We start from the raw sequence: 228963 nt of genomic DNA, 5'->3' as shown, positions 1-228963 counted from the left end.
TGCTGATCGCCGGCATCACCCTGGCGGTGGTGCTGCTCAAGCGCAAAGACTTCATGCTGTACTGCTTCGATCCGCATCATGCGCGGGTGATTGGCCTGCCGGTCAAGCTGCTGCACTACGGGCTGCTGTGCCTGCTGGCGATGACCATCGTCGCCTCGCTGCAGGCCGTGGGGGTGATCCTGGTGATCGCCATGCTGATCGCCCCGGGCATCATCGCCTTTATGCTGTGCCGCCGCTTCGAACGCATGCTGGTGGTGGCGACGGTGGTGTCGGTGTTCTCCTGCGTGCTTGGCACCCTGATCAGCTTCCACATCGACGGTGCCACCGGGCCCTGCATCGTCATCGTACAGGCCGTGCTGTTCGTTATCGCCTTGTTGTACAGCAAGCTGCGTCCGTTACAGCGTAACCAAAACGCCCTCACCGGCGGTTAATTCCCTTCGATGCGGCGATGCCCTCTGCTCGCCGCATCGCCTGCCCCCGCTCATTGCGTTGTTGTCATCAAGTTGCAACCGGTATTGCGCTTAAATTAATCAATAGGGTATATACTTTGAGCTGGCGAGACGCTGAAAAAATCGCCGCCTTTGACGCCGGCTGTGCGCCGCGTCGTGTTTTCACCACGGGAAAGACGCTAACCTAATGAATTATCAGGCAGCACAGAGGGGGAGATACCATGTGGCAAGCCGTTAGCCGTCTGTTAAGTGAACATCTTGGCAGCGCAGAGATACGCGAAAGGATTGAACTGCCCGGGGGCGACATTCACCCGGCGTGGCGCGTGAGTTACGGTGACAACGAGGTGTTCGTGAAATGCGACGCCCGTGAACAACTGCCGATATTCACCGCCGAGGCCGATCAGCTGGCGTTGCTGGCGCGCAGCAAAAGCGTGCGGGTGCCGGAAGTGTATGGCGTCGGCAGCGATCGCGACTACAGCTTCCTGCTGCTGGAGTATCAGCAGCTGAAACCCCTCGACGCCCACGGCGCCTATTGCCTGGGCCAGCAGCTGGCGCATCTGCACCAGTGGAGCGAGCAACCGCAGTTCGGTCTCGACTTCGACAGCGATCTGACCACCACCCCGCAACCCAACGCCTGGCAGCGCCGCTGGTCGGAATTCTTCGCCGAGCAGCGCATCGGCTGGCAGCTGCAGCTGGCGGCGGAGAAAGGCATGACCTTCGGCGATATCGACGACATCGTCGATCGGGTGTATCTGCGCTTGCAGCACCACCAGCCGCAGCCTTCCCTGCTGCACGGCAACCTGTGGCCGGGCAACTGCGCGATGACCGCCAACGGGCCGATTCTGTTCGACCCGGCCAGTTACTGGGGCGACCGAGAGTGCGATTTGGCGATGCTGCCGCTGTATCCAGAGCTGCCGCCGCAGATCTACGACGGCTATCAGAGCGTGTGGCCGCTGGGTGCCGGGTTTATCGAGCGCCAGCCGCTGTATCAGCTGTACTACCTGCTCAACCGCAGCAACCTGTTCGGCGGCCAGCATCTGGTGGCTGCGCAGCGCGCGGTGGAGGCGCTGTTGCAGCCCGAGGCGTCGTAACGTTCCGGGGCGCCGCGCGGCGCCCCGTTCATGCCTCAGGCCGCGCCGGCCAACTGCCCCAACAGGCGGATCACGAACCAGGCGATCACCGCAATCACGATCGGCAGGATGTACAGCGGGAAGTATTGCAGGAAGATGGTGTGGTGCGGCAGCGTAATGCGCTCCTCCAGCTGCTGGCGCGTGTGCCCTTCGCTGCCCTTGGCCTGCTCCAGGATCATCTGGTCTTCCAACCCTTCGCGGATGAACTTGACCTGGCGCGACATGCGCGCGCCGGAAGCCTGCAGCGCCAGCCCGACGAAGATCAGTATGTAGATGATGATGAACATCAGATTGGCGCCGCTGAACAGGCTTTTATCCACGTCAGGCACCGGGGAGTTGTACCAGAAAAGGTTCAGGAACGGCGTATTGAAACGCACCATGTCCACCATCACGTGGACAAAATCCAGCATCACCGCGTTGATGCCCTTGGTTTTTTCACTGTGCTGGTAGACAAAGCCCAGCACGGAAATCAGCGTAGACAGCAACGCCGGGATAAAAACCACCCATCCGAGAATGCGTTTCAAAATGGCGATACGCCCGGCCTGTTGATACGTCATGTGTTCCCCTTGTTAGCGACGTAACCGAATCGGCTAAGTCTACCTGCAGTTGGCAAAGCTCGCCCACCGTTTTCTTCATTCCCGCTGTGCTACAAGCTTAGCCGAATTCGCCGAAATCAACTGCTTAACGCCGTCCGGGCACTATCATTGAAGAGATAAAGTTATCCATTCGGGCAGAGGCCGCCATGATTCGACTGATTATCTTATTGCTGGGCGCGCAGGCGCTGCACGGCCAGCGCCGCCTGCTGGTGCTGTTCGGTTGGCTGTGGATAGCCGCAGGGGCGCTGGTGCTGTTCGACATACTGCAGGATGGCCGATCCGTGCTGGCGCTGGATGCGCTGGCGGTCATCCTGGCGCTGGAGGGGCTGGTGGCGATATCCGCCGCGCTGGTGATCGGCTCTTCTGCCAGCAGGCCGGTGCTGCTGAAGGGGCTGGGCTTCGTGTTTATGGCCTTTTTAATGTTGGACGTGCCCGCAGACGATAACATCGTCGCCACCGTGGTGTTTGGCAGCGCGCTGCTGCTTGACGGCGCCGTGCGCATCGCCTCCTCCACGGTGATTCAACACAGTCGATGGAAAACCGTGGCGCTGGCGGGCAGCGGCGAGATCCTGCTTTCGTTGATGATTTTTGTCGGCTGGCCGGCGCCGCATCGGATGACGGTGCCCTTTTGCCTCGGCGTGATGATGGTGCTTTCCGGCTGGGCTTTATTGCGTATCGCCCGGAGGCTGGCAAGCTTCTCTCTGAATCAGCACCCCGCGCGGCAGCCACCGCCACCGCCCTCGGCGGACGAGGCTACGCCGCTCAAGGTGTATGTCTGGACACCGATTGGTGCGGCTAAAGATCCACGCCGGCGTTACATTGTCGACCGATACATCGCGGCGGTCGACGGCGGCGGCAATATCTCCACCGGTCATGCCGCCCTGGCGCTCGCGCCGGATGTGTATATCAGTCACTACCCGCTCAACGACATCAGCCATTCCGTTCAGGATTTCCGCCAGTTGCTGCATGCCGGCGAACAGAACAACGTCGACGGGCGTTTCCTGCCCGACCTGCCGGGCGAGATCGCCGCCTGGTGCCCGCCGGACAAGAAAATTCAGTTCTATCGCTATAACCCGGCGGCGCTGCGCGCATTCTGGCTGCGGTATCGGCAGGACGCGACTTACAACCTGACTCGGCGCAACTGCTCCACCACGGTCATCGGCGCGCTCGACAGCGCGCTGGAGGGCGTGCTGGGCGATAAACATCTATGGCGCCGTTTTCTGTTATTGGTGCTGGATCCCAATCTGTGGATGCTGGCGGTGTTGCGCAGCCGTGGCGAAAGCATGACCTGGACGCCGGGGCTGGTGCTGGACTATGCCCGCATGTTGCAACAGGTCACCGAGCGCCAACACCAACGCTGGTGGTTAAAATTACGCGAGGTGTGGAATATCCTTCGCTTTGGCAAAAGCCAAACGCGCAGGCAAAGATTTTAGTCTCGCCGCCGGCGATGATAGAGTGTCGGCACATTCACCCGCGCCGGCAGGAGTTAACCGTTAATGGCTTATTCGCAACGCATTGAAACCGCAATTTTTGATATGGACGGCTTGTTGATCGACTCGGAACCGCTGTGGCTGCAGGCCGAGCTGGATATCTTCGGCGCGCTGGGTCTGGATCTGTCCGATCGCCACAAGCTGCCGGACACCCTGGGGCTGCGCATCGATCTGGTGGTGAAGATGTGGTACCAGGCGATGCCGTGGCAAGGCGTATCGCTCGATGAGGTGTCGGCGCGGATTATCGAACGCGCCATCGAGCTGGTGCACGAGACGCGCCCGCTGCTGCCGGGCGTCCGGCAGGCGCTGGAGCTGTGCCGCGAGCAGGGGCTGAACATCGGCCTCGCCTCCGCCTCGCCGCTGCACATGCAACGGCAGGTGCTGAAGATGTTCGATCTTGAGGGCTACTTCGATCAGCTGGTTTCCGCCGAATACCTGCCGTACAGCAAACCGCATCCGGAGGTCTACCTGATCGCCGCCGAGCGCCTGGGCAGCGATCCGCTGCGCTGCATCACGCTGGAAGACTCCTTTAACGGCATGATCGCCACCAAGGCCGCGCGCATGCGTTCCATCGTCATCCCGGCCGCCGAATACCGCCACGATCCGCGCTGGGCGCTGGCGGACCACCAGCTGGAGACCCTGGAACAGCTCACCCCCGCCCACTTTGCCTGACCTGTGGCGCCGGCCACCGGCGCCCTGGCTTTGCCGCTCTGCGCATAAAGGGGATCCACGCCGCAAAACAAACGAAACAGTGTTTCATTATTATTGAATTGGCATGTTGTTATTATTATGCTGGGCGGCAGGGAAAGCGACGGCCCGCGGAGCGTTGTCACTGCCACGCAGCGCTGTTCAAGGCCGCCGCTTCCTCCCGCCGCACGCCAAACAACTGCCCTCGTTTCTTTCCGTTCCGCACCCGCCCATCGCCCGCCGTTAATTCTCACCGGTCAAAATCGATGATTTGTTACGCATTGCCGTAACAACCCGTTGTAAAACAGGGGAAAATAAACAATTGGTTACAGGGTAACTGCTTCCACTACTGGGAATTTTCCCATATACTGGATAAATTAACAGTTTACCAGCCGGAATCGCAACAGCATGACCGCGGAAGGACACCTTATATTCTCTGTCGCTTGCGCGATCTTCGCCAAGAAGGCGGAAGTGACGCCAGAGCTGGCTGCCGGCGACTGGTGGCACATCATACCCGCCGCGCTGCTGACCTCGCTGCTGCCGGACATCGATCACCCCAAGTCAGTGCTGGGCCAGCGTCTGCGCTGGCTCGCCATTCCCATCGCCCGCGCATTCGGCCACCGCGGTTTCACCCACAGCCTGCTGGCGATCGCCGGCGGCATGGCGCTGTTCCAGTTGGACGTGCCGCGCAGCTGGCCGATCCCGGCCGACGCGCTGCACGCCATGATCATCGGTTACTTCAGCCATCTGCTGGCCGATATGCTCACCCCCGCCGGCGTTCCGCTGCTGTGGCCGTGCCGCTGGCGTTTTCGTCTGCCGCTGCTCAACTCGCAAAAAGGCAACCAGCTGGAGCGTGTGTTGTGTCTATGTCTGGTGGCGTTTGCCATCTGCTGGCAAGGTGATTTCACCCTGCCGGTGCAATCCTATGTCGAGCAAATCAGAAATATTAGACTCTGATCACAAAAATCCGCTCAACCAATCACCTTAATGTATATAAAACGAACAAAAACACACGAAAAGCTATATCAAATTCCATTTGGATATAAGTGGGCCACCCGGCAAACTGTTACGATATTTACATCGCGACATACGTGATGCGTAGTCGTTTTTATAAGAAAGATGATTGGAGACATTGGGGATGAATTTTCCGCTCGTGATTAACGTGCTGGTGTTTGTCGCGCTCCTGTTGCTGCTGGCGCAAACCCGCCACAAGCAATGGAGCCTGGCGAAAAAAGTGCTGGTCGGCCTGGTGGTCGGCGTGGTGTTCGGTCTGGGCCTGCAGCTGGTGTACGGCTCCGACAACCCGGTACTGAAAGAATCCATCAGCTGGTTCAACATCGTCGGCAACGGCTATGTGCAGCTGCTGCAAATGATCGTCATGCCGCTGGTGTTCGCCTCGATCCTGAGCGCGGTGGCCAAGCTGCATAACGCCTCTTCTCTGGGCAAAATCAGCGTCCTGACTATCGGCACGCTGCTGTTCACCACGCTGATCTCGGCGCTGGTGGGCGTACTGGTCACCAACCTGTTCGGCCTGACCGCCGAAGGCCTGGTGCAGGGCGCGCAGGAAAGCGCGCGCCTGACGGCAATCCAGACCAACTACGTGGGTAAACTGGCCGACCTGACCGTGCCGCAGATGGTGCTGTCGTTCATCCCGAAAAACCCGTTCGCCGATCTGACCGGCGCCAGCCCGACGTCGATCATCAGCGTGGTGATTTTCGCCACCTTCCTCGGCGTGGCGTCGCTGCAGCTGCTGAAAGACGACAAGCCGAAAGGCGAGCGCGTGCTGGTGGCTATCGACACCCTGCAAGCCTGGGTGATGAAGCTGGTGCGTCTGGTCATGAAACTGACGCCGTACGGCGTGCTGGCGCTGATGACCAAAGTGGTTGCCGGTTCCAACATTCACGACATCGTCAAGCTCGGCAGCTTCGTGGTGGCCTCGTACATCGGCCTGGGCATCATGTTCGTGGTTCACGCCGCCCTGCTGGCCTTCACCGGCGTTAATCCGCTGAAATTCTTCCGCAAGGTGTGGCCGGTGATCACCTTCGCCTTCACCAGCCGCTCCAGCGCCGCCAGCATTCCATTGAACGTGGAAGCGCAGACCCGTCGCCTGGGCGTGCCGGAATCCATCGCCAGCTTCTCGGCGTCGTTCGGCGCCACCATCGGCCAGAACGGCTGTGCAGGCCTCTACCCGGCAATGCTGGCGGTGATGGTTGCGCCGACCGTCGGCATCAACCCGCTGGATCCGGTGTGGATCGCCACCCTGGTCGGCATCGTCACCATCAGCTCCGCCGGTGTGGCGGGCGTGGGCGGCGGCGCCACCTTCGCCGCGCTGATCGTGCTGCCGGCGATGGGCCTGCCGGTAACGCTGGTCGCGCTGCTGATCTCGGTCGAACCGTTGATCGACATGGGCCGTACCGCGCTGAACGTCAACGGCTCCATGGCGGCGGGCACCATCACCAGCCAGCTGATGAAGCAAACCGACAAAACCGTGATGGACAGCGAAGACGAAGTCGAATTGGCTCACCGTTAACGCCGTCTCAAAACGAAAAAACCGGGGATTCTCCCCGGTTTTTTTATGCCCCGCGCCCGGTCGTTACGGCCGCTCGCCGTCCGCCAGCCGCCGGTTGATGTCGGCGATAACGCCCGGCAATTGCGCCAGCGTGTCTATCACATAATGTGCGCCCGCCGCATACAGCTTATCGGCGGCCGCCGTACGGCGCAGCTCGATCTCTGCCGCCGCCATTTGGCGGTACTCCTGCCAGGTCGCGCCAAACTCGTTGCCGGACAGCGCCAATCCGACGCTCCACATCCCGGCGTTCAGCCCTTCATGAATGCCCGGCACCGCGTCGTCCACCTTCACGCAGTGCGCCACCGCATCGATGCCCAGCGCGATGGCGTTCTGCAACGCCATCCACGGCCCCGGCCGCCCGCCGGCCGCGAGATCGTCAGTGGCGACCCAGTAATCCGGCGCGTAGCCGCGCTGCGCGGCGGCAGGCACCAGCACCTCCATCACCGCGCGCGGATAACCGGAGCAGGAGCCGATTTTAATGCCCTGTTCGCGCAGCCCGGCAATCACCTGTGGCACGCCCTCGATGGGATCGGCGAAGTCGATCACTTTGGCGATTTGCAGCGGCATAAACGCCTGATACAGCGCGTCGATGTCCTGGTGGCTCATCGAGCGGCCCAGCTTCTGCCGCCAGCGCGCGTCGACCGCCGGCAGCTTGCCCAGCGCCTCGATGTGCTGCCATTTGCCCAGCCCCATCGGAATGCGCGCCTCCGCCAGGCTGATGTCGATATCGAAGGTTTGTTTGAACGCCTCGACGAAAATCTGCGTTGGCGCAAAGGAGCCGAAGTCCACCGTGGTGCCGGCCCAGTCGAGGATCACTGCGTTGATCTGTTTCATGGTCAATCCTTATTGATTCCAGTACATCGCCTGCCCGACGGCCACCAGCAAACGTTCGATATCTTGCGGATAAATTTCCCCGATGTTGCCGATGCGGAAGCAGTCGCTCTGCGACACTTTGCCGGGATAGATCACAAACCCTTGCTGCTTCAGGCGCTGATAAAATTCGGCGAAGCGGTAAGTGTCGGCCTTTGGCGAATAGAATGCGGTGATGATCGGCGAATGCAACGCATCATCGAGCAGAGTCTCAAAGCCCAGCTCGCGCATGCCCGCCACCAGCCGCCGCTGATTGGTTTGATAGCGGTGGTGGCGCGCGGCAATGCCGCCCTCTTGTTCCAGCTCTTTCAGCGCCTGCGCGAAGGCCAGCACGGTGTGGGTCGGCGACGTAAAGCGCCATTTGCCGGCCTGGTCTTCCATACAGCGCCACTGGGCATACAGATCCAGCGACAGCGAGCGCGAGCGGCCGGCGCATTTCTCCAGTTCGCTGCGGCGGGCGATGACGAAAGCGAAGCCCGGCACGCCCTGAATGCATTTGTTGGCGGAGCTGATCAGAAAATCGATGCCCAGCCCGTCCACATCCAGCGGGATGCCGCCGAAGCTGCTCATGGCGTCGACGATAAAGGTCTTGCCGTTGCGCGCCGCCAGGCCGGCGACCTTCTGTAGCGGGTTGAGCATGCCGGTGGTGGTTTCGCAGTGCACCATGGCGATATGGCTGATGCGTGCATCGCTTTTCAGCACCGCCTCCATCGCTGTCACGTCCGGCTCATTGACCTCGCCGCAGTCGAAAGCGTGGTGGTCGATATCCATCAGCCGCGCCATTTCGATCATCCGCGCCCCATAGGCGCCGTTGTTGACGATCAGCAGCTTGTCCTGCGGGCCGATGGCCGTGCCCAGCACGCCCTCCACCGCAAAGCTGCCGCTGCCCTGCAGCAACACCGAGGTGTAACCGGCGGACGGCGTCGCCAGCGCCACCAGCTGCTGCCGGATGCTTTGCACCACGCCCAGGTTGTAATCTTCATCCCAGGTGCAGCTGTCGAACAGCATCGCCTCTTTTACCGTTTTCGACGTGGTCAACGGGCCGGGGGTCAACAGCAGGTAGTTTCGATCGGACATGTTATTCACCTATTTGGTCTATACCAGATTGCAGGCATTGTGGCGGCAAATTCCTTCCCTGGTCAAACGACAAAGCGCGGTGAAACAAAAAATTCATCTGGCTATGTATAATAAGCGCGTGCCGGAATGACGGGCCGATGCCATAGCGAGATGAAATGAAAGAACATCAGGGCGAAATGCCCCACTACCTGCAGATCAAGGATCAGCTTCAGGCGCGCATCACCCGCGGCGCGCTGCAGGCGGGCGATAAGCTGCCTTCGGAGCGCGAGCTGTGCGCCATCTTCTCCACCACCCGCGTTACCATTCGCGAGAGCCTGGCGCAGTTGGAGGCCACCGGCGCCATCTATCGCGCCGATCGCCGCGGCTGGTTCGTCACGCCGGAACGGCTGTGGCTGGATCCGACGCAGAACACCAACTTCCACCGCCTGTGCCAGGAACAGGGGCGCGCGCCGCGCACCGCGCTGCTGTCCGGCGAAAAAACCACGGTGCCGCTCGACGTGATGCAGCCGCTGGCGCTCGAACCCTTCGACCAGGTGTATCTGCTGCGCCGCGTGCGCTACGCCGACGGCCGCGCCATCTGTTATTGCGAAAACCACTGCCTGCCGCAGCGGGTGCCGGAACTGCTCAGCCACGATCTCAACGGCAGCCTGACCGAAGTCTATCAACAGCATTACGCGTTGATTTACAGCAACATGCACCTGTCGTTCTACCCGACGGCCCTGCCTTACCGCGCCGCCAACGCGCTCGGCGCCATGGTCGGCCTGCCCGCCTTATTGCTGCGCCGGTTGAATTACGACCAGCACGGCCGCATTCTTGATTTCGATATCGAGTACTGGCGCCACGACAGCCTGCGCATCGAAGTCGATACGCTTTAACCCCGCATGACAGGGGCTGCGCCCGCCGCCCCGCCTTTCTCCCCCACGCCCAATTCCCCGTTGCCGGCAAATATATTTTGCCGCTTTCATTTGTTTGTCATATTCGCCGATTAGCGTGACCGCATATCTGGTGTATACCAGTTACGCTTAAATCCGCAACAGTGAGGCTGAAGCTATGAAACTTTCTCGTCTGATCGTGATGACCGCCATCGCACTCGGCTCCGCGCCGGCCTGGGCCGCCGACGCGGTGGTGACCGTCTACTCCGCCGATGGTCTGCACGCCGGCGATCACAGCTGGTATCAAACCCAGTTCGACGCCTTCACTCAGGCAACCGGCATCAAGGTGCAGTACGTCGAAGGCGGTTCCGGCGCCATCGTAGAGCGGCTGTCGAAAGAGCGCAGCAACCCGCAGGCCGACGTGCTGGTGACGCCGCCGCCGTTCATCCAGCGCGCCGCCGCGGAAAAACTGCTGCAGGATTTCACCCCGCAGGATGCGGCGCAGATCGCCGAGGCTCAGCCGCAGTTCGTGCCGCTGGTAAACAACTACCTGAGCTTCATCTATAACGCCAAACTGTTGCCGCAGGCGCCCGCCAGCTATCAACAGCTGCTGGACGCGCAGTTCCGCAACAAGCTGCAGTACTCCACGCCGGGCCAGGCCGGTGACGGCACCGCAGTATTGCTGCAGGCGTTTCACAGCTTCGGTAGCAAAGACGCCGGTTTCGACTACCTCGGCAAGCTGCAAAGCAACAACGTCGGCCCTTCCGCTTCCACCGGCAAGCTGACCGCGCTGGTCAATAAAGGCGAGCTGTTGGTGGCCAACGGCGATCTGCAGATGAACCTGGCGCAGATGCGCAGCAACCCGAACGTGCAGGTGTTCTGGCCGGCCGGGCCGGACGGCAAGCGCAGCACGCTGGCGCTGCCTTACTATGTCGGCCTGGTGCAAGGCGCGCCGCAAAGCGCCAACGGCAAAAAGCTGATCGACTTCCTGCTGAGCAAAGAAGCGCAGAGCAGCGTTAGCGCCATGTCCTACGGCATGCCGGTGCGTAAGGACGTCATCCCGACCGACGATAACTTCAAGCGGTCGCAGGCGGCGCTGGAAGGCGTGGACATCTGGGCGCCGGACTGGAATCAGGTGGTAAGCAGCCTGTCCGCCGATATCTCACGCTGGCACAAGGTGACCGAATGACGCTGACAATGCCTTCTACCCTCTCTTCCCGCGCCGAGGCGCGGGATAACAGCCTCGACATCGCCGGGCCGTCGGGCATCCAACTCGACCGCGTCAGCGTGTCGTATCGCGGCACCGAAGTGCTGAAACCCCTGACGCTCACCATCGCCCCCGGCGAAGTGCTGGCGCTGATCGGCCCCTCCGGCTCGGGCAAAACCACCGTGCTGCGGGCGATCGCCGGTTTCGTGCAGCCTTCCGCCGGGCGTATTGCCATCGGTGACGTCGATGTCACCGACGTGCCGCCCTATGAGCGCGGTCTGGGCATGGTGGTACAGAACTACGCGCTGTTTCCGCATATGCGCGTCGAGGACAATGTGGCGTTCGGCCTGCGCGCCCAGGGCAAGCCGCGCGGCCTCACCGCCGAGCGCGTCGAGGAGGCGCTGGCCATCGTCGGCATGTCCGCCTACGCCAGGCGTTATCCCAGCCAGCTCTCCGGCGGCCAACAGCAGCGCGTGGCGATCGCCCGCGCCATCGCGGTGCGCCCCAAAGTCTTGCTGCTGGATGAACCGCTGTCGGCACTGGACGCGCAGATTCGCCACAGCATGGTGGAAGAGATCGCCCGCCTGCACCGCGAGCTGCCGGAGCTGACCATCCTGTACGTCACCCACGATCAGGGCGAAGCGCTGACGCTGGCGGACAAGATTGGCATCATGCGCGACGGCCACCTGATCGCCCACGGCGAGACCCGCGCACTGTACCGTCATCCCACAAACCGCTTCGCCGCCGAGTTCCTCGGCCGCGCCAACCTGCTGCCGGCCACCGCGCTGGAAACCACCGCCGGCCAAGGCATGACCACCGTCAGCTGCGCCGGAAAAGTGATCGGCTGTTTCACCTACGGCGCACAACGCGGCTTCGACAAACTGCTGTGCATTCGGCCGCAGCATATTGCGCTCGATGCCGATGCCCAGCGCAGCAACTGCATCATCGGCACGCTGCGCGATATTCACTGGCAGGGGGAGTTGACGCACCTGCAGTTCGACGCGCAAGGCCACCCGCTGCGCGTGGTCACCACCCATCAGAGCCGGATGCCGCAGATCGGCGAGCGCGTGCCACTCTATTTCGCCCCTGACGACGCGGTACTGATCGAGGACTGACATGGCCGACTCTACGCTTATTCGCCCGGCTCGGCGGCCGCGTTCTCCGCGCCGTTTATGGATCCTGCTGCCGCTGCTGGTGCTGGCGACGCTGTTTTTCTATCCGCTGGCGCTGATCGTCAAACAGGCGTTTACCGACGATCAGGGGCTGTTCAGCGCCGCCGCGCTGCAGCAGGTGTTCGAATCCCGACGCTTTGTCGGCGCCCTGCTCAACACGCTGCAGATTGCGCTGCTGGCGACGCTGGGCTGCCTGGTGCTCGGCACCCTGCTGTCGCTGCTGCTGGTGTTCACGCCGTTCCCCGGCAGCCGGCTGATCGCCTGGGTGATCGATACCTTTATCGCCATGCCGACCTTCCTGATCACCTTGGCCTTCACCTTTATCTACGGCTCCGCCGGCCTGCTGAACGGTACGCTGATGGCGGCCTTCGGTTTCACCCTGCCGCCGGTGGACTTTCTTTACTCCATCTGGGGCGTGATCCTGGCGGAAATCACCGTGTTTACGCCGCTGGTGATGCGTCCGCTGATGGCGGCGCTGTCGCAGATCGATCGCAGCCATCTCGAAGCCGCCAGCATCCTCGGCGCCCGTCCGGGGCGCGTGGTGCGCCAGGTGATTTTGCCCGCTGCGCTGCCGGCCTTGCTGGCCGGCGGCAGCCTGTGCCTGCTGTTGACCACCAATGAGTTCGGCATCGTGCTGTTTATTGGCGCCAAGGGCGTCACCACGCTGCCGATGATGGTCTACTCCAAAGCGATTCTGGAGTCGGATTACGCCGTCGCCTGCGCGATCGCCGTCGTGAATATCGCGCTGTCGCTCGGGCTGTTCTCCCTTTACCGCTACGCCGCGGCGCGCGCCGGGCTGAGGAACTGACGATGTTGATTTGGTCTCGCACCGGCCGCACCCTGACCTGCACGCTGGCGGTCACGCTGTTCGCGCTGTTCTTCTGCCTGCCGCTGGCGGTGATCCTGATGTCCAGCCTGAGCGAACAGTGGAACGGCGTGCTGCCGAGCGGTTTCACCCTCAGCCACTTCCGCCAGGCCTTTGGCGGCGCCTCCTGGGACGCGCTGGTCGCCAGCCTGGCTATCGGTTTCAGCGCCAGCCTGTTCGCGCTGCTGTGCGGCACCTGGGCGGCGTTGGCGCTACGCCACCATCAGGGGCGCGGTCAGCGCCTGCTGAGCACGCTGTTCTTCATTCCCAGTGCGGTGCCTTCGGTGTCGATCGGTCTCGGGATGCTGGTGGCGTTCAGCCAGGGGCCGCTGCAGATGAACGGCACCTTCCTGATCGTGCCCGTCGCCCACTTCGTGCTGATTTCCGCCTTCACCTTCGGCAACGTGATGGCCGGGCTGGCCCGGCTGCCTGGCGACTACGAGAACGTCGCCGCCAGCCTGGGCGCTTCGCCGCTGTTCCGCCTGCGCCACGTCACCCTGCCGATGATCGCCCCCTATATGATCTCCGCCTTCGCCCTCAGCCTGTCGCTGTCGATGGGAGAGCTGGGCGCGACCATGATGATCTACCCGCCGAGCTGGGCGACGCTGCCGGTCACTATCTTCAGCCTGACCGATCGCGGCAGCATCGCCAATGGCGCGACGCTGACCATGATCCTGGTGGCGACCACGCTGTTGCTGATGTTAGTGCTGGAACGGATTTCGCAGCGGCTGACGCCGGGCGTGAAATAGCCACAAGGCGCTGCCATGGCAGCGCCTTGTTCATGGAAGCGAAGGGTCAGAACGGATAGTCGTAATAGCCCTGCTGTTCACTGATGCGCCGGGCGGCGACGTGCAACAGCGCCACATACTCCTCCCGCGCCGCTTCGGAAAAGCGCAGCGTCGGGAAAGAGAGGCTCAACCCGGCGATCGCCACCCCAAACCGATCGAATACCGGCACCGCGATACAACGGATCCCCACTTCCTGCTCTTCGGCATCTTCGCCGTATCCCTGCTCACGCACCCGCTCCAGCACCGGCAGCAGTTCGGCGGCGCTGGTCAGGGTATGCTCGGTGCTGCGGGTAAATTCAATCTGCGACAGGATCTGCGCCACCTCATCCCCATCGCGCCAGGCCAGCAGCACTTTACCGATGGCGGTGCTGTGCAGCGGGTTGCGGCGACCGATGCGCGAATACATGCGCAGGTTGTACATCGCGTCGATCTTGTGGATATAGACGATACCGTCCTCATCCAGGGCGCCAAGGTGGATGGTTTCGCGGGTGCGGTTCGACAGTTCGCGCATCTGCACGTCGGCGCTGCGGATCAGATCGACGTTCTGCAACGATTTGGCGCCCAGCTCGAACAGCTTGAGCGTCAGCGCATATTTTTCCGTCTCGCCTTCCTGCGAAACGTAGCCCAGCGCTTTCATGGTCTGCAGAAAACGGTAGACGGTGCTTTTGGACATCATCACCCGCTGGGACAGTTCAGTAATGCCAATCTCGCGCTCATCGCCGAGCGCCTGCAAAATACCGAACACTTTCATCACGGATGAGACGGCATCTGGTTGCTTGTCTGAATCTGCGTTAGCCATGGCGAATACCCTACTTAACGGTTCTGTTTCAGGAAATTTAAACAAGGGTTTCAGTATAATCGGAACAGATCGCGACGCGCAACGCAGTTGAACGCTAAGCGATTGAAGCCAAATGGATAACCGCCGGCCCGCTCACCGCCGTTTACAATTCAGCGGACAAGGGGCATGCAATCACGGGCGAATATGATTAGCATGATAATATTCCCCTGAATAAATACCGCTGAGACCAACATGCGTCCTTGTTCCGACGGCCTCCCCGTCCCGCAACGCTATGGGGCGATCCTCGCCATCGCCCTCGGCATTACCGTATCCGTGCTCGACGGCGCGATAGCCAACGTGGCGCTGCCCACCATCGCGCGCGATCTCAACGCCAGCCCGGCCAGCTCCATTTGGGTGGTTAACGCCTATCAGTTGGCGATCACCGTCTCTCTGCTGTCGCTGGCGTCGCTCGGCGATCTGATCGGTTATCGCCGCATCTATCAGGCCGGGCTGCTGGTGTTCAGCATTACCTCGCTGTTCTGCGCCCTGTCCGACTCGCTGCTCACGCTGACCATCGCCCGCGTGCTGCAAGGCTTTGGCGCCGCCGCCATCATGAGCGTCAACACCGCGCTGATCCGCATCATCTATCCGCAGCGTTTTCTCGGCCGCGGCATGGGCATCAACTCGCTGATCGTCGCCTGCTCCTCGGCGGCCGGGCCAACGGTGGCGGCGGCGATCCTGTCGGTCGCGTCCTGGCAGTGGCTGTTCGCCATTAACCTGCCGATCGGCCTCGTCGCGCTGCTGCTGGGCATGAAGTTTCTGCCGGCCAACGGCCAAAAAAGCGATAACCGCCGTTTCGATCCCACCAGCGCCGTGCTGAACGCGCTGACCTTCGGCCTGCTGATCACCGCCATCAGCGGCTTCGCCCAGGGCCAAAGCCTGACGCTGATCTTCAGCGAGATCGCCGCGCTGCTGGCGATTGGCGCGGTGTTCGTGCGCCGCCAGCTGCGCCAGGAATTTCCGCTGCTGCCGGTCGACCTGCTGCGCATCCCGATTTTCGCCCTGTCGATGGGCACCTCAATCTGCTCGTTCGCCGCGCAGATGCTGGCGATGGTATCGCTGCCGTTCTTCCTGCAAAGCGCGTTGGGCCGCGACGAGGTGGCGACCGGGCTGCTGCTGACGCCGTGGCCGCTGGCGATCGTCGTCATGGCGCCGATCGCCGGCCGGCTGGTGGAGCGCGTGCACGCCGGCCTGCTGGGCTGCATTGGGCTGGCGGTGTTCGCGCTCGGGCTGTTTTCGCTGGCGCTGCTGCCCGCGGACCCGTCGAATGGGGACATCATCTGGCGCATGGTGCTGTGCGGCGCCGGCTTCGGCCTGTTCCAGTCGCCCAACAACCACACCATCATCTCCGCCGCGCCGCGCAACCGCAGCGGCGGCGCCAGCGGCATGCTGGGTACCGCCCGGCTGCTGGGGCAAACCTCGGGCGCCGCGCTGGTGGCGCTGATGTTCAACCTGTTCCCCACCTCCGGCACCCACGCTTCGCTGCTCCTGGCAGGAATATTCGCCACTCTGGCGGCGGCGGTCAGCAGCCTGCGCATCACCCAATCGACGGCGCAAACGGCGCAGCCAAGCCGCGAGGTGAAATAGCGGCCATAGAAACAGCCGAAACCCCATCGATTCTAAAGCCGGCGGTTCCAGCAATGCGGCCGGCCTGAATCACGCCGCGCCAAGTGTGATACGCTTGGCGTCAGTCGCCGCTCCTCAACGGGCTGCGGCCTTGTTGCAAACACGCTAAATAGGCATCGTCATCCGGATACCAGCCAACAATGTGTTGGCCGTCGTTATCCTCCCCCTCAAAGGCCTTCAGCAGGTCTGAAGCGAACATGCGCGTGATCGGTTCAGCGGACTGCGCGCTGTCGATTCGACAGTCGCAGCGCGTCTCTCCGTCAACCTGAACGAAGTTCTGCAATGAGGCGAGACATCGCGCGTCGAGATCGCCATGTACATGGATAAATTCCCCCGTTTCTACCAGGGTGAGCACGGCCAGATTTCCCCCCACCACAAACGCGCCGTCGTTTCCAGAGCTGCAATAGGCATGGCGTATGCGGGCATCGTCACGCACGAGCAGCTCGCCCAAACAAATCAGCGTATCCGACTGCAGCCGCCCCAGCACAATGATGCCGCCATCCTCCCGCTGGGGTGACACCGCCATGCACCCCTCTACGATCAAATCTCCTTCTACGACCAGATAATCGTAATCGTGCCTGTCGTTCTCGTCTGGGAAAAACGATGGGAGGTGCAGGTCGCCTGAATGCCAGCGTATAGCTGGCTGTTCAGAATCGTAACCGTTCCGGTTTAACAACTCCGCAGACGCATCGGCGACGCCGCCCGCCAATATGGTAAGGCGCGCCAGCGCCTCATCACAGCCGAGCAAGGGAAGAGCGTTGATTTTCATAGGGCCTCAGGGACAGACGTTATGGTGCCAAAGCATATAGCATGAGCTTCCCAAACCAAGCAAGCGAAGGCGTCAGGCATGGTAGCCTGCAGCGGCTAGCGTACCGCGAGAGGCGGAAAGGCCGTATTCAAATCGCTAAATCTGACGCTTGAATCAGCATCCTCCACCTGAAAAAGCGATTTCGTCATGCCATAAAAAAACCCCGGCGAGCCGGGGTTTTTCCTTTCATTCAGCCGATTACTTCAGGTACTGGCCGGAACGCAGCGCTTCGATGCGCTTGTCGAGCGGTGGGTGCGACATGAACAGCTCGCTGAACGACTTGGATTTGCCGTTGATGCAGAACGCCATCATGCTGCCCGCTTCCTGCGGCTCGTAGCTGGTTTTCAGGCGCTGCAAGGCGGCGATCATCTTCTCGCGGCCCACCAGCTTGGCGGAGCCGGCGTCGGCGTAGAACTCGCGGTGACGCGAGAACCACATGGTGATGATGCTTGCCAGGATGCCGAACACCAGTTCCAGCACCATCGACACCGCGAAGTAAATCATCGGGTTGCCGTTGCCTTCCCCTTCACCATCGCGGTTGCCCAGGAAGCCGGCGGCGACCTGCGCGATCAGGCGCGAAATGAAGATGACGAAGGTGTTCACGATGCCCTGAATCAGGGTCATGGTCACCATATCGCCGTTGGCGACGTGGCTGATTTCGTGCGCGATGACCGCTTCCGCTTCGTCGCGGCTCATGCTCTGCAGCAGGCCGGTGCTGACGGCGACCAGCGAGGCGTCGCGGCGTGCGCCGGTGGCGAAGGCGTTGATGTCCGGCGCGTGGTAGATAGCGACCTGCGGCATGGCGATGCCCGCCTGCTGCGACTGACGGCGCACCGTTTCCAGCAGCCAGTTTTCGGTTTCGTTACGCGGTTGTTCAATCACTTCCCCGCCGACGGAGCGCAGCGCCATCCACTTGGACATCAGCAACGACACGAAAGCGCCGCCGAAGCCGAACAGACCGGCCATGATCATCAGGCCCTGAACGCTACTGGATTGGATTCCTGTCAGGCTGAGCACCAGCCCGAAAACCAACATCACCGCCAGGTTGGTGAGCAGGAACAGAGCTATACGCATCATAAAATGTTTACTTCCTCATAAATGTTAACAAAACGCTGTCGAAGATACCCTAGATCGTATGGGCATTCGTCACAGTTTCAAGAGTCGCGCGTCATTAACCTACTAAAAATACGAAACTTTACAAAAACGGCGCGCGACCGGGATTTGGCAAATTGTAAACGATTGTTGCGTAAGGCGGAGGGGTTTTTTGCCATAAATTTGTCAGGCGACGCATAAGCCCGCCCCCATTCCCCCTGCAGGGAAGCAGGCCTTCGCGTCACCATAAAAAAACGCACCCGAGGGTGCGTTTTTCATCCTGCCGGACGCGGCCTTATTTGGCCGGCGTTGGCTGCTGAGCGGGCCGATCTTTTTCCAGATGAGCCAGCTCCAGCGCGATATGCACGGTTTCATCCAGGTACGGATCCGGTTCCTGGTAATCCTTCGGCAAATCGTCGAGCGATTTCAGCGGCTTCTTGCCCGCACGTTCCAGGCGCTCGTTGATGCGTTTCAGACGGGTCGCATCGTCGTCGTGGTTCTCTTTCTCGCGCACCGCCAGATTGAGGGACACGATGTTGCGTTTATCCTTCAGCGCCTTGTAATGCGCGATATCCTGCGCGATGTACTGGAACTCCGGATTCTGCGCGATGCGCTGCTGGTGATCTTTCAGCAGCTCCGGCTCGAACGGCGCCATATCGCCGGTCTTGCTGTAGGTCGCCGCATTGATGCTGTCCCACGGCATGGCGTTGTCTTCAAACGCTTCGCCGGTTTCCGCCGGATCGACGCCGGTCGGCATCAGAATGTCCGGGGTCACCCCTTTGCGCTGGGTGCTGCCGCCGTTGACGCGGTAGAACTTCTGAATGGTGTACTGCACCGACCCCAGCGCCGGCCACTCAGGGCGCAGCATCTGATCGTAGATGCGGTTCAGCGAACGGTACTGCTGCACGGTGCCTTTACCGAAGGTCGGCTCGCCGACGATCAGCGCGCGGCCGTAATCCTGCATCGCCGCCGCGAAGATCTCGGAGGCGGAGGCGCTGAAGCGATCGACCAGCACCACCAGCGGGCCTTTGTAGTAGGTCACGCCGTCGGTGTCGGCGTCTTCACGCACTTTGCCGTTGTTGTCGCGCACCTGCACCACCGGGCCGCTCGGAATGAACAGGCCGGACAGCGATACCGCTTCGGTCAGCGCGCCGCCGCCGTTGGTGCGCAGATCGATGATCACGCTCTTGACGTTCTGCTTGGCCATCTTCTGCAGCTGCACTTTCACGTCATCGGTCAGACCGACGTAGAAGCCGGGGATGTCGAACACCGCCACCTTCTCTTTGCCGACGGTCTTGATGGTCATTTTCACCGCGCGGTCTTCCAGGCGGATGCGCTCGCGGGTCAGGGTGACCACGCGGGTTTTGGTGCCCTTGCCGGCCGGCAGGATCTCCAGGCGCACCTTGCTGCCTTTCGGCCCTTTGATCAACGACACCACGTCGTCCAGGCGCCAGCCGATCACGTCCACCATCGGTTTGCCGGCCTGGCCGACGCCGACGATGCGATCGCCCACGGTGATCGCCTTGCTCTTCGCCGCCGGGCCGCCCGGCACCATCGAGTTGATCAGGGTGTAGTCGTCATCCATCTGCAGCACCGCGCCGATGCCTTCCAGCGACAGGCTCATTTCGGTGTTGAACTGCTCGGTGTTGCGCGGAGACAGATAGTTGGTGTGCGGGTCGATTTCATGCGCAAAGGCATTCATCGCCAGCTGGAAGACGTCTTCGCTGTTGCTTTGCGTCAGGCGCTTGATGGCGAACTGATAGCGCTTGGTCAGCGTGTCGCGGATTTCTTTGTCGGTCTTGCCGGTCAGCTTGAGGTTCAGCTCGTCATAGGTGACTTTCGCATCCCACAGGCTATCCAGCTCGGCCTTGTCTTTCGGCCACGGCGCTTTGCTGCGGTCGAGATCGATAGTGCCGTTGCCGGTGAAGTTCATCGGCTTGTCCAGCAACGACAACGCATAGGTGTAACGCTCAAAGCGGCGTTTCTGCGCCAGATTGAACAGCGCGTAGAAGGTGTCCAGCTTGCCGGTTTTCAGCTCTTCGCCAACCTGATTGCGTTTGCCGGCGAACTGCGCCACGTCGGAGGCCAGCAACACGTTATGGCTGTAGTCCAGCATGTTCAGGTAGCGATCGAAGATCTTGCCTGAAAACTCCGCGTCGAGGGCAAACTGGCGGTAATGAGAGCGAGTGAAGCGCGAGGTCACGCGCTCACTCACCGTAGCGTGCTGAGGTTCCTGTTGCAGTTGAGGCAGTTGGCCGATGCGGATGTTGGCTGTTTCCGCGCCGTAACTGACACCCGCCCACAGCAGCCCTGCAATCGCTGTTAATCTGACGAATTTGTTCATGCCTGGGTTGGCCTCCGTATCAGAACTGCAAGTGTTCTGCGCGCACAATCATCGCCAGACCGGAAGAGAGCTGCACACGTACGCCATCTTTAGCGATTTCGAGTACGGTAGCATCCATCGCGCTCTTGCCTGCTCTGACTTTGATTTCCTGGCCAATTTGCAGTTTAGAGATATCCGTGACTGGCGCATAACGCGGCTGGTTTTCCTCTTTTGCTGCACGAGGTTGACGAGCTGGCTGTGGGCGAGTTTGTGGGCGCGGCTTGCGGTTCTCCGGCGCGGCTCCGCCTTCGCGACGTGCAGCGGGCTTTTTACCGGCTGGGCGCGGACGGCGTGGCGCGGCATCGGCGGATTCACCGGCGGCTTCACGTTTTTTGGCGTTTTGTTCGGCACGCTGTGCCTGAACGCGCGCTTTGGCTTCTTCAAGCTGCTGGCGAGCATGATCGACATGCTGCTGCTCCAGTTCACCGCACGGATTGCCGTCCAGATCGACGCGCTGCGCGCCGACTTTGACGCCGTACAGGTAACGCCAGCTTGAGGTGTACAGGCGCAGGGCAGAACGCAATTGCGTTTTGCTGAGATTCTCTTCCCCCTGCACGCGCTCTACCAAATCCTGAAAAATACCGATTTTCAGCGGACGAGCTTCGCCTTCGGCGCTAAAGCAGAGCGGAAAACGCTCGGCAAGAAAAGCAATGACTTCTTTACTAGAGTTCAACTTAGGTTGATTTTCCATGAAATTTCCTGATTACAACGGTATTGCCAACAAGCCACAGGCATGAACAGGCGTCATTATAATGACGCCATCGGTAATTGCCACGTTAACCGTCGATCAACTTGCCGCCACAGTCACATATTTCGCACTGTCGCACTGTTCCAGTTGCTCACAAAGCCCCGCCACCACGGCTTTCAAGCCCGCTTCGTCCTGTTCGTCGAAGCGTTGATAAACCGTGCTGTCGATATCCAAAACGCCGATCGCTCGGCCGCCAACCGCCAGCGGCAGCACGATTTCCGCGTTGCTGGCCGCATCGCAGGCGATATGGCCCGGGAACGCATGCACGTCGCCGACGCGCTGCACGCGATTTTCCGCCACCGCCGTGCCGCACACGCCCTTGCCCACCGGAATACGCACGCAGGCGATCTTGCCCTGGAACGGCCCCAGCACCAGCTGGCCGCCATCCATCAGATAGAAACCGACCCAGTTCACATCATCCAGACGCTCGTTGAGCAACGCGCTGGCGTTGGACAACGCCGCGATAAAGTTGGTTTCCCCGCCGAGCAACGCGCTCAGGTCACGTTTTAATTCCGCGTAGAATTGTTCTTTTGTCATGTGATAACCATTGAAACAGTGAAGATGGCCAGAAGCCCAAAGCTTAGGCCCTATAAAATAAGCATTAAATGCGTATAGCCACAAGGTTAATCATCTGTTGCTTCACAAAACCCTGTCGCTCGGGGTATGTTTGCCGCTCAGAATCCCGGTTTACCTCGTTTTACCGTCCGGCGCCCGATCGCCAGTGACGCGGCCGGTTTATTTTTCAGCTACGCTGACAGTTCCGGCGGGCTCAAGGGCAGCGACTTGTCAAAGATGAAAATACACGCGATCACCGCCCCCCTTTCCAAAGCGCGCCACCAGCGCTGCTGCGAGTGCGATCTGCTGTTCGTGCTGCCGCCGCTCAGCGGCAACCAGGCCGCCTATTGCCCGCGCTGCAACGCCAAGGTAGTGAACGGCCGCGACTGGTCGATGACGCGCCTGACCGCCATGGCGATCGCCATGCTGCTGCTGATGCCGTTCGCCTTCACCGAACCGCTGATCAGCATCCGCCTGCTCGGCACGCGCATCGACGCCAGTTTGCTGGAAGGCATCTGGCAGATGAGCCGTCAGGGCGACCCGCTTACCGCCAGCATGGTGGCGTTCTGCACCATCGGCGCCCCGCTGACGCTGGCGCTGTCGTTGCTGTACCTGCGCTTCGGCCACGCGCTCGGCATGAACCTGCGGCCGGTGCTGCTGATGCTGGAGCGGCTGAAAGAGTGGGTGATGCTGGACATCTATCTGATCGGCATGGCGGTGGCGGCGATCAAGGTGCAGGATTACGCCGACATCCAGGCGGGCAGCGCGCTGATCGCCTACCTGTCGCTCACCCTGCTCAGCATCCTGACGCTGATCCACGCCAACCTGGAGCAGCTGTGGGAGCGCTACTATCCGCAGGAACAGCCGAAAGGCCCGCCGGCGGCGCTGCACATTTGCCTCTCCTGCCACTATACCGGCTACCCCGACGCGCGCGGCCGCTGCCCGCGCTGCCACGTGCCGATGTGCCACCGCCAGCCTTACAGCCTGCAGAAAACCTGGGCGGCGCTGATCGCGGCGATGATCCTGTTGATACCGGCCAACCTGCTGCCGATTTCCATCATTTACGCCAACGGCGTGCGCCTCGAAGACACCATATTCTCCGGCGTGGTCTCGCTGGCCACCTCCGGCAACGTGCCGATCGCCGCCATTGTGTTCATCGCCAGCGTGCTGGTGCCCTTTACCAAAGTGATCGTGCTGATCACGCTGTTGTTCAGCATTCACTTCAAAACCTCGCACAGCCTGAAGACGCGCATTCGTCTGCTGCGTCTGGTCGCCTGGATCGGCCGCTGGTCGATGCTCGATCTGTTCGTTATCGCCTTGATGATGTCGCTGGTAAACCGCGACCAGCTGTTATCTTTTACTATGGGACCGGCCGCGTTTTACTTTGGCTCGGCGGTCATTTTGACTATTCTTGCCGTTGAGTGGCTGGATAGCCGATTGATTTGGGATGCACATGCAACAGGAAACGCCGACTACACCGACTGAAGCGCGGGTCAAGAACAAGCGCCGCATTTCACCGTTCTGGTTACTGCCGTTCATCGCCCTGCTGATCGCCGGGTGGCTGGTCTATAACAATGTCCAGGAGCGCGGCACCACCGTCACCATCGATTTCCAATCGGCGGCGGGCATCGTCGCCGGCCGCACGCCGGTGCGCTATCAGGGCGTAGAGGTCGGCACGGTGCAGAAAATCAGCCTGAGCAAAGATTTGCGCAGCATCGTGGTGGAAGCCAGCATCAAAAGCGATCTGGAAGACTCGCTGCGCGAAGGCACCCAGTTCTGGCTGGTGACGCCTAAAGCCTCGCTGGCCGGGGTCTCCGGGCTAGATGCGCTGGTCGGCGGCAACTATATCGGCATGATGCCCGGCAGCGGCAAGGAGCAAACCCACTTCACCGCGCTCGATACCCAGCCGAAATACCGCCTGAACACCGGCGAGCTGATGATCCACCTGCACGCCGACGATCTCGGCTCGCTCAACAGCGGCTCGCTGGTCTACTACCGTAAAATCCCGGTCGGCAAGGTGTATGACTACACCATCAGCGAAGGCAACAAGGGCGTGACCATCGACGTACTGATCGACCGCCGTTTCGCCAACCTGGTGAAGAGCAACAGCCGCTTCTGGAATGTCTCCGGTTTCAAGGGCGATTTCAGCCTGTCCGGCGCGACGGTGCAAATGGAGAGCCTGGCGGCGCTGGTCAACGGCGCCATCGCCTTCGATTCGCCGGCCGATGGCCAGCAGGCCAAGGGCGATCAGAGCTATACCCTGTATCCGGATCTGGCCCACAGCCAGCGCGGCGTCAATATCCTGTTGGATCTGCCGAGCGGCAACAGCCTGAGTGAAAACCGCACGCCGCTGATGTACCAGGGGCTGCAGGTCGGCACCCTGACCAAGCTGACGTTGCAACAGGACAGCAAAGTGGTCGGTGAACTGACCATCGATCCTTCGGTGGTCGATCTGATGCGCAGCGGCACCCGCATCGTGATGCGCAGCCCGCGCATCAGCCTCAACGACGCCAAGCTCAGCCAGCTGCTGACCGGCACCACGCTGGAGTTGGTGCCGGGCGAAGGTGAGCCGCAGCAGCGCTTCAACGTGCTGGACAGCAGCGAAACGCTGTTGCAGCAGCCTGGCGTGCTGACCGTCACGCTGAATGCGCCGCAAAGCTACGGCATCGACGTCGGGCAACCGCTGGTGGTGCACGGCGTGAAAGTCGGCCAGATCCTGAGCCGCACCCTGACCGCCGGCGGCGTGGTGTTCACCGCCGCCATCGACGCGCAGTACCGCGGCCTGCTGCACAAAGACAGCAAATTCGTGGTCAACAGCCGGCTCGACGTCAAGCTGGGCATCGACGGTATGGAAGTGCTCGGCGCCAGCGCTCAGGAATGGGTGGACGGCGGCGTGCGCATTATTCCAGGCAGCAAGGGGGAACCGGGCGGCCAATATCCGCTGTACGCCAACAGCGAAAAAGCCGAGGAAGGCATCGTCGGCAACGCCCCTTCCACCACCCTGACCCTCAGCGCCACCAGCCTGCCGGACGTGCAGGCCGGTTCGGTGGTGCTGTACCGCAAATTCCAGGTGGGCGAGATCGTCAACGTTCGGCCGAAGGCCAACGAGTTTGAGGTGGACGTCTACATCAGCCCGGAATACCGCAAGCTGCTGACCCGCGAAAGCATCTTTTGGGCCGAAGGCGGCGCCAAGGTGCAGCTCAACGGCAGCGGGCTGACAGTGCAGGCTTCGCCGCTTAACCGCGCGCTGAAAGGCGCCATCAGCTTCGACAACCTGCAGGGCGTGACGCTCAACAAGGGCGCCAACCGCGTGCTGTACGCCAGCGAAACCGCCGCCCGCGCGGTGGGCAGCCAAATCATGCTGCGAACCTACGACGCCAGCAAGCTGTCGGCGGGCATGCCGCTGCGCTACCTCGGTATCGACGTCGGCCAGGTGGAGTCGCTGCAGCTGGCGCCGGAGCGCAACGAAGTGTTGGCCAAAGCGGTGCTGTATCCGGAATATGTGCACACTTTCGCGCGCCTGGGCAGCCGCTTCTCGATCGTGTCGCCGGAGATCTCCGCCGCCGGCGTCAGCAATCTCGATACCCTGCTCCAGCCTTATATCAACGTGGAGCCGGGGCGCGGCCGCGAGCTGCGCACCTTCGAGCTGCAGCAGGCCAGCATCACCGACTCGCGCTATCTCGACGGCCTGAGCGTAGTGCTCGACGCCGCCGAAACCGGCTCGCTGCAGATCGGCACGCCGGTGCTGTTCCGCGGCGTAGAGGTCGGCACCATCACCGGCTTCTACCTTGGCGCCATGTCCGATCGGGTGCACGTCGCGCTGCGCATCAGCAAGAAATATCAGCATCTGGTGCGCAACAACAGCGTGTTCTGGCTGGCTTCGGGTTACAACCTGCAGTTCGGCCTGACCGGCGGCGTGATCAAGAGCGGCACCTTCCAGCAGTTCATCCGCGGCGGTATCGCCTTCGCCACGCCGCCGACCATTCCGCTGGCGCCGAAAGCCACGCCGAACAAACACTTCCTGCTGAATCCGGAAGAGCCTAAGGACTGGAAAACCTGGGGCACCGCCATTCCGCGCGATTAAATTTCGCATTTTCCTCAGGGCCTGGCATCGCCGGGCCCTGTTTTTTTCCGCTTTGTGATAAACTCTCGCCCTTATCTTTATTGCACCCTGAGAGTTCGCCCGTGGCCAAATCCACCGCCGTTTTTCTGCCCCCCGCTTTCCTTGATGCCACCCGCGCCATCATGCCCGCCGAGCTGGCGATGGACGATTTTATCGCCGCTTGCCAGCGCCCGCTGCGCCGCAGCCTGCGCGTCAATACGCTGAAAATCAGCGTCGCCGACTTCCTGGCGCTGGTGCAGGATTACGACTGGCGACTGGAGCCCATTCCCTGGTGCGCGGAAGGGTTCTGGATCGAGCGCGAGGATGAAGAGCTGCGCCTGGGCAGCGCCGCCGAACACCTGAGCGGCCTGTTCTACATTCAGGAAGCCAGTTCGATGCTGCCGGTCAGCGCGCTGTTCGCGGGCGGCGCGGCGCCGACTCGGGTGCTGGACGTGGCGGCGGCGCCGGGATCCAAAACCACCCAGATCGCCGCGCTGATGGGCAATCAGGGCGGCATCGTCGCCAACGAATACTCCGCCAGCCGGGTGAAAGTGCTGCACGCCAATATCAGCCGCTGCGGCGTGAAGAACACCGCGCTGACCCACTTCGACGGCCGGGTGTTCGGCGCCGCGCTGCCGGAGAGCTTCGACGCCATTCTGCTCGACGCCCCCTGCTCCGGCGAAGGCGTAGTGCGCAAGGATCCGGACGCCATGAGCAACTGGTCGCCGGAAAGCGTGGCCGAGATCGCCGCCACCCAGCGCGAGCTGATCGACAGCGCGTTTCATGCGCTGGCGCCGGGCGGCGTGATGGTGTACTCCACCTGCACGCTCAATGCGCAGGAAAACCAGCAGGTGGTGCGCTGGCTGCTGGACACCTACGGCGATGCGGTCAGCGTCGAGCCGCTGGGTGCGCTGTTCCCCGGCGCCGACAAGGCGCTGACCGCCGAAGGTTTCCTGCACGTCTTCCCGCAGATTTACGACAGCGAAGGCTTTTTCGTCGCCCGCCTGCGCAAACGGCGCGCCGTGGCGCCGTTGCCGAAGCCGACCTACAAAGTCGGTAAATTCCCGTTCAGCCCGCTGTCCGGCAAAGAAGCGGCGCAGGTCGCCCAAGCCGCCGCCGCATCCGGCTTAACCTGGGGCGATGACGGCCGGCTATGGGAGCGCGACAAAGAGATCTGGCTGTTCCCGGCCGAGCTGGAACCGCTGTTCGGCAAGGTGCGCTTCTCGCGCATCGGCCTCAAACTGGCGGAGCGTTTCCCTAAAGGTTTCCGTTGGCAGCACGAGGCGGCGATCGCGCTGGCCGGCACCGGCGGCAAAGTGCATTTCGAGCTGGACGCCGCGCTGGCGCAGGAGTGGTATCACGGCCGCGATCTCTACCCGGAACTGCCGCCGGCGGGCGATGAATGCATCGTCACCTACCAGGGGCAGCCGCTGGGCATCGCCAAGCGCATCGGCAGCCGTATCAAGAACAACCTGCCGCGCGAGCTGGTGCGCGACGGCGCGCTGGATTTCCACCTGTAAACGATACCGCGCCGGGGAATTAAACGCCCCGGCGATAAAATAACGCTAATAATATTCCCATCACCGTTCGTTATTATTCTAATCATTTCAATTTATCGGTATACCTCACCTGTAAGCCCCGTCAGCCGGGGGGATGGGAATAAAAAGTTTCTCGCTTTCATCAAGACAATTCCCGATTCTTATTCTATTAATTAAAGTGCAGCTAAATGAATACGTTCAACCCACCTCTGGGTGGCGTCTTTGCGGGCTTTCTCTCATACGGCAAGGAATATAAGATGAAAAAAACTCTGATGGCATTGACCTCGGTAGCAACCCTGCTGTGCGCCAACGGCGCGGCTAACGCAGCAGGCACCATTCAAGGCACGTTAGGCGTGACGCTGACCATCGGCGCCGGTTGCGTCGTGGGTGGCGGCAACAGCAGCGGTTCCGTCAACGACTTCGGCTCCATCAGCTTCGGCACTTACTCTTCACTGGCCAACATCATCGACGCCAGCGCCACCGGCGCAGGGGGGGCCGGTACGCTGTCATTGACCTGCACCACCGGCACAGACTACACGGTGGCGCTGGACAACGGGCTCCACGTCACTTCAGGCACCCAACGCCGCATGGCCAGCACCGCAGGCGCATTCATCAGCTATAACCTTTACCAGGATGCCGCGCGCACCACCGCCTGGGGCAGCGGCGCCAACGCGCTGACCGGCACCGGCACCGGCGCCGCCGTTCCGCTGATCGTGTATGGCCGCGTGCCGGCGGCCGGTTCTACCCCCGCGGCGGACACCTATAACGACACCGTCACGATGACGGTCACCTGGTAACGGTGCGGCTCGCGCTTTGCTGCGGCGGATTATGGGCGTGCAGCCTGTTGGCGCAGGCCGACAGTAAAACGGCGACCCTCGGCGTCAGCGCGACCTTGCTCAGCGCCTGTGAAGCCGGCAGCAGCTCAGGCGGCAACGTCAGCTTCGGCACGCTGAATTTCGGCACGCTGTATTTTCTCAGCACCGCCACCAGCGTCGCCGGGCAGCAAAACGCCGGCGCCATTCGGGTGAAGTGCACCAACGGCACCAGCTACAGCGTTCTGCTTGGCGGCGGGCAAAGCGGCAATACCGCGGCTCGCTACCTGCAAAGCGCGGCCGGCCAACGGGTGAATTACAACCTGTACACCAACGCCGCCCACAGCACCATTTGGGACAATCTGACGGGCGTGTCACAAACCGCCAACGGTTCGGACAACTGGCTGCCGGTCTATGGCATGATTCCGGCGCAGTCCACGCCCCCGACAGGCAGCTACACCGACACGGTACAGGTCACGATCAATTGGTAATGACGATGCGCGCTTCCATTTGCGGTTTGCTGTTCTGCCTGCCGCTTTCCCCGGCCCAAAGCGATACCGGCGTCAACGACTTGTCCAAAAGCCAACCGTTCACCGTCAATGCAACCGTGGTAAAAGGCTGCGTATTGGGCAGCGGCGTCAGCGACGTGACCACCTTCGGCACCCTGAACTTCGGCCAACTGTCCTCGCTGAGCAACGCGGTCAGCGTCGTCTCCAGCAGCGGCGCCGGTTCGGTGCTGTTTCGCTGCAACCCGGGGCTGAGCGTTACGCTGGCCCTCGGCGTCGGCAATCATGTGACCGGATCCATCGCCGGCGGCAGAAAATTACAAAACGCCGCCACGTCGGAAACGCTGCTGTATCAACTTTATCAAGACAGCAACTACGCCACCCTTTGGGGGGATGGCGCCAACGGCGGCGCGGCACAGACCGTCGCCGCCACCGGCAGCACGCAAGAAATCAAGGTTTACGCCCGTCTGTTTTCGACCAGTACCCTGCCCACCAGTGGCGTTTACAGCGATACGGTCTTGTTGACGGTCACTTATTAAGTTTTTTTGCAATAAGGATGAGTTATGCGCATACCCTTCCGCCTGCCGTTAACGGCAGCCCTGCTCCTGGCAAGCCAGCAGCACGCCCTGGCCGCGGCCTCCATTCTCATTTGGCCTATCGATCCGGTGATTGAAGATCAACAACAGGCCACCGCGCTGTGGCTGGAAAATCGCGACAGCAAACCGGTCTATATGCAAATTCGCGTGTTGGGTTGGCGGCAAACCGCCGGCAAAGACGATTACAGCAACCAAAGCGACGTGATCGCCAGCCCGCCGGTGGCGTCGATCGCGCCAGGCAAACGCCAGCTGATACGCCTGATCAAACAGTCGGCCCCGGCGGCGGGACAGGAACGTGCCTACCGCATTTTGGTCGATGAGGTGCCGGTGAAAGAACAATCGTCGGGCGCCGCCCCCGGCGGTGCGGAGATGGGGCTGAAATTCCAGATGCGCTACTCGGTGCCGCTGTTCGTCAGCGGCAAGGGCATTTGGACCAAACAGGACAGCGAAAAACCGCGCGATTACGCGACCGCCAGCCAACCTCAGCTCAGCTATCGTCTACAGCAGCAAAGCAGCGAACGCTGGCTGGAGGTGCGAAATCAAGGCGCAGTGCATGCCCGCATTTCGAAAGTGACGCTGCAAGGCCGCAGCCTGAATCCCGGCCTGATGGGATACGTGCTGCCCGGTTCGCAAATGCGCTTTGCCTTGCCGCCCGCCGGCGGTTTCAGCAGCGGCAAGCTGATGGCCACGGTCAATGACAACAAACAGCCCGTAGCCATTCCGTCTTATTGAGGCCCAGGTGCAGCCGACAGGGAGGCTATCGACGCGGCGTTTCAGCCTTAGGCCGCTGGCGTTTGCCATGCTGAGCATGGCGGCCGGCGGCTGGCTGCCGTTTGCGCTCGGCGACGATCTGCCGCCGCCGCCCAGCGCCGTCAGCATGCCGGACACCACGCTGTATCTGGAGCCGGTCGTCAACGGGCGCCAAACCGGCAACGTCGTGCCGATCAACTACCGCGGCGGCCATTACTACATGACGCCCCAGCAACTGCTCGACGCCGGGCTGCCGGCAGCGGATAAGCAGGCGAAAGAGATCGCCGTCGATCGGCTGGAGAAGGTGGATGTCAGCTACAGCGGCGAGAGCCAGCAGTTGCTGATCAACGTGCCCAACGACTGGTTGCCGCAGCAAACCATCGGCGCCCATTCACCGTTGCAGCGCTTGCCGGCGCAAAGCAGCCTGGGTTTGCTGTTCAACTACGACATCTATGCTAGCCAAAGCAACGGCAATGGCCGGCCGGGCTACCTGTCGGCGTGGAGCGAACAGCGGCTGTTCGACGGGTTCGGCGTCATCGCCAACACCGGCATCTACCGCAGCGGGTTTAACGGCGGGCCGAACGACGATGGCGGGCGCTATATTCGATACGACAGCTACTGGCGTTTCAACGACGACCAGCGGATGCTGAGTGTGATCGCCGGTGACCTTACCACCGGCTCGCTCCCCTGGAGCAGCGCCGTGCGCATCGGCGGCTTGCAATTGGCGCGCAATTTCGCGGTGCGCCCGGATCTTATCACCTACCCGCTGCCGCAATTTTCCGGCCAGGCGGCATTGCCCAGCAGCGTCGATTTATACATCAACAGCTATAAAAACAGCACCACCAACATCAATCCCGGGCCGTTCACCCTCAACAGCGTGCCCTACATTAACGGCGCGGGTCAGGCCACCGTCGTCACCACCGACGCCCTCGGCCGCCAGGTCAGCACCACGGTGCCGTTCTACGTGGCCAGCAACCTGCTGCAGACCGGCATGAGCGATTTCAGCATTTCCACCGGTTTGCTGCGGCGCAACTACGGGTTGAGTTCTGCCGATTACGGGCAATGGGTCGGCAGCGCCAGCTTACGTTACGGCGTCACTGATTGGTTAACCCTGGAAGGACGCGCCGAAGGCGCAGCCGAGTTGGCGGTTGGCGGCGCCGGCGCCGACCTTCGCGTCGGGCAATGGGGGGTTCTCAACGCGTCCTACAGCGTCAGCCAGGCCGGCGATGAAGCGTTTAACGGCGGACGGGCGATACAATCCCCCACCTATTACGATCCGCTGACCGGCAGGCCGTTGCAACAGCCGGATCCCCAGCCCGTCTATCGCTACACCGGCAACCACGGCGATCAGAGCAGCTTTGGTTACACCTACAGCAACCAACGTTTCAGCCTCAACGCCCAACGCATCCTGCGCAGCGCCGATTTTGGCGACATTTCCGTGTATAAAAGCGACTACCGCCTGAGCCGCCGCACCGATCAGTTGACCGGCAGCGTCAGCCTGGGCCGGCTCGGCAGCCTCGGCGCCGGTTATTTTGACGTCCGCGACGCCATCGCTCAGCGAACCCGCCTGGTGAACCTGTCCTACAGCGTGTCGCTTTGGCGCAACAGCAGCCTGTACGCCTCGCTGAACCGGGAAATCGGCAGCAGCGGTTACAGCGCCCAGCTGCAGCTCTCCATTCCGTTCGACAGCTGGGGCACGGCCAGCTTCAGCGCCGCGCGCGACAACAACAACCGCTGGAGCGAACGCGTCAGCTACAGCCGCGCCGCGCCGACCAATGGCGGTTTCGGCTGGAATCTGGCCTACGCCAATAACCCGAGCGGCGGCGATTACCGCCAGGCCGATCTGACCTGGCGCACCCGCAGACTCGAAGCCCGAGCGGGCGTATACGGCACCCGCGATGAAACCAACCACTGGGGAGAAATCAGCGGTTCGCTGGTGGCGATGAACGGCGGCGTGTACGCCACCAACACCATCAACGATGCCTTTGCGCTGGTGTCCACGCAAGGATACGCCGACATTCCGGTGAGCTATGAGAACCAGCCGATCGGCAAGACCGACGCCCAGGGCTATTTACTGGTGCCGACCGTCACCTCTTACTACCATGCGAAATTCCAGATTGATCCGCTCAGCCTGCCCGCCGACGTCGCACTGCCGACGGTGGAAAAAACCGTCGCCATTCGCGATCACAGCGGTTTTCTGGTTGAGTTCCCCATCCAACCCATCTCCGCCGCCGACGTCGAACTGGTTGACGAACAAGGCAAACCGTTGGCCAACGGCAGCCAGGTGGCGGTGGTTGGCGGCAATCAGCAAAGCTATGTCGGTTGGGATGGCATGACCTATATCGACCCGGTGCAACAGCACAATCGGCTGAGCGTGATCCCGGCCGACGGCGGCCCGCCGTGTCAGGCGGAATTCAGCCTGGCGAAGCCTCAGGGCATCCAGCGCGTCGGCCCGGTTGTCTGCCGCTAATTCAACGACGGAGAGTCACTATGTTTCGGGGATTGAAAGCCTTCTTATTGTTAACCCTCTCGCTGTTCTGTCAGCGCGCATTCGCCGACTGCGCCACCACCAACGGCACCGTCACCTTACCGGGAAGCAGCTCTTTCGTGGTCTACAACGGGCAGATCAATGCCCAGGGCACCGCCGGCCTCAACTGCACCGGCCTCGGGCTATCGCTGCTGTCGCAGAACACCGTCACGGTCAAGGTTGCGTCGACCACCAACGGCATGGCGGTCGCCAACACCGACGGTTCCGGCGATAAAATCGCCTACCTGATCTATCCCGACGCCAACTATCAATATCCCTACAGCATCGGGCAGACCATTGACTACAGCTCGCTGAACCTGCTGTCGCTGATCCTGATCTCTTCCAACGTCAACTTTCCGTTGTATATCAAAACCACCGCCGGCGCCAACGTGCGTTCGGGCACCTATACCGACACCATCAACCTGATCTGGAACTACCATATCTGCGGCCTCGGCGTGCTCGGCCTGTGCATCTGGTGGGACGGCGTCAACAAGGCCAGCACGGTCAGCGTCAGCGTCGCCATCACCAAAGACTGCCTGATCGGCACCGCGCCCAACGTCAACTTCGGCAGCATGGCGTTGGTCGGGCAGTTCAATCCTGTCAATCAGAGCATCACCCTGACCTGCACCAAAACCGAGGGATACAACACCTATTTCACCAACGGCAATAACCCGGTCTCCGGTTGGCGGCGTATGAAAAGCGGCACCAGCAATTTCATGCAGTATCAGATTTACTTGCCCAATACGACGACCGTTTGGGATAGCACCAACAAACAGAGCGGCGCCGGCACCGGGCTGGCGCAAAGCATCCCGTATATGGCGGCGGTCAATGCGGCGCAGACGGAAGTGGCGGTCGGCAGCTATCAAGACAATCTCAGTTTTGTGGTGGAGTACTAGGCGCGGTGCTTTGCCGTCGTGGAAATTGTTTCCAAAATGTAATTTTTATGTGGCATTTTTTGCTCACTTGGCTATGCTGTTACCGATGGCCGCACTGGTCTAACCTCCTACCACACCATTGAGCAAGGAGTTCCCATGAGCAAAACCGTCGTAAAAATTGGCAGCTTCGAGGTCGATGACGCGCATCTTCACGCCGGCGCCGACCGCGCCGGCACCCTGAGCATTCCCTGCAAGTCCGATCCGGATCTGTGCATGCAGCTGGACGGCTGGGATGAACACACCAGCATTCCGGCGATCCTCGACGGCAAACAGTCACTGCTGTACAAGCAGCACTACGATCGGCAGGCGGACGCCTGGGTGATGCGGCTGGCATGAAAATGCATCAGAACTGCTGACGACGCGCTGTTTTCATCGGAAACAGCGCGTTTTTTTATGCGATGGCGATGCCGCGGCCGGCAAAGAAAGGGGCGAAGCGGCTGAGCGGCAGGTGCACCCGCTCGCGCGTCGCCGGGCTGTCGCCCGAAGGATTGTGGAAGGTCACGCTTTGCGCATCGGCGGCGGTGATCAGCACCAGATGCCCGCCCCGCTGCGGCGGTATGCTCTCCGGCCGGCGAATGGAGGGATGCACCGAGGCGATAAAGTAACGGCATTCTTGAAGCAGCACCGGCACGTCAGCGGCCTCCAACCCCACCTTCACCTCCGCTTGCAGCGCGAACTGCTCGCGTACGAACTCGACGAACGGCGCGTAAATCAGCCCCTTTATCCGCTCCCCTTCGCGCACATAGGCGCCGTAAGGCAGGCTGCGCCGCGCCAGCTCCAGCAGCGGCGGCGCTTCGCCGTCGCGGTGGCCCAGCACCATTTTCAGACAGGCCATGCCGCACACGTGATTGGCCCACTCGACGTACTCCGCCCGATCGCGGGCGCCGCTGCGCGCCCAATTTTCGTCTTGCGCCAGCGTCGCGCGGCCGGCGATCAGATCGGCGGCCAGTTCCGGGCTGGCCCACAGGCACTCGTAGGGAACGGCGCGCATAAGATTAGAATTTGTCGACGACTTTGAAATTCATCAGCACCAGCGTCATGTCCGGCGAGAACAGATCGTACTCTTCGAAGAAGCGCTGCAGCTCTTTGCGCCAGTGCGCCAGCGAGCGATCGCCCTCGCCTTCGGCAAAGGCGTGCGCTTCATCGACCTGATCGTAAGTTTTCATTTCCACCGCGGTCAGCTCGACCGCGCAGACCGGCTCACCCTTGCCGTCCACCACCAGGAACCGATCGCCGGCCTGCGGGATCCCCTCACCGTCGAGGTTGGAACAGGTGGCCGTTTTGGTGCCATTGAGGATCAATTGCACCACTTCATCGGCCTGCTGCTCGGTATCGCCGAACGCCCAGCGCTCAAGGTGCTCGTATTTCTGTGGAATTGCCGTCGCCATGATTATACCTTTAGGAAAAATGCATCAATGCAGACAGGATAGTACAACGTATTGCCGGCCGTCTGCATCCGTCGCAAGCGCGACTGCGCGTTCCGCCACCGCCGCCTTTACGCGTTTTTACCGTTCTTCGCTGTGCCTGCCGCGCTGTCGGGCGCATACTGTGAACATTATTCACCCAATGGCGACCGCCAGGCGGCAACATGCGGCAAAATGACATCGATGCTGACGATACCTTCAGCGATTTACTCAACGGCGTCGCGTTAGTGACACTTTTCCTCATCATCCTCGCCGGTGGATGGTATTTCAGCTAAAGGGGAAACAACGTGGCAACAAAACGCATGGGCGCCAAGCTCAGTAAAATGGTGGTGGTGCTGCTGCTGATCTGCCTGGCGTTGCTGCTGTTGCGTTGGGCGGCGATAGCCTTCGGTTAATCCCGCGAAACGACGCCGGCCAAACGCCGGCGCCCTGCTCACCGCCGCCGCGGCGCGGTCGGCTCCAGCAACTCCCGCAAATAGGCCAAGCGCGCCTCTCCCTGCGGCAACCAGCGGCGACACAGCCAATGCTGCGTTTCACCCGTGCGGCTCAGGCGGTAGTACTCCGTAAAGGTTTCGACCCAGTTCATGATGTTTTCTCCTGCTTTTCGACACCGCAAGTATTGAGCGTAAAAACCAGAAGAAATACTGATGGCTTGTTTTTTATGCTTCCTGTTTTAGGCAGCCGGTAGCGAAGCCGCAGTTCAGCTGCTACATTGGGCAAAAATCAACCAACCGAGGTAGGCCATGACGTTCTCGGAACAGGAGATTAAACCCGTATGGGATGAGGTCGCACGCCTGATCGGCGACGGTGTGATGCAGCTGCGCCATCGCGGCGAAGCGCTATCGGTGGAAACGCTGGAAAAACATCTGGCGCGGCAGCTGGCGGACAGCAACGATATCGAACGGCGCATCCTGCTCGGCGCCGCCATCAACATGCTGAAAGGCGGAAAATGAATCGCCAACCGAAAAGGTTGGCGATCCGACAGAAGCCCGAGGTATGCAAGCCCGGCCTTCTGCGCGCTACTATGTCACGCTAATATGACGGAATTAATAGGAATTGTCGGGTTTTTGCCCAAAACGCCCTATTTTTGTTGCCTGCATTACGCCAGCACGAAATCATCCGCATCCAGCGGCTGCCCCACCACTTTCACCAGGAAATCGCTGCCGGTGTTGAACAGCGTCAGATCGATCTTGTCTTCACCGCGCACGAAGTCGCGGATCCAATCCGCCGGTGGCGGTGAGGAAGTCGCGATCGGTATTGGAATTGAAACCGTAGATCGTATCGCCGATGCGGGTGTGCATGTTGACGCCGTAGAAATGCGGGATCGCCGTGATGTCGTTGAGCAATGGCCCGGATGAGTACGCGCCTTTAAAGTCCTGCCCAATGTTGCTTTCGCTGAAATAGCTCATCACGCTGTGGGTGCGGCTGTCCTCGAAATAAAAAACCGGGGCAATCCAACCCCGGCCATCCATAAGAAACTCTGGACTCAGACTAACCAACCGAGCAGCAGCGTCGCGCCAATGACCGTGGAAGCGCCGCCGATGCGCGTGGCGATTTGGGCGAACGGCATCAGCCCCATGCGGTTCGATGCCGACAGGATCGCCACGTCACCGGTGCCGCCCAGGCCGCTGTGGCAACAGGTGACGATCGCCGCTTCCACCGGGAACATCTTCAGGTAAGGCGCAATCAGGAAACTGACCAGCCCCATCGACAGCACCACCGAACCGCAGACCACCACATAACCGACCGAGAACACCGCCACCACGCTTTCCAGCGGCACGTACAGCATGCCCAGACCGATCATCAGCGGCCACACCAGCGCGGTGGAGACGAACTTGTAGAAACTGTGCGCGCCGGTCTCCATCGAGGCCGGGATCACCCGGCAGTATTTGCACAGCACCGCGAACAGGATCATCAGCACCGGGCCGGGAATATGCACGATGTGTTCAAACAGGCCGCCGACGATAAAGAAGGCGCAGATCACCAGCAACCCGCCGCCCATCAGTTGGAAATCGACGTTGCCGCTTTGCTCCTTGATGGCGAACATCGCGTTCTCCTGCGCCGAGCGGATCAGCATGCCGTCGCCGCTCAGCGCCTTGCGCTGCATGCCGATGCGCGCCAGCACCCCGGCGGTCACGATGGCGAAGATGTTGCCCAGCACCGCCGCCGGCGCCAGCTGCGCGACGTAGACGTCCGGCGTCGAGCCCAGGATCGCCGAATAGGCCAGCGACAGCGGTAAAATCCCCTCGCCGATGCCGCCGCCGATGATCGGCACGATGATGAAGAAGAAGGTGTGATAAAAGGTAAAGCCGAACAGCTTGCCCACCAGCAGCCCGGTGATCACCGCCGTCACCGTACCGACCACCAAGGGCACAAACATGCGAATCATCCCCTGAATCAGGATCACCCGGTTCATGCCGAGAATGCTGCCGACCACCAGACTGGCGATGACGAAATAGAGCAGGTTGGCGTCTTTCATCAGCAGATGAACGGTGCCCATGACGTTGGGCTGGAAGACGTTGAAATAGACCAGCACCGACGGCACCATCAAACACAGAATGGCCGGCCCGCCGATATCGCGCAGCACGGGAATGCTTTTTCCCAACTGCGCCAGCGCAAAGCCCAGCGTCATTATCACCGCCAGGCCGCCGATCATATTCTTCGGCAGGAAGTTGGCGTAGGCGGAAATCGCCACGATCGCGCAAATCGTGATAAACAACGCGATCGGCACCGCACCGATATCTATTTGACGAAGTTGATTAATTAATCCTGAGGATTCGGACGATGCCGCATTTTTATCACAGGCCAGTTCTGCATTTATCTGTTTCATTATTCACCCTGCTGACAAGCGTACAGTACGGTTAGATTCACCTGGCGCAGCAGCCCTGTCACAGCCAAGCAAAAACAAATGATTACGAAAAATCCTATTGTGGATTTCGCTTTTTCTAATAAGAAATAAAACAGTGGACAGCCCTGACGATATGATAAAAAATAAAAATGCAAAACTAAATTACGCCGGCGGAATTCAATATTGTGACCCTCCGCCAAGGTTAGTTTTAATTAATTATCGTCAGCATTTTGTAATTAAAGTAATCGGGTTTAAATTCGCTGCTATGCTATAGGAGGGCGAAAAAGCCCCCTGTTTTATTAATAAAGAACCGGAAACGCATTAGCTGAATCCGGTCAGCTTGATCCGAACCTTAATCCTGCGCGCGGCACCGCACGGGAAAGAGGCATAATATGACTCATAAGGAAGTAGAATATGTCTTCACGCGCTGTTACCCCACAAACCCTCGCTCGCTACGGCATTCATCAGGCCGCCGACGTCGTCTATAACCCCAGCTATGAATTGCTGTTCGCCGAAGAGACCCGCGCCGACCTGCCGCCGCTGGAACGCGGCACCCTCACCCAACTGGGTGCGGTCAACGTCGCAACCGGTGAGTTCACCGGCCGTTCGCCGAAGGACAAATACATCGTGCGCGACGACACCACGCGCGATACCGTCTGGTGGTCGGACAACGGCACCGGCAAGAACGACAACCAGCCGCTCTCGCCGGAGGTCTGGCAGCATCTGAAGACGCTGGTGGGCAACCAGCTCTCCGGCAAGCGTCTGTTCGTGGTCGACGCGTTCTGCGGCGCCAACGCCGACACGCGCCTGAAAGTGCGCTTCATCACCGAGGTGGCCTGGCAGGCGCACTTCGTGAAAAACATGTTTATTCGCCCGAGCGACGAAGAGCTGGCGGATTTTGAGCCGGACTTCGTGGTGCTGAACGGCGCCAAATGCACCAACCCGGACTGGCAGCAGCAAGGGCTGCACTCGGAGAACTTCGTCGCCTTCAACCTGACGGAACGCATGCAGCTGATCGGCGGCACCTGGTACGGCGGCGAGATGAAGAAAGGCCTGTTCTCGATCATGAACTACCTGCTGCCGCTGAAGGGCATCGCCTCGATGCACTGCTCGGCCAACGTCGGCGAGCAAGGCGACGTGGCGGTGTTCTTCGGCCTGTCCGGCACCGGCAAAACCACCCTCTCCACCGATCCGAAGCGCCAGCTGATCGGCGATGACGAGCACGGCTGGGACGACGACGGCGTGTTCAACTTCGAAGGCGGCTGCTACGCCAAGACCATCAAGCTGTCGCCGCAGGCGGAGCCAGAAATCTATCAAGCGATCCGCCGCGATGCGCTGCTGGAAAACGTCACCGTGCTGGCCGACGGCAGCATCGACTTCGACGACGCCAGCAAGACCGAGAACACCCGCGTCTCTTACCCGATTTATCACATCGACAACATCGTCAAGCCGGTGTCCAAAGCCGGCCATGCGCGCAAGATCATCTTCCTGACCGCCGACGCCTTCGGCGTACTGCCGCCGGTATCGCGCCTGACGCCGGAGCAGACCCAGTACCATTTCCTGTCCGGCTTCACCGCCAAGCTGGCCGGCACCGAGCGCGGCATCACCGCGCCGACGCCGACCTTCTCCGCCTGCTTCGGCGCCGCGTTCCTGACGCTGCACCCGACGCAGTATGCCGAAGTGCTGGTGAAACGCATGGAGGCCGCCGGCGCCCAGGCTTACCTGGTCAACACCGGCTGGAACGGCAGCGGTAAACGTATTTCGATCAAGGATACGCGCGGCATTATCGACGCCATTCTGAATGGCGACATTGAGCAGGCCGAGACCTTCACGCTGCCAATCTTCGGGCTGGACGTGCCGACCGCGCTGCCGGGGGTCGATCCGTCGATTCTCGATCCGCGCAAAACCTACGCCGACGAATCGCTGTGGCAGGAGAAGGCGCAGGATCTGGCGCAGCGCTTTATCGATAACTTCGCCAAATATACCGTCACCCCGGCGGGCGAAAAACTGGTGAACGCCGGGCCAAAACGGTAACGGCATTCCCCCGCTCAAGGGCCGATTCGTCGGCCCTTTTTTGTTTTCACTCTTCCGCCATCCCCTGCGTTCGCCGATGTTTGCCCCGAATGGTGGCGTATCGACGGCCTGCGCTGAGCGCTTCACAGTTCCCGCTGAAATCAATTGATTGTTTTGTCGTATAAATTTAGAACTGACAAACAATAATTCAAAAGTATGGGAACGGGGATGAATCAACAGACTCTCGACGCGCGCCGCTCGCGTCAGGCGTTGCTGGCCGGCTCGGTCGGCAACTTTATCGAATGGTATGAGTTCGGGGTGTACGGGTTCCTGGCCACCGTTATCGCCGCCAATTTTTTCACGCTGCAGGGTGAAAACGAAATCACCAGCCTGATCCTCACCTACGCCGCCTTCGCGCTGGCGTTTTTCTGTCGGCCGATCGGCGCGGTGATATTCGGCCGCATCGGCGATCGCATCGGCCGTCGCCCAACGCTGATTGCGGTTCTGCTGTTGATGACGCTGGCCACCGCGCTGATCGGCGTCATGCCGACCTATGCCTCGATCGGCGTCGCCGCCCCGCTGCTGCTGACGCTGCTGCGCATGTTACAGGGGCTGTTCGCCGGCGGTGAATTCGGCGGCGCCGTGTCGCTGATGACCGAGTTCGCCCCGAAGGGCAAGCGCGGGCTGTTCGGCGCCTGGCAATCACTGACCGTCGCGCTCGGCCTGCTGGCCGGGGCCGGGCTGGTGGCGCTGTTGGCCGCGCTGCTCAGCGCGCAGCAGCTGCATGACTGGGGCTGGCGCATTCCGTTCCTGCTGGCGCTGCCGCTGGGCGCCGTGGCGCTGTGGCTGCGGCTAAAGCTCGAGGAAACGCCCACGTTCACCCAGGCGCAGCAACATGCGGAACACGCCGCCGCGCCGCCGGAAGCGAAGCTGGGCGGCGTGGTGAAAACCATTCTGATCGGCATCGGCCGCATGATGGGCTGGTCGGCCGCCGGCTATACCTTCCTGGTGGTGATGCCTTCCTATTTGCAAACCTCATTGCACGCCACCTTCCAGCAGGCGCTGGTGGCGACGGTGCTGGCCAACGTCGGCTTCGCCCTGACCATTCTGCCGGCGGGCATTGTCAGCGACAAACTGGGGCGTAAAACGGTGATGCTGACGGCGGTGGCGGCGGTGATCCTGTTCACCTTCCCGCTGCTGCACCTGTTGCAGGATGCGCAGAGTTCACTGTGGGCCAAAGGGCTGGCGGTCATGATCGCCGGCGCCGTGGTCGGCCTGCTGGCCGGCCCCGGCCCGGCGATGCTGGCGGAGATGTTCCCGACCCGGGTGCGCTATACCGGCTTGGGGCTGGCTTACTCGCTGTCCAATGCGGTGTTTTCCGGTTCGGCCGGGCTGATTATCACCGGCCTGATCAAACAGACCGGTAATATCGACATTCCCGCCTACTACGTGGTCGCCACCTCGGTGGTCAGCCTGTTTGCGCTGATGACGCTGCGCCGCGACGACCATCTGCGCTCGCTGAACGAACGTTAATCTTCCGGGGGGCGCATCGCCCCCTTGCCAACCCGTGACCTCGATCACAAGGCATAAATGTTAACGTTAACTTTTGTGATTAACATCGCATGCGTGATATCTGCTGGCTTCATCCCTTTGCGAGTTAACGTTAACAATAGAACTAACTTCACTCACCGGGGCCCTACCCATGAACCGCGAAACTAAAAAATATTACGTGCTGCTCAGCGGCCTGCTGTTCTTCTTTTTCTTCACCTGGTCTGCCAGCTTTTCGCTGATATCGCTATGGCTGAATCAGAAGATCGGCCTGAAAGGCGCCGAGACCGGCCTGATCTTCTCCGCTATCTCGTTGGTGGCGCTGTGCGCCCAGCCGCTGTACGGGTTTATTCAGGACAAACTTGGGCTGCGCAAGCACCTGCTGCAGTTTCTCGGCGTGATGCTGCTGCTGACCGGCCCGTTCTTTATCTACGTTTACGCCCCGCTGCTGGCGAGCAGCCTGCCGCTCGGTGCGCTGGTCGGCGGGGTATTTATCGGCGCCACCTTCTTCGCCGGCATCGGCGCGCTGGAATCTTATACCGAGCGAGTCAGCCGCATCAGCGGTTTCGAATTCGGCCGCGCCCGCATGTGGGGATCGCTCGGCTGGGCCAGCGCCACCTTTTTGGCCGGTTTTATCTTCAATATCGATCCGAACATCAATTTCTGGCTGGCCTCCTCCGCCGCCGTGGTATTCCTGTTGCTGCTCAGCCAGGTGCGCGAGCTGAAGCCGAACGCCATGGCCGGCCTGGCGTTCGGCAAACCGGAAAATCTGCGGCTGCAGGATGCGCTCGCGCTGCTGCGTATGCCGGGCTTCTGGGCGCTGGTGGTGTTTGTGCTCGGTATCAGCGTGTACAACGTTTTCGATCAGCAATTTTCGGTCTACTTCGCCTCGCAGTTCGCTTCACGCGAACAGGGCAACGAGATGTACGGCTTCCTCAACTCGCTGCAGGTCTTCCTCGAAGCCGGCGGTATGTTCCTGGCGCCGCTGCTGGTGAACCGCATCGGCGCCAAACAGGGGCTGTTGCTGGCCGGTGGCGTGATGGCGCTGCGCATGTTCGGCTCCGGCTTGGTCAGCGGCGCATTGATGATCTCCGCCATGAAACTGCTGCACGCCGTAGAGTTGCCGATCCTGCTGATCGCTATCTTCAAATACATCGCCAGCCGCTTCGACAGTCGCCTCTCCTCAACGCTTTACCTGGTAGGCTTTCAGTTCATCACCCAGGTGATGGCCAGCTTCCTGTCGCCGCTGGCGGGCTACGGTTATGACCGCATCGGCTTTGCCGACACCTATCTGCTGATGGGGTGCGCGGTCGCCGCCACGACGCTTGTCTCCTGTTTCCTGCTGCGCGGCGAACGTTCCGCCAGCGCAACCCCCTTTCAATCCGCCATTAAATCAAGCGAGTCTATCCAATGAACACTGCCTTAGCTCAAGCCGACCATGCGGTCGAAGCCCTGCGCGCAGAGCGCCGAGACGAATACTACCCGCAGTTCCATCTCGCGCCGCCCGCCGGCTGGATCAACGATCCCAACGGCCTGATCTGTATTGACGGCGTCTATCATGCCTTCTTCCAGCATCACCCCTACAGCGAACACTGGGGGCCCATGCACTGGGGGCACGCGACCAGCCGCGATCTGATCCGCTGGCAGCACCAGCCCATCGCCCTGGCGCCCGATGCGCCCTATGACAAAGACGGTTGTTTTTCCGGCTGCGCCGTGGATGACAACGGCGTGCTGACGCTGATTTACACCGGCCACGTGTGGCTGGGCGAGCCCGGCGACGACAGCCAAGTGCGGGAAGTGCAATGTCTGGCCACCAGCGAAGACGGCATACGCTTCGTTAAACATGGGCCGGTGCTGGCCCCGCCGGACGGCATTCAGCATTTCCGCGATCCGAAAGTCTGGCGCGAGAACGGCGAATGGTGGCTGGTGGTCGGCGCCAAAGAAAACGGTCTCGGCCAGGTGCGCCTGTACCGTTCTGCAGACCTGCGCGCCTGGCGCTTCGATCGGGTGCTGGCCGGCGCGCAGGCGGCGCATCAAGGGTATATGTGGGAATGCCCGGATTTCTTCCCGCTGGGTGAACAGCACCTGTTGCTGTTCTCGCCGCAGGGGCTGGCGGCGCAGGGCTACCGCTACCGCAATCGCTTCCAGAGCGGCTATCTGCTCGGCCACTGGCGGCCGGACGGCGACTTCAGGGTGACGCAGCCCTTCTGCGAGCTGGATGCCGGGCACGATTTCTATGCGCCGCAAACCTTCACCGCCGCCGACGGCCGTCGGCTGCTGTTTGCCTGGATGGATATGTGGGAATCCCCGATGCCCAGCAAAGCGCACCGCTGGGCCGGCGCCCTCACCCTGCCGCGCGAGCTGACGCTGGCCGCCGACGGCAGCGTCCTCATGAACCCGGCGCGTGAACTGGCGGCGTTGCGCCGAGAATCGCACACCTTTTTGGCACAGACGCTGACCAATCAACATCTGCCGCTGGCGGAAGACGTGCAGGAACTCACCCTGACGTTGAGACCGGCCGACAACGACGCCGAGCGTTACGGGCTGGCCATCGGGAATGCGGCGCGCCTGTTCGTCGACAATCAGGCGCACCGGCTGGTGCTGGAACGTTTTCATGACAACCCCGCCCTGTGCACCTGCCGCAGCGTGCCGCTACCGGAAGGTGACACCCTGTCACTACGGATCTTCATTGACCGCTCATCGCTGGAGATCTTCGTCAATCAGGGCCAGGCCTGCCTGACCAGCCGCATCTACCCGACGGCGGGCGAGCGCCACCTCAGCCTGTTCGCCGAAGGCGGCCGGGCAGAGTTCGAGCCCATCACGGGATGGCGGCTGGCAAGCATCTGGGGATAATGGGAATGAGCACCGGGCGCGCAGCGACGCACCCGGTGCGCTTATAGCGAACCACGCGCCAATAGCGGGCAAGGCACTTTCACCGTCTCACGCTGCTCCCGCTGCTCAATCACATGCAGCGCCGCAAGGCGGCCCAGCTCGTAATGCGGCAGCTGCACCGTCGTCAACGCCGGCAGGAACAGCTCGCCGGTGCCGACCATATTGTCGTAACCCAGCACCGCCACCTGTTGCGGTATCCGCCATCCTTGCGCCAGCAATACCTGATACACCAGAAAGGCTATCCGATCGTTTCCGCACACCACGACGTCGCAATCGCGCCGCCCGGGAGAGAAATGCCGCTCCAGCAGCGCGACGCAGTCGCGATAGCTTTGATCGCCGCCGCTCAGATCGAGATGATACTGCCGCAGCTGTTCAACATCGCGCCCCGCTTCGCGCCAGGCGCGTTCCAGACCGCGGCGGCGCAGGCCCGCCGCCAGCGTATCCGCCGGTAAATGAATGCACAGTGGCGCGCGATAGCCTTTGGCGATCAGCGTGCGCGTGGCCTCATACTGCCCTTGCTCGTCATCAGGAATGTAGCTGGCGATCGAATGCGCCGGGCTGACGCAGTTGGCCAGCACCAGCTTTTTGTCCAGCAGTTTGGCCGGCAATGTCACCTCGCGCAGCCCCATCGTGGTGAAGATCACCCCATCCGGACGATGCGCCAGCAGCAGATCGACGGTCTGTTCGGCGTTGTCGTCGGCAAACAGGTTGACGACGAAGCTGTTCCAGCCTCGCTCGCGCGCGGTTTTCTCGATCGACAGGATCATTTCCACCGAGAACGGCGTCGTGGCGGTGTCCAGCGCCAGCACGCCGAGCGTCTGCACGCGATTTCCGTCACCGCGAATACGCCGCGCCGACAGATCCGGCACGTAGTCCAACTGGTCGATAGCCTGTTTGACACGGCGGTAGGTTTCCGGCCGCAGCTTGCCGGGTTCATTGATGGCGCGGGACACCGTCATCAACGAGACTCCGGCAAGTTTTGCGACGTCTTTCAGCGAAGCCATGCGCCCTTCTTTATGATTAATGGGGAAAAGTGAATAATCCCATAACCGGGCGCAGGACTCTACTCTGCGTTAGCAGGCTGTGATGTTCGCCCACAGAAGAGCGCCGTCGGCCGTCAGCGGCGCCACTTCACCGCCCGCCGCCTGCGCCGCCCACCAGACGCCCTCGCGCGCCCGCACTTCGCCGCCCCCCGGCAGCGACCAAACCCCGCTCAGCACATACAGCACGCCCGCCTGGTTGGACGGCAGGGTGACGGGCGCCGTGCTGCGCCGCACCTCGGCTGCCTGCCGGCCGCGGCGCGTCATGATGTTGAAATCCTGGCTGGCGCCGCCCAGCAGCGTCGCTTCCAGCGCCACATCACCGGAGAACGCGAACGGCTCCCCGACGCGCGCCAATTGATGGTCGATATGACCGGCGCTGAACAGCCGCACGCCGTCGCCCTCCAGCAAAGTGATCGAGCGGTCGATGCCTGCAAAGGCGGAAAACGGCCCGTCCTGTGCGATGGTGGCGATGCTGGCGCGCCAGTCAAAATCCTGCGCGCCCGGCGGCCAGCTGACGATTTCACGGGTTTCCCCACCGCCGTTGCGCCACGGGCTGACCGGCAGCGCGGCGAAGCTAAAACGGGTCAGGCTCATTACGCCTCCTGCTGAAAGGTTTTCAGCACCTGCAGGAACTCGGCGCTGCTCTGCTGCTGCAGCGCGTGCCGCCCCTGCTCGATCACCTGCCGGCCGCCGACGAACACGTCGCGAATTTGCTCTTTGCCGCCGGCGAACAGCCAGCGGTTGAGGATCGAGGCGTCCGGCGCCGCCGCCAGATACGGATCGTCGCCGTCCAGCACCAGCCAGTCGGCGCGATAGCCGCTCTGCAACCGGCCGATCGGCGCGCCGCACGCCTGCGCACCGCCCTGCAGCGCCTGCAGGTACAGCACATCGCCCACCGCCGACTGTTCCGGCGTCGTCAGACGGTTGCGGCGCTGATCGCGCAGCCGCTGGCCGTATTCGAACCAGCGCAACTCTTCCACCACGTTGAGCGAAACGTGGCTGTCGGAACCGATGCCCCAGCGCCCCTGCTGCTGCAGGTAAGCGTCGCCGGGGAAGATGCCGTCGCCGAGGTTGGCTTCGGTGGTCAGGCACAGCCCGGCCACCGCGCGGCTGCGCGCCAGCGCTTCAAGCTCGTCGCGATCCAGATGGGTGGCGTGCACCAGGCACCAGCGCCGATCGACCGGCAGATGGTCATACAGCCAGGCCACCGGGCGCTGCCCGCTCCACGCCAGGCAGTCGTTCACCTCTTTTTGCTGCTCGGCGATATGAATATGCACCGGCAAGGTGCGATCCGCCGCGGCCAAAATCTGCTGCATCTGGCCCAGCGCCACCGCGCGCAGCGAGTGGAAGCACAGCCCCTGATTCTGCAACGGACGATCCGCCAGCTGACGGGCAATCACCTGCTGCTGGTGCAGGTAGCTTTCGGTATCCTGAATAAAACGCTTCTGCCCCGGCTGCGCCGGCTGCGCGCCGAAACCGGCGTAGCTGTACAGCACCGGCAGCATCGTCATGCCGATGCCGGCCTGGTGCGCGGCCTCGCTGAGGCGGCCGGTCATTTCACCGCGATCGGCGTAAGGCTTACCGTCGGCGTCGTGATGCAGGTAGTGGAATTCGGCCACCTGGGTGTATCCGCCCTTGAGCATTTCGATATACAGTTGACGGGCGACCACCTCCACCTGCTCCGGCGTCAGGCGCTGCACCAGGCGGTACATCAGATCGCGCCAGGTCCAGAAGCTGTCCTGCGGGTTGCCCGCCACTTCCGCCAGCCCGGCCATCGCGCGCTGGAAAGCGTGGGAGTGCAGGTTCGGCATGCCCGGCACCGCATCGCCGTGCAGCCGGGTGCAGCCTTGCGGCTCAGCGTCGGCGGTAACTTGAGACAGATAACCTTGCGCATCGACGTCCAGCCGGACGTTATGCGCCCAGCCCTCAGGGAGCAAAGCGCGTGGGGCAAAATAAGCAGGCATGGCAGTATTCCACTGTTGGTGTAACGGCGAATGAGGCGCGGCGATGGCGCGCCTTCGGGAATTTTTGGCGGCCGCCGGCAAGTTTCTGGCGCGACGGCCACTAGTTGTATATACATATACATACGCCGACATCAACAGTAAACTGGTGTTATTATTTTTTTATTTGACGAGGTTAACGTCGTGGCTGAACAACAGACCGTGTTACAACTGGCGGCTGCAATGAGCGATGCCCCCGCCCCGATCTACCAACGGGTCAAACAGGCGATCGTGAATCAAATCCGTGCGGGGCATTGGCAACCGCACCAGCGCGTGCCCTCCGAAAGTGAACTGGTGGCGGAACTGGGCGTCAGCCGCATGACCATCAACCGCGCGCTGCGCGAGCTGACCAGCGAAGGCTTTTTGATCCGCATGCAGGGCGTCGGCACCTTCGTCGCCGAGGCCAAGGCGCATACCGCGCTGCTGGAAGTGCACAACATCGCCGATGAAATCGCCGCGCGCGGTCATCGCCACAGCAGCAAGATCCTCGAGCTGAAGGCCCGTGCGGCCAGCGAGGAAGAAGCGACGGCGCTGGGCATTCAGCCCGGCCAACGGCTGTTCTACTCGCAGATCGTGCATTACGAAAACGACGTGCCGGTGCAGGTGGAAGACCGCTGCGTCAACCCGCTGGTGGCGCCGGATTACCTGAAGCAGGATTTCGATCGCGTCACGCCTTACACCTACCTGACGCAGGCCGCGCCGCTGACCGCCGGCGAACACATCGTCGAAGCGGTGATCCCCACCCGGCGCGAGCGCGAGCTGCTGCAGCTGGAGGACCACGAACCCGGCCTGCTGATCCATCGCCGCACCTGGTCCGGCAAAACCGTGGTGACCTCGGCCCGGCTGCTGTACCCCGGCAGCCGTTATCAACTGTTCGGCCGCTTCACCAGCGAAGTCTGATCCCCGGCGGGCGCGCCCTGCGCCCGCATCTCCGCTATCGATCACATCCTGATAACAAAATTTCGCCCGCCTCTTGTGACATCCCGATGAATGCGTTAGGTTGTTTTTAATTGTATATACAACCATGTGGGAGCTGCGGCTCCGGCGGAGGAAAGCAATGACGTCTGAGATTCACTGTGACAGCCTGTGGCACGGCGCCGATATCGTCACCATGCGCGACGGCAAGTATCACACCCTGACCGACGGCGCGATCGCCGTGCGCGACGGCAAGATCGTCTGGATTGGCGAACATGCGGCGCTGCCGTCCGGCCTGATCGCGGACGAAACGGTGAAATTCGACGGCGGCATCATCACCCCCGGTTTTGTTGACTGCCACACGCACCTGGTGTTCGGCGGCAATCGCAGCGGCGAGTTCGAACAGCGGCTGAACGGCGTGAGCTACGCCGAGATCGCCGCGCAGGGCGGCGGCATCATTTCCACGGTGAAAGCCACCCGCGCGGCCGATGAAGCGCTGCTGCTGGAGCAGGCGCTGTTCCGCCTGCGGCCGCTGCTGGCGGAAGGCGTCACCTGCGTGGAGATCAAATCCGGTTACGGCCTCAGCCCGGAAAGCGAACTGAAGATGCTGCGGGTGGCGCGCAAATTGGGCGAGCTGTTGCCGGTCGAGGTGAAAACCACCTGTCTGGCGGCCCATGCGCTGCCGCCGGAATACGCCAACCGCGCCGACGACTACATCAATCTGGTCTGCGACACCATCATCCCGCAGGCGGCGGCAGCCGGCCTGGCGGATGCGGTTGACGCCTTCTGCGAACATCTGGCGTTCTCGCCGGCGCAGGTGGAGCGGGTCTTCGCCGCCGCCGAAGCCGCCGGTTTGCCGGTCAAGCTGCACGCCGAGCAGCTCTCCGCCCTCGGCGGCAGCACGCTGGCGGCGCGCCATCACGCGCTTTCCGCCGACCATCTCGAATACGCCACCGAACAAGATGCCCGCGCCATGGGCGACGCCGGCACCGTCGCGGTGCTGCTGCCCGGCGCCTATTACCTGCTGCGCGAAACCCAGTGCCCGCCGGTAGAGCTGTTCCGCAAGCACCACGTGGCGATGGCGATCGCCAGCGACGCCAACCCCGGCACCTCGCCGGCGCTGTCGCTGCGCCTGATGATCAACATGGCCTGCACGCTGTTCCGCCTGACGCCGGAAGAAGCGTTGGCGGGCGTCACCACCCACGCCGCCAAAGCGCTGGGGCTGCAACACAGCCACGGCACGCTGGAAACCGGCAAGGTGGCGGACTTCGTTCACTGGCCGCTGTCGCGGCCAGCGGAACTGGCTTATTGGTTGGGCGGTCAGCTGCCCTGTACGGTGATTTTCCGAGGAGAAGTACGTCAATGACCATTCGCGATCCTTTTAGCTTCCAGACCGGCAGCCTGCCGCTGCTGATCAGCATCCCGCACGCCGGCACGCAACTGACGCCGGCGGTCGAAGCCGGGCTGACCGACGACGCCCGCCCGCTGCCCGATACCGACTGGCACATACCACAGCTGTACGACTTCGCCCGGGCGATGGGCGCCAGCGTGCTGGTCGGCAACTATTCGCGCTTCGTCATCGATCTGAACCGCCCGGCGGACGACAAGCCGCTGTACACCACCGCCACCACCGGTCTGTATCCCGACGTGCTGTTCGACGGCCGCCCAAGCTTCCTGCCGGGCAAAGCGCCGACGGACGCAGAGCGCGCCGGCTATCTGCAGCAAATTTGGCAACCTTATCATCAGCAGCTGCAAGACGAACTGGCGCGCCTCAAAGCGCGGCACGGCTATGCGCTGCTGTTCGACGCGCACTCCATCGCCTCGGTGATCCCGCGGCTGTTCGAGGGCAAGCTGCCGGATCTCAACCTCGGCACCAACGGCGGCGAAAGCTGCGCCCAGGCGCTGAGCGATCGGCTGGTCGCCTGCTGCGAGCAGCAACAGCAATACACCCACGTGCTGAACGGCCGCTTCAAGGGCGGTTACATCACCCGCGCCTACGGCCAGCCGCAGCAGCAACAGCATGCGATCCAGCTTGAGCTGGCGCAGGTGAACTACATGTCCGAACAGTATCCTTACGCGTTCGAACCGCAGCGCGCTGCCTCGCTGCAGCGCCTGCTCAAGCAGATGATTGAAGGCCTGTTGGACGGCGCCGCCAGACTCAACTGATCCCCTCTGCAGGCGCCGCCGGGCGCCTGTTTCTCCCCCTGCCTTTAACCGCATCGTCAGCCGCGTTCTGCGCGCCATATCAAAGTTTCGCGTGATTCCCCACCGACTGGTCTAAACAGCGCACAAAACAGCGGCCGACGAAAAACGCACTGCGCCACAATCAGCCGAAAAGCCCGCGCTCCTCGTCAGCGCCGGGCGGCGTGTGGCCGAGCTGGCCCGTTTCGAACCATCACTCTGGAGGCCCTATGTCTGTAACACCGTTAAACTGGCGCGCTGCCAGCGCCCTCGCCGAACAATTGCTGGCCGGCTGGCAACGGCGTGGCGAACCCGGCGGCGCCATCACCCTGTTTGACGCCGAACAACTCCGCGCCACCGCCTGCGCCGGCCTGGCCGATCTGGCGCAGAATACCCCCTTCACCGCCGACAGCGTGGTGCGCTACGCCTCCGTGACCAAACATATCTTCGCCGCGCTGGCGCTGAACGCCACCGATCGCGCCATTCGGCTGGAGCAACGCCTGGGTGACCTGTTGCCCGCCCTGCAACCCGCGCTGGCGGACGTCACCGTCGGCCAGGCGCTGGACATGACCGGCGGCCTGCCCGACGTACGCGAGACGCTCGGCCTGCTCGGCATCTCGCTGCACGCCGTCAGCGAGGCGCAGCCGGTGATGCAGTTTGTCGAGGGGCTGGAAAGATTGAACTACGAAGCCGGCAGCGAGGTCGCCTACAGCAATACCGGCTATCGGCTGCTGGAGGCCGCGCTGCGCAGCAAGGGGTATGATTTCGACCAACTGGTGCAACAGCACATCGCCCGGCCGCTGCAGGTGCAGATGCGGGCGCCGGAAAGCTGGTTCGACGTGGTGCCGGGGTTGGTGCCGGGTTACTGGCGAGCGCCGCAGGGCTGGCAACACGCCAGCGCCGGCCTGCATCTTTCCGCCTCCGGCAGCCTGACCGGCAGCCTCCACGCCCTCACCCGCTGGCTGCAAACGCTGCTGGCCGACGAGGGCCCGGGCCAGGGCGTGCTGGCGCAACTCGGCGCACCGCGCCGCCTCAATCAGGGCCAACTCAGCGCCTATGGCCTGGGGCTGGCGCAAACCCCGCTGGGCCGCCGGCGCTTGCTCGGCCACGGCGGCTCCCACGCCGGTTACAAAACCTATTTCCTGCTGGCGCCCGATCGCCAGGCCGGCGTCGCGCTGGTGGCCAACCGCGAAGACTGCGACAGTTTCGGTATGGCTTTGCAGGTGATGGCGGCACTGCTGGGCGAACCGCTGCCGCAACGCAGCACGGCGATCCCAGACGGCCTTTACGCCGCGCTGGCCGAACCACACTGGTTGGAGGTCAAAGACGGCAACCTGGCCTATTTGGGCAGCGGTGAACCGCTGTATCAGGGCGAGGACGGCTACGCGGTGTCGCTGTCCGCCCATATGCCGATCAAATTGAAGTGGACCGGCGAAGCGGTCGAGGGCGAAGTCGGGCATGTGGCACGCCGTTTTCTGCCGGTCACGGCCAACGGCGACTGCCTGAAGCATGTGCAGGGGCTGTGGTATCACCCGCACTATCGCACCGCCTTTGAAATTCGTGGCGATCGGGTGCATATCGGCGTCGGCCCGGCGGCGCAGACCGGTACGCTCAGCCCGCTCGGCCAGGGCCGCATGCTGGTGGAGTGCCAGGACGGCCCGTGGTTAAAACGCTTTTGCCTCTATTTCCGCGGTTACAACGTGGATCTCATCGCCAACCGCAGCCGGATGCTGACCTTCCGCCGCAGCACCGTCGGCCGCGACTGACGCTCAGCGTGCGCTGCCGGTTTTGACCGCCAGCAGCGCATCCGCCAGCCGCCGTTTGTCGGCGGCGCTGAGATTCACCTGATCCACGGACGCCATAAACGCCGCCCGATCCGCCTCGCCGAGCGGGCCGGCGCGCAGCCGCTCCGCCAGCCGTTGCAATATCTGGCTGCTCAGCTGTGCGATCTGCGGGCGCACCTGCGCCAACGGCCGCGGCTGCCAGCCGGGTTCCGGGCTCGCCAGCCAGTCGGCGCGATAGCGGTACTGAATCGCCTTGGCGGCGTCCATCTGCGCGGCGATAAAAGGCCGCACCGACGCCGGCTCCAACCCCAAACGCCCCGCCTCCGCCTGCGCGCTGGCCAACACCTTCGCCTCCTGCGCCAGGTCTTCGATCGGCAAATGCTGCTGCGCCTTGTAACCGGCAACATCTTTCATCAACGATAGCCGTTGGTTCACCAGCTCGCCGATAGCGGCGGCGCCCTCTGCCAACGCGGGAAAACTGGTCAAACAGCAGGCTATCAATAACGCCCTGAACATGGCGCCTCCCTTATGATGCAGTGAAAACGTAAGGCTCAAAGTTCACCACGTCCGCCCCGCGCTGGCAAATAAAAAGGCCCCGCCGCAGCGAGGCCCGATAACGCTCGACAAACCTTAGTCGAACACGCCGTTGATGACGGAAGCCACAATCGCGGTGCTGAGTGCGACCAGCACCAGATCGTCGCCGGCGATACGCCACTCATAACCCGGGTACTGCGGCAGATCGCGCAGCATCGAGTAAGGCACCACTTTTTTGGCGATGCCCGGCGGCAGCGGTTTACCGCGCGCCAGATTCTTGGCGATGCCCGGTGGCAGCGAGCTGTAGCCGGTCAGGCCGTAGTTGCGCGCCAGCGAACGGGCGCGGTCGCGCGAGAGGCTGACGGAAACCAGATTATCGTCGTTTCTATAGCCGCCTTTCTCTTTATTGCCTTTATTGCCTTTATTGTCTTTATTGCCTTTGTTGTCGTTGTTGCCATGGTTACCGCTATTACCGTGATTGCCGCTGTTGCCATGGCCATTACCGTTGCCGTTACCATTGCCGCCTTTGTCAGCCAGGGCCGGGGCGGATGACAACCCCAGCGACGCGATCAGCGCCAACACCGTGAGGGTCGTACGACGTTTGTTCATGTTGTGTATTCCTGCGTGGGGGGACTCTGTTGACTATAGCGGGTCTTTTCCGGACGAAGTATAAGGAAAACTCCGAGATAACGGTGCGGTTTGACGGCAGTCGCGCCAATAGTTTGTTTCAACGCAACACGCCTCGAGAATTCCGAAACTTACCTCAGATTTTTCTTGAAGAAAAATAAGCCTTACGCTAGCGTGGGAGGGTAACAAAAAAGAGTTAACGTGCTCTTTTTCGTCGCACCTCAAATCTTATTCTTATCATCCATAATGATAATAGCGAACACTTCCCGCCTCTCCGTGCGGGATTCTTTTTCCCGCCGCTGTCGCCCCAATCTGGTGCTTTATGTTGAGATTTGGTTGCCAATAATTTACATTCGCTGTCTGAGAAACCTCAACCTCCCGCGGTGGCCAGGCTGGCAACGGGTGGGCGTTCAGGAGCAAAAGACGTGCAAATGACCCTCATGGAATACATCACTCGGCACTTTAACGGCGATCTTCATCGTTACGCGCAGTCGGAAGGCGTCAGCCGTGAACAAATCATTAGTTGGATAAATAATGAATGTCACGTGATCAAAGGCAGGCTGTTTATGCCGGTGAAGCATCTCCCGGTTGAACAAGCCCAGTGATGACAAAAAAAACCCCGCCAGGCGGGGTTTTCTGTTTCTGATAACACGGAAAATCAGAAGTTATAGCCGACCACGAGGTAATAACCCCAACCGGTAGACTTGATCGGGCCCTGCGGGGTGCCGATATCCGCGCCATCCTGCCACTGGCCGCCGTTATGGAAGTAACGCGCCACGAAAGAATAGTGCCAGTGATCGTAGTTCAGCGCCAAAATATGGCTGGAGGCGATCGAGTTGCTGGTGCGCACCTGTTTGCCGGTGCCGTCAACCCAATGGCTGTCCTTGCCCAGATCGGAACCGAAGTCGAAGTTGGTGAAGCCGATGTAGCTCAGGTTGCCGCCCCACACCTGGGTCAGCGGCACGAAGTATTTCACCTTGAAGCGGTAACCGTCCCAGCTGTTCTCGTTGGCGGCCTGGTAGTTTTCCCACTGGTATTTGGCATAGATGTTCATCGACAGGCTCATCGGCAGGCCGGTGTCGATATCGGTGCCCAGACCCATGTACCAGGTGTTCTGACGGCCGTCGGCGTTGTGGCCCAGATCATAGATGTAGTTGTTGGCGAAGTACCACTCTTTGAACGGACCGAAGCTCAGATCGGTGCCGGTCAGCTTGTCGATGGAGAAGCGCGGTTCAATCTCCATAAACAGTGGGGAACCTTTGTCCCAGATGCCGCGATCCGGGGTATTGCCCACGCCGAAGAACTTCGGCACGTCAACGTAACCGTAGAAATCGAACCAGTCTTTCTTGGCGAAGGCTTCGTATTCGAGATACACGTCGTTATTCAGCTGCGGCCCGAAGCGGGTGTGGTAGCTGCCCACCACGTTGACGCTCTGGTGCCACCAGTCGGAGACATATTGACTGTCTTTGCTATCAGCCATTGATGATGCACTGTAAGACGCTGCGAGCAGTACACCTGCTGCGAGAGCTATTTTTTTCATTTTATTACCACATGCTTAAAGGGCCATTTCCTGCCCGTTTAGAAAAGATGACAATGAGTCTGCCGACACCTGGCGTTGTCTTCACACAGAAACTCGGATGACGCGCGCATTATAGAAACCACTGACTGTAAGAATCTGTGATCCAGTTACGCATTTCGCGAATAGGTAATCGATTGCGTTCACATTTGTCAAATTATGTTTCATGCAAATTCACATTCGCTGTGATTTTTGTCATGCACATCGATTTTTAGCGCAGTTTTTGAGCCAAATGTCATCAGGGCGTCACCTGCCCGCCATTGAGCCGCAGCAAAGAAAAAGCCGACGTATAAACGTCGGCCTTCATCAAAATCAGTAAAAAATACGCAAAGCGAAATCAGTTCACCGCCGGCACCGCTTTGGCGATGTTTTCCTGGCGGAACGCCACCTCTTCGCCGTTTTTCACCTCCCAGCTGGCGACCGGGATATCGGTCTTGGGCGCCGCCGCGACGACCGAGCCGTAAATCAGCTTGTCGTCGCGGCGCAAAATATAAACGTCGAGCTGATATTCATGCCGCAGATTCGCCGTGGTCAGGCGCACGGTATCGCCGCGCTCGTAGTGATGCACGTCGATTTCGGGTTGTTGAATAAATTGAATGTCGCTTCTCATCGTCGTCGTTCCTTCAGGCAACATGGCTAGTTAAATTCTAGTTCAACATTGCGCCGACGGCGGAGAATTTCCGTTAATTTCCACGGGTTGCCCGCCAACAGATCAGCGAGCCGAGAGTGACCATCGCCACGCCCTGCCAGAAATTGACGGTCAGCGAGGTGTGCAACACCAGCGCGGCGAACACCGCCGACAGCACCGGGGTAAAATAAGAGACGGTCGCCAGCAGCGTCATGTTGCCGTGCAGAATGCCGACGTTCCAGGCGGCATACCCCGCCCCCATCGCCACCCCGGCGCACAGCAGCGTCACGGTCACGCCGGCGCTGAACTGCATGCCGCTTTCCGCGCTGAAGGCATACTTCAGCCACAGCGCCAGCGCGGTCAGCACGATGAACAGCACCACGCCGTTGCTGCCCTGGGCGATCTTCTTGGTCAGGTTGCAGTACAGCGCCCAGATCACCGCGCCGCTGAAGGCCAGCCCGTAGCTGAGCGGATTGCTGCGCACGTTGGCCAGCATCTGCGCCGGCGACCAGCCGCCCTCGCCGCTCATGATCCAGCCGATGCCGAACAGCGATAGCAGCAGCCCCGGCAGCAGCCACCATTTCGCCTTTTGGCCGTTGAGCGCCAGCGCCATCAGCACGGTGAAACAGGGCCACAGGTAGTTGATCATGCCCACTTCTATCGCCTGCAGGCGGGTATTGGCGTAGCCGAGCGACAGCGACAGGCAGATCTCGTAGCTGACGAACAGCAGGCTGCCGACGATGAGATAAGGCCGCGGAAAGCTGCGCCATTTCGGCACGCCGAGCGCCACCAGCAAAAACGCCGCGCTGACGCTGTAGATCATCGCCGCGCCGCCGATCGGCCCCAGCCCTTCGCTGACGCTGCGAATCAGGCCGACGACGCTGCTCCACAGCACAATGGCCAATAAACCGAACAGCGTGGCGCGGGTACGCGAGGGCAAAGCGGGCATAATGCGGATCCAATGGGTTATTTTTTATCAGGTTTTTCACTCTACTGCCGCACGCGCCAAAAAGAAAGGCGGGAAATTCCCGCCTGTGATTTTATTGCTGCGGCTGCCGCTCGAGCTGCGGCGGCGGCTGGCGAAAACGCCGGGTCAGCCAGGCCAAATAGCCGAAGCCCAGCGTCGCCCAGATAAGCCCCATGGTCAGCGAGCTCTTCTCCAGGTTCAGCCACAGCACCCCCACCGTCAGCGCCCCCACCAGCGGCAGGAACAGAAAGTTGAAGCGATCCTTCCAGCTTTTGTTGCGCCCTTCGCGAATGAAGAAGTGGCTGATCACCGACAGGTTGACGAAGGTAAAGGCCACCAGCGCGCCAAAGTTGATCAGCGCCGTGGCGGTCACCAGATCGAACGACAGCGCCGACAGCGCCACCAGCCCGACCATCAGCACGTTGAGCGCCGGCGTGCGCCATTTAGGGTGGATGTAGCCGAAGAATTTCTCCGGGAACACGTTGTCACGCCCCATCACGTACAGCAGGCGCGACACGCTGGCGTGCGACGCCAGGCCGGAGGCCAGCGTGTTGATAAAGGTCACGCACAGGAAGATCGACTGGAACAGCTTGCCGCCGACGTACAGTGCGATCTCCGGCAGCGCGGCATCGGGCTGGTGGAAACGCTGAATGGTCGGGAAAAACAGCTGGATGAAGAACGACACGCTGATAAAGATCACCCCGCCGTACAGCGCGGTCAGGAAGATGGCGCGCGGGATCACCTTGGCGGCGTCGGGCGTCTCTTCGCACAGCGTGGTGACCGCGTCAAAGCCGAGGAACGAGAAGCACAGGATAGTGGCGCCGGTAATGATCGGCAGCAGGTGCGCATTCTCGCTGAGGAACGGCCGCAGGCTCCACACCGTGCCCATCCCCTCGCCGTTGTGCAGGCCGCGCACCACCAGGTAGATGAACACCAGAATGATCGCCACCTGCGCCAGCACGAACAGGGTATTGAAGTTGGCCACCAGATTGACGCTTTTCAGATTGATGGCGGTAATCAGGATAACGAAGCCCACCACCCACACCCAGGGCGGCACTTCCGGGAACAGCGCGGTCAGGTAAATCTTCGCCAGCAGCGTGTTGATCATCGGCAGGAACAGATAATCGAGCAGCGATGACCACCCCACCAGAAAACCGACGTGCGGGTTGATCGCCTTCTGCGCATAGGTGTAGGCGGAGCCGGCGGTAGGAAACTGGCGCACCAGTTTGCCGTAGCTGATGGCGGTGAACAGCACGCCGGCCAGCGCCAGCAGATAGGAGGTCGGCACATGGCCGTCGGTGAGGCCGGAGACGATGCCGAAGGTATCGAACACCGTCATCGGCGTCAGATAGGCCAGGCCCATCATCACCACCTGCCACAGCTTGAGGGATTTGCGCAGCTGCGGTTTGCCCGCCGGGCCGCCGTCGGTGGCTTTAATCGTCATGGCATTTCCCCTCTTGGTCCTCTGCTGTCAACCGTGCAACGTCATTCAGAGAGGCCGCGGGGAAACTGCTGCTCAGGCGGCGGGTAAAACGGGTTGGGGTCACTGTCGGGCGGCCGGCGACCGGCCCGTAGGCACTGCGGCACAGGCAAACGTCTGCGCATGGGAATGACTGAGTCATGGTTATTTCCTCGTCGGCGTCCTGTACGCCGTGATAGAAGAAATTCAGTACCGCAGCGCGCAGCCTCACCGGCCACAGGAGAGCCGATGAAATGCGCCGGACGCGCGCGGTAGTCGCAGGGTGAGCGGGATCAGGCGTTTTTCAGCATCCACTCAATTTCGGTTTCGGTGATCAGGCGCTCGAACTGCACCAGCTCATCGGTTTTGCAGGCCAGATAGACGTGGCTGAAACGTTCGCCCAGCAATGCATTGAGCACCGGCTGATGTTCGAACTCGTACAGCGCGTCGCTCTGGCGGATCGGGAACGGCAGCCCGTCCTGCTCCAGCCCGTTGCCGGTCACCGGCTCAGGCAGCGGCAGCGCGGTTTCCAGCCCGTAGACGATGCCGGCCAGAATGGCCGCCATCACCAGATAAGGGTTGGCGTCGGCGCCCGCCACGCGGTACTCCACGCGGTGGTTGTCGCGATCGCCGCAGGGAATGCGCAGCGCCACGGTGCGGTTGTTATGCCCCCAAGAGGCCTGGGTCGGCACATACATGCCGGGCTGGAAGCGGCGGTAGGCGTTGACGTTCGGCGCCAACAGCGCCATCGAAGACGGCATCAAGGCGATCATGCCCGCCAGCGCCTGTTTCAGCAGCGCCGAATCTTCGCCGTCGTCGTCGGCGAACACATTGTCGCCCTGCGCGTTCAGCATGCTGATGTGCACGTGCATGCCGCTGCCGGCGTGTTCCTCATACGGCTTGGCCATAAAGGTCGCCTGCATGTTGTGGTTCTCGGCCACCATGCGCACCAGCCGCTTCAGCGCCAGCGCGTGATCGCAGGCCTGCAGCACGTCGTCGGTATGGTGCAGGTTGACCTCGAACTGCCCCGGCGACGCCTCCGCCACCGCGCCGTCCGCCGGAATGCCCTGCAAACGCGCCAGTTCGTCGATCTCGCTCAGCACGTCGGCGAAATGGTTGAGGTTATCGACGGAATACACCTGGCTTTGGGTGTTGCGCTCTTGCGTGCCCGGCGCGCACGGCGGCTGCAGATAGCCCTCCGCGTCGCGTTGACGATCGATGAGATAGAACTCCAACTCTACCGCTACCACGGGGGAAAGCCCGCGCTGACGCAAACGCTGCCACACTCGGTTCAGCACATTGCGCGGTTCAACGTCAAAGGGAGTGCCATCTTCATCCAGCATGGTGAGCAGCACCTGCGCGATATATTGCGGGTCCGCCGCCGACGGCGTCAGCGTGCCCGGCACCGGCACGCACACGTGATCCGGCTCGCCCAGTTCCTGCCCCAACCCGGCCTCTTCTACGACGTTGCCGAGAATATCCATCGCAAAAACCGACGCTGGGAAGTAACAGCCCTTCTCAAGTTTGTTCAGGCCGCCGACCGGGATGCGTTTGCCGCGGAAGCTGCCGTTCAGATCGGTCAACAGTACGTCGACATGTTGGGTTAACGGATAACGTTCCAGATACTTCTTCACTTCGCGCTGGAACGCGCTACTTCGTCTCTCTTCACTGTGCTGAACAAAGTTTTCCACTTCTACGATGTTGGTCTGCATGGTTCACCCGCCGTTTGTGTTTTGCTGTCGTCGATGTTTATTGACCGCGTTGTTCAATATAATGCCCACAAATGAAACGTAGATGAAACAAATTTGTTTTGCAAGTGTTACTTTTGGTTTGAATATTGCCCAATCGACTGCTAGATTTATAGAATATTGAACGAAATCGGCGGTGGAGATGCTTATCGTTCATAATTTCGAACGTACCAAGGGGATAGCATGGACAATATATTTAACAGACCAGTCATCGGCGTCGTCATGTGCAGGTATAGGTTAAACGGGCACCTCACACAGACCTTGCAAGAAAAGTACCTGAATGCCGTTATCGCCGCCGGCGGCCTGCCGATCGCCCTGCCGCACGCGCTGGCGGAGCCGGAAATGCTGGCGGAACTGCTGCCGCGCCTCGACGGCATTTTGCTGCCGGGCAGCCCCAGTAATGTGCAGCCGCACCTTTATGGTGAAAACGGCGATGAGCCTGACGCCGATCCTGGCCGAGACGCGTTGAGCCTGGCGCTGATCCGCCAGGCGTTCGACAGGCGCATTCCCCTTTTCGCCATTTGCCGCGGCATGCAGGAGATGGTGGTCGCCACCCAAGGCACCCTGCATCGCCGCCTGTACGAACTGCCCGAGCTCCTGGAGCATCGTGAAGACCACGACCTGCCGCTGGAACAGCAATACGCCCCCGCCCACGAGGTCACCGTTCAGGAAGGGGGGCTGCTTTCGCAACTGATACCGGATTGCAACAGATTCTGGGTGAACTCGCTGCACGGCCAGGGTGCCAAAACCCTGGGCGCGAGCGTGCGCATCGAGGCGCACGCCGCCGACGGGCTGGTGGAGGCGATCAGCGTGCGCGATCAGCCCTTCGCGCTCGGCGTGCAGTGGCACCCGGAGTGGAACAGCGACGAGTACGCCCTGTCGCGCCTGTTGTTTGATGGTTTCATCACCGCCTGTCGGAACTATCAAAAGGAAAAACGCCCATGAGCGACGTCAGCTTGGCACCGGGAAAACGTCTGTCGCAGATCCGTCAACAATTAGGGTTGTCGCAGCGCCGGGTCGCCGAACTGTCTGGGTTAACCCACAGCGCCATCAGCACTATCGAACAAGATAAGGTCAGCCCGGCCATCAGTACGCTGCAAAAGCTGCTGACGGTATACGGTCTGTCGCTGTCGGCGTTTTTCGCCGAGCCGGAAAAACCGGCGGAGCCGCAGATCGTGATCGGCAGTGACGATCTGATCGAAATCGGCAGCCAGGGCGTTTCGATGAAGCTGATCCACAACGGCGACCCGAACCGCACGCTGGCGATGATGATCGAGACCTACGAACCGGGCACCACCACCGGCGAGCGCATCAAACATCAGGGGGAAGAGATCGGCACGCTGCTGGAGGGCGAAGTGGTGCTGCAGGTCAACGGCCAGAGCTATCACCTGCTGGCCGGGCAGAGCTACGCCATCAATACCGGCATCCCCCACAGTTTCAGCAACACGTCGGCGCGCATTTGCCGGATTATCAGCGCCCATACACCGACGACATTCTGATCAACGGAGCCAGGCATGAACTTTCACCATTTGCAGTATTGGCAACAACGGGCGCAGACCCTGAAGATTGAGCACCGGCTGTTTATCGACGGCCGCTACCAGCCGGCCGCCGCGGGGAAATTTTTCGCCGTGGAAGATCCCGCCGGGTGCCGTGAGCTGGCGCAGGTTGCGCGCGGCGAAGCCGCCGACATCGATCGGGCGGTCAGCGCGGCGCGCGCCGTCTTTGAACGCGGCGACTGGGCGCAGGCCGCCCCGGCGCAGCGCAAAGCCACGCTGCTGCGCTTCGCCGATCTGATGGAGCAGCATCACGAAGAGCTGGCGCTGCTGGAAACGCTGGACACCGGCAAACCGATTCGCCACAGCCTGCGCGACGACGTGCCGGGCGCCATTCGCTGCATCCGCTGGTACGCCGAAGCGATCGATAAGGTCTACGGCGAAATCGCCCCCACCGGCCGTGATGCGCTGGCGCTGATCGAGCGCGAGCCGATCGGCGTGGTCGGCGCCATCGTGCCCTGGAACTTCCCGCTGCTGCTGGCCTGTTGGAAACTCGGCCCGGCGCTGGCCGCCGGCAACAGCGTGGTGCTCAAACCCTCCGAAAAATCGCCGCTCAGCGCCATCCTGCTCGGCAAACTGGCGCAGCAAGCCGGGCTGCCGGACGGCGTGCTGAACGTGGTGCCCGGCTATGGCCACGACGCCGGCAAGGCGCTGGCGCTGCACCGTGACGTCGACGCCCTCACCTTTACCGGCTCCACGCCGGTGGCAAAGCAGCTGATGATCTACGCCGGCGAATCGAACATGAAACGCGTCTGGCTGGAGGCCGGCGGCAAGAGCGCCAACATCGTCTTCGCCGACTGCCCGGATCTGGATCAGGCCGCCCGCAGCGCCGCCGCCGGCATCTTCTATAATCAGGGGCAGGTATGCATCGCCGGCACTCGCCTGCTGGTCGAAGCGAGCATTGAGCAAGCGTTCTTGCAGGCGCTGCGCAAACACGCAGCGGCCTTCGCTCCCGGCGATCCGCTCGATCCCGACACGGTGATGGGCACGCTGATCGACAGCGGCCACTGCGAGAAAGTGGCCGGCTATATCGATCAAGGGCTCAGCCAGGGCGCCGCGCTGTTCCTCGACGGGCGCGACCATCCGCAGGGCGACCACGCCGGTTATCTGGGGCCGACCATCCTCACCCAGGTGAACAACGCCATGAGCGTGGCGCGCGATGAAATCTTCGGCCCGGTACTGGCGGTGACTACCTTCGACGACGAGCAACAGGCGCTGCAGCTGGCCAACGACAGCGACTACGGCCTCGGCGCCGCGGTCTGGACCCGCGATTTGGCCCGCGCGCACCGCATGGCGCGCCAGCTGAAAGCCGGCACGGTATTCGTCAACAACTACAACGACGGCGACATGACCGTGCCGTTCGGCGGCTACAAGCAGAGCGGCAACGGCCGCGACAAATCGCTGCACGCGCTGGACAAGTTCACCGAATTGAAAACCACCTGGATCTCGCTGGAATAAGGGCTTATCTCATGACTGAACACGTAAAAAGCTACTATGCGGCCACGGCCAACGCACATCAGCCCTATCCGCAACTGAACGAATCGATCGAGTGCGACGTCTGCGTGATTGGCGGCGGCTATACCGGCCTCTCCTCCGCGCTGTTCCTGGTGGAAGCCGGCTATAACGTGGTGGTGCTGGAAGCGGCGCGCATCGGTTTCGGTGCCAGCGGCCGCAACGGCGGCCAGTTGGTCAACTCCTACAGCCGCGACATCGATGTGATTGAAGAGCGCTACGGCGCGGAAAGCGCCCGCCTGCTCGGCAGCATGATGTTTGAAGGCGCGGAGATCATCCGCAGCCGCATCAGCCGCTACGCCATCGACTGCGACTATCGCCCCGGCGGCATCTTCGCCGCGCTGAACAACAAGCAGTTCCATGCACTGATCGAGCAAAAACGCAACTGGGAACGCTACGGCAATACCCAGCTCGAGCTGCTCGATGCGGATCGGGTGCGTCAGGAAGTCGCCAGCGATCGCTACGTCGGCGCGCTGCTCGATCACAGCGGCGGCCACATCCATCCGCTCAACCTGGCGCTGGGCGAGGCCGAGGCGATTCGCCTGCAGGGCGGGCGCATCTTCGAGCAATCGGCGGTGACGAACATCCGCCACGGCGAACCGGCGCTGATCAGCACCGCCAACGGCCAGGTGAAGGCGCGTTTCGTCATCGTCGCCGGCAACGCCTATCTGGGCGACAAGCTGGAGCCGCGGCTGGCCAAGCGCAGCATGCCGTGCGGCACTCAGGTGGTGACCACCGAGCCGCTGGCGCCGGAGATCGCGCAGGCGCTGATCCCGCAGAACTACTGCGTGGAAGACTGTAACTACCTGCTGGATTACTACCGCATCACCGCCGATCATCGCCTGCTGTACGGCGGCGGCGTGGTGTACGGCGCGCGCGATCCGGACGACATCGACAACCTGATACGGCCAAAATTGCTGAAGACCTTCCCGCAGCTGAAAGGGGTGCGTATCGACTATCGCTGGACCGGCAACTTCCTGCTGACGCTGTCGCGCATGCCACAGTTCGGCCGGCTGGAGAATAACGTCTACTACATGCAGGGCTACAGCGGCCACGGCGTGACCTGCACCCATCTGGCGGGCAAGCTGATCGCCGAGTTGATGCGCGGCGACGCCGAGCGCTTCGACGCCTTCGCCAAGCTGCCGCACCTGCCGTTCTTCGGCGGGCGCAATCTGCAGATCCCGTTCACCGCCATCGGCGCGGCCTACTACACGCTGCGCGACCGTATCGGCGTCTAAAACAGCAGGCCCGGTCATCCTGGCCGGGCCTGTGCGTTAACGCTTAAACGATCTTCGGTTGGCCGTCCGAGGCGGTCGCCCCGCCGTCGACCGGAATGTTGGCGCCATTGATAAAGCTGGCGTCGTCGCTGGCCAGAAACGCCATCACCGCCGCCACTTCTTCCGGCTCCGCCGCACGCCCCAGCGCGATGCGCTCATTGAACTTGTCGCGGATTTCCTGCGGCCAGCCGTTGGTCATGTTGGTTTTCACCAGGCTCGGGCAGACCGAGTTGATGCGCACGCCGTCACCGCCGTGATCCAGCGCCATGGCGCGCGTCAGGTTGACCACCGCGCCTTTCGCCGCGCAGTAATAAGCCGCGCCCCAGTCGCCGCCCAGGCCGGACACCGACGCGGTATTGACGATGCAGCCCTTGGTCTTCAGCAGATGCGGCAAAGCGAATTTGGAGCAGAACACCACGCCGTCGATATCGACCCCGGCGATGCGCCGCCAGTCATCGACGCTGGTTTCCAGCACGCTGCCCGCCACGTGTACGCCGGCGTTGTTCAGCAGAACGTCGATGCGGCCCAGTTTTTCCGCCACCTCGTTCATCATTTTTTCAACCGCGACGTGATCGGACACGTCGATATGCACCGCCATCGCCCGGCCCTTCGGCAGCGAAGCGGCAACCTTGTCTACCGCCTCTTTAGCCCAGTCGGCCAGCACCACGATGGCGCCCTCGGCGGAGAACCGCCGCGCCGCCGCTTCCCCCATGCCATTGCCCGCACCGGTGATAACCACGACTTTATTGTCAAAACGCATGAGACCTCCTCCATGTGAACGTATTTATATAAGTCATACAAATCTCATTGCCCCGAGGATAAGACGCCCCTCCCCTGAGCGCCAGTCAAAACGTGCGGTTTATTAACCAAAAGGAGGTATGTCAGTGATTTCAATGCGCTGGGTTAACCTTTATCGGATTTTGGCCAACATATTGATGGATAGAATAAAATCCCGGCCTGTCACTATTTTCCTGGCGGATTGTCAGCCAGCGGGACTATTGCGGATAGGCGGTTATGGCCGCTCAGAAATAAGCGATGTGAATGAAAAACGGCAGCCGCCCGCAGGCGGCCGCGACTATTTTTTCTCGATGGGGATCACCAGCAGATCGACGTTCAGCTCGTTGATCGCCTGACGCGCCGAAGAGACCAGTCGGCTCCAGACATCGTGATGGTGGCCGAAGATCACCAGATCGAACCCTTTCTCCTTCGCCACCCGGTTCAGTTCCTCCGTCAACGCGCCGCGGCTGACGATCACCTCTTCAACCGGATACGACGACTGCCCTTTGATCGCATTGAGCATATTCTTCACCCGCTCTGAAAAGGTGCGATCGGTGTAGTTATAATCGCCCACGCCCAGATCGACGTAATAACCGGCGCGATGAATGTCGATATAGATCAGGGAAAGTTGGGCATTGAGCGCGGCGGCCAGCCTGGCGCCCTTGCCCAGCAGGAACTCGGCGTCTTCGCTGAGATCCGTGGCGACAACGATATGCCGATAAGCCATGATGGCGGCCCTCCTCGTCAACTCCGTAAACAGGATGGCGCTCCTTGCCGCATGTTTCTCATGCACCTTAAGTTTAGCCCAGCGCCGGTTCGCTCGCCTGTCTCGCAATCGTTCCATCTGTGGAACGATGCATCCCGCCTTTGCGGTCTACCGGATTTTTCTCCCCTCCCTACACTGTAGACAAGCGCTGAGTTTCAGCCTTATCAATCAAAGCAGATACCCATTGACCTCACGACAAGAGAAGGAAAAAACCATGAGCACTCCAGCCAACTTCAACGGCCAGCGTCCTGTTATTGATGCCAATGACGCGGTCATGCTCCTGATCGACCACCAGAGCGGCCTGTTCCAGACCGTCGCCGACATGCCGATGACCGAACTGCGCGCCCGCGCCGCCGCCCTGGCCAGCATCGCCACCCTCAGCAAACTGCCGGTGATCACCACCGCTTCAGTGCCGCAGGGCCCGAACGGCCCGCTGATCCCGGAAATCCATCAGAATGCGCCGCACGCGCAATACGTCGCCCGCAAAGGGGAAATCAACGCCTGGGACAACCCGGACTTCGTGGCGGCGGTCAAAGCCACCGGCCGCAAGACGCTGATCATCGCCGGCACCATCACCAGCGTCTGCATGGCCTTCCCGTCCATCAGCGCGGTGGCCGAAGGCTATAAAGTGTTCGCGGTGATCGACGCCTCCGGCACCTACTCGAAAATGGCGCAGGAAATCACCCTGGCGCGCGTGGTGCAGGCCGGCGTGGTGCCGATCGACACCGCCGGCGTGGCCTCGGAGCTGCAGGGCAGCTGGAACCGCGCCGACGCTCAGCAGTGGGCCGAGGTTTACACCAAAATCTTCCCGGCCTATCAACTGCTGATCGAGAGCTACCTCAAAGCGCAGGACGTGGTGAAAAACAACGAACTGCTGGACTCCCAGCGTTAAGATCGCGGGCATAAAAAACCCCGGCCAAGGCCGGGGCTATTAATCGCGTGCCGGTGACTTTCCCGGCTGTCATGTTATGGCGTAAGCGTCCATCCAACACTCCAACATTACGCAGCCTAAGTGCGACTTTTTCACAACAGAAAAATAGACTGAAACGCGGCGTTATTAATTCTACGGCAATCTGTTTTTCTGTTGCCAATAATAATTAATTATTGGAACGTCATCGAGGAATCGAACCCCAGTCCGCCAACGGATAATTTCGTTGCCGCTCTTCCTGCTGAGCTAATGACGTATTGGTAAAGACTCCGGGCGAACCCGGAGTTTATTCAGGCTGAGGACGTTATTTCTTAACTGCTCCGGCTTAAACCCTCATCGCTATCGTAAGAAATCGGACCTCGGCCGAAAATTATAACGCGACCACGTTGCCGGCAGAAGGGCCCTTCATGCCATTTTCGATAGTGAACTCAACCTGTTGGCCTTCGTCCAGCGTTTTGAAATCGTTGCTCTGGATAGCAGAGAAATGTACGAACACGTCTTTGCTGCCGTCTGCCGGGGTGATAAAGCCGAAGCCTTTACCTGCATCAAACCATTTTACCAAACCAGTCATTTTAGTAGACATAGAGATATTTCCTTTATATTTTTGCGACGCCATAGGGCGATAGAGGTCTGTTTTTATTGGAAACTTATGGGGCACTAGAGAAGAAAATTCGCGGAAGAAGAGGTATCTGAGGGATATCGCTAATACTGAGAACTGCTTTACTAAAACTGCTTTCATAAGGTCTGTACTACAAACCGATGACGCTATTTACACACGGCTGAGTTATTTAAGCAAGATATATTTTAAATTATATTCATATGGCTCATAAATTTATTATCGCAAAAGGCCGCTGACGCCTGTCGCTACGGGCGGAGTGAAACACAACGAACAGCTAGACTCGCAGCGCTGATCGCCAAAGCTCACAGCACCGGGGCTGACTATGAAAGCGCAAATAGCCGCCGCTTCCGCGTTATGTTCTTCCCTTCACGCGAAACCGCTCTCTGCTATAAAAACAGGGATAAGCGCTTAATCGTCATGAAAAAGCCATAAAAACTTAATAAATCAATCTGTTCTCGACACTGGTACATTATCGTTGCTACGATAATTATTTATATTCGCAGGAAATGACCTCAAGGATGGCTATGATTGGCAAAAGAACACTGACGCTAGCTGTGCTGACACTCAGTTTGGCAGGCTGCCAGCCGGCACCACCAAGCTATGTGGAAAACGCGAATGCCTTGATCGCCAAACAGATCAGCGCAATTAGCCTGCAAACGGCACAGTGCAAATTTGCCCAAGACGGGCACTATTGGATTTCGGCTTGCTCGTTGGGTACTGCGCACACCGCACCGGTGTTCGCCTTGTTCGAACAGGAAGGCGTTATGCAGGCCAACGACAACCTGGCCATCGCCGTCGTGCCGCTCAACGAGCAAGCTCGCCACCTCTCACAGGATCCGCGCTTCACTATCCCGGTAATGCAACGCCGCATTCCGGTGGACGCGGATAAAGCCTTCAATCGCTTATTTGCCCAATCATCGCCTTAACCCCTCTCAGCCGACGATCGCGATCCCCAGCCGCTCCAGCAGCTGCGCGGCCTGGTGGCTGTCCATTTTGACGCCCTGCAGATCGGTGGTGCGCAAATCCAACTCGCCCAGTTCCGCGTTGCTCAAATCGCACTGGGTGACATCGGCGGCTCGCCAGTCGAATCCGGAGAACTCGCCGCCGGACAGATCGGAGCCGCTGAAGCTGGCGCCGAGCACCTGTGCGCCGTGCCAGCGGTTTTCCCACAGCTCGCATTTCTCCAGCACCACCTTAGCGAAGTTGGCGTAGCTCAGGTTGCTTTTAGTGATATAGGCGCTGCAAAACCCGATGCGGCTGGTGATCATGTTCATAAAACTGGCGCCGCGAAAATCGGCGCCCTGCGCGCGGCATTCGCGGATCTCCAGCCCCAGGGCGCTGGCGTAGCGGAAGTCGGCCATCGACAAATCGCAGCTTCTGAAGCTGGCGTCTTTCAGTATCGCGCGGCTGAAATTGCCGCCCTGTCGGCTGTCACGATCGTAAAACTGGCAGCCGATAAACTCGGTGCCGGTCAGATCGGCGCCCGAAAAATCACACAGCATAAAGCTGCCGTTTTCAATCTTCTCGCCGGTAAAGCGGTTACGGTCAATCTTTTCACCCTTCAACATCAGACTCATCGCAGCACACCTGTTTATTTATACAGTCGGTGCAGCATTTAATCCTATTCCGGCAGGGTTGGCAACCGTCGCCGATCGGCGGGCCTCCGCTCTAACGCCACCTTGACGATGCTGAATGTCCTGACGCTCTCCGCCTGAGCGACGTCGGCAAACAAACGAGGGTAACGGGAGTTGACCACCCACACTTCGCCATCACGCAGAGCGGCGCCGGTCGGCCCATCCAATTCCGGCGGCGTGGCGACCGCCGTGATATGCGCGCTGGCCCAACCGTCGTTCGAGGCGAGCAGCGTTACGTTGCCGGACATGCCCCCTTTTCTCCCCGGATAAGACTGTACGATCACCAATTCATGGGCGTTTTTGAGCCGCAGGCCGTCCGGCCCTTTCAGCCGCTGCGGCAGCCTGATTTCACTTATTGCAGATGCGTTATCCAGCGTCACCTTCCACAACAGCCCGCGGGTGTAGTCCGCCGCAATCAGATAGCCATCCGGGTGATACGCGATGCCGTTGAGATAAGGCTGCGTGCCCTGCGCTGCGGCGGGTGCGTCGGCGGGCATCAAACGCGCCGAGCGCACCAGAATAGATACCTGGCGCGTTGCCCGGTCAATCTTGTAAATCTGCGGCTGGAAGCTGTCGGTCACGTAGATATTGCCCTGCGCGTCGAGCGCCAGATCGTTGGCCAGCGTCGGCCCACGGCTTAACGATGAAAGATCGTACGTCTGCTGCAGCGCGCCGGTATCGAGATTGAACTCCAGCACCTGCGCCACGCGATTGCGCGTGCCGGAGGCTGAGTTGAGGGATACGCCCACGTCTTCGTTGCACACCAGCACCCGGTTGCGCTCGGCGTCCACCAGCATGCCGGAGGTGGTGATAAGCCCACTGCCGGTGGAAAAGCGCCGATAGCGGCCATCCGGGTAGACCAGGCCGAGCTGCCCGCCACGCAGGGACGACACCAGGAACGCGCCGGCGCGCGCATTCCAGGCGATGCCTTCAGGGTAGGCGCCGGCGGCATCCGGCGAGAAGTCGATGCGCTGCGCGGCCTGCGCCTGCATGACGCCGCTGAGAAACAGCGCGACACCGGCCAAGCGGGTGAGGCGCCGGCGCCGCGGCAACAAGAAAGAAAAGAGGCTGAAGCGGAACATAAGCATGATCCTGATGAGGACTCGGATCGCTAGAGTAGGATCGCGCCGCTCACGGCACCAGCCGGGAAAAAGGCAATGCGCTACTAAAAAAATCGCAGTAATCGGCGCAAAAAAAACCGCCCGGGCGGGCGGTTGAGGCGACGGCGAACCGTTACTTCAGGGCTTCCTGAATGGCGTCGGCCATCGGGCCGATGTGCTTCTCCGCCGCCTTCAGCTGGAAGTCCACGCCGTTGCCGTCATTGGTATCCGACAGCGTGGCCTTGATCAGCTCCAGCGCCGCCTGCACCGCCACCAGCCGTTTATGCTGTTCGTCCGTGACCGGTTTGGCGCCCATATTGGCCGGATAGTAATGTTCTAACATCGCGATCTCCTTTTGATGACGTTAACCTCTAACCTACCAGAAAACCGCGCATTTACTAAGGAAACCAGGCCCTGCGCGGCCGAGTGACGATAAATTGCACTATACTGGGCAAACACGCCCCCTGCTACAGGACCATCGCCATGCCATTCCAGGGAAGCTGCCACTGCGGCGCCGTCACCTTCTCCGTGGACGCCGAACTGCCCACCGAGGCCCTCAGCTGCAACTGTTCGATCTGCCGCCGCAAAGGGCTGCTGCTGTCGTTCTTCCCCATCAGCGCTTTCACACTCAACAGCGGCCAGGACCAACTCAGCGCCTACACCTTCAATCAGCACAAGATCCGCCATCAGTTCTGCCGAGTCTGCGGCGCTCAGCCCTTCGCCTACGGCACAGCGCCGGACGGCGCCGCGATGTGCGCCGTCAACCTGCGCTGCGTGCCTGACGCCGCGCTGGATGCGTTGCAGATCCACAGCTACGACGGCGCCAGCGTCTGAGATGCCGCGTTTTCAGCGGTAGACGGAGAACTTCTTGGTCAGCGGCTTAAGCTGTTCGGCGTCGCCGTAGAGCGCCACCGCCACGAAATCCAGCTGCTCGTAAGGGGTGTTGGCGGTGTCGGCGATCTGCTGTTCGGCGGAGTGCGACAGCATGGTGGTGGTGAAGAAGTTGGACAGTACGCCCTCTTCCTTGCACTTCAGAATCAGGTTGCTGAGCTGGCTGCTGTTTTTAGCCTGCAGGATCACTATCGGATAGTGGCTCATATTGGCGCTGACGCCGTCGAGGCTGCTCGGGTAGTGGTGAAACTAGCGCTGTTCGATCAGATCGGTGATGCCCGCCGTCAGATGGCAGGAAGCGTTAAACAGCGTGGCCGGTTCGTGATTGCGGTTGAGGATGATATAAAATTTTTTCTCGTTGTCGCTGTACATACTCTTCTCCTTGAATAGGCAGCCAGTTTTACCCAACCGGCGCACGGTTTCAAGGCGCGATAAGGGGCCGCGTCCGGCCCCCGTAATAACGCTGCCGGCTCAGACGGCGCCTTCACCCGGGCCGAGCGGCTGCGCCACCTGATGCAGCACGGTGATGTGCTGCAAAAGCGTGCCGCCGTCGATCGGTTTCATCTGGCCGTCGCGATCTTTATAGTGCGTCGGCTTGGCGCCGTGGAAGAACAGCCCGGCGTTGACCTGCACGCCCAGATAGCCCGCGCTGGCCGGCAGGCGCTGCACGTCGGTCCAGGGATTGGAAACCGGCACGTACTGGAAACCCTCGCTCGTTTTGGCGTACAGCGGGCGCAGCAGCGTGACAAAGGCCATCATCGGCGACAGCGCATCTTTAAAGATCTGCACCGGCCGATCGACCGTCATCAAGAAACCCTGCGGCTGCTCCTCAACCGTGTCGAGGCTCAGGCTGCTGCTGATATCATCACCCCGGCCGCCATAGCTCCATTCAATGGCCGGCGCCCCACTCTCGTTCATCATCTCTGACATACACTGCTCCTTATAAAATGAATTCAACACGCCTGCTGCGTGCCGGAACAGTAAACCGCTGCAGGGGGATCAGCGTCCACGCCGGGCGGCACGCTGGCGAACCAAACAACGAAGGCGCTCAATAAAGCTCGAAATGAATAATTTCCCCACGTGATAGCGCAGCATTTGAACGACCTCAGCCGTTGCAAGAGCACATAGTGATGGCGTTACCGCCACTGGAGAGTGTTATGACCGCGATTAAACCGGACGCCATCGACCGCGTTCTCCCCGCCGCCACGCCCTGGCTAGCCGTCATCAACGTGCTGTTCGCCGGCATCGCCGCGGCGCTGCACGTGGGCAAGGCCACCATCGCGCTGCCGGCGCTGGAGGCCGAGTTCGGCCGTTCGCTCGAAGCGCTGAGCTGGGTTATTTCGGCCTTTCCCTTCGTCGGGGTGTTCGGCGGCATCGCCGCCGGGCTGCTGGTGCGCCGCTGGGGCGACCGGCGGCTGCTGGCGCTCGGGCTGCTGATCATCAGCGCCGCCAGCTTTACCGGCGCCGCGCTGCACGACTTCAGCGGGTTGATCGTCAGCCGCTTTGTCGAAGGCCTCGGCTTCGTGATCGTGGTGGTCGCCTCGCCGGCGGTGCTGAACCGCATCGTCGCCCCGGCGCAGCGCAGCCTGGTGTTCGGCATCTGGAGCACCTTCATGCCGGCGGGCATCGCCATTTCGCTGTTTTTCGGCCCCCATCTCGCCGGCTGGCAGCAGAGTTGGCAGGCCGGTGCGGCGCTGACGCTGCTGGCCGCCCTGCTGCTGCCGCTGACCACGTCCCGCCGCACCGCCGAGACGCACGCGCCGTCCTTGCCGCTGCTGCAAGCGCTGGGCGCCCTGCTGCGGGCGCGCCGGCCGCTGTTGCTGGCGTTGATGTTCACCACTTACAACCTGCAGTTTTTCTCGGTGATGACCTTCCTGCCGATTTTCCTGATGCAGCGCATCGGCCTGACGCTGGCGGCCGCCGGCGGTATCAGCGCGGCGGCGGTGGCGGCGAACATCATCGGCAACCTCGCTGCCGGGCTCTTGCTGTCGCGCGGTCTGCGCGCCGGTAGCCTGCTCGCGGCCACCAGCCTGATCATCGGCGTCTTCGGCATCGGCATTTTCTTGCCGATAACGCCCAACGCCCTGCTGATCCCGCTGTGTTTCCTGTTCTGCGCCATCGCCGGCATGCTGCCCGCCACCATTCTGGCCGCCACGCCGGCGGCGACGCCGGAACCGACGCTGCTGCCGCTGAGCCTGGGGCTGGTGATGCAGGGGAACTATCTCGGCCAGGTGATCGGCCCGGTTGCGCTGAGCGCCATCGTGGCCGCGGTCGGTTGGGCGGCCCCGGCCTGGCTGGTGCTGGCGGCAGCCGTGTCAGGGGCGCTGTTGGCGCTGGCTTTTCTCAGCCGGCGGCATAAGGCGGGGTGATAAGCAGAAAGGTGGTTCTGTTTGTTATAAGCGGTGCTGAATTTTCCCTGGTGCAGGTGCCTGCCTATCGCGAAGGATAAGGCCAATGATGATCGAGACCCGACAATGACAAGGCGCCGGTGGCCGCGAAATACACCAGCAGGCCGGCAAAGGCGATCAGTAGCGTCTTCTCGATGACGCCGAGTCGTTTGTGTTCAGTCATTTGCATACTCCTTCGTGGTATCGGGCGAACGGCCGCCCTCATCAACACTAGGAAAGCCTGGCGCAGGCGGCAAGCTCGGCTCACAAAATGAAACACAATAGATAAATTTCGTTAATTATTTAGCCCTCTTCCTTTTCTTGTGCCGCCGCCTGTTCACCCTGCGGCGCCCGCCTTGCCCTTAATAACCCTATGGAATACGCCACTAAAAATCCCCTACCGGTTAAGTAAAGGTGATGATAGTGTTGTTTTCATTCAGTTCATCTATGCTGAAAATTCATCTTTTGAGGGACGACTATGATGTCTAAAGGCATTTCCAAGGGATTCTTTATTCTGATCCTGTTCATCGTTACCGCCGCCTTTCTCGACGTGCTGGGGCCTTACTACTCCTCGGTGCTGTGGGCGGTCATTCTGGCGGTGATTTTCCATCCGGTAAAAAAGAAACTGAAGCAGTACGTCGGCGAACGCAACGGCGTGGTGTCGCTGCTGACGGTGGCACTGATCTGCCTGATCGTGTTCACGCCGTTGGCGATCATCGCCTCGTCGCTGGCGATGGAATTCAACGTGATCTACACCAAGCTGCAGACCAACAACAGCCAGTTGCCGACCATGCTGGCGGACTTTATGCGCCACCTGCCCGGCTGGGCGCAGCGCTTCCTGGCGGAACATAACCTCAACAGCGCCGCCGAGATACAAAAGCAACTTTCCGAGGTGGCGCTCAAGGGCGGGCAATATCTGGCGGGCAGCGTCTTCCTGATCGGCAAGGGCACCTTCAACTTCGTCGTCGGCTTCGGCGTAATGCTCTACCTGCTGTTCTTCCTGCTGAAAGACGGCCCCTATCTGGTAAACCTGGCGCTCGAAGCGCTGCCGCTCTCCCAGCACGTGAAGCACCACCTGTTCGTGAAGTTCGCCGCCGTCTCCCGCGCCACCGTCAAGGGCACGGTGGTGGTCGCCGTGGTGCAAGGTGCGCTCGGCGGGCTGGCATTTTACTTTACCGGCATCGACGGCAGCCTGCTGTGGGGCGCGCTGATGGCGTTCCTGTCGATCATCCCGGCCGTGGGCTCCGCCATCATCTGGGTGCCGGCGGTGATCTACTTCTTCGCTACCGGCATGCTGTGGAAAGCCATTTTCCTGGTGGTGTTCTTCGTGGTGGTGATCGGCCTGGTGGACAACATCCTGCGCCCGCTGCTGGTGGGCAAAGACACCAAAATGCCGGACTACCTGATCCTGATTTCCACCCTGGGCGGCATGGAGATCTACGGCATCAACGGCTTCGTCATCGGCCCCTTGATCGCCGCGCTGTTCATCGCCTGCTGGAACATTCTGTCCGGCCGCGACAGCGAGGAGAACATCGAAGAGATCGACGAAGCGTTTATCGAGGAAGGCAAAAATCATCCCGACGCGGTGGAGTAAACCTCCCGCAGCGAATCACGCAGGGGCCCAATGGGCCCCTTTTTTGTCAGTGGTTTTGTATCAGCGCGCCGGGATAAAAAAGACCTGCTCCGGATCGCCGTCATCGAGATTGTCAATCTGGCCGCTGGCGACAAACCCGGCGTTCAGCAGCAGCCGCTGCATCGGCAGGTTGGAGCGATTGGTGGAGGTGAACAGCTTCGGGTGCCGGCAATGGGACTTCAACACCGCAATCAGCGCCTGCCCGACGCCCCGGCGGCGATAGCGCTCGCCGACCATCAACATCTCGATAAAGCCGCAGCCGAAGAAGTGATAGTGCAGCACCCCATAGCCCATCACCATGCCCTGTTCCTCGGCAAGAAAACAGATGCCCTGCGCGCACCAGGCGCGGATTTGCGCCGCGCGCTGCGGCTCGTCTTCGGCGACGCTGTCGAGGGCGATCAGGGCTGCGGCATCGGTTTCAGCAGCAAGGCGCACAAGCATATTTAACCCCTCATTCGTATGGATGACGGCGGAGCCGCTTCAACGAAACGGCAACCGAAACGGGATAATTTTTACATCCCCGCCAAATTTTGTAATCCTATTATAGAGTTACTAAAAACACGCCAAGGAAGGAAAGCTTTTCCCGATGAGAATCCCGCAAATCTCCGCCGCCCTGCTGTTTACCCTGCTGCTGGCGGGCTGCCAGTTCCACAAAACCGTGTTCCCGCCGCCGTATATCGGCACTCCGCAAGAGATCAGCACCTACGAAGTGAAGGGGCTGACGTTCGTCACCACCGTCACCTTCAGCGGCCTGTTCGCCGAAGATCTGGTGCGCGAGTACGCGCAGAAACATCACTATCGCTACTATGTGGTCACGATGCGCAGCAACGGCTTTAAAGATCGAAGCGAGCGCGTGAGCGCAATGATGTATCGGTAGGTATTGGCAACATATGCCGTGAAGACTGGATTCAACATTAGGAAACGCTATACGAAATATTGCACAACCCAATACTCACAGGCCGCATGAAAGTACGGCCTGCGACTTCTGTTTAACCCAGTTGCCGCCCTTTACCTTCTACTGTCACTACGGGCTAAATTCCAACGTGATAATTTGGAACTCCTTATGGACCTCTTCCGTTGGTGGCTTAGGAAAGCGAGAATCGCCAATTGCCTGCATGGCGGCACGGCAAAGAGCCGGATCGCCACCTTCTGTTCGAACATTAATTGGCAGGCCGTCCGGTGCCGACGTAATGCGCAATGTGCAACGCTTGCCTGAGTAGGCTTCGGCGTCTTTAAAATGGCGTTGAATCTCAGCTTGCACCTGAGCCATGTAATGTACTTTCTCTTTTCCCGGCGCAGGCGTCTTTGGGGCGCCAAGGTTGGCGAAAAGATCATCGACCTCTTTATTCGCCGGATCGTTTTGGCTGGGGCCAGTGCTCTTGGCACACCCTGTTAATGTCAGTGCGAGCATCGCCGCCAATAATGTGGCGGCGCCGGTGCTATAGCCTGAATGCGTTATTTTCATATCCCTTTCCTTATGGATGATTATCAGCCGAATCAACGTTGTATTCGAAAAGATCCCCGGTGAATACTTATACAGAATTAACGCCAAACCACCAATGACATCACGCACTGGCACGCGGAAAATCGTGAGTAGATGATGATATGAAACCCTAACCCCCTCACCGGGCCGTACGCCTGAGCCACCTGACCTATCGACATCTCCCGAATGGGTAATCACCCCATCAATAAATTAAGTTATTCTTACTTTTTTATCCCACCATAAGCACTTTCAACCCTGGCAATCTGGAAAATCTGCCTATACTTATTTTCCTGATATTAAATTCGTTTAAGTAACCAGGATGGTAGGTATGAAAGCAAACGACTCTTTGCCGCGCTTCTTGCTGCAACTACGGTGATGTTCATTGCGGGCTGCGCTTCCAATCAGGCGATCAAAACAACGGATGGCAAGACCATTGTCACCGACGGCAAACCTCAGGTCGATACAGATACCGGGTTAGTCTCCTATCGAAACGCTGAAACGGGCAAAACGGAACAGATCAATCGAGACCAGATTGCAAACATGAGTGAGTTGGATAACTAAAAGGAGCTTCAAATGAAAAAAACGCTTGTTCTTCCCGCGATCGCCCTGGTTGCCATCGCCGCACTGTCAGGCTGCACACGCACCAGCTACGCCATCCATACCCACGACGGTCGAACGCTCATCAGTGACGGCAAGCCGAAAGAAACTTCTGCCGGGTTGCTCGGTTATACCGACGCCAATGGCGTTAAACAGCAAATCAACAAGACGGAAGTCAAAGAGGTTTCAGAGATCCCTCATTAAGGTTCCGATAACCTTAGCCAGCTAACACCAAGGGAGCCAATGGCTCCCTTTCTACTCTAAAACCCGGCGTACTTGCCTGCATTTAACGATAACGTCGAACACCTGACATTTCAGCGCCAACGTTACCGGGTTTGCCATACGGATCTCTCCTTTCCCTGCGTCGAACAGCTATAATCCAAGAAGTGGAGTTATTTGATAATGATAAGGAGGGAGTATGTATAAAACTATCTTGGTTCCAGTCGATATTACCGAGCCGGAATTAACGCAGCAGGTCATCCCACATGTCAACGCGCTCGCCAGGCTCGAAGACTCCCACGTCCATTTCCTGGCGGTGATCCCGTCACGCGCCACCTACGCCGCTTTCGGCTTTGCCGCCACCGCGGCGATAGAAACCAAAGACGAAATCATTGCGGTAGCGACCGAAGGGTTGGCGAAAGCGGCCAAAGAATTCAGCGTACCTGAAGATAGAGTGACCACGCATGTGGCCGTCGGCGATCCTAAAGATCAGATCCTGGAACTCGCTGATGCGCTTAACGCAGAGATTATTGTGATGGGGTCCAACCGCCCTTCTGCGATCACTTACCTCCTCGGCTCCAATGCCACCGCCGTCGTGCGCCACGCCAATTGCCCGGTGCTGGTGGTGCGCGAATCGGCCAATACTTGATATCCCATGCCCATTTGGACAATAAAAAAACGGGAGCCCTAAGGCTCCCGCTCTCATTCAAGCGCCAAACACACTTACATGTGCTCTACGATAGCGTCGCCAAACTCTGAACATTTCAGCAGCTTAGCGCCTTCCATCAGGCGTTCGAAGTCGTAGGTCACGGTCTTGGCGGCGATGGCGCCTTCCATGCCTTTAACGATCAGGTCAGCCGCTTCGAACCAGCCCATGTGGCGCAGCATCATCTCTGCGGACAGGATGATGGAGCCTGGGTTCACTTTGTCCTGGCCGGCGTACTTCGGCGCGGTGCCGTGAGTCGCTTCGAACAGCGCGCAGTCGGAGCCGATGTTGGCGCCCGGTGCGATGCCGATGCCGCCTACCTGGGCAGCCAGGGCGTCGGAGATGTAGTCACCGTTCAGGTTCATACAGGCGATCACGTCGTATTCCGCCGGGCGCAGCAGGATCTGCTGCAGGAAGGCGTCGGCGATCACGTCTTTAACTACGATCTCTTTGCCGGTGTTCGGGTTCTTGATCTTCAGCCATGGGCCGCCGTCGATCAGCTCGCCGCCGAATTCTTCGCGCGCCAGCTCATAGCCCCAATCCTTGAAGGCACCTTCGGTGAACTTCATGATGTTGCCTTTGTGAACCAGGGTCACGGAGTCGCGGTCGTTGGTGATGGCGTATTCGATCGCCGCACGCACCAGACGCTTGGTCCCTTCTTCGGAGCATGGCTTCACGCCGATACCGCACTGCTCTGGGAAGCGGATTTTCTTCACGCCCATTTCGTCGCGCAGGAATTTGATCACTTTGTCCGCTTCGGCGGAGCCGGCTTTCCACTCGATGCCGGCGTAGATGTCTTCGGCGTTTTCACGGAAGATCACCATGTCGGTCAGCTCAGGCTGTTTCACCGGGCTTGGGGTGCCCTGGTAGTAACGCACCGGGCGCAGGCACACGTACAGGTCCAGCTGCTGGCGCAGGGCCACGTTCAGAGAACGGATGCCGCCGCCGACCGGGGTGGTCAGGGGGCCTTTGATGGCGACGCGGTAGTCGCGGATCAGGTCCAGAGTTTCGTCCGGCAGCCACACGTCTTTACCGTAAACGTGGGTAGATTTTTCGCCGGTGTAGATTTCCATCCAGGAGATTTTACGTTCGCCGTGGTAAGCCTTTTTAACGGCCGCATCAACCACGTGGATCATGGCAGGAGTCACGTCAACGCCGATGCCGTCGCCTTCGATGAACGGGATGATCGGGTTATGAGGAACAACCAGTTTACCCTGGGCGTCAACCGTGATTTTTTTACCTTCTGCCGGAACAACTACTTTGCTTTCCATCAACCTCTCCTTCAAGCGCAATTTTGTTAATGCTTTGTAAGATGCGTGTAGATACTACTTGAATATTCGGTCCGCGCCAATCCGAAACGGATTCGGTTATAATGCGCTTATCATCCGTAATCTCAACCGTTATGAAAAAATTCTCTGTTAGAAATCACAAAGTTAAACGATTCAGCAAGCCGAATGCCGCCAAACCCGCCGCGCCGAAAGGGCCGCGCCGAATTGTGTTATTCAACAAGCCCTTCGACGTGCTGCCGCAGTTCACCGACGAAGCCGGCCGCGCCACGCTGAAAGAGTACATCCCCTTCCCCGACGTTTACGCCGCCGGGCGCCTGGATCGCGACAGCGAAGGGCTGCTGGTGCTGACCAACGACGGCCAGCTGCAGGCGCAGCTCACCCAGCCGGGCAAGCGCACCGGCAAAATCTATTATGTGCAGGTCGAGGGCGCGCCGCAGGAGAGCGATCTGGCGCCATTGCGCAGCGGCGTCACGCTGAAAGACGGCCCCACGCTGCCCGCCGGGGTGGAGTTGGTGGCCGAGCCGCAGTGGCTGTGGCCACGCAACCCGCCGATCCGCGAACGTAAATCCATCCCCACTTGCTGGCTGAAAATCACCCTGTATGAAGGGCGAAACCGCCAGGTGCGTCGCATGACGGCGCATATCGGGTTCCCTACCCTGCGCCTGATTCGCTACAGTATGGGTAATCTTTCGCTGGGTTCACTGCAACCTGGTGAATGGAAAACTATCGATTCCCTGTAGACCGATCACTGATGGAGGCGCCATGAGGAACACACTGACCGCGCTGCTGCTTGCCGCTCTGGCGGCCCCGTTCGCCACCCAGGCCGCCAGCTTCGACTGCGCCAAGGCGGCAAACCGCGATGAGCAAGCCATCTGCGCCAACCGCACGCTGAACGATCTGGACGTGCAAATGGCTACCAAGTACCAATTCCTGCGCGGCCTGTTCGCCATGGGCGCGCGCGGCGCGATGCAGGACAGCCAGCAGGACTGGCTGGCAAAACGCCAGCGGTGCGGCGGCGATACCGCCTGCCTGCTCAAAAGCTATCGCACCCGCATCGCCGAGCTGGACGACATCTACCGGCGCATCGACAAACCGCTGTAAGGAGAGCGCATGTTCAAACCGCACGTCACCGTGGCCTGCGTGGTGCACGCCGCCGGCAAATTTTTAGTGGTCGAAGAGACCATCAACGGCAAAGCGCTGTGGAACCAGCCGGCCGGCCACCTGGAGGCCGACGAGACGCTGGTGCAGGCCGCCGAGCGCGAGCTGTGGGAAGAGACCGGCATCCGCGCCGCGCCGCAGGCGTTTCTGCGCCTGCACCAGTGGATCGCGCCGGATCGCACGCCGTTCCTGCGTTTTTGCTTCGTTATCGAGCTGGAACAGCCGCTGCCGACCGAGCCGCACGACAGCGACATCGATCGCTGCCTGTGGCTGAGCGCCGACGAGATCTTGCAGGCGCCCAACCTGCGTTCCGCGCTGGTGGCGGAGAGCATTCGCAGCTACCAGCAGCCGGAGCGCTACCCGCTGTCGCTGGTCGGCAGCTTCGCCTGGCCGTTTTAAGGGCGCCGTGCAGCACAAGATGAACAGTGCGCCGGCGCGGCCAACGTGGTAAAATCCTGCGCTTGTTTTTATCAGCACGGTTCGTGTTCAAGTTCGTGAGATCCCCATGTCAGACAACAGCCAGAAAAAAGTAATCGTCGGTATGTCCGGCGGCGTCGACTCTTCCGTTACCGCCTATCTGTTACAGCAACAGGGCTATCAGGTCGCTGGGCTGTTCATGAAGAACTGGGAAGAAGACGACGACGAAGAGTACTGCTCCGCCGCGACCGATCTGGCCGACGCGCAAGCGGTCTGCGACAAGCTGGGCATCGAACTGCACACGGTGAACTTTGCGGCGGAATACTGGGACAACGTGTTTGAGCTGTTCCTGGAAGAGTACAAGGCCGGCCGCACGCCGAACCCGGACATCCTGTGCAATAAAGAGATCAAATTCAAAGCCTTCCTGGAGTTCGCCGCCGAAGATCTGGGGGCCGATTTCATCGCCACCGGCCACTACGTGCGCCGCCAGGACGTAGACGGCAAGAGCCGCCTGCTGCGCGGCGTCGACGGCAACAAGGATCAGAGCTACTTCCTCTACACCCTGAGCCACGAGCAGGTGGCGCAAAGCCTGTTCCCGGTCGGCGAGCTGGAGAAGCCGGAGGTGCGCCGCATCGCCGAGCAGCTGGAGCTGGTCACCGCCAAGAAGAAAGATTCTACCGGCATCTGCTTTATCGGCGAGCGCAAGTTCCGCGACTTCCTCGGCCGTTACCTGCCGGCGCAGCCGGGCCCGATCGTCAGCGTTGACGGCCAGACCGTCGGCGAACACCAGGGCCTGATGTATCACACCCTGGGCCAGCGCAAAGGGCTGGGCATTGGCGGCCTGAAAGACAGCAGCGAAGATCCTTGGTACGTGGTGGATAAAGACGTGGCCAACAACGTGCTGGTGGTCGCCCAGGGGCACGATCACCCGCGCCTGATGTCTACCGGTCTTATCGCGCAGCAGCTGCACTGGGTGGATCGCCTGCCGCTGAGCGGCCCGTTCCGCTGCACGGTGAAGACCCGCTATCGCCAGCAGGATATCCCTTGCACCGTGACCCCGCTCGACAGCGAACGCATCGAAGTGCGTTTCGACGAGCCGGTCTCCGCCGTCACCCCCGGCCAGTCGGCGGTGTTCTACCAGGGCGAAATCTGCCTCGGCGGCGGCATCATCGAACAGCGCCTGGCGTAACTGCCCGGCAAAAGAAAAACGCTGCGTTTACCGCAGCGTTTTTTTTATTCAAAATTCCACCTGCGCCCCCAGTTCGATCACCCGATTCGGCGGGATTTCGAACAGATCCGGCGCGCGCAGCGCATTGCGCTGCAACAGCTGGAACACCTTGCCGCGCACGCGCAAATACCAGGGCCGCTTGCCCAGCACCAGCGTATCGCGCGACATAAAGAACGAGGTCTCGTTCATGGTGAAGCTCATCCCCTCCAGCCCGCAGCGGTAAAGGATGTCCGTGACGTTGGGCGTCTCGCGCCAACCGTAGCTCGCCACCACCCGCCAGAAACTCGCCGACAGCTGTTCGATCGCCACCCGCTGCACGTTATGCACGTACGGCATGTCGGTGGTGACGATGGTCAGCAGCACCACGCGCTCATGCAGCACCTTGTTGTGCTTCAGGTTATGCAACAGCACCAGCGGCACCGCGTGCGGCGTGCGCTCCATAAACACCGCGGTGCCCGGCACCCGCTTCGGCGGCGCCTCCTCCAGCGACTCGATCAGCGCGCTCAGCCCCTCCTGGTTGTCGCGCAGCCGGCGGATCAGACGCGAACGCTCGGTCTTCCAGGTCAGCATGATCAGCAGAATCATCAGCCCCAGCACCACCGGCAGCCAGCCGCCGGTCGCCAGCTTGATCAGGTTGGCGCCGAACAGCGGTACGTCGATGCACAGCATGACAACCAGCATCAGCCCGCCCAGCGCGCGCGGCCAGCCCCAGTTTTTCACCGCCACGATACTCAGCAAAATCGACGACAGCAGCATGGTGCCAGTCACCACGATGCCGTAAGCCGAGGCCAGGTTGCTGGAGTGTTTAAAACTGATAATCACGATCAGCACCGCTGCGAACAGCAGCCAGTTCACCACCGGAATGTAGATCTGCCCGGACTCCTGATCGGAGGTATAGATGATGCGCATCGGCGGCAGGTAGCCCAGCCGCACCGCCTGCCGCGTCAGCGAGAATACGCCGGAAATTACCGCCTGCGAGGCGATCACCGTCGCCAGCGTGGCGATCACCAGCAGCGGGATCAGCGCCCAGGTCGGCGCCAGCAGGAAGAACGGGTTGTTGATCGCCGCCGGATTGGTCAGCAGCAGCGCCCCCTGGCCGAAGTAGTTCAGCACCAGCGCCGGCGCCACCAGCGTAAACCACGCCAGGCGGATCGGCTTTTTACCGAAGTGGCCCATATCGGCGTACAGCGCTTCGGCACCGGTGACCGACAGCACCACCATGCCCAGCGCAAAAAACGACACCGTCTTGTATTCGAGGAAGAAATTCACCGCCCAGTAAGGGTTCAGCGCCCGCAGCACGCCAGGGTGCTGCAGAATGCCGCCGATGCCCAGCAGCGCGAGCGTCAGGAACCAGATAACCATCGCCGGGGCGAACAGTTTGCCGACGCTGCCGGTGCCGCGCTTTTGTATCGCGAACAACGCGGTCAGCACCAGCAGCGACAGCGGCACGATAAAGCTGTCCAGTTCGGGGGCGATAATCTGCAGCCCCTCGATGGCCGAAAGCACCGAAATGGCCGGGGTGATCACCCCGTCGCCGTAAAAGAAGCTGCCGCCCACCAGCCCGATCAGCACCGCCGCCGGCACCCAGCGCGCATCCAGCCTGCGGATCGCCAGCGACATCAGCGTCAGAATGCCTCCCTCACCGTCGTTGTCGGCGCGCATCACGAAACAAATGTATTTAATGGACACCACCAGCGTCAGCAGCCAGAAAATCAGCGACAAAAAGCCGTAGATTGAGGCCGGCGTCATGGTGATGCCCTCCTCCGCCGTCAGGCATTCGCGCAGGGTATACAGCGGGCTGGTGCCGATATCGCCGTACACCACGCCGATGGCCGCCAGCGTTACCGCCGGCAGCGGCTGCTTGTTTTTTACGTGCATATGAAGATCTTTATTTGAGGGCTCACGTTGGCAGTATAGATGCAGCCGCCGCACTTTATTTGCCGCCGCAACAATAAGTTCGCGCCGCCGCGCCGGCGATTTTCGCCGCCTGTCTGCGCAGTTCTGCGCCGTACGGCGCCTCCGCCTCGTCTCGGGCGTATTAGACGCTGGGTTTAGCCTCGATTTTGTGGCATGATCCGCGGCATTCGTTGTCATCGTTGTTACAGCCACGCCCGTTCGTTACCGTTCGCGGCCGCCGCCGTTACCCCTGCGATACACACAACCTTATGCAGTAAGCCATGTACCGTTCACAGCGTTTACAGGAGTAATCGTGGCGAAGAATTATTATGACATCACGCTGGCCATGGCGGGTATCAGCCAGTCGGCGCGTTTGGTTCAGCAGCTGGCCCATGAAGGGCAATGCAACCGCGAAGCCTTTCAGACCTCGCTGAAAAGCCTGCTGCAGATGGACCCGCCCTCCACGCTGGCGGTGTTCGGCGGTGAAGAACGCAATTTGATGGTCGGCCTCGAAACCCTGATGGGCGTGCTTAACGCCAACAACAAAGGGCCGGGCGCGGAACTGACCCGCTACACCATCAGCCTGATGGTGCTGGAGCGCAAGCTCAACGCCAACAAACAGGCGATGAACACGCTCGGTGAACGCCTCAGCCAGCTCGAACGCCAGCTGGCGCACTTCGATCTTGAGTCGGACACCATCATCAGCGCGCTGGCCGGCATTTACGTCGACGTGGTCAGCCCGCTCGGGCCGCGCATCCAGGTGACCGGCTCGCCGGCTATCTTGCAGAACCCGCAGGTGCAGGCCAAGGTTCGTGCCACGCTGCTGGCCGGCATTCGCGCCGCCGTGCTGTGGCAACAGGTCGGCGGCAGCCGCCTGCAATTAATGTTTTCCCGTAATCGTCTGTTCAAGCAGGCGCAAAATATCGTTGCTCATTGTTAATCGATCCCAGGAGTTGCTACCGATGGAATTATCCTCACTGACCGCCGTTTCCCCCGTTGATGGACGCTACGGTGATAAAGTCAGCGCACTGCGTCCCATTTTCAGCGAATACGGTCTGCTGAAATTCCGCGTACAGGTTGAAGTACGTTGGCTGCAAAAACTGGCGGCCTGCGCAGAAATCAAGGAAGTTCCCGCTTTTGACGCCGACGCAAACGCTTTCCTCGACAAAATCGTCGCGGAATTCAATGAAGAAGACGCTCAGCGCATCAAAACCATCGAGCGCACCACCAACCACGACGTGAAAGCGGTCGAATATTTCCTGAAGGAAAAAGTGGCGGCGGTGCCTGCGCTGCACGCGGTGTCCGAGTTCATCCACTTCGCCTGCACCTCCGAAGACATCAACAACCTGTCGCATGCGCTGATGCTGCAAAGCGCCCGTCAGGACGTGGTGCTGCCTTACTGGCGCAAGATCATCGACGCGCTGAAAGGGCTGGCGCTGGAATACCGCGATATTCCGCTGCTGTCGCGCACCCACGGGCAGCCGGCGACCCCGTCGACCGTCGGCAAAGAGTTCGCCAACGTGGCTTACCGCATGGAGCGCCAGTACCGCCAGCTGGAGCGCGTGGAGATCATGGGTAAAATCAACGGCGCGGTCGGCAACTACAACGCCCACATCGTCGCTTACCCGGAAGTGGACTGGCATCAGTTCAGCGAAGCGTTCGTGACCTCGCTCGGCATCACCTGGAACCCGTACACCACCCAGATCGAGCCGCATGACTACATCGCCGAGCTGTTCGACTGCGTAGCGCGTTTCAACACCATTCTGATCGACTTCGACCGCGACATCTGGGGCTACATCGCCCTGAACCACTTCAAGCAGAAGACCATCGCCGGCGAAATCGGCTCTTCCACCATGCCGCACAAGGTCAACCCGATCGACTTCGAAAACTCCGAAGGCAACCTGGGCCTGGCCAACGCCGTGCTGGGCCACCTGGCGGGCAAACTGCCGGTGTCCCGCTGGCAGCGCGACCTGACCGATTCCACCGTGCTGCGTAACCTGGGCGTAGGCCTGGGTTATGCGCTGATCGCCTATCAAGCCACCCTGAAAGGCATCAGCAAGCTGGAAGTGAATCAGGCGCACCTGCTGGACGAACTGGATCACAACTGGGAAGTGCTGGCAGAGCCGATCCAGACCGTGATGCGCCGCTACGGCATCGAGAAACCTTACGAGAAGCTGAAAGAGCTGACCCGCGGCAAGCGCGTGGACGCCGCCGGCATGCAGGCATTCATCGATGGCCTGGCGCTGCCGGAAGAAGAGAAAATCCGTCTGAAGGCGATGACCCCGGCCAACTACATCGGCCGTGCCACCACCATGGTCGACGAGCTGAAGTAAGCGCTTTAGCCCGATAGAAGAGGCATACACCTTTCAATTCGTCATTAATAGGTGGTGTTGCCGACCAATCGTTAATAATAAAAAGCACTGGGTATAGAGTCTCAGTGCTTTTTCTATTCCAAGGAGTAATAATTATTTTTTGAACTATAAGCACAAATCATTATTTTACACTCTCATAACTACCCATATTCCAATAAGCCACCTGATTAATTCATTATGAAATAGTTTAAGTGAAAATCAATTATTTCGACATTATTCAACAAAAAATCACATCATGAAAAACAAAAGATATGCAGCACATTCAACCTTTGATACAATTTAACCCCTGTCCAATAACAGCCTACAGAAAATATAAAAATAGTTTAACCTTAGATTAATAGGAGCAATTATATGAAACTGGCAATAGTAATCGGCGTAAGTAATTACATTTTACAGCCTGAATTATCTGCAAGTAAAAATGATGCAAGACTTATAAAGTCCGTATTAAATCTTAGTGAAGAATATACCGACATTCTCTATATTGAAAATGAAACAAACACAAGACAAGTAAAAAGCAAGCTATCAGAATTCATTGCAGAACACTCAGAAAAAGAGGTTGATGAACTACTATTCTACTTTAGTGGCCATGGCTTATTCGATGGATCCGACTTTCATTATATAATGTCTGATTTTGACGCAAGGAAAATAAAAAGCACTTCACTTGAAAACAGTGAGCTAGACATAATGATGAAGTCATTGAATCCAAAACTCACAGTCAAGATTGTCGATGCATGCAACTCTGGCGTCTCATATATAAAAGACCCAACAGCCCTCAGCAAACATATTGATGAATCTAAACTAGGTTTTTCAAAATGCTACTTTATGTTTTCATCAGAAGATGCACAATACTCATTTGCTGATGCACATCTCAGTTTTTTCACTAAGGCTATAGGTGAAGCAGTTGCTTACTCAGCAGATAACTCCATTAGATACAAAGATATTATTGACTACATCTCTGACAAATTCAGTCGAAATGAACACCAATCCCCTGTATTTATCAACCAAGCATCTTTTACTGAAGTTTTCATCAAAACAATAACACAAGAAAACAAAAATGCTATTGAGAAAGCACTATCAGTCATACCAGATAGCATAACAGAGGCAAAGAAACATCCCTTAAAGGAACTAGTTGAAAGAGATGCCGCACGGTATTTTACGGAGGATAAGGCAGTTAAAATATACGAATCAATACCAGAGCTAGTTAAAAAAGAATTCAAATTCAAACTGGAGTCAAAGGATTTATTCAATCTGAAAATTGAAAATTTGAATAGCTACGACGAAGTTCCTAAATTGAGTCTCCTTTCCGAATGGGTTGATAAGAACAATGACGATCTTTTTGTAAAAGCAATAAAAGAGACTAAAGAGAGAAAAGTTAGAAAGCCAAAAAAAAGAATGACTGCCTTAGAGCATTTAAATGTAAAAGTGTGGGGCATAGATGATGATGATAACTACACGTGGACTACTGAATATTACATGTCACCTACCCATATTGAATCATCTCTCGACTGCTCTTTTAAGGTTATATCAATTCTAGCAAAATCAAAATATCCTAATATAAACAGCACAAAGTTATACATCCTACCTTTCCTATCCAAAACCAGGTTGGTAATTCTCTCATGCATTGCATTATATAAACCTTCAGGTTGGGAAAACGAAACACGAGTTGATAGCAATGTAAAATGGACTCCTTATAATATAGAACTAGCATCAGAAGGCAACCTAGTTAATTACTTGCGCACATTAGCCGAGAATTTTGAGAGCGAAACATTAACTCCCGTATTAAAATCATTTAACTTACTTAGTGATAAAAGTGGAGATCAAAAATAATACCCTGGCCGTATAAACTATTTCATCACCTTACATTCCGTGTCGTTGAGCCCCCTCAACGACACTAACCATAGTCTGTTTAAAAGGTGTAGTTACCACTTCTTAACTGTCCACTCAAGATAAAAAATAAAGGTAAAATTTTAATTTCATACAGGAAGCCATAAGCGATATTTAAAAAATTCGCAACAGCTCCATAAAAAAACAACATCCACTCAACCACCTAAATTCAATAGCTCTTTCTACCATAAATTATATTGCTAAGCGCCTTTTTGCTTATCATTCGCCGCGCAACACCTGCAGCCGGGCTATCTGCCGCCCCTGCGCATCGAAGTTGTCCGCACTCAGCCAGCGCGCCAGCGCCTGCCGCACCGTCGGCCAGCGGTCGGCGGTGATGGCGAACCAGTCGGTATCCCGGCTGCGCCCCTTGACGATCACCGCGAAGCGGAAGTTGCCCTCGTAGCGAAAGCCAAAGCGCAGCGCGGCCTGGCGGGACGGCGCGTTATGACTGTCGCACTTCCACTCGCAGCGGCGGTAGCCCAGCGTGTCGAAGGCATAGCGCAGCAGCAGCGCGATGGCCTCGGTGGCGCTGGAGCGCTGTTTCATCAACGGCGACCAGCTGACGTGGCCGATCTCCAGCACCCCGTTGGCTTCGTCGATGCGCATCAGCGCCACCGTGCCCACCGGCGCATCGCTGGCGGCGTCGAACACCGTCAGATTAACCAGCGCCGGGTTGGCCTGCATCGTCTCCAGATGCTGCAACATCGCCGCCGGCGTATCGGGCCGTTCGATGGACAGATAGGTCCAGTCGCGGCCGTCCGGCGCCAGTTGAAACGCCTCGAACAGCGCGGCGTAATCCCGCTGCGGCTCGAGCGGCGCCAGCGAGCAGAAACGCCCGCCGAGCGTCGCGCCGCCGGGGCGGCGAGCCGGCTGCCAATCCGGCATCGGTTCGCCAACCGGCTGACCATAACGATTCATTGCCATAAACGCCCTCCTGCGATTAACGGGAATAAACGATAAACGAGCTTCTTCTGCCGATTTTGTCGTACAGCGAACGCGCCGGCGCGTTGTACTCCTGGGTCATCCAGTAGACCCGATCGCTGCCGCGCATCTCTGCCAAGCGATACGCCTGTTCGAACAGCTTTTCCGACACCTTGTGGCCGCGCGCCTGCGGCGACACATAGAGATCCTCGATATAACAATAGCCGACCGCGCTCCAGGTGGACGGGTGGAACACCAGGTTCATCAGCCCCAGCAGCCGGCCATCGGCATCCTGCGCCACCAGCCCGTACACCTGTTCATCCTGCCCCAGGCGTTCGAAGGTGCGATCGGTCACCTGCGGCGCCACGTCGGCGCGGTAAAAATCGAGATAGCCCTGCCACAGCGCCAGCCATTGCGCTTTGTCGTCGCCATTGATTCTGCGGATAGTCACTTCAGGGTTGTATGGGTTCATAGCGCCTCACGGAGTAAGATGTTATTTCCATTAGGGAAATAACCGGATAGCGGCAGAATACACCGCGCGGCGGCGGCGCAATACGGACCAATGCGAAACGCAGAGCAGACCAATTTTAGCCGTCGCTTGCCACCGGCAGCGCGTTGAACACCTGCGCCAGCGTCGCGATAAAGCGCACGATCTCATCCGGCGTATAGGCCGAGAAGCCGAGCACCAGCGCCCCGCGCTGCGGCGTGCCGGTGTAGAAGTCCGCCAGGCCGTACAGCCGAATCCCCCGTTGGGCGGCCGCCGCCACCAGCCGCCGCTCCGTCGTCGCATCCGCCAACGGGCACACCAGCTGCAGCCCGCCCTGCGGCAACGCCGGGCGCGTCCAGGCCGCCAGGTGACGATGCACCGCGTCGTACAGCACGTCCAACCGCGCCTTGTACAGCGTGCGCATATTGCGCAGATGCTCGGCGTAGCCGCCCTCGTGCAGGAAGTGGAACAGCGTCATCTGCGCCAGCGCCGACGTGTAGCCGTCCTGAAACTGCCTGGCGGCGACCAATGGCCGCACCAACTGCGGCGGCGCAATCATGAAACCGATGCGCAGTCCCGGAAACAGCGTCTTGCTGAAGGTGCCGATGTACAGCGTGCGCCCGCCGCTGTCCAGCCCCTGCAATGCCGCCTTGGTTTGCCGGTCATAGTTGAACTCGGCGTCGTAGTCGTCTTCGATGATCCAGGCCCGCTGCCGCTGCGCCCACTGCAGCAGCGCCAGCCGCCGCTCGAGGCTCAGCGAATACCCAAGCGGGTAGTGATGGGACGGCGTGATGTAAACGCCCCGTCCGCCGCCCGAGGCCTGCATCAACTGCCCGACGTCCAGTCCCTGCTCGTCGATGCCGATCGGCCGCGCCTGCAGCCCCGCCGACTGCACCAGCTTTTTCGCCCCCTGGTAACCCGGCTCTTCGACGAACACCGCATCGCCGGGATCGAACAGCACCTGGGTACACAGCGCCAGCGCCTGCTGTGAGCTGGTCACCACGATCACCTGTTCCGCCGTCGCCTTCACGCCCCGCTCCCGCTGCAGATAGTGCGCGATCTCCGCGCGCAGCTCCGGCAACCCTTGCGGATCGGCATACCCCAACAGCCGCTCGCCGTGCCGCCGTAGCGCCTGCTTTTCCTGCTGCAGCCATTGCTCGATGGGAAACGCCCGCAGGTCCGCCAGCGAAGGCGTCAGCGAAGCCTGGCGGCTGGTGTGCGGCGTATGGCTGACCGCCAGCAGCGCCCGGCCGCGATCGCTCAGCTCGCGCTCCGCCAGCCGCGCCTCTTGCCCCGCCGCCGTCGCCAGCAGTTCACGGCCGAGCAGCGTGTCACAGCGATAACGCACAAAGCTGCCGCGCCCCACCGTTCGGCTGATGAACCCCTCCGCTTCCAGCCGCGCGTAGGTCTGTTCCACCGTGTCGCGCGCCACCGTCAGCCGGGCCGCCAACGCACGGCTCGGCGGCAGCTGCGTCCGCCAGGGCAGTTCTCCGGCGGCGATTAGTTGTAGCAGGGCCTGATGCAGCGCCGAACGCCGGGTCAGGCCTTGCCGCCGCTGCTGCGCGAAGGCGGCCAGGATCGCCGCGTCGTCCGCGTGTCGTGGGGTATTGCTCATGGGGTATTTGTTTCTCCTGGCTCAGGGGCCGACGCACTACTCTACCTCATTTCCTCCCGGCGGCGGCAGTTGCGCTGCCCGGCGAAATCCCCTTAAATAAGCCATCGCATTGCGGCTACAGGACTTCCGTCGGCTATGAGCAAGGAGACCAACCAGCGTCTGCTGGACAAACTGCAGCAGGATCTGGCCAGCGCGGGCGCGATGCCGCTGTATTTGCGCTTCAACGCCTCGGTGCGCCAGGCCATCGAGCAGGGGTTGCTGAATGCGGGGGATTTTTTGCCCAGCGAACGCCTGTTCACCGAGCGGCTCGGCATCTCGCGCATCACGGTGCGCAAGGCGCTGGCCTGCCTCGAGCAGGACGGCATCATCGGCCGTTCGCGCGGCTACGGCACCGTTATCCAACCGCAGCGGCCCGAGCCGAAGCTGTTCTATTCATTGGCGGACGTGAAAGGGTTCTCACGCGAGGTGATACAGCAGGGGCGCCGGCCGGATACGCAGTGGATCAGCCGCGAACGGATACCCGCCGGCGCTGAACTGGCTGAAAAGCTCCAGCTGGCGGCCGGAACGCCGATCTACCAACTCAAACGCATTCACCTGATCGATCGGCGGCCAATGTCGGTGGCGGTGTCCTACGTGGTGGTGACGGCAATTGCCAACGTCGAAGAGATCGGCATCTCGCTGTACGACTACTTCCGGCGCAATAAGGTGGAGATGGGATCGCTGCGCAGCCAGGTCAGCGCGGCGATGGCCGACGACGATATCCGTCAGGCGCTGCGGCTCTCGGAGCCGATGCCGCTGCTGATCGTGCGCCAGACGCTGTTCGACCACCAAAAAAAGCCGATCGAATACAGTGAAAGCTTCTGCCGCAGCGACATGTACGAATTTACCAGCGAAAGCTGACCCGTTGCGTCACGCGGCGGCTTACGCCTCGCCCTGCCGGCGGCGGCGAAAACGCGCGAACGCCTGAACGTAAGCCCCGATATCCAGCGGATTCACCCGTTTTAACTCCGCCAGCAGCCCCGGCTCAATCGCCTCGGCGCCGTGCAGCGCACCGCAAATCGCGGTGGCCATCGCGCCGATGGTGTCGGTATCGCCGCCCAGGTTAGCGCACAGCACGGCGCACCGGGTAGGATCGGTTTGCGCCAGTTGCACCATCGCCAGCGCTGCGGGCACCGACTCGATGGTGCTCACCCCGGCGCCGATCAGCTGATACACCCGCTCGGAGGCCTGCTCGGTGCCGGTGGCTTCATCCACCACCTGAAACGCCAGTTCGATGCGCGCCGCCAGCGAAGGGCTGAACGTCGTCTCCTGCCGGCGCTGGGCATACTCCGCCACCCCCGGCAACGCCAGGCGAATGGAGGCCCAGTCAGCCCCTTCCACCGCCCGCGCCACGGCCCAGGCGATCGCCACCGCACCGGCGACGGCGATGTCGGATTTGTGCGTCGGGCTGCAGGCCAGCCACACCTGCCGGCAGAAATCCTCCAGCGGCGCGGAAGGCAGCACGCAGCCCAAAGGCGAAATGCGCATCGCCGCACCGTTGGTGATGCCGTTGTTTTCCAACTCGGCGATCGGCGTGCCCGCTTTTTGCTCGCTCAGCGCCAGTTTGGAACTGGGGCCGAGAATGTTCTTGTTGAAAGCGTCAAAACCGTCCACCCAGCGGATCACGTTGCGGGCGATCAGCTCCGGCACCACCTCGCCTTGCGCCTCCACCAGCGCATCGGCCAACGCCAATGCCATCGCGGTATCGTCGGTATATTGCCCGGCCTTGAAATAACAGGCGGCGGTGTTCTCCGCCGGCCCGTCGAGAAAGCCCTCTATCCAGCCGAAGTGGCGCTTAACCCGCTCGCGCGGCCACAGCTCGGAAGGCATGCCGAGTGCGTCGCCCAGCATCTGTCCGTAAAGTGCGCCCGCTATGCGTTCCGCCTGGGTTAACTGCTTCATCCGTCGCTCCTGAGAAAATGTGCCGATGCCTCAATAATACCTTATTAGTACCTTTAAAGCTTATCAAGCGCCCCGGCTCACACGTTCTTTCCGCGGGCAATGCCCGGCGCGTTTAAGTTGCGTTTAACGTCGCCCCGCCGCTGTTTATCCGACGTTTATCAGAACTTGTCGATAATGTCGGCGAACAAATTGATAACGCTTATTTTAATACATTGCTTCGGCTCTCTTGCGAGCCGGGCGGGTTATACCTACCATAGCCTCAGCACTTTTTGTCAACATGGTTCAGGTGGCCGCGTTATCCCCTGACACGCCGCAGAGCGTGTTCCCTTTTTATCGCGTGGGTGACAGGACGTTCACCCGCATAGTCACAGGAGTTCGCCATGCGAGTACTGGTTGTTGAAGATAATGGTCTGCTGCGCCACCACCTTTCCGTTCAGATGCGCGAGATGGGCCATCAGGTCGACGCGGCCGAAGACGCCAAGGAAGCCGATTACTTCCTGCAGGAGCACGCGCCGGATATCGCCATCGTCGATCTCGGCCTGCCGGGTGAAGACGGTCTGAGCCTGATCCGCCGCTGGCGCGCGCACCAGGCCAAGCTGCCGATCCTGGTGCTGACCGCCCGCGAAAGCTGGCAGGACAAAGTGGCGGTGCTGGAAGCCGGCGCCGACGACTATGTCACCAAGCCGTTCCACCTGGAAGAAGTGATCGCCCGCATGCAGGCGCTGATGCGCCGCAACAGCGGCCTGGCTTCGCAGGTGATCGTGCTGCCGCCGTTCCAGATCGATCTGTCGCGCCGCGAGCTGAGCGTCAACGATCGGCAAATCAAGCTGACCGCCTTTGAATACACCATCATCGAAACCCTGATCCGCAACGCCGGCAAGGTGGTGAGCAAGGATTCGTTGATGCTGCAGCTCTACCCGGACGCCGAGCTGCGCGAAAGCCACACCATCGACGTGCTGATGGGCCGCTTGCGTAAAAAAGTGCAGGCGGAATACCCGCATGAAGTGATCACCACGGTACGTGGCCAGGGCTATCGTTTTGACGCGAAGTGAACATAATGTTCAACAAGAATAAAAAACCGTTTTCGCTGCGTGCCCGCTTCCTGATGGCGACCGCCGGGGTGATCCTGGCGCTGTCGCTCTCTTACGGTTTGGTGGCGGTCGTCGGCTATATCGTCAGCTTCGACAAAACCGCCTTCCGCCTGCTGCGCGGCGAGAGCAACCTGTTCTTCAGCCTGGCGCAGTGGAAAGACAACAAGCTCACCATCGCCATTCCCCCCGATATCGATCTCAACTTCCCGACGCTGGTATTTATCTACGACGATAAAGGCAACCTGCTGTGGAGCCAGCGCAAGGTGCCGGAGCTGGAGAAGCTGATCAACAAGGAATGGCTGGAGGAGTCCGGCTTTTACGAAATCGACACCGACACCCGCGTCAGTAGCGAAGTGCTGGGGGACAACCCCAAAGCGCAGGATCAGCTGAAGAATTACGACGATACCGATCAGAACGCGCTGACCCACTCGGTGGCGGTCAATACCTATGCCGCCACGCCTCGCCTGCCGGCGCTGACCATCGTGGTGGTCGACAGCATTCCGCAGGAGCTGCAGCGATCTGACGTGGTGTGGGAGTGGTTCAGCTACGTGCTGTTGGCCAACCTGCTGCTGGTGGTGCCGCTGCTGTGGCTGGCGGCCTACTGGAGCCTGCGGCCGATCAAGGCGCTGGTCAATCAGGTGGGCGAGCTGGAGAACGGCGAACGCGATCAGCTGGATGAGAACCCGCCCAGCGAGCTGCGCGGGCTGGTGCGTAATCTGAACATTCTGGTGCGCAACGAACGCCAGCGCTACACCAAGTACCGCACTACCCTGTCGGATTTGACCCACAGCCTGAAAACGCCGCTGGCGGTGCTGCAAAGCACCCTGCGCTCGCTGCGCAGCGGCAAACAGACCACCATCGAAGAAGCCGAGCCGATCATGCTGGATCAGATCGGGCGCATCTCGCAGCAAATCGGTTACTACCTGCACCGAGCCAGCATCAACTCCGGCCAGACGGTGCTGACGCGCGAGATCCATTCGGTGCCGGCGCTGCTCGACAGCCTGGTGGTGGCGCTGAATAAGGTTTATCAGCGCAAAGGTGTGGTGATCACGCTGGACATCTCGCCGGAAGTGACCTTTATGGGCGAGAAAAACGACTTTATGGAAGTGATGGGCAACGTGTTGGAAAACGCCTGCAAATACTGCCTGGAGTTCGTGGAGATCACCTCGCTGCACTCCGAGAAAAACCTCACCATCGTTATCGACGACGACGGCCCGGGGATCCCGGAAAGCAAGCGCCAGCTGATCTTCCAGCGCGGCCAGCGGGTGGATACCCTGCGCCCCGGCCAGGGCCTGGGCCTGTCGGTGGCGGCGGAGATCATCGAGCAGTACGACGGCGAAATCGTCATCAGCGACAGCCCGCTCGGCGGCGCGCGCATGCAGGTCACCTTCGCCCGCCAGCACGACACCCACCACAACGAGTAAATTATGCCTCTGCGGCCCCGATCCACGGGGCCAAACTTCCGTTATAATCGCACTCAGGCTCACTCCTCTCTCCTGGAATAGAACATGGATTATCAATTAGACCTGGACTGGAACGATTTTTTGCAACGTTATTGGCAAAAGCGTCCGGTGATTCTGAAGCGCGGCTTCAAAAACTTTATCGATCCGATCTCCCCGGATGAGCTGGCCGGGCTGGCGATGGAAAACGAAGTGGACAGCCGCCTGGTCAGCCACCAGGACGGCCGTTGGCAGGTCGCGCACGGCCCCTTCGAGAGCTTCGATCACCTGAGCGAAAACAACTGGTCGCTGTTGGTGCAGGCGGTGGACCACTGGCATGAGCCTTCCGCGGCGCTGATGCGCCCGTTCCGCCAGTTACCGGACTGGCGGATGGATGACCTGATGATCTCCTTCTCGGTACCGGGCGGCGGCGTCGGCCCGCATCTCGATCAGTACGACGTGTTTATCATTCAGGGCACCGGCCGCCGCCGCTGGCGCGTCGGGGAAAAAACGCCGCTGAAACAGCACTGCCCGCACCCGGATCTCCTGCAGGTGGAGCCGTTCGACGCCATCATCGACGAAGAGATGGAGCCGGGCGACATTCTCTACATTCCGCCGGGCTTCCCGCATGAAGGCTACGCGCTGGAAAACGCGCTCAACTATTCGGTGGGCTTCCGCGCGCCGAACGGCCGCGAGCTGGTGAGCGGCTTCGCCGACTACGTGCTGGCGCGCGAGCTGGGCAGCAAACGCTACGGCGATCCGGACGTTAAACTGCGCGAACACTCGGCGGAGATCCTGCCGCAGGAAGTGGACGCCTTACGGCAGATGATGCTGGATCTGGTGCAACAGCCGGAACACTTCCAGCACTGGTTCGGCGAGTTTATCTCCCAGTCGCGCCACGAGCTGGATCTGGCGCCGCCGGAGCCGCCGTATCAGGCCGGGGAAATCTACGAGCTGCTGCAGCAGGGTGAAGCGCTGCAGCGCCTGGGCGGGTTGCGCGTGCTGCGCGTCGGCGATCGCTGCTTCGTCAACGGCGAGCTGATCGACACCGACCAGTTGCAGGCCGCAGACGCCCTGTGCCAGCACTTCAGCGTCGACGCCGCCCTGCTCGGCGACGCGGTGGACGACCCGTCGTTCCTGGCTCTGCTGACCGCACTGGTCAACAGCGGCTATTGGTACTTTAACGACTGATTGCCTTCACGCGAACAAGCCACCCTACGGGGTGGCTTTTTTATGCCTGGCGCGCCTGTGCGCGGTAATCCGCCAGTTCCCCCGCCGCCATGCCCGCCTGTTCCGCCGCCGCGCAAATCTGCCACCAGGTATTGGCGTCAATCGGGATGCCCTGCTCCAGCCGCACCGCGCGGTTGGCCTCTTCCCACTCTCCCGGCACCGCGATCGGCTGTTCGCCGCTCGGCGGCGAAGCCTTCACCCAGCCGATAAACGCTTCGGCCTCGGCCTGCATTTGCGGCGCGTCAAAGGCCTGAGGATCGAGGATCAGGGTCGTCATGCAGTTGAAGATGGCGTCGCTGTCGGCTTTCAGCGTGGCGGCGTGGGTGGTGCGGCCGCCGGAGAGCGCGCCGCCGAGGATTTCGCACATCGCCGCCAGCGCGTAGCCTTTGTGCAAGCCGAACGGCAGCAGCGAACCGAACGGCGCTTCGTGCATCACCTTCGGTTCGGTGGTGGACTGCCCACGTTCGTCGATCAGATAGCCCGGCGCCACCGACAGCCCTTTGTTATAGGCCACCCGGGTTTTGCCGAAGGCGATACCGCTGGTGGCGAAATCCAACAGCAGCGGCGTGCGGCCCGGCCGCGGGAAAATGGCGCAGAACGGGTTAGTGCCGAAGCGGCGATCGCTGCCGCCGAACGGTGCCACCATCGGATCGCCCACCACGTTGACGAAGTGAATCGAGATGAAACCGGCGCGGGCACACTGCTCCGCCCAATGGCCGATGCGGCCGATATGGTGTGCGTTGTGCAGCGCCACCGCCGCCAGCCCCAGCTTACCGGCGCGTTCAATGCCCAGCGCCATTGCTTCGCTGGCCACCACCTGACCGAAACCGCGCGCACCGTCGAGCGTCAGCACCGCGCCGGCGTCGCGCACCACTTCGGCGTGCTGATTGAGCTGCAATTGCCCCTGCGCCAACGACGCCATGTAGCTGGGGATCATGCCGACGCCGTGCGAGTCGTGCCCGGCCAGATTGGCCTGCACCAGATGATCGGCCACCAGCTCGGCTTCGCGCGCCGTACTGCCGGCCCGGCGCCAAATCGCCTGAACGAACTGCGCCAAATGCGGGCTGGCGATACGGTATTCGGTGCTCATCATGCGGTCCTTATGCGTGGGGAATGTGCTTCCACACTATGAGCAACGCCTTGTTGCGGCAAGCGATTATGATAATCGCAAGCGTCCCGTTTACCGCGCCCGCTCGGCGGCCAGCGCTGCGATGCGCATGATCACCGCCACCGCTTGTTCCATGCCTTCCAGCGTCACGAACTCGTGCTTGCCGTGGTAGTTGTAGCCGCCGGTGAACAGGTTCGGGCACGGCAGGCCGCGGAACGACAGCTGCGCGCCGTCGGTGCCGCCGCGGATCGGCTTCATCACCGGTTCGATGTCGCAGTCGCGCATCGCCTGCTGCGCCAGCGCAATCACGTGTGGGTGCTCCGCCACCTGTTCGCGCATGTTGTAATAGCTGTCTTCGATGCTCACTTCGATATAGCAATCGCGCGGCAGGCCTTTGCCGACCTCACGGGCGATGTCCACCATCTTGCGCTTGCGCGCCTCGAACCCTTCGCGCTCGAAGTCGCGCAGGATATAGTGCATTTCGGCGCGCTCTACGCTGCCCTTGATGCTGCTGAGGTGATAAAAGCCCTGGTAGCCTTCGGTGGTCTCCGGCGCTTCGTCCGCCGGCAGCGCCTGATGAATGCGGGTGGCCAGCGACAGCGCGTTGACCATCACGCCCTTGGCGCTGCCGGGGTGCACGCTGTTGCCGAGGATTTTGATCGTCACCGAGGCGGCGTTGAAATTCTCGCACTCCAGCTCGCCGACCCCGCCGCCGTCCACGGTATAAGCCCATTCGGCATTGAAGGCCGCCACGTCGAACAGCTGCGCCCCCTTGCCTACCTCCTCGTCCGGGGTGAAGGCTACGCGGATGTCGCCATGCGGGATTTTGCGCGCGCGCAGGCGCACCATGGCGGTGAGGATCTCGGCGATGCCGGCCTTGTCGTCGGCGCCCAGCAGCGTTTTGCCGTCGGTGGTGATCAGGGTTTGCCCCAGCATCTGGTGCAGGATCGGGAACATCACCGGCGACAGCACTTCATCACCGATGCCGAGCGCGATGTCGCCGCCGCGATAGTTCTCGACGATCTGCGGATTGACGTGTTTGCCGCTGAAATCCGGCGAGGTATCCAGATGGGCGATAAAACCGACCGCCGGCACCGGCCAGGCGACGTTGCCCGGCCAGGTGCCCATCACGCAGCCGTGTTCGCTGAGCGACACCCGCTCGAAGCCGAGCGCGATCATTTCCTGCTGCAATGCGCGCGCCAGCTTCAACTGCCCGTCGGTGCTCGGCACATGCTTTACGTTCGCTTTGGACTGGGTGTCGAAAGAGACGTAGTTGAAAAAGCGGTCAAGTAATTTGTCCATGGTAGCGGCCCCTCAGAATATCGCGTTTCATTATGCGGAACCGATCAGGATCAAATATTGCGTCAGGTCATTTTTAACCAGAATTCGCCAATATCATTAATCTTTGTGATGATTTCTGAGGGAAATAACACTGTCATCACAGGGTCATTTGTCGCTATCATGATGAAAAACGCGGCATCTGGGCCGGATCGGCTTTCAATTCCGGCATTCAGCGTCTATCATGCGCGCTCGAAAAATTTCCATTGGCGCAACTGGTTTGAGCTTCATTTGATCAGCGGGCATCCCGCAAGCTCCGGCAGTCTTTTCCAGTTGCGGTTCTATCTGCATTAGCCCACGGGATAGAGTAATACGATAAATGACTGAGACATCCTCTCGAGCACCCCTTGTTGAACTGCATGCCCTGAGCAAAGCGTTCGATGGCAAAACCATCATTGCCGATCTCGAACTGACGATTAACCACGGCGAATTCCTCACCATTCTCGGCCCCTCCGGCTGTGGCAAAACCACGGTGCTACGCCTGATCGCCGGTCTGGAAGACGCCGATTTGGGCCGCATCGTGCTCGACGGCCAGGACATCACCGCCATTCCGGCCGAGCATCGCCACGTCAACACCGTGTTTCAGAGCTATGCGCTGTTTCCGCACATGTCGGTGTTCGACAACGTCGCCTTCGGCCTGCGCATGCAAAAGGTGCCGGCGGCGGAACTGACGCCGCGCGTCGAAGAGGCGCTGCGCATGGTGCAGCTGGATACCTTCGCCCAGCGGCGGCCGGGCCAGCTCTCCGGCGGCCAACAGCAGCGCGTGGCCATCGCCCGCGCGGTGGTCAACAAGCCGAAGGTGCTGCTGCTGGACGAATCGCTGTCGGCGCTGGACTATAAGCTGCGCAAACAGATGCAGAACGAGCTGAAGGCGCTGCAGCGCAAGCTGGGCATCACCTTCGTGTTCGTCACCCACGATCAGGAAGAAGCGCTGACCATGTCGGATCGCATCGTGGTGATGCGCGAAGGCCGCATCGAGCAGGACGGCACGCCGCGTGAGATCTACGAAGAGCCGAAGAACCTGTTCGTCGCCAGCTTTATCGGCGAGATCAACATCTTCGACGCGGTGGTTCTGCAGCGCCTCGATCCGCAGCGGGTGCGCGCCAACGTCGAAGGCCGCGAGTGCGACATCTACGCCGATCTGCCGGTGGAGCCGGGCCAAAAGCTGAAGGTGCTGCTGCGCCCGGAAGATCTACGGGTGGAAGAAGTGAACGACAGCGCGCAGCACGACGGGCTGATCGGCTACGTGCGCGAGCGCAACTACAAAGGCATGACGCTGGAATCGGTGGTCGAGCTGGAGAGCGGCAAAACGGTGATGGTCAGCGAGTTCTTCAACGAAGACGATCCGGACGTCGATCACTCGCTCAATCAGAAGATGGCGGTGACCTGGGTTGAAAGCTGGGAGGTGGTGCTGGCCGATGAAGAAATCGCGTAAAGTCTTCCAGAATGTGGTGATCGTCGGCGTCGTCGCCTGGCTGTTGCTGTTCGTGTTCATGCCGAACCTGATGATCATCGCCACCAGCTTCCTGACCCGCGACGACGCCAATCTGGTGCAGATGGTGTTCACGCTGGACAACTACCGGCGCTTGTTCGATCCGTTGTATGCCCAGGTGCTGCTGCACTCGCTGAACATGGCGCTGATCGCCACCCTGTGCTGCCTGGCGATCGGCTATCCGTTCGCCTTTATCCTGGCGCGGTTGCCGCAGAAGGTGCGGCCGCTGCTGCTGTTTCTGCTGATCGTGCCCTTCTGGACCAATTCGCTGATCCGCATCTACGGCCTGAAGCTGTTTCTCAGCACCCGCGGCTATCTCAACGACGCGCTGCTGTGGATCGGCGTCATCGACAAGCCGCTGCGCATCATGTACACCTCGGAAGCGGTGATCCTCGGCCTGGTGTATATCCTGCTGCCGTTTATGGTGATGCCGCTCTACTCCAGCATCGAAAAGCTCGATAAGTCCTGCCTGGAGGCGGCGCGCGATCTCGGCGCCGGCAAGCTGCAGACCTTTATCCGCATCATCGTGCCGCTGACCATGCCGGGCATTATCGCCGGCTGCCTGCTGGTGGTGCTGCCGGCGATGGGGCTGTTCTTCGTCGCCGATCTGATGGGCGGCGCCAAGAATCTGCTGATCGGCAACGTGATTAAAAGCCAGTTCCTCAATATCCGCGACTGGCCGTTCGGCGCGGCCACCAGCATCTGCCTGACGCTGGTGATGGGGCTGTTGCTGCTGGTCTATTACCGGGCCGCCCGCCTGCTGAACAAGAAGGAGGATCTGGCATGATCGGACGTCTGCTGCGCGGCGGCTTTATGGCGCTGGTATACGCCTATCTGTATATCCCGATCGTCATCCTGATCGTCAACTCCTTCAACGCCTCGCGCTTCGGCATCAGTTGGCAAGGAGCCACCACCCAGTGGTACAGCACGCTGCTCAACAACGACAGCCTGCTGCAGGCCGCGGGCCATTCGCTGACCATGGCGGTGCTCTCCGCCACCTTCGCCACGCTGATCGGCTCGCTGACCGCGGTGGCGCTGTACCGCTACCGCTTCCGCGGCAAGCCGTTCGTCGGCGGCATGCTGTTCGTGGTGATGATGTCGCCGGACATCGTGATGGCCATCTCGCTGCTGGTGCTGTTCATGCTGCTGGGCATTTCGCTCGGCTTCTGGTCGCTGCTGTTCTCGCACATCACCTTCTGCCTGCCGTTCGTGGTGGTGACCGTCTACGCGCGCCTGAAAGGCTTCGACGTGAAGATGCTGGAGGCCGCGCGCGATCTCGGCGCAAGCGAGTTCACCATCCTGCGCAAGATCATCCTGCCGCTGGCGATGCCGGCGGTGGCGGCCGGTTGGCTGCTGAGCTTCACCCTGTCGATGGACGACGTGGTCGTCTCCTCCTTCGTTACCGGCCCGAGCTACGAGATCTTGCCGCTGAAGATCTATTCGATGGTGAAAGTCGGCGTCTCGCCGGAGGTCAACGCGCTGGCCACCATTTTGCTGCTGCTGTCGCTGGTGCTGGTGATCGCCAGCCAGTGGGTGATGCGCGATCGCGCGCCCAAGGCCGAATAATCCTCCCCGCCGGGCGCTGCGGCGCCCGGTTGTGATCCCCTTCACAACCGGCACCGGTTGTCACTCCCTGACCATTGGTGCCTATTTCCGCCCCGCCGATTGCAGCGGCGAAAACTTCCCCCTATAACTGAATCCAGGCAAGGTGCCTTATTTTTTTCTCGCTTCCAGGGAGTTTATTCAGCAACGTCGTCATCCATTAAAATATAAAAAGGAACTGCCATGAAAGGTATTATCGATAATATCTTAAGCAAGCTGCAGCTTTTCTCCAAAGCCATGATGGGGCCGATATTTTTCCTGCCGGTGATCGGTCTGATTCTGGCGCTCAGTTCTATTCTCACCAATGCCACACTTATCAATGAACATTCCGCCGTGTTCTCTATCGGTAAAATGATCGGCGATACCTTCTGGCCGTTATTCGGCAATCTCGGGCTGATTTTCTGCATCGGCATTACCTACGGCCTGGCCAAAGACAAAAAAAGCGAAGCGGCGCTGGTTGCGGTGATGTGCTTTATCATGTTCCTCGGCGCCAATTCGTCTTATCTGCAACTCAGCGGCCACGTCGCGGCCAAGATCAACGGCGAATATTACGGCACCGGGCAGACTGAACTGCTGGGCTTTACCGTGGTGGATATGGGCATTTTTCTCGGTCTTATCCTCGGTGTCACCATCGCCTGGGTGCACAACCGCCTGTGCAACGTCGAGCTCAACGGCGTGTTCTCGGTCTACGGCGGCGCCAAACTGGTGCTGATCGCCATGACGCCGATCATCATGCTGTACGCCGTCGCCTTCAGCTACCTGTGGCCGGCCATCTCACAGGGCCTGATCGCGCTGACCGGCTTTATGAAAAGCTCCGGCTCGATCGGGGTTTTCGTCTACGGCTTCTTCGAAAAATTCCTCATCCCCACCGGGCTGCACCACTTTATCTGGTCGCCGTTCCAGCTCACCAGTATCGGCGGTTCGATCGTGCAGGACGGCCAGACCGTCTCCGGCTCGCAGGCGATTTTCCTGGCCTATATGCGCGACCCGAGCATCTCGCCGCTAATGAACGAAGCGCTGCGCTTCTCGCAGCAAGGGATGGTGACCATCTTCGGCCTGTCGGGCGCGGCATTGGCTTTCTATCACACCGCCAAACCGGAAAAGAAAATGCTGGCCAAGGCAATTCTGATCCCGGCCATCACCACCTCGATCCTGGTCGGCATCACCGAGCCGATAGAGTTCACCTTCCTGTTTATCTCTCCGTTGCTGTGGGTGATCCACGCCGTGTTGACCGCGCTGTCGCAGGTGGCCTGCAACCTGTTCCAGGTGCGCCCCTGGGGCGCCAGCGGGCTGGTCGAGTTCCTGGCCTACAACCTGCCGCTGCCGGTCTCCCTCACCCGCTGGCCGCTGTATGTGGTCATCGGCCTGGTGCAGTTTGCGGTGTATTACCTGGTGTTCAAAACGCTGGTGCTGAAGCTCAATCTGAAGACGCCGGGCCGCGAAGATGATCAGGACGTCAAACTCTATTCCAAACAGGATTACCGGAACCGCAAAAATACCCCGGACGAACTGAGCGGCATCATTATTCGCGCGCTGGGCGGCAAGGAAAACATTATTTCCGTCGACAACTGCTTCACCCGGCTGCGGGTGGAATTAAAGGATATGGCGCGGGTGGATGAAGCCGCGTTGAAAAGCACCGGCGCCAAAGGCGTGGTGAAGAATCGCCGTGAAGTGCAGGTGATTTACGGCGTCACGGTCGGCAAGGTCAAAAATCAGGTAGAGAAATATTTGGCGGCACTCTAACGCTTTATTAATGGGAGATATCGAATGAAATTAACCGTTCTCGGCGGCGGCGGCGTGCGTTCCCCGTTCCTCGCCAAATCCATCGCCTATAACGCCCATCGCATCGGCATTACCGAAGTGGTGTTTATGGATACCGATGAGCGCCATCTGGCGATCTACGGTGCCCTGGCGCAGGGCGTATTCCAGCGCATTCGCGGCGACATTGCTTTCAGCCTCAGCAGCGATGCGCGCCAGGCGCTGCAAGGCGCCGACTACATCATCACCACCCTGCGTATCGGCGGCGAGGAAGGCCGCATCCATGACGAGCGCATCGCGCTCAATCACCAGTTGCTCGGGCAAGAAACCACCGGCGCCGGCGGCTTCGCCATGGCGATGCGTTCGATTCCGGCGATCCTCGACTATTGCCGCCTGATCGAGCAGCTTTCCTCGCCGGACGCGGTGTTGTTCAACTTCACCAATCCTTCCGGCATGGTGACCGAGGCGATCATCAAATCCGGCTTCCAGCGCCGGGTCTACGGCATCTGCGACGCCCCCAGCGAGTTCATCCGCGAACTGGCCGAACTGCTGGACTGCCGCGAAGACCAGCTGAGCGTCGACTGCTTCGGCCTCAATCACCTTTCCTGGTTCCGCAATGCGCGCGTCAACGGCGAGCCGGTCACGGAACGGCTGCTGGCGGATCCGCGCCTGTATCGCGAAACCTGCATGAAATACTTCTCGCCGGAGCTGGTGGCGCTGTCGGACAACCTGATGCTCAACGAGTATCTCTACTATTACTATTACCGTGAGCAGGCGATCGCCGCCATCGTCGAGGGCGGCGAGACCCGCGGCGAACAAATCGCGGCGATCAACCGCCAAATGCTGTCGGCGTTGGGCGAGCTGGACATCCCCCGTCAGTTGGAGCACGCCTTCTCTGTCTACTTCAGCCATTACCTGCAGCGCGAAAATTCCTATATGCAGCGCGAGTCCAGCCAGGGCAAGGTGAAAACGCGTGAGATGCTGACGCTGCAACAGTTTATCGAACAGCCGGACAGCGGCGGCTATGCCGGGGTGGCGATCGACATTCTGGAGGCGGTCAACAGCGGCCGGCAAAAACGCGTGGTGGTATCGATGCAAAACCGCGACACGCTCGATTTTCTGCACCCGGAAGACGTGATCGAAATCAGCTGCGAATTGAGCAGCGCCGGCATTCAGCCGGTCAAAATGCGCGATATTCCCGACACCCAGAAGAACCTGATTTCGCAGGTGAAAGAGTACGAACGGCTGGCGGTGGCAGCGATCCTGACCGGCAACCGCCAGCTGGCCATCAAGGCGCTGATGGTACACCCGCTGGTCAACTCCTACTCGCTGGCGAAAACGCTGGTGGAGGAGTACCTGCAGGCCCACCGTCAGTATGCCGGGCACTGGCGCTAAGCGATGCGGCGCGGCCGTCAGCGGCCGCGTCGTTCAAACCAGGCGGTGATCACATTCTCGAATCCCAACAGACAGTGGCCGAAAAACGGATTGGGATAGTAGATATCGTGATCGTATTTTTGCCGGTCCTCAAACAGAAAGGTCATGTCGGCCTGCTGCGCCAGCGGGCTGTCGCCGTCGCCGCAGAAGGCCGCCAACAGGATGCGGTTACGCTTCACCGCCTCGCTCCAGCTCAGCGCCGAGCCGCTGTTGCCCGACTTTGAAATCACGATCACCATATCGAAGCGAAAGCGCGTCTCACGGTCAAGAATGTCGAAATCCGGCCACAGCGACAGGTAACTGTCTACGCCCAGCGTCATAAACTTGTTGTACATATACTGCGCCACCAATTGCGAAAATCCGCTGCCGTGGATCAAGATCTTGCCGCTGTCGAGCAGATCGAGAAACTGCGCCGGCGGTGCCGCCGGCGTAGCGCGTTCCGCCTGATAGGCCGGCGCCATCGTCAGGTTGAATTTGATGAAATAGACCAGTTCGAGATAGCCGCGAAAGCCCAGCTTTTTGGCCAGCCGCACCAGCGTCGAGGGGGAACTGTAGCAGCGTGCGGACACCGCGCGGATGCCGTCGTCGATGCAGGCGTCCGGATTATCGAGAATGCAGTGCAAAATCGTCAGATCCGTCTTGCTGAGCTCCGCCTGGCTGAAGACCTGTTTGAAATTCATCGCCGCCCTCGTTTATTCGCCAAAATTATTGTTTCGCACGCGCTTCACCGCCTGTCCAGCGCGAGACAATCAAATTGTGATGCGCTTTAAGCCGCCAAACCCCTTGATTTGCCTGCGGGATAACCGCCTTTACCCACCCCGCCCCCTATAATGGCCCCTTTCTGGGGTATGGCGCGGCCGAAAACGGCGGCTCATACGGGTTCGGCTCACGACTGCTGAAGGATACGCTGCATGAAAAAGTGGTCACATCTGCTCGCAGCCGGGATGATGGCGCTGAGTATCTGCTCTGCAAACGCCTCTGACGGCAAAACACTATACTTCTATAACTGGACTGAATACGTCCCGCCGGGGCTGCTGGAGCAGTTCACCAAGGAAACCGGCATCAAGGTGATTTATTCCACCTATGAATCCAACGAAAGCATGTACGCCAAGCTGAAGACCTATAAAGACGGCGCGTACGATCTGGTGGTGCCTTCCACGTACTTCATCGCCAAGATGAGCAAGGAAGGCATGCTGCAAAAAATCGACAAGAGCAAGCTCAGCCACTTCAAGGATCTCGATCCTACCCTGCTGAACAAGCCGTTCGATCCCAACAACGACTACTCCATCCCCTACATCTGGGGCGCTACCGCCATCGGCGTCAACAGCGACGCGCAGGATCCCTCTACCGTTACCGCCTGGGCCGATCTGTGGCAGCCGCAGTACAAGGGCCGCCTGCTGCTGACCGACGACGCGCGCGAAGTGTTCCAGATGGCGCTGCTCAAGCTGGGCTACTCCGGCAACACCACCGACCCGAAAGAGATCGAAGCCGCCTATCACGAACTGCAGAAATTGATGCCGAACGTGCTGGCCTTCAACTCCGACAACCCGGGCAACCCGTTTATGGAAGGGGAAGTCAACGTCGGTATGGTGTGGAACGGTTCGGCCTTCGTGGCGCGCCAGGCCGGCACGCCGCTGGAGATCGTCTGGCCGAAGGAAGGCGGGATCTTCTGGATGGACAGCCTGGCCATTCCAGCCAACGCGCGCAACGTCGAGGGGGCGCTGAAGCTGATAGACTTCCTGCTGCGGCCGGAAATCGCGGTACAGGTGGCGGAAACCATCGGTTACCCGACGCCGAACCTGGCGGCGAAGAAACTGCTGTCGCCGGAGATCGCCAACGACAAGTCACTCTACCCGGACAAGGCGGTGATTGAGCACGGCGAGTGGCAAAACGACGTCGGCGACGCCAGCACGCTGTATGAAAGCTACTTCCAAAAGCTGAAAGCCGGGCGCTAATACGCTCCGCCATCCCATCAGGGCGCGCAGTGCGCCCTGATGCCTTTCTCAGGGCCTGTCGGCCCGCGCCACCTTGCCCACCAGGAACTTGTGCACAAAGCGCGGCACCACTTCGCTGGCCAGGCCATAGTGCTTCTCGTCGAACTGGCTCTCCACCTGGCTTGGCTCCAGGTTCAGCTCCATCGCGTAGGCGCCGCCCAGCCGCGCCTCATGCACGAAGCCGGCCGCCGGGTAGACGTGGCCGGAGGTGCCGATGGCGACGAAGAAATCGGCCTTGCTCAGCGCCTGGTAAATGTCGTCCATGCCCAGCGGCATCTCGCCGAACCATACCACGTGCGGCCGCAGCGGCGCCGGGAACTGGCAGCAGTGGCAACGGTCGTCAACGCTGAGATCGCCGGGCCATTCGAACACCTGCCCCGACTGGGTGCAGCGCACCTTCAGCAGTTCGCCGTGCATGTGCAGCACCCGCTTGCTGCCGGCGCGCTCATGCAGGTTATCGATGTTTTGCGTGACCAGCAGGAAGTTTTCCCCCAGCCACTCTTCCAGATCAGCCAGCGCGCGGTGCGCCGCGTTCGGGGCGATCTCCTCCGTCTGCAGCTGGCGGCGGCGTTCGTTGTAAAACGCCTGCACCAGCGCCGGATCGCGCTGAAAACCTTCCGGCGTGGCGACGTCCTCCACCCGGTGCTCTTCCCATAGCCCATCCGCGGCGCGGAAGGTGCGAATGCCCGACTCGGCCGAAATGCCGGCCCCGGTCAACACCACCACAAACGGCTTTTTCAGCTCGGCCGCCGCCATGGTGTCACGGTGAAAAATGCGTGAACGAAAGCGCTGATGCAGCACATGCTTACTCTTGCGAAACTGACACAGCCGATGGCGAGTGTGCATTAACTCTCTCCTTACTTTTCCCTGTTTACCAAATTGAGGAACGCTGCGCCGCGCACGCCGCCGGCGTCGCCATAGCGCGCCTTCTCGATGCGCGGCAGCCGGGCCACCCGCAGCAGGTGCGCCGGCAACCGCTGCGGCAACGCCTGGTAAATGGCGTCGAAGTTCGACAGCCCGCCGCCGATCACCACCAGGTGCGGATCCAGCACCGTCAGCAGGTTGCCCAGGCAGATCGCCAGCACGTCCATAAAGCGGTCGACGTGAGCCACCGCCTGCGGCTCACCCGCCTGATAATGCGCAATGATCTCGGTGGCGGGCAAGTGCCGGCCATAGAAATGGGCGTACATCCATTCGAAACCGCGGCCCGATATGTAATTTTCAATGCAACCCTGGTGGCCGCACCCGCAGGCGACGCGAGGCACATCACGCCCCAGCACCTCGAGCGCGTCCACCGGCAGGCGCAAATGGCCGAACTCGCCGGCGATATAGTTGCGCCCAGGCACCGTCTTGCCGTCGACGATCAGGCCGCCGCCAACGCCGGTGCCAAGGATGATGCCCAGCACCGTCGGGTAGCGGCGAAACTCGTCGTCCCAGGCCTCCGACAGCGCAAAGCAGTTGGCGTCGTTGTCGACGCGCACCTCGCGCCCGATCAGCGCCGCCAGATCGCGCGGCAACGGCCGCCCCATCGCCGCCGGCACGTTGGCGGTAAACAGCGTGCCGTCATCGTCGTTGGGCAGGCCCGGAATGCCGATGCCGACGCTGCCGCGCCGGCCACAGAACGCATCCGCCTCAAGGGTCAGATCGCCCAGCGTGGCCAGCAGCTGCCGGTAGTCTTCACGCGGCGTCGGCACCCGTTTTTGCCAAATGCGCTGCAGGTTGTCGTCGAATACCCCCAGCTCAATCTTGGTGCCGCCCATATCGAAACCGTAGTACATAACCCATCCCCAGGCTAAAAAAACGGGGCGGCATCGCTGCCTCCCCGTGGGTTTTATTGTCCGCTGAGCACCCGCGCCGGATCGATGCGGCTGGCGCGCCTCGCCGGATACCAACTGGCCAACAGGCTCAGCACGATGGCGGTCGCCAACACGATCAGCACGTCCAGCCAGTGCAGCTCGGAAGGCAGGAAGTCGATGAAGTAGATATCGCCCGACAGGAAGGAGTGGCCGACCAGTTTCTCGATGCCCCGGATAATGTTGGTCAGCTGCAGCGAGGCGATCACCCCGATCACTACGCCGCTCAGGCTGCCCAGCAGCCCGGCCAGCAGCCCGTACCAGATGAAGATGGCGCGGATAAAGCCGTCTTTGGCGCCCAGGGTGCGCAGCACCGCGATGTCGGCGCTTTTGTCTTTCACCGCCATCACCAGCGTGGAAACGATGTTGAAGCAGGCCACGCCGATCACCAGCACCATCGCCAGGTACATGATGGCGCGGATCATCTGGATATCGCGGTACATGTAGCCGTACTTGCCGATCCAGCTCTTGATGTAAATGTAGGCGTTGGTCACTTCGCCGGCGTCGCGCACCAGTTTGTTGGCGGCGAACACGTCGTTCATCTTGAGGGCGATACCCGTGACGCTGTCACCCATGTCGAGATACTGCTGCGCATCGGCCAGCGGCACCAGCGCCAGGCTGTGATCGAGCTGGCCGCTGAGCTGCAAAATGCCGGTCACGTGCAGGCGAATGCGCTTCGGCTGCAGCAGCTTCATTTCCGGGTCGCTGTTGGGGATCATCACCGTCACATAGGCGCCTTGCTTCACGCCCAGCGCGTCGGCCACGCCCTTGCCGAGGATCACCTGCTGTTCGCCGGCCTTGAAGTTAGCCCAGGCGTCGCCCTGCACATACTGCGGCAGCGCGCTCAGCCGGCTCTCCTGCTGCGGATCCACGCCTTTGACTTCCACCGCGCGCAGCTGCGCGCCGTTCTCCATCAGGCCGGTAAAGTTGATGTACGGCGCGGCGGCCACAATGCCCGGCACCTTCTCCACCCGCTGCAGAATCGACGGCCAGCCGCTGAACGGCTGATTGACCGGCTCGAGCTCGCCGTGCGGCACCACCGCCAGAATGCGGTTTTTCAGCTCGCGCTCAAAGCCGTTCATCGCGCTCAGGCCGACGATCAACACCGCCACCCCCAGCGCGATGCCGATGGTGGAGATGACCGAAATCAGCGACACCATGCCGCCGCGTTTACGGCCGCGGCTGAAACGCAGGGCCGTCAGGAAGGACAGTGAGGCTCCCGCCATTACTCGGCCCCCATCAGGGTCAGCTGCGCCTGCAGGTGGCCGTCGGCCATTTCCAGCTGGCGGCTCAGGCGCTTGGCCAGTTGCAGATCGTGCGTCACCACCAGAAAAGCGGTGCCCTGACGCACGTTCAGCTCGCCCAGCAGATCGAAGATGCTGTCCGCGGTGCGTTTGTCCAGGTTGCCGGTCGGTTCGTCCGCCAGCACCAGCGCCGGATTATTGACCAGCGCGCGCGCGATCGCCACGCGCTGACGCTCGCCGCCGGAGAGCTCGGACGGGCGGTGCTTGCTGCGTTTTTCCAGCCCGACCGCCGCCAGCATCTCCCGCGCCTTCTCCTGCGCCTGCGCCGGCTTGGCGCCGCCGATCAGCAGCGGCATGGCGGCGTTTTCCAGCGCGGTGAAGTCCGGCAGCAGATGGTGGAACTGATAGATGAAGCCCAGCTGGCGGTTGCGCAGCTCGGCCTTGGCCGCCGAAGACATGGCGTTCAACGATTCGCCCTTGAAGATCACCTCGCCGGAGGTCGGTGAGTCCAGCCCGCCCAGCAGGTGCAACAGGGTGCTCTTGCCGGAACCCGAGCTGCCGACGATCGCCATCATCTCGCCCTGCTGCATGGCAAAGCTGACGTTGCGCAGCACGTCGGTGTGCAGATTGCCTTCCTGATAGGTCTTGCACAGGTTGTCACACTGCAGCAAAAGATGGTTACTCATAACGTAAAGCCTCAGCGGGTTGTACGGCGGCAGCGCGCCATGAAGGATAAAGCGTGGACAACAGGGAAACCGCCATCGCCACCACGGCGATGATCGTCACCTGCAGCGGATCGACTGCCACCGGCAGCGAAGCGCCGTCGATCAGGGCGCCGAGGATCGGCATCAGGTTATTCAGGTTGGTGGCCAGCAACACGCCGAGCAGCGTGCCGAGCAGCGAGCCGATGATGCCGGCGCTGGCGCCCTGCACCATGAACACCGACATGATCTGGCGGCGAGTCAGCCCCTGGGTCTGCAGAATGGCGACCTCGCCCTGCTTCTCCATCACCAGCAGGCCGAGCGAGGTAATGATGTTAAACGCCGCCACCGCCACGATCAGGCTGAGCAGCAGCCCCATCATATTCTTCTCCATGCGCACCGCCTGGAACAGCTCGCCCTTGCGATCGCGCCAGTCTTTCCAGACCGTGCCCGCCGGCAACGGCTGTTGGCTGAGGGTATCGACCGTCAGAGGCTGTTGCAGGAACAGGCGCCAGCCGGTGATGTTGCCGGCCGGGTAGCGCATCAGGCGCGAAGCGTCCTGTTGGTTGACCAGCAGCTGATAGCCGTCCACCTCGCTGTTGGCGTGGAAGGTGCCGATAAGGGTGAACAGGCGCTGGCTGGGAATGCGGCCCATCGGCGTGAACTGGCTGGCGCTCGGCACCATCACGCGCAGCGAATCGCCGCGCTTGACGCCGAGTTGCCCCGCCAGCTGTTCGCCGATAATGATGTTGTATTGGCCCGGCTGCAATTGTTGCTGCTTGACGTTGACCAGATACGGGGTCAGCGGATCGGCTTCGTCGGGATTGACGCCGAGCATCACCCCGACCGCCACGCTGCGGGCGCTTTGCAGCACCACGTCACCGGTGGTCAGCGGCGCAACGCGCGTGACGCCCTGCAGCTTCTGCACCTCGGAGGCCGGCAGCTGCTGCGGATTAACCGATCCTTGCGGGCTGGCGATCAACGCCTGCGGCATCAGGCCGAGGATGTTGTTCTCCAGATCCTTCTCGAATCCGTTCATCACCGACAGCACGGTGACCAACGCCATCACCCCCAGCGTAATGCCGATGGTGGAAAGCCAGGAAACAAACCGCCCGAAGCGGTCTGAGGCTCGCCCGCGCATGTAGCGCAGGCCAATGAATAACGCGACAGGTTGATACATGAAATCCGTTTGATAGCCGTGGCTTAAGCAAAGTGATCATGGATGATAAAGGCTCTCCCTCGTTTAGGGAACACCCGACGGCCTTTTATTGCGTGACGCAGAGGAGAACGGCGGCGGCAGATGAGCGCAATATTGACCCGTCGCCGCAAAAAATCGACGGCGTCAACCGGTTAAATAATCGGCAAAAAAGCGATGAGCAGCGCTTTTTGCTGTGTCAGTTTGCCGGCCGCTGGGCTACTATAAACAGCATAAAGGCGCTGGGTTATCCGTGCCGGAACGCCCTCTAACACATTGATTAAAGATACCTGAATGAGCACTTCCGATAGCCGTAACCGTTCTTCATCCCCTCGTTATTCTCTGCCCGATCGCGCAGGCGATCTGCGCCAGCTGGGGCAATTGACCGGCGCGGCCTGCGCCGTGGAGTGCGCCGAGATCGTCGAACGCCACCCTGGCCCGGTGATGCTGATCGCGCCGGACATGCAAAACGCCCTGCGGCTGCGCGACGAGATCCAGCAGTTCACCGACCAGATGGTGACCACGCTGTCCGACTGGGAAACCCTGCCGTATGACAGCTTCTCGCCGCATCAGGAAATCATCTCGGATCGTTTGTCGAGCCTGTATCATCTGCCGACCATGGTGCGCGGCGTGATCATTTTGCCGGTCAACACCCTGATGCAGCGCGTCTGCCCGCACGAGTTCCTGCACGGCCACGCGCTGGTGATGAAGAAAGGCCAGCGCCTGTCGCGCGACAAGCTGCGCGCGCAGCTGGAACAGGCCGGCTATCGCAGCGTCGATCAGGTGATGGAGCACGGCGAATTCGCCACCCGCGGCGCGCTGCTCGATCTTTACCCGATGGGCAGCGATGAGCCTTACCGCATCGACTTTTTCGATGACGAAATCGACAGCCTGCGCATCTTCGACGTCGATACCCAGCGCACGCTGAGCGAAGTCGAGGCCATCAATCTGTTGCCGGCCCACGAGTTCCCCACCGACAAGAACGCCATCGAGCTGTTCCGCAGCCAGTGGCGCGAGCAGTTTGAGGTGCGCCGCGACGCCGAACACATCTATCAGCAGGTCAGCAAAAGCGCCTGGCCGGCCGGCATCGAATACTGGCAGCCGCTGTTCTTCAGCCAGCCGCTGCCGTCGCTGTTCAGCTACCTGCCGGCCAACACGCTGATCGTCAATACCGGCGATCTGGAGGGCGCCGCCGAGCGCTTCTGGCAAGACGTCAACCAGCGCTACGAAAGCCGCCGCGTCGATCCGATGCGCCCGCTGCTGGCGCCGGATACGCTGTGGCTGCGCGTCGACGCGCTGTTCGGCGAGCTGAAGGCCTGGCCGCGCATCGCGCTGAAAACCGATGAGCTGCCGGCCAAGGCCGGCAATACCAATCTGGACTACCATGCCCTGCCCGATCTGGCGGTGCAGGCGCAGCATAAATCCCCGCTGGATAACCTGCGGCGCTTTATCGAAGGCTTCGACGGCAGCGTAATTTTTTCCGTCGAGAGCGAGGGGCGGCGTGAAACGCTGCAGGATCTGCTCGGCCGCATCAAGCTGGCGCCGGCGCTGATTCAACGCCTCGATCAGACGGAAACGGCGGGCCGTTACATGATGGTCGGCGCCGCCGAACACGGCTTCCTCGACGGCCTGCGCCGACGGGCGCTGATCTGCGAAAGCGATCTGCTCGGCGAGCGCGTCAGCCGCCGCCGGCAGGACAACCGGCGCACCATCAACACCGATACCCTGATCCGCAACCTGGCGGAGCTGCATCCCGGCCAGCCGGTGGTGCACCTGGAGCACGGCGTCGGCCGCTACGTCGGCCTGACCACGCTGGAGGCCGGCGGCATCAAGGCCGAATACCTGATCCTCTCCTACGCCGGTGAGGACAAGCTGTATGTGCCGGTTTCTTCGCTGCATCTGATCAGCCGCTACGCCGGCGGCGCGGACGAAAACGCGCCGCTGCACAAACTGGGCGGCGACGCCTGGACGCGCGCGCGGCAGAAAGCGGCCGAGCGGGTGCGCGACGTGGCGGCGGAGCTGCTGGATATCTACGCCCAGCGCGCCGCCAAGGCCGGTTTCGCCTTCAAACACAACCGCGAACAGTATCAGCTGTTCTGCCAGAGCTTCCCGTTCGAAACCACGCCGGATCAGGAACAGGCGATCAATGCCGTATTGAGCGACATGTGTCAGCCGTTGGCGATGGATCGCCTGGTGTGCGGCGACGTCGGCTTCGGCAAAACCGAAGTGGCGATGCGCGCCGCCTTCCTGGCGGTGGAAAACGGCAAGCAGGTGGCGGTGCTGGTGCCGACCACCCTGCTGGCACAGCAGCACTTCGACAACTTCCGCGATCGCTTCGCCACCTGGCCGATCCGCATCGAGATGATGTCGCGCTTCCGCAGCGCCAAAGAGCAGCAGCAGGTGCTGGACGACGCGGCAGAAGGCAAGGTGGACATCATCATCGGCACCCACAAGCTGTTGCAGAGCGATCTGCGCTGGAAAGACCTGGGGCTGCTGATCGTCGATGAAGAACACCGCTTCGGCGTGCGCCACAAGGAGCGCATCAAGGCGATGCGCGCCGACGTCGATATCCTGACGCTGACCGCCACGCCGATCCCGCGCACCCTGAACATGGCGATGAGCGGCATGCGCGATCTGTCGATCATCGCCACCCCGCCGGCGCGCCGCTTGGCGGTGAAGACCTTCGTACGCGAATACGACAGCCTGGTGGTGCGCGAGGCGATCCTGCGCGAAGTGCTGCGCGGCGGCCAGGTTTACTACCTCTACAACGACGTCGAAAACATCGAGAAAGCGGCGCAGCGCCTGGCGGAACTGGTGCCGGAAGCGCGCATCGCCATCGGCCACGGCCAGATGCGCGAACGAGATCTGGAACGGGTGATGAACGATTTCCACCACCAGCGCTTTAACGTGCTGGTGTGCACCACCATCATCGAAACCGGCATCGATATTCCCAGCGCCAACACCATCATCATCGAGCGCGCCGATCGCTTCGGCCTGGCGCAGCTGCACCAGCTGCGCGGCCGCGTCGGGCGCTCGCACCACCAGGCTTACGCCTATCTGTTGACGCCAAACCCGAAAGCCATGGGCACCGACGCCCATAAACGGCTCGAGGCCATCGCGTCGCTGGAAGATCTCGGCGCCGGTTTCGCGCTGGCGACCCACGATCTGGAGATCCGCGGCGCCGGCGAACTGCTGGGCGAAGACCAGAGCGGCCAGATGACCACCGTCGGCTTCTCGCTCTACATGGAGCTGCTGGAAAGCGCCGTCGATGCGTTGAAAAACGGCCGCGAACCGTCGCTGGAAGATCTCACCAGCAGCCAGACCGAGGTGGAACTGCGCATGCCGGCGCTGCTGCCGGAAGATTTCATTCCCGACGTCAACACCCGCCTGTCGCTGTACAAGCGCATCGCCAGCGCGAAGAGCGACGGCGAGCTGGATGAGCTGAAAGTCGAGCTGATCGACCGCTTCGGCCAGTTGCCGGACGCGGCGCGCAACCTGTTGCAGTGCGCGGCGCTGCGCCTGCATGCGCAGAAGCTGGGCATCAAACGCATCGAGAGCAACGAGCGCGGCGGCTTTATCGAGTTCGGCGACAACAACCGCGTCGATCCCGGTTATCTGATCGGCCTGTTGCAGGGCAATCCGCAGGTTTACCGCCTGGACGGCCCGAGCAAGCTGAAGTTCACGCTCGATCTGGCCGATCGCCAAAAACGCCTGACGTTCACCGAAGAGCTGCTGGACGCCTTCCGCGAACACACGCTGGCGGCCTGAGGCCACGCGCCCCGCTCGCCGGGGCGCACGCTCCCATCCCCGGCTGCGGCCGGGCGGTTCTATCTTATCGCCAAGCCTTCTATCCCTCCCCAGGCGCTTCAGGCTACTCTGTGCCCTGTGTTATCGGGGGAGAACCGCATGAATATCGACGATGAACTGCAGGTGCTCAGCGAACAGGAAGCGACGCTGGCCTTTACCCATTTTGACGCCACCACCGCCTGGGAACTGGGCACAGCGCTGAAAACCGCCGCCGAGCGGCGCGGCCTGAGCATCGCCATCGAGATCCAACTGGCCGGGCAAACGCTGTTTTATTACGCCATGCCGGGCGCCACGCCGGACATTGCCGACTGGGTGCGGCGCAAGCGCAATCTGGTGAACCATTTTCACAAAAGCTCTTACGCCATCGGCCTGCGCCTGCAGCAGCGGCAAACGTCGCTGGAGGAACGCTACGGGCTGAGCGTGCGCGACTATTCGGTGCACGGCGGCGCCTTCCCGCTCACCCTGACCGGCCTCGGCTGCGTCGGCAGCATCAGCATTTCCGGCGCGCCGAAGAAGGACGATCACCAGCTGCTGGTGGGTACTTTAGCGAACTTTCTCGGCTTATCCTTGCCCGAACTCCACTAGCCGTTAAAACCTCGATTATTCCTTTGCTTTTCAGCCGCAGAATCTGCGGCTGACTTATCTGTTATCGGCATTTAGCCCCAAACAAAAGGGCGACTCTCTGATTTCCTGCGCCAAATTGACACAGGTCTGGTAATCCTCTGAACAAAAGGCGTATGGTATCTGTCACGTGACAAGACGGACCTCATCGGGCCCGCCATTCCTTTCACTTTTGAAGATTTGGTACGCACCGTAGATGAAAACCCATGAAATAAACAAAATTCGCCCCTTCAGCGCGCTGATAGACGCCTGCTGGCGGGAACCTTATAGCCTGGTGCGGTTGCTGAAAGACGCTATCGCCGGGGTGACGGTCGGCATTATCGCCATCCCGCTGGCGATGGCGCTGGCGATCGCCAGCGGCGTGCCGCCGCAGTACGGCCTGTACACCGCCGCCATCGCCGGCATCGTCATCGCCGTCAGCGGCGGCTCGCGCTACAGCGTCTCCGGCCCCACCGCCGCCTTCGTGGTGATCCTCTATCCGGTTTCGCAGCAGTTCGGCCTGGCCGGCCTGCTGGTCGCCACGCTGATTTCCGGGGTGTTTCTGCTGCTGATGGGGCTGGCGCGCTTTGGCCGGCTGATCGAGTACATTCCGCTGCCGGTGACGCTCGGCTTTACCTCCGGTATCGCCATCACCATCGCCACCATGCAGATCAAGGACTTCTTCGGCCTGCAGCTGGCGCACACGCCGGAAAATTACGTCGGCAAGCTGTACGCCCTGCTGCAGGCGCTGCCAACGCTGGATTTCGGCGATACCCTGATCGGCGCGGTGACGCTCCTGATCCTGATCTTCTGGCCCAAGCTCGGCCTGCGGGTGCCTGGCCACCTGCCGGCGCTGCTGGCGGGTACCGCGCTGATGGGGCTGCTGGCGCTGTTTGACCACCCGGTGGCGACCATCGGCTCGCGCTTCAGCTACCTGCTGGCCGACGGCAGCAGCGGACAGGGCATCCCGCCGATCCTGCCGCAATTGCTGCTGCCCTGGGATCTGCCGGGCGGCGGCGGGCAGCCGTTCACCCTGAGCTGGCAAACCGTTTCCGCCCTATTGCCGGCGGCGTTTTCGATGGCGATGCTCGGCGCGATCGAATCGCTGCTGTGCGCCGTGGTGCTCGACGGCATGACAGGCAAGAAGCACAACTCGAACAGCGAACTGATCGGCCAGGGCGCGGGCAACATCATCGCGCCGTTCTTCGGCGGCATTACCGCCACCGCCGCGATTGCCCGTTCGGCGGCCAACGTGCGCGCCGGCGCCACCTCGCCGGTGTCCGCCATCATCCACGCGCTGCTGGTGCTGCTGGCGTTGCTGGTATTGGCGCCGTGGCTCTCTTACCTGCCGCTGGCGGCGATGGCGGCGCTGCTGCTGATGGTCGCCTGGAACATGAGCGAGGCGCACAAGGTGGTTTACCTGCTGCGCCGGGCGCCGAAGGACGACATTCTGGTGCTGCTGCTGTGCATGTCGCTGACGGTGCTGTTCGACATGGTGATCGCCATTACCGTGGGCATCGTGCTGGCGTCGCTGCTGTTTATGCGCCGTATCGCCCGTATGACAAAGCTGAGTGAGCTGAGCGCCGACCACGGCCGCCTGGTGCTGCGGGTGAATGGCCCGCTGTTCTTCGCCGCCGCCGAGCGCATCTTTACCGAACTGCTGGCGCGCAGCGAAGGCTACCGCACGATCGTGCTGCAGTGGGATGCAGTGCCGGTGCTCGACGCCGGCGGCCTGAGCGCCCTGCGGCGCTTTATCGACGAGCTGCCGGCGGACAAAAAGCTGGTGATCACCGACGTGCCGTTCCAGCCGCTGAAAACCTTGGCGCGCGCACGGGTACAACCGATCGAGGGCCGCCTGCAGTTCTACCCGACGCTGCCGGAAGCGCTGGCGGCCACCGGCGCCTAAACGTAAAAAAGCCCGACGAGTCGGGCTTTTTTTATGGTGACGAGCACTTAGTTGCTGGTATCCAGCTCCGGGAAGCTCTTCACCAGGTCGTCGATGGCTTTCATCTGCGCCAGGAACGGCTCCAGCTTGTCCAGCGGCAGCGCGGACGGGCCGTCGCACTTGGCGTTGTTCGGATCCGGGTGCGCTTCGAGGAACAGACCGGCCAGGCCGACCGCCATGCCGGCGCGCGCCAGCTCGGCCACCTGAGCGCGACGGCCGCCGGACGCGGCGCCGAACGGATCGCGGGTCTGCAGCGCGTGGGTCACGTCGAAGATCACCGGATGGCCGCCGGTCACGTTTTTCATCACGTTGATGCCCAGCATGTCGACCACCAGGTTGTCATAGCCAAAGTTGCTGCCGCGATCGCACAGGATCACCTGGTCGTTGCCGCCCTCTTTGAACTTGTCGACGATGTTGCCCATCTGCCCCGGGCTGACGAACTGTGGCTTCTTGACGTTGATCACCGCGCCGGTTTTCGCCATCGCTTCCACCAGATCGGTCTGGCGCGCCAGGAAGGCCGGCAGCTGGATCACGTCAACCACTTCGGAAACTGGCTGCGCCTGCGCCGCTTCATGCACGTCGGTGATGATTTTCACGCCGAAGGTTTTTTTCAGCTCTTCGAAGATCTTCATCCCTTCTTCCAGGCCCGGACCGCGGTACGAGTGGATGGAAGAGCGGTTGGCCTTGTCGAAAGAGGCCTTGAATACGTAAGGAATGCCCAGTTTTTGCGTCACGGTGACGTAGTGCTCGCAGATGCTCATCGCCAGATCGCGCGATTCCAGCACGTTCATACCGCCAAACAGCACAAACGGCAGATCGTTTGCTACGTCGATATCGCCAATGCTAACCACTTTCTGTTTCATGCTTTCGCCTTTGTTAAGGTTGTAACCGTCGCCTTGCACACTGCGCGGAGTCATTGAATTAATGCAGCGTCACCTGTTTCGGCTCAATCGAATGGATCTGCACTTTGATCACTTCGCTGACCGGGTCTTCAGGACACTGCTCGACAAAATAGTTGAGATCGGAAATCGCGATATGGTTGCACTCCAGCTGGGCGTAAATCAGCCCGCGGTCGCGGATCTCGTACGGATCTTCCGGATCGAAGCACAGCACCGTTTCGCTGGTGCGCAGCGCCATTTCCAGCTGTTTTTCTTCCATCAGAGCGGCCTTCAGCGTATCGAGCATCTTGCGCACCACCATGATGTTCTCCGACTCGTCGAGGTCGTCGTCTTCCAGCTCGGCGCCCAGCCCCAGGTTGCCCTTGATCCACACTTCCAGCTGGTGTTCGCTCAGGGTTTCGCCGTTAAGCGGGTTGATCAGCCACAGCTCTTCGTCCAGCCAGTCGGCGCGCAGGATCAGCTGAGTGGGGAAAATTACCGGCAGCAGCGGCAGATCCAGCGCGTTGGCGATGTGCAGGAAAATGGTGCCCAGCGAGACCGGCGTGCCCTGCCGCCCTTCCAGCACCTTGTCCAGCCAGATGGCGTCCGACAGGCGGTACACGCCGCTGGCGCCGCCGAAGCCCCAGGTCTTGTAAAACAGCTCGATGAGCGCATCCAGTTGCTGCTCCTGAGTGATATCGGCCGGCACCGCCGCGCGCGCTTCGTCTACCAGCTGTTGCAGCTTGCGCTCCACGTCGGCAGCCGGGAAATCGCGCCGCACCGACTGCGACACCAGGATCACCCCTTCGCTCAGCGGCGAGGCGTTAAATTCAAAATCAGCAATGCTACTCATAGGTATCCCATCAGAAACGGTATTTTCGTCGTGGCAAGTTTAATTATCAGGTACAGGCAGCCCAACGCCAGCACGAACGCGACGGTTCGCAGCCGCTGACTTTTGGTCTTCTTGCCCAATGCGACGTAGCCAAGCAGGATATAGATAATAACGCCAAACAGCTTCTCGGTCAGCCATGAGTCCATACCCAGCAGCGGATAAAACCCGAACGTCACCACCAGCGCGATGCCGCTGACGAACAGCAGCGTGTCGTTCAGGTGCGGCGCTACCTTGACCCAGCGGCGGCCCATGATCGGCGAGCGGCGCCACTGCCAAAAGAAACGCAGCACAAACAAGGTAATACTGATGGCGACCGTCAGCAAATGGAAATGTTTCAACGCGGTGTATGCAGTCATGATGCTCCCTTAAATGGCCCGGGCGTCGTTATTATCAGTGGCGATTATCCCGGCCATTGGCCGAGCGTCACGCGGTCGTTATCGCCGTAATCGCGGTGGGTGGCGATAGCGGAAAATCCGGCGGCCTGCAGCAGCGCGCGCACGCTCTCGCCCTGCTGCCAGCCATGTTCCAACAGCAGCCAACCCTGCGGCTGCAAATAGTGCGGCGCCTGGCCCACGATGGCGGCCAGATCCGCCAGCCCATGATCGGCGGCGACCAGCGCGCTGCCCGGCTCGAAGCGCACGTCGCCCTGCGACAAATGCGGATCGGCGGCGTCGATATAGGGCGGATTGCTGGCGATCAGCGCGAAGCGTTGCCCCGCCACCGGCGCAAACCAGCTGCCCTGTAGAAATCGGACGTTGTCGATCTTCAGCTTGCGCGCATTATGCTGCGCCAGCGCGACCGCCTCCGGCTGCACATCGACGCCGATTGCCGAACAATCCGGGCGCTCGCTGGCCAGCGCCAGCGCGATGGCGCCGGTGCCGGTGCCGAGATCGAGGAAATGGCAGGGTTGCGGCGGCAGGCGCGCCAGCGCCAGTTCCACCAGGCATTCGGTATCCGGGCGTGGGATCAACGTTGCGGGCGAAACCGACAGCGGCAGCGACCAAAACTCGCGCTCGCCCACCAGATAGGCCACCGGCTCACCGCGCTCGCGACGCGCCAGCAGCGTCTCCAGTTGCTGTTGCTGCGGCGGCGTCAGCAGGGTTTCACCGAACGCCATCAGGAAGGTCCTGGCCTTGCCGGTCACGAAACCCAACAGGATTTCCGCGTCGCGCCGGGCGCTGTCGCTGTGGGTCAAACGCGCGGCGGCGGCTTTCAGCCAGTGTTGATAGTCCATCACTCTTGCTCGGCGGACAGCGCAGCCAACTGGTCGGCCTGATACTCCTGCACGATCGGCTGGATCAGCATGTCCAGTTTGCCTTCCATCACCTCGTCCAGACGGTAGAGCGTCAGGTTGATGCGGTGGTCGGTCACCCGCCCCTGCGGGAAGTTGTAGGTGCGATTGCGGTCGGAACGGTCGCCGCTGCCCAGCAGGTTGCGGCGAGTGGACGCCTCGGCCTGCTGGCGCTTGGCCATCTCGGCGGCGCGAATGCGCGCGCCCAGCACCGACATCGCCTTGGCTTTGTTTTTGTGCTGTGAACGTTCGTCCTGGCACTCCACCACGATGCCGGTCGGCAGGTGGGTGATGCGGATCGCCGAGTCGGTGGTGTTAACGTGCTGGCCGCCGGCGCCGGAGGAGCGGAAGGTGTCGATTTTCAGATCGCCCGGGTTGATGTCCGGCAGCTCGGCTTCCGGCACTTCCGGCATCACCGCCACGGTACAAGCGGAGGTGTGGATGCGCCCCTGGGATTCGGTTTCCGGCACGCGCTGCACGCGGTGGCCGCCGGATTCAAATTTCAGCTGACCGTACACGCCGTCGCCGGAGACTTTGGCGATCACTTCTTTAAAGCCGCCGTGCTCGCCTTCGTTGGCGCTCATCACCTCGACGCGCCAGCGGCGGCCTTCGGCGTAACGACTGTACATGCGGAACAGATCGCCGGCGAAGATCGCCGCCTCATCGCCGCCGGTGCCGGCGCGCACTTCGAGGAAGCAGCTGCGCTCATCGTCCGGATCTTTCGGCAGCAGCAACACCTGCAGCTGCTGCTCCAACTCTTCGCTGGCCGCCCGCGCCTGTTTCAGCTCTTCCTGCGCCATCTCGCGCATCTCCGGATCGTCCAGCATCATTTCCGCCGTCTCCAGATCCTCCTGCACCTGACGCCATTCCAGGAAGCAGCGGCTGACGTCGGTCAGCTGCGCGTATTCTCGCGACAGCGCGCGGAACCGGTCTTGGTCGGCGATAACGCCGGCATCGCCGAGCAGCGCCTGCACTTCTTCATGGCGCTCTTGTAACGCTTCCAGTTTGGCAACAATAGAAGGCTTCATGCGTGGTAATAAACCCTGTTAATAGAGAAAACTAATGCTGATCCAGCCCGAGGCTGTCGCGTAATAACTGCAACCGCTCCACGTCGCCGTCGCCGGCGGCCTGCTGGAGGGATTTGGTGGGGGCATGAATAAGACGGTTGGTCAGTTTATGGGCCAGCTCGTGTATCACCTGCTCCACGTTGGCGCCCTGCGCGATGGCGGCCAGCGCTTTGGCCTCCATCTCTGCGCGAATTTGGTCGGCCTGCGAACGGTAGTCGCGGATGGTTTCCACCGCGCCCTGCGAGCGCAGCCAGGCCATGAAGTTGGTGCTTTCCTGCTGCACGATCGATTCCGCCTGCACCGCCGCCGCTTTGCGCTGCGCCAGATTGCTTTGAATGATGGCGTGCAGATCGTCCACGCTGTACAGATAGGCGTTGGCCAGTTTGCCGACCTCCGGTTCGATGTCGCGCGGTACGGCGATATCCACCAGCAGCATCGGCTGGTTGCGGCGCGCCTTCAGCGCGCGCTCCACCATGCCCTTGCCGATGATCGGCAGCGGGCTGGCGGTGGAACTGATGATGATGTCGGCGTCCGCCAGGCGTTCGTCGATCTCAGGCAGGGTGATCACCTCCGCGCCGACCTCGTCCGCCAGCAGCTGCGCGCGCTCGCGGGTGCGGTTGGCAATGATCATGTGCCGCACTTTATGCTCACGCAGGTGGCGCGCCACCAGCTCGATGGTTTCGCCGGCGCCCACCAGCAAGACGTTGAGATCGGCCAGCGATTCGAAGATCTGGCGCGCCAGCGTACAGGCGGCGAACGCCACGGAGACCGCGCTGGCGCCGATGTCGGTTTCGGTGCGCACGCGCTTGGCGACAGAGAAAGATTTCTGGAACAGACGCTCCAGCTCGCCGGACAGCGACTGGCCGCGTTGCGACTCGGCGAAGGCCTTTTTCACCTGGCCGAGGATCTGCGGTTCGCCCAGTACCAATGAGTCCAACCCGCTGGCCACCCGCATCAGATGGCTGACCGCGTCGTTGCCCTGATGCCAGTACAGGCTTTTCTTCACCTCTTCCGGACGCAGGTTATGGTAGGCGCACAGCCAGGCGACCAGTTGCTCATGCATGTGTTCCTGCTGCTCTACGCTGAGGTACAGCTCGGTGCGGTTGCAGGTGGACAACACGACGCCGCCCTGCACCAACGGTTGTTGGAGCAAGCTGGTCAGCGCCTCATCGATGGACTCTGGCGAGAAGGTCACCCTTTCACGCAGAGAAACCGGAGCGGTTTTGTGATTTATACCTAACGCCAGCAGGGTCATTGCTTCGAGTAATACTTATCTTGGTACGGGTTCTCGTTGAACGGCATTCTACTTGATGCGCGGGATCAATAAAAGTAACAACCGCATCTTCCGTTCAATCGCTGTCATAGATGACATCAATTAATGAATAAGCAATAAATACAGCAGGATAAATAGTCATGAGGTAGGTCGATTGCTTAAATTTTAGCGCAGTTTGCGATAACGCGCACGCTATTCGGCGTACACAACGGCGGCGTTTGCGCAACGAAGGCACCGCTTATCGGGCGCGCCTCCCCCGCCTTCAGGCGATTGTGTTACGCTTAATGGCGACCCCGACGCGCGTGCCGGGTTGGCATTGCGCCGGTAAAAGCGGCAAGATTCAACGCGATGCAGCAAAAAATTGACGCGCCGCCGCCGCCCCGTTAGCGTGAGCGCTGAATCCGGGTTTCGTCGCGCATGCCCGCAAGGACAAAAGGACAAGAGAAAGTTATGCCAATACGCAAAGTTAGTTTGCTCCGTCTGATCCCGCTGGCCAGCCTGGTGCTGGCCGCCTGTACCACCACCAAGCCGACCGGCCCGGCCACCAGCCCGACCTCACCGCAGTGGCGCGCCCATGAGCAGGCGGTGCAGCAGCTCAGCACCTATCAGACCCGCGGCTCCTTCGCCTACTTGTCTGATCAGAAAAAAGTCTACGCCCGCTTCTTCTGGCAGCAGTTCTCGCCGGAGCGCTACCGCCTGCTGCTGACCAACCCGCTCGGCAGCACGGAAATGGATCTCAACGTGCAGAAAAACGTGGTGCAACTGACCGACAACCAGGGCAAACGCTACGTCAGCGACAACCCGGAAGAGATGATCCGCAAGCTGACCGGCATGGCGATCCCGCTGAACAACCTGCGCCAGTGGATGCTCGGCCTGCCGGGCGAAGCCAGCGATTTTGCGCTGGATGACCAATATCGCCTGAGCAAGCTGACCTACCAGCAAGGCGGCCAGACCTGGAAAGTGGATTACCAGGGCTACAGCAACGAGGTGCAGCCGACGCTGCCGAACCGCCTGGAGCTGCAGCAGGGCGACCAGCGCATCAAGCTGAAAATGGACAACTGGACGCTCAAATGATCCGCCAGTGGCCCTCCCCCGCGAAACTCAACCTGTTTTTGTACATCACCGGCCGTCGTGAAGACGGCTATCACCTGCTGCAGACGCTGTTCCAGTTTTTGGACTACGGCGACACCCTGACCATTGACCCGCGCCAGGACGATCGCATTCATCTGCTGACGCCGGTCGACGGCGTGCCGGACGAGCAGAACCTGATCGTGCACGCCGCCCGCTTGCTGCAGCGCTATTGCGATGAACGCGGCCTGCAGACCGCACCGCGCGGCGCCGACATCAGCATCGACAAACGCCTGCCGATGGGCGGCGGTTTGGGCGGCGGCTCCTCCAACGCCGCCACCGTGCTGGTGGCGCTGAACGAACTGTGGCGCTGCGGCCTTGACGACGACCAACTGGCCGAGCTGGGGCTCAGCCTCGGCGCCGACGTGCCGGTGTTCGTGCGCGGCCACGCCGCCTTCGCCGAAGGCATCGGCGAGCGCCTGCAACCGGCCGAGCCGCAGGAAAAGTGGTATCTGGTGGCGCATCCCGGCGTCGGCATCCCGACGCCGGTTATCTTCGGCGACCCCGAATTGAAAAGAGACACCCCGGTTCGCTCCTTAAGTGAGCTGTTGCAGGCGCCGTACGCAAATGATTGCGAACCGATCGCAAGAAAACGTTTTCGCGAGGTTGAACAGCTTCTTTCATGGCTGTTAGAATACGCCCCGTCACGCCTGACTGGCACAGGTGCTTGTGTGTTTGCTGAATTCGACACAGAAATCGCCGCCCGTCAGGTGTTAAATCAAGCCCCGGAGTGGTTGTGTGGTTTTGTAGCGCGCGGCGTTAACGTCTCCCCACTACATCGCATTCGTTCCGGGCGGTTTGAGTCGTAGCTCAACGTTTCGCTGCGCAGGGTCATGCACACCTGGCCCTGTTATCCCTGCGCTGCCTGCGGTCTCAATTTTAGTTTTACATACCCGTATGTATATTGCGCCGGCGTCGCCGACTGCCCCTTGGCGATGTCGTATGACAATATCTTCTCTGGACGCAAGCCTGAGGTTCTTCTCGTGCCTGATATGAAGCTTTTTGCTGGTAACGCCACCCCGGAACTAGCACAACGTATTGCCAACCGTTTGTACACCAGCCTTGGTGACGCCGCTGTAGGTCGTTTTAGCGACGGCGAAGTGAGCGTGCAAATCAACGAAAATGTACGCGGCGGTGATATTTTCATCATCCAGTCCACCTGTGCCCCGACCAACGACAACCTGATGGAACTGGTTGTGATGGTCGACGCCCTGCGTCGCGCCTCCGCAGGTCGTATTACCGCCGTTATCCCTTACTTCGGCTATGCCCGCCAGGATCGCCGCGTGCGTTCCGCGCGTGTGCCGATCACCGCCAAGGTGGTTGCCGATTTCCTCTCCAGCGTAGGGGTTGACCGCGTTCTGACGGTGGATCTGCATGCTGAGCAGATTCAAGGCTTCTTCGACGTTCCGGTAGACAACGTGTTCGGCAGCCCGATCCTGCTGGAAGACATGCTGCAGCAGAACCTGGAAAACCCGATCGTGGTTTCCCCGGACATCGGCGGCGTAGTGCGTGCCCGCGCCATCGCCAAACTGCTGAACGACACCGACATGGCCATCATCGACAAACGCCGCCCGCGCGCGAACGTTTCTCAGGTGATGCACATCATCGGTGACGTGGCAGGCCGCGACTGCGTGCTGGTCGACGACATGATCGACACCGGCGGTACCTTGTGTAAAGCGGCTGAAGCGTTGAAAGAACGCGGTGCCAAGCGCGTATTTGCCTACGCGACGCACCCGATCTTCTCCGGCAACGCCGTGGACAACATCAAGAACTCGGTGATTGATGAAGTGATCGTCTGCGACACCATTCCGCTGTCGCCGGAAATCAAGGCACTGAAAAACGTTCGCACTCTGACCCTGTCCGGCATGCTGGCTGAAGCCATCCGCCGCATCAGCAACGAAGAGTCGATCTCTGCAATGTTCGAGCATTGATGCGTCGTCTTTCCGGTGCGGCGCCCACCGCGCCGGAAAGATAGCGAGCCCGACAGCAGAAAAAGAAAAACCCGTTGGTGCGTAAGCAACAACGGGTTTTCTACTCGTAGTCCAACATGACCTCAAACCTTAATGCACGGCAGATTTTCCCTTGCCCTGCTCTCGCTTCCCTTCTGATTTTTTAATCAATGCGACGAACGATGTTGGTCGTTGCGGCACCGTTTATCAAAGTGTTTTACCCACCAGTAGCGATCCGCCACCTGCTCGCGGCCGCCGATACGCGCGCCCACCAGCCACAACAGCGCGCCGACGAAGATACTCATGATGGCGCCGTGGGCGAAAAATTGCGGTAAATTGAACTGGGATACTTCAGCAATAATGGAGTATCCGACGCCGCCGATCATCACGACCAGCCCCAGCCCCATAAAAAAGTTGCCCATTCTGTCCGCGCTTCTACGTTTCATATGCCACCTCCATGATTGCCATGTGCCAACCGGGATAACGCTGCAACTTGTTAACCCACTTTGATAAGTTAAGTATAGTCCTTGTTGCGGCAAGGGGATTGCGGAGGCGATCACAAATGGTAAAGAATTATTGACACTTCTTAACGCGCCGCTGAAAATTAGCGGACAAATTGAATTATTCAGCTAATGAATCATTCGTCTTTCTTACCTAAGGCGACGGCGGGGATCGGATTTTGTCATTCGCCGCCCCGGCAGGTAGACTAAGGCCCTTTCCATTACCCTGATCATAGCGAATCTCCCAGTGAGCAGTATTAAATTGATAGTTGGCCTGGCCAACCCGGGCGCGGAATATGCCCAAACGCGCCACAACGCCGGCGCCTGGTACGTCGATCTGCTGGCCCAGCGCCACAATCAGCAGTTGAAAGAAGAGAGCAAGTTCTTCGGCTATACCGCTCGTTTGAACCTGGCGGGCAACGACGTGCGCCTGCTGGTGCCGACCACCTTCATGAACCTGAGCGGCAAAGCGGTGCTGGCGATGGCCAACTTCTACCGCATCGAACCAAACGAGATCCTGGTGGCGCACGACGAGCTGGATCTGCCGCCCGGCATCGCCAAAATCAAGCTCGGCGGCGGCAACGGCGGCCACAACGGCCTGAAAGACATCCAGAACAAGTTCGGCAACAACCCGAACTTCTACCGCCTGCGCATCGGCATCGGCCATCCGGGCGACAAGAACAAGGTGGTGGGCTTCGTGCTCGGCAAGCCGCCGGCCAGCGAGCAGAAGATGATCGACGAAGCGATCGACGAGTCGCTGCGCTGCACCGAGATGCTGATGAAGGACGGGCTGGAAAAAACCGTTCAGCGCCTGCACAGCTTCAAGGCGCAGGCCTGAACCTTGCCGCAGCGGGCGCCCTGCCCGCTGCCTGCTTCTAGCCGCGCGGGTTGAAGGTCTCCTCGCTCACGCGGCGGTCATCGGCGGTGAAGCCCTCTTCCGCCACGTAATACTGCGGATCGTCCAGCTCATGGCTGCAAAACGGCCCGGCGCGCTTGAGCAGGCGCACGCAGTCGCCGCTCAGGTGGCGCAGCCGAATGCTTTTCCCCGCCGCCAGGTAACGCGCCGTCAGCTTATCGATCGCCTCTACGCCGCTGGAATCCATCACCCGGGTGCCGGCAAAATCCAGCACCACGTTCTGCGGATCGCTTTGCGGCTCGAACAGCTCGGCGAAAGCGGCGGCAGAGCCGAAGAACAGCGGGCCATCGAGCTGATACACCGCCACGTCGCCCGTTACCTGCCGCTGGCGCACGCGAATGCGCGCCTGCTGCCAGGCGAACACCAGCGCCGAGATAATCACCCCGCTGATCACCGCCACCGCCAGATCGGTAAAGATGGTGATCAGCGTGACGGCGAGCATCACCAGCGCGTCCGCCTTCGGCATTCGGCGTAAACGGCGCAGCGAACTCCACTCGAAAGTGTTGTAACACACCACCAGCATCACCCCGGCCAGCGCCGCCACCGGCAGCAGGCCGATATAGCGCGACAGGCTGACCACGAACAGAATCAGCAGGATGGCGCCCACCGTGCCGGAGAGGCGCCCGCGCCCGCCCGAGGTGAAGTTGATGATCGACTGGCCGATCATCGCGCAGCCGGCGAAGCAGCCGAACAGGCCGCACACTGCGTTACCGGCGCCCTGCGCGATGCTTTCGCGATTGCCGTTGCCCTTCTTGCCGCCCATTTCATCCAGCACCGTCATGGTCAGCAGCGATTCAATCAAACCGACCAGGGCGATCACCACCGCATAGGGCAGCACCACCCGCACCATCTCCAGGGTGAACGGCGCCGTCGGCAGGCTGAAGTGCGGCAGCGCGCCGGAAATATCCGCCAGATCGCCCACCCGCAGCGTGTGCAGATTGAGGCCGATCGCCAACGCCGAAACCACCAGCAGCGCCGCCAGCGAAGACGGAATGGCTTTGGTCAGGCGCGGGAACAGCACCACCACCGCAATCGCCAGCGCCACCAGGCCGTACATCAGCGGCCCCTGCCCGGCGATCATCTTCAGCTGCGCCAGCATGATGACGATCGCCAGACCGTTGACGAAGCCGTGGATCGCCGGCAGCGGCACCAGACGAATGAACTTGCCCAGCCGGAAGGCGCCGATCAGGATTTGAATGCCCCCGGCAAACAGCGTGGCCCACAGCACGTAGCCCATGCCATACTGCGCCGCCAGGCTCATCAGCACCACCACAATGGAGCCGGCGGCGCCGGAAACCATGCCCGGCTTGCCGCCGAACAGCGCCGTGACCAGGCCGATAATAAACGCGGTATGCAAACCGACGATCGGCGAAAGACCGGCGACCAGCGAAAAGCCGACCGCCTCGGGGATCATCGAAACCGCCACCACAAAGCCCGCCAGGACTTCATTTTTAACGTCCGCGATCCTGACGTTACTCAGGTTAAACATGCATTATTCACTTATGACAGATGACATCATCTCCCCGCGTAGCGGGTATGGGGTACCGCAAGGTGCGGCAGACTGCAGGCGGGCACAGCTCAGGGTGGCGTAGGCAAGAAATACATCCGGCGCGTTTCCTGTCGGTTAATCGGAACGGCCAGTATGGGTAAATGTGATCCAAATCTCAATCAAAAACCGGCCGCGGGCGCTGCGCTCGCCCCGGCCAAACAAGTCTGATCGAGATAAACGCCCATTACGTGTATAATGGCGGCATTATTTTGCCCTTTATGCAGTTGGTTAAATCTAACCAACTGATAGTTAAGATATTTAAGGTGATTACAACATGGGATTCAAATGCGGTATCGTCGGCCTGCCTAACGTAGGCAAATCCACCCTGTTCAACGCGTTGACCAAAGCGGGCATTGAAGCAGCCAACTTCCCGTTCTGCACCATTGAACCGAACACCGGTGTGGTGCCGATGCCCGATCCGCGTCTGGATAAGCTGGCCGAGATCGTCAAGCCGCAGCGCATTCTGCCGACCACCATGGAATTCGTCGACATCGCCGGCCTGGTGAAAGGCGCGTCCAAGGGTGAAGGCCTGGGCAACCAGTTCCTGACCAACATCCGCGAAACCGAAGCCATCGGCCACGTGGTGCGCTGCTTCGAGAACGACAACATCATTCACGTCAACAACAAGGTCGATCCGGCCGAAGATATCGATGTGATCAACACCGAGCTGGCGCTGTCTGACCTGGACACCTGCGAGCGCGCCATCCACCGCGTGCAGAAGAAAGCCAAAGGAGGCGACAAAGACGCCAAGGCCGAGCTGGCGGCGCTGGAGAAATGCCTGCCGCACCTGGAAAACGCCGGCATGCTGCGCGCGCTGGATCTGAGCGACGAAGACAAAGCGGCGATCAAATACCTGAGCTTCCTGACGCTGAAGCCGACCATGTACATCGCCAACGTCAACGAAGACGGCTTCGAGAACAACCCGTACCTGGACACCGTGCGTAAAATCGCCGACGCCGAAGGCTCCGTGGTGGTTGCCGTGTGCGCCGCCGTGGAATCCGACATCGCCGAGCTGGAAGACGAAGAGCGCGACGAGTTCATGGCCGAGCTGGGCCTGGAAGAACCGGGCTTGAACCGCGTGATCCGCGCCGGTTACGAGCTGCTGAACCTGCAGACCTACTTCACCGCCGGCGTGAAAGAAGTGCGCGCCTGGACCATCCCGGTCGGCGCCACCGCTCCGCAGGCGGCCGGCAAGATCCACACCGACTTCGAGAAAGGCTTTATCCGCGCGCAAACCATCTCTTATGATGACTTCATCACCTACAAGGGTGAACAAGGCGCCAAAGAAGCCGGCAAAATGCGCTCCGAAGGTAAAGACTACATCGTCAAAGACGGCGACGTAATGAACTTCTTGTTCAACGTCTAAGCCCTTCCCCGCAGCATTGCTCTCGGCTGCCGGAAACGGAAAAATCCACGCTTCGGCGTGGATTTTTTTTGTCCTGATATCCCCAGACTTACCCCATTATCCCTTCCCACACCGAAGGCCGGTTCTCCTTGCACCACCGCTCCCCCGCCGCCGTCCCCGGCAACGGGGGCTTCAAACCTTCGATAGTCCACAGTGAGAACGGCGTTTCGTCCACGTGCAGCTCCCAGCGCAGCCCGCGCGCGGCGAGGTAGGGTTGCAGGATGCGGGTGCAGGCCGCCAGAAATTGCTGCTGCTCCGCGTCGTTGCCCATGGCCCGCGCGATATGGTCGATGGTCACCCGCACGAAGTCATCACTTTGCATAGCCTCCGACGTAGGAGCCCCCGCAAGCGCGATAGCCCCTTGCGGGGGAGGGGGCAATGTTACGCCAGTGCTACGGATACTATCGTTGAAACCTTCTCAAGTAGCTCATCAACCTGCACCAACGTACGCTCATCATTCAGGCGATTGAGAAACTCCACTTTACCTTCGGAGAAATCACGGCCGATCACGATCCGCAAAGGCAAACCGAGGATATCAGAATCTTTCAGCAGTTCCCCAGCCGAGCCTTTGCGGTCGTCAACCATCACTTCAACGCCTTTTTCGGCGAGTGACGCTGCAAGTTTCAAAGCTTCTGGCTGCAACGAGGCTTTCAGAGCGACCAAATGAACATGGAACGGCGCAACCTGCAATGGCCAAATCAGCCCCGTTTGCGGATCGCTATTCTGATCGACCAATGCGGCGATGACCCGCGTAGTGCCGATGCCATAGCACCCCATCTGGAAATGACGGAAGGTCTGCGTGCTGTCATTGACGCCAGCGTTAAGCGCCCTGGAGTACTTGTCGCCCAGTTTGAAAATATGTCCGATTTCAACGCCACGGCACTGTTTAAGCGGGCAGCCGTCCGGCCCCAGTTCTCCCACTTTCGCTTCGCGGATATCAACGTACTCGGGTAAAGGAAAATCTCGGCCCGGCTTAACAGACAATGCGAATTTGTTTGGCTCCCCAGCTCCAGTCAGTAACGACGTCAGCCCCTCAAGACTTTTATCGGCCACCATTTTCAGATCCGCGACCGCACCGAACGGTCCAAGAAAAGCAGGTTTAGCCGCAATGAGGCGATTGATTTCAGCATCATCGACCAACACCGCTTCCAGACCGCCAAACGCGTTCGCCAGTTTGACAATATTCACATCGCAATCACCACGCATTAATACGACGACGCGCTCTTTGCTGCCCGCATGGTGAATGTCATACAACGCCGTTTTCAGCGTTGATGACGGAGAAAATCCATACTCCACCGAGACAGCTTCCAGCGTGCGTTGATTCGCTTCAACAATGCGTTTTTCCGCCTCCGGTACGCGGATCGGTTCCGCCGGCAGGGAGGCCGCCTTTTCCAAGTTGGCTGCATAGGTATCATTGAACAGCAGCGTATCTTCGCCCGCTTCACTGATCGACATGAACTCTTCCGAGCTGGCCCCGCCTATCGCGCCACTGTCCGCCTGAACGGTAATGTAATTGAGTCCTAACCGTTCAAAAATAGCCTGGTACGCTTGACGCATCTTCTGATATGAAACGTCCAACCCCGCTTCGTCGATGTCGAAACTATAGGAATCCATCATGATGAATTCACGGGTTCGCAGTAGGCCGGAGCGCGGACGCAGTTCATCGCGAAACTTCATATTTTGCTGGAAAAAAATAAGCGGCAGCTGGGCTGAAGAGACGATCATTTTCTTCGCCATATCGCACACCGCTTCCTCCGCCGTAGGCGACAAACCGAACTCTCTTTCTTTGCGATCGGTCAGTTGGAACATCAACTTTTCGTGGCGATACACGTCCCAACGACCCGACTGTTTCCAAAGCTCGGCATTCTGAAGAATTGGCAGCCGCACTTGGCTGCCCCCTTCCTTGGTGATCTCTTCGGCAATCAACGCGGAGACTTTTTGCTCGACGCGATACAACAGGGGAGAAAAGTAAAAAATGCCTGCCGCATGCTGGAAAAGATAACCGCCTCGAAGCAACCAAGCGTGAGAAATTGAATCGACGCCGGCTGGCATCTCTCGCGCCACACGGATCCCCATTTGCGACGCCAAAAGCACAGAGGCCATGTTTTCTCCTTTACTCAATTAATTAATATATATAATGTTTCAAGCTAACATATTACTCGTCAGCAAGCCACTTGTACCGCTCCAATATGGCCTGCAGCCAAGCTGATGAATACAGGCCCTTTCGTCCCCAAAGATTGAGGGAAAGGCTGCCGTCGTCGCGCTCAAAGACGATCAGCTCAAGATGACGCATTAATATTTCCTCTTTGCTCACGAAAGGCATTAAGTCTGAATTTTCCGTGTTATCTTCCGGCTCACCTATTTCATATTCAATACCTTTCCATTTCGATGGCTTTTTAAAGTTCTGATAGAGGAAATAAGACGTAAACGCGTCATTAAGCTCTCGCTGAGTGAAGGGATCAACATGCGCCACCAACTCGGTAATCGGAAAACGCATCCCCGCCTGTATCATGAAAGTCGCCTCGCGCGCCGCCGTTAAAGCGCTGCGCTGCATATTCTCCGCATCCAATTTAATTCTTACCGGCAGAGGATTGACAAACACGCCCACGGTACGATCTGCCCCTGAAGCCATTCTGCCACTGCTGGTTGTACCGAAGATCAGATCATATTCGCCTGAAAACTCGGATAACAACCGAGCGAAAGCGGCCATCATGGCAGTAAACAGCGTCACGCCGTTGGCCGCGGCCTTGCCACGCATCCTCTCGACCGCCTGCGGTGACAGCGTGCTGTTCACCTTGTGCGCGGCGCGTTCAGCGTCGTTGCCGTTACGGTCCGGCCTAGGTCTGACGGGCAACGGTGCCCCTTTGAACAGCGAGCGTAAACGCGCCAATTGTTCCCTGCCCTGGGTGCCCTCAAGCCAGGAGTATGCCTCCGCCGCCGCCAGACTATAGGGCTTAATGTCCGACGGCCCTATGTCGTCTTCATAATAAGAGCGAATGGCATCCGAAAGCAGCGCCGTGGTCCATCCATCAAAGCAAATATGATGAGTATGAATGATGATCAATACGCTGGTTGCCGATGTTCGCAGGATCCAGCTTCTTATCGGCGGCGCCGTAAGAGGCAACGGCGAAGCCTGCAATGCATTAATCAGCTCGCCGAGTTGCCCCGACGCCTGGGCCTCTTCCGGCAAGATCTGCGTGGGTGTCAGTTTTTCTCTGGAAAGAACATCCGCCCGAATAATGCCCGTACTTTCTTCATGATACACTGTACGTAAAGCGTCAAAGTCGCCAATAGCGCCATCAATGGCCTCTCGCAAGGCAGCCACATTGATATCGCCCTTAAGGCTGACGGGCATGATCAGATTCCCATAACCTTCCCTGTGCATATAGAACCATCGAGTCTGCAAGGGAGACGCGCGATACGACAACGGCTTTTGGGCCATTGGGTGTTGTGGTTCAGGCGAGGTCAGTGCGGCCACTCTATCGATAAAGACATCCAAACCTGTATGCTGTAGCAAGACATCAGGCGTGACATCTATACCAAGCTTCTCGCGTATATCCATCGTCACGCCAATCGCTGACACGGAGTCGCCCCCCGCCGCAAGAAAATCCGCTTTCCGGTCCGTGATCCGCACCTCCAGATTATCCTCCCATATTTTCCGAATCGCTTCGGCCAAGCCGCTGTCCGTGTCTGCAACGCGCTGTTCAGTAATATCCCTGACTGCCCGGCAAAACGTGTCCAAGCGAGGATGTCGCAATAGCAGATCGGGATCGATGTCGATGCCCAACTGATGCCGAATATCGATCGTCACGCCGATCGCCGATACCGAGTCACCGCCCGCCGAGAGAAAATCCGTGTCTGCGGCAAGGTGCTCTTGCTCCAACTGCTCCTCCCAAATAAGGCGTATCGATTTATCCAGCGCATCCTCATGCGATGCGCCACCGTTAGCCTGCCGGACAAGTTCAGCGATGCTGCGGGCAAACGCATCAAATTCAGTGTTGTTGAGCAGTTGTTCAGGCGGGACCTCAATAGCCAAACTGCTGCGAATGTCCATCGTGATGCCGATAGCCGCCATCGAATCACCGCCCAGCGCGAGGAAATCCGCATGTTCAGGCAGCGCATCCAGTTCGAGATTATCCGCCCATAGCCGGCTCAGACGCTCTCTCAATACGTCGCTCTCTTGCGCCGAATGCGGCTCAAGCGTCGCGGTTTTCTTTCTGGCGCTCGTTGGCCGGTTAAACGGCGAAAACTTGAATACGGCGGTTTCTCTTGCCGAGGTCGCCAAAACGTGCGCCAGGGCATGCCAGGCATCCTCCCCCGTAAGACCTGCGCCTTTCAGGCTGGAGCCGAGGGCAATGCGGCCTTCGCCCGCTGACTGCGCCGTTTTCTCAAACACATCCCAATGAATAAGACGCCACCCTGCCGCGAGCCCTTCGTGCAGCATCAGTCTATTCGCGAGGGTGTATGGCGCATAGCCTGCGCCGCCCAACGTGACGGAAATGGAAGAGAACGCGATCCGTTCCGGCGCCAACGCTAATGCTTTCAGCCCGTTGTCCAGCGCGTGCATCCCTCTGATTTTCGGATCACTTTGCTCTTTCAGTTTGTCTTCGGAAAGATCGGCGAGGAAACAAAGGAAACGCTCTTCATTGATTGACGCGGCAAGATGGAACACCAAATCAAGCCTGCCGAATTTTTTGACGGTCAGATCGAGCGCCTGATAGACCTGTTGCCCGTCATTCACATCGCACGGTATATAGATCGCCTCACTCCCCCGCTCCTGAAGCGATCTCATCTGCGCCTTGACGCCCGGTTCCTCCATCGGCCTGCGACCGGTTAACACCAAACGACACCGCAGTTTCACCGCCAGCATGTCAGAGAGAACCTGCCCAACATTCCCCGTGCCGCCTGTAATGAAAACCACGCTGTTTTTATCGAGATTGGGCATATTTGTAGCAAAAGCCGCGCGAGCGGAATAGGTTTCTTCAAAACGCCCGCCCTCGCGCCATACAATCGTCGATGCTTGCGGCCTCTCGGTAAGCGCCCCCATTTCTGTCGCCAGTTGAACATCCATCACATCAAGCGAGGCCACGGCATCAAAAGTCACGAAACGGCATTTGATACCGGGATATTCAATCGCCGCGACGGCGGCGGCCGTGGCCAACGCCGCGTCGGGAATAAAATTGGGAGATGTCGTATCTTCATGGCGGACGATGAGTAACTCCGCTTCTCTCGCTGATTTCATGGCCTTCAAACACCGGGCAACGAGCAATAATCGCTGCTCCGCCGCCGCATCTGTCGCGCTGATGATGACCGAATCAGCAGGCAGTCCGTTAGCCAGGTTTTGTGGTTCGACGTAATGAATGACAAGCCCCGCCCGCCGCATTCGCTCGGCCAGCGCTTTGCTCTGGCGATCATTGCCGACAACGCTCCAAGCTGGCGAGCGCTGAACCAGCGCCGCCCAGTCGAATAAACGTTCGGGCGGTTCGCTCTGCAACTCTCTGTGCCAGAGCTGCTGAGCCAGTGGCAAAGCGGTAGGCGTAGGCTGAGCCGGTACACTCGTCGGGTATTCAAGGGGCAACATGTACTCGCGTTTCTCAAAGACAGTACCGGGCAAACCGTTGATGCGGAGCCCCCATTTCGCCACCAATTTGGCACGATCTACATGTCCGCCGGAACACCAATGCTTGCCGATGACGCGGGCAAAAGAGGCCATTTCATCACCCGCCGTTGCAGAGAAGAGAAATACCTCACGTTTTTCCGGCTCAATCGGCGGAACAGCGGCACTCAAAGAGGCGGCGCCCAAGATGACGATCTCCTCCATTTCATCCGCCGGGGGCCGACGCAGCCCGCCGGAGCCTGCACTCTCCCGGTTCAACGTTGCGCGTAGCGTTTCTTTCTCGCAGAGCGCGTTCACGGACAGGTACTGGCCCGTAGACGATGACACGAAGTGGAAATCCAATTTGGCATCGGTGGGATCAAGCACAGCGCTGAAATTATTGATGAGCGCGCCGATCTCTTGCGCCTCGCCCGCCTCACTCAGCCGGGCCATCAATGTCAGCGCCGCTTCGAGCGTACAGGCCTGTGACAAAACCAGATAGGCCAATGCACTCTCGCGTCCACCGGCAATCACGTCCGGCTGTACGCCCAGTGCCATCAGTGCGCGCGCCGCCGCCATCTGAACCATAAAACTCAACGGCCGCCAAACCGCGCACTGCTTATACTCAACTGCTGAAGGCGCGTCGCCGAACCACTCGCTGAACGCCTTGCCACTCTCGTTCTCATCCATAGCGGCAATGGTGCTGTCGATTACCTGGCGGAAGGTGGGATTTCGGTCATAAAACGCTTTGCCGGCCCCTAAGTAAGGTAATGGCGCGTCGGTAAAGAGCCAGATTGATTTCGTGCGTTTGCTCTCATCGCCATGCGCGGCGTAAAGATCGCCGTCAAGACGCGCGCATAAATCGGCCGTACTATCGGCGACAAACGCAGCTCGGTGCTTAAAAGCCGGCCGGCCGATGTTCAACGTGTTGACAACCTGAGAAAGGAAATAAGGCCGTTTTCTTAATGCGTGAACAAGCGAACGTTTGAGCGCGTCCAATTTCTCGGTGGTCGACGCGGAAAGCAACAGCAATTCCGTCTGTGCCGTTTCTCTCATCTCGGGGTACGTCGGCGCAGATTCAATAACGAGATGGACATTGGTGCCGCCAATCCCGAAAGAACTGACCCCGGCGTATAACGTTCCCTTTTCTGGCAGGCGTTCCGGCCGCTGCGCAATGCGAAAAGGCGAACGATCCAATGCCAACGCCTCGTCGGCCCGGACAAAATGCGCCAAACCCGGCACCGTTCGATGAGACAATGAAAGAACCGCGGCAATCAGCCCAACGGTTCCGGCTGCGCGGTTCGCATGCCCAAGATTCGCTTTGACGGATGACAGGATGCATTGGCCCTGACGTTCGGGGACGTCAAATACCTGACTCAATGCCGCAAGCTCAATCTGATCGCCCAGCTTTGTCGCCGTACCGTGCGTCTCAATGAAAGAAATATCCGCGGGCGTCACGCCGGCGTTCGCTAACGCTCCCCTGATCGCCTCAGCCTGCCCGGTCACGCTGGGGGCAGAAAAACTGGCCTTTCGGTGCCCATCATTGCTAACGCCGGTACCGCTGATGACCGCATAGATCGGATCGCCATCACGCTGCGCCGCGTCCAGCGGTTTAAGCAACAGTGCGGCAACGGCATTGGTCATAGTGGTACCATCGCGACGTTCATCGAACGGCCTCGTCAACCCATCTTCGGAAAAGATCGTATTAGGCTCATAAGGAATATGCCTTTCCTGCGGGATCATCAAAGAAGAAGCTCCCGCCAGCGCCATATCACATTCACCGCTCCTAATTGCCTGACAGGCCTCGTGAACCGCAAGAAGCCCGGTGGAACATGCGCTCTGTACGTTCATCGCTGGCCCATGCAGGTTCAGATGCCACGCTACGCGAGTGGCGAGAAAATCTTTATCTGCGCTGATTACCGTGTTCAGATAGTCTAGGCTGCTGCGTATGCGGGGCTGGAGATAAAATAGATAAGTGCTCTCAGCACTACCGGCAAAGACCCCGACTCGCCCGTGGATGCTCCGAGGATCAATACCCGCATCTTCAAAACAGCGCCATGATTGTTCAAGAAACTTGCGCTGTTGCGGATCCATCCATAAAGCATCACGGGCAGAGAGGCCAAACAGCGACGGGTCGAAACTGCCCATGCCTTCTATACGCCCGATAAAACGGTTTTTGCCTCGCTTCTTCGGCAGGAGTGCAGCCTCCGGCAACGCATCTCCCTCTTCCTCCAGCCGGCTCAGCATGTTGTTGCCCGCCAGCATGGCCTCCCAGAGCGTTGCAATATCGTCAGCACCCGGGAACAGCCCCGACATGCCGATAATGGCGATCTTATTCGTCGCCCTACGTTCCGCCGCCGTCGAAGCGTCTTTTTCAGGCTTACCGGCCAATACGTCTCTCAATCCGGCGGGATCCGCACATTCGAAGAACGCCATCGGACTGATCGTCCGCTCGACTTTTTGACTCAATAGCGTGGCAGCCCTAATCATATTGAGCGAACTTAGCCCCAGGAGCGCGAAGGTATCCTGCATGCCAATCCCACGCAGATTCAGCACGCTCTCCAACGTATCGAGTATGATGCCGCCCAAAGCATCGCTGGCAGGCTCGAACGGCACGCCCATCTGATTTCTGTCCAGGTATTCCGGTACGGCCAGGGCTTGCCGGTCAACCTTGCCCGTTGCGCCGATAGGCAACTTTTCATGGAAAACGATTCTGCCCGGCACTGACCAGGAGGGTAAAAGCGCGGAGACAAACTCCCTCAACGCGCCGGCATCAACGTTTTCACGCAGCGTGCAGTGCGCGAGGATGACGCCATCGGCAGCAGCACCCTGAACGGTACAAGCGCAGGACGAAACGGCGGGATGTTGCAAGAGCGCCGACTCGACTTCGCTCAGCACGACAAGATGCCCTGAAATTTTCACCTGATCATCTTTGCGCCCTGTGAAAACGATCTCGCCGCCCGGCAAAAAGTAGCCGTAATCCCCCGTCCGATACCACATTACACCGTCACATTCTCGGAACAGCACCGCCGTCTTTTCCGGCATATTGATATATCCCTGCGCCAGACAGGCACCGCTAATCCAAATCTCTCCCGGCTCATTGTCTTTTGCTGGCACGCCATCATCGTTGAGAATCGAGATGACGACATTATCGATCGGGCGGCCAAGATTCGGGTTTTCCGGCAAATGCGTTGCGGCGGAGTATCCAGCTTGCGTCACGACATGCGATTCAGACACGCCGTAGTGATTCCAGATGATCAGATTGGGCCGTTTGTTCAGCTCTTCGCGCAGTTTCCTGGTGATCACCAGCGGCTCACCCGCCGTTACGATATGAACCAGAGTGTCGGGTAGCGTCGAAGGATCTTCAAACAGCGCGGAAAGCACTGAGACGGGTAGAAACAGGGTTGAAATTTCGCTATCGGTAATGCATTTGGCCACCGCTGCAGGATCGATGCGATCCTGTTCATCAATCAAAACGACGGTGCCTCCGGTCGTCAGCGCCGGGAACAGTTCCTGAAGATAGACATCAAATCCAAAAGAAGCGAACTGCAGCACGCGCCCTGTGCAGTCGATGCCCGAAGCCTGGTTATGCCATTGCACCAAGTTGCTGACGGTTTGATGGCACTGCATGATCCCTTTCGGTTTACCGGTCGTGCCCGAGGTATAAATGACATACATCGGTTCGAGCCAGTCAACATCGGCCTCCACTCGCGCCGGGGTCGCCTCGATATCTTCTTGAAAGATGATTTGTGACACTTTGTCCTGCCATGAGGCAGCATTTTCACGGTGGGTAATGACCGCTCGAGCGTTGGCGTCTTGCGCCATATAGTCGACTCGCGCAGCGGGAAATTCCTGATCGATCGGGAGATAAACCACCCCCGCTTTCTGTGCGCCGATAAGCGCAGCGATCAATGCCTCGCCCCGGGGAAGCGCGAGAAGAACGATATCGCCGCGGCCCAGGCCGGCTTGCTGTATCGCCCAAGCATAGCCATTCGCTTTGTCATCCAGAGCCGCATAGCTGACATGACGGCCATTGTGGATCAGCGCATCAGCCTTCGGGTTGCGCGCAGCGCAATCTTCAAATAACCGGAACACCGGGCGCGGGTCGGTATATGCGCAATGGCCGATGCCGCGATTATCCATGCCAGGTCGAAATACTGTATGGCTCATCACTTTCCTCCTAGGGGATCAATCAAAATTTTTGCAGTCAGCGCAATGCCTTCTTTAAGCTCATGAAAATAAAGCGTTTCGTTTACCGCATGCGCCTCCTTCAGGCTTCCACAGCCATAAATCACCGTCGGGACCCCCATTAATCGGGCGTAATGCCGCCCATCGCAGCTCACATTCCAGGCGCGAAACGGCGCTTTATGCCCGGTGAGCGCGGCAAGTGCAGTGATGAATGGGTTGTCCATAGGGATCAGGCAGGATTCGTTGCGCAATGCTGGCCAGGTTAATGAAAACCCTATGCCGGGCATATTTTCGACAAGCGCTGAAAAGAAGTGTTTAAGCCTCTCTTGCGTTCCCCCCAACCCCTGATGGGGCAGGAAACCGCAATTACCGGATATTTTGCAGGAACGAGGCGTCGAGCCATACCAATCTCCCCCTTTAACTTCCCCCACATTAATCTGTAAGGCTCTCTCCCAATCGATGAATGCAGGAACGAGAACCTTTTCGCCGTCGAGGCGTTTCTCCAGATTTTTTAACTGACGAACCGCCTCCGTCGCGGCGTCAATTGCCGTAAACTCCGTTTCTTTCGCATCCCCCATATGACGGGCATGCCCGGTGAACTCGACCTCAAACGTCACGCAACCTCGGTGCCCTCTGAAGATTTCGCCGCCGGTCGGTTCCAGCACCAGACAGCAATCCGCCAGGCAGCCGCTGAGCGTGGAAGCCAATGCGCCGTTACCGCCAATTTCCTCTTCTGAGACCAAATCGAGGGTCAATGCATGATCGGTATCGTTGCCCGATGCTATAAGCCAACGCAGCGCCTCAACGAACATGATGAGGTTGCCTTTGGTATCGACCGCGCCGCGGCCAACGATTCTGTCCTCGAAAACCCGGGCCGTCATGCCATCTTTAAACTCCGGTTGCAGCGGCACGACATCCACATGCGCATTGACAATAATGTGCCTTCCTCCAGGTTTTCCCGGCCGGTGGGCACGTAACAGCGAAGAGTGTGCGGAGAGCTTGGAAACCGGCTCGGGCGCACGTTCGGGATGCGACCAAAAGCTATCCGGCAGCGTCAACTCCGTCAGCGTAAAGCCGAGCGGTTCAAGCAATTCTTTTAGAAAAGGTCTGGCTCGCCACTCGTTAGGCGACGTGGTATCGATACTGATATAGTCGGTAAGTGCGTCTGAAATCCGCCCTTTTTCCTCTTCAAACCAACGTTCGAATGTCCTGTGTGCTATCTGTGCCGCTTCATTCTCACAGAGATGCATAACTCCCCCTCCATCACGTTGTCAGGATGCGAATAGCTTTTCGGCTTGGCCCTTGCTTTGCGGTTCCAACGCCAGATGTATTTGTTCCAGCCAGGTCTGCAGGCGCATCGCCTGTTCCAATCCAACGATACTGTCGGGTTCATTCATACGAGCAGGTTTATCATCAATCGAGCGGGTCACGAATCGATAGACTTTACTCAGTTGATCCAGCGGTTCGGGGAAGTTCTGATTTGTATATGATTTCTGCAAAACCGTAGTTCGGTGACCATCTTTGGGGTCGATGCGGCTGACGGTGACGCTGTCGCAATCCCAACGCGGCATATCGAAAGTAAAATGAACGATATAGCTGTCTTTCGCTCCCACCAGATGCGCGAACATTTCACGCCGGCGAGACATCCAGGTGAAGGAAGCATGCGCCGAAATAATGCAGCGGTCTTCGCTGATAAGTTTGCAATGCAATGAGTCGGCTATCGCATCTTCCGGGCGGTTAGAGAAATTGCTGTGATGCATAAACCCGCCGATGACGTCGATCTCGCGAATGCCGAAAGCAAAAGAGGCTAGGTCGAGAGGATGAATCGCTTCACTGAGCACCCCCATAGTCGGTCTGCAATCCCTTACTCTGTTTTTTCCCCAATAGAGCTGCACGCGAACAGGCTTCAGTGTTTCCACAGTATTTCGCCACGCGAAAAAATCCTTAAACACGGGGCTGAAACGCTCCACAAGATTCATGGAGAAAATCTTGGCGCTCAACGCCGGTTCAAGCTCCTTTGCCTCATCCAAGGTTGCGGTCAGTGGTTTTTCACAAAGGATCCGAGGAATGTCGGCCTCGGTGAGCCGCTTCAAAATGCCGTGATGATGCTCTTCATTGACAGTGACAATTGCCGCCTCGAATCGATGATGTTTAAGCGCCTGTTCGACATCGTGATAAGTCGCCAGCACCCCATCGACTTGCCCAGTCATTTTGGGGTCTGCAATCACTATCTGCCTGAATGCATTTTTATGATTTTGATTTGAGTAATTGAGCACGGTATGCATTCTTTTTCCTGCAAATCCGTATCCGACAATAAGGATCTTGGATGTCATGGTTCTTTACTCCTGTTCAGAGACGTTCTAAATGAGGTATCAGCAAGCCTGCTCTCTGGGGCGTATCACTAACTCAGACACTTCGACATGGGAGGGCCGTGAAAGGCACCACAACACAGCCTGGGCAATGTCGTCAGGGACTAAGGACTGAAAAGCGGCGAACAGCGGTTCCTGCATCTCGGGATTGCTGCGATAGAAAGTCTCGCCAAAACGGGTTCCCTCAATATAGCCGGGCGTCAACAGGGTCACTCGCATCGCCACTCCTTCTTGACGCAGGCGCAAGCGAAAATCCTCTTGAAGACGGCTAACGGCCGTTTTCGCCGCTGCGTAGATATCATTTCCCGGCGTAGGGCTGGGCCGGCGGCTGGCGACGGAGCCTATGGTGAGCAGATGCTCGCACTGAGGAACATATTTACAAGTAGCGCTCATGACATTCACCGCCCCCATGACGCAGGTATCGACAATCTCTTGCCAGTAGGCGTGATACTCAGGGGAAAATGGCGCATAGGCTCCAGTGGCTGCGCAATTAATAACGGCGTGAATTTCACCTTGCAGCGTGTTAAAAACGTTATTGACCGCTTCCGACCGCCGCACATCACAAGATAGCCACTGATCGGCCTTTGCCTCGGCTGGAGGTTCGGTACGCGATGCGCAAACGGTATGATATTCGCCGCTCAACGCCTTGATTATCGCCAGCCCCGTACCCGAGCTACCGCCAAAAATCACAATCGTCTTTTTCATTTTTCCTCTGAGCCTCATGCCCTCGTTCCGTGCAAAATAAGCAGCCATTCAGTCAGCTTCCTTTTGCGCGCCCGCCGAATAACATTGAACATCGTTACTATCTGAAAACCTGGTTGCTGACGTGTGGCGAATCGCCGCCAACAGCAAGCCAGCTGCCAATAGGACAAATACGGCGTCTGAAAGCCAAAATACCGTCATCCACCCTTGCGTCAGCGCCCAACCGCCGATAATAGGGCCGGCCGCAAATCCCAGAAGATAAAGATTGGTTAACGCATAATAAGTGCCTTTAGCCCCCTCCGGAGCGATACGATCAACGAGAATAGCGGATAACGGAAATAACACCGCTTCGCCGATACCGACAAAGACCACTGCGCAATAAAACAGAAGCTCAAAGTGTTCACCCGCAAGCGGCGCAGCAAAACCGATCAGCGAACCGGAAATGACAAAGCAGGCGCTGCCGATATAAACACGCTTGGTTTTCGATATAGAAGACAATAGAGAAACAAAAATGGCCTGAGTGACAATTACCACGACGCTATTTATCATGACGGCGAATGAAATTATTTCGGCCGGTTTTTTCAAACTCAACGTAGTGATATATTGATAGAACGTTGTGTCGTAATGAATAAAGACATACGCCAGAACAATTTCAGACGCCAGTAAGCAGAGGAAGATTTTATTCTTAATCGCCTGCTTATACTCTCTGACAACCTTATCCTCAGGGTGAATGACTTTGTTATTGTTAAAAAAAAGGATAACAAAAATGGCCATAGCCAGAAAAACCACACCAGCTACCCAAAAGTTTGCATTGATATTTTTAAGGCCTATCGTCATTGAAAAAAGCGGACCGCATGCTGCCCCTGCATTAACAAAAAGATAGGTCAACTGAAAGGTCTTGAACAGCATCCCTTTGTCTAAAATATTATCGGAAAGATACGTTTTCATTGGGCTTTCAAATGCGCCTCGACCTGTGGAAATAACCAGCAATCCGATAACCGCCCACATCGGAACGTTGGCGAGTCCGATGATGATGAAGCCGATGCATTGCAGAAAAAGCCCGCTAAAAATACTATTTCTGGCGCCTATTCTCCGGATAATGACGCTGCTGAAAAGCGCCACGGTAGCATTAAGCAATAAGGCTGCCGTGAATATTGTCCCTACAGCAAGATGAGTCATGCCGTATTGCTTCACCATCAAAATGGTCAAGAGCGGCCACGCCATAAAATAGGCAAAGCTGTTAACCATATACAACGCACAGCAATTACGCGATAGCACCCGTCCTTCTTTGATGACAAGCGACGATGCTTGATTCTTGACTCCAGTCATAAACATCCCTTGCCGCTATTCAGCAGATAACATTCTCGTCCAATGACTCGCCAAGAAAATTACAGAGACGCCTCGTTAAAGCGTCAATTTCTTTAACAAGTATTATCTCATTGACAAAATCATCACTAAAACGGCATTCCAAGCTCAACCGCCCATTATTTATATTAAAATACACCGAAAGGCCGCTATTTACGACATCCCACGGGATATGATTGTCAATCCGACTTTCTTTCCATTTATCTCCTGACTGACAAATATCTTTCCAATGAGTTTGGAAATAAAACCGCACTTCAATCAGCTCTTTGAGTTCAGCCTGTATGTCACATTCCTCCGCGATTGACATCAGGTCGTCAGATGAGCAAGAAAGATGACTAAGGTGCGAATAATGCAGCATTACGAACTCATCAAATGAAACATTGTCTTGCACGAAAAAAGGCAGCGGTTCAACAAGGTATGCCATTTTTCCCTCAGCACCGTAATCATGTCGTTTATCGACCATATTGCTGAAACCGCAAAAACCAAGTCCACGCGTCAGACGCCACATCTCCCAGGCACAACGCAGTGAGAATGCATACCCACGCTTACGACATGCCGTATCGATTTGCGTGAAATCGAAAGTGTCTGAGATCACTTTAGAGACGGATTTCCCATGACGACGCGCAAACGATGAATTGCTGATATGAATCCCGTTCTTTGCTACGGTTGTAAAGTAGTGCCTGTAATAGGCAACGGATTCCTGAGCCGACATGCCATCCCGGCCCAGCGATTCACTTCGACAAACAGATGAATACGCATTACCTTCGTTCAAGGAGCGTTCGATGAAGGAGAAAAACAATTTTGCCGAACCGCCATCCCAGACCGCGTGATGGAACAGACAATAAAGAAGATGTTCTCCTCCCGGCAGCCGGAAAGTATGCGCCCGCAAAAGCACCTCTTTATGAGGTTCGAAGACATCCCACGTTAAGGCGTCAATCACATGGATAAGGGCCGCATCGTCTTCATCAACATAAACTTTGCCATGATGCTGAACGGTGAAATTTTCGCAAACCTGCGTGCGCGCATTTTCTTCGCCGATAAACAGTTCCGGATGGATATTCAAGAAATTTTTAAAATGCGAGGTAAAACCTGATACATCAACATTCTCATTAAAGATCAACGCAACCGAGATGATATTTTCCCTATCCCCAGGAATAACATTATCCCTTTTCAACAGCGCCGACTGCGAAGGATAAATGCGGTAAACCGACGGTGCTATGCGATTGTTGTGCTTATGGGTATATTTCATGGTCGCCAGACTGCTTGCGACATCGGCAAAGGTTCTGTCTTTAAACAATTGTCTTAAAGAGTAACGCACATCAAATTCACTGTTAATTCGCCTTACAAGGTTAATAGCTGTGAGAGAATCCAAACCGCACTCGAACAGAGGCGTATCCCTATCCGGCATAGCCCAGTCTTGGCCCACGCCGAGAATGCTTTTGCACAAGGAGTCAAAACGCCGGTTAAATGCGTCATCCTTTTTATTGTCAGGCGGACAAACCGTGCCGGACAGTGCTTTCGGTGAACTTTCCGGCATCAGGTCGTCGGCATTTTCCGGTGGCTGACAAACAAACGAAACAGGGAAATCCGAAGGTTTAATATCACTTAACGCATTCATCAATGAGTCGATGAAACTCAGCGTTCGCGGATGGCCATAGCCATTAAAAATAACCTCGATACAATCATCGTACTCTTGTACTTCAATGCCACACTCCGCGCGCGACCGGGGGTTGTAAACCTCACCGGGAGAACGCGTTAGCGAGGGGCGTTGATAATTTACCGCCGTGAAAAGGAACGCAATATTGACGTTTTCTCTGGCCAGAAAAGCGGAAAGCGGCATATTCGGGTGATCGAGGATGTCGGCAATAAGCTCTTCGCTCACGTAACGGCAAAGCGCGGAAAACGCAGAGATACCGTTCAGCCTGACAGTAATCAGCGAGCTATTAACCAGACAACCGATCACTTGACTGACCTGCTGGACATTACGGTTCGCATTTGGGAAAAGCACATTGAACTCAGCACGTCCGGCTTCGCTCTGATAGTGCAAAATCGCCATTGAGAAAAACCACGATGTAACGGACAGGTTATGCCGGCGGCACCATTTTCTGAGCCGAAGAACATTTTCTTCTTTAACGCGTAAAATACGCTGAAACTCTGGATAAGAAGCAGACAATGGCGTTTCCTCCGTATCCGTAAAGGTCAACGCCAACTGACTTGCCTTTTCTTCCAGCACGTTTTGGTCATATTCGAACGCGAGCTTCGTGTATTGGTAATATTCTTCTAACGTACAAGGCGGAAAAATAACGGGTTTGTCGTCACAGGAAAGCAACTGCTCCCGTATAAGCCCTAAGGATAAGCCATCTATTATTATGTGATGAAAAATAAATAGCAGACTCCCTCCTCTCTTCCGCTTTATAAACAACACGCGAAAAAGATACCCATCTTCAAGATCAAATGGCTTATCGATCGCCTTAATTGCCTGTTTCTCGGTTACCGTCTGGAAAAGGGCCGGCGTTTTCATTATCCTCTCTGCCGTTAACGTCGGACATAAGCTATAGGACAATAGGCCATTGTTAAAATACAGGTTTGATCTGAGAATTTCGTGTTCATCCAGCAAACCGACAAATTTTTCAAGCGTCTCATTGATGGCTAACGAAGTCTCACATTGTATAATCAGCGGAATGTTATATGCGCCAGATCGCGCCTCGGAAACAGATTCGAAATAAATTCCTTTGCAAGTAGGGTTAACGACCTCAATACGTTTACGTACTCTTCCACTTGGCAATTCTATACACGCCGATGTCTCCCTGCCGTTCTCGATAACTTCTTTAGATATTTCATACTCGGCGATAATTTCAATCTTTCCATTTTTACCGCTGAGTACACGGCTGCCATTCTCGCTCTTGTTGACATCCATTCCGATGGGATAGCAGCGTATTGAATGAACGCCACGCTTAAATGTTAACGTTCTGGCCAGTGCCTCCAGCGATGGCGTTGTCATGATATCGCGAACTTTTATCGGCGGCTCCGCCACCTGTCTGAGCACGCCCGAGAAAGCGACGATCTCAAGCGAGTCCAGGGAAGGCACGGTTTCGCCCTCGTCCGCAGTCATCAAGCCTGCGCTGATGACGCCTGCAATCCCTCTAAGCGCATCGACGGTCATGTCGAAAAATGTTTTCGCCTGCACGGTATGGCTAACTGCGGGAAACAGCGTCGTTAATGAAGTGCGATCAATCTTGCCGCTATTATTCAATGGAAATGCCGATAAAAAAACGAACCGGGTTGGTATCGAATAAGCAGGGAGCGTATAACCGGCCTGTTTCCTCAAAAAGGCGGTGAAGTGAGGATCGGCTTGGCGCCGATGATCGCTGAGAACGACAAAAACAACGAGATCTTGGTTAACTAACTTTGCCACAACCTCTTTTATTTCCGACATATCTCGAAACGTGCGCTCTATCTCTCCGAGCTCGATACGGTTGCCGCGATACTTGATCTGATCATCTGTTCTGGAAACAAACGCCAACGTCCCATCGGCCTCTTCCGTCACAATGTCTCCTGTGCGATAAGCGCGTTGACACCCGGCATCTGCAGTTAAACGAAGAAAGGAATTCTTCGTGGCCCCTTCATTATTGATATACCCCGCCCCTACACAGATACCTTTAAGAATCAGTTCCCCAACTCTGCGTTGAGCATCCTCATAAGAAACTTCGAAGTAAACCCCCGGGATCGGTTTTCCGATCGGTATTCGCCCCTTTGTAAGATCCTCGTCGCTTATTTCATGCCAAAATGCAACATCCGCGCACTCTGTCGGGCCGTAAGAGTTAATGAAACGCGTGTTAACGCCATCACGGCGCAACTGAAGCAGCGTCTGCGAGTTAATCACTTCGCCCCCCAGAACAACTGTCTGTATTGAAGCAAGGCTATTTTTTGATAAATTCTCCACAATCAAGGAGAAAGCACTGGGCGCACAATTTATCCACTTAAATGAATGGCGATTGACTTGCTCACGAATATTCTGCGGCTCAAAAACCAAACCATCAATAAAATGCAGCACACTGCCACTCATCATGCCGATAAAAATATTTTTCTGCGTCAAATCGAACGACAATGAGCTGACAATTAAGCAACGCTCACCCGGCTGTGGGTCAATGAGCCGGCGATACCATTTCAACGTATTGTCAAAACTTTCATTATAGACAGCCGCGCCTTTTGGCACACCGGTAGATCCCGAAGTAAAGATGATATATTGTAAGGAATCAGGGGCGGGAGAATGAATATTCGATATCGGGTTCGCACTGTCTAAACCAGCAATATCCAAAATATCCCCGATAGAATCCTGAATTATACTTTTTGTTTTCCCATCAACGCAGATGACTTTCTTCCCGCTGAGCGTATTCAGCATCAATGAAATCCGCTGCTCAGGTAATCCCTTGTCGACAGGAACATAGGGTATACCGGAAACCGCACTGTAAAACATCACGGCACAATGAAAAAAAGGGTTCTGAACACAGATTACCAGTGCTTCAGGTCGATATGGCAGTGCATTGACAGCCGCTGCGATACCCGCCATTTTAACAGCAAGCATGCGATAACTGTAATGCGCTCCGTTATAATCCATAAACGTCTGGTTGGCATGCAAAGAAAGCGCCGAAAAGATATTTTCGGATATATGAGACATATTCAGAACCCTTCTCAAGTTAAGACAGCGTTTCCATTCTTTGCCTGGTTGCAGAACGCATCATGCAGTCAGACGTAATCAGGAGTTCCGAGTAGGGATCAAGCGCACATGTTGTCGTCTCATCATCTAACACTTTGCCTATCGCATATTTCTTCGCTATGTCACAAAGCAGATCAACGGCGATCGCATCTTCCAGCGCCACGCCGGTCGAATCAAAAATCGTTTGACGGTTCTGATGGCCGTAATAATTCTCCCTAGCTACCGTGAGATCCTTAAGTTCAATACAAACATCCGCGCCAGGCGTTTCACCAGCAAAGACCTGACACTCCCCTTCCACTTTCGCCTGCTCATAAAAGTCAGTGACGACAAAGGCAGTTTTCACCAGTGTACCGGGAAGCTCCGTTTTCCCAGGAAAATCAGCACCGATAGCGTTAATATGCACATCCCGTTTTAAATTTTCCCCTGAGAGCACCGGGGCGGACCCGACGGGATTGGTGGTTGCGGTACAGATGATATCGCTGCGCTTTTCAATCTCCTGAACATTGGCCGGAGAAATTTTTATGCCAAGGAACGCCAGCCTTTCATTGATAGTTTCTTCGGCATAAGGGTCAGTATCATGAATAAGAATTTCTTCAAACTTGAAAATTCGCGACAGCGCATGCGCCTGAGTCACCGCCTGCGCTCCGCAACCGATGAGGCCAAGCACCCTGGAATCCGGCTTTGCTAAAATACGACTCGCGACGGCGCTGGCCGCGCCAGTGCGCATTGCCGTCAAAAGCGCGCCGCCGGCAACCGCTTTAGGCTTACCGGTTTGAAAATCACAGGTGACAATCACGGCATCGATGGTCGGCGTCTGATGATTAACGGGATTATCAGGGAAATAACTCACCAGTTTGAGCGTAACATTACTCTCCCCATCATGAACGGGCATCCATTCGATAAGATTTCTGCCAGAGGTAAAACCTGCGCGCGCACTGAGTTGCGCTCCCACCGCGTCAAACATCCGGAATCCCTCCTCGATATTATCGATCAGCGCATCCATGAATTTATCGGCGGTAATTGCATTAATAGTACGAGCAACTTCACTTTCAGATATAACGTACATACTCATCCTCATTCACATGAAAAACACGTAGTAAGTTGGATCGATAGTTCGGTATAGCTTTATCAGTGTCAGGCAGTAAGAAGTACTTTGTAACGTTATGATTTTTATTAACCTAGGCGTATGGCGCCCCACCGGCTTTTATTTCTCTCATGCTCGCCACAGCGTTGTAAAATCTATCCCAGGTCGGAAATGCGTGTACCATTGCATAAGTAAAAATGGATAGTCAACAATTTTTAAACAAAAGTAATGCACTTTTCGAAACACTGCCAACTTCGGTAATTTAAAAAATAATTTTAAAATCAATATGATAAAAAATAACATCAAAACATCGCCCCATAACCATCAGCATACAGCCACTCTTACCTAAAAACCATTGATTAGATTGATTTTATTATGAATTTTAATCTCAAAACACAGCCATTTAAAGGGGCAACACTCTACTACAAATCAAGAAATCGGGCGAAACGTCCAATTTTAAAAAAATATTATTAGTTTTTACATAAACTAAAATCGAACAGTTACGCAAAGAAAATATAACAGAAAACCTTCATCAAACCTTCACAATCATGCCCTCCCAGCTCATCGCCGACACGGAGATGAAATTAATATTTATATATCAATATCATATAAAAAACACCAGGGCTCAGAGCTCTATAGTTCACCCACCAATTAATAATCCATAGTTATGATTAACAACCAACCCAACACCAAACCCAAGCAGAAGAAGTTTAAAAAAAACAATAAAAATCAAAAAATTAAAAAATAAATACAGAAACACCTGTGCTGAATCACGGAAGGAGTTAAATTTACTTATAAGCTATGTTTGACTTATCATGATTTTTTATGTAAATGTTACCAAACTGTAGAATCTCGATAATATCGATTAACAATTGCTGCTATAGGTTAAAAATGGATTTTTCCGTAGGACATTGTCTTTTGAAACAGAAAGAAGGTGGTGAAATCATTTAATATTTTCACAACCAGTCAGGAATCATCACTGTGAAATGCTGAAACGCGTATTAGCGGATATACCCCAGAGCCTTAGCGATCAAATAACAGGAGCCAATCCCCATGGATTATTCCCATTCAGTACCGGAAAAAACGACAGACTGGACCTCGCATGAGGTCAGTTCTAAAGCCTGGATGAGCATACGAGACGCCGATTTACTTGAGTCGCTTCTTATCGGCCTCAGCAAACAAAAAAAGAATGCGCCATTGCGAGTTATCGAATGGGGATGCGGGCGTTCCACGCTTTGGTATGGCAGATTTCTTGAGCACAGCGGTATTCCCCATCAGTGGCTGGGGCTTGAACACAATCAATCCTATTTCGAGTCCGCCATTGCTGAAGAATTTATCTCAGATCCCGGCACGCGTATCATCCATTGCAATAACCTGACCGGCGCGCCTGCACACCCATGGAACGGGGGAACAGAACGGGTGGTGGCGTTATTCGATCACGGTGCGGTAGCCCCGTTTGAAAGCCAGCTAATTTCCGATCGGGAGGTCAACATGGACGCTTATGTATCCCTGCCCGCAAAATGGAACTTTCACTGCGATCTCGCCATCATTGACGGACGTAAACGCCGCAGATGCACCCTTGAAGCCCAAAAATTGATCGGCGATACCGGCATTGTTTTCCTACATGACGCTTGGCGTGAACATTACCAAAGCGCTTGGCCAGCCTTTAAATATAGCCGCCGGATAGGTGATGAGTGGTGGATTGGCATTAATCATGATGCGGACCTGACCAAACTGTTCCCATGGCATGCATTCGATAACCACGCCTCACGGGGGTAACCCGCGTAAACGGTTAACGTTTATTTTCAGCTACCCTGGCTGATGTGAATCTTCGTATTGGATCTGGAATTGATGAAATTCCGGAGTAAAGCTAAATCATTCGGCGCCTCGCTGCAACGAGGCCTCTTTCAGAGTGACGAAAAATGAATCCTGAACAGTTCGGTTCTATCGCCGTAGTTGGACTTGGATATGTTGGACTGCCACTTGCCGTTGAGTTCGGAAAAAAATATAAGACTTTGGGTTACGATATATGCAAACAAAGGATCTCTTCACTGCGTGACGGGATTGATTATACCCGTGAAATACCGAAAGAGGATCTGTTCGCCGCAAAAGGGCTCAGTTTTACCAACGAAGCATCTTCACTTGGCGAAGCGGATATTATCATCGTTACCGTTCCCACACCTATTGATAAAGCAAACCGTCCAGATCTCAAACCGTTAATTAGCGCTTCGCAAATGATTGGCGGCATAATGAAACATCAGTGCCTGGTCATATATGAAAGTACAGTGTATCCTGGATTAACAGAAGAAATTTGTGTTCCCGAACTGGAAAAATACTCCAACGGCAGACTCAATCAAGACTTTTTTGTCGGCTATAGCCCGGAACGCATCAATCCTGGAGATAAGACGCGTCAACTCAAAGATATCGTTAAGATCACCTCAGGTTCAACTCCGGAGATCGCGATAAAAGTGGATGCGCTATACGCCTCCATTGTTGAGGCAGGCACCCATATGACCTCATCGATAAAAGTCGCGGAGGCGGCAAAAGTCATTGAAAATACGCAGCGAGATTTGAATATTGCCCTGATCAACGAATTATCCATGATTTTCTCAAGGCTTGAGATCGACACGCATGAAGTCTTGAATGCGGCGGCGACCAAGTGGAACTTCATTCCGTTCAAGCCTGGACTGGTCGGCGGTCACTGCATTGGAGTAGATCCTTACTATTTAACCTTCAAAGCGGAACAAGTCGGTTATTATCCTGAAGTTATTCTGTCCGGCCGACGTATCAATGATACGATGGCCGTTTACCTTGTGAGCGAGCTGATAAAAAAAATGGTCAATCGAGACATTTCTATCTCGACAGCCAGAATGCTTATTATTGGCTTCACCTTTAAGGAAAACTGCTCTGATATTAGAAATACGAAAGTGATCAATATCTATAGAGAATTAAAAAAATACAGTATTGACGCAGACATTCTGGACCCCGAAGTCAGCAGCGATAGCGCATGGGCTGAATATGGCGTCAAGGTTCATAACCAGATTGAACCCGGGAACGGCTACGATGCAGTGATATTAGCGGTCCCTCACAACAATCTCATGTCAATGGGAGTTGAGGGAATTAGACGTTATCTTCGCAATGAAAACTCCGTACTGTTCGACGTCAAGGGAGTTTTGGATCCTACTCTCAGCGATTTAAGACTTTAAACTGGAGCCGCAGAATCCAGACCCCACCCATGTGCTGTTTGCAGTTTAAGGATCAAGAAATGGAAACAAACTATATCATCAATAATGCGCAGGCCGGCTACCCGACACGTAAAGTGGTATCCAAACTTGCGCAATGCCATCAAAAAAGCCTGGTTGAAGATGGATACACCATCATCCACAATTTATTTACCGAGCAACAGTTAACCGATTTTTCGTCTGCTCTTGGCGTACTCGAAGAAAACGAGCGCCATCTCTACGATCCGATGTACAAAAACAATACAGATTCGATTTACCTTCGCTGGCTTCTAACGAAAGATCGGCGTTTCTGGCCTTTTAATTCCCATCCCGAGCTTATCGCTCTCGCACGCATGGCATTGGGGCCGCAGATCCAATTAGATGACGCCGATGCGCGCATCACTTTCGCCGATGTCATCGATGGGACCGGTTGGCATATTCATTTGCGCACGGTACCGGATCCCTTGCCGCCATTTTTCTGTTACCCGCACGCCCTGCACCACCTATTATACCTCGATAACATCACAGAGCGGGAAGGCGGACTGTGCGTTTTGCCCGGCTCGCACAAAGACAACTCGATTAAGATTGAGGCGAATAGCCACCACAGTATTGACGGCGAGCGCATCCTCTACCCTGAACGAGGAGATGTCGTGCTCATGCATGCCAATTTATGGCACCGCGCGGTTAAATCTCAGCGCGGCGGAAAAAAACGCCGCCTCATGCTCGGTGCCTTTTCTCCCAGCTGGCTTAATACACATTATGAGGTCGGTAAGCGCGGAGAACATGACTGGCGTAAAGCGTATACGATGCAAAGCGACACTGACGAACACCAAGAGTTCGCAGGCTATTTTTCCTGGGCCTGAGCCCAAGGCAGATGGAGCAGCAGGCCGTTATCCTCAATCAGCCATTCGCTGAAACGCTTGCCGAGCGCACGTTTTACCGCTCCCGCAGCACCCGATCGATCAACCCCCAGGCCGCCGCTTCGTCGGCGGTCATAAAGCGATCGCGATCCAACACCCGCTCCACCTCTTCGTAGCTGAGGCCGCAATGTTTGGCGTACAGCCGGATCACCGTGTCTTTGGTGCGTTTCATCTCTTCGGCATGAATCAAGATGTCGGAGGCCTGCCCCTGAAAGCCGCCCAGCGGCTGGTGCACGTGCAGGCTGGCGTTGGGCAGCGCCATGCGGTGGCCCGGCTCGCCGGCCATCAGCAGGAACGAGCCCATCGAGCGCGCGGTGCCCATGCACAGCGTATGCACCGGCGCGCGGATATACTGCATGGTGTCGTAAATCGCCAGCCCGCTGGTGATCACCCCGCCCGGCGAGTTGATGTACAGGTGGATCGGTTTCTCCGGGTTTTCCGCTTCCAGAAACAGCAGTTGGGCGCACAGCATTTCGGCTACGTCGTCGTTGACTTCGCCATTGAGGAAAACGATCCGGTCGCGCAGCAGGCGCGAATAAATATCAAAGGAACGTTCTCCCCGGCTGGTCTGTTCCACCACCATCGGGACGAGCATCATCTTCTCACGCATCGGTGAACTCCTGGGTTGGCAAAAGGGAAATGAATTTAACGCGTCAGGCGGCGAGCATCATCGTCACCGAACCGTCATTGGCGGCGTCGAGCTGGTGGATAATCCGCAGCAGGCTGCCGCCAGCGGCGTCCGGCACTATCTGCAGCGTCACCACGCTTTCAAGGAACGGCGGCCGGTCGTCACGCAGACGGTAGCTCACCGCTTCGCCCGGCGTGGCGGCCAGCGGTTCGGCCTGCGCCAAATCCCCCGGAGGCAGCCACTGCTCGCGCAGCTCGGGAATGCTGAGCGCTCGCCACACTTTTTCCGGCGGCGCATCGAGCGAATACTCCAATATCAGCCGATCGCGCGGCGGCTGCTCAGCCCGTTTGTTCATTGATCCATGTCCTTCAGCAAGGTTTGCAACGCGTCGATGCGCGCCGGCCACCAGGCGCGATACTTCGCCAGCCAATCGGCGATCTGCGCCAGCCCTTCCGGGTCGACCTGGTAATTGACGAAGCGCCCCTGCTTCGTCTCGCGCACCAGCCCGGCATTGCGCAGCACCGCCAGGTGTTGCGACATCGCGGACTGGCTGATGGGCAGCCCTTCGCGCAGCGCGCTGGCGTTCATGCTGCCGAGGGCGAGCTTGTCGAAGATGGTGCGGCGAGTCGGATCGGCCAGCGCCTTGAAGATGTCATTTTCGTTCATACAAATACATTAGTATTCACTTATGTATTATGCAAGCGCCAGGGCAGGATTTTTGCGCAAAGCGAGACTCCGCGCCGGGGCACGGAGCCGATAGAGGAGAAATTACAGCGGTTTATTGCAAACGGGCGTGGTCAGCGCGGATTGCCCGGCCTGCGCCCCTTCCTGCGCTTCGAGCGCGAGGCGCGCCAACGGCATGTCTTCGTGGTAGCGCGCCTCGGCGCTCAGGCTTTTCGCGTAGCGGTTGTACTTCCACCAGGCGTAGCCGAGGAACACCACCAGCCCGCCGACGTTATAGAACACGATGGTCATGATGCTGGCGCCGGTCGGGAACGTCGAGGCGAAGAAGCCGACGGTGAAGATGGCGATCAGCACGCTGACGATGGCGATGCCCTGCAGGCGCGAGCCCATTTTGAAATCGCGCGCCACCCGGTCGTACTTCAGGCGCAGATTCAGATAGGCCAGCATGATGAACAGCGGCGGCAGCATCGAGGCGGCGGCGGTCATATTGATCAGCGTGTTCATCAAATCCTGCACGCTGCTGGAACCCAACGTCGGGATCAGCATCAGCGGGATGACGATGAAGAACTGGATCCAGGCGGCGCGCGTCGGCACGCCGTGCCGATTCAGACGAATGGTTTTCTCGCCGAAAATGCCCTTCGGGATCTCGGTGAAGAAAATCTTCACCGGCGCCGCCGTCCACATCAGCAGCGAGCCGAACATGGCGGTGAAGGAAACAATGCCGACAAAGCGGTTCATCAGCACCGTCGGCAGGCCGAAGTGCGCCGACAGGCCTTCGAACACCTGCACCGTGCCGCCGGTGAAATGCAGGTCAGCGCGGTGCACGAACACGTTGATCAGCAGCGAAGACACCGAATACAGCACGCCGATGAACAGCCCGGAAACGATGATCACCTTCACGAAGGCGCGGCTGCCGCCTTTCACATCGTTCACGTACACCGCCACGGACTCCGCCCCGCCCGCCGCCTGGAAGATCCAGGCGGTAATGCCGAGGAACGCCCAGTTGAAGTTCGGCGTCATCGCCTGCACGTTGATCGGGTCGGCCGGCTCAATGCCGCCCAGCACCGCCGCGCCCGCCAGAACGATGTAGGAAAACGTCAGCAGCAGCATCAGCGACGAGGTCACCGAGGTCATCGGCCCCAGCAGTTTTGCGCCGCTGTTGGAGATGTAGGTCGAGAAGGCGAACAGGAAGATGCTGATGATCGCCGTGGTCAGCGGGGTAAACACGTAGTCATAGCCCAGGAACGCGTAAGAAGCGTAGGCGATGACGCGCGGCAGCAGCGCGGTGAAGAAGAACAGGTTCACGAACCAATAGGTGTAGGCGGTGATAAACGCCCAGCGCCCGCCGAGCGCGCTTTTCACCCAGGCATAAACGCCGGCCTCGGAGTTGCGGTTGAGCGAGACGAACTCGGCGATGATCAGGCAAAAGGGAATGAAGTAAATGATCGTCGCCACCAGGAACACCGGCGACGAGGCGACCCCGAGCTGAATATTATTGTTAATCACGTTGTTGAAACTGAACACTGCCGCAAACGTCATCGACAGCAGGCCAAACTTGCCGATGGTGTTTCTGTTCGACGCAGCCATAGAGATTCTCCGAATGGTGTAGGGAACTTCGGTTTGTTGTTATCGATCGGCGGGCGCGCTATTTGTTAACAAAATAGCTGTCTTCCACCGTCACTTTTAAAATGACTTTTTTTACCTTGCCGCTTTCTGTGAAGCGGTGAGCCTGGTGATTTTCGAAGATCGCCACGTTGCCTTTGCCGACCCGGCGCCTCTCGCCTTCGCCGCTGAAAAACTCACGGTCGGTTTCGTCCTGATAGGGCGCCACCGTCGTCAGCGACCGTTTGTCGGCGACCTCGACGGTCTCTTCCCCCTCAAGGTAATAGTGCACATCGAAGTAACGGCGATTGCCCTCCAGCCAACCGTGCTGGCGGCCGGCGCCGACGCTCAGCCGATACGTCAGCGAGTCGCCGATCGAATGGCACACGTTCGGGCTGATGCGATCGACATTGGCGATCGCCTCCATGCAGCGCAGCCACTTCTTGCCGCTGTGATAGATGCGCTGGAACTCCGCCAGGGATTCGAGAATGATCATGCGTTTTCCTCCGCAGACTGCGGGTGATGGTGAGCGGGCGCGAAGTCATAACCGGCGAGCGCGGCGCCCTGCGTTTGCCGCCCGTCGAACGGCACCAGCGTGAAACCGTAGCTGAACGGCGCCAGATAGACCCGGTGGGTATCCAGCACTTCGGAGCCCCAGGAGTTGGAGCCGAGGCCGAGGATCTGGTCGTCCAGGTTCAGCGTCAGGCAGTCGCTCGGTTCCAGCTCGTTGATGTGCTGGGCCTGGTGCAGCATCTCGGCGCTGTAGGGCCACAGGCTGAAATTGATCGGCCGCCGCGGCTGGATGAAGATCCCCTTGCCCGCCGCGTCCTGCAGGCTCAGCCAGCGCACGTCCTGCCGATTGCCGTTGTCCTGCGGGAACGGATAGTGTTCGAACAGCGCGTCGGCGCGCTGCCGGTAGTGGCCGATCAGGTTGGCCCGGCAGCTGTCACGGTAGTTCTCGCCCGGCCCGCGGCCGTAGTATTCCACCTGCTCGAAGCGGCGGCTGATGCCGAAATCGAGGCCGATTTTCGGGATAATCTGGCGGAAATCGCCGTAAGGCTCACCGGCCAGATCCAGGCTGACGTAGCCCTGCGGGGAGATGCGCCAGCGGTAGGTGCAGCGCATGCCGAAGTCGAACACCGGCGGCGCGATCAGGCTGTGTACCTCGATCAGCAGATCCTCGCCCTGCCATTGCCGATTGAGGCGGCGGAAGTGCTGCTGCATGATGGGGAAGTGATGCGGCAGCCAAATCCCCTCATATTCCTGTTTATGGTTATCGATCACCGGTTTGAAGAAGGTGATGCGCGGCGCGCGCCCCACCACGTCTTCACCGTCTACCCGCCACGACAGCAGTTCGCCGCTCAGCAGCGAGAACGCCAGCTGGAACCGGCCGCCGCTGACGATCAGCCGATGATTTTCCTCGCGGCATTGCAGCGCCGGCGCATCGGCCAGCGGTGGAGCCGGTCGCCGCGTCGCCGCCTGGCGCAGATGCTGATAATGCCCCAGCCGCTGGTCGCTCTCGCTGTAGCGGGTGGCGCTGTCCTTATGCACCGCCACGTCGATCAGCGTTTCCCCCTGCCCCAGCGCCAACACCGGCAGATGCATGTCTTCGCTCTCGCCCGGCTGCAGATGCGGCAGCTTGAATTCGTAACTCGCCACCTGGCGGCCGTCGGTCTTGACGCTGACCTTCAGCGTGATGTCCGCCAGCGAGCTGAACCAATAGCGGTTTTTCACCCGCAGCACGTCGCCTGCACCTTCCTCCGCCGTCACCTCCACCGGGCACAGCACCTGCTGGTATTCACGCAGGCCGGGGCCGGGGCGCTGGTCCGGGTAGATCAGGCCGTCCATGCAGAAGTTGTAGTTGTTCGGGTAGTCGCCGTAATCGCCGCCGTACTGGTAGCGCTCGCGCCCCTGTTCGTCGTGGCTCAGCAGGCCGTGATCGCACCACTCCCAGATGTAGTGCCCCTGCAAACTGGCGTGGCGGTTGAACACCGACTGGTATTCGAACAGCCCGCCGGGGCCGTTGCCCATCGCGTGGGCGTATTCGCACAGGATGCGCGGTTTGGGGTGCGGGTAGTCGCCGAAGGCGTTCATCATCGCCACGCGGGAATACATGGTGCTGATCACGTCGGTCACCTCGGCGTCGCGATCTTCTTCATAGTGGATCAGACGGGTCGGATCGAGCGCCTTGCAGCGCCGGGCCATGGCGCGAATGTTGCAGCCGTAGCCGGACTCGTTGCCCAACGACCAGATGATGATCGACGGGTGGTTTTTCTGCGCCGCCACGTGGCGCTCGATGCGCTCGACGTAGGCCTGCTCCCAGCGCGGATCGTCGGTGATGCGGCTCAGATCGCCGACGTTGGCGAAGCCGTGGCTCTCCAAATCGGTCTCCGCCATCACGAACAGACCATAGAGATCGCACAGCTCGTAAAAGCGCGGATCGTTGGGGTAATGGGCGGTGCGCACCGAGTTGATGTTGTGCTGCTTCATCAGCACGATATCGCGCTCCACCCGCGCCATATCGACGGCGCGCCCTTTGCGGTGATCGTGATCGTGCCGGTTGACGCCGTGCAGCTTGAGATAGCGGCCGTTGACGTACATCAGCCCGTCGCGCACCGCAATCTCGCGGAACCCCACCCGCTGCGGCACCACGCCCAGCAGGTTGCCGGCGCCGTCATACAGGCTGAGCAACAGCTGATACAGATAGGGATTTTCCGCATTCCACTGCTGCGGGCGGCTGACCGGCAGTTCGAAACGGCAGCTCAGCGCCCGCTCGATGCGCAGATCGTCGCGCCACTGCTCCGCCACGCAGCGATCGCCGTCGAACAGCTGCGCCTGCAGGCGGCAGCCCTCGGCGGCCTGCACACCGAGATGGCGCAGCTCGGCATCGATCGCCAACTGCGCGTCGCAATAGCGCTCATCGAAGGTGGTGACCAGCGTCAGATCGTGAAGGTGGGTAGCGCTCTGGCCGATCAGATAGACGTCGCGGAAAATGCCGGCCATCCACCACATATCCTGATCTTCGATGTAGGTGGAGTCGGCCCACTGCATCACCCGCACCGACAGCAGATTCTCGCCCTGCCGCACATAGGGGCTGATGTCGAACTCGGCGCACAGCCGGCTGCCCTTGCTGAAGCCGACATAGTCGCCGTTGACGTACACCTCGAAGTAGGTTTCCACGCCGTCGAATTTGATCAGCACTTGCTTATCTTGCCAGCCGGCGTCGAGCGTAAAGTGGCGTTGATAGGCGCCGGTGGGGTTATTGGTCGGCACGTAAGGCACGTCGATCGGGAACGGGAAGCCCTCATCGGTGTACTGCAGGTGGCCGTGCCCTTCCAACTGCCACATGCCCGGCACCGCCATATCGCCCCAGTCGTTCATCGGCTCTCGGTAAAATGCCGCCGGCACCTGCGCCGGGTGCTCGAAGAAGCGAAAGCGCCAGCGGCCGCTCAGCAGTTGGAAACGCCGGCTGGCGTTGCGATCGAAGCTCAGCGCCTGCCCGGCGTCCGCGTAGCTGAAGAAGCTCGCGCGCGGCGCCAACCGGTGCTCCGACTGTTTTTCAATGTTTTCCCAATTATTCACGTCACGTCTCCCGACACCTGTGCAATGCGGAAACGATAGTAAATATTTAGTAAAAACTACAGTTGGTATTTACCAAATGACGACAGGATCACAATAAATCTCAAAGGCCTTTTTTTATCATGACGTTAATTTTGAGCGCCAACGCCCCCGCCGAGGCGGGGGCCGGTCAGGCGACGGTGGTGTCGCGCAGCTGCAGCGAGCTGGGAACGAAGATCGACAGCGGGACGGCGCGCTCATCGCGCAGCCGCTCCGCCAGCAGGTTGACGGCCTGTGCGCCCATGGTTTCCGAAGGGATGCGCACCGTGGACAAGGCGGGGAAAATAAAGCGGGCGGTGGGAATATCGTTGACGCTGATCAGCGCGATCTGCCCCGGCACCTGAATGCCGTGTTCGTGCAGCGCGCGCAGCACGCCGATCGCGATCGAATCGGTCGCCACCAGCAGCGCCGGCGGATAGCCATTCTGGCTCTGCAACATCGCTTTCGCGCACTGGTAGCCCGACTGGCTGCTGAAATCGCCGTGGTAAATGTCCTGCGCCCGCACCACGTTTTGCTGCCGGCCATACTCGACGAACGCCTGCTCGCGCTGGTCGATGCCGGCCGGATGGTCGCGCCCGCCGATAAAGCCGATGCGCTGATAGCCGCGGCCGATGAAGTAGTCGATCACCTTGCGGCTGATCTTGTACAGGTCGACATTGACGCAGTCAAACCGCTCATCCTCCACCACGCCGTCGATGAACACCACCGGCGTTTCCTGCTGCCTGAGCTGCTCATACAGCGCGGGCTGTGGCCGGCCGATCACCAGCAGGCCGTCGGCCGCCGGCAGCGCCTTGTCGCCGTTGAAGTCGTAACCGGCGCTCAGCGCCACGCCCAGCTTTTCGCACTGCGTCTCGATGCCGTAGCGCATCGCCAGGTAATAGGGATCGTTGATCTCCACGCCCTGCGTATAGGTGAACAGCGCGGCGAAATGCAGGCGTTGCCCGCTTTGCCGTTTGGAAGGCGCGATCTTGTATTCGAGTCGTTCCGCCGCTTCCAGGATCTTCTGGCGGGTTTGCGCCTTCACGCTCAGGGTGGGGTCGTCATTCAACACGCGCGAAACGGTGGCGACGGACACATTAGCGGCTTCAGCAATTTCCTTCAGTGTGGCCATAGAGTCCCAATGCACAGACGAAAAACGGTAGCTTAATCGGATAGCGATGCGGCGTACAGCGCCACTCGCGACCTCTCCTTCCCAGACCGGGCCAGAGCACGCTCATGCCAGCCGTTGCCGGGCGCCTGCAGCGAAAGATACCCATTTCACCCACTGTGATCAAGTTAACGATTTACTGATTAAAGCATATTTTTTACTAAACATTTTACTAATATATCTGCCGTTTACCGTCCCGCCGGGACGGTTTTTTCTCCCAGGGAGCCGGGAGCGACCTCGCGTGAGCCGCCGCTCGGCTGACGTTCCGATCCACACAACACCAGGCCTATGCCCCATGAAATCACTAAGCCATCACGCCCTGTTGCCCTTGCTGCTGCTCGTTAGCGCGCCCGCCTGGGCGGCGCAGGAACCGGTGACTCCGGCGGAGCGCAATCAGCTCCCACCGCCGCCGCTACCCGATAGCGCCGCAACCGCCCTGCGTTTTTACGGCGAGCTCGGTATCGGCGGCAGCGTCTATTTGAACGGCGAACATCAGCATCAATACAGCGACGGCACCTATATCGAAGGCGGCCTGGAGATCAAACGGGGCCACTGGTTCGGCCTGGTTTACGGCGAAGGCTGGACCGTGCAGGCGGACAGCCAGGGCCACGCCTGGACGCCGGGCCACGGTTGGGGCGGCTTCGAGGGTGGGTTGAACCGCTTTTACGGCGGTTACCGCACCGACGACGGCACCGAGATGATGCTCAGCGTGCGCAACGATTCGTCGCTCGACGACCTGCAATGGTGGGGCGACTTCACGCCGGAGTACGGCTACGTGATCCCCAACACCCGCGATCTCAGCTACGCCGCCAAGCTGCAAAACCTGACCGGGCGCTTTCGCTACAGCGTGACGGCGGCGCCGGAAAGCCGCATCAACGAGAGCAAGGCGCTGCTGCACTTCGGTAAATACGATCGCTATTCCGACAAATATACCTACCGGGCGATGGTCAACGGCTACACCCAGTACGACCTGCAGGACAATCTGACGCTGCTGAACGGCCTGGAAGTGACCGACGGCCTGGGGCAGCTGTTTTTGCTGGGGCTGCGCGGCCAACACCTGGCCGGCCGCGTCTGGCACCACACCGGCAAAGGCGACAGCGGCGGCCATCCCGGCAGCGAGTCGGGCCTGATGCTCAGTGCGATGACGGAAACCGCCAAAGGGCTGTATCTCTCCACCGCCTACAGCTACGCCCGCCACCGGTTTGATAATGCGGCGGATACCGCCACCTCATACGCCCAGTTCGGCGTCTGGTATGAATACGCCGGCGGCAAGCTGGCCACCGCGCTGGACAGTAAATTCTTCATGCGCAACGACAGCACCGGCGCCAGCAACTCGGTGTTTCTGATGCAATATTTCTATTGGTAACCGTTGAGGCTCCTACGATGAACATGACTCCCCTGACCCCGCTGGCCACCACCCTCATCCTCGCATTGGCGCTGACGGGCTGTGCGCCGAAAACGCCCGACGCCGACGCTCCGTTGGCCGAGCGCTATAAAAACGTCATCGACCGCCGCGGCGCGCCGCACTTTATGCTCGATTATGATTTCGACGATCACCAGCGCTTCAATCCGTTCTTCGATCTCGGCGCCTGGCACGGCCACCTGTTGCCGAGCGGGCCGGAAGGCATGGGCGGTTTCCCCGGCCCAGCGCTGCTGACCGAAGAGTACATCAACTTTATGGCCAACAATTTCGATCGGCTCAGCGTCTATCGAGACGGTAAGCCGGTGCATTTCACCATGACGGCCTACAGCCTGCCCGGCGCCCTGGTGCAGCGGCTCAGCGCGCCGGGCGTGACCGTCAACCTGACGCTGCGCTTCGCCGGTGCGCGCACCTCGCTGCTGGAAACCCAAATCCTGACCGACACGCCGCTGGAGCTGGTGTGGGACGGTGAGTTGCTGGAACGTTATGCGGCCAAAGAGCAAAAACCACAGCCGCCGGCGACCCTCGCGCAGGCATTTCCTGACTACACGCGCCGCATTGTGCCAACGGCTGACGGCCTGCGCGTCACCTTCGGCAAGGTGCGTGCGCCGTCGCAGCTGATGACCTCCGGCCAGTCCGAGTATCAGATCCACAAATCGCTGCCGCAGCGCACCACGGTCGACGGCCACCGCTTCCGCGCCACGGCGCGCATCGCCGGCTCCACCACCCTGTACACCACCTACTCGCACCTGCTTACCGCCGAAGAAGCGCGGCGCGAACAACGCGCCATCGCCGACATCCTCGCTCACCCGCAGCGCTATATGGCCGCGTCGGCCCAGCGTTGGGAACGCTATCTCGCCACAGGGCTCAGCAACCCGCACGCCACGGCGGAACAAACCCGCGTGGCGGTCAAAGCGATGGAAACGCTGAACGGCAACTGGCGCGGCGCCGCCGGGGCGATGAAGTTCGACTCGGTCACCCCGTCGGTGACCGGACGCTGGTTCTCCGGCAACCAGACCTGGCCGTGGGACACCTGGAAACAGGCCTACGCCATGGCGCACTTCAACCCGGACGTGGCCAAGGACAACATCCGCGCGGTGTTCGCCTTCCAGATCCGGCCGGGCGATGCCCTGCGCCCGTGGGACGCCGGTTTCCTGCCCGACCTTATCGCCTACAACCTCAGCCCGGAGCGCGGCGGCGACGGCGGCAACTGGAACGAGCGCAACACCAAGCCGAGCCTGGCGGCCTGGGCGGTGATGGAGGTGTATCGCGTCACCGGCGATAAGGGCTGGCTGGCGGAGATGTACCCGAAGCTGGTGGCCTACCATGACTGGTGGCTGCGCAACCGTGACCACAACGGCAACGGCGTGCCGGAGTACGGCGCAACCCGCGACAAAGCGCACAATACCCCCGACGGACGCATGTTGTTCACCATCAAGCGCGGGCAGCGCGAGCAAACGCTGGCCGGCCTCGACAATTACGATCGCATCGTGCGCGAGGGGCAGTACGACAGCATCGAGATCCCGGCGCAGACCGCCGCCTCCTGGGAGTCGGGCCGCGACGATGCGGCGGTATTCGGCTTTATCGATCCGGATCAATTGGCGCGCTACCTGGCGCAGGGCGGCAAACGCGAAGACTGGCAGGTGAAATTCGCCGAAAACCGCGCGCCGGACGGCACGCTGCTCGGCTATTCGCTGCTGCAGGAGTCGGTGGATCAGGCCAGCTACATGTACAGCGACAACCGCTATCTGGCGGAGATGGCCGATATTCTCGGCCACGGCGCCGAGGCCGCCGCCTTCCGCGCCAAAGCCGACCGGCTGGCGGCCTACATCAACACCTGCATGTTCGACAAGCACAGCGGTTTCTTCTATGACATCCGCATCGAAAAGCGGCCATTGGCCAACGGCTGCGCCGGCAAACCGATCGTCGAACGCGGCAAAGGGCCGGAAGGCTGGTCGCCGCTGTTCAACGGCGCCGCCAGCCAGCCGCACGCCGATGCGGTGGTCAGGGTGATGAAGGATCCGCGCGAGTTCAATACCTACGTGCCGCTCGGCACCGCGGCGCTGACCAATCCGGCGTTCGGCGCGGACATCTACTGGCGCGGCCGCGTGTGGGTCGATCAGTTGTATTTCGGCCTCAAGGGCATGGAACGCTACGGCTATCGCGACGATGCGGTGGCGATGGCACAGGCCTTCTTCCGCCACGCCGACGGCCTGGTCGCCGACGGGCCGATCCGCGAGAACTACAACCCGCTCACCGGCAAGCAACAAGGCGCGCCGAACTTCTCCTGGAGCGCGGCGCACCTGTACATGCTGTATAACGACTTCTTCACGCAATAAGCCGCAGCGGCCACCGCCATCGTTGCCCGGCGGTGGCCCGCGTTTATGAGCGGATCGGGATCACCAGCACGTCGATATTCAGCTGGTTGATGGCGTTGCGGGTGGAAGAAAACAGGTTGCTCCACAAATCGTGGTGATGGCCGAACACCAGCAGATCGATGTTCTTATCCACCACTGCCGTACGCAGTTCGTCAACAAAGCCGCCGCGCCCGATAATCACTTCCGCGATCAGGTAATTGACGTTTTGCGTGGTGGGCTCCAGCTCTTTGCGGATCTTCTCTTCGAACGACGCGCCCTCATAGCTGTGCTCCGAAAAGCCGATTGCCGCGTGGTAGGTGTCGTAGTGAACGTCCACATAGATCAGCGAGAGTTTGGCCTTCAGCGCCTCCGCCAGCAGCGCCCCCTTTTCGACCAATCGTTTGCCGTCATCGCTCAGATCGGTGGCGATGACAATATGGTGGTAACACATAGCGCCTCCTGTCATGGACTCGGTAGAGCCGAGGCTCCGATATCACGTCAGAGTCATATCGTTATGGTTAATTTTAGTTCAGAAACGGCGCGCGCGGCGGGAGAGATAACGGCGGGGAAGCCCCGTTGCCGGGGCGGAAGGGAGAGATTACTTTTCGCGCTGCGCCTCAAACCAGACGTTGCACAGCGACAGGATCAGCGTGTTGGCGTCTTTCACCAGCACGTTATCGCCGGGCACCCCATCGGTGCCCTGATCGGTGATGCCTTTGATGACGGTATCCGCGTGCTGAATGGCCACGCGCTCGACCGACGGCGTGCTGATGCCCAGCATCGGGAAATCAATGTAGGAACTGCTGCCGGAATTGTCCTCGACGAACTCCTGCGCTTCTACGGTGCTGACGGTGGCGCCTTCGCTTTTCAGCGCCGTGCCGTTCCAGCTGAACGCATCCGCCTTATAGCTGATTTTACCGCCGATCAGACTCTGCGCCTGCTGTTGATCCCAGCAGCCGGTGGTCTGAGTCGGCACAATTTTACTGACGCGCCAGTTGCCCAGCAGCTGTTTGGGGATCGGCCCGGTATCGCTCTCCGCCGCCCGAACCTGAGTCGCCGAGACGCAGGCCAACACCACCAGCGGCAGCAGCGCCTTGCTCCAAGTGTTCAATCGCATTGTTTTTTCCTTCGTTTCAGTACCCAGTCTGCCCTCGCGGGCCAACGGCTATCATAATAAGCCCGCCGATTCGCCGTCAAAACAATCCGCACCGCGCCGGGCAGCGGCCGCTCATAGCTAATTGCTATGAGTCATAGTGAATCAGTATTTTGTTTTATCCCGACGCTCACCTACAGTCACTGCCACTATTCTGCCCGCCAAAATTAGCAGGCAATGTTGACAAGGACCCTGGGAAAATGACATTTACGCTGAAAAACCTCACCCTGGCGCTGGCCGCCGCCGGCACGCTGCTGCTGACCGCCTGCGGCCCAACCGCACAGGACGATCACCACATCAAGGTCGGCATCAGCGCCGGCATCGATCAGTCGCTGTGGGCGGTGGTGCAAAAGGTCGCCAAGCAGAAATACGATCTGGACGTGGAGGTGGTGACCTTCAACGACTACGTGCTGCCAAACGAAGCGCTGAATAACGGCGATCTGGACGTCAACGCCTTCCAGCACAAGCCGTATCTCGACAAGCAGATGCAGGAGCGCGGCTACAAGCTGGCCGCGGTGGGCAACACCTTCGTCTACCCGATCGCCGGCTATTCGAAGAAGATAACCGCACTCAGCCAGCTGCCGGACGGCGCGCAGGTGGCGGTGCCGAACGATCCGACCAATCTGGGCCGCTCGCTGCTGCTGTTGCAAAAACAGGGGCTGATCACTCTGAAAGACGGCGTCGGCCTGCTGCCGACCGCGCTGGACATCGTCGGCAACCCGAAAAAGCTGAAGATCGTCGAGATTGAAGCGCCGCAGCTGCCGCGCGCGCTGGACGATCAGAAAGTGACGCTGGCGATCATCAACACCAACTATTCCAGCCAGATCGGCCTGTCGCCGGCCAAGGACGGGCTGTTTGTCGAAGACAAAAACTCGCCGTACGTCAACATTTTCGCCAGCCGCATCGACAACAAAGACAGCGAGAAAGTGAAGGATCTGGTCAAGGCCTATCAGACCGACGAAGTGGCAGCCAGCGCCGCCGATATCTACAAGGGCGACGCCGTCAAAGGCTGGTAACCCTCCCCCGCATGCCCGTGGCACCCGCCACGGGTTTTTCATTTCCGCCCTCCGCCGCGCCGTTCAATTTTCGCCCACTCAGATCACAAATCAAGCACGGCGCTTTAGGTGAATAAAGCTGCCATGTTGTATACAAGTTTGCGTAAATGTTTTCCATTTGTTTCAAAAAACCGCTGGGGAAAATAATGAAAAATAGAAAAATCAAAGCGTTGCTTGTTACCTGCGCCGTGGTCGGCGCCGCGTTGCTGGCCATCGCCGGTAAAGCGGAGAACGCCGATAAAACCTTCCTCTCCGTCGCCACCGCCTCCACCGGCGGCACCTACTACCCGATGGGCGTCGGGTTGGCCAACGTCTGGAGCAACCGGCTGAAACGCCAGGGGATACAAGTCACCGGCCAATCCTCCGCCGGTTCGATCGAGAATATCGACCTGCTGCAAAAAGACGAGGCGCAGCTGGCGATTTTGCAGAGCCTGATCGCCGTCGAAGCCTATCAGGGCGTGCGCAACTTCGACGGCCGCGCCTACGGCGATCTGCGCTCCATCTCCATGCTGTGGCCCAACGTCGAACACTTCGTAATGCTGGAAAGCCGGGTCAAAGACGGCACGCTGAACGATATCGCCGGCACGCGCTTTTCCGTCGGGCCGCAGGCCAGCGGCACCGAACAGTCGACGATGATCATCCTACAGGGCGTCAACCTGACCAAGAAGTCGCTGTCGGCGGAATACCTCGGCTACGGCGACACGGTTTCCGCGATGCGCGACGGGCGCCTGGACGGCGGCGCCCTGCCCGCCGGGGTGCCGGCCGCCGCCGTCACCGACATGTATGCCAGCGGCGTGCCGGCACGCATCCTGGAAGTCACCGACGAACAGCTGGCCAGCATCAACGCCATCGCCAACTCCTGGTTCCGCTTCGACATCAAGGCGGAGACCTACCCCCGCCAGCCCAAAGCGGTCGCCACCATCGCGCAGCCCAATATTCTGGTGGCCCTCAGCCGGCTCGATGAAAAGCTGGTGTACGACCTGACCAAAACGATGTTCGAGAACCTGCCGGAAGTGCACCAGGTGCACAGCTCGGCCAAATACATCTCGCTGGAGAATGCGCTGAAAGGCGTTTCCGTGCCGCTGCACCTCGGCGCCTATCGCTACTACCGCGAAGCCGGCGTCGAGATACCCGATTATCTGATCCCGCCGGAAGCCGCCGCGCTGGCCGCCAACCCCTAACCCAGGAGGACGTATGAGCACTCACCCTTCTTCACCGCAGCCCGCCGTCGATCTGGACAAGGAAGCCGGCGCCGGCAACCGGCCGCTGAGCGGCATCTATTTGCAGCTGGCAACCGTCCTGGCGATCGCCATTTCCGCCTATGCCATCTACGCCAACGCGCTGTCCAACACGCAGGAGTTCTACCGCAACACCACGTTCCTGAGCGGCATTCTGATCCTGGGCTTTATCCTGTTCCCCTTCTCGGCCCGGCACGCCACCCGCAGTTTCAACCGCTGGGACTATCTGTTCATCATCCTGACGCTGGTCAGCTACGGCTATTTCTACGTTAACTACGTCGATCTGCACGTGGTGCGCAAGAGCATCCCCAACGCCACCGATTATGTGATGGCGGCGATCGGTATCGGCGTGCTGTTCGAAGCCGCGCGGCGCACCACCGGCTATTTCATCCCCGGCCTGGCGACTTTCGCCATCCTCTATGCGCTGTTCGGGCAGTACTTCATGGGCATTTTCGGCCACGGGGGCTTCTCGGTGGAACGCCTGCTGTATCGGCTGTTCATGACCAGCGAGGGGATTTTCGGCATCACCCTGTCCACCGCCTCCACCGCCATCGTGGTGTTTATTCTGTTCGGCGCCTTTCTCAGCGTCAGCGGCGCAACCGCGCTGTTCAACGATCTGGCGCTGGCCGCCGCCGGACGCCGCCGCGGCGGCCCGGCCCAGGTGGCGGTGATCTCGTCGGCACTGACCGGCTCATTGAGCGGCAGCGCGGTGGCCAACGTCGCCACCACCGGCACCTTCACCATTCCACTGATGAAAAGCATCGGGCTGTCGTCCCGCTTCGCCGGCGCCGTGGAAGCCACCGCCTCCACCGGCGGCATGATCATGCCCCCCATCATGGGCGCGGCGGCGTTTATCATGGCCGGCTTCCTCGGCATCTCGTACACCACCATCGTCATCGCCGCCATCGTGCCGGCGCTGCTCTATTACGCCGCGCTGATCATGGCTATCGACCTGGAGGCCAAGAAACAGGGCCTGAAGGGCATCAACAAGGAGAACATCCCTCAGGTGCGCGCGGTGCTGAAGGCGCGCGGGCTGTTGCTGCTGCCGCTCGTCATCGTCATCGGCACGCTGCTGCTGGGTAAAACGCCGATCTATGCCGGCTTCCTCGGCATCATTGCCATCATCGTCGCCAGCTGGCTCACCCCCGACAGTTCGGTGCGCATGACGCCGAAAAAAATCGCGCTGGCCTTGAACGACGCGGCGCGCGGCTCGATCCAGGTCACCATCGCCTGCGCCGCCATCGGCGTGATCATCTGCGTGGTGACCATGACCGGCATCGGCTCCACGCTGGCGTTCAACATCGTCGCCATGACCGACAACACCCTGTGGATGATCCTGCTGGTGGTGATGCTGGTGTGCATCGTGCTCAGCATGGGGCTACCCTCCACCGCGCTCTACATCGTGGTGGCTGTGACCGTGTCGCCGATCCTGATCAAAGCCGGCGTGCTGCCGCTGGCGGCGCATTTCTTCGTGTTCTGGTTCGGCGCGTTGTCCAACATCACGCCGCCGGTGGCGCTGGCCAGCTACACCGCCGCCAGCATCGCCCGAGCCGATCCGATGCAAACCTCGTGGGACGCGGTGCGCCTGGCGCTGCCGGGCTTTATCATCCCGTTCATTCTGGTCTACAACCCGATGCTGTTGATGCAGGGCGACGATCTCAACCCGCTGTCGGTGCTGCATATGGTGATCAGCGCGCTGGTGGGGATCTACGCCCTGTCGATCGCCAGCGCCAATTTCTGGCTGATGAAGACCCACTGGCTGGAGCGGGTGCTGTTTACCGCGGCGGCGATTTTACTGATCAAACCGGGCCTGATGACCGATCTGGGCGGCGCGGCCCTGATCGCCGCCGCCGCCGCCATGCACCTGCTGCGCTATAAACAGCGCGCCGCGCTGCCGGGAGGCGCGTCATGATCCGCAAGGTCACGCGCCAGAAAGCCTCTCATCAGGTGCTGGCGCAGCTGAAAGCCGGCATCAACGACGGCACCTTTCCGGTCGGCGAGAAGCTGCCGTCGGAAAACGTGTTGGCGGACGCGTTCGGCGTCAGCCGGGTGCCGGTGCGCGAGGCGCTCGGCGTGCTGGAGGTCAGCGGCATCATCTCCTCACGCCAGGGCGGCGGCCACCGGGTGGAACAGCATTCGCTGCTGAGCAAATACGAACCGCTGGTGATGGAGGTAGCCGACCGCTGCGAGGTGGAAGCGCTGCTGGAAATGCGCGAAGTCATGGAACAGCAGGCGGCGCGCATGGCCGCCGAGCGCCGCACCGAACAGGAGTTGCAGGCGATCGAACAGGCGCACCTCGCCTTTCGTGACTGTACGCTCAACGACGGCCAGATCGGCTATCGGCAGGACTACCTGTTCCATCGCGCCATCATGCAGGCTTCGCATAACCCGTTTTTCGTGCAGATCCTCGATAACATGCACGAGCTGTATCTGGGGGTGCTGGTGTACTCGCTCAGCAAAAACCTAGGGCGGCAGGCCGAGCGCCAGCGGGTGATCGACGAACATGAGCGGGTATTTATCGCCATTCGCGACGGCGATGCGGCGGCGGCCACCGCCGCCATGCAAAGCCATCTGAACAACGTACGCGGCAAATTACGCCGCCTGGAAAACGAGGAGCAAGAGCCGTGATGTACGACGCGATCGTTATCGGTGCCGGCCTGGTGGGGCTCGGCGTGGTGAATGCGCTGCAGGAAGCGGATCCGCAGCGGCGCATTCTGATCCTGGAAAAAGAGCGCGGCCCGGCGGCGCACCAAAGCGGCCACAACAGTAACGTGGTGCATTCCGGCATCTACTACGCGCCCGGCAGCCTGAAAGCGCAGTTGGCAAAACAGGGCAACCGCAGCATGTTCGCCTTCTGCCGCGAACACGACCTGTATCACGACCAATGCGGCAAGGTGATTGTCGCCACCCAGCTAAACGAACTGGATCGGCTGGAGAACATCTATCAGCGCGGCCTGCAAAACGGCCTGCAGGTCACCCGGCTGTCGCAGGCGCAACTGCGGGAGCGCGAACCGCACGTCAATGGCCTTGAAGCGCTGCTGGTGCCCGACGCCGGTATCGTCAACTACGCGGAGGTGGCCGCCAAGCTGGCGGAGATCATCGTGCGGCGCGGCGGCGAGATCGCCTACGGCCATCAGGTTGAGGCCATCCGCGAACACGCCGGCGGCGTCACCGTCACCGCCGCCGGCGACACCTTCGAGGGAAAACTGCTGATCAACTGCGCGGGGCTGTTCAGCGATCGCATCGCCAAACTGGCCGGTTACGAAACCGGCATGAAGATCGTGCCGTTCCGCGGTGAATACTATGTGCTGGACGACGCGAAAAACCACCTGGTCAACCATCTGATCTACCCGGTTCCCAACCCGGACTTCCCTTTCCTCGGCGTGCATTTTACCCGTATGTATAACGGCAAGCGCGACGTCGGCCCCAATGCGGTGCTGGCCTTCAAACGCGAAGGCTACCGCAAATGCGACTTCAGCCTGCGCGATCTGAGCGAGGTGCTCGGCTATCGCGGCTTTTGGAAAATCGCCGGCAACTACCTCGGCGAAGGGCTGGCGGAAATGCGCCGTTCGCTGTCGCGCCGCCGCTTTGCCGAGAACGCCCGTCGGCTGATCCCGGCGCTGCAGGAGCAGGATATTCGCCCCGGCCCGGCCGGCGTGCGCGCCCAGGCGCTGACCGCCGACGGCAAGCTGGTGGACGACTTCCATTTCGTGCAGGGTAAACGCTCGCTGCACGTATGCAATGCCCCTTCTCCGGCGGCGACTGCCTCGCTGGAGATCGGCCGCGAGATCGTGAGCCGCCACCTGTCCGCTTTCTGACGCCCACTGAGGCCACGGCGCCCGTGGCCTCAGCCGCGCTGGATGGACACCCCGCCGTCCACCAGCATCGCGGTGCCGGTGACAAATGAAGAAGCGTCAGACGCCAGATACAGCGCCGCCTGCGCGATCTCCTCCGGCATCGCCAGCCGCTTCAGCGCGTGCAGTTCGGCCACCTGCGCCAACGCCTCCGGGGTATGGCTCATCTGCCGGCCCATCGCCGTATCGGTGCCGCCCGGCAGCAGCGCGTTCACCCGAATGCCGCGCCCGCCGAACTCCACCGCCAGCGCCTGCGTCAGGCCGATCAGCCCCGACTTGCCGGCCGCATAGGCCGCCGTACCGGGAAACGCCGCGGTGTGGCCGACGAAGGTGGAGGTGAAAATCACCGAGCCCGCGCCGCGCGCCAGCATGGCGGGGATTTGATATTTGGCGCCGTAGTAGGCGCTGGACAGGTTGGTTTCCAACACCTCGCGCCACTCTGAGGCACTCAACGCCAGCGACGGCCCCAGCGGCCCCAAGGTGCCGGCGTTGTTGAAGGCGATATCCAGCCCGCCGAATTCGTCGACCGCCGTCGCCGTCAGCCGTTCGGCGAAGGCTTCGTCACGCACGTCGCCCGCCACCGCAAGCGCCCGGCCGCCCTCGCGCCGAATGTCCTCCACCAGCTCCGCCAACAGCGGCTCGCGCCGCGCGCCCAACACCAGCGCAGCCCCCTGGCGGGCGAACAGCAGCGCCGCCGCTTTGCCGATCCCCGAACTGGCGCCGCCGATCACCGCCACCTTGCCGTTTAATGCATTCATCGCTCATCCTCACACGGTTTAAAGATCCTCAGTGTGAAGCAAGATCCGGCGCCGCGCTGGCCGCAAGCGGACATGTAACTGACGCCAATAAAAAAGGCGCTGCAAGCAGCGCCCCGGCAACGCGAATCTGACGGTTAACTCACGGCCTGGCCGCATACTTCTGCATCGTGGCCGGCGTCACCAGCTCGAACGGGATCCAGTAATACGGTTCGAGTTTTTCCCCGTTGATCATGCGCTGCGCCACATCGACCGAGGCTTTGCCCTGGCCGACCGCGTCCTGGAACACCGTGACCTGCATCTTGCCGGAGGCCAGCGCCTTGAGGCCGTCCGGCGTGGCGTCGATGCCGCCGATCAGCACTTTCCTGTCCGCCTTGCCCGCCTGCTGCAGCGCCATGATTGCGCCGATCGCCATCTCGTCGTTGTTGGCGGCGACGATGTCGATCGCTTCACCGTTGGTCAGCCAGTTCATCATCAGATCCATACCTTCACTGCGTGAATAGTTGGCGCTCTGCTTCTGCACCACCTTCATTTTCGGGTACTTGCTCACCACCTGCTCCACGTCTTTGGTGCGCTGCAGCGCGCCGGCGTCGGTCAGGTTGCCGATCATCACCGCCACGTTGCCCTGATAGCCGGCCAGCCGCGCCAGCTCTTCCATCTGCAGCGTGCCGGATTCCCGCTCGTCGGAGCCGACGAACACCACGCCCTGCGGCAGTTTGGCATCGCCCGGCGTGCGGTTCACGTACACCAGCGGCACGCCGGCGGCCTGCACCATTTTGGTCATCACCGGCGTGCTGGCCGAGTTGACCGGATCGACGATAATCGCGTCCACCCCGGCGCTGATAAAGCTCTGCACCTGATCGGTCTGGCGGCCGACGTCGCCGCGCGCGTCCTCGAACTGCACGGTGATGCCGCGCGCCTTGGCCTCCTTGTCGATCGCCTGGCGGATGATGGTGAGGAAGTTCTGGTCGAAATAGGCCATCGACACGCCGATGGTTTGCGCCCATGCCGGGGTAGACGCGCACAGCGCCACCGCCAGCCACAGCCCTTTCAGGTAGTTCATGATGTGCCCCCCAGGTAAAAAAAAGCCGCCGGCCAACCCTGGCGCCGGCGGCAATTCACGGCAATCAGTGTTTTTTGCGGTTGCGCCGCATGTCGATCGACACGGCGGCGACGATAATCACGCCCTTGATGATGTCCTGAATGTAAGAGTCGACGCCGATAAAGGTGAAGCCGCTTTTGATAAGGCCCAGGATCACCGCGCCGATCAGCGTGCCGGTGATGCGCCCGACGCCGCCCATCAGGCTGCTGCCGCCGATCACTGCCGCGGCGATGGCGTCCAGCTCGTACGACATCCCCATGCTCGACTGGCCGCTGCTGACGCGCGCCGCCAGCACCACGCCCGCCAACCCCGCCAGGCCGCCGGCGATGGTGTAAACCGTCACCAGGTACTTATTGACGTTGATGCCGGAAACCCGCGCCGAGGTCATGTTGCCGCCGATGGCGTAGATGTATTTGCCGTAGCGGGTATGCTTGAGCGCGATATGGAAGATCACCGCAATCACCAGGAAGATGATCACCGGCATCGCCCCCTGGCCGATCGACGTGAAGCCGTCCGACAGGAAGCTGACCGGGTTACCCTTGGTGTAGTACTGCGCCAGGCCGCGCGCCGACACCATCATCCCCAGCGTGGCGATGAACGGCGGAATGCCGGTGCGGGTGATCAGGAAGCCGTTGATAAAACCGCAGACGATGCCCACCCCGATCCCCGCGCCGATCGGGATCGCCGCCGGCAGATCGAGCAGCCCCGGATACATCGGCGAGATGCTGTCCGAGGTCTGCGCCAGGCTGGCCGCCACCACCGCGGTCAGCGCAATCAGCGAGCCGGAGGAGAGATCGATGCCGGTGGTTATGATCACCTGGGTGACGCCCACCGCGATGATGCCGATGATCGCCACCTGCAGCACGATCAGCAGCAGGCGGTTCGGATTCAGCAGGAACGACTGATCGCGCATGTACCAGCCGAGGATTTCGAAGATCAGCGCGATGCCGATCATCACGATGAAGATGCCGGTATCCTTCGGCATTTTGCCGCTCAGCCCGGAGAACAGCGTTCCCTTGCCCGTTGAATCGGCGGAGAGCGGCTTCTCAATCTTTACGTTACTCATGATGTTCACCCTTCGTTATTCTGAGGCCAGCGCCAGGATCTTCTCCTGGTCCGCGTCGTCTTTGTCCAAAATGCCGGTGATGCGGCCGCCGTGCATCACCATTACCCGGTCGCTCATGCCGAGGATCTCCGGCAGCTCGGAGGAGACCAGAATGATGGCGACGCCGCGGTTGGCCAGCTCGCTGATCAGGCGGTAGATTTCCGCTTTCGCCCCCACGTCGATGCCGCGCGTCGGTTCGTCGAGGATCAGGATTTTCGGCTGCGCCAGCAGCCAGCGCGCGATCAAGACCTTCTGCTGGTTGCCACCGCTGAGGTTATTGATGATCTGATCCATGGTCGGCGTTTTGATGTTGAGCTTTTTAATCTGATCCATGCAGTCTTTGGCCATCTGCACGTGGCTGACGAAACCGTTCTTGCCGATGTATTCCGACAGGTTGACGATGCTCATGTTCTCAACCACCGACAGCACCAGAAACAGGCCGGATTTCTTGCGGTCTTCGGTGAGGAACGCCAGCCCGCTCTCGATCGCCTTCGCCGGGGAATCCACCTTCACCGCCTGGCCTTCGATAAAGATCTCGCCGCCGTCCGCCGGGTGCATGCCGAACAGGCTTTCCATCACTTCGCTGCGCCCGGCGCCCACCAGCCCGGCGACGCCAAGGATCTCGCCGCGCTTGACGCTGAACGACACGTCATGGAACCAGCCGCTGCGGCGCAGCCCCGCCACCCGCAGCACTTCCTCGCCGATATTGTTGTTGAATTTGGGGAACATCTGCGTCAGTTCGCGCCCCACCATCATGGTGATCAGCGACTGTTTGGTCAGGTTTTCGGTTTTGTCGCAGGCGATGAAGGTGCCGTCGCGGAAGATGCTAACTTCGTCGGTAATGGCGAAGATCTCGTCCATCTTGTGGCTGATATAGATGATGCCTTTGCCCTGCTCGCGCAGTTCGCGAATGATGGCGAACAGGTGCACCACTTCGCCTTCGGTCAGCGCCGAGGTCGGTTCGTCCATGATCAGCACGTCGGCGTTGTAGGACACCGCCTTGGCGATCTCCACCATCTGCTGATTGGCGATGCTCAGCTCGCCCACCAGCGTGTCCGGCTGCAGTTTGATGTTCAGCCGCGCCAGCAGCTCGCGGGTTTGTTCGTTCAGCTGTTCGTGGTTGACGAACCCCAGCCGCGCCGGCTCGCGCCCCAGCCAGATGTTTTCCGCCACCGTCATGTAAGGCACCAGGTTCAGCTCCTGGTGGATCATGGAAATGCCCGAATGCAGCGCCTGCAGCGTGTCGCTGAAGGTGACCGGCCGGCCTTTGATTTTTATCGAGCCTTCGTCCGGGTGGTAGATGCCGATCAGGCATTTCATCAGCGTCGATTTGCCCGCGCCGTTTTCCCCCATCAGCGCGTGCACGCTGCCGGGTTTGATTTTAATCGAGACCTTATCCAGCGCTTTGACGCCGGGGAACTGCTTGCTGATGCCTTCGGCCTCAAGAACATAAGGGTACATACCGCTTACCTCCGCACTGACCCACGTTTTCCGCCGCGCTCGCCCCACATCGGCGCCCGCGGCGGGCTTCAAGGCTTATTTCTTGTTTTTATCGGCGAATTGCTGGTAATTGGCCTGGGTGATCAGCTGGTAAGGGATCAGCACGTTGCTCTCCACTTTCTCGCCTTTCACCAGTTGAACGGCGGTCTGCACCGCGCCTTCGCCCTGGCCTTTGGCGTCCTGGAACACGCTCAGCGCCAGATCGCCCTTCTTGATGAACTCCAGCGCGTCCGGCGTGCCGTCAACGCCGGCCACCAGCACGCCGGATTTCTTGGCTTGCTTCAGCGCCAAAATAGCGCCGATGGCCATTTCGTCGTTGTTGGAGGCGATGGCGTCGATCTGCTGGCCGGACAAAATCCAGTCGGTGGTGACGTCTACCGCCTCTTTTCGGAAGAATTTGGCGGTTTGCTTATCGATAATCTTGATGCCGGGGTAGTTGGCCGCCACCTCTTCCACGCCGCGGGTGCGGTCGCGCGTGGCTTCGCTCGACAGCTCGCCCATCAGGATCATCACGTTGCCCTTGCCGTTCATCAGCTTGGCCAGTTCCTCCATCTGCAGCTTGCCGGCCAGCTTGGAGTCGGAGCCGACGTAGGCCATGCCGGCCGGCAGCGCCACTTCCGGCTTGCGGTTGACGAACACCAGCGGGATCTTGGCCTTCTCGGCCAGCTTGATCATCGGCTTGACGCCCTGGGTATCCACCGGGTTGAGGATGATGGCGTCGACGCCCTGGCTGACGAAGTTTTCGATTTGTTGAATTTGCTGCGCGATGTCGCCCTTGGCGTCTTCGAACTGGCCGCTGACGTTGCCGTCGGCCTTCATTTTGTTTTGCATCGACTGGCGCAGAATGGTGAGGAAGTTGTCATCGAAGTAAGCCATGGAAACGCCGATCTTGATGTCTTTCGCCAGCACGCTGGCCGGCAGCATGCACATCAGTACCGAGGCGGCGATCAGTTTCTTCAGCTTCATGTTCGTTACCCTTTAATCGTTAGAATGAAGAGGTCTGTTGGTTGACAGCTAATGAAAAATATTTTTTACATTCAAACAACAATACGGTCGGTGTTATTCCTTTGATACGGCGAATTTACCGCGTTATCGCCGTATCAAGGCCGTTGTAAAAATGGTGATCGATGTCTCAAAACAGATTAAAAACAACCAATTGAAATAAACCCCTGGCACAACAAACGGCGTCTTTACCGTTTTATTAAATGTTTATTTCATAATTGAGGTTATTGAAACTTTTTAACCCAAACAAGCGAAACATGCATTTTGGAATGGCTTATTAACAAAAACATGACACGGATCTAACAAATGAAGTGCAAGCCGCTGGCGAGCGTTCCCCTTTCGTGCGCCGGCAAAAACTGCGAGCGGCCGCGCAGTTTGCGGTTTCCGCGTTTCCCGACCATCCTTACTCGGCAATAATGGACATATCCCTATCTCAGGAGGACCTGACATGCAGCTCAGCAGCAAGGTGCGGATGAACCGCCTGTTCAACAACGGCAAGTGCCTGGACGTGGCGATCGATCACGGCATCGCCAACGAACCGGATTTCTTGATCGGCCTGGAAGATATCGAACGGGTGATGGGCAACCTGATCGCCGCGCGCCCCGACGCCATTCAGGTCAACTACGGCCAGGCAGATCTGCTGCAGCGCGCGCCGCAGCGCGAAAAACCGGCGCTGGTGATGCGCACCGACGTCGGCAACGCCTATAACGCCGCCCGCCACCGCGAGATGTGGGCGGTGCTGCACAACCCGGAGGCGCCGATCCTGGCGGCGCTGCAAATGGATGCCGCCGCGGTGGTGGTCAATCTGTATATGATCCCGGATGAGCCCGGCATTTTCCGCCAGTGCGTGGAGAACATCGGCCGCCTGCGCCACGCCTGCGATCGCTACGCCATGCCGCTGATGATCGAACCGCTGGTGATGGCGCCGGCCGGTCAGGGCGCCGCCTACGGCTCGCTCGGCGACGTGGAGAAGATCGTGCCGCTGGTGCGGCTGGCGCGCGAGCTGGGCGCCGACATCATCAAGGCCGACCCGACCGATCGGGTGGAAGACTTCCACCGCGTGGTGGAAGCGGCGCGCTGCCCGACGCTGGTGCGCGGCGGTGGCAAGGGGGAGCTGGGGCCGGTGCTGGAGAAATCCGCCGCGCTGATGGCCCAGGGCGCCTCCGGCATGGTTTACGGCCGCAACGTCTATCAACACAGCAATCCGTCGCAGGTAGTGCGCGCGTTGATGGCAATCATCCATCAGGGCGCCAGCGGCCAACAGGCGCTGGAGATCTACCACCAGCAGTGACCCGCTTTTGTAACTAAAATAAGCCCCCCGCTCCCCGGCAGCATGCTATAACCTGCTGCCGGTAACTGCAGCTTGCCTCATTCCTCGCTAGAATACGCCGTGATATCGCCATTCGGAGAACCGCCATGCCAAAACAACGGGTGCCGCTCAAGCTGAGCACCTCCATCACGCTGATGGTGTCCGCCATCATCGCTTCGGTGCTGCTGGTGGTGTTCGCGCTGTTTTTCGTGCAGATGAGCCGCGAGGGGCAAGATCAGCTGCAACAGAAAGCCATCGCCGTCGCCAATACGCTGGCGCTCTCCAGCACCGTGGTTGACGGCCTGCAGCGGCGCGATCAAAGCGGCGCCATTCAACGCTTCGCCGAGCAGGTACGCCATCAAAACGAGCTGTTGTTCGTGGTGGTGGTGGATATGCAGGGTATCCGCTATTCGCATCCCAAACCCTGGCTGATCGGCAAACATTTTATCGGCGACGATCTGGCGCCCGCGCTGCAAGGCAACGTCAACAGCGCCATCAACCGCGGCACGCTGGCCCCGGCGCTGCGGGTGTTCGTGCCGGTGTATGACGCGCAGAAACAACAAATCGGCGTGGTGGCGCTCGGCATCGCGCTGGACACCGTGCAGCGAGTGGTGGCGGAGAGCCGCTGGATCATCTATTGGACCATCGCCTTCGCCGCCCTGGTCGGCAGCCTGGGCACCTTCTTCCTGGTCTCCGCGCTCAAGCGCATCATGCTGGGTTTCGAGCCTTACGAAATCTCCAACCTGTTCGAACAGCGCAACGCCATGCTGCAATCGATTAAAGAAGGCGTGATCGCGGTCGATAATGAATCCCGCATCACCATCGTCAACGACGAAGCCAAGCGCCTGCTGCGCCAAAGCGGCCCGGTGGAAAACCTGCTGCTGGAAGCCGCCAGCAAGCATTGGCCGGCGCAGCTGCATCTGGCGGAGGTGCTGGCCAGCGGCGAACCGCTGCGCGATCGGCAGATCGGCTTCAACGGCAGCGAACTGCTGACCAATACCGTGCCGGTGATCGTCAACGGCCAGGTGACCGGCGCCATCGCCACCTTCCGCGACAAGACCGAGGTCAGCCGCCTGCTGCAGCGGCTGAGCGGCATGGCGCACTACGCCGATGCGCTGCGGGTGCAGTCGCACGAATTTATGAACAAGCTGCATGTGATACTCGGCATGCTGCACATGAAGGCCTATCAGCAGTTGGAAAACTACATCATCAACACCGCCAGCAACTATCAGGAAGAGATCGGCGCACTGCTGCGCAAGATCCACTCGCCGGAAGTGGCGGGCTTCTTCATCGGCAAGATCAGCCGCGCCCACGAAGCCGGCATTGAACTGACCATCGAAGAAACCAGCCTGCTGCCGGAAACCGACGATGCGGAAACCACCCACGTGCTGATCAGCGTGCTCGGCAACCTGATCGAAAACGCCATCGACGCCATCGACGGCGTTGAGGGCCACGAGATCGGCCTGAGCTTCCATCATCACGACGATCAATTACACTGTATCGTCAGCGACGATGGCCCCGGCATCGATCCGGCGATCGGCGCGCGCATCTTCGAACACGGATTTTCCACCAAGGGAACCGGACGCGGCATCGGCCTGGCGCTGATCCGCAGCCATCTGGAGAAACTGGGCGGCAGCATCGATTTCGAGTCCGAACCGGGCGAGCTGACCCAATTTTTCGTGCACCTTCCCTATCAGGCCAAGAGCAGAACTCATGATTAACGTACTGATTGTCGACGACGACCCGATGGTGGCGGAGCTGAACAAATACTACCTGAGCCAGGTCGGCGGTTTTCACTGCCAGGCGACGGTCGCCACTCTGAGCCAGGCGCGCGCGCTGCTGGCCGATGCCGGCATCAGCATCGATCTGGTGCTGCTGGATATCTACATGCAGCAGGAGAACGGGCTGGATCTGCTGCCCGGCCTGCGCGAGCTCGGCGAGAAGACCGACGTGATCATCATCTCCTCCGCCAGCGACGTGAACACGGTGCAAAAAGCGCTGCACTATGGGGTGGTGGATTATCTGATCAAGCCGTTCCAGTTCAGCCGCTTCAAGGAGGCGCTGAGCCACTACCGGCAGCAGTCGCAGCTGTTGGCGCAGCGCGAGTTTTCGCAGGCCGACGTCGACAGCCTGCTACGACGCCAGCCCGGCGGCCAGGAGAGCAAGAAGCTGCCGAAGGGCCTGACCAGCATCACCCTGAGCACGGTGTGCGAGTGGATCGAACAGCAGCACGATAACGAGTTTTCCACCGACAATCTGGCCAACGCCATCGGCATTTCGCGGGTGTCCTGCCGCAAGTACCTCATCTATCTGGCGGAGAGCGGCATTCTCGGCACCCGTATTCTGTACGGCGCTACCGGCCGCCCGGTCTATCTGTATCAGCTGAAACCGGACGCGATCGCCATGCTGAAGGAGCATTGCCGCCCGGCCTAAACGACGCCGGGCGCTGATGGCGCCCGGACGGTTAATGTTAGAAGCTGTGCGTGTAACACTTCGCCTCGCGGTGAGGATCTTTCGAGTGTCTCCGCAGGCAGCGCTGCTTTTTCTGCTGCTGCTCCAGGTTCCGCTGCTGCCGCTCGGCGGTCTCTGCCGCCTCGCGCTGCTGTTCGCGCGCAATCGCCTGCTCGTTGGCCAGCGTCAAGTTATCGACATTCCACACCTTGTGGCGCAATGCGTCGCGCTTTTTCTGGTACTCCTCGGTGACCTTACTGTCCTTCGGCGGCGCCGCATGGTATTCCAAATCCACCCGCGCCTGCGCGAAGCAGCAGCTACACAAGGCCACGCCGGCCAACACTATCCTTTTCATCAATGACTCCTTTTACATCGCTTGACTCTGCGCGCACGCCGGTTCAACAACCGTTTGGCGATGCCGGCGGCTTTTCCTCTGAACGGGGCGCGCGCTGCCCGCCGGTGACGGGCGCTTTGCCGGGCTCGATACCGCACTCCGCCAAGCGCGCCAGCTCCTCCGCATCGCGCTCTGTCGGCGTCGCTTCCTCACTCATTTCCTGCCGCAGATCCTGCGCCAACGCTTTCAGGCGCTTTTGAAACAGCACCGGCGACACGCCTTCGCACGGCCTGTCGTAACGCGCCGCGCCGGCGCTTTGGCTTAGCGGCGATAACAGCAAGAGAAAGATCGCGGCCATCTCCTTCGCCATGGGCAACTCCTTTGATTACGCCGAAATAAACCGGCGGCTCCCTATAAGGAAAACGAATTGTCTGCTAACGCAATAAATGGTCGAGCCACGGCAGAATAACGCAGGAAAGGTAAACCCTCCGACAATATCGGCAGAATGCGCGCATTAATTTGGCTGAATATATTTAGCGGCTTAACGATCGAATATTTTCGACCCATCGAAGGTGCCGCCAATGCCGACGTTTCCTTCATGTAATACCGAGGAGGCGGACTCACCCGCCATGATGCGTTGCCGCTGCTCCCGCGTGGCAGGCTGAGGCTGAGACCAGTCTGGGGACGTCGACGTCGGCTGAATCGCGCTGCAGCCGCTCAACAAAAACAACGATACCGTGGCACAATAACGCCATGTCATAATTTCCTCCTTAAAGGAAATAAAATACCCGCAGCCGGCGGCAAGGGTAAATAAAAAAATGACTTTCTTTAGTTTAATAACCGCCGTTATTTCACCATCCGACTGCCGATGTTAATCACCCGGTTCGTCTGTTAACCCAAAATAAACATTTTCGCTTAGCCACCCGATAATTCGCAGGCAATAAAAAAGGCCGGGCTAACCCGACCTTGTTTGACCGCTCGACGCGCTTAGACCAGCTCGATCACGTCGAAGTTGGCTTCGCCGCTCAGATCGGCGTCGTAGTCAACGCCCTGCAGGCCAAAGCCGAACAGGCGCAGGAACTCCGCCTTGTAGCCCTGATAATCGGTCAGTTCGTTGATGTTGTTGTCGTTCAGCTGCTGCCAGATGGCACGGCAGGTTTCCTGCACTTCGTCGCGCAGTTCCCAGTCATCCAGACGCAGGCGGTGTTTTTCGTCGGTGTCCGGCGCCGCGCCGCTGTACAGCTTGGTGGCGAACAGACGCTGGATCTGCTCGATGCAGCCTTCGTGAATGCCCTGCTCCTTCATGATTTTGAACACGATGGAGATATACAGCGGCATCACCGGAATGGCAGAGGAAGCCTGAGTCACCACCGACTTGAGCACCGCAACGTAAGCCGCGCCGCCTTTGGCCTGCAGCTTCTGGTTGATGGCGTGCGCCGCGCGATCCAGATCTTCTTTCGCCTTGCCCAGCGTGCCGTGCCAGTAGATTGGCCAGGTCAGATCGGTACCGATGTAGGAGTAAGCGACAGACTGCGCGTTATCCGCCAGCACGCCCGCTTCGTCCAGCGCGTCCATCCACAGCTGCCAGTCCTGGCCGCCCATCACCTTCACGGTGTCGGCGATTTCTTGCTCGTTGGCCGGCTCGACCACGGCTTCAACCAGCACGTCTTTGTTGGTGTCCAGCGCGACGGATTTGTACGGTTCGCCGATCGGCTTCAGTGCGGAACGCACCACTTCGCCGGTTTCCGGCATCTTACGCACCGGCGAAGCCAGCGAGTAAACCACCAGGTCAACCTGACCCAGGTCTTTTTTGATCAGATCGATCACGGTCTGACGGCACTCGTTGGAGAATGCGTCGCCGTTGATGCTTTTCGCGTACAGGCCTTCTTCTTTAGCTGCCTTGTCGAAACCGGCGGAGTTGTACCAACCGGCGGAACCGGTTTTGCCTTCGCTGCCAGGCTTCTCGAAAAATACGCCGATGGTGGCCGCACCGCTGCCGAAAGCGGCATTGATGCGCGAGGCCAGACCGTAACCGGTGGATGCACCAATGACCAGCACCTTTTTAGGCCCGTTTTTCAGTTCGCCGCGCGACTTAACGTAGGCGATTTGCTCACGGACGTTGGCTTCACAGCCTGCCGGGTGAGCGGTGGTGCAGATAAAACCACGAATTTTAGGTTTGATAATCATAGTAATTTTTTCTTGGTAGCTAAAAACCGAAGGACAATATACCTGATTTTCTCAATATACTTAAGAAAGTGCGAAAACAAGCGCAGTGAACAGACCAGTTTAGTCGAGGGATCAGGGTTGCCCAACTCCGCATCGTGATGCCTCCACGCGCCACGCTTCGCACCCTCAGCGCGTTCAAGCCTTCCCTCTTAAAATCAGCAAAAGTTGATCATGCTTCTGGCGTTGCGTTATGGTGTGGCTGTTTTTCGGTCGAAATCCAGGGAGGAACAAAGAAAAATGGATAATCCACTGTTACTAAAGGAACGTTTAAATACCTACTCGCAAACGATGGCTCGTCAACAAGGACGTATGCTTTTAGAACTCTCAGAGCGCGTTAATAGGGACTTTTTAAAAGATCGGACAGTCGGTAATGCCTTCAGACATGAGATGCACTGCTTTGTGAATGATAAATTGCAAAAATGCCAACAAGTAGGTGAAGCGGCGAATATTGCAATGAGAGAAATGAAGCAAGAATATCAATCGCTTTCTGAGCAAGATCGCTTATTGCGAACTGACGCCGTGACACCTTATGCCGTAATGAGAAAGAAAGTCAGTCATGACGCCGTAGTGACCTACGTGTTAGCCGGCGTTGGCTTCCTCTCGGGAATAGCACAAATTTTACTCGGCGTGGGCTTGGATTGGACTGGCGTCGGAGCCATTCCAGGAACGTTACTTTTAATCAATGGCATCAATAATGTCTACGAAAACGGTTATACGCTGTTATTTGGCAAGAATACTATTGGTCCAGGCCGAATGATGTACCGTTCTGCGGCTTCAACGCTAGGCTATTCCCATTCAGCAGCAGACATGGCGTTAGGTGGCGTAGACTTACTGTTATCAGGCTATGGTTTACTAAAACTGTCGCTGAAACCAGAAGCCTGGCGATTATTTCGCTACATCAATACAGACTATATTCGCGGTTGGAGAAACATGGGAAGAACCAGCTTGATGCTTGAAGGTGGCGCAGATGTCTCAACCCTTAATTCCATTTATAAAGGCAGCCAGGAACAGTGATGGAACCAACTTTATATTATATTCTTTCTACTCTCGCTGCCGCGGCCTGTCTGGCCGTGAAATACGGCTTCAGACCGCCTCTGGGTTCCAAGGGTTATGTCGTTCTGGTTACGATATGTTTTTTAATCCTTTGCTGGCAATTTACCCTTTTTGCCAACGGCAACGCGATGTTTATTGCTGACTCTGAAACATGGACCAAAGAAAATTGGCCTCTACGCTACTGTGCGTTGGGGTTTGCTCTTGCACATGCCTTCGCCACTTTCGAATCCTCCAGAAGAAAGAAAAAAGACAAACTTTCCTGAAGTCGTCACCACCAAATGAAACGCTATTTGGTGGTGACAAGGTAGATCCATTACGCCTTGTTCTTTTCCAACTGCTCAATCAGCGTGTAACGCAGCGATGAGGCATCGGCCGGCACGTTCTCCACCGGGGTAACAAGCACTTTCAGCCGATACTGATAACCCGGTTCGAAGGTGAAACCCTCGATGCCGGTATAGAACAACTCCCACGGCTGCTGCGCGGAGCGGCGCACCTGCATGCACTTCATCGGGCCGACGCCCACGCAGTCCACCAGCGCGCTGTTCACCAGCAACACTTCCGTTTGGCCGCCTTTCTCGTTCGCGGGCTGATTCATCGAGGTTCCCTCCTGGCTGCAGCCGGCCAGCGCGGCCAACGCAACAAATAACAACGCTTTAATTTTCAATGTACTGCACCAATAGTCATGTAGGTCGGGCGATCCTAACAAATTGGCCGGGTGAATTGAACCTTGCTGCGCGCCGCAGATAGGCCATTCGTTGCAAAGGCCCGGGTGGCTCGCGTTACCCTCTCGTCGAGAATATCATTCACCATCACTCTCATAAGCCTGAAAAATACCCTTAAATAAATTCCCTGTTCTTATCCGAACCGGTAATTACCCCCACTGTTTTTTCTGTTAAAAACAGCTGGCTTGCGCAAGCTTTACGCCATTTAACCGTATCGATAAAGAGGGAACTTTTATGCAAGAGCTCGAGGCCAAATACTTCCACCTGATCGCCGGCGCCGGTAACTTTGCCGACAACCGCGGTAGCAACGGACGCGTCAATAACAACGGCGGCAACAAGAACGGGGGCGGTAAATCGTCGGACGGCAATATGTACCAGAAACACACCTCCCCGGACTGCATTAACGGCATCATCACCGGCTCACTAGGGGGGCTTGGCGGTCTGGCGCTGGGCGCGCTCAACGGCGGCTGTTTCAAAGAGGCCAGCAAAGGTGGCGGCAACGTCGGCATGGGGCAAGGCGGCAACAAGAGCAACTGCAATAACAATAGCAACAAGGGTGGCAACACCTGCTCTCGCTAAGCGGTTTTAATTAATCAAAGCACCGGCTGAGTCTCCGTTCAGTCGGCGCTTTCAGCATTTCGGTGATAACAATGTTTAAACTGTTCCGTACCTTGTGCCTGCTACTCGGCTTTTGGATCGCCACCCTGCTGCTCAGCGGCGCCGGGGTTTCTTTTACTCACGGCTACGCCGCGCCGAAAAACCTGTCGCATTTCGTCGTCTCGCTGGTGGTGGTCGGCGCCATGCTGCTGTGGACCCATAAATTGCTGCGGTTCTTTTTTTCCGAGAAATTTGAGAAGAAGCCGCGTTAAGCCGTGTTCTCATTTTGGCTGTCGCCCGCAATGGTAAAACCGGCATCGCGAATTGCCGCCTTCACCTGCCTGGCGTCCATCACCGCCGTTTTCACATAGCCAAAGAAGGCTACCCGTGCACCGGGCAAACGGATTGGCGTCGCCAGTTGGGCACTGAGCTCACGATTGCGCTGTGCCATCAGCTCGGCGCGCGCCCGCCAAAACGCGGCAGGATCGGTTGGGGTTTCAGTCGCGGTTTCGAACAGCGACGCCAATTCGCTTAGCGCCTCCCACTCCGCCAACAGGGCGGCAACCACTTCAGGATTAGCCACCTGCCCCCAGTCAGAGGGTAAAGCCCCCTCACGCCACGCCTCGAGATAACCGGGCAGCGCCCTCTTCAACTGGCTCAACCGATCGTTCAACACAGGTTTCCTTTTATAACGCCTAATGCCTTGGTATTCCCCATAATGCCACTCTCATTTAACCGGTGATGGGAGCAATGACCGGAGCTTATCAGCGCCATAAATGACGTAATGACTTTTGGTGCGGCTAAATTAGCGATATGTGCGGGTGGGGAATAAGGATGGAGATCGGGTTGGTGGCTATGACTCGAAAAGAGGAGCGGGGATTGTTGGTGGTGCCTTAAATAGAATTGCCTTATAAATCAATCACACAAAAAAAGACCGAATACGATTCCTATATTCGGTCTAGGGAAATGGCTCTTGGGAGAGAGCCGTGCGCTAAAAGTTGGCATTTAATGCAGGGCTTGTTCAGCCGTGCACTTTAAGAGTAGCCTACCGCGCCAGTTTTGCCAGCTGCCCGGCGGCCGCGTGATAGTTTCGTGACGAAATAACTATGCGGCAAAGGCGCATCAATCCGCGCACCTTGGGCAAGGCGTTGGCAAATAAGCGGTTAGTCAGCGCACAGCTTCTCGGCGCGTTCGATAAACGGCGCCAGGCTCATTTTTTTCCCCGGTTCGGCAGGGTCGTCCAGCAGGAGCACTTCCAGCGGCTGGGCACGCTGATGACCCTTCTTCACCTGCTGCTCCGCTGCGTCGTTGAGCGGGTATTGCATCAGGGTGCTGTTATTCAGCACGAACAGCGCGCCGCCGCTGCGGCACTGCAGCGTCACTTCTTCCTTGGTGAACGCCCACTGTTTGCCGTATTCCAGTTTGGTGATGTTCACCAGTTTATCTGCCGCCAGCGCGCCGGTCGCGGTTGCCAGCAGCGTAATGCCGAGTAATACCGATTTCATGTGATGGCCTTAAGGTTGCTATTCGCGTCGATTTTCCCGCAGCTTGCCGGCCTACGGCAAGCTGAAATGTCATACCGGCGCATAGGTTGCAAATAAACTGACCAGCAGCAGCACCGCCATCCCCAGCCCGACTTCGAGCCAGCAGGCCAGCACCACGCCGCGCTGCGCCAGCGCTGGCACGCGGCTCATCGCCGGCACGATGGCGTAGCGATTGGCCAGCGCCACCATCACCATCAGCGCCACCAGCGCGGTTTTAATCAGCAGCAGGCGCTGATAAGGCGAGCCGAGGTTGAGCGGCCAACCGCCGAGAATGATCAGGCTGTTGACGATGCCGGTGACGATCACCGCCGCCACCGCCAGGTGCCCCCAGCGCGAGAAACGGATCAGCGTGGTGATGGCGTCGCTGCGCCACTGCGGCGGCTGCAGATAGCGCAGGCAAACCAGCAGCGGCGCCAGGCAGCCGAACCAGTAGCCGGCGGCCAGCAGGTGTACCGCATGGTTGGCGCGGTGCAGCACGCCCAGCGTGCCTTCGTGCATCGCCGCGTGGCCGATGAACGCCAGGCTGACCAGCAGCAGCGCCGAACACAGCGCCAACGCCTGCGCACGCGGCCGTTCCGGCAGCAGCAGGCTCAGGATCGCCAGCAGCGACAGGCCCAGATGCCAGCGCCACACTTCGCCGAAGGTGGTGCCGAGCACCGCCCACCAGACCTCCAGCCGCCAGGCGTCTTCCCAACCGTCGCCCATTTGCCCGGCCTGAATGGCCAGCAGCGCCACGGCGGAAAGCCCGGCAATCCAGGTGCCGGCAAGCAGCAACGGGCGCACATCGCGGGAGAGGATCGGGGAGAGGCGCTGCGGTGACAGTAAGGCGGTGAACAGACTGATGCCGAACATCAGCATCACCGCCGCAAAGTGCACCAAGCGACACAGAACGAACAGGGTCGCCAGACTCACGATCAGTTTACGGTGAAGCTGTACTGGCCTTTGGTTTTATGCCCGTCGACCGAAACCACATGCCAGCTGACGTTGTATTTGCCCGCGCTCAGTTCGCCTTCGATCGGCACGTTGACCTGGGTGTTGTTGTTCGGATCGAGCTGCAGCTTGCCGGTTTTCACCACGGCGTTGTCCGGGCCGGTGATTTTCACGCCGCTGAAGTTCGGCTCGATGCCTTCGGAGAAGCTGAGGGTCAGCGCCTTCGGTGCCGGGCTGACGCTGGCGTCGGCCTTCGGCGTCTCCACTTTCAGGTGGGCGTGCGCCAGCGCTTGCTGCGAAGACAGGCCGACGAACAGGACGAAAACGGTGGAAAGCAGGCGACAAGAGGAACGAATTTTACCGATCACAGTGGTATCCCTTAACAGTAAAAGAGGGTCATAAGGGTTAAGGCCACAGCCAAGGCGATGTATCAGCGGCCCCAACCCACCGCAAATGATTGCGCCACGGGTAAACAGAAAAACGGGTTGTATCGGCTAACCCGCTGTTTTGACTCTACCATCCCTGTAGCGTATCGCGGTAAATCATAACGACCGTGCTGCGGCAAGTCGAGCGCATCACTGGCATTTTGCGATCCGGCAGCACGTATCGCCGCATAACCGCGATAAACGCAGGGTAAAAAAAACCGCGCGTCAGGCTCGCCCACGCGCGGTTTTTCGGTGTTTTGTTGCAGATTAAGCCTGGCCGTTGCCGCCCTGGCCCATCGCGCCCATTTTCTTCAGATCTTTGTCGATGAAGAACAGGCCTTTGCCGCTGGTGCCCACCAGCGCCAGCTTATCCAGCACGGATTTGAACAGTTTCTCTTCTTCGTGCTGCTCCGCCACGTACCACTGCAGGAAGTTGAAGGTGGAATAATCGTGCGCGGTCATGGCGGCGTGCGCCAGTTCGTTGATCTGACGGGTGATCAGCTGTTCGTGTTCGTAGGTCTGCTGGAACACGTCCGCCAGCGATTCGAACGCCACCGGCGGCGCGGCGATGCTGCCCAGCAGCGGCAAAGAGCCGGTGTCGCTCAGGTAGTCGAACAGGCGTTGCATATGCTGCATCTCTTCCTGAGAGTGCTCTTTAAGAAATGCGGCGGCGCCTTCAAAGCCTTTATCGCTGCACCATGCGCTCATTTGCAGGTACAGGTTGGCGGAGTAGAACTCCAGATTCAGTTGCTCATTCAGCTTTTGAGTCATTTCTTGCGTCAGCATAATGATTCCTTTTATTTTGCAGGTCATGAATTTAATTTCCGCGCATTATGCCCTGCTGCCGTGAAAATAAAAACACCTTATTTACACCCGATCAATATTAATTATTTATTTACTTAAAATCAAACACATAAAAACACATAGAAATTCACGCTAATTATTATGATAATTATTCCCATCTTTTATTTTAATCAAAAAGCGAATCATTCTTATTTAAAAGAATAAATAGATTGCATTACTCTTTGGAAAATATCGTCCGCCGCGGCGGCGCTACGGGCTTGCCAAGCGTCGCCGGGTGCATTACCTTCTGCGCAGGTTCAATACGGCAAAGTAAGTAAGGAGTATAGCGTGGGTTACAATCTGGCCGAGCTGTCCAAAGAAGAGATGGACAGGGTGAACGTGGATCTCGCCGCCTCAGGCGTGGCGTACAAAGAGCGCTACAACATGCCGGTGATCCCGGAAGTGGTGGAGCGCGAGCAGCCGGAACCGCTGCGCGACTATTTTCGCGAGCGCGTGGCGCACTACCGCGCGGAATCCCACAAGTTTTCGCGCCTGCCGTACGAGCCGAAGGCCAAATAACAAAACCCGCCGTTACGGCGGGTTTTTTGCGTCACTTGCCGGCGAACCGGTCGGTGGCGATCATCAGCTGGTGCAAGATGCCCGGCTCGTCATACGAATGCCCCGCCCCTTCCACGATATGCAATTCCGCTTCCGGCCAGGCCCTGGCCAGATCCCAGGCGTTCTGCACCTGGCAGGCCATATCATAGCGGCCGTGGACGATCACCGCCGGGATATGGCGGATCAGCGGCACGTTGCGCAGCAGCTGGTCATCGCTCTCCAGGAAGCCCAGATGGGTGAAATAGTGGTTTTCAATGCGTGCGAACGCCAGCGCGAAATCATCCTCGCCGAACGAAGCGGATTCGCGGCTTGGCAACAGCGTGACCGTCTCCCCTTCCCACACGCTCCACAGCTTGGCCGCTTCGAGTTGCACCTGCGGATCGGCCGAGGTCAGCCGCTGCCGGTAGGCGGCGATCACATCTTTACGCTCTTCATCCGACAGAATGGACAGCACGCGCTCCCATTTGTCCGGGAAGAAGCGTGACGCGCCGTCCTGGTAATACCAATGCAGCTCCTGCTTGCGCAGGGTGAAGATGCCGCGCAGCACCATTTCACTGACGCGCTCCGGGTGGGTCTGCGCATAGGCGAGCGCCAGCGTCGACCCCCAGGAACCGCCAAACACCAGCCATTGATCGACGCCGGCCATTTCGCGCAGCCGCTCGATATCGGCCACCAAATGCCAGGTGGTGTTGTTGTCCAGGCTGGCGTGCGGACGGGAGCGGCCACAGCCGCGCTGATCGAACAGCAGCACCTTGTAGCGTTCGGGATCGAACAACTGGCGATGATGCGGGGAGATGCCGCCGCCCGGCCCGCCATGAATGAAGACCGCCGGCTTACCGTTCGGGTTGCCGCTCAGCTCCCAGTAGATCCGGTGGCCATCCCCAGTGTCCAGCCAACCGCTGTCGTATGCCGCTAACGGCGGGTACAAACCTCGTAATTGTTCCATGGCGCTTTCCGTCTCTCTGTGAGTCATGCTTTCATCAAAGCGGAAGCCGCCCGGCAGGTCAACGGTAAAACCCGAAAACTAGAACGCGCGCCGAGAACTCGGCGCGCGTTTGCTCAAAATCGCAACGACCTGCCTGCAAAATGCCCACAGGCGCGATCGGTTGAGGGGCGCATTCGCCCCCCGGGAACTCAGTTACCCACCTTTGCGCATATGCGGCTCACGCATCTCCTGTGCGGTTTTCGCCTCGATGCTCAGTTCCGCCGTCGGGCGCAGCAGCAGGCGCGCCAGCCCGATAGGTTCGCCGGTTTCCCGGCAGTAGCCGTACTCGCCGTTCTGCAATCGCGCCAGCGCCGCATCGATTTTCGGCAGCAGGCGGCTTTCGCGATCCAACTGGCGGAACAGCAGGCGCAGATCCTCTTCGCGCGCCGCCTTGTCGGCTTCATCGCCCGTCGCTTCGCCGCCGTCGATCTCTTTTTTCAGCTCATCGATGTGCAGCAGCAGCTTTTGCCGCTCATCTTGCAGCAGCTGGCGGAAAAACGCCCGTTGAACCGAGTTCATATAATCAGAATCCGGCATGGCCAGCAGTTGCTGCGCATCCGGTAACGTCATGACTGTCATTGCGCTCTCCCAACACCAAAAGTGTAACATTATAACATAATATTTATTTTTAACACCCGGTCATCCAAAAACAAAATTTCATGCACAAACAGCCGGTTAACCTAAACCTGCACTTTGCCGCTTGCATCCTCTTGGCTTTAGGCGGTTAATGGCTGAGCAAGCCACCCAATCATAGGTAACGAGAGGCCATCATGAGTAAGGGAATGGATAGCAAAAAGAATGCGAAGAAGAAGCCGTTGAAAACCCCAGCTGAGAAACGTGCGGAGAAACGCGCCAAAAAAGCGCATCCGTCTGGTGAGTAAGCGCCCTTCCATCCGTCATTAAACCCGCCAAGGCGGGTTTTTTATTGCCTACAACCTGGGGGCGGTTGGCACGGCCGCCTGCGCCGGTTAAGCTGAGGCCTGACGGCAACGCGGAGGAAAACATGACGTTACGCGTAATAGATACCGAGACCTGTGGGCTGGACGGCGGCGTGGTGGAAGTGGCCTCCCTCGATCTGCTCGACGGCCAATTGACCAACCCGATGAGCGATCTGGTCAGCCCGGATCGCCCCATCAGCCTCGACGCGATGGCGATTCATCACATCACCGAACAAATGGTGGAAGGTAAACCGCGCATTGCGGTGGCGATCGGCCGCTATCAGGGCAGCCCCTACTATGTGGCGCACAACGCCGCTTTCGATCGCGGCGTGCTGCCGGAGATGAACGGCGCCTGGATCTGCACGCTCAAGCTGGCGCGCACGCTGTATCCGGACATCAAGTACGGCAACCAGTATTTGCGCTACGCGCTGAACCTGGACGTGCAGCTGCCGGCAGACGCCACGCTGTACCCGCACCGCGCGCTGTACGACTGCTACGTCACCGCCGCGCTGCTGCAACGCATCATCAAGGATTCGGGCTGGACGCCGGAGCAAATGGTGCAGATCACCGAACAACCGGTGCTGCTGAAGAAGTTCAAATTCGGCAAGTATCGCGGGCAGGAGATCGATCGCATCGCCCAGGAAGATCCCGGCTATCTGCGCTGGATGCTGAAATCCATCGACGATCTGAGCCCGGACATGAAGCACACGCTGAAATACTATCTGATTGGCTAACACGGCGGGCGGCACAGAGGCCGCCCGCCGAATACCGTTACTCCGCCAGCGCCAGAATGAAGGCGTACTCCAGCGCAATATCCTCATAGGCCTTGAAGCGGCCGGATTTGCCGCCGTGGCCGGCATCCATGTCGGTATACAGCAGCAGCTGCCGATCGTCAGTTTTCAGCTCGCGCAGCTTGGCCACCCACTTGGCCGGCTCCCAATACTGCACCTGCGAATCGTGCAGGCCGGTGGTCACCAGCAGATGCGGGTATGCCTGCGCCTTCACCTGATCGTACGGGCTGTACTGCTTGATGTAGTCGTAATAGGCCTGCTCGTTCGGGTTGCCCCACTCGTCATATTCGCCGGTGGTCAGCGGGATCGACTCATCCAGCATGGTGGTCACCACGTCGACGAACGGCACCTGCGCCACCACGCCGTGGAACAGCTGCGGCGCCTGGTTGATCACCGCCCCCATCAGCAGGCCGCCGGCGCTGCCGCCCATGGCGAACACCCGCTTGCCGTCGCCGTAACCCTGGGCGACCAGCGTTTCGGTCACGTCGATAAAATCGTTGAAGGTGTTCTGCTTGTTGAACAGCTTGCCGTCTTCATACCACAGTTGCCCCAGCTCGCCGCCGCCGCGAATGTGCGCCAGCGCGAACACGAAACCGCGATCCAGCAGGCTCAGGCGGCTGGCGCTGAACGCCGGATCCATGCTGCTGCCGTAGGAGCCGTAGCCGTACACCATCAACGGGTTGGCGCCGCGCTGGAAGCTGTCCTGGCGATACACCAGCGAGACCGGCACCTCGACGCCGTCGCGCGCCTTCACCCAGACTCGCTCGCTGCGGTAGTTTTCTGGCGTGAAGTTCTTCACTTCCTGCTGTTTGAGCATCGTCCGCTCGCCGCTGTCCATATTCAGTTCGTACAGCGTGGTCGGGGTGGTCATCGACGAATAGCCGTAGCGCAGCAGCGCGGTTTCCGGATCCGGGTTGTACGCCAGCCAGGTGGTGTAAGTCGGATCGTCGAAGGCGATGCGCTTCTCTTCGCCAGTCTGCCAGTGGATCTGGCGCAGCAGCGTCAGGCCGGCGCTGCGCTCCTCCACCACCAGCCAGTCGCGGAACAGGCTAAAGCCCTCCAGCATCACGTCGGCGCGCGGGGCGATCAGCGTCTGCCACTGCGCTTCGTCCGCCTGTTCGCTTTGGTACAGGCCGAAGTTCTTGCCGTCCTTATTGGAGCGGATGTAGAAATGCTGGTGATAGTGATCGATGGCGTATTCGTGATCCTTGCGGCGCGGCACGAACAGCTGCGGCTTAGCGTCCGCACGGTCGGCGTCCAGCAGCAGGATCTCCGAGGTAGTGGTGCTGCTCAGGTGGATCAGGATAAAGCGCTCGGAGGTGGTCTTCTCCAGCCCGACGTAGAAGGTATCGTCCAGCTCTTCGTAAATCAGCTCGTCCTGCTGCGGATCGCTGCCCACCACGTGGCGATAAACCTGATACGGCAACAGCGTCTTGGCGTGCTTGCGCACGTAGTACACCGTCGAGGAGTCGTTGGCCCACTCGAAGCTGCCGGAGGTGTTCTCCAGCACTTCGTCCGCCCAACTGCCGTCGGCCAGGTTCTTGAAGCGAATGTCATACTGGCGGCGCGACAGGAAATCCTCCGCCACCCCCAGCCGCTGGTTGTCGGGGCTGACGTCCAGCCCACCCAGGGTGTAAAACTCGTGATTCTCGGCGCGCTGGTTGCCGTCGATAAGCACCTCCCAGCGCTCGCTCTCGGCCTGCGGCTGGCGCACGGAAATCGCGTATTCATTGCCCGGCTCATAGCGCGTCTGATAGCGATAGCCGTGGCGCACGTAAGGCACCGAATGTTCCTGCTGCGGAATGCGCGCCACCATCTCTTCGTATAGGGTTTCGCGCAGCGCCTGCTGCGGCTTCAGCATCGCATCGGTGTAGGCGTTTTCCGCCTGCAGGTAGTCCAGCACCTGGCGGTCTGCGCGCTCGTCGTCGCGCAGCCAGTAATAGTCATCCACGCGCGTGTCGCCGTGGATGGTGATGGGATAAGGGCGTTTTTCCGCTTTCGGTGGGGTCATCATTGCTAAATCATCCGCTTACATAGATTGCGGCAAGAGTGACACGATTCCCCCCGGCTTGCCAAGCGGCGCTACGCCAGCTCGCGCTTTTTCTCGTTGACGTCGCTCTCGATGCCCTGCTTGACGTCCGCCGGGATCTTCAGCGCCTGCGCCAGCGCGTCGAGGTAGCCGCGCTCCATAAAGTGATCGACGTCGATCACCAGGCAGCTCAGATAGTAAACCTCCAGCGCCTCGTCTTCGTTTTGCACGCTGCGGGCGATCAATTCCGGGTTGAGCGGCTGCTCGATCGCTTCCTGCACCCAGCCCTGCGCCTCTTCCCCCACCTGCAGCTGCGCCAGGCTGTGATCGATGGCGCGCTGCTCGTCGGCATCGATATGGCCGTCGCTCTTGGCCGCGAACACCAGCGCCTGCACCAGGCGTTTGGCGCGCAGATCCACCGGCGTGGTTTGCAGGCCGAACTGCGGTTCGTCCTGATGGGTCTCTTTCACCCGCTGCTTATACTTGTTCCACAGCACTGCGCCCACCGCCGCGCTGCCGCCGATGATCAGCGCATTCTTGCCGAACTTGCCCACCAGCTTGCGCGAGGACTTGTTGGCCAACAGCACGCCGACCAGGCCGCCCAGCGCCGTCGGCGCCAGCAGCTTGCCGATGCCTTCCGCCCCGCCCATCGCGCCGGCCTTCTGCCCGATCAACGTTTGAATCTGCTGCATCCAGTTACTTTTCATCATCTGCCCCTTGCGTGAAAAAGCGCGGCGCGCAGGCGCGGCCGAGCCGACGGTAAACCGCCAGATTAAGGGATCTTTTGTCAATTTACGTCTGGGGGATGCAAACCTGTGTTTAGCGGGCCGGGCGGCCCGCCTGGGTAAGCTGCGGCGTTACGCTTCTTCGTCGCCCGCTTCGTCGTCCTGCTCGTACTCCGCCAGCTCGTCGCGCATCGCCTGGATGGCGTCGCGGGTCATCAGCGCCAGCGTGCGGTAAAAGCCGGTGGTGGCGTGGGCTTCCACTTTGCCGAGGAAGCGGCCGCACCACGGCAGCAGGAACTCGTCGAACAGGGCGATCTGCGCCTGCGCTTCATCTTCCTGCGACTGATCCTCCAGCCAGGACGCCGCCAGCAGCAGCTGGCCGAAATGATCGGCCGGCGCCTCCGCCAGCGGCATGCCACGCTGCTGCAGGAAGGTGCGCACGTCCGCTTCGCTGGCGCCTTCGACGTAGTCGGAGCGGAACGGCGACACGCTGCATTCGCTGCCGACGAACATCGCGTTAAAATCGGTCGCCAGCTGGTTGACGTCGCAGCCCTGCTGCAGGCGCTTCAACAGATCATCCTGCTCCAGCGGCCAGTGCTGCTGCAGCTTGCCCTCTTTGATCAGCGCAAACAGCGGCACCAACAGCGGATCCTGCGGCTGACGGTAGAACAGCGTACCCAGCACGCGGCAGACAATGGAAAACTCATTCATGATAATGCCTTATACAATACGGAAAATTTTGCCGGGACGATGTCACAAATCGGCCAATTCCGCAATCGCCGGCTTGCCGCGCCGCTCGAGAAAGTCCAGCAACCGGCGCGGGCTGACGTTGAGAATACGCGCCTGCGGGAAGCCCACCTCTTCGATAATGCGCTCACAGTGCTCAAAGTTACCCAGCGAAAAGGCGACGTGCGAATCCGAGCCCAGCGCCAGCCAGCCGCCGGCATCGCGCACCGCGGCGGCGATCGCCCGGCAGTTGGCCTCGCTGCCCTTGCGGGAGTGGGTGAACGACGAGTTATTCAGCTCCAGCGCCACCTCGTATTTGGCCGCCGCCGCCGCGACGGCGGGAATGTCGATCGGGTAGCGCGAGTTGCCGGGGTGGCTGATGATATGCACGTCCCCCTGCGCCATCGCGGCGATCATCGCTTCAGTATTGGACGCTTTATCCTGCGGCGCAAACACCGGCTCATGGAAACCGGCGATGATCACGTCGGTGGCGGTCAACATCGGGCCGGTGCAGTCGATGTCGCCCTGCAGGTTTTTGATGTTGGCTTCGATGCCGCGCAAGATGCCCACGCCGTTCACCAGGCGCGGCCACACGTGCATGTTCATAAAGTGCCAGTAGTGCGGCGCATCGGCCATGTCCGGGCCGTGATCGGTGATGGCGAACAGCTTGATGCCCTTCTGCTGGGCTTCGGCGATGTAATCGTGCAGCGTGCTGTAAGCGTGGGTGCTGGCGACGGTGTGCATATGCAAATCAACGGGGTACATTGTTTCTCCTTCCAGAGGGCCGCCCGCAAAGGCACGGGCAGGCGCGATGACGATAACAGCTTATCAGCTACCGAACGGCGGCAGAAGGATCAGTACCCCCGTTGCCTGTCGACCACGCCGGCCGGGGCATGCCCCGCCTCCAGCGCGCGGATGTTGGCGGCGATCTGATCCATCGCCTGCTGCGGCAACGTGATGGCAGCAATATGCGGGGTAATGGTGACACGCGGATGACGCCAGAACGGGTGATCCTGCGGCAGCGGCTCGCGGGCGAACACGTCCAGCGTGGCGGCGGCCAGCTGCCCCTGCTCCAGCGCCGCCAGCAGATCGGCTTCTACCAGGTGCGCGCCGCGCGCGATGTTGATGAGATAGGCGCCCGAACTCAGCTGCGCGAACAGCTCGCGGTTGAGAATGCCGACGGTCTCCGGCGTATTGGGCAGCAGGTTGATCACCAATTTGACGCCGTCGAGGAAGGCGGCGCGCTGCGCCTCCCCGGCGAAGCTTTGCACGCCATCGATCTGCTTGGCGCTGCGGCTCCAGCAGCGCACGCTGAAGCCAAACTCGGTCAGCTTGCGCGCCACGCTCTGCCCCAGCACGCCGGCGCCGAGGATGCCGATGGTGAAATCATCCAGCGAGTGCGGATCGAGCGGCTGCCACTCCTGCCGCTGCTGTAGCGCCTGATACTCGTCGAAACGGCGGAAATAGCGCAGCACATAGCTCAGCGCGTATTCCTGCATCTGCTGCGCCATGCCGGTATCCTCCAGCCGCAGCAGCGGCACGCCGGCAGGCAGCGTGCCGGGGTGTTTGCGCTCCTGATCGAGGATCGCGTCAACGCCGGCGCCGAGGGCGAACACCGCTTTCAGATCGCGGCGGTTGGCCAGCATCCCGTGCGGCGGGCGCCACACCAGCGCGTAATCGGCCGGCCGCTCGTCGCCGCGCTGCCATTCGCGGATCTCGGCCTGCGGCAGGCGTTGCTTGATGCCGGCCAGCCATTCCTGGGCGTTAAACAAGGGGTGGTAATAAATGATGTTCATACTGCGGGCTCCCGTTTGTTTTTATTGGTTTACCTCCAGCCTTCCGCGATTCGCCGCCGGATGCAAGCGTTAAAGCCCAAAATAAAAACAGCCCCGACCAGTGGGGCTGTTGTGCATGTTAGCCAATCAGGCGGCAGACGGGCCGTCGCGCCGGATAAGGCGCCGCAGCAGCGGAATGAGAATCAGCATCGCCACGCCGACGCCCGTCGCCCCCCAGCCCAGCGCGCTGAAGATTTCGCTGTAGCCGGGGTTGGTCTGCAGCGGCGTGCTGCCGCTGTTTTCCGGCATCAGGCCGGAGACGTAGCCCGCCAGCACCGAGGCGACGCCGGTCACCATCATCCAGCAGCCCATCATCACGCCCTGATAGCGCGGCGGCGCCAACTTGCCGATCATGGCGTAACCGATCGGCGAGATCATCAATTCACCGACGCTTTGCAGCACATAGCTGATGACGATCCATTTAAACGCCACCAGCCCATCGCCGCCCGCCATGCTGATGCCCAGCGGCAGCACCAGCATGCCGAGCCCGATACAGAACAGCGATCCGGAGAACTGCAGCGGAATGTCGATGTTGCAACCGCGAGCGCGCAAGCGGTTGAACCACCAGGCCAGCAGCGGGCCGCCCACCACGATCACCAGCGTGTTGATGTTCTGGATCCACTGCGGCGCCACTTGGATACCGTAAACGTTCAGGTTGATGTTGTGCTCGGAGAACAGCATCAGCCCCATCGGCGCCAGCTGGTACAGCGCCCAGAACACCAGCGAGCCCAGCGCCAGGATCAGATAGGCCGCCATTCTGCGGCGCTCATCGCGCGGATGGTGGCGCAGCGTCACCACGCACAGCATCAGGAAGATCAGCGCGCCGAGCACGATCACGAAGTGGCCGCTGAACTCGGCGTGGGTCAGCATCACACGGATGATCGGCACCAGCGCCACCAGTACCGCCAGCCCGACCAGCATGCGCCAACGGTATTGGCTGCGGCTGGCTTCTCGCAGCGGCGTATTGAGATCCGCCAGAATGCGCCAGCGGCAGACGGCGACGACGATCGCCGCCGCGTTGCCCAGCGTGGCGAACAGGAACAGCGCGCGGTAGTTTTCCGTCAGTTGGAAATACCCGGCGACGGTAAAGCCGACGAAGAACCCGAGGTTCATACCGGCGTAGTTCCACAGGAACGCCGATTCGCGCCGATCATCGTCCGGCTTGAAACGCTGGGTGAGCATCATATTGATGCAGGTGACGTTAAGGCCGCTGCCGGTCAGGAACATCGCCAGCCCCCAGTACAGCCCCCACACGCCCGCGACGGCGATCAGCGCGCAGCCGATCACCTGCAGCACCATGCCGAGCACGAACAGATTGCGGTTGCTGAGGAAACGGCCGCCGAGGTAGCCGCCGAACATGTGCAGGCCATAGTTGAAGGCGCCGAACACGCCCATCATGGCGTTGGCGCTGCTTTCGTTGAAGCCCAATCGCTTGGTGGCGTACAGCACCAGCGTGGAGTAGAGCACGGCGAAGCCCAGCGTGGCGAAGATCTGGATGAAGAACAGCGCCCCCGCACCGGGGGGAATGGCATGGCGCGCTTGCGGCGCCGGTATGGCATCTGAAGGAGTCACAACGAACCTCTACTGCATTATTATGTAATGAGTCTGTCCCTGTCTGCGATATCGCCGCCTGTCACCCGGCAATCTGCGCGGCGACGTGATGTTCCTTGCCAAAAACGCCGCGCCGACATGATTCCATTTAGCGACACATCTGACTAATAATCCAGTATTAATGCATATAACAGCAAACAACCCAACCTCAATGGCGATATATTGAGCTATCTGTGCAGAAAAAGGTCAAGCGATCGTCTTTCATGGATTCTTACCGCTGCCTGCCCTGCCCGCTGGCGGCCGCGAGTGGGAATATCGTTCGGTAAATCAGCAAATTGCTGCAAGTTTGGCTAAACAGTCATGAGAATGAAATAAGAGGGTTGACGCTGAGATCAGATTCTCCTACATTAGCGCCCGTCGACAGCGCAAAGCGTTTTCGGCAACAAAACGGTGAGGTGTCTGAGTGGCTGAAGGAGCACGCCTGGAAAGTGTGTATACGCGAAAGTGTATCGAGGGTTCGAACCCCTCTCTCACCGCCAAATTCAAAGAGAAAGCCTGGATTCGCGTCCAGGCTTTTTTTTTGCATGGCGCACCGCCGAGAGGGGCGAGAAGCCTCGACAGGGTTCGACAAAACGCCTGCGTTTTGGACCGCCAACGGCGGCCCGCAGGGTGAGCGCAGCGAATCAAGCCCTCTCTCACCGCCAAATTCAAAGAGAAAGCCTGGATTCGCGTCCAGGTTTTTTTTGCATGGTGCACCGCCGAGAGGGGTGCGCGCAGCGCATCTCCCCCCGCTCTGTGACCGCGATTCTCATTTCCGCCGGTTATCCACGAACCTTACCGCTGATTTTCTCGCCTATTCATGACATCTGCCCTGCCGTTCGCCGCAGTTTTCAGCAAAGTGCGCACGGCTTGAGCGGGCGAGCAAAAACACTGAAATTATTCTTGACCGGATCGGCCCCACTGCCTATAGTAGCGCCCCGTTGCAGCGATGATTTCGCAACAAAAAAATATGGTGAGGTGTCCGAGTGGCTGAAGGAGCACGCCTGGAAAGTGTGTATACGCGAAAGTGTATCGAGGGTTCGAATCCCTCCCTCACCGCCATATTCTAACGAGAAAGCCTGAGCGAAAGTTCAGGCTTTTTTGTATGCATAGCGCACCGACCGGGAGGGTGAGAACCCTCGACTGGGTTCGACAAAACGCCTGCGTTTTGGACCGCCAACGGCAGCCCGCAGGGTGAGCGTAGCGAAATCCCTCCCTCACCGCCATATTCTACGAAGAAGCCTGAACTCACGTTCAGGCTTTTTTGTATGCATAGCGCACCGACCGGGAGGGTGAGAACCCTCGACTGGGTTCGACAAAACGCCTGCGTTTTGGACCGCCAACGGCGGCCCGCAGGGTGAGCGCAGCGAATCAATCCCTCCCTCACCGCCATATTCTACGAAGAAGCCTGAACTCACGTTCAGGCTTTTTTATCCCCACTGCCCAACCGCTCAGTGGTGCGTGCGCCCCATAGACGCCGGCTGCGCCAACGCGCGGCGCCAGTCGCCCGGCGTTTGGCCGAACTGGCGTTTGAAGCTGCGGTTGAACGACTGCTGTGAGTCGAAGCCGAGCGAAATCGCCACGCTGACGATAGGCTCGCCGCTGTTGGCCAGGCGCTCCGCCGACACTTTCAGTTTTTGCATGCGGATATACTCCCCCAGCGCGTAGCCGGTCTGGCGTTTGAACATGCGCTGCAGGTGCCATTTGGAATAGCCCGCGCGATCCGCCACGGTGTTGATATCCAGTTTCTCTTCCAGATTGTTGTCGATCCACGCCTTCAAATCGGTAATAAAGCCCGTAGTGTTCATGCTGATGCTCCCATCATTTGGCAGGGTTCCCCTCTGCCCGATGCACATACGTTGCAACAGTTTCGCTTTAAATGCAATTTTTATTATTGCATTTACCGGAAAGCCGCCACTATACTCCACCCAATTAATGTAACCGATATTGATACATTAATGTGACACCAATGTGTTTCAAAACCTAACGTTGCGCCGCTGCATGGCGCAGCCGCCCCCTCACCGCACGCCGGCGCGGGGCGAATCCCGGAGAACAGGGCCGGGTATGGGGCCTGACCGCACTTACTCATCGGAATAAAAATAATGGCAAATCAACCAAACTCATCGTTCAACGCCGGCGGCCGCACGCGCGCCGTCGCTCTGGGCCAGCGGCTCTCCGGGGTGGCGCTGCTGGCCGCCCTGCTCGCCGGGTGCGACAACAGCGTCGCGCACAACGCCCCGCCACCGCCGCCGGTGGTCAGCGCCGCCAGCGTGGTGGTCAAACCGATCAGCCAGTGGGATGCCTTCAACGGCCGGGTCGAAGCGGTGCAGAGCGTGCAGCTGCGCCCCCGGGTCTCCGGCTACATCGAACGGGTCAACTACACCGAAGGCGACGAGGTGAAAAAAGGCCAGGTGCTGTTCACCATCGACGATCGCACCTACCGCGCCGCACGCGAACAGGCGCAGGCCGAGCTGGTGCGGGCTCGCAACCAGGCCGCCCTGGCGCGCAGCGAATCCTCGCGCACCGAGAAACTGATCGGCACTCAGGCCATCTCTCAGGAAGTCTGGGAACAGCGCCGGTCGTCCGCCGCGCAGGCGCAAAGCAACGTGCTGGCGGCGCAGGCCCAGCTCGATATGGCGCAGCTGAACCTCGACTTTACCCGCGTTACCGCGCCGATTGACGGGCGCGCCAGCCGCGCGATGATCACCGCCGGCAACCTGGTCACCGCCGGCGACAGCGCCAGCGTGCTGACGACGCTGGTGTCGCTCGACAAGGTCTACGTCTATTTCGATGTGGATGAAGCCACCTTCCTGCGCTATCAGCAGCAAGGCCGCCACGACGCGCGCCTGCCGGTGAAAGTCGGCCTGGTAGGCGAAGACGGCACCCCGCATCAGGGGCTGGTGGATTTCACCGATAACCAGTTGAACGCCGGAACCGGCACCATCCGCATGCGCGCCCTGCTCGACAACCGCGATCGCCGCTTCACGCCGGGGCTGTTCGCCCGGGTACAGATGCCCGGCAGCGCCGAGTTCAACGCCATGCTGATCGACGATAAAGCGGTGATGACCGACCAGAACCGCAAGTTCGTTTACATCGTCGATAAAGACGGCAAGGCGCAGCGCCGCGACATCGACGTGGGCCGCATGGCCGAAGGATTGCGCATCGTGCAGAAAGGGTTGGCAAACGGCGATCGGGTGATCGTCGACGGCATGCAGAAAGTGTTTATGCCGGGCATGCCGGTCGACGCGAAAACCGTCGCCATGAACCCTATCGCCTCCGCACTTAACTAAGCTCCCAGCAGAGACTTCTGACCCATGGACTTTTCCCGCTTTTTCATCGACCGACCGATCTTTGCCGCGGTGCTGTCGATACTGATTTTTGTCGCCGGGGTGATAGCCATCCCGCTGCTGCCGATCAGCGAGTACCCGGACGTGGTGCCGCCCAGCGTGCAGGTGCGCGCAGAATACCCGGGCGCCAACCCGAAAGAGATCGCTGAAACGGTGGCCACGCCGCTGGAAGAAGCGATCAACGGCGTCGAAAACATGATGTACATGAAATCGGTCGCCGGTTCCGACGGCGTGCTGGTGACCACCGTCACCTTCCGCCCGGGCACCGATCCCGATCAGGCCCAGGTGCAGGTGCAAAACCGCGTGGCGCAGGCCGAAGCGCGCCTGCCGGAAGACGTGCGCCGCCAGGGCATCACCACTCAGAAACAGTCCCCGGCGCTGACGCTGGTGGTGCATCTGGTCTCGCCTTCCGGCAAGTACGATTCGCTGTACCTGCGCAACTACGCCACCCTGAAGGTCAAGGATGAGCTGGCCCGCCTGCCGGGCGTCGGCCAGGTGCAGATCTTCGGCGCCGGTGAGTATGCGATGCGCATCTGGCTCGATCCTAACAAGGTCGCCGCGCGTGGGCTGACCGCCTCCGACGTGGTGAGCGCCATGCAGGAGCAAAACGTGCAGGTCTCCGCCGGCCAGCTCGGCGCGGAGCCGATGCCGACGCGCAGCGACTATCTGCTGTCGATCAACGCCCAGGGGCGCCTGCAAACCGAAGAAGAGTTCGGCAACATCATCCTCAAGAGCGGCGACAACGGCGAGATCGTGCGGCTGCGCGACGTGGCGCGCATCGAAATGGGCTCCGGCAGCTACGCGCTGCGCGCCCAGCTCAATAACAAGGATGCGGTCGGTATCGGTATCTTCCAGTCGCCGGGCGCCAACGCCATCGAGCTGTCGGACGCGGTGCGCGGCAAGATGGCCGAGCTGGCGACCCGCTTCCCGGACGGCATGAGTTGGAAATCGCCTTACGATCCGACTGTGTTCGTGCGCGATTCGATCCGCGCGGTGGTGGATACCCTGCTGGAAGCGGTGATCCTGGTGGTGCTGGTGGTCATTCTGTTCCTGCAGACCTGGCGCGCCTCGATCATTCCGCTGTTGGCGGTCCCGATCTCCGTGGTCGGCACCTTCGCCGCGCTGTATCTGCTGGGCTTCTCGCTCAATACCCTCAGCCTGTTCGGGCTGGTGCTGGCGATCGGCATCGTGGTGGATGACGCCATCGTGGTGGTGGAAAACGTCGAGCGTAATATCGAAGAGGGGCTGTCGCCGCTGGCGGCGGCGCACCAGGCGATGCGCGAGGTCTCCGGCCCGATCATCGCCATCGCCGTGGTGCTGTGTGCGGTGTTCGTACCGATGGCGTTCCTCTCCGGCGTTACCGGGCAGTTCTATAAGCAGTTCGCCGTCACCATCGCCATCTCGACGGTGATCTCCGCCATCAACTCGCTGACCCTGTCGCCGGCGCTGGCGGCACGCTTGCTCAAACCGTACGGCGCGCCGAAAGATCTGCCGTCGCGCCTGATCGACCGGCTGTTCGGCTGGCTGTTCCGGCCGTTCAACCGCTTCTTCGCCAGCAGTTCGCAACGCTACCAGCGCGGCGTCTCCCGCGTGCTGGGCCGGCGCGGCGCGGTGTTTGTCGTCTACCTGCTGCTGCTGGCCGCCGCCGGGGTGATGTTCAAGACCGTGCCCGGCGGCTTTATCCCGACGCAGGACAAGCTGTACCTGATCGGCGGCGTGAAAATGCCGGAAGGCGCCTCGCTGGAACGCACCGATGCGGTGATCCGCAAGATGAGCGCCATCGGCCTGAGCGTGGACGGCGTCACCGATGCGGTGGCCTTCCCCGGCCTGAACGCGCTGCAGTTCACCAATACGCCGAATACCGGCACGGTGTTCTTCGCGCTGGAGTCGTTGAGCACCCGTACCCGCACCGCGGCGCAGATCAACGCCGAGATCAACGCGCGCATTTCACAGATCCAGGAAGGCTTCGCCTTCTCAATCATGCCGCCGCCGATCCTCGGCATCGGCCAGGGCTCCGGCTATTCGCTGTACGTGCAGGATCGCGCCGGGCTGGGCTACGGCGCGTTGCAAACGGCGATCAACACCATGTCCGGCGCCATTATGCAAACGCCGGGCATGGGGTTCCCGATCTCCTCATATCAGGCCAACGTGCCGCAGCTGGACGCCAAAATCGATCGCGACAAGGCCAAGGCGCAGGGGGTGCCGCTCAATGCGCTGTTCAGCACGCTGCAGACCTACCTCGGTTCGTCTTACATCAACGACTTCAACCGCTATGGCCGCACCTGGAAAGTGATGGCGCAGGCAGACGGCCAGTTCCGCGACAGCGTGGAAGACATCGCCAACCTGCGCACCCGCAACGACAAGGGTGAAATGGTGCCGATCGGCAGCATGGTCAACATCGGCACTACCTACGGCCCGGATCCGGTGATCCGCTATAACGGCTTCCCGGCGGCGGATCTGATCGGCGACGCCGATCCGCGCGTGCTTTCCTCTACCCAGGCGATGGGCGCGCTGACGCAGATGGCCGGCAAGCTGCTGCCGAACGGCATGAACATCCAGTGGACCGATCTGAGCTATCAGCAATCGACCCAGGGCAACGCCGCGCTGGTGGTGTTCCCGGTGGCGGTGCTGCTGGCGTTCCTCGCGCTGGCGGCGCTGTACGAAAGCTGGACGCTGCCGCTGGCGGTGATCCTGATCGTGCCGATGACCATGCTGTCGGCGTTGTTCGGCGTGTGGCTGACCGGCGGCGACAACAATGTGTTCGTGCAGGTCGGGTTGGTCGTTCTGATGGGGCTGGCCTGCAAGAACGCCATTCTGATCGTCGAGTTCGCCCGTGAGCTGGAAATGCAGGGCAAAGGCATCGTCGAGGCGGCGCTGGAGGCCTGTCGCCTGCGGTTGCGGCCGATCGTGATGACCTCCATCGCCTTCATCGCCGGCACTATCCCGCTGATCCTCGGCCACGGCGCCGGCGCCGAGGTGCGCGGCGTCACCGGCATCACGGTGTTCTCCGGCATGTTGGGGGTCACCCTGTTCGGGCTGTTCCTGACGCCGGTTTTCTACGTCACGCTGCGGCGCCTGGTGGCGCGCAAAGCGCAGCCGCAGACCGTCTGAACGCGGCGTTAAAATGCAAAAAGGTCGGGCATTGCCCGACCTTTTTTTATGCATGCGAACCGCGATTATTTGTCTGCGGTTTCAGCCTCTTGCGCGGCGGCGTACTCCGCGCAGGCGCGCTTGTCGCCCCGCTCCAGTTCGGCCAGCGAATCGGCCACGGTATGGCGCGCCAGCACCGCAAGCGAAGCCTGTTCGGCTTCGTTCACCACCGATTTGAAATACCAGCAGGCGTTGGCGCTCACCAGGCAACGGGCCGGCACTTCAGGGCGGGAAGCCCAGATGCGCTTGTCGTCGATCACCGCCAGATAGATGTCCCGCAGGGTGATCTCTTCCGCCGGGCGGCCGAGGTGGATAGAGCCGTTGCGGCCCAGGGTGGAAACGATGATGCCGTCTTTGGTCAGCGGAACCATCAGTTTGCGGATAAAGCTGGGGTTGGCTTCCAGAGCGGCGGCAAGGGTGGCGCTCGTCGAACGCATGCCCTGCTTCTCAGCTACGGCGACGCTAAGGACCATTTGCAACGCTGTCGGAAAGCGAAAATCTAACATGTCGTTATCTCTGCGAGACGAAATACTCGGGTTTGGCCGGTGTGGCGATTGGCGCCGATAACACCGCTTAATTGCACAATAATATAACAAACGCGGGGGCTTTTTTGAAGTTTTGCCCAGTGATATCGCACGCAGACATTAGAACGATCGCAAATTGTTGGGCGGGCAGAAAACAGAAACCCGCGTCAATGTTAACGCCGCTCGCTTAACCGGGTTAAACGATCAGAACTAACACTGCCCGCGGGCTTAATTCGAATGTGGCGATCAGGCTCTGTTCAGCACCAGCTGGCCGTTTTTATCCAACGGGATTTGCGTGCCCGGATCGTGATCCATGCGGATCTTGCCCTGCTGATTGCCGATCTTGTAGGTCACGTCATAGCCCAGCATTTTCTGAGACTTGTCATAGACCGTTTTGCAACGCTGCTGCACGCTGGTGGTGACGTCATTATTCTGCATCGCCCCTTGCACCTGGTTACCGGCATAGCCGCCGCCCAGCGCGCCGACCACGGTCGCCACGTCGCGCCCGCGGCCGCCGCCGAACTGGTGGCCGATCACGCCGCCCGCCACTGCGCCCAGCACAGAACCGGCGATGCGGTTTTCATCCTGCACCGGCGCACGGTGCGTAACGGTGACGTTGCGGCATTCCTGACGCGGCGTTTTGATGGTTTCTTTAATCGGCGTTGCGGCGAGCACCTGCGCATATTGCGGACCGGCAGAAAAGACGTCCAGGCTGGCTACCGCGGCAATCCCCAGAGCAGCAGCGATACCAATTCCAACACCGGCTAACATTGACTTGTTCACAGGAAACCTCCTGAAAGTGTTACCACGCATTTTTTCCGGGGTCTGTTACCGGCATGGCACCGCGCTTATTATTTTGCGCGTGGGCGGCTTGCGGTATCCCGGTTTACGGCGTGCGCGACGCGCCGTCTGTAAACGAGGTAAAGTCTGCACAATGATCTGAAGCCCCGCAATAAGACAAGGGGACCAAAAATGCGGGAAAACGGCCGTTTTTCCGCTGTTTAGGAGGAATCTTAAGAATTTTACCCATACCGACGACAGCTTATGCTGAAGAATCAAGCAACCGCCGCCGATCGCCTCGCGCCGCCATAAAAAAACCCGCGCGGGCGAACCGGCGCGGGTTGGTCGACAAAGGCGGGATCAGTGCATTTTCAGACGTGGGCGGATCACCCGGTTGATGCCGCCCACCAGCATCATCAGGCCGGTTTTGATGTAACCGTGCAACGCCACCTGGTGCATGCGGTACAGCGAGATGTAGACGAAGCGCGCGATGCGCCCTTCCACCATCATCGAGCCGCGCATCAGGTTGCCCATCAGGCTGCCGACGGTGCTGAAGCGCGACAGCGACACCAGCGAGCCGTGGTCTTTATACACGTATGGCTTCAGCGTCTGGCCGTTCATCAGCGCCAGGATATTGGTGGCGCAGCGCGAGGCCATCTGGTGCGCCGACTGGGCGCGCGGCGGCACGAAACCGCCGCCCTCTTTCGGGCAGGAGGCGCAGTCGCCGATGGCGAAGATGTTCGGATCGCGCGTGGTCTGCAGCGTTGGCTCCACCACCAGCTGGTTGATGCGGTTGGTTTCCAGGCCGCCGATATCCTTCATGAAGTCCGGCGCCTTGATTCCGGCCGCCCACACCATCAGATCGGCGTCGATGAATTCGCCGCCCTTGGTGTTCAGGCCTTTGGCATCGGCGCTGGTCACCATGGTGTTGGTCAGCACGCGCACGCCCAGTTTGATCAGCTCCTGGTGCGCCGCAGCAGAAATGCGCGGCGGCAGCGCCGGCAGAATGCGCTCGCCGGCTTCTACCAGCGTCACGTTGAGCGCGCTGTTGTCCAGGCCTTCGAAACCGTAGCTGTGCAGCTGCTTCACCGCGTTGTGCAGTTCGGCGGACAGCTCGACGCCGGTGGCGCCGCCGCCGACGATGGCGATGTTGACCCGCTCTTTTTGCCCCGGCTGCGCCGAGAATTTCAGGAACAGATTGAGCATTTCGTTGTGGAAACGACGCGCCTGATGCGGGTTATCCAGGAAGATGCAGTGCTCTTTCACGCCCGGCGTACCGAAATCGTTCGAGGTGCTGCCCAGCGCCATCACCAGAATGTCGTACGGCAATTCGCGCGCCGGCACCAGCTCACCGCCCTGCTCGTCGCAGATCTGCGCCAGCTGCAGCGTTTGCGTCTCGCGGTTGATGTTGGTCAACGACCCCAGTTGGAAGCTGAAATGGTGGTTGCGCGCGTGCGCCAGGTAGCTGAGCGCATCCACGCCGTCATCGAGGGAACCGGTCGCCACTTCGTGCAACAGCGGTTTCCACAAATGGCTGTGGTTGCGATCCACCAGCGTGATCTCCGCTTTGTTCTTGCGGCCAAGTTTATGGCCCAGGCTGGTCGCCAGCTCCAAGCCACCGGCGCCGCCGCCAACAATAACGATTTTCTTCTTTGGCGTTGTCAAAATAACCCCCTAAATGTGAACCATTTGTTATTCCAGGGTAAATAAATAATATCCTTAGAATACATAGGGTTCGCTTAAAATAAATCGGCTCTCTGAGGCCAGAATAACATGTGAGGTTATTTGGTCATACCAAAATTGACGTACATCAAATTTTTTTGGTTAAAGGCTGGACGCGGGGATTTTTTGGGGATTGTGATTCAAATAGTTAGCGCTGAGTCACAGTTTTAAATTTTGCCGATTGCCACGAAAAACTTTACCTTGGCGTACAAAAAAGCCGCACTTTCCGTCGGTACAAAACGGGGAGCGCGGCTCGCGGCGGCGTTATGAAACTGTTAACCCAGCGCCTTGAACGCCTTGATCCGCTGCAGATGGGGGGAGATGTTTTTGAACTTGTGCGTCTGCTGTTCATCCCACACGATTTCGTAGTAGTGATGCAGCAATTCGGCGCTGCGCCGGTTATCCAGCACCTCGTCGTGCCGCGACAGCACCACCAGACAGCGGTCGCGGTTCTTCTCGCGGAAATCCTCCACGCACTTGGTGGCGATATCGCGATACTCTTCCGGCCGGTCTATCTTGCCGTGCATGTGCTCTTCCGGGTACAGATTGGGGTTGAACATCGCCTGGCGAATGCCGCACAGGAAGCCGATGCGCTCCGCCCAAAAACCGCCGAGGCCGACCCCGCAGATCAACGGGTGCGCGTCGCCGCCCTGCTGCACCGCCTTGTCCACCTCTTTCAACAGATGCTGCATGTCGTGACGCGGATGCAGTGTGCTGTAGCTGATGAAGCGCACGTCCGGATCGATAAACTGCAGCTGTAACACCTTTTCATGATTGCCGGGACTGGTGGAATCGAAGCCGTGCAAATAGATAATCATGTGGATCCTCGCAACAAGCCAAGGGCCGCGGGCGCGGCCCTCATCATTTCCGCTCTGCGCCGCGATGCGGCGCCTGGATTCACCCTTGCGAACGCTGCTTGTGCTCCTCCCAGCGTTCGCTCAGCGCGCTGAGCGCCTTGTGCGCCTGCTGCCAGCGCTCGGAGTCGCGCAGTTCCTGACGGGTGAACTGACCGCGATGATATAACCGCTTCACCTTCTCTGCTTTGACCGGGGACAGGTTATCCAGCACGCTGACTGCACCTTCGCGGTGGTTGCACACCAGGATCATGTCGCAACCGGCATCCAGCGCCGCCTGGCCGCGCTCGGCGTAGCTGCCCATAATGGCGGCGCCTTCCATCGACAGATCGTCGGAGAAAATCACGCCGTCGAAGCCCAGCTCCCGACGCAGGATCTGCTGCAGCCAGTAAGGCGAGCCGCTGGCCGGGCGCGGGTCCGCTTCAGTATAGATGACGTGGGCCGGCATGACGGCGTCCAGCAGCTGGCGGTTGATCAGCTCACGGAAGATCGCCATGTCGTGCTCGCGGATCTGCGCCAGCGGCCGCGGATCGCGCGGGGTTTCCTTGTGCGAATCGGCGCTGACGGCGCCGTGCCCAGGGAAGTGTTTGCCGGTGGTTTTCATGCCGGCGCTGTGCATGCCGAGGATAAAGCGTTCGGCCATCGCCAGCGCCTGCTGCGGATCGCTGTGGAACGAACGCTCGCCGATCGCCGCGCTGCCGTGGCCGATGTCCAGCACCGGTGCGAAGCTGATGTCGATATCCTGCGCGATCATTTCCGCCGCCATCAGCCAGCCGGCCTCCTGCGCCAGCCGGCCGCCTTCCTGCGCATCGTGCAACGCGGCGAACGACTGCGCCGCCGGCAGGCGGGTGAAGCCCTCGCGGAAGCGCTGCACGCGCCCGCCTTCCTGGTCTACCGCCACCACCAGCCGATCGTGCGATTCGGCGCGGATCTGGCGCACCAGCTCACGCAGCTGCTCCGCATCGTGGAAGTTGCGGGTAAACAGGATCAATCCGCCAACCAGCGGGTGTTTCAAAATCTCGCGTTCTTCTGCATCCAGCTCGTAGCCGGCGACATCTAGCATTACTGGGCCCACGGGCACCTCACTTCATTATTGTTCGTTCAGAATTCGGATGATGATAAACAGAATCGCCGGCGCACCGCAGCGCCCCAGCGTAAAAATTCGGCGTCGCCGCTCTGCTGCCAGCGCACTTCAAACCACAGCAGCATCAGATAATCCACCCACGGCAGCCAGCCCCGCACCTGGGCCTGCAGCCGGGCGGCGTCGTGATAGCCCTGGCGCGCGTAGTGCTGCAAAAAGCGCTGCTGCTGCCCGGCCGACCAACCATTGCCGCGAAACAGCGCGGCGATATCCAGCGCCACGTCGCCGTCGGCGGCATACTCCCAGTCGATCAATCGCAGCCCCTCGCCGGTGGCGAGCAAATTGCCCGGGTGGATATCCATGTGCAGCGGCGCCAGGCGCAGCGGCCGTGGCGGCACACTTAGCAAAAAATGGCGCTGCAGGCGCAGCCAGGCGGGGGTTACACGCCGCGTATCCAGCTGCGGCCAGTAGCGGAGGAACTGCCGCCGCAGATCCAGCCGGTAACCGCTGAGCGGCCGCCGATGCAGTTCCGCCGCCATCGCCGCCAGCTCGCCGCGCTCATTCAGCGCCGCAAACTCGGCATCTGTGACGACGTCACCTTCGAGCCATTCGAGGATAAGCCACTGATTATTCTGTGCGAAAACCCGCGGCCCCAGCCCCGGCGCGCAGCGGCGCAAGACCCGCGCTTCCCGCCGTCGGCTCACGCCCAGCGCGCGTTTTTCCGCACTGTGTTGCCGCGCCAACAGCGTGACGCCCGCGCCGTCGATGCGCCAGCTCTCGCCGGTCAGCCCCTGCACCGGGCTGAAATGACAACCGGCGGTATTCACCGCCGGCAGTCTGGTTTCCATCAATCGTCGCAGCGCGGCCTCAGCGTTTAACGGCGCCATTGCCCGACCAGACGATCTCGCCGGTTTGCACCAGCATCAGCTGCATATCCAACGCCGGCGACTTCACGTCGCCGCTGACGTCGCTGTACAGCACGTACTGCGCGCCGACGATGCGCGCCAGGCCAATCGCCTTGCTGCGCGAACCGAAGCTGTCATCCGCCGACAGGCCCAGCGTTTGTCTGGCGCTGGTCAGCTTCGCTTCCGGCACCACGCTGAAGGTGGAATTCGACGCCAGCGCCTTGTACAGCGCCGCGGTGGCTTTGCCCATCTGCAGCGAACCATTGGTGTTGTTCTTGACGCTGTCCAGCAGCAGCACGCTGCCGGCCGCGACGCCATCGGCCTTCAGCATCTGCCCCACCAGCGGCTGGACGCTGCCCAGCCAGTCGAGCTGCTGAATTTTCGGCGGCTGCGGCACCGGCTCGGTGGTTGGCGGCTGCGGCTGCTCGACCGGCGGCGTCGGCTGTTCCGGTTCGACGGTGACCGGCGGCAACGGTTGTTCCGGCTCAGGCGGGCGCGACAGACAGCCGCTGAGGGTTAATGCGGCCAGCGCCACTAAGACGTACTTTTTCATGCTTTTTCTCCAAACCTGGCAAGCGCTTACAGGTACAGATACAGACGCGCGCTTTTAGCGTCCAGATTGCCGTTAATCGAGTAAATTTTGGCGTCCGAGTCGGGCGCCACCACGATCTCGCGCGGTTTCTCGAAGGGGCGAATATCCAGCCCCTGCGCGTCGTACCAATAGAAGCGGTAATGTACGGTGACCGGCGTCATTTGGCTGTTGTTGAGCACCGAGGTCGCCATCACCCGCCCGGAGGCATTCGAAATCGAGGGCGTATCGGCCAAAATGCCGGCGGTCAGCACCGAAGGATCCATCACCACCGTCTGCCCTTGGTTGACCGCGATGCCGGGCGGTGAACTGCATCCCATCAGCAACGCGGCGGGCAGCGCCAACGCCATCAGACCACGGAGAGTTTTTTTACCGCGCATGATTTCCTCGCTTAACGTGACAGCAGCGGCCCCAGCGAGCGGCCACCGACCAGGTGCATGTGAATATGATAGACCTCCTGACCGGCGTGGCGGTTGCAGTTGACGATCAGGCGGTAGCCGTCCTCGGCGATGCCTTCCTGTTCGGCGATCTTCGCCGCGGCGGTGATCATGCGGCCCAGCGCGGCTTCATGCTCCACGGTCACGTCGTTGACGGTTGGGATCAGCACGTTGGGAACGATCAGCACATGGGTGGGTGCCTGGGGAGAGATGTCACGGAAAGCGGTGACCAGTTCGTCCTGATAAACCACATCAGCAGGGATTTCGCGGCGGATAATTTTACTGAAAATCGTTTCTTCGGCCATCTGGCGTTCCTTGTTTTACACAATTAGCTGTACGCAGTATGAGTGACAAATTCTACTGCTTTCAACCTGATTGCGCACTTTCCACGTCGAGTGCTGCAGATTCGCGCAGCCCGGCGCCCCGCTTGTGCATCTTTTCACTTTGGTTATTCACTATTGTTGCTTTACTTGCCCCGCGCCGCCGCCAATAGTAACCCCATGATTAACAAAGGATAGAGGGTGCTATGCCACTGAAGATTTCGGCGCTGTGCGCGCTGTTGCTGAGCGCCGCCGTGCAGGCGGCCACGGCGGGCGGTATCGATCTGCAGGCTAACCGAGAGCCGATACGCGCGGAGAAAAACCCGGCCGCTATCGCACTGATTCCGGCAAACTTTCACTTCGCGGTGCCCGGCAAGCTGACGGTGGCGGTGGCGTTCGAGAACTCCCCGCCGCTGGCGCTGTTCGCCGAGGACAATAAAACGCTGATCGGCAGCGATCCGGACATCGCCCGCCTGGTGGCCGACAGCCTCGGGCTGGCGCTGAATCTGGTGCCTACCTCGTGGGAAGATTGGCCGCTGGGCATCAGCGCCGGCAAATACGACGCGGCGATCTTCAACATCGCCGTCACCAAACTGCGCAAGACCAAATTCGACTTCGCGACTTATCGGGTGGACACGCTGGGCTTTTACGTCAAATCCACCAGCCACATCACCTCGATCAACCGGCCGCAGGACGTCGCCGGGCTGCGGATCATCGTCGGATCCGGCACCAATCAGGAAAACATACTGTTGGGATGGGATAAGCAAAACCGCGCCGCCGGGTTGCCGCCGGTGCAGCTGATCTACGTGACCGACGACGCCGCCACCAACCTCAGCATTCAGTCCGGGCGCGCCGATGCGTTCTTCGGCCCCCACTCCACCGGCGCCTACAAGGCGGCGCTGACCGGCAAAACCAAAATGGTCGGCATCGGCCCCAGCGTGGCCTACGTCGCGGTCACCACCAAAAAAGGCAACGGATTGGTGAACGCCGTCAACGCCGCGATCAATGGCGCGATCGTCAGCGGCGAATACGCGCAGGTGCTGCAGCGCTGGGGCGAAGGCGACGAAAAGGTCGAGCGCTCCGCCATCAACCCGCCGGGCATCGGCGACTAGCCGCCGATCAGCTGCGGGGCATGCCGACGCATCCACTCGGCCAGCGAGTCCAGCGTCGGCCGCAGCGATTTGCCGAGCGCGGTGACCTGATACTCCACCCGAGGCGGCACTTCGGGAAACACCTGCCGCGTCACCAGGCCGCGCTGCTCGAACAGCCGCAGCTGACGCGTCAGCTCTTTCTGCGCAATGGGCGCCACCGCCCGCTGCAGCTCGCTGAATCGCACCGGGCCATCGATCATTATCAGCCGGTACAGGATCGGTATCGCCCACTTGCCCGACACCAGATTGACGAAGTCCACCATCGGGCAGGGTTCGCCCGCCGGCGGCAACGCCGCCAAATTATTTTCCGCCGCGAATGGCGCTTGTGCCGTCATTTCATCCCGCCTCGTCCTTTAGTATCCAAAAGGTGCCTACTATGCAAAAGGAACTATAGCGCAAATAATGCCGCAACTGACGCTAAAGAGGAATCGGTTATGGCACGACTGCAAGGCAAATACGCATTGATTACCGGCGGCACCAGCGGCATCGGGTTGGAAACCGCCCGCCAGTTCATCGCCGAGGGCGCGACGGTGGCGATCACCGGACGCAGCCAAAGCGCCCTGGACGCGGCGGGCCAGGCATTGGGAAGCAAGGCGCTGTTGCTGCTGAGCGACGCCGGCGATATTCCGCAGCAGCGCGAACTGGCGCAGCGGCTGGGGCAACGGTGGCCGCGGCTGGACGTGCTGTACATCAACGCCGGCGACGTTACGCATCGCCCGCTGCAGGAGTGGGATGAGCAGAGCTATCAGCGGCTGATGGACATCAATCTGAAAGGGCCGTTTTTTCTGATCCAGGCGCTGCTGCCGCTGCTGGCCAACCCTTCTTCGGTGATCCTATGCGGTTCGGTCAGCGCCCATATCGGCCTGCCGCAGAGCAGCGCCTACGCCGCCAGCAAAGCCGGTTTGTTGTCTTTGGCCAGAACGCTCTCCGGCGAGCTGCACGCGCGCGGCATTCGCCTTAACGGCCTCAGCCCCGGCCCGACCGAAACCCCGGCGTTGGGTAAGCTGGGGCTGGCGGAAGCGGATGAACAGGCATTACGCGACGATATCCGCGCGCTGGTGCCGATCGGCCGCATGGGCAGCGCGCTGGAGCTGGCCAAAGCGGCGGTGTTTCTGGCGGCGGACGAGTCGGCCTTTATGGTCGGCGCCGAGCTGCAGATGGACGGCGGCGTGGGGAATTTATAATTTAGCGACGCGGCCCATAAGATCACCCCAGCCCAGGGATCTCGACGCCGAAGGTCTGCAACAGCAGCACCACGTTGAGCAGCACGATCACCACCGTGCCGACCACCGCCGCCAGACTGGTCCAGCGGCCGTTGGCGAACTCGCCCATGATGTCGCGGCGGCGGGTGAACATCACCAGCGCAATCATCGGCGCCGGCAGCGCCAGGCTCAGTACCACCTGGCTATAGACCAGCGCGTCGGTGGCGTTGACGCCCATCGCCACCACGATAAACGCCGGCACCATGGTGACCAGGCGGCGCACCCACACCGGGATGCGAAAACCGACGAAGCCCTGCATGATCATTTGCCCGGCCATGGTGCCCACCACCGAGCTGGAAATGCCGGAGGCGATCAACGAAGCGAGGAAGATGCCGGCGGCCGCCGCGCCGAACAGCGGCGTCAACGTATGGTAGGCGGTGCCAATTTCGGCCACGTCGCTATTACCGGCGTGGAAGGCGCTTGAGGCCATGATCACCATCGCAATATTCACCAGCCCGGCAAGCGCCAGCGCGATCACCACTTCAATATTGGAAAAACGCAGCAGCTTGCGCCGCTCGCCGTTGTCGCTGGCCGGGCTACGGTGCTGGGTCAGCCCCGAGTGCAGGAAAATGGCGTGCGGCATCACGGTTGCGCCAATAATGCCGACGGCGATGGTCAGCGCCTGCGCGTCCGGCAACTGCGGCGTCACCATGCCGAGGCCGGCCGCTTGCCAGTCCACCGGTACGATGAACATCTCCACCAGATAGCACAGCGCGATGATGCCCACCAGGCCGCCGATCATCAGCTCGACCGGGCGGAAACCTTTCTTTTCCACCATTAACAGCGCATAGGTGATCACCGCCGTCACCCCCATCCCCGCCAGCAGCGGCATATGGAACAGCAGCGCCAGCGCGATCGCCCCGCCGAGAAACTCCGCCAGATCGGTGGCCATCGCCGCCACTTCGCTGAGCAGCCACATGCCGATCACTACCGGCCGTGAAAACTGGTCGCGGCACATCTCCGCCAGATTACGGTTGGTGACGATGCCGAGCTTGGCCGACAGCGCCTGGAACAGCATGGCGATCAGGTTGGCCATCACCACCACCCACAGCAGGCTGTAGCCGTATTTCGCCCCGGCCTGAATATTGGTGGCGAAGTTGCCGGGATCCATATAGGCAATAGAGGCAATCACCGCCGGGCCGGCGAACAGCAACGGCGTAAAGGCGCCGCGCTTGCGTCCGGCAAGGGCGGCGCCAATCGCGATGTTGGTCCGTTCGGTTAACGATGGAGTGGTTGCCGCGTCACGCATGAATTACCCTCAATCTTTCACTGGTTATTTTTCCACCTACCATGCCGACAATGTAGCATCGGCTACACTTTATGCAACAGGCGAAATTCATTGGCTTTGTGTAGAGATATTTCTAACTACCACAATGCGTGGCATCGAATTGATAATGTGTGCTATTTGGACTAACTTAGGGCAACCCTCCCCGCACTGCCGGGAGATGCCATTTTTATGCTTACAGGACGCCCCACGCTATGGTTACCCGCGCGCCAGATAACGCCGACCGCCACGCCCAGACCGACATGCCGGACGAGGCCGAGCACGCCCTGCGTTTTAGCCGCGCCCGCGAAGCGCAGTCCAATGCGCTGATCGAAGATTACGTTGAGCTGATCGCCGATTTGCTGCAAAGCACCCGCGAAGCCAGAACCACCGACATCGCGCGCCGCTTCGGCGTGTCTCACCCGACGGCGATCAAAAATATCGCGCGGCTGAAAAGCGCCGGACTGGTGGAATCGCGCCCTTATCGCGGGGTGTTTTTAACGGAAGAAGGCGAGCTGCTGGCGCAGAAGGTGCGCCGCCGTCACCGCATCGTGGTCGATCTGCTGATGTGCGTCGGGGTGCCGAGCGAAACCGCCGAGCTGGACAGCGAAGGGATTGAGCACCATATCTCGGACGAAACGCTGGCGGTGTTCGAGCATTACCTGCAAAAGCACGCCAAGCCCTGACTCCCGGAGCGCCGATGAGCTACGCCGTGCGGCAAATCCATGATCTGCGCCTGGTGGTTTTCGCCGAAGCCGGGCCGCCATTGAAAGACGAAAACGACGTCAGCCTGTTTATCGCGCCCGCCTTTGAGCACGATGCCGGAATGATTGCCCTCCCCGTCAACCGCCTCAACACCGCCTTTTTCCAGCTCAGAAGCGGCGTGGCCGGCGCCGTATTGCAGAAATTCATCAACTACCGCCTGCGCGTTGCGCTGCTGGGCGATATCTCCCCCTGGCTGGCGCAAAGCAACGCGCTGCAAGATTTCGTGCGTGAAGCCAACCGCGGCGAACAGGTCTGGTTCCTCCCTTCTCTTGCCGAACTCGAACAGCGGCTTGGTGCCTGACGGCAGGCAATAAAAAAGGGAGGCTTTCGCCTCCCTTGGTAACTCCCCTGCCTGAATCAGTGATTACGGATGTATTCGTCCATATCGGTTTTCAGGTTGTCGGACTTGGTGCCGAAGATGGCCTGCACGCCGGAGCCCGCGACGACTACGCCGGCTGCGCCCAGTTTCTTCAGGCCCGCCTGATCAACTTTGGACACGTCGGCCACGCTGACGCGCAGACGGGTGATACAAGCATCCAGGTTAGTGATGTTTTCTTTACCGCCGAAGGCCTGAACCAGCGCCGCGGACATTTCTGAACCGCCCTGCGCAGTCTGCTCGGCAGCGGTGTCTTCACGGCCCGGGGTTTTCAGATCCAGCTTGGCGATCAGCACGCGGAAGATGGTGTAGTACACCAGACCGTAGACGATGCCGACGATTGGGAACAGCCAGATTTTGCTGCTGTTGCCGCTCAGTACGATAAAGTCGATCAGGCCGTGCGAGAAGCTGGTGCCATCGCGCATGCCCAACAGGATGCAGATTGGGAACGCCAGGCCGGCCAGGATAGCGTGGATCACGTACAGGATCGGCGCGACGAACATGAAGGAGAACTCGATCGGCTCGGTGATACCGGTCAGGAACGAGGTCAGCGCGGCGGAGATCATGATGCCGCCGACTTTCGCGCGGTTTTCCGGCTTGGCCGAGTGCCAGATGGCGATGGCCGCAGCAGGCAGACCGTACATTTTGAACAGGAAGCCGCCGGACAGTTTGCCCGCGGTAGGGTCGCCCGCCATGTAGCGAGGGATGTCGCCGTGGAATACCTGGCCCGCCGCGTTGGTGAATTCACCGATTTGCATTTGGAACGGTACGTTCCAGATGTGGTGCAGACCGAACGGCACCAGAGCACGCTCAACCACGCCGTAAATGCCGAAGGCCACGACCGGGTTCTGATAGGCCGCCCACTGCGAGAAGGTCTGGATAGCCGTACCGATCGGCGGCCAGATGAAGGACAGCACTACGCCCAGAACGATCGCCGCCAGACCGGAAATGATCGGCACGAAACGCTTACCGGCAAAGAAGCCCAGGTATTCCGGCAGTTGAATGCGGAAGAAGCGGTTGAACATATAGGCCGCGATGGCGCCGGAGATAATCCCCCCGAGCACACCGGTATCCGCCAGGTGTTTGGCCGCAATCTCTTCAGCCGGCAGGTGCAGCACCAGCGGCGCAACCACCGCCATGGTTTTCACCATGATGCCGTAGGCCACCACCGCCGCCAGCGCGGAAACGCCGTCGTTGTTGGTGAAGCCCAAAGCGACGCCGATGGCGAAAATCAGCGGCATGTTGGCGAAGACCGAACCGCCCGCTTCCGCCATCACGTGGGAGACTACCGCAGGTAGCCAGCTAAAGTTGGCGGAGCCGACGCCCAGCAGGATACCTGCGATAGGCAACACGGACACCGGCAGCATGAGCGATTTACCTACTTTTTGCAGGTTTGCAAATGCGTTCTTGAACATAGTTGAGTGTGCTCCTGAGTAATAATGCTTTGCTACTTCTTGTCGCGATGATTCGCGCTGCAAGGGGGGGAGAAAAACCCCTGCAATTCAGGGTGTCTGAGCACCCCTTGAATTTATTACGCAGAGTAAAATAAATAGCCTGCGCAATGTTTGATGACAATCACGTTTCGATGATCGAGCCGCGGTAACTTTGCATAAACCGGCTGTTTTTTGGCGAAACAGACCAAAAAACACGCATCAATCACCCTGAAACGGGAGGGAACCTTACCCGTTTCAGTGATTAATTACGAGCTTAAAAAAAATTACGCAGACAATGACCTACAGCTATAGCCTAGGTCAAAGATCACAGATCGAGGTGAAATAAACGTGAAAAGTTGGCGGTGGTGGCTTCGGCCAGTTGTTCCAGGCTGACGCCCTTCAATACCGCCATGTATTCAGCCACATCGCGCACATAGGCGGGTTGGTTTTCTTTGCCGCGATGCGGCACCGGTGCCAGATAAGGCGAGTCGGTTTCCACCAGAATGCGATCCAGCGGCACATAGCGCGCCACCTCGCGCAGCTGTTCGGCGTTGCGGAAGGTGACGATGCCCGAGAAGGAGATGTAGAAGCCCAGATCCAGCAGAGCTTCGGCCGTGGCCAGATCTTCAGTGAAGCAGTGGAGTACGCCGCCGCAGTCCTGTGCGTTCTCTTCACGCAGGATCGCCAGCGTGTCCGCGCGCGCATCGCGAGTGTGGACGATCACCGGCTTGTTCAGATCCCGGCCGATGCGGATATGTTCGCGGAAAGAGTCCTGCTGCAGCTCAAGGTTGTCTTTCTGGTAGAAGTAATCGAGCCCGGTCTCCCCCAGCGCCACCACTTGCTCCGCCGCCGCCAGGCGACGCAGTTCGGCGTAATCATACCCCTCTTCCAGATTGAGCGGATGCACCCCGCAGGAGAAGGCCACGTCGTTGCGCTCGCCGATCAGCTCGGTCATGGAACGGTAACCCGGCAGCGTGGTGGCAACCGCCAGCACATAGCCGACGTCGCGCGCCTTGGCTTTGGCCAGCGCATCGTCCACATTCTGGTGCAGCGTTTGATAATCCAGACTGTCAAGGTGGCAATGAGAATCGACTAACAACATAATTTTTAACTCTTTTACTTTACAGCGAATGAGGTTGGGAATAGCCGGCGGCGCCGAGCATCTGTTCCCAGCGAAGTAACTGTTCGGTCAGCAGCAGCTCGCGGTTGACGCCCACCACGCTGAGCAGCTGATGGCGGCAGTTCAGCCACTGCTGCACGATCTGCTGCAGCGAGGCGCTGCTCAGCAGGCTGGCCAGCTGATGCACCAGCGGCTGCTGATCCTGATTCAATACATAGTGATGCGCGCCCTGCTGCCACTTCATCGCGTCCACCAGCAACGCGCACAGCCAGTGCAGGCGCTCGGCGACGTCTTCATGGTTCAGCACCGGCAACAGCGACAGCATATCGCGCTGCGGCAGCGCGGCGCTCAACGCGGCGCACAGGGCGCTGCGCTGTTGCCACTGCTGCGGCTGCAACAGCTGTTCGGCGGCCAGCGGCGCGCCGTCGTGCAGGCGCAGCGCCGTGAGGCGGTCCGTCTGAGAGCCGGCCGCCTGTCGGCCCAGCCACTGCAGGCTGAGTTGCTCATCCGGGCTGGCCAAATGCCAATACAGGCAGCGGCTGCGCAACGTCGCCATCAGCCGCGACGGCTCACGGCAGCCCAGCAGAAAATAGGTTTTCTCCGGCGGCTCTTCCAGCGTTTTAAGCAGCGCGTTGGCCGCCGCTTCGGTCAGCTGTTCCGCCTGCGGCAGCCAAATCACTTTAGCGCCGCCCTGCTGCGCGTGGGCGTACAGCGTTTCAATCACCTGGCGGATCGGCTCGATGCCCAGGCTGCTCTTGCCCTTTTCCGGCGCCAGCACGTGATAATCCGGGTGGTTTCCCGCCAGCATCAGCCGGCAGCTGTGGCACTCGCCGCAGCTTTTTTCACCGTTGCGCTGCTGGCAGATCAACCAGCGGCTCAGGCCGTAGGCCAGCGCATCGTCACCGTTGCCCGCCGCCGCGTGCAGCAGCAGCGCATGATGGCCTCGGCCGTCGGCGTACTGCCCAATCAGCTGGCGATAAGGGCCGTTCAGCCACGGGTACCAGTTCATTATGCGCCTTCCTGCTGCCGCAGCCAGTGGCCGACGCAGTCGCGGATCGCCACGGTCACCTGCTCCAGCGGCTGGGCGGCGTCGACGGTGACGATGGTTTCATCCTGCGCCGCCAGCTCGAGATAGCGAGCGCGGGTGCGTTCGAAGAACGGCAGCGCCTCCTGTTCGATGCGATCCAGCTGACCGCGCGCCTGTGCGCGTTGCAGGCCGACCAGCGGCGGCAGATCGAGATACACCGTCAAGTCCGGGCGAAAATCCCCCAGCACGGTGTCGCGCAGCGAGCTCATCAGCTGCGGATCCACGCCGCGGCCGCCGCCCTGGTAAGCCTGTGAAGAGAGATCGTGGCGATCGCCCACCACCCAGGCGCCGCGCGCCAGGGCCGGTTTGATCACGGTTTCCACCAGTTGCACGCGCGCGGCGTACAGCATCAATACTTCGGCCTTGATGGTCGGCAATTCGCCGTCGATGCCGCGCTTGAACAGATCGCGCAGTTTCTCCGCCAGCGGCGTACCGCCCGGCTCGCGGGTGAAGACGATGTCGTTGACGCCGTGTTCGCGCAGCACATTGACCACCGTGTCGCGCGCGGTGGTTTTACCCGCGCCTTCCAGCCCTTCGATAACAACGAATTTACTTTTCATTCTTTTCCTTTAACGCCTGACGGTACACGCGCACCGCCTGGTTATGGCTCGCCAGATTGGTGGTGAAGGTATGCCCACCCTTGCCGTCGGCGACAAAATAGAGATAAGGCGTTTTGGCCGGATTGGCGGCCGCCTGCAGCGAGGCCTCACCCGGCATGGCGATCGGCGTTGGCGGCAGGCCAGCGATCACATAGGTGTTGTAAGGCGTCGGCGTCTCCAGATCCTTGCGCGTGATGTTGCCATTATAGCTTTCGCCCATGCCGTAGATCACCGTCGGATCGGTCTGCAGGCGCATGCCGATGCGCAAGCGGTTGACGAACACCGACGCCACCTTGCTGCGCTCTTCCGGCACCGCAGTCTCTTTCTCGACGATCGAGGCCATGGTCAGCAGCTCTTCCGGCGTTTTATACGGCAGGCTGGTGTCGCGGCCGGCCCAGGCGGCCTGCAGCGCTTTGTTCATGCGCACGTGTGCGCGTTTGAGCAGCGCGATGTCGCTCATGCCGGCGGTATACTGATAGGTATCCGGGTACAAATGCCCTTCCGGCGTTTCTCCCGCAGGAATGCCGAGCGCGGCGGCAATCTCCGCTTCGCTCTTGCCCGCCAGGGTGTGTTTCAGGTACTTGGACTGCTGCAGCACCTGCTGCCAGTCACGCAGGCGTGAGCCTTCGATAAAGCGTGCGGTGAACTGCGCCTCTTTGCCGCTGGCCAACAGTTTCAGCATCTGGCGCACCGTCATGCCCGGCGTGAACCGGTAGGTACCGGCTTTAAACTCCGCCAGCTCCGGCTCCAGCTTCAGCAGCCACTGGAACCAGCGGCCGTTGCGCACCAGCTTATCGCGCACCAATAGCCCTTCCAGCGCTACCCGACCGGTGCCGGCCGGCAGTTTGAAGATGGTTTCTTGTTGGATAGCCAGTGGCGTATCGGCAAAGCGTTCGATCTTCTGGTAGCCCCAAAACAGCAGCGCCAATACCAGAACAACAATAATAGACAGGACCTTCAGCTTTCTTTTCTTCATCAATCAGCCATGGTTAACAGTGTGGACGCAAAAAATCATACAGCTGGCGCGAAGCATAGCGCCATGATTGCGCAGCGTTTACCGGCAGCAGCGGCATCAGCGCATTGCTCACCAGGACTTCGTCGGCATCGGCCAGCGTCTCCAGCGGTTCACTGACGCAGTGCAGACGATATTCCGAGTCTGCCAGCAGCGCGATCACCCGCCGCCGCATCAGGCCCGCGACGCCTGCCTGGCTCAGATCCGGGGTAAATACCGCTTTTCCCTTACGCCAGAACAAATTAGCCGCACAGCATTCCACCAGCATACCGGCAGTGTCAAGCACCAGCGCCTCGTCGGCGGCCGTCTGGTCAAGATGCGCGCGGATCAGCACCTGCTCCAGGCGGTTCAAATGCTTCAACCCCGCCAGCAACGGATTGCGCGCCAGCGCCACCGGGCTGAGCGCAAGCGTGATGCCCTGCTCGCGCCACTGCAAATAGTGCGCAGGGTAGCTGCTGCGGGCGACGATACGCGTCGGGTTTTCGCACCCCGTCGGGCTGTAACCCCGCCCGCCGCTGCCGCGCGTCAGTATCGCTTTGACCACGCCGAGCGGAATTGATTCGGCCGCCAGCGCCATCTCCCGCTCGAAAGCCAGCCAATCGGTGGCGGGCAGCATCAGCCGCTGCGCCGCTTGCTGCAGCCGCTCCAGATGCCAGGGCAGCAGCTCGATTTTACCATCGATAACCCGGGCAGTAGTAAAGCAGCCATCGCCGAACTGCAGGCCGCGATCGCTCGGCGCCAGCGCATCATGGCGTTGTCCGTTAATCCAGTACATGCTTCCTCCTGTTGCCGGGTGATTTCATTACGCTCGCAGGATAGCAGGCGGCGAGACGATACGCAGCCCCGCCGGCGGCCAAACGGCAGGCGTAAAAAAGCCCGGTTAAAAACCGGGCTTTTCATCAGCTATCCACAGCGCGAGTTACACTCGGCGGAAGATCAGCGAGCCGTTGGTGCCGCCGAAGCCGAAGGAGTTACACAGGCTGAACGCCATATCGCTGACCTGGCGCGCTTCGTGAGGCACGAAGTCCAGATCGCAACCTTCATCCGGGTTATCCAGGTTGATGGTTGGCGGTACCGCCTGATCGCGCAGCGCCAGCACGGTGAAGATAGACTCGATCGCGCCTGCCGCACCCAACAGGTGGCCAGTCATCGATTTGGTCGAGCTCACCAGCACGCGCTCTGCATCGGCGCCGAAGACGGATTTCACCGCCTGCGCTTCCGCCTGGTCGCCCGCTGGCGTAGAGGTGCCGTGCGCGTTGATGTAGCCGATTTGTGACGGGGTCACACCGGCGTCAAGCAGGGCATTTTCCATCGCCAGCGCAGCGCCTGCGCCGTTTTCCGGTGGCGACGTCATGTGATAAGCATCGCTGCTCATCCCAAAGCCCACCACTTCGGCGTAGATTTTCGCGCCGCGCTTTTTCGCGTGCTCGTACTCTTCCAGCACCATCATGCCGGCGCCGTCGCCCAGCACAAAGCCGTCGCGGTCTTTATCCCACGGACGGCTCGCCGCCTGCGGGTTGTCATTACGGGTGGACAGGGCGCGCGCTGCGCCAAAGCCGCCGACGCCCAATGGGGTGCTGGCTTTCTCTGCCCCACCGGCCAGCATCACGTCCGCATCATTGTAGGCAATGATACGCGCCGCATGGCCGATGTTGTGCACACCTGAAGTACAGGCGGTGGCGATGGAAATGCTTGGGCCACGCATGCCGTACATGATTGTCAGGTGACCGGCAATCATATTCACGATGGTGGATGGCACGAAGAACGGACTGATTTTCCGTGGGCCACCGTTAACCAGTGAACTGTGGTTTTCTTCGATCAAACCCAGGCCGCCGATGCCGGAACCGATCGCGGCTCCAATGCGGCTGGCGTTAGCCTCGGTGATGTCCAGGCCTGCATCCTGCATGGCTTGCATGCCAGCAGCGATACCGTACTGGATAAAGGCGTCCATCTTGCGCGCATCTTTGCGCGAGATGAAATCCTCGGAATTAAAATTCTTTACCAGGCCAGCAAACTTGGTCGCATAGGCAGTGGTATCGAAATGGTCGATCAGGCTGATGCCACTCTGACCGGCAAGAAGAGCGTTCCACGTGGACTCTACCGTATTGCCGACAGGAGACAACATGCCCAGTCCGGTCACAACTACTCGACGCTTAGACACGTTTGTCCTCCAGGGAGGGAAAAATATGACACTAGGGATAGAAAAAACTTAGGCGGTCGAGCGACCGCCTAGATATGTTCTCTTACTGCTGGCTAGCGTTGATGAAATCAATAGCTGCCTGAACAGTAGTGATCTTCTCAGCTTCTTCGTCTGGAATCTCGGTGTCGAATTCTTCTTCCAGTGCCATTACCAGCTCAACGGTGTCAAGAGAATCAGCGCCCAGATCTTCAACGAAAGAAGCGTTGTTCAAAACTTCTTCCTGTTTAACACCCAGTTGCTCAACAATG

Annotated in this window: 215 protein-coding genes, 2 tRNA genes, 2 other RNA genes and 3 pseudogenes (2 of these 222 cut by a window edge); 102 read left to right on the top strand and 120 right to left on the bottom strand. The window is 59.7% G+C overall.

The window, feature by feature from the left end; genetic code table 11:
• Both ACK3CV_RS11295 and ACK3CV_RS11290 read left to right on the top strand, forming a co-directional pair.
• On the top strand, window positions 1-431 hold the 3' portion of the coding sequence (locus ACK3CV_RS11295) for a metal ABC transporter permease (RefSeq protein ID WP_033646322.1). Its footprint begins 424 nt before the window's first position; only the last 431 of its 855 coding nucleotides appear in the window; the start codon falls outside the window, past its left edge; its stop codon occupies window positions 429-431.
• A 239-nt stretch (window positions 432-670) separates the two neighbouring features.
• Complete coding sequence (locus ACK3CV_RS11290; protein WP_033642864.1) at window positions 671-1540, top strand: fructosamine kinase family protein; 870 nt, start codon at window positions 671-673, stop codon at window positions 1538-1540.
• Window positions 1541-1575: 35 nt separating this feature from the next.
• Here the strand turns inward: ACK3CV_RS11290 and ACK3CV_RS11285 are convergent, their stop codons facing one another.
• Window positions 1576-2136 carry a YniB family protein gene (locus tag ACK3CV_RS11285; RefSeq protein WP_033638308.1) on the bottom strand — a complete coding sequence of 187 codons (561 nt, stop codon included), beginning with the start codon at window positions 2134-2136 and terminating at the stop codon, window positions 1576-1578.
• Between the two features lie 185 nt (window positions 2137-2321).
• Between ACK3CV_RS11285 and ACK3CV_RS11280 the strand changes: the two genes are divergently transcribed.
• From ACK3CV_RS11280 to ACK3CV_RS11265, 4 genes are all read left to right on the top strand, one after another.
• Entirely contained in the window at window positions 2322-3608 is a 1287-nt protein-coding gene (locus tag ACK3CV_RS11280) for an HdeD family acid-resistance protein (protein WP_164141387.1), read from the top strand.
• A gap of 63 nt (window positions 3609-3671) precedes the next feature.
• A complete protein-coding gene (hxpB, locus tag ACK3CV_RS11275) occupies window positions 3672-4337 on the top strand; it encodes a hexitol phosphatase HxpB (RefSeq protein WP_033638306.1) in 666 nt (221 codons plus the stop codon).
• Between the two features lie 423 nt (window positions 4338-4760).
• Window positions 4761-5309 carry a metal-dependent hydrolase gene (locus tag ACK3CV_RS11270; RefSeq protein ID WP_164105105.1) on the top strand — a complete coding sequence of 183 codons (549 nt, stop codon included), beginning with the start codon at window positions 4761-4763 and terminating at the stop codon, window positions 5307-5309.
• Window positions 5310-5490: 181 nt separating this feature from the next.
• The gene (locus ACK3CV_RS11265) at window positions 5491-6882 is read left to right on the top strand and encodes an L-cystine transporter (RefSeq protein WP_033653910.1); all 1392 of its coding nucleotides are present in this window, start codon (window positions 5491-5493) and stop codon (window positions 6880-6882) included.
• Between the two features lie 63 nt (window positions 6883-6945).
• On the opposite strand, the gene phnX is transcribed toward ACK3CV_RS11265, so the two are convergent.
• Both phnX and phnW read right to left on the bottom strand, forming a co-directional pair.
• Complete coding sequence (gene phnX, locus ACK3CV_RS11260; protein WP_033653909.1) at window positions 6946-7755, bottom strand: phosphonoacetaldehyde hydrolase; 810 nt, start codon at window positions 7753-7755, stop codon at window positions 6946-6948.
• A gap of 9 nt (window positions 7756-7764) precedes the next feature.
• A complete protein-coding gene (gene phnW, locus ACK3CV_RS11255; RefSeq protein WP_048321507.1) occupies window positions 7765-8868 on the bottom strand; it encodes a 2-aminoethylphosphonate--pyruvate transaminase in 1104 nt (367 codons plus the stop codon).
• Between the two features lie 155 nt (window positions 8869-9023).
• Between phnW and phnR the strand changes: the two genes are divergently transcribed.
• The 5 genes from phnR to ACK3CV_RS11230 all read left to right on the top strand — a co-directional run bounded on the left by phnR (window position 9024) and on the right by ACK3CV_RS11230 (window position 13733).
• Entirely contained in the window at window positions 9024-9743 is a 720-nt protein-coding gene (phnR, locus tag ACK3CV_RS11250) for a phosphonate utilization transcriptional regulator PhnR (protein WP_033653907.1), read from the top strand.
• 175 nt (window positions 9744-9918) lie between these two features.
• Window positions 9919-10929: a 2-aminoethylphosphonate ABC transporter substrate-binding protein gene (locus tag ACK3CV_RS11245; RefSeq protein ID WP_101426835.1), complete on the top strand. Its 1011-nt coding sequence runs from the start codon at window positions 9919-9921 to the stop codon at window positions 10927-10929.
• Window positions 10930-10931: 2 nt separating this feature from the next.
• Window positions 10932-12062 (top strand): 2-aminoethylphosphonate ABC transport system ATP-binding subunit PhnT, encoded by a 1131-nt coding sequence (gene phnT / locus ACK3CV_RS11240; protein WP_424540212.1) that lies wholly within the window; start codon window positions 10932-10934, stop codon window positions 12060-12062.
• 1 nt (window position 12063) lies between these two features.
• Complete coding sequence (phnU, locus tag ACK3CV_RS11235; protein ID WP_164141384.1) at window positions 12064-12927, top strand: 2-aminoethylphosphonate ABC transporter permease subunit; 864 nt, start codon at window positions 12064-12066, stop codon at window positions 12925-12927.
• Between the two features lie 2 nt (window positions 12928-12929).
• Window positions 12930-13733: an ABC transporter permease gene (locus ACK3CV_RS11230; protein ID WP_164141382.1), complete on the top strand. Its 804-nt coding sequence runs from the start codon at window positions 12930-12932 to the stop codon at window positions 13731-13733.
• Window positions 13734-13779: 46 nt separating this feature from the next.
• Here ACK3CV_RS11230 and kdgR read toward each other — a convergent pair whose 3' ends face one another.
• Complete coding sequence (kdgR, locus tag ACK3CV_RS11225; protein WP_033638294.1) at window positions 13780-14571, bottom strand: DNA-binding transcriptional regulator KdgR; 792 nt, start codon at window positions 14569-14571, stop codon at window positions 13780-13782.
• Window positions 14572-14802: 231 nt separating this feature from the next.
• On the opposite strand from kdgR, the gene ACK3CV_RS11220 reads away from it, so the two are divergent.
• A complete protein-coding gene (locus ACK3CV_RS11220) occupies window positions 14803-16197 on the top strand; it encodes an MFS transporter (protein WP_164141380.1) in 1395 nt (464 codons plus the stop codon).
• A 100-nt stretch (window positions 16198-16297) separates the two neighbouring features.
• Here ACK3CV_RS11220 and ACK3CV_RS11215 read toward each other — a convergent pair whose 3' ends face one another.
• The 5 genes from ACK3CV_RS11215 to ACK3CV_RS11195 all read right to left on the bottom strand — a co-directional run bounded on the left by ACK3CV_RS11215 (window position 16298) and on the right by ACK3CV_RS11195 (window position 21804).
• A complete protein-coding gene (locus ACK3CV_RS11215) occupies window positions 16298-17005 on the bottom strand; it encodes a hypothetical protein (protein ID WP_049196132.1) in 708 nt (235 codons plus the stop codon).
• Window positions 17006-17242: 237 nt separating this feature from the next.
• Window positions 17243-18121, bottom strand: coding sequence for a protease HtpX (htpX, locus tag ACK3CV_RS11210; RefSeq protein ID WP_033638291.1), 879 nt, complete (start codon window positions 18119-18121; stop codon window positions 17243-17245).
• Between the two features lie 310 nt (window positions 18122-18431).
• Window positions 18432-20480 (bottom strand): carboxy terminal-processing peptidase, encoded by a 2049-nt coding sequence (prc, locus tag ACK3CV_RS11205; protein ID WP_033638289.1) that lies wholly within the window; start codon window positions 20478-20480, stop codon window positions 18432-18434.
• 19 nt (window positions 20481-20499) lie between these two features.
• Window positions 20500-21210: an RNA chaperone ProQ gene (gene proQ, locus ACK3CV_RS11200; RefSeq protein WP_033638287.1), complete on the bottom strand. Its 711-nt coding sequence runs from the start codon at window positions 21208-21210 to the stop codon at window positions 20500-20502.
• A gap of 96 nt (window positions 21211-21306) precedes the next feature.
• Entirely contained in the window at window positions 21307-21804 is a 498-nt protein-coding gene (locus ACK3CV_RS11195) for a GAF domain-containing protein (protein WP_033638286.1), read from the bottom strand.
• A gap of 255 nt (window positions 21805-22059) precedes the next feature.
• Between ACK3CV_RS11195 and yebS the strand changes: the two genes are divergently transcribed.
• The 10 genes from yebS to ACK3CV_RS11145 all read left to right on the top strand — a co-directional run bounded on the left by yebS (window position 22060) and on the right by ACK3CV_RS11145 (window position 33924).
• Window positions 22060-23307 (top strand): membrane integrity lipid transport subunit YebS, encoded by a 1248-nt coding sequence (gene yebS / locus ACK3CV_RS11190; protein WP_033638760.1) that lies wholly within the window; start codon window positions 22060-22062, stop codon window positions 23305-23307.
• Complete coding sequence (locus ACK3CV_RS11185) at window positions 23276-25906, top strand: PqiB family protein (RefSeq protein ID WP_033638759.1); 2631 nt, start codon at window positions 23276-23278, stop codon at window positions 25904-25906. Before yebS ends, ACK3CV_RS11185 begins: the two co-directional genes overlap by 32 nt.
• 101 nt (window positions 25907-26007) lie before the next feature.
• A complete protein-coding gene (gene rsmF / locus ACK3CV_RS11180; protein ID WP_164038239.1) occupies window positions 26008-27444 on the top strand; it encodes a 16S rRNA (cytosine(1407)-C(5))-methyltransferase RsmF in 1437 nt (478 codons plus the stop codon).
• Window positions 27445-27719: 275 nt separating this feature from the next.
• Entirely contained in the window at window positions 27720-28259 is a 540-nt protein-coding gene (locus ACK3CV_RS11175) for a Csu type fimbrial protein (RefSeq protein WP_033638282.1), read from the top strand.
• Window positions 28260-28261: 2 nt separating this feature from the next.
• Window positions 28262-28765, top strand: coding sequence for a Csu type fimbrial protein (locus tag ACK3CV_RS11170; protein WP_071998115.1), 504 nt, complete (start codon window positions 28262-28264; stop codon window positions 28763-28765).
• A gap of 5 nt (window positions 28766-28770) precedes the next feature.
• Window positions 28771-29319, top strand: coding sequence for a Csu type fimbrial protein (locus ACK3CV_RS11165; RefSeq protein WP_192839571.1), 549 nt, complete (start codon window positions 28771-28773; stop codon window positions 29317-29319).
• Window positions 29320-29343: 24 nt separating this feature from the next.
• Window positions 29344-30108, top strand: coding sequence for a fimbrial biogenesis chaperone (locus tag ACK3CV_RS11160; RefSeq protein WP_033638279.1), 765 nt, complete (start codon window positions 29344-29346; stop codon window positions 30106-30108).
• Window positions 30109-30175: 67 nt separating this feature from the next.
• Entirely contained in the window at window positions 30176-32596 is a 2421-nt protein-coding gene (locus tag ACK3CV_RS11155; RefSeq protein WP_204280372.1) for a fimbria/pilus outer membrane usher protein, read from the top strand.
• Window positions 32597-32616: 20 nt separating this feature from the next.
• On the top strand, window positions 32617-33549 hold the full coding sequence (locus tag ACK3CV_RS11150; protein ID WP_164141379.1) for a Csu type fimbrial protein: 933 nt from the start codon (window positions 32617-32619) through the stop codon (window positions 33547-33549).
• A 135-nt stretch (window positions 33550-33684) separates the two neighbouring features.
• Window positions 33685-33924: a DUF1480 family protein gene (locus ACK3CV_RS11145; RefSeq protein ID WP_004931517.1), complete on the top strand. Its 240-nt coding sequence runs from the start codon at window positions 33685-33687 to the stop codon at window positions 33922-33924.
• Between the two features lie 55 nt (window positions 33925-33979).
• On the opposite strand, the gene ACK3CV_RS11140 is transcribed toward ACK3CV_RS11145, so the two are convergent.
• Both ACK3CV_RS11140 and ACK3CV_RS11135 read right to left on the bottom strand, forming a co-directional pair.
• Window positions 33980-34579 (bottom strand): cysteine peptidase family C39 domain-containing protein, encoded by a 600-nt coding sequence (locus ACK3CV_RS11140; RefSeq protein ID WP_164141377.1) that lies wholly within the window; start codon window positions 34577-34579, stop codon window positions 33980-33982.
• A gap of 4 nt (window positions 34580-34583) precedes the next feature.
• Entirely contained in the window at window positions 34584-34976 is a 393-nt protein-coding gene (locus ACK3CV_RS11135; RefSeq protein WP_033638276.1) for an ASCH domain-containing protein, read from the bottom strand.
• A gap of 338 nt (window positions 34977-35314) precedes the next feature.
• On the opposite strand from ACK3CV_RS11135, the gene yniD reads away from it, so the two are divergent.
• Entirely contained in the window at window positions 35315-35407 is a 93-nt protein-coding gene (yniD, locus tag ACK3CV_RS11130) for a small membrane protein YniD (protein ID WP_223307179.1), read from the top strand.
• Window positions 35408-35445: 38 nt separating this feature from the next.
• Here yniD and ACK3CV_RS11125 read toward each other — a convergent pair whose 3' ends face one another.
• Window positions 35446-35598, bottom strand: a complete 153-nt coding sequence (locus ACK3CV_RS11125) for a hypothetical protein (protein ID WP_162846222.1) — start codon at window positions 35596-35598, stop codon at window positions 35446-35448.
• A gap of 157 nt (window positions 35599-35755) precedes the next feature.
• Between ACK3CV_RS11125 and ACK3CV_RS11120 the strand changes: the two genes are divergently transcribed.
• A complete protein-coding gene (locus ACK3CV_RS11120) occupies window positions 35756-35965 on the top strand; it encodes a hypothetical protein (protein WP_004931526.1) in 210 nt (69 codons plus the stop codon).
• A 273-nt stretch (window positions 35966-36238) separates the two neighbouring features.
• On the opposite strand, the pseudogene ACK3CV_RS11115 reads toward ACK3CV_RS11120, so the two are convergent.
• A pseudogene (locus ACK3CV_RS11115) lies at window positions 36239-36451 on the bottom strand (M10 family metallopeptidase C-terminal domain-containing protein); the annotation flags it as partial.
• A 47-nt stretch (window positions 36452-36498) separates the two neighbouring features.
• Window positions 36499-37842: a 2-hydroxycarboxylate transporter family protein gene (locus ACK3CV_RS11110; RefSeq protein WP_033638272.1), complete on the bottom strand. Its 1344-nt coding sequence runs from the start codon at window positions 37840-37842 to the stop codon at window positions 36499-36501.
• 432 nt (window positions 37843-38274) lie between these two features.
• Here ACK3CV_RS11110 and pckA point away from each other — a divergent pair, with 432 nt between their 5' ends.
• The 4 genes from pckA (at window position 38275) to ACK3CV_RS11090 (ending at window position 44274) form a co-directional block, all read left to right on the top strand.
• Entirely contained in the window at window positions 38275-39894 is a 1620-nt protein-coding gene (pckA, locus tag ACK3CV_RS11105; protein ID WP_164038233.1) for a phosphoenolpyruvate carboxykinase (ATP), read from the top strand.
• 207 nt (window positions 39895-40101) lie between these two features.
• Window positions 40102-41406: an MFS transporter gene (locus tag ACK3CV_RS11100; RefSeq protein ID WP_164038230.1), complete on the top strand. Its 1305-nt coding sequence runs from the start codon at window positions 40102-40104 to the stop codon at window positions 41404-41406.
• Between the two features lie 169 nt (window positions 41407-41575).
• On the top strand, window positions 41576-42835 hold the full coding sequence (locus ACK3CV_RS11095; RefSeq protein ID WP_164038228.1) for an MFS transporter: 1260 nt from the start codon (window positions 41576-41578) through the stop codon (window positions 42833-42835).
• Window positions 42832-44274 carry a glycoside hydrolase family 32 protein gene (locus ACK3CV_RS11090; protein WP_164038225.1) on the top strand — a complete coding sequence of 481 codons (1443 nt, stop codon included), beginning with the start codon at window positions 42832-42834 and terminating at the stop codon, window positions 44272-44274. Before ACK3CV_RS11095 ends, ACK3CV_RS11090 begins: the two co-directional genes overlap by 4 nt.
• Before the next feature lie 41 nt (window positions 44275-44315).
• Here ACK3CV_RS11090 and ACK3CV_RS11085 read toward each other — a convergent pair whose 3' ends face one another.
• The 3 genes from ACK3CV_RS11085 to ACK3CV_RS11075 all read right to left on the bottom strand — a co-directional run bounded on the left by ACK3CV_RS11085 (window position 44316) and on the right by ACK3CV_RS11075 (window position 47320).
• Window positions 44316-45317, bottom strand: coding sequence for a LacI family DNA-binding transcriptional regulator (locus tag ACK3CV_RS11085; protein ID WP_041034807.1), 1002 nt, complete (start codon window positions 45315-45317; stop codon window positions 44316-44318).
• 69 nt (window positions 45318-45386) lie between these two features.
• Entirely contained in the window at window positions 45387-45950 is a 564-nt protein-coding gene (locus ACK3CV_RS11080) for a HutD/Ves family protein (protein WP_164038222.1), read from the bottom strand.
• On the bottom strand, window positions 45950-47320 hold the full coding sequence (locus ACK3CV_RS11075) for a formimidoylglutamate deiminase (protein ID WP_164038221.1): 1371 nt from the start codon (window positions 47318-47320) through the stop codon (window positions 45950-45952). Before ACK3CV_RS11075 ends, ACK3CV_RS11080 begins: the two co-directional genes overlap by 1 nt.
• A 180-nt stretch (window positions 47321-47500) precedes the next feature.
• On the opposite strand from ACK3CV_RS11075, the gene hutC reads away from it, so the two are divergent.
• The 4 genes from hutC (at window position 47501) to ACK3CV_RS11055 (ending at window position 52218) form a co-directional block, all read left to right on the top strand.
• Window positions 47501-48256: a histidine utilization transcriptional repressor HutC gene (gene hutC / locus ACK3CV_RS11070; RefSeq protein WP_033646346.1), complete on the top strand. Its 756-nt coding sequence runs from the start codon at window positions 47501-47503 to the stop codon at window positions 48254-48256.
• Between the two features lie 157 nt (window positions 48257-48413).
• Window positions 48414-49637, top strand: coding sequence for an imidazolonepropionase (gene hutI / locus ACK3CV_RS11065; protein ID WP_033638256.1), 1224 nt, complete (start codon window positions 48414-48416; stop codon window positions 49635-49637).
• Window positions 49634-50437, top strand: coding sequence for an N-formylglutamate deformylase (gene hutG / locus ACK3CV_RS11060; RefSeq protein WP_047567892.1), 804 nt, complete (start codon window positions 49634-49636; stop codon window positions 50435-50437). The genes hutI and hutG overlap by 4 nt, the downstream gene beginning before the upstream one ends.
• 245 nt (window positions 50438-50682) lie before the next feature.
• A complete protein-coding gene (locus tag ACK3CV_RS11055; RefSeq protein WP_164038217.1) occupies window positions 50683-52218 on the top strand; it encodes a serine hydrolase domain-containing protein in 1536 nt (511 codons plus the stop codon).
• A 3-nt stretch (window positions 52219-52221) separates the two neighbouring features.
• On the opposite strand, the gene ACK3CV_RS11050 is transcribed toward ACK3CV_RS11055, so the two are convergent.
• The gene (locus tag ACK3CV_RS11050) at window positions 52222-52752 is read right to left on the bottom strand and encodes a chorismate mutase (protein WP_086579704.1); all 531 of its coding nucleotides are present in this window, start codon (window positions 52750-52752) and stop codon (window positions 52222-52224) included.
• Window positions 52753-52866: 114 nt separating this feature from the next.
• Window positions 52867-53379, bottom strand: a complete 513-nt coding sequence (locus ACK3CV_RS11045; RefSeq protein WP_086579703.1) for an anti-virulence regulator CigR family protein — start codon at window positions 53377-53379, stop codon at window positions 52867-52869.
• Between the two features lie 443 nt (window positions 53380-53822).
• Between ACK3CV_RS11045 and ACK3CV_RS11040 the strand changes: the two genes are divergently transcribed.
• On the top strand, window positions 53823-54002 hold the full coding sequence (locus tag ACK3CV_RS11040; RefSeq protein WP_025160261.1) for a hypothetical protein: 180 nt from the start codon (window positions 53823-53825) through the stop codon (window positions 54000-54002).
• Window positions 54003-54055: 53 nt separating this feature from the next.
• Here ACK3CV_RS11040 and ACK3CV_RS11035 read toward each other — a convergent pair whose 3' ends face one another.
• From ACK3CV_RS11035 to ACK3CV_RS11015, 5 genes are all read right to left on the bottom strand, one after another.
• Window positions 54056-54937: a nucleoside-specific channel-forming protein Tsx gene (locus ACK3CV_RS11035; RefSeq protein WP_004941293.1), complete on the bottom strand. Its 882-nt coding sequence runs from the start codon at window positions 54935-54937 to the stop codon at window positions 54056-54058.
• 373 nt (window positions 54938-55310) lie between these two features.
• The gene (locus tag ACK3CV_RS11030; RefSeq protein ID WP_004941292.1) at window positions 55311-55583 is read right to left on the bottom strand and encodes a hypothetical protein; all 273 of its coding nucleotides are present in this window, start codon (window positions 55581-55583) and stop codon (window positions 55311-55313) included.
• 73 nt (window positions 55584-55656) lie between these two features.
• On the bottom strand, window positions 55657-56550 hold the full coding sequence (gene yddG / locus ACK3CV_RS11025) for an aromatic amino acid DMT transporter YddG (protein ID WP_060418468.1): 894 nt from the start codon (window positions 56548-56550) through the stop codon (window positions 55657-55659).
• Between the two features lie 91 nt (window positions 56551-56641).
• The gene (locus ACK3CV_RS11020; protein WP_033646354.1) at window positions 56642-58012 is read right to left on the bottom strand and encodes an APC family permease; all 1371 of its coding nucleotides are present in this window, start codon (window positions 58010-58012) and stop codon (window positions 56642-56644) included.
• A 308-nt stretch (window positions 58013-58320) separates the two neighbouring features.
• Window positions 58321-59739, bottom strand: coding sequence for a glutamine synthetase family protein (locus ACK3CV_RS11015; protein ID WP_033638248.1), 1419 nt, complete (start codon window positions 59737-59739; stop codon window positions 58321-58323).
• A 219-nt stretch (window positions 59740-59958) separates the two neighbouring features.
• Between ACK3CV_RS11015 and puuD the strand changes: the two genes are divergently transcribed.
• The 4 genes from puuD to ACK3CV_RS10995 are packed head-to-tail and all read left to right on the top strand — an operon-like array spanning window position 59959 to window position 64078.
• Window positions 59959-60720, top strand: a complete 762-nt coding sequence (gene puuD / locus ACK3CV_RS11010) for a gamma-glutamyl-gamma-aminobutyrate hydrolase (RefSeq protein ID WP_086579702.1) — start codon at window positions 59959-59961, stop codon at window positions 60718-60720.
• The gene (gene puuR, locus ACK3CV_RS11005) at window positions 60717-61274 is read left to right on the top strand and encodes an HTH-type transcriptional regulator PuuR (RefSeq protein WP_033638246.1); all 558 of its coding nucleotides are present in this window, start codon (window positions 60717-60719) and stop codon (window positions 61272-61274) included. Before puuD ends, puuR begins: the two co-directional genes overlap by 4 nt.
• Before the next feature lie 15 nt (window positions 61275-61289).
• Window positions 61290-62786 (top strand): aldehyde dehydrogenase PuuC, encoded by a 1497-nt coding sequence (puuC, locus tag ACK3CV_RS11000; protein WP_164038214.1) that lies wholly within the window; start codon window positions 61290-61292, stop codon window positions 62784-62786.
• An 11-nt stretch (window positions 62787-62797) separates the two neighbouring features.
• The gene (locus tag ACK3CV_RS10995; protein WP_025302550.1) at window positions 62798-64078 is read left to right on the top strand and encodes an NAD(P)/FAD-dependent oxidoreductase; all 1281 of its coding nucleotides are present in this window, start codon (window positions 62798-62800) and stop codon (window positions 64076-64078) included.
• Between the two features lie 43 nt (window positions 64079-64121).
• Here ACK3CV_RS10995 and budC read toward each other — a convergent pair whose 3' ends face one another.
• Entirely contained in the window at window positions 64122-64877 is a 756-nt protein-coding gene (gene budC, locus ACK3CV_RS10990; protein ID WP_025302549.1) for a meso-2,3-butanediol dehydrogenase, read from the bottom strand.
• Between the two features lie 315 nt (window positions 64878-65192).
• The gene (locus ACK3CV_RS10985) at window positions 65193-65621 is read right to left on the bottom strand and encodes a universal stress protein (protein ID WP_033638240.1); all 429 of its coding nucleotides are present in this window, start codon (window positions 65619-65621) and stop codon (window positions 65193-65195) included.
• Between the two features lie 253 nt (window positions 65622-65874).
• Here ACK3CV_RS10985 and ACK3CV_RS10980 point away from each other — a divergent pair, with 253 nt between their 5' ends.
• Complete coding sequence (locus tag ACK3CV_RS10980) at window positions 65875-66552, top strand: isochorismatase family protein (protein WP_016928046.1); 678 nt, start codon at window positions 65875-65877, stop codon at window positions 66550-66552.
• Between the two features lie 213 nt (window positions 66553-66765).
• Here ACK3CV_RS10980 and ACK3CV_RS10975 read toward each other — a convergent pair.
• Window positions 66766-66844, bottom strand: a pseudogene (locus ACK3CV_RS10975).
• 114 nt (window positions 66845-66958) lie between these two features.
• Window positions 66959-67171, bottom strand: coding sequence for a transcription antiterminator/RNA stability regulator CspE (gene cspE, locus ACK3CV_RS10970; protein ID WP_033638238.1), 213 nt, complete (start codon window positions 67169-67171; stop codon window positions 66959-66961).
• Between the two features lie 560 nt (window positions 67172-67731).
• On the opposite strand from cspE, the gene ACK3CV_RS10965 reads away from it, so the two are divergent.
• Entirely contained in the window at window positions 67732-68133 is a 402-nt protein-coding gene (locus ACK3CV_RS10965) for a hypothetical protein (RefSeq protein ID WP_039567110.1), read from the top strand.
• 6 nt (window positions 68134-68139) lie between these two features.
• Here the strand turns inward: ACK3CV_RS10965 and ACK3CV_RS10960 are convergent, their stop codons facing one another.
• From ACK3CV_RS10960 to ACK3CV_RS10950, 3 genes are all read right to left on the bottom strand, one after another.
• Window positions 68140-68784 (bottom strand): Qnr family pentapeptide repeat protein, encoded by a 645-nt coding sequence (locus ACK3CV_RS10960; protein WP_033646359.1) that lies wholly within the window; start codon window positions 68782-68784, stop codon window positions 68140-68142.
• A 44-nt stretch (window positions 68785-68828) separates the two neighbouring features.
• Window positions 68829-69923, bottom strand: coding sequence for an SMP-30/gluconolactonase/LRE family protein (locus ACK3CV_RS10955; protein WP_239504647.1), 1095 nt, complete (start codon window positions 69921-69923; stop codon window positions 68829-68831).
• A gap of 151 nt (window positions 69924-70074) precedes the next feature.
• Window positions 70075-70284 (bottom strand): hypothetical protein, encoded by a 210-nt coding sequence (locus tag ACK3CV_RS10950; protein WP_025160266.1) that lies wholly within the window; start codon window positions 70282-70284, stop codon window positions 70075-70077.
• Window positions 70285-70424: 140 nt separating this feature from the next.
• On the opposite strand from ACK3CV_RS10950, the gene ACK3CV_RS10945 reads away from it, so the two are divergent.
• On the top strand, window positions 70425-70775 hold the full coding sequence (locus tag ACK3CV_RS10945; RefSeq protein WP_164038207.1) for a GFA family protein: 351 nt from the start codon (window positions 70425-70427) through the stop codon (window positions 70773-70775).
• 12 nt (window positions 70776-70787) lie between these two features.
• Here ACK3CV_RS10945 and ACK3CV_RS10940 read toward each other — a convergent pair.
• The 3 genes and pseudogenes from ACK3CV_RS10940 to ACK3CV_RS10930 form a co-directional block, all read right to left on the bottom strand.
• Window positions 70788-71060, bottom strand: a pseudogene (locus ACK3CV_RS10940) (DUF2000 family protein); the annotation flags it as partial.
• A gap of 21 nt (window positions 71061-71081) precedes the next feature.
• Window positions 71082-71204, bottom strand: a complete 123-nt coding sequence (locus tag ACK3CV_RS10935; RefSeq protein WP_489009853.1) for a hypothetical protein — start codon at window positions 71202-71204, stop codon at window positions 71082-71084.
• Between the two features lie 99 nt (window positions 71205-71303).
• Complete coding sequence (locus tag ACK3CV_RS10930) at window positions 71304-71762, bottom strand: hypothetical protein (RefSeq protein WP_033638235.1); 459 nt, start codon at window positions 71760-71762, stop codon at window positions 71304-71306.
• A gap of 227 nt (window positions 71763-71989) precedes the next feature.
• Here ACK3CV_RS10930 and ACK3CV_RS10925 point away from each other — a divergent pair, with 227 nt between their 5' ends.
• Window positions 71990-73201 carry an MFS transporter gene (locus ACK3CV_RS10925; protein WP_164141376.1) on the top strand — a complete coding sequence of 404 codons (1212 nt, stop codon included), beginning with the start codon at window positions 71990-71992 and terminating at the stop codon, window positions 73199-73201.
• Window positions 73202-73265: 64 nt separating this feature from the next.
• Here ACK3CV_RS10925 and ACK3CV_RS10920 read toward each other — a convergent pair whose 3' ends face one another.
• Window positions 73266-73403, bottom strand: coding sequence for a hypothetical protein (locus ACK3CV_RS10920; protein ID WP_162837928.1), 138 nt, complete (start codon window positions 73401-73403; stop codon window positions 73266-73268).
• 294 nt (window positions 73404-73697) lie between these two features.
• Here ACK3CV_RS10920 and ACK3CV_RS10915 point away from each other — a divergent pair, with 294 nt between their 5' ends.
• Window positions 73698-74813 carry an AI-2E family transporter gene (locus ACK3CV_RS10915; RefSeq protein ID WP_033646364.1) on the top strand — a complete coding sequence of 372 codons (1116 nt, stop codon included), beginning with the start codon at window positions 73698-73700 and terminating at the stop codon, window positions 74811-74813.
• A 60-nt stretch (window positions 74814-74873) separates the two neighbouring features.
• Here ACK3CV_RS10915 and ACK3CV_RS10910 read toward each other — a convergent pair whose 3' ends face one another.
• Window positions 74874-75293, bottom strand: coding sequence for a GNAT family N-acetyltransferase (locus ACK3CV_RS10910; protein ID WP_164038203.1), 420 nt, complete (start codon window positions 75291-75293; stop codon window positions 74874-74876).
• 145 nt (window positions 75294-75438) lie between these two features.
• On the opposite strand from ACK3CV_RS10910, the gene ACK3CV_RS10905 reads away from it, so the two are divergent.
• Entirely contained in the window at window positions 75439-75729 is a 291-nt protein-coding gene (locus ACK3CV_RS10905; RefSeq protein ID WP_060451502.1) for a hypothetical protein, read from the top strand.
• A gap of 147 nt (window positions 75730-75876) precedes the next feature.
• On the opposite strand, the gene tolA is transcribed toward ACK3CV_RS10905, so the two are convergent.
• Window positions 75877-76317, bottom strand: coding sequence for a cell envelope integrity protein TolA (gene tolA, locus ACK3CV_RS10900; protein WP_164038200.1), 441 nt, complete (start codon window positions 76315-76317; stop codon window positions 75877-75879).
• A 318-nt stretch (window positions 76318-76635) separates the two neighbouring features.
• On the opposite strand from tolA, the gene ACK3CV_RS10895 reads away from it, so the two are divergent.
• The 3 genes from ACK3CV_RS10895 to uspF all read left to right on the top strand — a co-directional run bounded on the left by ACK3CV_RS10895 (window position 76636) and on the right by uspF (window position 77800).
• Window positions 76636-76896 carry a YgdI/YgdR family lipoprotein gene (locus tag ACK3CV_RS10895; protein ID WP_275429463.1) on the top strand — a complete coding sequence of 87 codons (261 nt, stop codon included), beginning with the start codon at window positions 76636-76638 and terminating at the stop codon, window positions 76894-76896.
• Between the two features lie 12 nt (window positions 76897-76908).
• The gene (locus tag ACK3CV_RS10890) at window positions 76909-77136 is read left to right on the top strand and encodes a YgdI/YgdR family lipoprotein (protein WP_033638226.1); all 228 of its coding nucleotides are present in this window, start codon (window positions 76909-76911) and stop codon (window positions 77134-77136) included.
• A gap of 214 nt (window positions 77137-77350) precedes the next feature.
• Window positions 77351-77800 carry a universal stress protein UspF gene (uspF, locus tag ACK3CV_RS10885; protein ID WP_033638225.1) on the top strand — a complete coding sequence of 150 codons (450 nt, stop codon included), beginning with the start codon at window positions 77351-77353 and terminating at the stop codon, window positions 77798-77800.
• A gap of 74 nt (window positions 77801-77874) precedes the next feature.
• On the opposite strand, the gene icd is transcribed toward uspF, so the two are convergent.
• Window positions 77875-79128, bottom strand: coding sequence for an NADP-dependent isocitrate dehydrogenase (icd, locus tag ACK3CV_RS10880; RefSeq protein ID WP_033638224.1), 1254 nt, complete (start codon window positions 79126-79128; stop codon window positions 77875-77877).
• Window positions 79129-79259: 131 nt separating this feature from the next.
• Here icd and rluE point away from each other — a divergent pair, with 131 nt between their 5' ends.
• From rluE to mnmA, 4 genes are all read left to right on the top strand, one after another.
• A complete protein-coding gene (gene rluE, locus ACK3CV_RS10875) occupies window positions 79260-79886 on the top strand; it encodes a 23S rRNA pseudouridine(2457) synthase RluE (protein ID WP_041034765.1) in 627 nt (208 codons plus the stop codon).
• A gap of 22 nt (window positions 79887-79908) precedes the next feature.
• Window positions 79909-80247, top strand: coding sequence for a lysozyme inhibitor LprI family protein (locus ACK3CV_RS10870; RefSeq protein WP_049235129.1), 339 nt, complete (start codon window positions 79909-79911; stop codon window positions 80245-80247).
• Between the two features lie 9 nt (window positions 80248-80256).
• A complete protein-coding gene (locus ACK3CV_RS10865) occupies window positions 80257-80703 on the top strand; it encodes an NUDIX hydrolase (RefSeq protein WP_041034763.1) in 447 nt (148 codons plus the stop codon).
• Between the two features lie 106 nt (window positions 80704-80809).
• Window positions 80810-81910, top strand: coding sequence for a tRNA 2-thiouridine(34) synthase MnmA (mnmA, locus tag ACK3CV_RS10860; RefSeq protein WP_033638220.1), 1101 nt, complete (start codon window positions 80810-80812; stop codon window positions 81908-81910).
• 48 nt (window positions 81911-81958) lie between these two features.
• Here the strand turns inward: mnmA and kup are convergent, their stop codons facing one another.
• A complete protein-coding gene (gene kup, locus ACK3CV_RS10855) occupies window positions 81959-83827 on the bottom strand; it encodes a low affinity potassium transporter Kup (RefSeq protein ID WP_033646371.1) in 1869 nt (622 codons plus the stop codon).
• Between the two features lie 331 nt (window positions 83828-84158).
• On the opposite strand from kup, the gene hflD reads away from it, so the two are divergent.
• The 3 genes from hflD (at window position 84159) to ACK3CV_RS10840 (ending at window position 88044) form a co-directional block, all read left to right on the top strand.
• Entirely contained in the window at window positions 84159-84785 is a 627-nt protein-coding gene (gene hflD / locus ACK3CV_RS10850) for a high frequency lysogenization protein HflD (RefSeq protein ID WP_033638217.1), read from the top strand.
• Window positions 84786-84807: 22 nt separating this feature from the next.
• The gene (gene purB / locus ACK3CV_RS10845; protein ID WP_164038196.1) at window positions 84808-86178 is read left to right on the top strand and encodes an adenylosuccinate lyase; all 1371 of its coding nucleotides are present in this window, start codon (window positions 84808-84810) and stop codon (window positions 86176-86178) included.
• A 390-nt stretch (window positions 86179-86568) separates the two neighbouring features.
• Complete coding sequence (locus tag ACK3CV_RS10840; protein ID WP_164038193.1) at window positions 86569-88044, top strand: caspase family protein; 1476 nt, start codon at window positions 86569-86571, stop codon at window positions 88042-88044.
• A 276-nt stretch (window positions 88045-88320) separates the two neighbouring features.
• Here the strand turns inward: ACK3CV_RS10840 and ACK3CV_RS10835 are convergent, their stop codons facing one another.
• The 3 genes from ACK3CV_RS10835 to pdxR all read right to left on the bottom strand — a co-directional run bounded on the left by ACK3CV_RS10835 (window position 88321) and on the right by pdxR (window position 91124).
• A complete protein-coding gene (locus ACK3CV_RS10835) occupies window positions 88321-89025 on the bottom strand; it encodes a GNAT family N-acetyltransferase (protein WP_164141374.1) in 705 nt (234 codons plus the stop codon).
• A gap of 16 nt (window positions 89026-89041) precedes the next feature.
• Window positions 89042-89494, bottom strand: a complete 453-nt coding sequence (locus ACK3CV_RS10830; protein ID WP_164038190.1) for a GNAT family N-acetyltransferase — start codon at window positions 89492-89494, stop codon at window positions 89042-89044.
• A gap of 115 nt (window positions 89495-89609) precedes the next feature.
• Entirely contained in the window at window positions 89610-91124 is a 1515-nt protein-coding gene (pdxR, locus tag ACK3CV_RS10825) for a MocR-like pyridoxine biosynthesis transcription factor PdxR (protein WP_164038188.1), read from the bottom strand.
• A 135-nt stretch (window positions 91125-91259) separates the two neighbouring features.
• Here pdxR and ACK3CV_RS10820 point away from each other — a divergent pair, with 135 nt between their 5' ends.
• Window positions 91260-92024: a GntR family transcriptional regulator gene (locus tag ACK3CV_RS10820; RefSeq protein WP_033638208.1), complete on the top strand. Its 765-nt coding sequence runs from the start codon at window positions 91260-91262 to the stop codon at window positions 92022-92024.
• A gap of 21 nt (window positions 92025-92045) precedes the next feature.
• On the opposite strand, the gene ACK3CV_RS10815 is transcribed toward ACK3CV_RS10820, so the two are convergent.
• Window positions 92046-93065, bottom strand: a complete 1020-nt coding sequence (locus tag ACK3CV_RS10815) for an ADP-ribosylglycohydrolase family protein (protein WP_033646377.1) — start codon at window positions 93063-93065, stop codon at window positions 92046-92048.
• Between the two features lie 380 nt (window positions 93066-93445).
• Between ACK3CV_RS10815 and phoP the strand changes: the two genes are divergently transcribed.
• The 3 genes from phoP (at window position 93446) to ACK3CV_RS10800 (ending at window position 96786) form a co-directional block, all read left to right on the top strand.
• Entirely contained in the window at window positions 93446-94117 is a 672-nt protein-coding gene (phoP, locus tag ACK3CV_RS10810) for a two-component system response regulator PhoP (protein WP_033638204.1), read from the top strand.
• 5 nt (window positions 94118-94122) lie between these two features.
• Entirely contained in the window at window positions 94123-95580 is a 1458-nt protein-coding gene (phoQ, locus tag ACK3CV_RS10805; protein WP_033638202.1) for a two-component system sensor histidine kinase PhoQ, read from the top strand.
• An 84-nt stretch (window positions 95581-95664) separates the two neighbouring features.
• The gene (locus ACK3CV_RS10800; protein WP_164038185.1) at window positions 95665-96786 is read left to right on the top strand and encodes a ribosomal protein uL16 3-hydroxylase; all 1122 of its coding nucleotides are present in this window, start codon (window positions 95665-95667) and stop codon (window positions 96784-96786) included.
• A gap of 40 nt (window positions 96787-96826) precedes the next feature.
• On the opposite strand, the gene ACK3CV_RS10795 is transcribed toward ACK3CV_RS10800, so the two are convergent.
• Both ACK3CV_RS10795 and pepT read right to left on the bottom strand, forming a co-directional pair.
• Window positions 96827-97915: a malate/lactate/ureidoglycolate dehydrogenase gene (locus ACK3CV_RS10795; RefSeq protein ID WP_164038426.1), complete on the bottom strand. Its 1089-nt coding sequence runs from the start codon at window positions 97913-97915 to the stop codon at window positions 96827-96829.
• A 90-nt stretch (window positions 97916-98005) separates the two neighbouring features.
• Window positions 98006-99235, bottom strand: coding sequence for a peptidase T (gene pepT / locus ACK3CV_RS10790; RefSeq protein ID WP_004941154.1), 1230 nt, complete (start codon window positions 99233-99235; stop codon window positions 98006-98008).
• 57 nt (window positions 99236-99292) lie between these two features.
• Between pepT and ACK3CV_RS10785 the strand changes: the two genes are divergently transcribed.
• The 6 genes from ACK3CV_RS10785 (at window position 99293) to ACK3CV_RS10760 (ending at window position 105518) form a co-directional block, all read left to right on the top strand.
• Window positions 99293-99565, top strand: coding sequence for a hypothetical protein (locus ACK3CV_RS10785; protein ID WP_101456414.1), 273 nt, complete (start codon window positions 99293-99295; stop codon window positions 99563-99565).
• A gap of 25 nt (window positions 99566-99590) precedes the next feature.
• Window positions 99591-100706 (top strand): spermidine/putrescine ABC transporter ATP-binding protein PotA, encoded by a 1116-nt coding sequence (potA, locus tag ACK3CV_RS10780; protein ID WP_033638194.1) that lies wholly within the window; start codon window positions 99591-99593, stop codon window positions 100704-100706.
• Window positions 100690-101550, top strand: a complete 861-nt coding sequence (gene potB / locus ACK3CV_RS10775) for a spermidine/putrescine ABC transporter permease PotB (protein WP_033646379.1) — start codon at window positions 100690-100692, stop codon at window positions 101548-101550. Before potA ends, potB begins: the two co-directional genes overlap by 17 nt.
• Entirely contained in the window at window positions 101547-102329 is a 783-nt protein-coding gene (gene potC / locus ACK3CV_RS10770) for a spermidine/putrescine ABC transporter permease PotC (protein ID WP_033638190.1), read from the top strand. Before potB ends, potC begins: the two co-directional genes overlap by 4 nt.
• Window positions 102330-102548: 219 nt before the next feature.
• Window positions 102549-104108 (top strand): PTS transporter subunit EIIC, encoded by a 1560-nt coding sequence (locus tag ACK3CV_RS10765; protein WP_164038182.1) that lies wholly within the window; start codon window positions 102549-102551, stop codon window positions 104106-104108.
• A gap of 24 nt (window positions 104109-104132) precedes the next feature.
• Entirely contained in the window at window positions 104133-105518 is a 1386-nt protein-coding gene (locus ACK3CV_RS10760; RefSeq protein WP_033646380.1) for a family 4 glycosyl hydrolase, read from the top strand.
• A gap of 17 nt (window positions 105519-105535) precedes the next feature.
• Here the strand turns inward: ACK3CV_RS10760 and ACK3CV_RS10755 are convergent, their stop codons facing one another.
• Window positions 105536-106237, bottom strand: a complete 702-nt coding sequence (locus tag ACK3CV_RS10755; RefSeq protein WP_033638186.1) for a MurR/RpiR family transcriptional regulator — start codon at window positions 106235-106237, stop codon at window positions 105536-105538.
• A 231-nt stretch (window positions 106238-106468) separates the two neighbouring features.
• Between ACK3CV_RS10755 and potD the strand changes: the two genes are divergently transcribed.
• On the top strand, window positions 106469-107512 hold the full coding sequence (potD, locus tag ACK3CV_RS10750; RefSeq protein WP_060437909.1) for a spermidine/putrescine ABC transporter substrate-binding protein PotD: 1044 nt from the start codon (window positions 106469-106471) through the stop codon (window positions 107510-107512).
• A 48-nt stretch (window positions 107513-107560) separates the two neighbouring features.
• Here potD and cobB read toward each other — a convergent pair whose 3' ends face one another.
• Genes cobB through lolC form a run of 5 tightly spaced genes read right to left on the bottom strand, consistent with a single transcriptional unit; the run spans window position 107561 to window position 112529 of the window.
• Window positions 107561-108397: a Sir2 family NAD+-dependent deacetylase gene (gene cobB / locus ACK3CV_RS10745; protein ID WP_033638183.1), complete on the bottom strand. Its 837-nt coding sequence runs from the start codon at window positions 108395-108397 to the stop codon at window positions 107561-107563.
• A gap of 11 nt (window positions 108398-108408) precedes the next feature.
• Window positions 108409-109329 (bottom strand): N-acetylglucosamine kinase, encoded by a 921-nt coding sequence (gene nagK, locus ACK3CV_RS10740; protein ID WP_033638181.1) that lies wholly within the window; start codon window positions 109327-109329, stop codon window positions 108409-108411.
• A 53-nt stretch (window positions 109330-109382) separates the two neighbouring features.
• Window positions 109383-110630 carry a lipoprotein-releasing ABC transporter permease subunit LolE gene (gene lolE, locus ACK3CV_RS10735; RefSeq protein ID WP_033646382.1) on the bottom strand — a complete coding sequence of 416 codons (1248 nt, stop codon included), beginning with the start codon at window positions 110628-110630 and terminating at the stop codon, window positions 109383-109385.
• Window positions 110630-111334 (bottom strand): lipoprotein-releasing ABC transporter ATP-binding protein LolD, encoded by a 705-nt coding sequence (gene lolD / locus ACK3CV_RS10730; RefSeq protein ID WP_004941120.1) that lies wholly within the window; start codon window positions 111332-111334, stop codon window positions 110630-110632. Before lolD ends, lolE begins: the two co-directional genes overlap by 1 nt.
• Window positions 111327-112529 (bottom strand): lipoprotein-releasing ABC transporter permease subunit LolC, encoded by a 1203-nt coding sequence (lolC, locus tag ACK3CV_RS10725; RefSeq protein WP_049196594.1) that lies wholly within the window; start codon window positions 112527-112529, stop codon window positions 111327-111329. Before lolC ends, lolD begins: the two co-directional genes overlap by 8 nt.
• A gap of 38 nt (window positions 112530-112567) precedes the next feature.
• Here lolC and ACK3CV_RS10720 point away from each other — a divergent pair, with 38 nt between their 5' ends.
• The 4 genes from ACK3CV_RS10720 to dauA all read left to right on the top strand — a co-directional run bounded on the left by ACK3CV_RS10720 (window position 112568) and on the right by dauA (window position 118857).
• Window positions 112568-112816 (top strand): hypothetical protein, encoded by a 249-nt coding sequence (locus ACK3CV_RS10720; protein WP_033638176.1) that lies wholly within the window; start codon window positions 112568-112570, stop codon window positions 112814-112816.
• A 22-nt stretch (window positions 112817-112838) separates the two neighbouring features.
• Entirely contained in the window at window positions 112839-116312 is a 3474-nt protein-coding gene (gene mfd, locus ACK3CV_RS10715; protein WP_049196591.1) for a transcription-repair coupling factor, read from the top strand.
• A gap of 138 nt (window positions 116313-116450) precedes the next feature.
• Window positions 116451-116936, top strand: coding sequence for a heme-degrading domain-containing protein (locus ACK3CV_RS10710; RefSeq protein WP_049196590.1), 486 nt, complete (start codon window positions 116451-116453; stop codon window positions 116934-116936).
• A gap of 232 nt (window positions 116937-117168) precedes the next feature.
• Window positions 117169-118857, top strand: coding sequence for a C4-dicarboxylic acid transporter DauA (dauA, locus tag ACK3CV_RS10705; RefSeq protein WP_164039920.1), 1689 nt, complete (start codon window positions 117169-117171; stop codon window positions 118855-118857).
• Window positions 118858-118904: 47 nt separating this feature from the next.
• On the opposite strand, the gene kdsA is transcribed toward dauA, so the two are convergent.
• From kdsA to hemA, 6 genes are read right to left on the bottom strand one after another with little or no spacing between them, the layout of a single operon-like run.
• Window positions 118905-119759 (bottom strand): 3-deoxy-8-phosphooctulonate synthase, encoded by an 855-nt coding sequence (gene kdsA, locus ACK3CV_RS10700; RefSeq protein WP_004941087.1) that lies wholly within the window; start codon window positions 119757-119759, stop codon window positions 118905-118907.
• A gap of 58 nt (window positions 119760-119817) precedes the next feature.
• On the bottom strand, window positions 119818-120627 hold the full coding sequence (sirB1, locus tag ACK3CV_RS10695) for an invasion regulator SirB1 (RefSeq protein ID WP_033646388.1): 810 nt from the start codon (window positions 120625-120627) through the stop codon (window positions 119818-119820).
• Window positions 120624-121025 carry a SirB2 family protein gene (locus tag ACK3CV_RS10690; RefSeq protein ID WP_170310367.1) on the bottom strand — a complete coding sequence of 134 codons (402 nt, stop codon included), beginning with the start codon at window positions 121023-121025 and terminating at the stop codon, window positions 120624-120626. The genes sirB1 and ACK3CV_RS10690 overlap by 4 nt, the downstream gene beginning before the upstream one ends.
• A 41-nt stretch (window positions 121026-121066) precedes the next feature.
• Entirely contained in the window at window positions 121067-121900 is an 834-nt protein-coding gene (gene prmC / locus ACK3CV_RS10685) for a peptide chain release factor N(5)-glutamine methyltransferase (protein ID WP_164039918.1), read from the bottom strand.
• Entirely contained in the window at window positions 121900-122985 is a 1086-nt protein-coding gene (gene prfA / locus ACK3CV_RS10680) for a peptide chain release factor 1 (RefSeq protein WP_033646391.1), read from the bottom strand. Before prfA ends, prmC begins: the two co-directional genes overlap by 1 nt.
• A 31-nt stretch (window positions 122986-123016) precedes the next feature.
• Window positions 123017-124279: a glutamyl-tRNA reductase gene (gene hemA / locus ACK3CV_RS10675; protein WP_033638164.1), complete on the bottom strand. Its 1263-nt coding sequence runs from the start codon at window positions 124277-124279 to the stop codon at window positions 123017-123019.
• Window positions 124280-124747: 468 nt separating this feature from the next.
• On the opposite strand from hemA, the gene lolB reads away from it, so the two are divergent.
• From lolB to prs, 3 genes are all read left to right on the top strand, one after another.
• The gene (lolB, locus tag ACK3CV_RS10670; protein WP_025302493.1) at window positions 124748-125371 is read left to right on the top strand and encodes a lipoprotein insertase outer membrane protein LolB; all 624 of its coding nucleotides are present in this window, start codon (window positions 124748-124750) and stop codon (window positions 125369-125371) included.
• Window positions 125368-126234 carry a 4-(cytidine 5'-diphospho)-2-C-methyl-D-erythritol kinase gene (ispE, locus tag ACK3CV_RS10665; protein ID WP_164141489.1) on the top strand — a complete coding sequence of 289 codons (867 nt, stop codon included), beginning with the start codon at window positions 125368-125370 and terminating at the stop codon, window positions 126232-126234. Before lolB ends, ispE begins: the two co-directional genes overlap by 4 nt.
• 174 nt (window positions 126235-126408) lie before the next feature.
• A complete protein-coding gene (gene prs, locus ACK3CV_RS10660; protein ID WP_004941061.1) occupies window positions 126409-127356 on the top strand; it encodes a ribose-phosphate diphosphokinase in 948 nt (315 codons plus the stop codon).
• A 185-nt stretch (window positions 127357-127541) separates the two neighbouring features.
• Here prs and ychH read toward each other — a convergent pair whose 3' ends face one another.
• Window positions 127542-127820, bottom strand: coding sequence for a stress-induced protein YchH (gene ychH / locus ACK3CV_RS10655; RefSeq protein WP_025302491.1), 279 nt, complete (start codon window positions 127818-127820; stop codon window positions 127542-127544).
• A 301-nt stretch (window positions 127821-128121) separates the two neighbouring features.
• Between ychH and pth the strand changes: the two genes are divergently transcribed.
• Window positions 128122-128712, top strand: coding sequence for an aminoacyl-tRNA hydrolase (gene pth, locus ACK3CV_RS10650; RefSeq protein ID WP_033638160.1), 591 nt, complete (start codon window positions 128122-128124; stop codon window positions 128710-128712).
• Window positions 128713-128749: 37 nt separating this feature from the next.
• Here pth and ACK3CV_RS10645 read toward each other — a convergent pair whose 3' ends face one another.
• Window positions 128750-130279, bottom strand: coding sequence for a SulP family inorganic anion transporter (locus tag ACK3CV_RS10645; RefSeq protein WP_033653847.1), 1530 nt, complete (start codon window positions 130277-130279; stop codon window positions 128750-128752).
• Window positions 130280-130613: 334 nt separating this feature from the next.
• On the opposite strand from ACK3CV_RS10645, the gene ychF reads away from it, so the two are divergent.
• Window positions 130614-131705, top strand: coding sequence for a redox-regulated ATPase YchF (gene ychF / locus ACK3CV_RS10640; protein WP_033646394.1), 1092 nt, complete (start codon window positions 130614-130616; stop codon window positions 131703-131705).
• 88 nt (window positions 131706-131793) lie between these two features.
• On the opposite strand, the gene ACK3CV_RS10635 is transcribed toward ychF, so the two are convergent.
• The 9 genes from ACK3CV_RS10635 to ACK3CV_RS10595 are packed head-to-tail and all read right to left on the bottom strand — an operon-like array spanning window position 131794 to window position 151747.
• Entirely contained in the window at window positions 131794-132066 is a 273-nt protein-coding gene (locus ACK3CV_RS10635; protein ID WP_239504652.1) for a tautomerase family protein, read from the bottom strand.
• Between the two features lie 59 nt (window positions 132067-132125).
• Window positions 132126-133847 (bottom strand): proline--tRNA ligase, encoded by a 1722-nt coding sequence (locus ACK3CV_RS10630; protein WP_164039917.1) that lies wholly within the window; start codon window positions 133845-133847, stop codon window positions 132126-132128.
• A 52-nt stretch (window positions 133848-133899) separates the two neighbouring features.
• On the bottom strand, window positions 133900-141510 hold the full coding sequence (locus ACK3CV_RS10625; RefSeq protein ID WP_164141491.1) for a non-ribosomal peptide synthetase: 7611 nt from the start codon (window positions 141508-141510) through the stop codon (window positions 133900-133902).
• Window positions 141510-142778, bottom strand: coding sequence for a M20 family metallopeptidase (locus tag ACK3CV_RS10620; RefSeq protein WP_164039913.1), 1269 nt, complete (start codon window positions 142776-142778; stop codon window positions 141510-141512). The genes ACK3CV_RS10625 and ACK3CV_RS10620 overlap by 1 nt, the downstream gene beginning before the upstream one ends.
• A 21-nt stretch (window positions 142779-142799) precedes the next feature.
• Window positions 142800-143861: a Gfo/Idh/MocA family protein gene (locus ACK3CV_RS10615; protein WP_164039911.1), complete on the bottom strand. Its 1062-nt coding sequence runs from the start codon at window positions 143859-143861 to the stop codon at window positions 142800-142802.
• Between the two features lie 39 nt (window positions 143862-143900).
• Entirely contained in the window at window positions 143901-144650 is a 750-nt protein-coding gene (locus ACK3CV_RS10610; protein ID WP_164039909.1) for an SDR family oxidoreductase, read from the bottom strand.
• Window positions 144651-145928 (bottom strand): MFS transporter, encoded by a 1278-nt coding sequence (locus ACK3CV_RS10605; protein WP_164039907.1) that lies wholly within the window; start codon window positions 145926-145928, stop codon window positions 144651-144653. It abuts the gene before it with no gap.
• 19 nt (window positions 145929-145947) lie between these two features.
• Window positions 145948-150642: an AMP-binding protein gene (locus ACK3CV_RS10600; protein ID WP_164039906.1), complete on the bottom strand. Its 4695-nt coding sequence runs from the start codon at window positions 150640-150642 to the stop codon at window positions 145948-145950.
• Window positions 150643-150661: 19 nt separating this feature from the next.
• Window positions 150662-151747, bottom strand: coding sequence for an ornithine cyclodeaminase family protein (locus ACK3CV_RS10595; protein WP_164039905.1), 1086 nt, complete (start codon window positions 151745-151747; stop codon window positions 150662-150664).
• A 1071-nt stretch (window positions 151748-152818) separates the two neighbouring features.
• On the opposite strand from ACK3CV_RS10595, the gene ACK3CV_RS10590 reads away from it, so the two are divergent.
• The 3 genes from ACK3CV_RS10590 to ACK3CV_RS10580 all read left to right on the top strand — a co-directional run bounded on the left by ACK3CV_RS10590 (window position 152819) and on the right by ACK3CV_RS10580 (window position 155849).
• Window positions 152819-153544, top strand: coding sequence for a hypothetical protein (locus ACK3CV_RS10590; protein WP_049235110.1), 726 nt, complete (start codon window positions 152819-152821; stop codon window positions 153542-153544).
• A 143-nt stretch (window positions 153545-153687) separates the two neighbouring features.
• Window positions 153688-154971: a nucleotide sugar dehydrogenase gene (locus tag ACK3CV_RS10585; protein ID WP_164039904.1), complete on the top strand. Its 1284-nt coding sequence runs from the start codon at window positions 153688-153690 to the stop codon at window positions 154969-154971.
• Window positions 154972-155030: 59 nt separating this feature from the next.
• Window positions 155031-155849 carry a phytanoyl-CoA dioxygenase family protein gene (locus ACK3CV_RS10580; RefSeq protein ID WP_164039903.1) on the top strand — a complete coding sequence of 273 codons (819 nt, stop codon included), beginning with the start codon at window positions 155031-155033 and terminating at the stop codon, window positions 155847-155849.
• Between the two features lie 73 nt (window positions 155850-155922).
• Here the strand turns inward: ACK3CV_RS10580 and ACK3CV_RS10575 are convergent, their stop codons facing one another.
• The 7 genes from ACK3CV_RS10575 to ebgR all read right to left on the bottom strand — a co-directional run bounded on the left by ACK3CV_RS10575 (window position 155923) and on the right by ebgR (window position 163549).
• A complete protein-coding gene (locus ACK3CV_RS10575; protein WP_033638144.1) occupies window positions 155923-156516 on the bottom strand; it encodes an ATP-dependent Clp protease proteolytic subunit in 594 nt (197 codons plus the stop codon).
• A 43-nt stretch (window positions 156517-156559) separates the two neighbouring features.
• Window positions 156560-156889 (bottom strand): SRPBCC family protein, encoded by a 330-nt coding sequence (locus ACK3CV_RS10570; RefSeq protein WP_033638143.1) that lies wholly within the window; start codon window positions 156887-156889, stop codon window positions 156560-156562.
• Window positions 156886-157200 (bottom strand): ArsR/SmtB family transcription factor, encoded by a 315-nt coding sequence (locus ACK3CV_RS10565; protein ID WP_033638142.1) that lies wholly within the window; start codon window positions 157198-157200, stop codon window positions 156886-156888. The genes ACK3CV_RS10570 and ACK3CV_RS10565 overlap by 4 nt, the downstream gene beginning before the upstream one ends.
• Window positions 157201-157302: 102 nt before the next feature.
• Window positions 157303-158805 (bottom strand): amino acid permease, encoded by a 1503-nt coding sequence (locus ACK3CV_RS10560; RefSeq protein WP_041034703.1) that lies wholly within the window; start codon window positions 158803-158805, stop codon window positions 157303-157305.
• Window positions 158806-158863: 58 nt separating this feature from the next.
• Entirely contained in the window at window positions 158864-159316 is a 453-nt protein-coding gene (locus ACK3CV_RS10555; protein WP_060429901.1) for a beta-galactosidase subunit beta, read from the bottom strand.
• Complete coding sequence (ebgA, locus tag ACK3CV_RS10550; RefSeq protein ID WP_164141493.1) at window positions 159313-162402, bottom strand: beta-galactosidase subunit alpha; 3090 nt, start codon at window positions 162400-162402, stop codon at window positions 159313-159315. Before ebgA ends, ACK3CV_RS10555 begins: the two co-directional genes overlap by 4 nt.
• A 166-nt stretch (window positions 162403-162568) precedes the next feature.
• Window positions 162569-163549 (bottom strand): transcriptional regulator EbgR, encoded by a 981-nt coding sequence (gene ebgR / locus ACK3CV_RS10545; protein ID WP_033638137.1) that lies wholly within the window; start codon window positions 163547-163549, stop codon window positions 162569-162571.
• 331 nt (window positions 163550-163880) lie between these two features.
• On the opposite strand from ebgR, the gene ygjJ reads away from it, so the two are divergent.
• Entirely contained in the window at window positions 163881-164951 is a 1071-nt protein-coding gene (ygjJ, locus tag ACK3CV_RS10540; protein WP_164141495.1) for a protein YgjJ, read from the top strand.
• A 17-nt stretch (window positions 164952-164968) separates the two neighbouring features.
• Window positions 164969-167344, top strand: coding sequence for an alpha-glucosidase (ygjK, locus tag ACK3CV_RS10535; protein ID WP_164141497.1), 2376 nt, complete (start codon window positions 164969-164971; stop codon window positions 167342-167344).
• 43 nt (window positions 167345-167387) lie between these two features.
• Here the strand turns inward: ygjK and ACK3CV_RS10530 are convergent, their stop codons facing one another.
• Both ACK3CV_RS10530 and ACK3CV_RS10525 read right to left on the bottom strand, forming a co-directional pair.
• Window positions 167388-167813, bottom strand: coding sequence for a universal stress protein (locus ACK3CV_RS10530; protein WP_164141499.1), 426 nt, complete (start codon window positions 167811-167813; stop codon window positions 167388-167390).
• A gap of 147 nt (window positions 167814-167960) precedes the next feature.
• Window positions 167961-168479 (bottom strand): hypothetical protein, encoded by a 519-nt coding sequence (locus tag ACK3CV_RS10525; RefSeq protein WP_033638133.1) that lies wholly within the window; start codon window positions 168477-168479, stop codon window positions 167961-167963.
• A 236-nt stretch (window positions 168480-168715) separates the two neighbouring features.
• On the opposite strand from ACK3CV_RS10525, the gene metQ reads away from it, so the two are divergent.
• The 5 genes from metQ to lhgO all read left to right on the top strand — a co-directional run bounded on the left by metQ (window position 168716) and on the right by lhgO (window position 174626).
• On the top strand, window positions 168716-169531 hold the full coding sequence (gene metQ, locus ACK3CV_RS10520; RefSeq protein ID WP_033638132.1) for a methionine ABC transporter substrate-binding lipoprotein MetQ: 816 nt from the start codon (window positions 168716-168718) through the stop codon (window positions 169529-169531).
• Window positions 169532-169716: 185 nt separating this feature from the next.
• The gene (locus ACK3CV_RS10515; protein WP_033638131.1) at window positions 169717-170751 is read left to right on the top strand and encodes a TAXI family TRAP transporter solute-binding subunit; all 1035 of its coding nucleotides are present in this window, start codon (window positions 169717-169719) and stop codon (window positions 170749-170751) included.
• Between the two features lie 13 nt (window positions 170752-170764).
• On the top strand, window positions 170765-172720 hold the full coding sequence (locus ACK3CV_RS10510) for a TRAP transporter permease (RefSeq protein ID WP_033646414.1): 1956 nt from the start codon (window positions 170765-170767) through the stop codon (window positions 172718-172720).
• Window positions 172717-173436 (top strand): FadR/GntR family transcriptional regulator, encoded by a 720-nt coding sequence (locus ACK3CV_RS10505; RefSeq protein ID WP_033653838.1) that lies wholly within the window; start codon window positions 172717-172719, stop codon window positions 173434-173436. Before ACK3CV_RS10510 ends, ACK3CV_RS10505 begins: the two co-directional genes overlap by 4 nt.
• Window positions 173436-174626 (top strand): L-2-hydroxyglutarate oxidase, encoded by a 1191-nt coding sequence (gene lhgO, locus ACK3CV_RS10500; protein WP_164141516.1) that lies wholly within the window; start codon window positions 173436-173438, stop codon window positions 174624-174626. The genes ACK3CV_RS10505 and lhgO overlap by 1 nt, the downstream gene beginning before the upstream one ends.
• A 29-nt stretch (window positions 174627-174655) precedes the next feature.
• Here the strand turns inward: lhgO and ACK3CV_RS10495 are convergent, their stop codons facing one another.
• The 5 genes from ACK3CV_RS10495 to ACK3CV_RS10475 all read right to left on the bottom strand — a co-directional run bounded on the left by ACK3CV_RS10495 (window position 174656) and on the right by ACK3CV_RS10475 (window position 180090).
• Entirely contained in the window at window positions 174656-175420 is a 765-nt protein-coding gene (locus ACK3CV_RS10495; protein ID WP_060420638.1) for an SDR family oxidoreductase, read from the bottom strand.
• A 139-nt stretch (window positions 175421-175559) separates the two neighbouring features.
• Complete coding sequence (locus tag ACK3CV_RS10490; RefSeq protein ID WP_033653836.1) at window positions 175560-176480, bottom strand: sugar ABC transporter substrate-binding protein; 921 nt, start codon at window positions 176478-176480, stop codon at window positions 175560-175562.
• A 64-nt stretch (window positions 176481-176544) separates the two neighbouring features.
• The gene (locus ACK3CV_RS10485) at window positions 176545-177585 is read right to left on the bottom strand and encodes an ABC transporter permease (protein ID WP_025160279.1); all 1041 of its coding nucleotides are present in this window, start codon (window positions 177583-177585) and stop codon (window positions 176545-176547) included.
• A gap of 15 nt (window positions 177586-177600) precedes the next feature.
• Window positions 177601-179085, bottom strand: a complete 1485-nt coding sequence (locus ACK3CV_RS10480; RefSeq protein WP_033638125.1) for a sugar ABC transporter ATP-binding protein — start codon at window positions 179083-179085, stop codon at window positions 177601-177603.
• A 75-nt stretch (window positions 179086-179160) separates the two neighbouring features.
• The gene (locus ACK3CV_RS10475; protein WP_033638124.1) at window positions 179161-180090 is read right to left on the bottom strand and encodes a sugar ABC transporter substrate-binding protein; all 930 of its coding nucleotides are present in this window, start codon (window positions 180088-180090) and stop codon (window positions 179161-179163) included.
• A gap of 484 nt (window positions 180091-180574) precedes the next feature.
• On the opposite strand from ACK3CV_RS10475, the gene ACK3CV_RS10470 reads away from it, so the two are divergent.
• From ACK3CV_RS10470 to dcuR, 3 genes are all read left to right on the top strand, one after another.
• Complete coding sequence (locus ACK3CV_RS10470; protein WP_015377543.1) at window positions 180575-181417, top strand: class I fructose-bisphosphate aldolase; 843 nt, start codon at window positions 180575-180577, stop codon at window positions 181415-181417.
• A gap of 125 nt (window positions 181418-181542) precedes the next feature.
• Window positions 181543-183156: a sensor histidine kinase gene (locus tag ACK3CV_RS10465; RefSeq protein ID WP_164141501.1), complete on the top strand. Its 1614-nt coding sequence runs from the start codon at window positions 181543-181545 to the stop codon at window positions 183154-183156.
• Window positions 183149-183868, top strand: a complete 720-nt coding sequence (gene dcuR / locus ACK3CV_RS10460; protein ID WP_060429887.1) for a two-component system response regulator DcuR — start codon at window positions 183149-183151, stop codon at window positions 183866-183868. Before ACK3CV_RS10465 ends, dcuR begins: the two co-directional genes overlap by 8 nt.
• A gap of 37 nt (window positions 183869-183905) precedes the next feature.
• On the opposite strand, the gene ACK3CV_RS10455 is transcribed toward dcuR, so the two are convergent.
• From ACK3CV_RS10455 to fabV, 4 genes are all read right to left on the bottom strand, one after another.
• Complete coding sequence (locus tag ACK3CV_RS10455; protein WP_033638120.1) at window positions 183906-184241, bottom strand: hypothetical protein; 336 nt, start codon at window positions 184239-184241, stop codon at window positions 183906-183908.
• 43 nt (window positions 184242-184284) lie between these two features.
• On the bottom strand, window positions 184285-184590 hold the full coding sequence (locus ACK3CV_RS10450) for a hypothetical protein (RefSeq protein ID WP_033638119.1): 306 nt from the start codon (window positions 184588-184590) through the stop codon (window positions 184285-184287).
• 171 nt (window positions 184591-184761) lie between these two features.
• On the bottom strand, window positions 184762-184980 hold the full coding sequence (locus tag ACK3CV_RS10445; protein ID WP_072022402.1) for a hypothetical protein: 219 nt from the start codon (window positions 184978-184980) through the stop codon (window positions 184762-184764).
• A 227-nt stretch (window positions 184981-185207) separates the two neighbouring features.
• On the bottom strand, window positions 185208-186407 hold the full coding sequence (gene fabV / locus ACK3CV_RS10440) for an enoyl-ACP reductase FabV (protein ID WP_033638117.1): 1200 nt from the start codon (window positions 186405-186407) through the stop codon (window positions 185208-185210).
• 276 nt (window positions 186408-186683) lie between these two features.
• On the opposite strand from fabV, the gene ACK3CV_RS10435 reads away from it, so the two are divergent.
• Window positions 186684-187460 carry a DUF4225 domain-containing protein gene (locus ACK3CV_RS10435; RefSeq protein WP_164141503.1) on the top strand — a complete coding sequence of 259 codons (777 nt, stop codon included), beginning with the start codon at window positions 186684-186686 and terminating at the stop codon, window positions 187458-187460.
• Entirely contained in the window at window positions 187460-187762 is a 303-nt protein-coding gene (locus ACK3CV_RS10430; protein ID WP_016928136.1) for a hypothetical protein, read from the top strand. Before ACK3CV_RS10435 ends, ACK3CV_RS10430 begins: the two co-directional genes overlap by 1 nt.
• A 50-nt stretch (window positions 187763-187812) precedes the next feature.
• Here the strand turns inward: ACK3CV_RS10430 and ACK3CV_RS10425 are convergent, their stop codons facing one another.
• Window positions 187813-188163 carry a DUF4377 domain-containing protein gene (locus tag ACK3CV_RS10425; protein ID WP_025302454.1) on the bottom strand — a complete coding sequence of 117 codons (351 nt, stop codon included), beginning with the start codon at window positions 188161-188163 and terminating at the stop codon, window positions 187813-187815.
• 292 nt (window positions 188164-188455) lie between these two features.
• Between ACK3CV_RS10425 and ACK3CV_RS10420 the strand changes: the two genes are divergently transcribed.
• Together ACK3CV_RS10420 and ACK3CV_RS10415 are read left to right on the top strand one after the other, a co-directional pair.
• Window positions 188456-188800: a hypothetical protein gene (locus tag ACK3CV_RS10420; RefSeq protein ID WP_164039900.1), complete on the top strand. Its 345-nt coding sequence runs from the start codon at window positions 188456-188458 to the stop codon at window positions 188798-188800.
• A 71-nt stretch (window positions 188801-188871) separates the two neighbouring features.
• Window positions 188872-189090, top strand: coding sequence for a hypothetical protein (locus tag ACK3CV_RS10415; protein ID WP_164039898.1), 219 nt, complete (start codon window positions 188872-188874; stop codon window positions 189088-189090).
• Here the strand turns inward: ACK3CV_RS10415 and ACK3CV_RS10410 are convergent.
• The 5 genes from ACK3CV_RS10410 to ftnA all read right to left on the bottom strand — a co-directional run bounded on the left by ACK3CV_RS10410 (window position 189087) and on the right by ftnA (window position 192503).
• On the bottom strand, window positions 189087-189494 hold the full coding sequence (locus ACK3CV_RS10410; protein WP_239505508.1) for a hypothetical protein: 408 nt from the start codon (window positions 189492-189494) through the stop codon (window positions 189087-189089). The two genes, ACK3CV_RS10415 and ACK3CV_RS10410, sit on opposite strands and share 4 nt — an antisense overlap.
• A gap of 487 nt (window positions 189495-189981) precedes the next feature.
• A complete protein-coding gene (locus tag ACK3CV_RS10405; RefSeq protein ID WP_025302452.1) occupies window positions 189982-190323 on the bottom strand; it encodes a YebY family protein in 342 nt (113 codons plus the stop codon).
• A 69-nt stretch (window positions 190324-190392) separates the two neighbouring features.
• Window positions 190393-191274, bottom strand: coding sequence for a copper homeostasis membrane protein CopD (gene copD, locus ACK3CV_RS10400; protein ID WP_060440195.1), 882 nt, complete (start codon window positions 191272-191274; stop codon window positions 190393-190395).
• A 2-nt stretch (window positions 191275-191276) separates the two neighbouring features.
• The gene (yobA, locus tag ACK3CV_RS10395) at window positions 191277-191660 is read right to left on the bottom strand and encodes a CopC domain-containing protein YobA (RefSeq protein WP_004940886.1); all 384 of its coding nucleotides are present in this window, start codon (window positions 191658-191660) and stop codon (window positions 191277-191279) included.
• A 324-nt stretch (window positions 191661-191984) separates the two neighbouring features.
• Complete coding sequence (ftnA, locus tag ACK3CV_RS10390; protein ID WP_025302449.1) at window positions 191985-192503, bottom strand: non-heme ferritin; 519 nt, start codon at window positions 192501-192503, stop codon at window positions 191985-191987.
• A 345-nt stretch (window positions 192504-192848) separates the two neighbouring features.
• Here ftnA and ACK3CV_RS10385 point away from each other — a divergent pair, with 345 nt between their 5' ends.
• Entirely contained in the window at window positions 192849-193079 is a 231-nt protein-coding gene (locus tag ACK3CV_RS10385) for a DNA polymerase III subunit theta (protein WP_033642715.1), read from the top strand.
• Between the two features lie 31 nt (window positions 193080-193110).
• On the opposite strand, the gene pip is transcribed toward ACK3CV_RS10385, so the two are convergent.
• Both pip and dksA read right to left on the bottom strand, forming a co-directional pair.
• On the bottom strand, window positions 193111-194064 hold the full coding sequence (gene pip, locus ACK3CV_RS10380; protein WP_074026561.1) for a prolyl aminopeptidase: 954 nt from the start codon (window positions 194062-194064) through the stop codon (window positions 193111-193113).
• Between the two features lie 192 nt (window positions 194065-194256).
• Window positions 194257-194682, bottom strand: a complete 426-nt coding sequence (gene dksA, locus ACK3CV_RS10375; protein ID WP_033653830.1) for an RNA polymerase-binding protein DksA — start codon at window positions 194680-194682, stop codon at window positions 194257-194259.
• Between the two features lie 424 nt (window positions 194683-195106).
• On the opposite strand from dksA, the gene exoX reads away from it, so the two are divergent.
• The gene (gene exoX / locus ACK3CV_RS10370; protein ID WP_004928833.1) at window positions 195107-195775 is read left to right on the top strand and encodes an exodeoxyribonuclease X; all 669 of its coding nucleotides are present in this window, start codon (window positions 195107-195109) and stop codon (window positions 195773-195775) included.
• Between the two features lie 37 nt (window positions 195776-195812).
• On the opposite strand, the gene ACK3CV_RS10365 is transcribed toward exoX, so the two are convergent.
• From ACK3CV_RS10365 to ACK3CV_RS10340, 6 genes are all read right to left on the bottom strand, one after another.
• Window positions 195813-197846, bottom strand: a complete 2034-nt coding sequence (locus ACK3CV_RS10365) for a S9 family peptidase (RefSeq protein ID WP_033646427.1) — start codon at window positions 197844-197846, stop codon at window positions 195813-195815.
• 68 nt (window positions 197847-197914) lie between these two features.
• Window positions 197915-198568: a tellurite resistance TerB family protein gene (locus ACK3CV_RS10360; RefSeq protein ID WP_033638740.1), complete on the bottom strand. Its 654-nt coding sequence runs from the start codon at window positions 198566-198568 to the stop codon at window positions 197915-197917.
• Between the two features lie 150 nt (window positions 198569-198718).
• Window positions 198719-199297, bottom strand: a complete 579-nt coding sequence (locus ACK3CV_RS10355) for a TorD/DmsD family molecular chaperone (RefSeq protein WP_033646428.1) — start codon at window positions 199295-199297, stop codon at window positions 198719-198721.
• Window positions 199298-199339: 42 nt separating this feature from the next.
• Window positions 199340-200077, bottom strand: a complete 738-nt coding sequence (locus ACK3CV_RS10350) for a phosphatase (RefSeq protein ID WP_164141505.1) — start codon at window positions 200075-200077, stop codon at window positions 199340-199342.
• Window positions 200078-200166: 89 nt separating this feature from the next.
• Complete coding sequence (gene ghrA / locus ACK3CV_RS10345; protein WP_489009852.1) at window positions 200167-201108, bottom strand: glyoxylate/hydroxypyruvate reductase GhrA; 942 nt, start codon at window positions 201106-201108, stop codon at window positions 200167-200169.
• A gap of 126 nt (window positions 201109-201234) precedes the next feature.
• The gene (locus tag ACK3CV_RS10340; RefSeq protein WP_154610792.1) at window positions 201235-202701 is read right to left on the bottom strand and encodes a peptide MFS transporter; all 1467 of its coding nucleotides are present in this window, start codon (window positions 202699-202701) and stop codon (window positions 201235-201237) included.
• A gap of 446 nt (window positions 202702-203147) precedes the next feature.
• Between ACK3CV_RS10340 and ACK3CV_RS10335 the strand changes: the two genes are divergently transcribed.
• The 4 genes from ACK3CV_RS10335 (at window position 203148) to ACK3CV_RS10320 (ending at window position 204129) form a co-directional block, all read left to right on the top strand.
• Window positions 203148-203237, top strand: a tRNA-Ser gene (locus ACK3CV_RS10335).
• Window positions 203238-203709: 472 nt separating this feature from the next.
• Window positions 203710-203799 (top strand) — tRNA-Ser (locus tag ACK3CV_RS10330).
• A gap of 47 nt (window positions 203800-203846) precedes the next feature.
• Window positions 203847-203963: non-coding RNA, RtT sRNA (locus tag ACK3CV_RS10325), on the top strand.
• Between the two features lie 46 nt (window positions 203964-204009).
• Window positions 204010-204129, top strand: a non-coding RNA gene (locus tag ACK3CV_RS10320) — RtT sRNA.
• A 59-nt stretch (window positions 204130-204188) separates the two neighbouring features.
• On the opposite strand, the gene ACK3CV_RS10315 is transcribed toward ACK3CV_RS10320, so the two are convergent.
• On the bottom strand, window positions 204189-204545 hold the full coding sequence (locus ACK3CV_RS10315) for a helix-turn-helix domain-containing protein (protein ID WP_004928813.1): 357 nt from the start codon (window positions 204543-204545) through the stop codon (window positions 204189-204191).
• Between the two features lie 294 nt (window positions 204546-204839).
• On the opposite strand from ACK3CV_RS10315, the gene sdeA reads away from it, so the two are divergent.
• Window positions 204840-206027: a multidrug efflux RND transporter periplasmic adaptor subunit SdeA gene (sdeA, locus tag ACK3CV_RS10310; RefSeq protein WP_033655051.1), complete on the top strand. Its 1188-nt coding sequence runs from the start codon at window positions 204840-204842 to the stop codon at window positions 206025-206027.
• A gap of 24 nt (window positions 206028-206051) precedes the next feature.
• Window positions 206052-209195, top strand: coding sequence for a multidrug efflux RND transporter permease subunit SdeB (gene sdeB, locus ACK3CV_RS10305; RefSeq protein WP_164039895.1), 3144 nt, complete (start codon window positions 206052-206054; stop codon window positions 209193-209195).
• Window positions 209196-209260: 65 nt separating this feature from the next.
• Here sdeB and ACK3CV_RS10300 read toward each other — a convergent pair whose 3' ends face one another.
• The 9 genes from ACK3CV_RS10300 to hinT all read right to left on the bottom strand — a co-directional run bounded on the left by ACK3CV_RS10300 (window position 209261) and on the right by hinT (window position 216431).
• Window positions 209261-209740, bottom strand: a complete 480-nt coding sequence (locus ACK3CV_RS10300; RefSeq protein WP_025302433.1) for an RrF2 family transcriptional regulator — start codon at window positions 209738-209740, stop codon at window positions 209261-209263.
• 264 nt (window positions 209741-210004) lie between these two features.
• Window positions 210005-210541, bottom strand: coding sequence for a glycine zipper 2TM domain-containing protein (locus ACK3CV_RS10295; protein WP_004928798.1), 537 nt, complete (start codon window positions 210539-210541; stop codon window positions 210005-210007).
• 357 nt (window positions 210542-210898) lie between these two features.
• Window positions 210899-212203: an NAD(P)/FAD-dependent oxidoreductase gene (locus ACK3CV_RS10290; RefSeq protein ID WP_004928794.1), complete on the bottom strand. Its 1305-nt coding sequence runs from the start codon at window positions 212201-212203 to the stop codon at window positions 210899-210901.
• A gap of 332 nt (window positions 212204-212535) precedes the next feature.
• Entirely contained in the window at window positions 212536-213078 is a 543-nt protein-coding gene (gene ycfP, locus ACK3CV_RS10285) for an alpha/beta hydrolase YcfP (RefSeq protein WP_033638056.1), read from the bottom strand.
• Between the two features lie 79 nt (window positions 213079-213157).
• Window positions 213158-214177 carry a beta-N-acetylhexosaminidase gene (gene nagZ / locus ACK3CV_RS10280; RefSeq protein WP_033638055.1) on the bottom strand — a complete coding sequence of 340 codons (1020 nt, stop codon included), beginning with the start codon at window positions 214175-214177 and terminating at the stop codon, window positions 213158-213160.
• A 38-nt stretch (window positions 214178-214215) separates the two neighbouring features.
• A complete protein-coding gene (thiK, locus tag ACK3CV_RS10275) occupies window positions 214216-215082 on the bottom strand; it encodes a thiamine kinase (protein ID WP_049194615.1) in 867 nt (288 codons plus the stop codon).
• A complete protein-coding gene (lpoB, locus tag ACK3CV_RS10270) occupies window positions 215063-215653 on the bottom strand; it encodes a penicillin-binding protein activator LpoB (RefSeq protein ID WP_033638053.1) in 591 nt (196 codons plus the stop codon). Before lpoB ends, thiK begins: the two co-directional genes overlap by 20 nt.
• 26 nt (window positions 215654-215679) lie before the next feature.
• Window positions 215680-216069, bottom strand: coding sequence for a YcfL family putative periplasmic lipoprotein (locus tag ACK3CV_RS10265; RefSeq protein WP_033638052.1), 390 nt, complete (start codon window positions 216067-216069; stop codon window positions 215680-215682).
• Window positions 216070-216080: 11 nt separating this feature from the next.
• Window positions 216081-216431, bottom strand: coding sequence for a purine nucleoside phosphoramidase (hinT, locus tag ACK3CV_RS10260; protein ID WP_004928776.1), 351 nt, complete (start codon window positions 216429-216431; stop codon window positions 216081-216083).
• A gap of 221 nt (window positions 216432-216652) precedes the next feature.
• On the opposite strand from hinT, the gene ACK3CV_RS10255 reads away from it, so the two are divergent.
• Window positions 216653-217558 carry a transporter substrate-binding domain-containing protein gene (locus ACK3CV_RS10255; RefSeq protein WP_164039893.1) on the top strand — a complete coding sequence of 302 codons (906 nt, stop codon included), beginning with the start codon at window positions 216653-216655 and terminating at the stop codon, window positions 217556-217558.
• Here ACK3CV_RS10255 and ACK3CV_RS10250 read toward each other — a convergent pair.
• Window positions 217555-217932 carry a winged helix-turn-helix transcriptional regulator gene (locus ACK3CV_RS10250; RefSeq protein ID WP_072265263.1) on the bottom strand — a complete coding sequence of 126 codons (378 nt, stop codon included), beginning with the start codon at window positions 217930-217932 and terminating at the stop codon, window positions 217555-217557. The genes ACK3CV_RS10255 and ACK3CV_RS10250 overlap by 4 nt on opposite strands.
• A gap of 99 nt (window positions 217933-218031) precedes the next feature.
• On the opposite strand from ACK3CV_RS10250, the gene ACK3CV_RS10245 reads away from it, so the two are divergent.
• Window positions 218032-218781 carry an SDR family oxidoreductase gene (locus tag ACK3CV_RS10245; RefSeq protein WP_033638050.1) on the top strand — a complete coding sequence of 250 codons (750 nt, stop codon included), beginning with the start codon at window positions 218032-218034 and terminating at the stop codon, window positions 218779-218781.
• Between the two features lie 22 nt (window positions 218782-218803).
• Here ACK3CV_RS10245 and ACK3CV_RS10240 read toward each other — a convergent pair whose 3' ends face one another.
• On the bottom strand, window positions 218804-220108 hold the full coding sequence (locus ACK3CV_RS10240) for an Nramp family divalent metal transporter (RefSeq protein ID WP_033638049.1): 1305 nt from the start codon (window positions 220106-220108) through the stop codon (window positions 218804-218806).
• 230 nt (window positions 220109-220338) lie between these two features.
• Between ACK3CV_RS10240 and mntR the strand changes: the two genes are divergently transcribed.
• Together mntR and ACK3CV_RS10230 are read left to right on the top strand one after the other, a co-directional pair.
• The gene (gene mntR / locus ACK3CV_RS10235) at window positions 220339-220809 is read left to right on the top strand and encodes a manganese-binding transcriptional regulator MntR (RefSeq protein WP_033638048.1); all 471 of its coding nucleotides are present in this window, start codon (window positions 220339-220341) and stop codon (window positions 220807-220809) included.
• 14 nt (window positions 220810-220823) lie between these two features.
• On the top strand, window positions 220824-221189 hold the full coding sequence (locus ACK3CV_RS10230) for a DUF4180 domain-containing protein (RefSeq protein WP_033638047.1): 366 nt from the start codon (window positions 220824-220826) through the stop codon (window positions 221187-221189).
• A 56-nt stretch (window positions 221190-221245) separates the two neighbouring features.
• Here the strand turns inward: ACK3CV_RS10230 and ptsG are convergent, their stop codons facing one another.
• The 8 genes from ptsG to acpP all read right to left on the bottom strand — a co-directional run.
• Window positions 221246-222679 carry a PTS glucose transporter subunit IIBC gene (gene ptsG, locus ACK3CV_RS10225; RefSeq protein WP_016928184.1) on the bottom strand — a complete coding sequence of 478 codons (1434 nt, stop codon included), beginning with the start codon at window positions 222677-222679 and terminating at the stop codon, window positions 221246-221248.
• A gap of 343 nt (window positions 222680-223022) precedes the next feature.
• The gene (locus ACK3CV_RS10220) at window positions 223023-223799 is read right to left on the bottom strand and encodes a metal-dependent hydrolase (RefSeq protein WP_033633350.1); all 777 of its coding nucleotides are present in this window, start codon (window positions 223797-223799) and stop codon (window positions 223023-223025) included.
• A gap of 19 nt (window positions 223800-223818) precedes the next feature.
• Window positions 223819-224826: a DNA polymerase III subunit delta' gene (gene holB, locus ACK3CV_RS10215; protein ID WP_033638046.1), complete on the bottom strand. Its 1008-nt coding sequence runs from the start codon at window positions 224824-224826 to the stop codon at window positions 223819-223821.
• A complete protein-coding gene (gene tmk, locus ACK3CV_RS10210; protein ID WP_164039892.1) occupies window positions 224826-225464 on the bottom strand; it encodes a dTMP kinase in 639 nt (212 codons plus the stop codon). The genes holB and tmk overlap by 1 nt, the downstream gene beginning before the upstream one ends.
• Window positions 225454-226479 carry an endolytic transglycosylase MltG gene (gene mltG, locus ACK3CV_RS10205; RefSeq protein WP_033646443.1) on the bottom strand — a complete coding sequence of 342 codons (1026 nt, stop codon included), beginning with the start codon at window positions 226477-226479 and terminating at the stop codon, window positions 225454-225456. The genes tmk and mltG overlap by 11 nt, the downstream gene beginning before the upstream one ends.
• A gap of 13 nt (window positions 226480-226492) precedes the next feature.
• A complete protein-coding gene (gene pabC / locus ACK3CV_RS10200) occupies window positions 226493-227290 on the bottom strand; it encodes an aminodeoxychorismate lyase (RefSeq protein WP_164039890.1) in 798 nt (265 codons plus the stop codon).
• A 144-nt stretch (window positions 227291-227434) separates the two neighbouring features.
• Window positions 227435-228676 carry a beta-ketoacyl-ACP synthase II gene (fabF, locus tag ACK3CV_RS10195; protein ID WP_060706437.1) on the bottom strand — a complete coding sequence of 414 codons (1242 nt, stop codon included), beginning with the start codon at window positions 228674-228676 and terminating at the stop codon, window positions 227435-227437.
• Between the two features lie 82 nt (window positions 228677-228758).
• Window positions 228759-228963 carry the 3' portion of an acyl carrier protein gene (gene acpP / locus ACK3CV_RS10190; RefSeq protein WP_004719003.1) on the bottom strand. Its footprint extends 32 nt past the window's final position, so 205 of the gene's 237 nt are visible here — the last part of the coding sequence; its start codon lies off the right edge, out of view; it ends in the stop codon at window positions 228759-228761.

It is taken from the genome of Serratia sp. TSO36 (assembly GCF_057808395.1).
This window is presented reverse-complemented; position numbering and strand designations above follow the sequence as displayed.

Coding starts and splice junctions, on each gene's coding strand:
- pdxR (WP_164038188.1), bottom strand. CDS start 91,124: ATGAGCAATACCCCACGACACGCGGACGACGCGGCGATCCTGGCCGCC.
- ACK3CV_RS10220 (WP_033633350.1), bottom strand. CDS start 223,799: ATGTTGTTAGTCGATTCTCATTGCCACCTTGACAGTCTGGATTATCAA.
- ACK3CV_RS11015 (WP_033638248.1), bottom strand. CDS start 59,739: ATGCAGACCAACATCGTAGAAGTGGAAAACTTTGTTCAGCACAGTGAA.
- ACK3CV_RS10755 (WP_033638186.1), bottom strand. CDS start 106,237: ATGAATTTCAAACAGGTCTTCAGCCAGGCGGAGCTCAGCAAGACGGAT.
- ACK3CV_RS10815 (WP_033646377.1), bottom strand. CDS start 93,065: ATGAAGCAGTTAACCCAGGCGGAACGCATAGCGGGCGCACTTTACGGA.
- ACK3CV_RS10315 (WP_004928813.1), bottom strand. CDS start 204,545: ATGAACACTACGGGCTTTATTACCGATTTGAAGGCGTGGATCGACAAC.
- ACK3CV_RS10360 (WP_033638740.1), bottom strand. CDS start 198,568: ATGAAAAGTAACTGGATGCAGCAGATTCAAACGTTGATCGGGCAGAAG.
- metQ (WP_033638132.1), top strand. CDS start 168,716: ATGACATTTACGCTGAAAAACCTCACCCTGGCGCTGGCCGCCGCCGGC.
- mltG (WP_033646443.1), bottom strand. CDS start 226,479: ATGAAGAAAAGAAAGCTGAAGGTCCTGTCTATTATTGTTGTTCTGGTA.
- ACK3CV_RS10300 (WP_025302433.1), bottom strand. CDS start 209,740: ATGTTAGATTTTCGCTTTCCGACAGCGTTGCAAATGGTCCTTAGCGTC.
- sirB1 (WP_033646388.1), bottom strand. CDS start 120,627: ATGAGTAGCATTGCTGATTTTGAATTTAACGCCTCGCCGCTGAGCGAA.
- ACK3CV_RS10435 (WP_164141503.1), top strand. CDS start 186,684: ATGGATAATCCACTGTTACTAAAGGAACGTTTAAATACCTACTCGCAA.
- ACK3CV_RS10965 (WP_039567110.1), top strand. CDS start 67,732: ATGATTGGCAAAAGAACACTGACGCTAGCTGTGCTGACACTCAGTTTG.
- ACK3CV_RS10585 (WP_164039904.1), top strand. CDS start 153,688: ATGAATCCTGAACAGTTCGGTTCTATCGCCGTAGTTGGACTTGGATAT.
- ACK3CV_RS10365 (WP_033646427.1), bottom strand. CDS start 197,846: ATGATGACCCCACCGAAAGCGGAAAAACGCCCTTATCCCATCACCATC.
- ACK3CV_RS10995 (WP_025302550.1), top strand. CDS start 62,798: ATGACTGAACACGTAAAAAGCTACTATGCGGCCACGGCCAACGCACAT.
- ACK3CV_RS10470 (WP_015377543.1), top strand. CDS start 180,575: ATGCAGCTCAGCAGCAAGGTGCGGATGAACCGCCTGTTCAACAACGGC.
- phoP (WP_033638204.1), top strand. CDS start 93,446: ATGCGAGTACTGGTTGTTGAAGATAATGGTCTGCTGCGCCACCACCTT.
- ACK3CV_RS11085 (WP_041034807.1), bottom strand. CDS start 45,317: ATGGCTTCGCTGAAAGACGTCGCAAAACTTGCCGGAGTCTCGTTGATG.
- htpX (WP_033638291.1), bottom strand. CDS start 18,121: ATGATGCGTATAGCTCTGTTCCTGCTCACCAACCTGGCGGTGATGTTG.
- ACK3CV_RS10475 (WP_033638124.1), bottom strand. CDS start 180,090: ATGAAGCTGAAGAAACTGATCGCCGCCTCGGTACTGATGTGCATGCTG.
- puuR (WP_033638246.1), top strand. CDS start 60,717: ATGAGCGACGTCAGCTTGGCACCGGGAAAACGTCTGTCGCAGATCCGT.
- ACK3CV_RS10265 (WP_033638052.1), bottom strand. CDS start 216,069: ATGCGCGGTAAAAAAACTCTCCGTGGTCTGATGGCGTTGGCGCTGCCC.
- ACK3CV_RS11245 (WP_101426835.1), top strand. CDS start 9,919: ATGAAACTTTCTCGTCTGATCGTGATGACCGCCATCGCACTCGGCTCC.
- ACK3CV_RS10455 (WP_033638120.1), bottom strand. CDS start 184,241: ATGAAAAGGATAGTGTTGGCCGGCGTGGCCTTGTGTAGCTGCTGCTTC.
- ACK3CV_RS11050 (WP_086579704.1), bottom strand. CDS start 52,752: ATGTTCAGGGCGTTATTGATAGCCTGCTGTTTGACCAGTTTTCCCGCG.
- ACK3CV_RS11150 (WP_164141379.1), top strand. CDS start 32,617: ATGTTTCGGGGATTGAAAGCCTTCTTATTGTTAACCCTCTCGCTGTTC.
- ACK3CV_RS10630 (WP_164039917.1), bottom strand. CDS start 133,847: ATGGCCTCTGTGCTTTTGGCGTCGCAAATGGGGATCCGTGTGGCGCGA.
- ACK3CV_RS10510 (WP_033646414.1), top strand. CDS start 170,765: ATGAGCACTCACCCTTCTTCACCGCAGCCCGCCGTCGATCTGGACAAG.
- ACK3CV_RS10350 (WP_164141505.1), bottom strand. CDS start 200,077: ATGTACCCCGTTGATTTGCATATGCACACCGTCGCCAGCACCCACGCT.
- ACK3CV_RS10560 (WP_041034703.1), bottom strand. CDS start 158,805: ATGGCTGCGTCGAACAGAAACACCATCGGCAAGTTTGGCCTGCTGTCG.
- kup (WP_033646371.1), bottom strand. CDS start 83,827: ATGCACGTAAAAAACAAGCAGCCGCTGCCGGCGGTAACGCTGGCGGCC.
- hemA (WP_033638164.1), bottom strand. CDS start 124,279: ATGACCCTGCTGGCGTTAGGTATAAATCACAAAACCGCTCCGGTTTCT.
- pabC (WP_164039890.1), bottom strand. CDS start 227,290: ATGTACTGGATTAACGGACAACGCCATGATGCGCTGGCGCCGAGCGAT.
- ACK3CV_RS10450 (WP_033638119.1), bottom strand. CDS start 184,590: ATGGCGAAGGAGATGGCCGCGATCTTTCTCTTGCTGTTATCGCCGCTA.
- cobB (WP_033638183.1), bottom strand. CDS start 108,397: ATGCACACTCGCCATCGGCTGTGTCAGTTTCGCAAGAGTAAGCATGTG.
- lolC (WP_049196594.1), bottom strand. CDS start 112,529: ATGTATCAACCTGTCGCGTTATTCATTGGCCTGCGCTACATGCGCGGG.
- ychH (WP_025302491.1), bottom strand. CDS start 127,820: ATGAAACGTAGAAGCGCGGACAGAATGGGCAACTTTTTTATGGGGCTG.
- ACK3CV_RS10960 (WP_033646359.1), bottom strand. CDS start 68,784: ATGAGTCTGATGTTGAAGGGTGAAAAGATTGACCGTAACCGCTTTACC.
- ACK3CV_RS10600 (WP_164039906.1), bottom strand. CDS start 150,642: ATGTCTCATATATCCGAAAATATCTTTTCGGCGCTTTCTTTGCATGCC.
- ACK3CV_RS10575 (WP_033638144.1), bottom strand. CDS start 156,516: ATGCGTGAGAAGATGATGCTCGTCCCGATGGTGGTGGAACAGACCAGC.
- ACK3CV_RS10835 (WP_164141374.1), bottom strand. CDS start 89,025: ATGGCAATGAATCGTTATGGTCAGCCGGTTGGCGAACCGATGCCGGAT.
- ACK3CV_RS10625 (WP_164141491.1), bottom strand. CDS start 141,510: ATGAGCCATACAGTATTTCGACCTGGCATGGATAATCGCGGCATCGGC.
- ACK3CV_RS10230 (WP_033638047.1), top strand. CDS start 220,824: ATGAGCTACGCCGTGCGGCAAATCCATGATCTGCGCCTGGTGGTTTTC.
- ACK3CV_RS10930 (WP_033638235.1), bottom strand. CDS start 71,762: ATGTCAGAGATGATGAACGAGAGTGGGGCGCCGGCCATTGAATGGAGC.
- ygjK (WP_164141497.1), top strand. CDS start 164,969: ATGAACATGACTCCCCTGACCCCGCTGGCCACCACCCTCATCCTCGCA.
- ACK3CV_RS10485 (WP_025160279.1), bottom strand. CDS start 177,585: ATGAGTAACGTAAAGATTGAGAAGCCGCTCTCCGCCGATTCAACGGGC.
- ACK3CV_RS11160 (WP_033638279.1), top strand. CDS start 29,344: ATGCGCATACCCTTCCGCCTGCCGTTAACGGCAGCCCTGCTCCTGGCA.
- ACK3CV_RS10570 (WP_033638143.1), bottom strand. CDS start 156,889: ATGAACAAACGGGCTGAGCAGCCGCCGCGCGATCGGCTGATATTGGAG.
- ACK3CV_RS10245 (WP_033638050.1), top strand. CDS start 218,032: ATGGCACGACTGCAAGGCAAATACGCATTGATTACCGGCGGCACCAGC.
- ACK3CV_RS10610 (WP_164039909.1), bottom strand. CDS start 144,650: ATGGCTGCTTATTTTGCACGGAACGAGGGCATGAGGCTCAGAGGAAAA.
- prc (WP_033638289.1), bottom strand. CDS start 20,480: ATGAACAAATTCGTCAGATTAACAGCGATTGCAGGGCTGCTGTGGGCG.
- ACK3CV_RS10830 (WP_164038190.1), bottom strand. CDS start 89,494: ATGAACCCATACAACCCTGAAGTGACTATCCGCAGAATCAATGGCGAC.
- ACK3CV_RS11215 (WP_049196132.1), bottom strand. CDS start 17,005: ATGAAAATCAACGCTCTTCCCTTGCTCGGCTGTGATGAGGCGCTGGCG.
- ACK3CV_RS10820 (WP_033638208.1), top strand. CDS start 91,260: ATGAGCAAGGAGACCAACCAGCGTCTGCTGGACAAACTGCAGCAGGAT.
- yddG (WP_060418468.1), bottom strand. CDS start 56,550: ATGCCCGCTTTGCCCTCGCGTACCCGCGCCACGCTGTTCGGTTTATTG.
- ACK3CV_RS10515 (WP_033638131.1), top strand. CDS start 169,717: ATGAAAAATAGAAAAATCAAAGCGTTGCTTGTTACCTGCGCCGTGGTC.
- ACK3CV_RS10635 (WP_239504652.1), bottom strand. CDS start 132,066: ATGCAAAGTGATGACTTCGTGCGGGTGACCATCGACCATATCGCGCGG.
- mntR (WP_033638048.1), top strand. CDS start 220,339: ATGGTTACCCGCGCGCCAGATAACGCCGACCGCCACGCCCAGACCGAC.
- ACK3CV_RS10760 (WP_033646380.1), top strand. CDS start 104,133: ATGAAATTAACCGTTCTCGGCGGCGGCGGCGTGCGTTCCCCGTTCCTC.
- icd (WP_033638224.1), bottom strand. CDS start 79,128: ATGGAAAGCAAAGTAGTTGTTCCGGCAGAAGGTAAAAAAATCACGGTT.
- ACK3CV_RS10710 (WP_049196590.1), top strand. CDS start 116,451: ATGAATATCGACGATGAACTGCAGGTGCTCAGCGAACAGGAAGCGACG.
- lhgO (WP_164141516.1), top strand. CDS start 173,436: ATGTACGACGCGATCGTTATCGGTGCCGGCCTGGTGGGGCTCGGCGTG.
- mfd (WP_049196591.1), top strand. CDS start 112,839: ATGAGCACTTCCGATAGCCGTAACCGTTCTTCATCCCCTCGTTATTCT.
- ACK3CV_RS11045 (WP_086579703.1), bottom strand. CDS start 53,379: ATGAACAAACGTCGTACGACCCTCACGGTGTTGGCGCTGATCGCGTCG.
- ACK3CV_RS10405 (WP_025302452.1), bottom strand. CDS start 190,323: ATGAAATCGGTATTACTCGGCATTACGCTGCTGGCAACCGCGACCGGC.
- ACK3CV_RS11165 (WP_192839571.1), top strand. CDS start 28,771: ATGCGCGCTTCCATTTGCGGTTTGCTGTTCTGCCTGCCGCTTTCCCCG.
- ACK3CV_RS11290 (WP_033642864.1), top strand. CDS start 671: ATGTGGCAAGCCGTTAGCCGTCTGTTAAGTGAACATCTTGGCAGCGCA.
- mnmA (WP_033638220.1), top strand. CDS start 80,810: ATGTCAGACAACAGCCAGAAAAAAGTAATCGTCGGTATGTCCGGCGGC.
- ispE (WP_164141489.1), top strand. CDS start 125,368: ATGATCCGCCAGTGGCCCTCCCCCGCGAAACTCAACCTGTTTTTGTAC.
- ACK3CV_RS10720 (WP_033638176.1), top strand. CDS start 112,568: ATGGATGATAAAGGCTCTCCCTCGTTTAGGGAACACCCGACGGCCTTT.
- ACK3CV_RS11265 (WP_033653910.1), top strand. CDS start 5,491: ATGAATTTTCCGCTCGTGATTAACGTGCTGGTGTTTGTCGCGCTCCTG.
- hinT (WP_004928776.1), bottom strand. CDS start 216,431: ATGGCCGAAGAAACGATTTTCAGTAAAATTATCCGCCGCGAAATCCCT.
- potA (WP_033638194.1), top strand. CDS start 99,591: ATGACTGAGACATCCTCTCGAGCACCCCTTGTTGAACTGCATGCCCTG.
- ACK3CV_RS10580 (WP_164039903.1), top strand. CDS start 155,031: ATGGAAACAAACTATATCATCAATAATGCGCAGGCCGGCTACCCGACA.
- ACK3CV_RS10920 (WP_162837928.1), bottom strand. CDS start 73,403: ATGACTGAACACAAACGACTCGGCGTCATCGAGAAGACGCTACTGATC.
- lolB (WP_025302493.1), top strand. CDS start 124,748: ATGCCAATACGCAAAGTTAGTTTGCTCCGTCTGATCCCGCTGGCCAGC.
- ACK3CV_RS11125 (WP_162846222.1), bottom strand. CDS start 35,598: ATGAACTGGGTCGAAACCTTTACGGAGTACTACCGCCTGAGCCGCACG.
- ACK3CV_RS11020 (WP_033646354.1), bottom strand. CDS start 58,012: ATGACGATTAAAGCCACCGACGGCGGCCCGGCGGGCAAACCGCAGCTG.
- ACK3CV_RS11195 (WP_033638286.1), bottom strand. CDS start 21,804: ATGACAAAAGAACAATTCTACGCGGAATTAAAACGTGACCTGAGCGCG.
- prfA (WP_033646391.1), bottom strand. CDS start 122,985: ATGAAGCCTTCTATTGTTGCCAAACTGGAAGCGTTACAAGAGCGCCAT.
- ACK3CV_RS11285 (WP_033638308.1), bottom strand. CDS start 2,136: ATGACGTATCAACAGGCCGGGCGTATCGCCATTTTGAAACGCATTCTC.
- ycfP (WP_033638056.1), bottom strand. CDS start 213,078: ATGATTATCTATTTGCACGGCTTCGATTCCACCAGTCCCGGCAATCAT.
- potB (WP_033646379.1), top strand. CDS start 100,690: ATGAAGAAATCGCGTAAAGTCTTCCAGAATGTGGTGATCGTCGGCGTC.
- ACK3CV_RS11080 (WP_164038222.1), bottom strand. CDS start 45,950: ATGAGCCTGACCCGTTTTAGCTTCGCCGCGCTGCCGGTCAGCCCGTGG.
- ACK3CV_RS10915 (WP_033646364.1), top strand. CDS start 73,698: ATGATGTCTAAAGGCATTTCCAAGGGATTCTTTATTCTGATCCTGTTC.
- ACK3CV_RS10465 (WP_164141501.1), top strand. CDS start 181,543: ATGCCAAAACAACGGGTGCCGCTCAAGCTGAGCACCTCCATCACGCTG.
- phoQ (WP_033638202.1), top strand. CDS start 94,123: ATGTTCAACAAGAATAAAAAACCGTTTTCGCTGCGTGCCCGCTTCCTG.
- ACK3CV_RS10530 (WP_164141499.1), bottom strand. CDS start 167,813: ATGTGTTACCACCATATTGTCATCGCCACCGATCTGAGCGATGACGGC.
- ychF (WP_033646394.1), top strand. CDS start 130,614: ATGGGATTCAAATGCGGTATCGTCGGCCTGCCTAACGTAGGCAAATCC.
- ACK3CV_RS10890 (WP_033638226.1), top strand. CDS start 76,909: ATGAAAAAAACGCTTGTTCTTCCCGCGATCGCCCTGGTTGCCATCGCC.
- ACK3CV_RS10870 (WP_049235129.1), top strand. CDS start 79,909: ATGAGGAACACACTGACCGCGCTGCTGCTTGCCGCTCTGGCGGCCCCG.
- dcuR (WP_060429887.1), top strand. CDS start 183,149: ATGATTAACGTACTGATTGTCGACGACGACCCGATGGTGGCGGAGCTG.
- pip (WP_074026561.1), bottom strand. CDS start 194,064: ATGGAACAATTACGAGGTTTGTACCCGCCGTTAGCGGCATACGACAGC.
- lolE (WP_033646382.1), bottom strand. CDS start 110,630: ATGGCGGGAGCCTCACTGTCCTTCCTGACGGCCCTGCGTTTCAGCCGC.
- potC (WP_033638190.1), top strand. CDS start 101,547: ATGATCGGACGTCTGCTGCGCGGCGGCTTTATGGCGCTGGTATACGCC.
- ACK3CV_RS10590 (WP_049235110.1), top strand. CDS start 152,819: ATGGATTATTCCCATTCAGTACCGGAAAAAACGACAGACTGGACCTCG.
- ACK3CV_RS10950 (WP_025160266.1), bottom strand. CDS start 70,284: ATGTTAGAACATTACTATCCGGCCAATATGGGCGCCAAACCGGTCACG.
- ftnA (WP_025302449.1), bottom strand. CDS start 192,503: ATGCTGACGCAAGAAATGACTCAAAAGCTGAATGAGCAACTGAATCTG.
- thiK (WP_049194615.1), bottom strand. CDS start 215,082: ATGGCGCCGTTAAACGCTGAGGCCGCGCTGCGACGATTGATGGAAACC.
- ACK3CV_RS10505 (WP_033653838.1), top strand. CDS start 172,717: ATGATCCGCAAGGTCACGCGCCAGAAAGCCTCTCATCAGGTGCTGGCG.
- ACK3CV_RS11140 (WP_164141377.1), bottom strand. CDS start 34,579: ATGCGCGCCGTTCCCTACGAGTGCCTGTGGGCCAGCCCGGAACTGGCC.
- ACK3CV_RS10255 (WP_164039893.1), top strand. CDS start 216,653: ATGCCACTGAAGATTTCGGCGCTGTGCGCGCTGTTGCTGAGCGCCGCC.
- cspE (WP_033638238.1), bottom strand. CDS start 67,171: ATGTCTACTAAAATGACTGGTTTGGTAAAATGGTTTGATGCAGGTAAA.
- ACK3CV_RS10910 (WP_164038203.1), bottom strand. CDS start 75,293: ATGCTTGTGCGCCTTGCTGCTGAAACCGATGCCGCAGCCCTGATCGCC.
- ACK3CV_RS11270 (WP_164105105.1), top strand. CDS start 4,761: ATGACCGCGGAAGGACACCTTATATTCTCTGTCGCTTGCGCGATCTTC.
- ACK3CV_RS10865 (WP_041034763.1), top strand. CDS start 80,257: ATGTTCAAACCGCACGTCACCGTGGCCTGCGTGGTGCACGCCGCCGGC.
- ACK3CV_RS11035 (WP_004941293.1), bottom strand. CDS start 54,937: ATGAAAAAAATAGCTCTCGCAGCAGGTGTACTGCTCGCAGCGTCTTAC.
- fabV (WP_033638117.1), bottom strand. CDS start 186,407: ATGATTATCAAACCTAAAATTCGTGGTTTTATCTGCACCACCGCTCAC.
- sdeB (WP_164039895.1), top strand. CDS start 206,052: ATGGACTTTTCCCGCTTTTTCATCGACCGACCGATCTTTGCCGCGGTG.
- nagZ (WP_033638055.1), bottom strand. CDS start 214,177: ATGCTAGATGTCGCCGGCTACGAGCTGGATGCAGAAGAACGCGAGATT.
- ACK3CV_RS10955 (WP_239504647.1), bottom strand. CDS start 69,923: ATGTTCCGCTTCAGCCTCTTTTCTTTCTTGTTGCCGCGGCGCCGGCGC.
- ACK3CV_RS10445 (WP_072022402.1), bottom strand. CDS start 184,980: ATGACATGGCGTTATTGTGCCACGGTATCGTTGTTTTTGTTGAGCGGC.
- ACK3CV_RS11175 (WP_033638282.1), top strand. CDS start 27,720: ATGAAAAAAACTCTGATGGCATTGACCTCGGTAGCAACCCTGCTGTGC.
- lpoB (WP_033638053.1), bottom strand. CDS start 215,653: ATGAAAAAGTACGTCTTAGTGGCGCTGGCCGCATTAACCCTCAGCGGC.
- pckA (WP_164038233.1), top strand. CDS start 38,275: ATGTCTTCACGCGCTGTTACCCCACAAACCCTCGCTCGCTACGGCATT.
- ACK3CV_RS10525 (WP_033638133.1), bottom strand. CDS start 168,479: ATGCGATTGAACACTTGGAGCAAGGCGCTGCTGCCGCTGGTGGTGTTG.
- ACK3CV_RS10615 (WP_164039911.1), bottom strand. CDS start 143,861: ATGACATCCAAGATCCTTATTGTCGGATACGGATTTGCAGGAAAAAGA.
- phnX (WP_033653909.1), bottom strand. CDS start 7,755: ATGAAACAGATCAACGCAGTGATCCTCGACTGGGCCGGCACCACGGTG.
- yniD (WP_223307179.1), top strand. CDS start 35,315: ATGGGCGCCAAGCTCAGTAAAATGGTGGTGGTGCTGCTGCTGATCTGC.
- ACK3CV_RS10840 (WP_164038193.1), top strand. CDS start 86,569: ATGAAACTGGCAATAGTAATCGGCGTAAGTAATTACATTTTACAGCCT.
- ACK3CV_RS10480 (WP_033638125.1), bottom strand. CDS start 179,085: ATGTACCCTTATGTTCTTGAGGCCGAAGGCATCAGCAAGCAGTTCCCC.
- exoX (WP_004928833.1), top strand. CDS start 195,107: ATGACGTTACGCGTAATAGATACCGAGACCTGTGGGCTGGACGGCGGC.
- holB (WP_033638046.1), bottom strand. CDS start 224,826: ATGAACTGGTACCCGTGGCTGAACGGCCCTTATCGCCAGCTGATTGGG.
- ACK3CV_RS10595 (WP_164039905.1), bottom strand. CDS start 151,747: ATGTACGTTATATCTGAAAGTGAAGTTGCTCGTACTATTAATGCAATT.
- ygjJ (WP_164141495.1), top strand. CDS start 163,881: ATGAAATCACTAAGCCATCACGCCCTGTTGCCCTTGCTGCTGCTCGTT.
- purB (WP_164038196.1), top strand. CDS start 84,808: ATGGAATTATCCTCACTGACCGCCGTTTCCCCCGTTGATGGACGCTAC.
- hxpB (WP_033638306.1), top strand. CDS start 3,672: ATGGCTTATTCGCAACGCATTGAAACCGCAATTTTTGATATGGACGGC.
- budC (WP_025302549.1), bottom strand. CDS start 64,877: ATGCGTTTTGACAATAAAGTCGTGGTTATCACCGGTGCGGGCAATGGC.
- ACK3CV_RS10620 (WP_164039913.1), bottom strand. CDS start 142,778: ATGCATCTCTGTGAGAATGAAGCGGCACAGATAGCACACAGGACATTC.
- ACK3CV_RS10420 (WP_164039900.1), top strand. CDS start 188,456: ATGCAAGAGCTCGAGGCCAAATACTTCCACCTGATCGCCGGCGCCGGT.
- dksA (WP_033653830.1), bottom strand. CDS start 194,682: ATGACAGTCATGACGTTACCGGATGCGCAGCAACTGCTGGCCATGCCG.
- ACK3CV_RS10250 (WP_072265263.1), bottom strand. CDS start 217,932: ATGACGGCACAAGCGCCATTCGCGGCGGAAAATAATTTGGCGGCGTTG.
- proQ (WP_033638287.1), bottom strand. CDS start 21,210: ATGGAAAATCAACCTAAGTTGAACTCTAGTAAAGAAGTCATTGCTTTT.
- tmk (WP_164039892.1), bottom strand. CDS start 225,464: ATGAAAAGTAAATTCGTTGTTATCGAAGGGCTGGAAGGCGCGGGTAAA.
- ACK3CV_RS10795 (WP_164038426.1), bottom strand. CDS start 97,915: ATGAGCACCGAATACCGTATCGCCAGCCCGCATTTGGCGCAGTTCGTT.
- ACK3CV_RS10490 (WP_033653836.1), bottom strand. CDS start 176,480: ATGAACTACCTGAAAGGGCTGTGGCTGGCGGTGGCGCTGTGCGCGTCT.
- ACK3CV_RS11110 (WP_033638272.1), bottom strand. CDS start 37,842: ATGAAACAGATAAATGCAGAACTGGCCTGTGATAAAAATGCGGCATCG.
- ACK3CV_RS11120 (WP_004931526.1), top strand. CDS start 35,756: ATGACGTTCTCGGAACAGGAGATTAAACCCGTATGGGATGAGGTCGCA.
- ACK3CV_RS10430 (WP_016928136.1), top strand. CDS start 187,460: ATGGAACCAACTTTATATTATATTCTTTCTACTCTCGCTGCCGCGGCC.
- phnW (WP_048321507.1), bottom strand. CDS start 8,868: ATGTCCGATCGAAACTACCTGCTGTTGACCCCCGGCCCGTTGACCACG.
- rluE (WP_041034765.1), top strand. CDS start 79,260: ATGAAAAAATTCTCTGTTAGAAATCACAAAGTTAAACGATTCAGCAAG.
- prmC (WP_164039918.1), bottom strand. CDS start 121,900: ATGGACTATCAACACTGGCTGAAAGCCGCCGCCGCGCGTTTGACCCAC.
- ACK3CV_RS11155 (WP_204280372.1), top strand. CDS start 30,176: ATGCTGAGCATGGCGGCCGGCGGCTGGCTGCCGTTTGCGCTCGGCGAC.
- ACK3CV_RS11095 (WP_164038228.1), top strand. CDS start 41,576: ATGAACCGCGAAACTAAAAAATATTACGTGCTGCTCAGCGGCCTGCTG.
- tolA (WP_164038200.1), bottom strand. CDS start 76,317: ATGAAAATAACGCATTCAGGCTATAGCACCGGCGCCGCCACATTATTG.
- potD (WP_060437909.1), top strand. CDS start 106,469: ATGAAAAAGTGGTCACATCTGCTCGCAGCCGGGATGATGGCGCTGAGT.
- ACK3CV_RS10765 (WP_164038182.1), top strand. CDS start 102,549: ATGAAAGGTATTATCGATAATATCTTAAGCAAGCTGCAGCTTTTCTCC.
- phnU (WP_164141384.1), top strand. CDS start 12,064: ATGGCCGACTCTACGCTTATTCGCCCGGCTCGGCGGCCGCGTTCTCCG.
- ACK3CV_RS11090 (WP_164038225.1), top strand. CDS start 42,832: ATGAACACTGCCTTAGCTCAAGCCGACCATGCGGTCGAAGCCCTGCGC.
- ACK3CV_RS10980 (WP_016928046.1), top strand. CDS start 65,875: ATGAGCACTCCAGCCAACTTCAACGGCCAGCGTCCTGTTATTGATGCC.
- ACK3CV_RS10645 (WP_033653847.1), bottom strand. CDS start 130,279: ATGTTTAACCTGAGTAACGTCAGGATCGCGGACGTTAAAAATGAAGTC.
- ACK3CV_RS10605 (WP_164039907.1), bottom strand. CDS start 145,928: ATGACTGGAGTCAAGAATCAAGCATCGTCGCTTGTCATCAAAGAAGGA.
- nagK (WP_033638181.1), bottom strand. CDS start 109,329: ATGTACTACGGTTTCGATATGGGCGGCACCAAGATTGAGCTGGGGGTA.
- ACK3CV_RS11280 (WP_164141387.1), top strand. CDS start 2,322: ATGATTCGACTGATTATCTTATTGCTGGGCGCGCAGGCGCTGCACGGC.
- ACK3CV_RS10565 (WP_033638142.1), bottom strand. CDS start 157,200: ATGAACGAAAATGACATCTTCAAGGCGCTGGCCGATCCGACTCGCCGC.
- puuD (WP_086579702.1), top strand. CDS start 59,959: ATGGACAATATATTTAACAGACCAGTCATCGGCGTCGTCATGTGCAGG.
- ACK3CV_RS10355 (WP_033646428.1), bottom strand. CDS start 199,297: ATGAATGAGTTTTCCATTGTCTGCCGCGTGCTGGGTACGCTGTTCTAC.
- ACK3CV_RS11230 (WP_164141382.1), top strand. CDS start 12,930: ATGTTGATTTGGTCTCGCACCGGCCGCACCCTGACCTGCACGCTGGCG.
- ptsG (WP_016928184.1), bottom strand. CDS start 222,679: ATGTTCAAGAACGCATTTGCAAACCTGCAAAAAGTAGGTAAATCGCTC.
- ACK3CV_RS11075 (WP_164038221.1), bottom strand. CDS start 47,320: ATGCCTGCTTATTTTGCCCCACGCGCTTTGCTCCCTGAGGGCTGGGCG.
- kdgR (WP_033638294.1), bottom strand. CDS start 14,571: ATGGCTAACGCAGATTCAGACAAGCAACCAGATGCCGTCTCATCCGTG.
- ACK3CV_RS10495 (WP_060420638.1), bottom strand. CDS start 175,420: ATGAATGCATTAAACGGCAAGGTGGCGGTGATCGGCGGCGCCAGTTCG.
- dauA (WP_164039920.1), top strand. CDS start 117,169: ATGAAAACCCATGAAATAAACAAAATTCGCCCCTTCAGCGCGCTGATA.
- ACK3CV_RS11135 (WP_033638276.1), bottom strand. CDS start 34,976: ATGGCGACGGCAATTCCACAGAAATACGAGCACCTTGAGCGCTGGGCG.
- puuC (WP_164038214.1), top strand. CDS start 61,290: ATGAACTTTCACCATTTGCAGTATTGGCAACAACGGGCGCAGACCCTG.
- ACK3CV_RS10555 (WP_060429901.1), bottom strand. CDS start 159,316: ATGATCATTCTCGAATCCCTGGCGGAGTTCCAGCGCATCTATCACAGC.
- sdeA (WP_033655051.1), top strand. CDS start 204,840: ATGGCAAATCAACCAAACTCATCGTTCAACGCCGGCGGCCGCACGCGC.
- ghrA (WP_489009852.1), bottom strand. CDS start 201,108: ATGAACATCATTTATTACCACCCCTTGTTTAACGCCCAGGAATGGCTG.
- ACK3CV_RS10905 (WP_060451502.1), top strand. CDS start 75,439: ATGAGAATCCCGCAAATCTCCGCCGCCCTGCTGTTTACCCTGCTGCTG.
- ACK3CV_RS10415 (WP_164039898.1), top strand. CDS start 188,872: ATGTTTAAACTGTTCCGTACCTTGTGCCTGCTACTCGGCTTTTGGATC.
- uspF (WP_033638225.1), top strand. CDS start 77,351: ATGTATAAAACTATCTTGGTTCCAGTCGATATTACCGAGCCGGAATTA.
- ebgR (WP_033638137.1), bottom strand. CDS start 163,549: ATGGCCACACTGAAGGAAATTGCTGAAGCCGCTAATGTGTCCGTCGCC.
- ACK3CV_RS10985 (WP_033638240.1), bottom strand. CDS start 65,621: ATGGCTTATCGGCATATCGTTGTCGCCACGGATCTCAGCGAAGACGCC.
- ACK3CV_RS10240 (WP_033638049.1), bottom strand. CDS start 220,108: ATGCGTGACGCGGCAACCACTCCATCGTTAACCGAACGGACCAACATC.
- ACK3CV_RS10800 (WP_164038185.1), top strand. CDS start 95,665: ATGGATTATCAATTAGACCTGGACTGGAACGATTTTTTGCAACGTTAT.
- ACK3CV_RS11185 (WP_033638759.1), top strand. CDS start 23,276: ATGCAACAGGAAACGCCGACTACACCGACTGAAGCGCGGGTCAAGAAC.
- ACK3CV_RS10925 (WP_164141376.1), top strand. CDS start 71,990: ATGACCGCGATTAAACCGGACGCCATCGACCGCGTTCTCCCCGCCGCC.
- lolD (WP_004941120.1), bottom strand. CDS start 111,334: ATGAGTAACCATCTTTTGCTGCAGTGTGACAACCTGTGCAAGACCTAT.
- ACK3CV_RS10935 (WP_489009853.1), bottom strand. CDS start 71,204: ATGTACAGCGACAACGAGAAAAAATTTTATATCATCCTCAACCGCAAT.
- phnR (WP_033653907.1), top strand. CDS start 9,024: ATGAAAGAACATCAGGGCGAAATGCCCCACTACCTGCAGATCAAGGAT.
- ACK3CV_RS11220 (WP_164141380.1), top strand. CDS start 14,803: ATGCGTCCTTGTTCCGACGGCCTCCCCGTCCCGCAACGCTATGGGGCG.
- hutG (WP_047567892.1), top strand. CDS start 49,634: ATGACCATTCGCGATCCTTTTAGCTTCCAGACCGGCAGCCTGCCGCTG.
- ACK3CV_RS11030 (WP_004941292.1), bottom strand. CDS start 55,583: ATGAGAAGCGACATTCAATTTATTCAACAACCCGAAATCGACGTGCAT.
- hutI (WP_033638256.1), top strand. CDS start 48,414: ATGACGTCTGAGATTCACTGTGACAGCCTGTGGCACGGCGCCGATATC.
- ACK3CV_RS10945 (WP_164038207.1), top strand. CDS start 70,425: ATGCCATTCCAGGGAAGCTGCCACTGCGGCGCCGTCACCTTCTCCGTG.
- pepT (WP_004941154.1), bottom strand. CDS start 99,235: ATGGACAAATTACTTGACCGCTTTTTCAACTACGTCTCTTTCGACACC.
- ACK3CV_RS11055 (WP_164038217.1), top strand. CDS start 50,683: ATGTCTGTAACACCGTTAAACTGGCGCGCTGCCAGCGCCCTCGCCGAA.
- yebS (WP_033638760.1), top strand. CDS start 22,060: ATGAAAATACACGCGATCACCGCCCCCCTTTCCAAAGCGCGCCACCAG.
- kdsA (WP_004941087.1), bottom strand. CDS start 119,759: ATGAAACAGAAAGTGGTTAGCATTGGCGATATCGACGTAGCAAACGAT.
- ACK3CV_RS11145 (WP_004931517.1), top strand. CDS start 33,685: ATGAGCAAAACCGTCGTAAAAATTGGCAGCTTCGAGGTCGATGACGCG.
- ACK3CV_RS11100 (WP_164038230.1), top strand. CDS start 40,102: ATGAATCAACAGACTCTCGACGCGCGCCGCTCGCGTCAGGCGTTGCTG.